The sequence below is a fragment of the Rhodovarius crocodyli genome (assembly GCF_004005855.1).
GTDB lineage: Bacteria > Pseudomonadota > Alphaproteobacteria > Acetobacterales > Acetobacteraceae > Rhodovarius > Rhodovarius crocodyli.
On record NZ_SACL01000004.1, the window covers coordinates 1 to 226,122 of the forward strand.

A 226,122-nucleotide genomic window follows, 5' to 3' on the forward strand; every position below is an offset into this window, starting at 1 on the left:
GGGCGGGCGCCTCGGCCCGGGGGGCGGCCTGGGGGGCGACTTGGGGGGCGGCCTGGGGGGCGGCCTGGGGGGCGGGCTGGGCTTGCGGTCCCGGCGAGGCGGCGGCGGGAGGGGCGCTCGCGGCCGGGCGGGGCGGCGTGGCGGGCGCCGACGGACGCTGGCTGCCTACCCACCCCTGTTGCCAAGCAAGAAACGCAGCGCCGGCGCCGACCGCCAGCAACCAGATCCAGCGCTGCACCGCAGACTCCTTCGAGATTCGCGTTATCGGAGGAATCGGATAGGGCCCGGGGGGCTTTCACGCAATGGTCATCGCGGCGCGCCCTGTCAGCGCTGCGGCAGGCCTGCCTCGTTCAGCGCCAGATTCTGCTGGGCAAGCTCCGCGGCCGGGGTTTCCGGCGCCACGCTGATCACACGCTCCCAATCCTCGCGCGCGGCTCCTTCCTCACCCCGCAGCTGGTGCAGGATGCCGCGTTCCAGCAGCGCCTCGGGGTTGTCCGGGGCCGCGGTCAGCGCCTGCTGGATGGCGCGCATCGCGTCTTCCACGCGCTCCAGGTTCCGCAGGGCGGAGGCACGGAAGACGATGGCCTCCACCCGGTCCGGGTCCAGGCGCAGCACATTGTCTAGCTCCTGCAGGGCCTCGGAGTACCGGCGCATGGCCGCCAGCGCCACGGCGCGGTCGGTCATCAGGTCGGTATCCTGCGGCTCCATCGTCAGGGCCATTGTGGTGGCGCCATAGGCGCGGGCCGCATCGCCGGCCATCATCCAGGCCTGGCCGGCCTGGCCCAGCACGGCGGCGCGGGCGGCGGCGCTGGCCTGGCTGTCGCGCGCGATGCGCTCCAGCTGCTCGGCCGCGCGCTCCGGCGCGCCCAGCCCGATCATGGCGAGCGCCGAGCAATGGCGGGCCCCTTCGCCGCCGCCCTGGCCCGCCCATTCCTCGGCATAGGCCATGGCGGCATCCGAATCCTCGCGCAGCAGCGACAGGCAGCGCTCATACTCGGCGCTGTCCGTCAGCCGGGGCGGCTCGGGTGGGACCGGGATCTCGACCTGGCTGGACTGGGGGGCGTGCAGCCACCACCAGGCGCCGCCCGCGGCGGCCGCGCATATCACGAGGCCCGCCAACAGGGCGGGAAGGGGTAGCCGGGGGGGTGTCACAGCCTCCATATACAGCGGAGCGGCAATCGCCACACCCCCGCCATAGGTAACAGATGCTTCCACGGATATTGATCATCGGCGGCGGTTTCAGCGGCGGCGCCGTCGCGAAACTGGCCCGCGAGCAGGGATTTCCCGTCACCGTCACCACGCGCTCCGATGCCGGGGAGGGCGCCATTCCCTTCGCGCAGGCCGGGCAGGCGCTGGACGCGGCCACGCATCTGCTGGTGACGGCCCCCCCGACCCAGGGCATCGACCCCTTCCTGGCCGCGCATGGGCAGGCCCTGCCGGGTGCCCTGCGCTGGGTGGGCTATCTCTCGACCACCGGGGTCTATGGCGACCGGGGCGGCGCCTGGGTGGATGAGACGACGACCCCCAACCCGGGGCAGGCGCGCAGCCGGTCCCGCGTCGCGGCGGAGGAAGCCTGGCGCGCGGCCTGCGCGCGCTGCGCCTTGCCGCTCGATATCATGCGCACGGCCGGCATCTACGGGCCCGGGCGCAGCGCGCTGGACGACCTGCGCGCGGGCAAGGCGCGGCGGCTGTTCCGCGAGGGGCAGCTGTTCGGGCGGATCCATGTGGAGGACATCGCGCGCGCCGTCCTGGCGGCGATGGCCGCCCCGCCCGCCGGGGTGCGCGTGCTGCACCTGGCCGACGACGAGCCCGCGGGGCCCGCCGATGTGGTGGCCTATGCGGCCGGCCTGCTGGGTGTCGAGCCGCCGCCCGTCATTCCCTATGAGCAGGCCGAGCCCACCATGACCGAGATGGGCCGCAGCTTCTGGCGGGAGAACCGCCGCGTCTCCAACGCCGCGACCAAGCAGGCGCTCGGCATCGCCTGGCGGCACCCCACCTATCGCGAAGGGCTGGCCACCATCCTGCGCGACGGCGGCTGAGCCTTCAGCTGGCAGCCGAGGAGACGTCGCCGCGCCGTTCCAGATCGGCCCAGGCCTGGCGCGCGAGCAGCAGCAGCGCGCATTCATAGTAGTGCCGGGCGCGCTCGACATTGCCCAGCGCGCCGGCCGCCCCCCAGCCCGCGCGGCTGGCCATGACCAGGGCGGAGATGGCGCTCACGCCCTCACCGGCCGGATAGGGTGAGATGGAGCCGGTGCTGAGCACCGTCCACGCCGGCACATAGGGATGGCGCCGATCGGTCCAGAATCGGGCCGCGCTGTCCGACAGCGCGCGGTCCATGCCGCCGGCCCAGACGCCGTTCAGCAGCACGCGCAGGGCGTCATAGCCGAAGCGGTCGCCGCGCTGCGGCTCGACCGAGACGCGCCCGCTCTGGCCGTCCATCACCACCCAGTCGGCCGGCAGCTGCCACTGGCCGAAGCGCGCCTGGCCCATCAGGCGGGGGGTGTCGTTCATCAGCGCGCCCCAGGCCGGGTGGGGCACCACCTCCGCCAGCACCCGCATCGCGGGAGAGACGTAGTAGGACGGGTTCAGCACGAAATTGCCGCGCTGCTCGAAGCCCCAGGCGCCGGGCAGCATGACGGTGCGACCGTTCACCTGGCGCGTCAGCTGTCCCAGCATCGCCCGTGCGGAGCGGCGGGCGAGGGTGATGTAGTCGCCATCCGGCCATTGCCGCTGGGCCTCGGTCAGCGCCCAGGCGAAATAGAGGTCGGCATCCGTCGCGTTGTTCAGGTCGTCGACCACGCCGCCGCCGGGGCCCGGGCCGGGGCGGAAGCGCCAGGCCAGCAGGCCGTCGCCGCGCAGGCCGAGGCGCCGGTGGGTCCATTGCAGGATCTGGTCGAAGGCCTGGCGGTCCTGGTGCCGCACGGCCAGCAGCAGGCCCCAGGCCTGGCCTTCGGAATGGGAGACATTGCCGTTGGCCGTGTCGATGATCCGCCCTTCCGGTGTCAGGAAGCGGGTCTTGAAGGTCTCCCATCCCGTGGCGGGCCGAGGGCGGGCCTGGGCGGCGGCGGGCAGGGAGGCTGCGCCGGCGGCAAGCAGGCGCCTTCCGATTCGCAGGTCAGACATCGTAGCCGATCCGTTTCAGAAGATGTTGGATGGGGGCGGGTTCCGTGCCCGCCAGGGTCTGGCGCAGGCGCGCGATCTCCAGCTGGCTGGCGCGCAGATGGGCGGCCAGGGCCCGGCGGGCCGTGGCGCGGCGCAGTGCCTGGGGCACGGCGCGCTCCAGCTCTCGGGTGGAGGGGCGGGCGGGCAGCAGGTCCGCGACGCGGCAGCGCATGGCGCGCGCCGCGATGTCGGGGGCGATGCCGTCCGCGAGCAGGATGACTTCCAGCGCCGCGCTGTCGTCGCGCATCCGCATGGCGCTTTCGGCCAGTTCGATGGCGCCGGGATGATCGAGCGCCAGGATCAGCAGGCCTGTATCGGTGGAGCGGCGGAGGTGATCGAGGACATCACGCGCATCACGTGCCTCTGTGATGGCCGGCGCGAGGCCGGCAAGGCTGGTGGCGACCGGGGCCAGCAGCAGCACGGAAAGCTGCTGCACGGTGGTGGCGGGCGATGCGGAGAACGAGACCTGTTGCATGACCTCAAAATTAGGAGAGAGGCCGTTTTGGGTTCGATGAAGGAATTATCCCGATTGGTCAGCGAAAATTCAACTTTTGTTGAATGTTAACGAAGCATTGAATTTCTTACCGAAATCACTGTGCCTCGGGTGCCTGATGATGAACTTATGGTGAATCACGAATCCGTGATGTAGATCAATTGTGAGACGCCGCTCAGGAAGGTCGAGGCGGTCAATCGAAACGCGCCTCTCCCTATCGAACTGGAACACGCCAAATAAGTGTATTCCTAGGAATTAGTTATCGTAACGCTTGCGGTTCGATTCCGGCACGTCGCGCTGTTTCCCCCCACTTCGTCATCTCGGCCCGGACGAAATCCCGGGTCTCCGCCGGCGTGGAGCTGACGATTTCAGCGCCCAGAACGCGGTGCCGCTCAACCACGGCGGGCATGCGCAGGGCCGCCGCAACGTCGCGCGACTGTGCCGAGGCCAGATCCTCGTTCATGTTGCCCGGACCCATCACCATTCCCCAGGTGCTGGCCTCGAAACCGGGCAGCAGCGCCTCGGCCATCGTCGGCACATCCGGCAACTGGGGGCTGCGCGCCGCCCCGGTCGTGGCCATCGCCTTCAGCGCGCCGGACTGGATGTGGGGCAGGGCGGCGGGGACGGTGTCGAACATGATGTCCACGCGGCCCGCGATCAGGTCCGGATGCGCCTGGGTGCTGCCGCGATAGGGCACATAGGTCAGCTCCGTGCCCGTCAGGCTGCCGAACAGCACCGGGGCCAGCCGCACCACCCCGCCCGTACCAGCGAAGGTGACGGCCCCTGCGCCGCGCCGCTTCGCCAGCGCCACCAGCTCCGCCGGCGTGCCGGCCTCGAAGCCGCGCGCGGCGCACAGCACCAGCGGCGTGCGCGTGGTCAGCGACAGGAAGGTGAAGTCGGCCATCGTGTCGTAGGGCAGGCGGTAGAAGGCCGCATTCACCGGATGGCCCACGCTGACGAGCGACAGGGTGTGGCCGTCGGGCGCGCTGCGGGCCACCACCTCGGTGCCGATGATGCCGTCGGCACCCGCGCGGTTCTCCACCGCCACGGGCTGCGACCAGGTGGCCGAGAGCGGGTCGGCGATCAGCCGTGCCGTGATGTCGGAGACCCCGCCCGGGGTATAGGGAACGACCATGCGCACCGGGCGCTGGGCCGTGAAACGCTGGGCCTGGGCCAGCGCAGGCATGAGCAAGGGCAGCGCCAGCGCGCCGCGGCGGGTGATGGTCATGTTGTCCTCCCTTTATGGGAGGAAGCCTGCACCGCCACGGGGCCGCGCGGCAAGTCAGTCCTTCAGGAGGCCCTTCTCGCGCAGCAATGCCTCGCCGCGCCGGAAGGCGGCGGCCATCTGGGCCGCGGGCATGGCACCCGAGAACAGCAGGTGCCGCTCCAGCGCGAAGCTCGGCACGCCCGAGATGCCGCCCTGGCGGAAGGAGGCATCGGTGGCCACCACCTGCTCGCGGTCCTCGTCGGAGGCGAGGTATTCGGCGGCATCCAGCCCGTGCTCGGCGCCGATGCGCGCCAGCACCGCCAGGTCGCCGATATCCTCGCCGTCGTGGAAATAGGCGCGGAACAGGGATTCCAGCAGCGGCTGCTGCACGCCATGGCGCTGGGCCAGCAGCGACAGGCGATGGGCGTTCAGGGTGTTGGGGGTGCGGGCCTGGCGCTCCAACCGGAAATCCACGCCCGCCGCGTCACCTGCCGCCGTCACCTGGGCATCCAGTTCCTTCGAGCGCTCCAGGCTGCCGAATTTCGCCGCGCGGTACTCGGCCCGCGCCACGCCCTCGGCCGGCATCTCGGGGTTCAGCTGATACGGGTGCCAGGCCAGCTCCGCCTCCCAGCCCAGCTCGGCCAGCGCGCCCTCCAGGTTGCGCTTGCCGATCCAGCACCAGGGGCAGATCGCGTCGGAGACGATGTCGATGCGCAGCTTGCTCATGCCGTGTAGCCCTTCGCCTTGGCAGCCATGCCGTCGAACAGCGCGAAGCCGCGCGCGCGCCAGTCGAAGACGACGTCATCCTCGGCCAGCAGGCGGAAGGGGCTCGTGCAGCGCGCCCATTGGAAACTGCCGAGCACGATGTAGTCAGCGTAGTTGGGCGTGTCACCGCCCAGCCACGGTTTTCCGGCCAGGGCGCCGCGCAGCGGCTGCAGCAGCTTGCGGAAGGCGGGCAGCTCGACCTCTCGCTTGGCCTGGATGGCCTCCAGCGAGGCACCGAAGCGTGCCTCCCGCGTCTGCCGGAAATAGGCCTGGTCGGCGGGGGCCAGGCAGCCATGGATGTCCATGATGATCAGCCGCGCCAGTGCCGGGTGCAGCGCCGTGTCGGCCCAGGAATTGACGAAGCGCACCAGCGCGGGCGCGCCGCCGAACAGCGATGGCCGGTCGGGGTGCTTCTCCTCCAGCCATTCGGCGATACGCCAGGAATCGGACAGCACCGTGTCGCCATCGACCAGCACCGGCACCAGCCCCTGGCCGGAGAAGGCCAGCCGGTCCTTCTCGGTGAAGCGCCAGGGGGTGCCCTCCGCCTCCAGGCCCTTATGGGCCAGCGCGAAGCGCGTGCGCCAGCAATAGGGGCTGAACCGGCGTCCGGGATCTTCCCCGGCGAGTTCGTACAGCAGGCGCGACATCGTTTCCCCCGTTGCGTGTTGGCGGCTCCGTCCGCGATTGTGGGCGATAATCAGGGCAAGGGGGAGGGGCGCATGCGCTGTCAGGTGGGCATCATCGGCGCGGGGCCGGCGGGGCTGCTGCTGGGTCATCTGCTGCATCGCGCGGGCATCGACGCGGTGGTGATCGAAGCGCGCTCCCGCTCCTATATCGAAGGCCGCATCCGGGCGGGATTGCTGGAGCAGGGCAGTGTGGAGACCCTGGTGGAGGCCGGCGTCGGGGACCGGCTGCTGCGCGAGGGCCTGCCGCATGAGGGGCTGGAACTGCGCCACGAGGGCGGGCGGCGCCGTATCGAGCTGACGCGCCTGACCGGCAGGCGCGTCACCATCTATGGCCAGCAGGAGGTGGTGAAGGACCTGGTCGCCGCGCGGCTCGCGGCGGGTCTGCCGCTGCATTTCGATGCCGCGGGCGTGCGTGTCGAGGGGATCGACGGCCCGCGCCCGGCCATCCACTTCACCCAGGGTGGTGAGCCGCGTCGCCTGGATTGCGACATCGTCGCGGGCTGCGACGGCTTCCACGGCATCGCCCGCGACGCCATTCCCGCCGCCGCGCTGCGTATCCTGGAGCGTGTCTATCCCTTCGCCTGGCTCGGCATCCTGGCCGAGGCACGGCCGATCTCGCATGAGCTGATCTATGCGCGCCACCATGACGGCTTCGCCCTGGCCACCATGCGCAGCGAGACGCTGAGCCGCCTCTACCTGCAATGCGCCCCGGACGAAGACCCGGCCAACTGGCCTGACGGCCGCATCTGGGCCGCGCTGGAGCGCCGGCTGGGCGCGGTGAATGAGGGGCCGATCATCCAGAAGGGCGTGACCGGCATGCGCAGCTTCGTGGCCGAGCCCATGCGCTTCGGCAGCCTGTTCCTGGCCGGTGATGCCGCCCACATCGTGCCGCCCACGGGTGCGAAGGGCATGAACCTGGCGATTGCGGATGTGCGGGTGCTGGCCGCCGCGCTGGACGGCTTCTTCCGGCGCGGAGAGACGCGGCTGATGGACGAATACAGCCGCATCTGCCTGGCACGCGTGTGGAAGGTGCAGCGCTTCTCCTGGTGGATGACGCAGATGCTGCATCGCTATGACGCCGAGGACGGCTTCGAGCACCATGTCCAGGCGGCCGAGCTGGACTACCTGTTCCAGAGCGAGGCCGCCCAGATGACGCTGGCCGAGAACTATGTCGGCCTGCCTTACGAAGTCTAGACGTCCCGCATCCGCCCGAAGGTTGCCGCCTCTGCCTCGGCCAGCATGAAGGCGGCGGCCTCGGCCTGCTCCACCGCCACCGCCTCGAAGCGCAGCGTGGTGCCCGGCACGGCCTGGCCCAGCCGGTGCATGTCGGCGGTGATGATGGTGGCGATCTTCGGATAGCCGCCGCAGCTGTGCCGGTCGGCCATCAGCGCGATCGGCTGGCCGTTGCCCGGCACCTGCATGCAGCCCGTGGTGTTGGCGTCGGAGACGATCTCCTTCGCGCCCGCATGTTCCAGCGCCGCGCCTTCCAGCCGCACGCCGATGCGGTCGGCGTCGCGCGTCACGGTATAGGGTGTGGTCAGCAGGGTGCGGATGGCCGCATCCGTGAACATCTCCTGATGCGGGCCGAGGACGACGCGCAGGGCGCGGCCGCGCTCGGCGGGCACGGGGTGCGGCAGGGCCAGATCGTGGCCGGGGTTGGCCTCCGGCTGGTTCAGCGGCAGGCGGTCCTCGGCATGCAGGCGCCGGCCCTTGAAGCCGCCGATGGCCGAGCGCGTGTAGGTGGACAGGCTGCCCAGCACCGGCTCGATCGCGAAGCCGCCCTGCACGGCCATATAGGCCACATTGCCGCGGATGGCCGCCAGATGGATCACCTGGCCGCGCCGGGCCACATGGCTGCGCCAGAAGGCGATGGGCTCGTCATCCAGGGTCAGGCGGCCCTCGGCGCCGGCGAAGGCGAAGCGCAGGCTGTCGGTGGCCACCCGGAACCTGCCGCCCAGGCGGCACATCTCCAGCGCGCCCTCGCCATGGTCGTTGCCGACCAGCGCATTGGCCGAACGCAGCGACAGCGCATCCAGCGCGCCCGAGGGCGCGACCCCGATATCCATGAAGCCCAGCCGCCCGCGATCCTGCACGGTGGTGAACAGGCCGGGCTCGATCACATCCAGGAAGTCGCTCATCGGCAGGCCTCACGCGGGTGCAGGGTGCCGGCCTCGAAGGCGGCATACAGAGTATCGTGTTCCTCAAGGCCCACGCGGCGGAAGGTGATCTCGTCGCCGGCCGAGAGCAGGGAGGGGCTTTCCCAGCGCAGGTCGAACAGGATGGCGGCCGTGCAGCCCAGCACGTTCCAGCCGCCCGGCGCCTCCACCGGATAGACATTGGTCATCAGCTCGGCCATCGCGACGGAGCCGCGCGGCACCCGCACGCGCGGCGGCACCCGGCGCGGCAGATACAGGCTGGGGTCCAGCCCGCCCAGATAGGGATGGCCCGGATAGCTGCCGACCATCAGCGCGGTGTAGCGCCCTGCCAGATGGCGGGCGATCAGCTCATCCACCGTGATCTTCAGCTTGCCCGCGCATTCGTCGAGGTCGAGCCCGTGCGGCTGCTCGTAGCAGACAGGCAGGATCCAGCGGCTGGAAGGTGCCTCCGAGGCCGTGGTCAGCCCCGCGTCCAGCTTCTCCAGCAGCTTCGACAGCGCGCGGGTGGTCAGCCGCACCGGGTCATGGATGATGGCGAGCGAACGGATGCCCGGCATGCTGGCCACGATGCCGGCCGGCGCGCGGGCCTTCAGCGCCGCCTCCAGCGCCCGGGCGCGGGCGGAAGCCGCCGGGTCGATCCCTGTGGAATACTCGGCCACCAGCATGCCGTCGCCGGCCAATCGCAATCGCATCCAGAACCCCCGGAATCCGCACCCCTGAACGGGGCGCCATCTTGGCAGGCTGGCGGGCTGCTGCAACCTTGGGCGGCATCGGATTTCAGGAGCTTCAGATATGCCCGTGGTGAACATCAATTCCGACATCGGCGAGAGCTTCGGCCCCTGGAAGATGGGCGACGATGCGGGGGTGATGCCGCTGATCGGCAGCGCCAACATCGCCTGCGGCTTCCATGGCGGCGATCCGAACGTGATGCTGGACACGGTGAAGCTCGCCATGTCCCACGGCGTGACGCTGGGCGCGCATCCGGGCTTTCCTGATCTGCAGGGCTTCGGCCGCCGGCAGATCAAGATGTCCGCCAAGGAAATGGAGAACATGTGCGCCTACCAGATCGGCGCGCTGATGGGGGTTGCCGCCATGGCGGGCGGCAAGGTCACGCATGTGAAGGCGCATGGCGCGCTCGGCAACCTGACGGCGGTGGACATGGACGCGGCCCGCGCCCTGGTGCGCGCCATCAAGGCCATCGACCCCAAGCTGATCCATGTGGGCCTGGCCAATTCCTGCCTGGCCAAGGCCACGCTCGAAGCCGGCATCCCGCTGGCCAGCGAGGGCTTCATGGACCGCATGTATGACGATGACGGCAACCTGACCTCCCGCGCCAACGCGGACGCCGTGCACCACGACCCGGCCGTCGCCGTCCGCCAGGTGCTGGCCATGGTGCAGGAGAAGGTGATCGTGACCCGCAGCGGCAAGCGCATCCCGGCCGAGATCCATACCCTGTGCGTGCATGGCGACGAGCCGACGGCGCGCGCCCTGGGTGCCGCGGTGAAGCAGGCGCTGCTGGATGCGGGCGTGGAGCTCAAGACCCTGCCGGAGATGGCCCTTTAACAAGGCCCGCGCCTTCCGCCTCAGTACCTACGAGGCAGCGGGCATCCGGGTGCGGCCGGGCGACCGCATCCGGATGCGCGGCCTGTTCCTGACGGCCGAGAACCCCGGCGGCCGCCGCTGGCCCGCCGGGTTGAACCGCCGCCGCATGGCGCTGCTGGCCGCCTTGCTGCCCCGGCCATGGCTACCGGCCTGGTCGGGCCTGGGAGGTTGGCGAGAGGCGATGTTCCTGGCCCCGGACACGCGCCGCACCCGTCGCCTGGCCCGCCGTTTCGGGCAGGCCGCGGTGCTGCTGCTCGGTCCACGCGGGGCACGCCTGCATTGGCTCGCTTGCTCCGGGCCGCACAAGCTGGCATCCGCCCGCCCATGCTGCGCCTGACGGAAATCCGCCTGCCCCTCGACCACACCCCCGCCGCCCTGGCGGAGGCGGTGCGCGAGAAGCTCGGCCGGCCGCCCCTGGCCTGGCAGGTGGTGCGCCGCGGCTATGACGCGCGGCAGAAGCGCGCGATCAAGCTGGTCTATTCCATCGACGCCGTGGTGGCCGATGAGGCGGCGCTGTTGGCGCTGGGCGACCCGCGCATCCGCCCCGCCCCCAGCATGCGCTATGATTTCGTGGCCCATGCGCCCGAGGGCTTCGAGGAACGGCCCGTGGTGATCGGCGCCGGCCCCTGCGGGCTGCTGGCGGCCCTGCTGCTGGCCCAGATGGGTTTCCGCCCCATCATCCTGGAGCGCGGCCAGGCCGTCCGCACCCGCACCCGCGATACCTGGGGCCTGTGGCGCCGCGGCGTGCTGGACCCCGAGAGCAACGTGCAGTTCGGCGAGGGCGGCGCCGGTACCTTCAGCGACGGCAAGCTCTATTCCCAGATCCGCGATCCGCTGCTGCATGGCCGCAAGGTGCTGACCGAGTTCGTGAAGGCCGGCGCGCCCGAGGAAATCCTCACCCTTTCCAAGCCGCATATCGGCACCTTCCGCCTCGTCTCCATGGTCATGAACATCCGGGCCGAGATCGAGGCGCTGGGCGGCGAGTACCGGTTCGGCACCAGGATGGAGGAAGTGCTGCTGGACGACAGCCGGGCGGTGCGCGGCCTGCGCCTGTCCGACGGCTCGGTGCTGCCGGCGCGGCATGTCGTGCTGGCCCCGGGCCATTCCGCGCGTGACACCTTTCAGATGCTGCATGAGGCGGGCGTCGAGATGCACGCCAAGCCGTTTTCGATCGGCGTGCGGATCGAGCATCCCCAGCGCCTGATCGACGCCGCGCGATTCGGCCCCTCGGCCGGGAATGAGCTGCTGGGGTCGGCCGACTACAAGCTGGTGCATCACGCCGCGAACGGGCGTGCCGTCTACAGCTTCTGCATGTGCCCGGGCGGCAAGGTGGTGGCCGCGACCAGCGAGGCCGGGCGCGTGGTGACCAACGGCATGAGCCAGTATTCCCGTGCCGAGTTCAACGCCAATGCCGGCATGGTGGTGAATGTGGGGCCCGGGGATTTCCCGGGCGAAGGCCCGCTGGCGGGCATCGAGTTCCAGCGCCATCTGGAGAGCCTGGCGTTCCAGGCGGGTGGCGGCGATTACCGCGCCCCCGCCCAGCGGGTGGGCGATTTCCTGGCCGGCCGCCCCAGCACCGGCCTGGGCGACGTGACGCCCAGCTATCGCCCCGGCGTCACGCCCACCGACCTGGCGCTGTGCCTGCCCGAATTCGCCGTCAGCGCGATGCGTGAGGCGCTGCCGGCCTTCGGCAGGCAGTTGCAGGGCTTCGACATGGCCGATGCCGTGATGACGGGTGTGGAGACGCGCACCTCCTCTCCGCTGCGCATCGCGCGCACGGATCTGTGCGAAAGCCCCAATACGCCGGGCCTGTACCCGGCGGGCGAGGGGGCTGGCTATGCGGGCGGTATCCTCTCGGCCGGGGTGGACGGCATCCGCGTGGCGGAGGCCGTGGCGATGGCCATGCTGGGCCGCGAACTGCCGCCGGAACGGCGCCGCCACGGCGTCGTGACCGAGGGTTGGGGCTGAGAACGGCCCCTCGGCGTCTGCAACCATTGAGTGTGTTGCGTTTCGACGTTCGAGTGGCCGCTAAGCCGCGCCTGATAAGCCTTTGATATGCGGTTCGGCGTTAGGCGGCGTCTATCGATCTGATTGGCGCGTCGAAAAATTGAGTGTTTGTTAAGGAAATTGCCTTGCCGGGGCGGGGTGGGGGTCTTAAGGCTTAGTCAGGAAACGCGAAAAGTGCGTTTTTTGAGACGAAAGGCGTACCAATGGCCCCGCAACCGGTTGTCACCTTCCTGGATGGCTCCTCCCTGGACGCCTTCATCGGGTCAACCGTCACCCTGGGGGTACGCTTCGACAACGCTGCCACCGGCAGCAACACCGGCTACTCGCCCTATATCGACATCGTGCTGCCGACCAACGGCGCGGACGGTGCGGGCTTCGGCAACTCCCCGGTCAATGACGGCGTCTCCTTCGTCTCCGCCACCTATCTCGGTGTCGCGCTCGAGAGCACGTTGATCCAGTTCGATGCGGCGGGCCATGCGACGCATCCCTATGCCAAGGACGCCTCCGGCAACCCCCTCGTCATCAACGGCGCGCCGGGCGACAGCCTGCTGGTGTTGAAGCTGCCCTATGGCAGCTTCACGACGACCCAGACCCCGGCCGATGTCGACCTGACGCTCAGCATCTCCAACCTGGCGGATGTGAACGCGCTGCTGGGCGTGAAGGCCTCGGGCGGCTTCGCCTATGGCGCGGACCCGCTGAACAACCCCGCCGCCGACCCGGTCATCGCCGGCCCCAGCTCCACGCTGAACCTGAACCCGACCGTCGCCACGCTGGACGTGATCTATGTGGGGCCCGAGCAGGAGACGGCGACCGGCCCGTCCTATCCGCGCACCTGGCTGGTGCAGGGCGACTTCGCCACGGGCCAGACCTTCACCAACGTCACGCTGAAGGACCAGATCCCGGACGGCGTGGTGATCACGGGCGTGCGGCTGCTGGATGAGAATGGCAACACGCTGCCCGGCACCTATGAGATCCAGGGCACCTATGGCCACCAGGTGGTGGTGGGCCATTTCGACGGCACCATCACGGGCGGCGCGGTGAAGCCCACGCTCGCCATCGACTACTACGTCACCGAATACCTCTCCACCGGCGAGCCGGTGCTGGGCGTCTCCACGGGTTCCTTCCGCCAGCTGGAGAACAACGCGACGCTCGATGCCGACTGGAAGGCGATCGACACCCGCGACGGCATTTCCCACATCACGATCGACCCGGCCGGCCCCGAGGACATCGTCACCGCCAAGTCCATCGCCATCCAGAAGAGCGTGGACCACGATGCCAGCACCCCCTGGCAGGCCGGCGGCACGCTGACCTACACGCTGGACGGCCAGGTCTCGAACTACTTCGAGCTGAAGGACCTCGTCGTCACCGACACGCTGGGCGACGGCCAGACCTTCAAGGCCGGCTTCGCGCCGACCATGACCATCAGCGAGGGCGGGGTCCAGCACACGATCAGCCTGGCCGGCCACTTCACCGTCGGCCCGAAGCTGGCGGACGGCACCAGCGTCATCACCTTCAACGTCAGCGAGGCGATGATCGCGGCCGGCCTGTCCGGCGTCGATGGCGTGATGGACGGCAATGGCGGCATGCTGGGCGGCGCCACCCACGCGACCGACTATCAGCAGGCCACGATCAAGATCCAGTTCGAGACCACGCTGGACGCGAACTGGACCGGCCCGGTGCCGGGCGACACGCTGGTCGACCAGGGTGATCCGATCAAGAACGACGTCATCTATGGCGGCGACGTCTACAACACCGGCGACGCCATCGCCGACGACAGCCACGCCGGCGTGACCCTGCCGGTCAGCGAGGTCGGCAAGAGCATCTATGCCGTCAACGGCGACCTGAGCCAGGGCACCACCAGCTTCTCGATCGTGCCCAAGGTGCAGTCGGGTGACCTGATCACCTACCGGCTCACGCTCGACATGCCGCTGACCTCCGCGCATTCGGTCAAGCTGTCCGACTATCTGCCGCTGCCCGTGCTGCTGGCGGCGGACCCGGACGCGAACGGCGTGGCCAACGCCTTCACCCAGGTGGCCACCGGCACCCTGCCGACCGCGGCCGGCACCTGGAGCTTCGGCCCCACCGACCAGCTGCACATCAACGACGCCACCCTGACCTACACGCTGACGCAGGATGCGGCCGGCAACTCGCTGGTCTTCAATTTCGGCGACGTGACCAACAGCGCCTATCCGACGACGCATGTGGACATCCTGTTCACCGTGAAGGTGACGGATGCGGCCTTCGGTGACGGCCTGCTGCTGACCAACCAGGTCAACTCCACCGAGACCAACAGCTTCGGCACGGTGTCCGAAGACAACGCGATCATCCAGTTCCAGCTGACCGAGCCGCGCCTGAAGATCACCAAGGGCGTGGTGGCCGAGGACAATGCGGGCGCCGCGACCTTCACGGCTTCCAAGGGCCCGGCAGGCGTCACCTTCAGCGCGCCCGGTTCCGCCACGCCCTTCACCGGCTCCATCACCAGCGCCGGGCTGGCCAGCACCGCGATCAACTCGGACCTGACCAAGGCCGACGCGAACGACACCGTCACCTTCGCGATCGTGGTCGAGAATGTGGGCAGCGGCGTGCGCGGCGCCTTCGACACGCTGATCAAGGACACGCTGCCCGCGGGCTTCCATATCCCCGCCGGCGGCCTGAACCTGCAGGTGCATTACGGCGACGGCACCGTCGCCAGCTACACGGTGGGTGCCGGCGGCTTCTTCACCGACGGCCTGACGCTGAACGACCCCAGCCTGCACCAGGGCGCGATCGCGGCCTACAGCGCGACCAGCGGCAAGAACATCGTCGTCATCACCTATGACCTGCAGCTCGACAGCAATGTCGTGGCGGGCAACCACATCGTGAACACCGCCACCACCGCCTCCTATGCGGCGGAGGAAGGCGGCATCAACCGCACCACGACCGACAACCTGCCCGACAGCGACACCGCCTATGTCGACATCACCCCGCAGGTGGGCAAGGTCGTCATCGACAGCTCCAACGCCGACACCGGCGCCAGCGAGGGCAACGCCGGCCTGTATGACCTGGCCATCGGCGAGACCGTGACCTGGAAGGTGACGGCCACCATCCCCGAGGGGCAGTCGCACAGCCTGAAGCTGATCGACATCCTGCCGGGCGGCCTGGGCTCCCTGTCGGGCGGTCCGTTCAAGATCATCGCCGTCTCCGACGCGACGGTGGGCGCCAACATCACGGGTTCGGGCGTGGCCGCCGGCAAGGTGGGCGTGATTTCCGACAGCAACGGCGACGGCATCCCCGATACCGTCACCTTCGACTTCGGCGATGTGGTCAACACCTCGGACAATGTAGCCGACGCCAAGGATCAGATCTCCTTCACCATCACCGCCCTGGTGCTGGACACGGCGGCGAACTACGCCGGCGAGACCGAGACCAACAAGGCCATCGTGCGCGTCACGGACAGCACGGGCACGGTGAAGGACACGGTCGTCAGCAGCTCGGTCGAGATCGTCGAGCCGCACCTGACCCTGGACAAGAGCGTGAACGTCTCGACGGCGGATGCCGGCGACACGCTGACCTACACCGTCACGCTGACCAACAATTCCAGCAGCTACGGCGCGCCGGCCTATGATGTCTCGATCGAGGACATCCTGAGCCAGCTTGGGCCCTATGCGCATTTCCTGCCCGGCACCGTCACCATCGCCAGCGGCTCGGCCAGCGCCACCATCGTGACCGGCAACGGCGCCAGCGACACCGACCTGAAGGTGACGGCGGCGAAGCTGCTCGAAGGCGAGCACGTCACCATCACCTTCAAGGCGCTGGTGGATGCGAATGCGGTCGCCGGCAAGACGATCGACAACACCGCGACCGCGCATGCGACCAGCGAGCCGGGCACGCCCGACAGCGACCGCCCCTATGACGTGACGGACCCGGCGCAGGTGACGATCGCTGCGCCCGGCATCACCAAGTCCGTTTTCGCGACCAGCTTCGCGGACACCGGCAGCGCCGAGTACAATGCGGGCCGTCAGGACGCGAAGATCGGCGAGGTGATCACCTATCGCATGGTGATCACGGTGCCCGAGGGCCAGTCCCTCGACCTCAAGGTGATCGACACGCTGGCCGACCAGCTGACCACCGGCGGCTCGGGCCAGCTGCAGTATGTGGCGGGTTCGGCCAAGGTCATCTCGGCCGGCGCCAACCTGTCCTCGGCCACCGGCCTCCTGACGCCGACCATCACGACCGCGAACGCCAACGGCAGCGCCGACGGCAGCCAGGAGCAGATCACCTACTCCTTCGGCAACGTCACCAACGTCTCGGACAACGTGTCCGACGCGAAGGACCAGATCGTCGTCGAGATCCAGGCCAAGGTCGTGGACATCGCGGCCAATGTCGGCGGCGATGTGCTGACCAACAGCGCCAAGGTCACGACCACCTACACCAGCTCCACCAACGCGACCGCCTCGGTGGACGTGGTGGAGCCGGTGCTGGACGTGCAGAAGAGCACGACCTTCGGCACGGGCGACGCGGCCGATATCGCGACCTACACGATCACGATCCAGCACACCTCCGCCAGCCACGCCACGGCCTACAACCTGGCCCTGGGCGACATCCTGGCCCCGGGCATCACGCTGGTGGCGGGGTCCGCCACCACCACGGCTGGCACGCTGAGCGAGGCGGGCGGCCACATCAGCCTGAACCTGGCCAGCCTGGCGCTGAACCAGAGCGTGACCATCACCTATCAGGCGAAGCTCGCGGACAATGTGGTGAACGGCCAGGCCATCACCAACACGGCGACGCTCGACTACTCCAACGACCCCACGAACATCCGCACGGCGCATGACACGGATGACGCGACGATCCATGTCGCGATCCAGGACAGCATCGTGAAGGACCTGGTCAGCACCTCCAACGCCTACACGCCGGGCTCCAGCGTGGTGGTGGGCGAGACCATCACCTACAAGCTGACCGTCACGCTGGGCGAGGGCGCGCAGCACCTGAAGGTGACCGACCTGCTGCCGACGGGCCTGCAGTATGTCTCCTCCCAGGTGACCGGCCTCGGCGCCATCACCGGCAGCGCGCTGCATGTGGGCGACGCCGGCACGCTGAGCGGCAGCACGCTGAGCTTCGACTTCGGCGATGTGATCAACGCCGGCGACAACGCGCTGACGGCCGGCGACAAGGTGACCATCGAGGTGACCGCCAAGGTCGCCGCCGGCACCGCGGTCAACTCCATCCTGGTCAACACCGCGACCGTGGCCCCGGTCACGCCCGCCAACCCCTATGGCGTGACGCCCGGCACGGCGATGACGCCTTCCTCCGACACGGAGAACGTGACGGTCGTGCCGATGGCCACCGTGGGCGACAAGGCCTGGGTGGACCTGAACGCCGACGGTATCCAGCAGAGCGGCGAGCCGGGCCTGGCGGGCGTGACCGTCCAGCTGGTCGACAACGACACCGGCAACGTCATCGCCACCAAGGTGACCGACGCCAACGGCCTCTATCTGTTCAGCAACGTGCCGCCGGGTTCCTACCACGAGGTCTGGAGCCTGCCCGCCGGCTATGTCCGCACCGATGCGGGCGTGGGCAGCGGCGCGACCGACAGCGACCCGAATGCCGCCACGGGCGTCACCGGCAACTTCATCGTCTATTCTGGCTGGAACGACCTGTCGCATGACGCGGGCTACTACATCCCGGTCAAGCTGGGCGACCGCGTCTTCGAGGACATGAACGGCAACGGCGTCCAGGATGCGGGCGACGTGCCGCTGGCCGGCGTGACCGTGAACCTGCTGGACGGCACGGGCACCGTGGTGGGCACCACCACCACCAATGCCCAGGGCGACTACCTGTTCGTGGGCCTGAAGCCCGGCACCTACTCGGTCGAGTTCGTGAAGCCCGCGGGCTATGTCTTCACCGCCAAGGACACCGGCGCGAACGACGCCGTGGACAGCGATGCCGACCTGGTCACGGGCCGCACCGTCGCCAAGACCTACATCTCGGGCGATGACGACCGCACCATCGACGCGGGCCTGTACCGCCCGGTGAAGATCGGCGACACGATCTGGGAAGACCGCAACGGCAACAACATCCAGGACGCGGCCGACACCCCGCTTGCCAATGTCACGGTGAAGCTGCTGGACGGCAGCAACGCGGTGATCGGCACCACCACCACGGATGCCAACGGCCACTACCTGTTCACCGACCTGAAGCCCGGCGCCTACCACATCCAGGTGGTGCCGCCGACGGATTTCGAGTTCGTGCAGCCCGACCAGGGCGGCAACGACGCGACCGACAGCGACGCCAACCGCCTGACCGGCATCACCCCGGTGAAGGTCTATGTCTCGGGCGATGACGACCGCACGGTGGATGCGGGCCTGTATGGCCCGGCCACCATCGGCAACCGCGCCTGGGTGGACACCAACGGCAACGGCATCCAGGACAGCGGCGAGGCCAACCTGGCCGGCGCCACCGTGACGCTGATCAACACCACCACGGGTGCCGTGGTCGCCACGGCCGTGACGGACGCGAACGGCGAATACAAGTTCGTCGTGCCGCCCGCGACCTACAAGGAAATCTGGACGGCGCCGGCGGGCTATGTGCCCACCATCACCGGCCAGGGCACGGCCGCGACCGACAGCGACCCCGACCACGTGACGGGCGTGACGCCCGACTTCACGGTCAGCTCCAGCCAGATCGACCTGACGCATGACGCGGGCTTCTACATCCCGGTCAAGATCGGCGACCGGGTGTTCGAGGACCAGAACGGCAACGGCGTGCAGGACGCGATCGACACCCCGCTGGCGGGTGTCACGGTCAAGCTGCTGGACAGCGTGGGCAATGTCGTGGCCAGCATGGTCACGGACGCCAACGGCAACTACCTGTTCGACGGCCTGCGCCCCGACACCTACTCGGTGAAGTTCGACGCCCCCGCGGGCTACCACTTCACCGACAAGGACTTCGTGGCGAACGACGCCATCGACAGCGATGCCGACCTGACGGGTGCGACGCCGAACCACACCTACTACTCGGGCGACGTGAACCTCACGATCGATGCCGGGCTGTGGCGCCCGGTCACGATCGGCGACAAGGTGTGGGTCGACATCGACCATGACGGCCTGCAGAACGCGCTGGAGCCGGGCCTGGGCGGTGTCACGGTCAAGCTGATCGACGACCGCACCGGCCTGACGGTCGGCACCACGCAGACCAACGCCAATGGCGACTACCTGTTCACCGGCTACAAGCCCTCCGACTATCACGTCGAGTTCGTGGCGCCTGTCGGCTACACGATCACGACCCAGGGCGTGGGCCCCAACCGGGACGTGGACAGCAACCCGAACGCGGCCGGTGTCGCGCCGGGTTTCCTGATCCTGTCGGGTCGCACGGACCTGTCGATCGATGCGGGCCTGCAGGGCACGGGCAAGGTCTCGGGCCATGTGTTCCTCGACCAGCCGGCGGCCATCTGCGGCTACAAGCTGCCCTCGGCGATGTTCGAGGGGATCAAGGTTGAGCTGATCACGACCACCGGGCTGATCGCGGCCACCGCCTATACGGATGCGAACGGCGACTACCTGTTCTCGGCCGTCGCACCCGGCACCTATGTCACCCGCTTCACCAACCCCGACGGCACGGTGTTCGTGGCCAAGGTGGCCGGCACCCAGGGCCTGCGCGACAGCGATGCGAACCCGGGCAACGGCACCACCGACGCCTTCGTGGTGATCAACGGCGCAGAGGTCACGCAGATCAACGCGGGTCTCGCCTATGAGGGCGTGGGCCTGACGGGCAATGTCGCCCAGCACCTGCCCGATGGCGGCGGCAACTACACCTTCGACCAGCCGGGCGCCTATGCGATCGGCGGGCAGGGCAGCTACCACCTGATGGGCAATGGCGGCCTAGCCTATCTGGTCGGCGGCACGGGCGACAACAACCTGCAGGGCGGCGGCGGCTCCGGCGGCTCCATCCTGGTGGGCGGCGGCGGCTCCAACATCATGGAGGGCACCTCCGGCCGCGACATCATCATCGGCGGCTGCGGCCCGAACAACATGCAGGGCCTGGGCAACAACGGCCAGGGCCTGGGCAGCGCCTCGGGCGCGTGGAACTACGACCTGCTGGTCGGCGGCATCTCGAACGACATCATCGAGGCCAATGAGGGTCGCTCCGTCATGATCGGCCTGGCCGGCAATGACGAGTTGCACGGCAGCGGCATCATGGTGGGCGGCACCAACACCGGCACCATCAGCTTCGACGGCACGAACTTCGGCAACTACCAGTTCGGTGACCACCTGAAGCTCGGCAGCCAGCAGACGACCGTGAACTATCAGGTCGGCGACGGCGTGCAGTGGATCGAGAACTACAACCCCTCCCGCGGGGACACGATCGAGATCTACGGCTACGGCGCGCCCACCGCGACCGGCATGGTGAACGGCCAGTTCGTGCTCTACTTCGGCACCAACGCCGCCATCGTGATCAACGGCTGGCAGGCGAGCCAGGGCATGCCGGCGGGGATCAACTACCACCCCGACCAGACCTCCATGCCCGGCGCCTTCGGTCACTTCGAGGCGCTGGCCCCGGTCGTGCTGGCCGCCGGCCAGGACAGCTTCTACGGCAGCCAGGGCGATGACATCGTGATCGCCACCAACGCCCCCACCACGCTGATGGGCCATGGCGGCGACGACCTGCTGCTGGGTGGCAACGGCGACAACATCTTCATCGGCGGCGCGGGCAACGACACCGCGGTGGGCGGCACCGGCAACGACATCTTCGTCCTGGGCGAGGGCTCGGACGAGGTGTACGGCGGCGGCGGCAACAATGTCGTGCAGCTGAACGTGGCCCGCGCGGCCGCGACCATCACCAGCAACGGTTCCACCACCGTCATCAAGACGGCGGCGGGCGAGCAGGTGCTGCATGACGTCCAGTGGGTCAGCTTCACCGACCAGAACATCCATCTGCCGGGCGTGGCCGACGCCGCGGGCAGCGTGCTGTTCGGCACCTCCGGCAATGACCAGTACACGGTGACCAACGCCCATGACCTGGTCGTTGAGAACGCCACCGGCGGCTACGACACGGCCTGGGTCTCGGCCAATGGCTGGACCATGTCCCTCGGCGTGGAAGCGGGCCGCCTGATCGGCACCGCGACCGACCTGACGGGCAACGCGCTGGACAATGTGCTGGTCGCCAATGCCGATTTCGCCTCCAGCATCCATGGCGGCGGCGGCAATGACGAGATCTGGGGCAGCAACCAGAACGGCGACGTGCTGGACGGCGGCGCCGGCGACGACGTGCTGCGCGGTGGCTCGGGCGTCACCACCTTCATCGGTGGCGAGGGCAACGACCAGTTCGTGGTGAACAACGTCAACTCCGTCATCGTCGAGAAGGCGGGCGAAGGCATCGACACCGCCTGGGTCAGCGCCGATGGCTGGCATGTCTCGGACAATGTCGAGATCGTCCGCCTGTTCGGCGCGGCGCACAGCGTGGTGCTGGGCACGAGCGGCGCGCAGGTGGTGGCCAATGCCTCCGGCAGCACCATCACGGCCCAGGCCGGCGACAACGTGTTCTGGGGCCAGGGCGGCAACGACGTATTCATCGGCGGCGCGGGCAACGACATCTTCTACTCCGGCACCGGGGTGACGCAGATGTTCGGCGGCGCGGGCAACGACCACTTCATCATCAAGAACGCGGCCGATACCGTGGTCGAGAACGCCAATGGCGGCTACGACACCGCCTGGCTTGAGGTGAGCGGCTGGACGGTCGCCGAGAATGTCGAGGTCGCCTACCTCTCGGGCACCGCGAACAGCATCACGGGCAATGCCAGCGGCACCAACCTGGTGGCCAACAGCACCATGGCCTCCGCGCTGACGGCGGGCACGGGCTTCACCATCTTCTGGGGTTCCAACTACGGGGACACGATGAAGATCGGCGCGGGCGGCGGCAACGTGTACGGCTATGGCGGCGCCGACACCTTCGAGTTCGGCCCGCATTGGGGCCTGACCCAGGTGGCCGACTTCAACCACGCCGAGGGCGACAAGCTGGACTTCTCGGCGAGCGGTCTGTCCATGGCGGACCTGAACGTCACCAACTACAGCGACAAGACGCTGATCGAGCACAATGGCGAGCAGATCATCCTGTACGGGGTGACCAGCCTGCAGGCGAGCGACTTCGTGTTCTGATCCGGCCTCACGGGCGGAACGGGGAAGGGGGGTGCGGGAAGCCGCGCCCCCTTTTTCATATCAGAAATGCCCGTGCCCCCCATCGTGACGTATCGGGGCACCGCCTGTAACCTCCGCGCCCAGGAAACCCCTGAGGACACGCCATGGCCAAGCAGCAAGCCCCCGCACTCGAACCCCGCACCGGCGGCCAGATCCTGGCCGATGCCCTGGTGGCCCAGGGGGCGAGCCATGTCTTCGCGGTGCCGGGCGAGAGCTACCTGGACCTGCTGGACGGCCTGTTTGCCAACCGCAACCGCATCAACCTGATCACCTGCCGCTTCGAGGCCGGCGCCGTGAACATGGCCGAGGCCCATGCCAAGCTGACGGGTGAGGTGGGCGTGGCCGTCGTCACGCGCGGCCCCGGCGCCTGCCATGCCTCCATCGGCGTGCACATCGCCCATCAGGACAGCACGCCGCTGGTGCTGCTGGTCGGCCAGATCCCGGTCGAGGAAACCGACCGCGAGACCTTCCAGGAAGTCGACTACCGCAAGATGTTCGCCCCGCTCGCGAAGTGGGTGACGCAGATCGACGATGAGAAGCGCATCCCCGAGCTGATCGCCCATGCCTTCGACGTCGCGCGTTCCGGCCGCCCGGGCCCGGTGGTGGTGGCGATCAGCGAGGAAATGCAGAAGCGCCTGGCCACCGTGCCCGATATCGGGCCCGCCGTGGTCACGCCGCCTTACCCCGCGCCCGAGGCCATCGAGGCCATGATGAAGATGCTGGGCAAGGCCAAGCGCCCGCTCGCCGTCATCGGTGGCGGCGCCGGCTGGACGGCCGAGGGCCGCAAGGCCATCCAGAAATTCCTGGTGAACAACAAGCTGCCCGTCGCCGTCGCCTTCCGCCGCCAGTCCAACTTCGACGGCACCAGCGACAATTACGTGGGTGACCTGGGCGTGGGCGCCGATGCGGCGCTGGTGCAGCACGCGCGCGACAGCGACCTGATCCTGGCCATCGGCACCCGCATCGGTGAGCCGGTGAGCCAGGGCTATACCCTGTTCGACATGGCGGGCGCGAAGCCCATCATCCACATCTACCCCGACCAGGCCGAGATCGGCCGCGTGTACCGCCCGGCGCTGGGCATCACGACCGATCTCAACGCCTTCGCGGCCGCGGTGAAGGGGCTCAAGGTCTCCAAGCCCGGCTGGGGCGCCTGGACCAAGGAACTGCGCGCCAGCCGCCTGGCCCAGGCCGAGCCCCAGGAATATGACGGCCCGCTGAACCTGGCGCGGGCCCTGCAGGCGCTGGAGAAGGTGCTGCCCGAGGACACCGTGTTCACCTGCGACGCCGGCAACTTCGCCACCTGGCCCAACCGCTTCATGCATGTCCGCCAGAAGCAGGACTTCCTGGGGCCGACCAACGGCGCCATGGGCTATGGCATCCCGGCCGCGATCGGCGCCAAGATCGTCGCGCCGGAGCGCGAGGTGATCTGCTTCGTGGGCGACGGCGGCGCGCTGATGACCGGCCAGGAGATCGCGACGGCGTTTCACCACAAGGTGAACCCCATCATCATGGTCTTCAACAACGGCCAGTACGGCACGATCCGCATGTACCAGGAGCGCGCCTACCCTGAGCGCGTCTCGGGCACCCAGCTCACCAACCCCGATTTCGCCCGCTTCATCGAGGCTTTCGGCGGCCATGGCGAGGTGGTGGAGGCCACGGACGAGCTCGTTCCGGCCTACAAGCGCGCTTCCGCCAGCGGCAAGCCCGCGATCATCGAAGTGCGGATGAACCCCGAGCAGGTGACCAACCGCGCAACGGTCGCCCAGCTGCGCGCCCAGGCGAAAAAGAAGTAAGGCCAGGGGGCCTACCCGGCGGGGGGCGGATCGGGCACATCAGCGCCATGATCGAGATCGCCCCCGCCAAGGTGAACCTGTTCCTGCATGTGATCGGCCGTCGGCCCGACGGCTATCATGTGCTGGACAGCCTGGCGGTGTTCGGCCCCGCGGCCGATGAGGTGCGTCTGGCGCCCGCGCGCCGCTTGGCGCTGGAACTGCAGGGCCCCTTCGCGGAGGGGCTGCTGGCCGAAGCCGACAATCTGGTGCTGAAGGCCGCGCGCGCGCTGGCCAAGCACGCCGGCATCGCGCCCGAGGGCACGCTCTCCCTGGTGAAGAACCTGCCTGTGGCCAGCGGCATCGGCGGGGGGTCGGCCGATGCGGCCGCCACGCTGCGCCTGCTGAACCGGGCCTGGGGGCTCGGCCTGCCCGAATCGGTGCTGCTGGAGCTGGCCCTGCCGCTGGGCGCCGATGTGCCGGTCTGCGTCGGCAGCCGCCCCACCCGCATGGGCGGTGTGGGTGAGATCATGGGACGCGCGCCCCGGGTGCCGCCCGCCCATCTGCTGCTGGTGAATCCGCGCATCCCGCTGGCTACCCCTGATGTGTTCCGCGCCCGCCAGGGCGGCTTCACGCCCCAGGCAGCACTTCCCAATGCCTGGGCCGATGCGCGGCACATGGCGGAGACCCTGCGCGGCACCCGCAACGACCTCGAATCGGGCGCCATCCTGCTGGTGCCGCAGATCGCGGAGGTGCTGTCCGCCATCGCCGCCCAGCCGGGCTGCCTGATGGCGCGGATGAGCGGCTCGGGGGCCACCTGCTTCGGCCTGTTCGCCCGGCCCGAGGCCGCCCAGGCCGCGGCGCTGGCCATGCCCAATGCCTGGTGGAGCGCGGCCGGCCCCCTTTACGAAGCGGCGGCTTGATGGCACTTCACGCCCACGCCGCTGTTGGGGTGTAGCCAAGCGGTAAGGCAGCGGTTTTTGGTACCGCCATTCCCAGGTTCGAATCCTGGCACCCCAACCAGCCGGCTTTCCGCATCAGTGTTCCCGTGATCCGATAGGCCATGCCCATCGAATCCCCCCGCCGCATCAGCCTCGGCGTCTCCATGGCCGGCCTCGGCTACCATCCCGCCGCCTGGCGCCACCCCGAGACGCCCGCCGGCGGCAACATGTCGCTCGACCACTACATCCATATGGCCCGCACGGCGGAGCGCGGGCTGTTCGACATGCTGTTCCTGGCGGATGGCGTGGGCATCCGCAATTACGACGAACCCAAGGGCGCGCAGCAGCGTTCCGCCGGGAATGTGCATTTCGAGCCGCTGACGCTGCTCTCGGCGCTGGCCATGGTCACGCGGCATGTGGGCCTCGTCGCCACCGCCTCGACCACCTGGAACGAGCCCTATCACGTCGCCCGCAAATTCGCCTCGCTGGACCATATCAGTGGGGGCAGGGCGGGGTGGAATGTCGTCACCTCCCACACCGACATGGAGGCGCAGAACTTCGGCGCCGCCACCCTGCCGCCGAAGGACCGCCGCTACTCCCGCGCCGAGGAGTTCGTGGAGGTGGTACGGGGCCTGTGGGACAGCTGGGACGACGACGCCTTCCTGCGCGACCAGGCAAGCGGTCAGAACTACTTCCCCGAGCGTCGCCATGTGCTGGACCATGAGGGCGAGCATTTCCGCGTGCGCGGCCCGTTGAACGTGGCCCGCCCCCCGCAGGGTCACCCGGTAATCGTGCAGGCCGGGGCCTCCGACAGGGGGCGGGATCTGGCGGCCGCGACAGCCGATGTGATCTACGTCGCCGCACCGACCCTGCCGGAAGCGCAGGAGTTCTATGCCGATGTGAAGGGGCGCATGGCCGCCCATGGCCGCGCGCCGGAGGCCCTGCGCATCATGCCCGGCCTGCTGGCCATCGTGGGCGAGACCGAGGCCGAGGCGCGCGCGAAATACGAGCGCCTGCAATCTCTGGTCGACCCCGTGGTGGGGCTGGCGCAGCTGGCCTTCTCGATGGGCGACCTCAGCGCCTATGACGTGGACGGGCCGGTGCCGCTGCTGCCTGAATGGCGGCAGAGCCGGGGGCAGCTGATGTATGAGATGGCCCAGCGTGAGGGGCTGACCATCCGCGGCCTGTTCCTGGCCATCGCGGCCGGCAACGGCCATGCCCAGGCCATCGGCACGCCGGCGCAGATCGCGGACCAGATGCAGGAGTGGTTCGAGGCAGGCGGCGCCGACGGCTTCAACCTGCTGCCCGCCCACAGCCCCGGCGGGCTGGAGGATTTCGTGAACCTCGTGGTGCCCGAATTGCAGCGGCGCGGCCTGTACCGCACGGAATATGAGGGCGAGACCCTGCGCGACCGGCTGGGCCTGCCGCGCCCGGCCAGCCGGTACTAGCCGAAGGCCTGGCTGGCCAGGGCGAACACGCCGCGCCGGGGCAGGGCGCGGCCCAGCCGCATGGCCTGGGGCTCGCTGGTCATGGGCAGGCCAAGGCCCGTCAGCCAGGCCGACAGTGCGTCATCGGCCAGGATGTCGAGCCGCGTATAGGCGCCGGGCCGCAGCAGCGCCGCGATCAGTGCCTGTGCTCCGGCCAGGTCGGGGGCGATGACCGGGCCGATCACCTCGCCCTTGCCGAAGGGGCGGCGCAGGGCATAGCCGCTGCCATCCGCCAGCATCACGGCCTGGCTGACCGGCCACAGCGCCCGCAGCACCGGCGCGCGGCCGGCGCCGTGGGCAGCCATGTCCAGGGCCAAGGCACTGTCTAGATCGCCCGGGCAAGTAGCGGCCAACGGGGCCGTTTCCAGCGCCACGCCCTGATGCTGCCGCTGCCTGTGTGAGGGCTCAAAGCCCAGGCTACGATAAAGGGGCTCGCCCGCGCGGGTGGAAACCAGTGATACCGAGCACCCGGCCAAGGGCTCCAGCACCGCCTGCATCAGCCGCCGGCCGATGCCCTGGCCTTGCCGCGCCGGGTCGACCATCACCAGCCCGATGCTGGCGGCCGCCTCACCCATGCGCCAGAACAGCGCGCAGGCCGACAGGTCACCCAGCGCCAGCCCCTCGCCGCAGCCGGCCATCAGGGACCAGTCCTCCAGCCGATGCGGCCAGCCGACGGATTGTGAGAGGGCATGCGCGGCGGGGATGTCCCCCGCCGTGAAGGGGCGGAAATTCACCCCTTGGACAGCGCGTCGAACGCCTTCAGCCGCGCGATCAGCGCCGGCATTTCCCGCAGCGGGATCATGTTGGGGCCATCGGAGGGCGCGTGGTCCGGGTCCTCATGGCATTCGATGAACACCGCCGCCACGCCCACGGCGACCGCCGCGCGCGCCAGAACGGGGGCGAATTCGCGCTGCCCGCCGCTGCTGCCGCCCTGCCCACCCGGCTGCTGCACCGAGTGCGTCGCGTCATAGACCACCGGATAGCCGGTGCCCGCCATGATCGGCAGGGAACGCATGTCGCTGACCAGCGTGTTGTAGCCGAAGCTGGCCCCGCGCTCGCACAGCAGGATGCGCTCATTGCCGGTGCTGGCGATCTTGGCCGCCACGTTCACCATGTCCCAGGGTGCCAGGAACTGGCCCTTCTTCACGTTGATCGCGGCACCGGTTTCGCCGGCCGCCAGCAGCAGGTCGGTCTGGCGCGACAGGAAGGCCGGGATCTGCAGCACGTCCACCGCCTCGGCGGCGGGGGCGCATTGCTCGGCCGTGTGCACGTCGGTCAGCGTGGGCAGGCCGGTGCGCTCGCGCACTTCGGCCAGGATCGACAGCCCCTCCGCCATGCCGATGCCGCGCTGCGCCTTCACGCTGGTGCGGTTCGCCTTGTCGAAGGAGGACTTGTAGATCATCGGCACGCCCGCCGCCTTCGCCATGGCGGCGATGGCGTCGGCGGTCTCCAGCGCATGGGCGCGGCTTTCGATCTGGCAGGGGCCGCAGATGAAGGCCAGCGGCAGCCCGTTGCCGATCGTGATCGGCCCGACCTTCACATCGATCTTCCCTGGGGGCATCAGACCAGCCTCGCCTTCTTCACCGCCGCACCCACGAAGCCCGCGAAGAGCGGATGCGGGTCGAAGGGCTTGGACTTCAGCTCGGGGTGATACTGCACGCCGATGAACCACGGATGGTCGGGGATTTCCACGATCTCCGGCAGCTCGCCATCGGGCGACATGCCGGAGAAGCGAAGGCCCACTTCCTCCAGCCGGTCGCGATAGGCGACATTCACCTCATAGCGGTGGCGATGGCGCTCCATGATGGTGGAGGCACCGTAGACCTGGCGCACCAGGGACCCCTCGGCCAGCACGGCCGGGTACTGGCCCACGCGCATGGTGCCGCCCAGGTCGCCGTCGGCGCCGCGCTTTTCCTGCTCGTTGCCGCGCACCCACTCGGTCATCAGGCCGACCACGGGTTCGGCGCAGGGGCCGAACTCGGTGGAGGAGGCGCCCGCGATGCCCAGCTGGTTCCGCGCGCTTTCGATCACGGCCATCTGCATGCCGAAGCAGATGCCCAGGAAAGGCATCTTGCGCTCACGGGCGAAGCGGACGGCCTCGATCTTGCCCTCGGTGCCGCGCTCGCCGAAGCCGCCGGGCACCAGGATGCCGTGCACGCCCTCCAGCCGCTGCAGCGCCGCGCTGTCATTCTCGAAGATCGAGCTGTCCACCCAGTCGAGCTTGACGCGGGTGTTGTGCGCGATGCCGCCGTGGACCAGCGCCTCGTTCAGAGACTTATAGGCATCCAGCAGGCCGGTGTACTTGCCCACCACGGCGATCGTCACCTCGCCCTCGGGGGCGGTGATGCGCTCGACGATGCGGCGCCAGCCGGACAGGTCGGGCTCGCCATAGATGGACAGGTTGAAGTGCCGCAGCACCTCACGGTCCATCCCTTCCTTGTGATAGGCGAGCGGGACCTCATAGATCGAACGCGCGTCCAGCGCCGGGATCACGTTCTCGGGCCGCACGTTGCAGAACAGCGCGATCTTGCGGCGCTCATTCTCCGGGATCGGGCGGTCGCAGCGGCACAGCAGCATCTGCGGCTGGATGCCGACACCCAGCAGCTCCTTCACGGAATGCTGCGTGGGCTTGGTCTTCAGCTCGCCGGCCGACGGGATCCAGGGCACCAGCGTCAGGTGCGTGAACATGCTGCGGGTCGGGCCAAGCTCATTCGCCAGCTGGCGGATGGCTTCGAGGAAAGGCAGGCTCTCGATGTCGCCCACCGTGCCGCCGACCTCGACCAGCACGAAATCATAGGGCTCGGTGCCGGCCGTGATGGCTTCCTTGATGGCATCCGTGATGTGCGGAATGACCTGGACGGTGGCACCCAGGTAGTCGCCACGGCGCTCCTTGGCGATCACCTCGGAATAGAGGCGCCCCGTGGTCCAGTTGTCGGCCTTCTGGGCATGCTCGCCGGTGAAGCGCTCATAGTGGCCGAGATCGAGGTCGGTTTCCGCCCCGTCATCGGTCACGAAGACCTCGCCATGCTGATACGGGCTCATGGTGCCCGGATCGACGTTGAGATAAGGGTCCAGCTTGCGCAGGCGGACGCGATAGCCGCGCGCCTGCAAGAGGGCCCCGAGGGAAGCCGCCGCGATGCCCTTGCCAAGCGAAGAGACCACGCCGCCGGTGATGAATACGAACCGCGCCATGGGCCTTCCTTCTAGCGATGAGGGCGGGTGACAGGAACCCCCCTCGTTCGCCTTGCAGCCATGCGGGGTGGATAAGTGCGAATCGGTTGACCCAGAGGTGGGGGAAGGGTGATCAAGGTCGCCCGGCCAGGGGCCTTGCCCCTGGACCCGAGCAAGGGGCTCTGCCCCTTGCAACCCCGCCAGGACCGTAGCGGCCCTGGACCCCGGGCATTTGGCGCCAAATCCTGATGACGTTGAAATTTATAATAGAAATGGCGCCTGACCTACGAAGGTGAGCGCCAAACTATTATCAGGTCCAGGAGATATTATCTCCTGGCGGGGGAGTTCGAGGGGGCAGAGCCCCCTCGATGGGCGCCGCGGGCAACGCGCCCGGTTCAGGCCCGCCCCTTCCGGAACGCCAGGAACAGCGGCCACAGCAGCGCGCCCACCGTCAGCACCCACAGCCCGATCGACACCGGGCTTTCCACCAGCGCGCTGACCGCGCCGTCGGAGAGCGCCAGCGCGCGCCGCAGATTGTCCTCCAGCATGCGCCCCAGCACGAAGCCGAGAACGATGGGCACCAGCGGGATGTCCATCTTGCGGAACAGCCAGCCTAGCACGCCGAACACCACCGACATGATCAGGTCGAAGGCGGAGTTGGAGGCCGCGTAGACGCCCGCGAAGGACAGCGCCAGCACGCCCGGATACAGCACGCTGGCCGGCACGCTCAGCAGGCGGGCGAACACGCCCACCAGCGGCAGGTTCAGCGCCAGCAGCAGCACGTTGCCCACATACATCGAGGCGATCAGGCCCCAGGCCACCTCGGGCTTCTGCTCGAACAGCAGGGGCCCCGGGGTGATGTTGTACATCAGCAGCGCGCCCAGCAGCACGGCCGTGGTGCCGGAACCCGGGATGCCCAGGCTGAGCATCGGCACCAGGTTGCCGATCTGCGCCGCATTGTCGGCGGTCTCGGGGGCCGCCACGCCGCGCATGTCGCCCTGGCCGAATTTGCCGTTGCCCTCGTTGATGCGCTTCTCGGCCGTGTAGGAGAGCGCCGAGGCGACCGAGGCACCCGCGCCCGGCAGCACGCCGATGACGAAGCCGATGCCGGTCGCGCGCATCATGGCGGGCAGGCAGAACACCAGCTCCTTCGCCGTCAGGCGCTGCCCGCCGCCGATCTTGGCGGCTTCCGCGCGCATGGTGGTCTCCACCAGCAGCAGGATCTCGCCGATGGCGAACAGGCCGATGGCCAGCACGGTAAAGTCGATGCCGCCCAGCATCTCCAGACTGCCGAAGGTGAAGCGTTCCACCCCCGTGCCGCTGTCCACGCCGATCAGCGCCAGCATGATGCCGAAGCAGCCGGCCCCCCAGGCCTTGGGCGCGGAAACGCCACCCACGGCACCCAGCAGCGACAGCGCGAAGGCGATCAGCGCCACGTAGTCGGCCGGCGAGAAGGCGACCGCGATCTTGGCCAGCGGCACCGACATGAAGGTCATGGCCACGACCGACAGCGTCGCGCCCACGAAGCTGCCGATGCCCGAAATGGCCAGCGCCGCGCCGCCGCGGCCCTGCTTGGCCAGCGGGTGGCCGTCCAGCGTGGTCAGCACGGCCGATGGCTCGCCCGGCATGTTCAGCAGAATGGCCGTGATGCGCCCGCCATAGCCCGAGCCGTAATAGACGGCGGCAAGCAGGATCAGCGCGCTTTCGGGCGGCAGGCGCAGTGCCAGGCAGAAGGGCAGCAGAAGTGCTATGGCATTCAGCGGGCCGATGCCCGGCAGCACGCCGATGGCGGTGCCGACGATGCAGCCCACCAGCGCCAGCATGATGTTGAAGGGCGTGAGCGCGACCGCGAAGCCGCCGCCCAGCGCCGAAAGCGTCTCCATCATAGCGGGAGAATCCCCTTGGGCAGCGGCAGATCAAGGATCTTGTCGAACAGCACCCACAGCGTCACGGCGGTGATGACGGCCACCGCCGCCGCGAACAGGATGCGGGCGCCGAACAGCAGCGCGATGGCCAGCGCCAGCAGCGCGGTGGCCGGCATGAAGCCCAGCGGCTCCATCAGCAGCGCATAGGCCAGCATGGCCACCACCATCAGCGGCGGGGCGAACTTGCGCTCGATGGGCTCGAACCGATGGGTGGGGTTGATGACCAGAAGGCCGCCGCACACCATCAGGATCAGCGCGACGGTCACCGGAAAGGGCGTGGGCCCCAGCGGGTCGGCGGCGAAGGGCACCACCAGGTTCCATGCCGACCACGCCGCGACGGCGCCGACCAGCACGAAACCCAGGCCGAGGAGGCGGTCGGCGATCATTGCGCCGGCACGATCCCGACATCGCGGGCGAGCTGGCGGTATTCCGCCGTGCGCGCCTTGGCGAAGGCGGAGAACTCCTCGCCCACCATGTTGAACTCGAAAAGGCCCTGGGCATTGCGCTGCTCGGCCCAGTTGGGGTGGGCCTGCAGGCGGCGGATGGCGTCCACCCACCAGGTGTAGGCGGCGTCGGGCATCTGCGGCGGGCCGTAGAAGCCGCGCACGATGGGCCATTCAATGTTCACGCCCTGCTCCTTGGCCGTCGGCACATCGGCCAGCACGCCGGGCAGGCGGTTGGGCGACAGCACGGCCAGGATCTTGATCTCGCGCGCCTCATACTGGCCGCGGATCTCGGACGCATCGCCGGGGAAGACCTGGATATGGCCGCCCAGCAGGGCCGCCATGGCGGCACCGCCGCCCTCGAAGGGAACGTAGCGCATGCGGCGCGGGTCCTGGCCGGCGGCGCGCGCCACCAGCGCGACCTTGGTCCAGTCCTGGCTGCCGACCGCGCCCGAGGAACCCACGGGAATGCCCGCGACGTTCTGGCGGAAGCCGTTCATCAGGTCCTGCAGGTTGTTGAACGGGCTGTCGCGCTTCACGCAGATCACGCCGTAATCGGCGCCGATCGCGCCGATCCAGCGCACGTCGTTCTCACCGAAGCGCCCGAAGCGGCCCTGGGCCATGTTGAGCCAGGAGCCGGTGGAGAACGCCACGATCACGTTCGGGTCCGAACGGCGCTGCGCGTTGATGTTGTTGATGGCCACCGCGCCGATGCCGCCGGGCATGTTCTGGGTGCGGATGGGCACGGGGGAGATGCCCGTTTCCTGCAGCACGCGCGTGGTCAGGCGGCAGGTGATGTCGAAGCCGCCGCCCGGCGCCGCGGGCGCGATGCATTCCGGATTCTGCGGCGTGAAGCCCTGGGCGGACACCAGCCCGGGTGCCGAGAAGGGCAGGGCAGTGGCGGCTGCGATGACGCTACGGCGTTGCATGCGGGTGCTCCCCAACGAATGGCGGCCGGCGCGCCGTTTGCGCGCCAGCTCATGCGCACTCGTTGCAGCAATCCGCATGTGCAAGCAAGACAGGATGTTGCGCAGAGGGCGGGGCACGCATGCGCAATGTTGCATTGCAGCAAATGTGGGCGCCCGATGCTGCGTCGCGCGGAATTCGGGCGCGCGCCGCTGTGTCAGCGCTTGCACGGCGCATGCCCGGGGCAGGGCAGCCATGTCGGCCCCGCATGCTCGATTCAGGCCGCGATACGTTCCACGGCATCAAGCATGCGATACCAGTTGCCGATGAAGGGCAGCACCAGGTTGGGATTGCCGCGATAGAGCGGGCGCGTCGGGAAATCGATGTCGTCCAGCGCGAAGGGTGCATTGGCGGCCCCCGCGATCTTCAGCCCCACCTGATGGCCGATCCAGCTCGCCATCGCGACACCATTGCCCTGGCAGCCGCCGGCGTAGAACACGCCCTCATGCTCACCGATATGGCGCAGCCCGTCGAAGGTGAAGGAGACATTGCCGGTCCAGGCATGGGTGATCTTCACGCCGGCCAATTCGGGAAAGACGTTCGTCATCATCCGATAGAGGCCGGGCGCTGCCTCCTCCGGCTTCATGGGAGAGAAGCTGACACGGCCGCCGTAAAGGACGCGCCTGCCGTCGGGCGACGGACGGAAATAGCTCAGCACCCGTCGGGTATCGCCGATCATCCGCTTCCTGGGGAACAGGCGCTCGATCAGTTCGGGGTCCAGCTCCTCGGTCGCGATGAGGAAGCTGGCGAGCGGCACCATGCGGCGCGCGAACCAGGGGTTGGGCGTCTTGCCCTCGGGCGAGAGGCTGTAGCCGTTGGTGGCGGTCAGGATCTTCGCCGCGCGCATCTCGCCCCGGCTGGTTGTCAGGCGCCAGCCGCTGCCCTCGGGCTTCCAGCCGTTCACCCGCACCCGGTCCACCAGCCGCGCGCCGGCGCGTTCGGCCGCCGCGGCCAGGCCGCGCGCGTATTTGGCGGGGTGCATGCTGCCGCTCGCCTCGGCGATCATGCCGCCATGGTAATAGTCGCTGCCCAGCGCCTCGCGCTGCTGCGCGCGGGGCACCATGCGGGTGGGCATGCCCGTGATACGCGCAAGCGTCGCGGCACCCGCTTCCTGGCCTTGATAGTGCTTGGGCGTCCAGGCGGCGGTGAAGCGGCCGCAGCGCACATAATCGGCATCGATGCCTTCCCGCGTCAGCAGTTCCTCGATGAAGGGGAAGCTCGCGTTGCAGGCGGCGGCGATCTCCTCCGCCTTCCGCTCGCCGAAGGCCGCGCGGGCCTCGGCCAGGGACAGCTTCATGCCGCCCGACACCATGCCGCCGGAACGCGAGGAAGCGCCCCAGCCGATGCGCTCGGCATCCAGCACCGTCACCTCATGACCGAGCCGCGCCAGGGTGAGGGCCGCATTGAGCCCCGCATAGCCGCCGCCCACCACGGCCACCTGCGTCTCGGCAGGCAGGTCGGCCGGCCGCTCGACGGGCTCGGCGGCCTCCCACCAGTAGGGGGTGGTCTTGAAGCCGGGCGCGAGGATGTCGTTGCGCATGACGGGATGCCTCGCCGAGAAATTTCTGTGCGGGGAAGCATTTCCGCGCCGATGCGTTTCGTGCAACCCTCCCTTGCGGTGTGGCGTGGTTCTTGCATGCGCCAAGCCACCGCTCGTGGGGAGCATGGGAGAGGTTTCATGTTGCAGAGTTTCCAGCAGGATTGCATCGCGCTGCTGCGCGAGAAGCTGGCCAAGGGTCAGATAGACCGCCGCCAGCTGATGGCGGGCCTGGCCGCGCTGGGTGTCGCCCCGGCCGCAGGTGCCCAAGCACAAGGCACCCGTGACATCGTGATGGTCAATTGGGGCGGCCTGGCCAACCAGGGCTTCGGCCAGTTCTACGGCGATCCGTTCTCCGCCGCGAACCCCGGCTATCGCGTCGTGCAGGACAGCACCGGCCCGTCGGTCGGCCGCATCCGCTCGATGGTCGAGAGCCGCCGCGTGACCTGGGACGTCTGCGACAGCTCGGCCACCGGCGCCGTGCTGCTGGGCGGGCTCGGGATGGCCGAGAAGATCGACTACTCCGTGGTGAAGCGCGAGGACGCGATCGGCCCGACCTTCACGATGGAATACGGCGTGGCGCCGTACTCCTTCTCCTCGGTGCTGGTCTATGACAGCTCCAAGTTCCCGACCGCGCCGACCAGCTGGGCCGATTTCTGGGACCTGCGGAAGTTCCCCGGCAAGCGCCTGCTGCGCCGCGACGCGACCTGCGTGCTCGAAGCCGCCTCCATGTCGCTCGGCAAGCCGCTGAACGCGGTCTACCCGATCGACACCCGCGGCGCGCTGTCGCAGGTCGAGAAGATCCGCCGCGACTGCGTGTACTGGAACGGCGGCGCCGAGAGCGAGCAGTTCATCCGCACCGGTGAGGCGGTGATGGGCCAGATCTGGCACACCCGCGCCTCCGTCCTGCAGCGTGAGAGCAACGGCCGGTTCAAGTTCATCTGGAACCAGGGCATCCTGCAGCCGGGCATCCAGGTGGTGCCGAAGGGCAACCCGGCGGGGGCCGCCGTGCAGCGCTTCCTGGCCAGCATGATGGCCAATGCCGACGGCCAGGTCGGCCTGCTGGGCCTGCTGGGCAACGGCCCGACCAACCCCAACGCCGCGTCCCGCGTGCCGGCCGAGCTGAAGCAGTTCAACCCGACCGACCCGGCGAATGCCGCGCTGCAGGTGCCGCTGGACGGCAACTGGTGGGGTGCCAACTACCAGCGCGTGAACCAGGACTTCCTGGACACCGTGACGGGTTGAGCACGCTCGTCATCAAGTCGGGCGGGGAGAAGGGTTTCGCGGAGTGGCAGCGCCACTTCGCGGAGCTGGCCCCGGGCCTGGCGACGTATTACTGGGCGGATCCGAGTTTCGATCGCGCCCAGGCGGATTATGCCCTGGTGTGGGAACCCGAGCCTGGCGCGCTGGCCGCCATGCCGAACCTGCGCTGTATCTTCAGTTCCGGTGCCGGCGTGGACCATGTCGTCCATGACCCGGCCTTTCCGAAGCACATCCCGCTGTACCGGATGACCCCCGGCGCCGCCGCGCAGCGCATGGGTGAGTTCGTGTGCTGGGCCGTGCTGCACCTGCTGCGCGACGGACCGCGCATCGAGGCGCAGTCCCGCGAGAAGAAGTGGGAGGAGTTCGAACGGCCCTCGGCCTCCGAGATGCGCGTGGGCGTGATGGGCCTGGGCGCGCTCGGCGCGCGCGCGGCGGAGATGCTGGTGGCGCTCGGCTTCCAGGTCGCCGGCTGGTCGCGCTCGGCCAAGGACATCGCGGGCGTCGAGAGCTTCTCCGGCGAGGAGGGCTTCGCCCCCTTCCTGGCGCGCACCGACATCCTGGTCTGCCTGCTGCCCAGCACGCCGGCCACGCGGCACATCCTGTCGGCACCGCTGTTCGCGCAGCTGCCCCGCGGCGCCATGCTGGTGAACGTCGCGCGCGGCGCGCACCAGAAGATGGAGGACGTGATCGCCGCGCTCGACGACGGCACGCTGTCCTATGCCCTGATCGACGTGTTCGAGAAGGAACCCCTGCCGCAGGACAGCCCGGCCTGGACGCATCCGCGCCTGGTGGTGACGCCCCATGTGGCCAGCACCCCCAACAAGCGCGAGCGCGCGACGCACGTGCTGCATCTGATCCAGGAAATCGAGGCCGGGCGCGAACCGCCCAGCCGCTTCAACCCAGAGACTGGTTACTGACCATGCTGCCCCCTCCCGTCAAACCCGATCCGAACCGCGTGCAGACCGAACAGGAACTGCGTGAGGATCTGGCCGCCGCCTATCGGCTGGTGGCCCATTTCGGCATGACCGACCTTGTCTATACCCACCTGTCGGTGCGTCTGCCGGGAGAGGGGCACCGTTTCCTGGTGAACCCCTATGGCATGCTGTTCGACGAGATCACCGCGAGCTCTCTCGTGGTGGTCGATGCGGATGGCGAGGCGATGCAGGAGACGAGCTGGCCGGTGAACCCGGCCGGCTTCGTCATCCATTCCGCGCTGCATCGCGGCCGTGCCGATGCCGCCTGCGTGATGCACACCCACACCCTGGCCGGCATGACCGTCGCCGCCCAGGAAGGCGAGCTGCTGGTGCTGAACCAGATGACCATGGAGCTGGTCGGCAAGGTCGCCTACCACGACTATGAAGGTGTCGCCGACACCGACAACATGTCCGAGCGCGAGCGCTTCGTGCACGACATGGGCGACAAGCCCTGCATGATCCTGCGCCATCACGGGCTGATGACCGCGGGCCGCACCGTCGCCGAGGCCTTCTACTGGCTGTACTACCTGGAGATGAGCTGCCGGATCCAGGTCTCGGCGCAATCCACCGGTGCCAAGCTCGATATCCCGCCCGCCCAGGTCCTGGCCCGCACCGCCGCCCAGTTCACGGACAGCCCGACCAAGGGCTGGCTGCCCTGGCAGGCGCTGCGCCGCATGCTCGACCGCACCCAGCCGGATTACAAGCTATGACCCTCGAACTGCATGGCCTCGCGAAAAGCTACGGCAGCTTCGTCGCGGTGGAGGGCGCCGACCTCATGGTCGGGCGCGGCACCTTCCTGACGCTGCTCGGCCCCTCGGGTTCGGGCAAGACCACGATCCTCAGCATGATCGCGGGCTTCACCGAGCCGACATCGGGCCAGATCTTCCTCGATGGCAAGGACATCACCAGCGAACCGCCCGAGAAGCGGCAGTTCGGCATGGTGTTCCAGGGCTATGCGCTGTTCCCGCACATGAGCGTGGCGGAGAACGTCGCCTTCCCGCTGCGCGTGCGCGGCATGTCCAAGGCCGAGCGCGAGGAGAAGGTGCGCGGCGCGCTCGATCTGGTGCAGCTCTCCCGCTTCGCGGACCGGCTGCCCAAGCAGCTGTCGGGCGGCCAGCAGCAGCGCGTGGCCCTCGCCCGCGCCCTGGTGTTCGAACCCGCGCTGCTGCTGTTGGATGAGCCGCTCTCGGCCCTCGACAAGAAGCTGCGCGCCGAGCTGCAGGAGGAGCTGCGTGCCCTGCATCGCCGCATCGGGCGCACCTTCATCAACGTCACGCATGACCAGGAGGAAGCGATGTCCCTCTCGGACAGCGTGGCGATCCTGAACCATGGGCGGATCATCCAGCTCGGCGCGCCCGAGGCGCTGTACGAGCAGCCGCGCACCCGCTTCGTGGCGGACTTCCTGGGCAAGTCCAACTTCCTGCCGGGCACGGTGCGCGAACTCGGCCAGGGCACGCTGGGCGTGCAGGTCGGCGCCCTGCGCATCAGGCAGGAGCCGGGGGCGGCCAAGGTCTCGCTGGGCGCCCCGGTGCTGCTCTCCCTCCGGCCCGAGAAGATCCGGGTGCTGGGCGATGCCGACACCGCCGACAACGTGCTGGAGGCGCGCGTCACCTCCTGGTCCTATCTGGGCGCCGGCTTCTCCATCATCGCGGAGACGGCGGTGGGCCCGCTGCGCCTGGCCATGCCCGCCTGGCACGCGCCCTTCCACCCGGCCGAGGGGGCTGCGATCCGCCTCGGCTGGTCGGCCGAGGCCGCGACCATCGTGGAGGACGACGATGCAGGCGCGTAACGCCGGCTGGTGGGCGTTGCTGATGCCCGCCTTCCTGCTGCTGACGGTGTTCTACATCGCGCCGATCCTGCAGGTGCTGTCGATCTCCTTCACCGAGCCCGAGCTGGGTTTCGGCAATTACGAGCGCATCCTGACCAACCGCTCCGTGCAGCGCACGCTGTCCACCACGGGGCGGATCGCGGGCATCACCACGGTGCTGGCGCTCGTGCTGGGCTATGCCATCGCCTATTCGGTCACGATGGCCAGCGAGCGCGCGCGCCGCTGGTGGATCCTGTGCGTGCTGGTGCCGCTCTGGATCTCGGTGCTCGTGCGGGCCTTCGCCTGGGTCACGCTGCTGCGCCGCCAGGGCCTGATCAACGAGGCGCTGATCGGCATGGGCACGATCCAGGAACCGCTGGAGCTGGTCTGGAACGAGTTCGGCATCATCGTCGGCATGGTGCACTACATGGTGCCCTATGCGGTGCTGCCCATGCTCTCGGCCATGCGTGACATCGACCCGCGGCTGATGACGGCCGCGCGCGGCATGGGCGCCTCGCGTTGGACGGTGTTCTCGCGCGTGTTCTTTCCGCTGTCGCTGCCGGGTGTGCTGGCGGCCGCCGTGCTCACCTTCATCCTGTCGCTCGGCTTCTATGTCACGCCCGCCATCCTGGGCGGCGGCAAGACGCTGATGGTCGCGGAATGGATCAGCGTGCAGATCCTCGATCTCATCCGCTGGGGCTTCGGCACCATGATGGCCACCGTGCTGATCGTGACCATCCTGGTCACGCTCGGCGTCTTCTCGCGCATCGTGAACATGCGCCGGCTGTTCGGCGGGGGGCACTGAGCCATGGAGGGAGCTTACAAGCCCGGCTGGTTCGCGCGTTCCACCGGCCTGATCGTGGCGCTGTACCTGGTGCTGCCGATTCTGATCGTGCTGCCGGTCTCCATGACCGACCAGCGCTTCCTGTCGCTGCCGCATGAGAGCCTGTCGCTGCAGTATTACCGTAACCTGTTCGCCTCGCCCGAGTGGTTCGCCTCCATCGCGCAATCCTTCTGGATCGCGCTGGGGGCCACGGTGCTGGCGGTGGTGTCGGGCACGCTGTTCGCGATCGCTGCGTGGCGGCTGGACCGGCGGCTGGTGAACCTGATGCGGGCGCTGATGCTGCTGCCGCTGATCGTGCCCAGCATCGTCTATGCCATCGGCCTGTATCGGTACTTCCGCTGGTGGGATCTGCTGGACCGCATCGCGGGCGTGATCATCGCCCATGGCGTGACCGGCATTCCCTATGTGGTCATCACCGTCTCGACGGCGCTGGCGGCCTTCGACCCCAGGCTGGAACAGGCGGCACGGGGCATGGGCGCCAACCTGTCGCAGCTGCTGCGCTGGGTGATCCTGCCGCGCATCATGCCGGGCATCCTGTCGGGCGCGATCTTCGCCTTCATCCACAGCTGGGATGAGCTGGTGATCGTGCTGTTCATCGCCAGCCGCGACGTCTTCACCCTGCCGCGCCGCATCTGGGACGGCATCAACGAGAACGTGGACCCGACCATGGCCGCGGTCGCGGTGCTGCTGGTGTTCTTCACCGTTCTCCTGCTGCTCGCGGACCTCGCGGTGCGGAAGAAGCGGGACGGTTGACGATGCATGATTCACTTGTGAGCATGGTGGAATGAAGGCTGAAATTATACTGCACGGGGGGACGGTCTTTCGCGGCCTGGCGGCCGGAAAGGCCGAGGCGGTCGCGATCGGCGGAGGCAAGGTTCTGGCGGTGGGCACCCTGTCCGACGTCGAATCGGCCTCGGGCCCGGACACCAGGCGCATCGACCTCGCGGGGCGCTGCGCGATCCCCGCTTTCAACGAAGCCCATATGCACCTGCTGTCGGTGGGGCTGGGCCTTACCCAGGTCAACCTGCGCGCCGAGGAGGTGAAGAGCCTCGACACGCTGCTGACCCGGATCAAGGACGGTGCCGCGGCCTCCCAGAAGGGCCAGTGGGTCGTCGGCCGCGGCTACGACCACGGCGCGCTGGATGTGAACCGCCACCCGACCATCGGCGAGCTGGATGCGGCCGCCCCGGACAATCCGGTCTGGATCGTGCGCACCTGCGGACATATGGGCGTGGCCAACAGCGCCGCGCTGCGCGCGGCGGGCATCGGCCACAACACGCCCACCCCTGAGGGCGGGGTGATCGAACGCAAGGGCGGCCAGCTGACCGGGATGATCCAGGAGCGGGCCATGTACCTGATCAAGGTGGCCCTGCCGCGCCCGGACAAGGCGCATATGGTGGACGCCATCGAGGCGGCGGGCCAGCGGCTCGCGAGCCTGGGCTTCGCCTCGGCCACCGACATGAATGTCGGCATGACGGCGGATCTCGAGGAGATCGCGGCCTATGAGGACTGCCTCGCCCAGGGGCGCCTCAAGCAGCGGATGTGGCAGGTGATCGCGGGCAACCCCGAGGGCATCGCCGACAAGGCCTGGGCCGCGGGCATGCGCCCCTGGAAGCCTGGTGATGATCAGGCCGCCATGCTGCGTTGGGGCGCCATCAAGGTGTTTGCCGACGGCAGCGCGGGCGGCCTGACGGCGGCCTTCTTCGAGCCGTATCTGGAAAGTGCGGGTGGCGGCACGGGCGTGTTCACCTTCCCGACCGACACCATCCACGCCCTGCTGGCCAAGTATCACGACCAGGGTTGGCAGCTCGACATCCACGCCATCGGCGATGCCGCCATCGAGCAGGTGCTGATCGGCATGGAGGAGGCGGGTGCGACCCCCGACCGCCGCCACCGCATCGAGCATTGCGGCTTCGTGACGCGCGGCCAGCGCCGCCGCATGCTGTCGCGCGGTATCCTGCCGGTGCCGCAACCTGCCTTCATGTATGAGTTCGGTGACCTCTACATCGAGAATCTGGGCCTGGAGCGGGCTGAGAACGCCTATCCCATGCGCACCTGGTTCGATGAGGGCGCGCACCCGAGCGCGTCCTCGGATGCGCCGGTTTCCAGCTACGACCCCTTCGCCAACCTGTTCACCATGGTCACGCGCCGCACCAACAAGGGCACGGTGCTGGGTGGGCATGAGGCGCTGACGCTGGAGGAAGCCGTGCACTGCTACACGGTGAACGGCGCCTACAGCACCTTCGCCGAGGGCGCGCGCGGCACGCTGGAGCCGGGCATGGACGCGGACATCGCGGTCCTCTCCCGCGATATCTTCCAGGGCGCGCCCGAGGAGTTGCTGACCACCAGCGCGCATATCACCCTGCGCGGCGGCGAGACGATCTTCGACCGGCATTCGGAAATCGGCTGATGGCGAAATACGCCCTCCAGCGCCTGGCGCTCGCGATCCCGGTGCTGCTGGGCGTGTTGCTTGTCGGCTTCTTCCTGATGCAGGTGGTGCCGACCGACCCTGCCATCATCCGCGCAGGCCCCCAGGCCACGCAGGATGTGGTGGAAGCCATCCGCGAGGAGCTGGGCCTCAACAAGCCGCTGTGGCAGCAGTTCGGCCTGTATATGTGGCGACTGTTCCAGGGTGACCTGGGCGTGTCCATCATCAACAACGTGGCCGTCACGCAGGAGCTGGGCGACACCATCGGGCCGACCCTGGAACTGATGGTCGCCTCGCTGTTCTGGTCCATTCCGCTGGGCATCCTGATGGGCACGCTGGCCGCTTATTGGCGCGGGTCGCTGATCGACCGCGGCATCATGGCCATCAGCGTGGCCGGCGTGTCGGTTCCGGTGTTCTTCATCGGCTTGCTGATGATCTGGCTGCTCGGCTTCCAGTGGCAGCTGCTGCCTTTCACCGGTCGCGGCGGCCCGCTCTGGACCATGGACGGCATCATGGCGATCATTCTGCCGGCGCTGACGCTGGGCGGCGTTTTCGTGGGGCCGGTGGCACGCATGACGCGCACGGCCGTCGTGGACATGCTCTCGGCCGACCACGTCCGCACCGCCCGTGCCAAGGGGCTGAACGAGTTCCTGGTGGTGCTGCGCCACGCGCTGCGCAATGCGCTGATCCCGGTCATCACGCTGATCGGGCTGCAGATCGGCTTCCTGCTCGGCGGAGCCGTGGTGACGGAGACCATCTTCTCCTGGCCGGGGGTCGGGCGGCTGGCCGTCGGTGCCATCCTGTCCTCCGACTTCCCGATGGCGCAGGGCACCATCATCGTCCTGTCGCTGGGCTTCATCCTGATCAACCTGGCGGTCGATCTTCTCTATGCGGTGCTCGACCCGCGCGTGAGGTTGTCATGAGCGCCACCGCTTCCGCCGGCCCCGTCACCGCGCCGCGCCGGCCCTCCGCGTTCCGCATGCTGATGAAGGATACGGGGGCCGCGATCGCGCTGGTCTTCGTCGTGCTCATCGTGCTGGCCGCGGTCTTCGCACCCTGGCTGGCGCCGAAGGATCCGTATGAGACGGACCTGATGTCCATCATGTCCCCGCCCTCGGCCGACTATTGGTTCGGCACGGACGGGCAGGGCAGGGACATCTTCGCCCGCACGCTGTACGGGTTGCAGGTCACGCTGTTCATGGGGCTGACGTCGCTGATCATCGGCGGCGTGCTGGGCGCGCTGGTGGGTTTCCTGGCTGCCTACTACAAGCGGCTGGACGGGTTGCTGATGCGCTTCATGGACATCCTGCTGTCCTTCCCGGCCATCCTGTTCGGCCTGGCGCTGGCCGCCATCTTCGGCCCGGGCCTGACCAGCGTGATCATCGCCCTGTCCATCGCCACCATCCCGCTGATGGCCCGCATCGTGCGCGGGGCCGCCGTGGTGGTCATGGGGCTCGACTACATCGAGGCCGCGCGCGCCGTGGGCATGACCGACAAGCGGATCATGCTGCGGCACCTCGCGCCCAACTGCCTGTCGCCGATCTTCGTGTTTGCCACGCTGCGGCTGGGGCAGGTGATCCTGCTCGGCTCGGCGCTGTCCTTCCTCGGCCTCGGCGCGCAGCCGCCGGTGGCGGAGCTGGGGGCCATGGCGTCCCAGGGGCGCAACTTCCTGTTCATCGCGCCGCATATCAGCGTGGTACCGTCCATCGCCATCTTCGCTGTGGTGCTGGCCTTCAACGTGCTGGGTGACGCGCTGCGAGACGCGCTCGACCCGCGCCTGCGTATCTGAACACACTCCGTCCGGGAGCTTCGGGAGAGAATGATGAGAATGCGTTGGAAGACCATCGCCACGGCGGCCTTCGGGCTGGCGATGGCCCTGCCGGCCGCTGCCCAGCAGCAGCCGCGCAACCAGATCACGATCATGCGCGAGATCGACAGCGACCGCTACGATCCGCACCGCACCACGGCGCTGGCCGGCGGCGAGGTGCTGACCATGCTGTCCGACACGCTGGTCAGCATGGACTTCGACATGCGCACCATCCGTCCCGGCCTGGCCGAGCGGTGGGAGGTGAGCCCGGACGGCAAGACCTATACCTTCCACCTGCGCCGCGACGTGACCTTCTGCGACGGCCGTGCGCTGACGGCCGATGACGTGGTCTATTCCATCAACCGCTGGATCGGCCGCACCACGCCGCGCGTGGTCTCGCCCGTGGCCTGGCGAGCGGGCAACGTGAAGGAAGTGCGCGCCGTCGACCCCTACACGGTCGAGTACGAGCTGAACGAGCCCTTCGGTGAGCTGCTGTCGCAGCTGACGCAGTTCTTCGGCTCCATCGTGGACCGCGCGACGGTCGAGCGCCTGGGCGACAATTTCGGCGTGCAGGGCTTCAACGGCACCGGCCCCTATTGCTGGGCCAGCTGGACCCCCCGCAGTGAGCTGGTGCTGACCCGCCACCCGACCTATCGCTGGGGCCCACCCGTGCTGCAGAACCGCGGCCCCGCGCATGTCGAGCGCGTGGTGTGGCGCGTGATCCCCGAGGCCGCGGCCCGCGTGGCCGCCCTGCAGGCCGGCCAGGCCGACATCACCCAGTACATCCCCGAGGCCTTCTGGGACGGCATGCGCCGGGTGCCCACCCTGCGCACCTCGAACCAGGAGAATTACTTCTGGGACGTGTTCATGGGCTTCAAGGTGGACAAGCCCGTCGTCAGCGACCTGGCCATCCGCCGGGCCGCCCATATGGCGGTCGATCGCGTGGGCCTGGCGCGCGCCATCTGGTCCGGCCATGCAACGCCCGCGCGGAACATCGTGAACCCCAACGCGCTCGACTACGACGCGCAGTCGGATGCGATGGTGCCGAACTATGACCCCGCCGCCGCCCGCCGCACGCTGGATGAGGCCGGCTGGCGCATGGGCCCCGACGGGGTGCGCGTGAAGGACGGCCAGCGCGCCACCTTCCTGATGTATGCCATCAACAACCTGGCCAACCAGCGCGCCGCCGAGATCATCCAGCAGGGCCTGCGCCAGGTGGGCATCGAGATGCGCGTGCAGCTGTTCGATGCGACCGTCGCCTGGGGCCGCCTGGCGACCCAGGAATTCGACGCCTACATCCTCAGCTACCCCTACATCTCGGCCACTGACGCGCTGTCGCTGTATTGGCACAGCCGCAACCGTCCCTCGCCGAACCGGATGAACTGGAACGACCCTCAGACGGATGCCTGGCTGGAGGAAGCCCGCCGCGGCCTGACGCCTGAGGCCCGCGCCACCGCCACCGCCAACATCCAGCGCCGCCTGGCCGAACAGGCTCCCTGGCTGACGCTGGCGCGCAACCAGCTGACGGTCTTCGCCACCCAGCGTGTCGAGGGCGCGCGCGCCCACGGCCTGTATGGCATCGGCATCTATCGCGGGCTCGACCTGCGCGTGGTGCGCTGACCATGACGATCACGCTGATCCGAGAGGCTGAGCTCGTCGTCGCCTGGGATGCAGGCGAGAAGCGCCACGCCTACATGCCGGGTGGGGACGTCGTCTTTGAGGACGGCGTGATCCGCTTCGTCGGCCGGGGCTATGATGGCCCGGTCGACACCATCATCTCCGGCAAGGGGCTGCTGGTGATGCCGGGGATGGTGAACATCCATTCCCACCCCACCAGCGAGCCGATGAACAAGGGGCTGCTCGACGAGATCGGCAGCCCGGGCCTGTATAACTCCTCGCTGTATGAGTTCATGCCGATCTTCCGGGGCGATTCCTCGGCGGTGCAGGACTGCGTGCGGGTGGCGCTGAGTGAGCTTCTGCTCTCTGGCGTCACCACGCTGGCCGACCTGTCCATGGCCCATCCCGGCTGGCTGGACCTGCTGGCCGAGGCGGGCATGCGCGTGTGCATCGCGCCCATGTTCAAATCCGCGCGCTGGTACACCAAGAACGGCCATGTCGTGGAATATGAGTGGGACGAGAAGGCCGGCGAGAAAGCGATGGAGGAGGCGTTCACCCTCATCCAGCGCGCCGAGCAGCACCCTTCGGGCCGCCTGTTCGGCATGGCCTGCCCGGCGCAGATCGACACCTGCGCCCCCGGCCTGCTGCGCGACAGCCGCGCGGAGGCGAAGTCTCGCGGGATTTCCTGGCAGATCCATGCCGCGCAGTCGGTGGTCGAGTTCCACGAGATCACCCGCCGCCACGGCTTCACCCCCATCCAGTGGCTGCATGAGATGGGCCTGCTGGATGAGCGCGCGGTGATCGGCCACGGCATCTTCCTGGACGACCATCCCTCCACGCCCTGGCACACCAGGCGCGACATCGATATCCTGGCCGACACGGGCACCACGGTGGCCCACTGTCCGACCGTGTTCGCCCGGCGCGGCATCGCGATGAAGGATTTCGGGCGCTATCGCCGCAGCGGCGTGAACATGGGTGTCGGCACCGACACCTATCCGCACAACATGCTCGATGAGCTGCGGCTGGTGGCCTATCTGGCGCGCACCCAGGCGAACGACCCGCGCACGACGACCACCACCGAGATCTTCAACGCCGCCACCATCGGCGGTGCGCGGGCGCTGGGCCGTGACGATATCGGCAAGCTGGCTGTCGGCTGCCGCGCGGATTTCGTGGTGGTGGACGCCACGCACCCGCGCATGCAGCCCAACTATGACCCGCTGCGGGCGCTGATCTATGCCGCCGGCGATCGTGCGGTGAAGGACGTGTACGTGGACGGGCAGAAGGTGGTGGGCGACGGCAAGGTGCTGACCATGGATTTCGCCGCCGCCGCCGCCAACCTGTCCGAGGCGCAGAAGCGCACCGTGCAGAACGCGCCGCAGCAGGACTGGGCACACCGGCCGACCGACAAGATCTCGCCGCCCACCTACAAGTGGCTGTGACATGACGCTGCTGTCGGTCGAGAATCTGGTCACTTCCTTCAAGACCTCGGCGGGCGAGGTGCGCGCCGTCGACGGCGTCTCCATCGCCGTCGAGCGTGGCCAGACCCTGGGCATCGTGGGGGAGAGCGGCTGCGGCAAATCCGTGCTGTCGCTCTCCATCATGCAGTTGCTGGCCCATCCCGGCCGGGTGGTGGAAGGCAAGGTTCTGCTGGAAGGGCGCAATCTGCTCGACCTCTCGGCCAGGCAGATGCGCGCGGTGCGGGGCAGGGAGATCGCGATGATCTTCCAGGAGCCCATGACGAGCCTCAACCCGGTCCACAGCATCGGCTATCAGATCACGGAGGCGATGCGCGCGCATGAGCCCTCGCTGAGTGCCGCCGAGCTGCGCAACCGGGCCGTGGCGGTGCTGGACCGGGTGCGTATCCCTTCCGCCGCGCGGCGCTTCGACGAATACCCGCACCAGCTCTCGGGCGGCATGCGCCAGCGCGTGATGATCGCCATGGCGCTGGCCTGCAAGCCGAAGCTGCTGATCGCGGACGAACCCACCACCGCACTCGACGTGACCGTGCAGGCGCAGATCCTGGAACTTCTGCGCGAGCTTCAGGCCGAGAACGGCATGGGCATCATCCTGATCACCCATGATCTGGGCGTGATCGCGGAAATGGCCGACCGTGTCTCCGTCATGTATGCGGGCCGCGTGGTGGAGCGCAGCAGCTCGGCCGAGCTGTTCGACGATCCGCAACACCCCTACACGCTGGGCCTGCTCGGTTCCATTCCGCGCGTGGACGAGGAGAAGGACCGCCTGACCGCCATCGAGGGCGCGGTGCCGCCCCCCTTCGCCTGGCCGCCCGGCTGCCGCTTCGCCCCCCGCTGCCCCTTCAGCATCGAGGCCTGCACCCAGGCCCCGCCCGCCCTGCGGGAGGTCGCGCCCGACCATGCCGCCGCCTGCCTGGAGGCGCCGCTGTGACCCATCTTCTGGAAGTCGTCGACATCGCCAAGCACTACCCGTCCGGCAAGGGCGCGGTGAAGGCGGTGGACGGTGTGTCCTTCACCCTGGAGCGCGGCGAGACGCTGGCGCTGGTGGGCGAATCAGGCTGCGGCAAATCCACCACCGCCCGGCTGGTGCTGCGGCTGATCGAACGCTCACGCGGGACCGTTCGCTTCAACGGAGAGGACATCACGGCCCTTTCCCCCGGCGCGCTCCGCCGTTTCCGCCGCAACGCGCAGATCATCTTCCAGGACCCCTATGCCAGCCTGAACCCGCGCCTGCGCGTGGGTGAGGCCATCATGGAGCCCATGGAGGTGCACGGCATCGGCACGCCGGCCGAACGCCGCAAGCGGATGGAGGAACTGCTGGGCCTGGTGGGCCTCGCGCCCTATCACGCGGCCCGCTACCCGCATGAGTTCTCGGGCGGGCAGCGCCAGCGCATCGGCATTGCCCGCGCGCTGGCCGTGCAGCCGGAGCTCGTGGTGTGCGACGAACCCGTCTCGGCGCTGGACGTGTCGATTCAGGCGCAGGTGGTGAACCTGCTGAAGGACCTGCAGGCGCGATTCGGCCTGTCCTTCCTGTTCATCGCCCATGACCTGGCGGTGGTGAAGCACATGGCCGACCGCATCGCGGTCATGTATCTCGGCCGCATCGTGGAGGTCGCGCAGACGAACGAGCTGTTCGCCAACCCGCGCCATCCCTATACGCGCGCGCTGCTGGCGGCCATCCCGCACCCCGACCCCGCGCGGCGGGGCCATGTGAAGCCGCTGGGCGGCGACCTGCCGAGCCCGCTGAACCCGCCGCCGGGCTGCCACTTCCATACCCGCTGCCCCTTCGCGACCGAGATCTGCCGCAGCCAGGACCCCGTCGCCACCGGCGGCGCGCACAGTGTCGCCTGCCACCATGCCGACACGCTGCCGCCCATGGGCGCGGCCTATGAGGGGCATATCAGCGAGGCCGCGCGCCGGCGCCTCGCGCGCTATGCCGAGGCCTCGGCGGCCCGGTCGCTGGCGGGCTGATGCGCTGGCTCCGCCTCTCGCCGGGGCGGCGGCTCATGGCCGACATCTCCTGGGCGTCGCTCAGCGTGCCGCGCTGCATCATCACGGCGCGGCTGCATCTGCCGCGCGCCCTGGCGGCGCGGGAGGCCTGCGCGGACCGCCCGCCCTGGCCCGCCATCTTCGCCAAGGCCTTCGGCCTGCTGGCGCGGGAGCGCCCGGTATTGCGGCAGATGCATGTCTCGCTGCCCTGGCCCAGCCTGGTGGAGGTGAACAGCGCCGCTGCCTGCATCCTGGTCGAGCGGCAGCATGAGGGCGAGGCCATGCTGACCGGCGCGCGCATCCGCGACCCGGGCGGCGAGAGCCTGGCCGCCATCGGCGCCCGGCTGGCGCAGAGCAAGACCGCCGCCGATGACAGGACCACGCGGCGGATGCTGCGCTTCGCGCGCCTGCCCTGGCCGTTGCGGCGGCTGGCGCTGAGGCTGGCGATGGCGACGGCCCTGCCGCTGCACCGCTATGCCGGCAGCTTCGTGATCTCGGCGCTGGGCGGGCAGGGGGCGCTCATCCTCGATACGGTCAGCCTCATGCCGGTGTTTCTCAGCTTCGGGCCGATCGGCGGGGATGGGGCGGTGGATGCCGTGATCTCCTTCGATCACCGCGTCATGGACGGCGCCGCGGCCGCCGCCGCGCTGCGCGGCATGGAGGCGCTGATCGAAACCGTGCTGGCCGACGAGATGGCCGGGGGCTTGGCGTAGCCGCCCCGCCCCTGCGATGCTGGCGCCAAGAACCAAGGAAGCGCCATGATCCAGAATATCCAGTCCCCCCGCCAATTGCTGATCGGCGGCGGTACCGTGGGCCGTGTGGCGGAGGTGCTGGCCGGGCTCGGCCTCTCGCGCCCGCTGGTGGTGACGGACCCCTGGATGGTCTCCTCCGGCACGGTCGAGAAGCTGCTGGCGCCGCTGGCGGCCGCCGGCATCCGCCCCGGCCTGTTCCATGAGACGGTGCCCGACCCGACCGACACGGTGGTGATGGCGGGCGCCGCGGCCTTCGGCGCCGGCGACTATGACTGCCTGATCGGCTTCGGCGGCGGCAGCCCGATGGACACGGCCAAGGCCATCGCCCTGATGGCCCACCCGCAGGCACCCGCCCATATCCGCGCGCTGAAGGTGCCGCATGCGGCCAACATGGCGGCGGCCCCCGTCATCTGCGTGCCTACCACCGCCGGCACCGGCAGCGAGGCCACCCGCTTCACCGTCATCACCGACACAGAGACCGATGAGAAGATGCTGATCGCGGGGCTCGGCGCGTTGCCGCTGGCGGCCGTGGTCGATTACGAGCTGACCCTGACCGTGCCCCCGCGCACCACCGCCGATACCGGCATCGACAGCTTCACCCATGCGCTGGAGGCCTATGTCTCCCAGAAGCGCAACGGCGTGGCCGACATGTTCGCCGAGCGCGCGATGCGCGTGATCGGGCCCAACCTGCGTGCCGTCTATCATCGCCCGGATGACCATGCGGCGCGGGAGGCGATGATGCTGGGTGCCACCCTGGCGGGCCTTGCCTTCAGCAATTCATCCGTGGCGCTGGTGCATGGCATGAGCCGCCCGATCGGTGCGCATTTCCATGTGCCGCACGGCTTGTCCAACGCCATGCTGCTGCCCGCGGTCACGCGCTTCTCGCTGGCCAGCGCGCTGCCGCGCTATGCGCAGGCCGCGCGGTTGATGGGCTGTGCCGGCGCCGGCGACGCCGACCAGGTGGCGGGCGCCAAGCTGCTGGAGGAACTGTCGGCGCTGAACGCCGAACTGAACGTCCCCACGCCCGCGGCGCATGGCATCGACCCGGATACATGGAACCGGCTGCTGCCGACCATGGCCAGCCAGGCGCTGGCCAGCGGCAGCCCCGGCAACAACCCGCGCGTGCCTGACGCGGACGAGATCATCGCGCTGTATCAGGAAGCCTATGGTCGCTGAGCCGTGAAGCGTGTCCTCTTCGGGATGCGGGCGGAATGGGAGGCCCGGCTGAGCGAGGGGGCGGCACGCGCCGGCTGGGCGGCCACGATGGCGCCGCTCGATACCGTGGATCTGGCCGCCTTCGACATCGTCGTTCCGCTGACCTTGCATGACCAGCCCATCCTGGAACGCCGGGCCGCGCCGAATGCGCTGTTCACGAGCGCATCGGCGCAGGCGCTGTGCCACGACAAATACGCCTTCAACCGGGCGGTGACCGAGGCCGGGCTCGGCGCGCATATCCCCCCGATGCTGGCCCCTCCGATATTGGATGCGCCCTCGGCGTATCCGGTCATTCTCAAGCGGCGCCGCGACGCCTGGGGCGAGCATTCGCGGATCCTCACCGCGCCCCCTGAGCTGCCCATCGACCCGATGGAGGAGTTCCTCCAGTGCTATGTGCCTGGTGTCGAGGAATGGGCGACCCATCTGCTGCTGCGCGGCGGCGAGATCCTGTTCGAGGCGACGATCCGCTACGACATGCCCCCCGGGCCGCATGTGAAGGGCATGCATGTGGGTGAGATTGCGTCGGAATGGATGGTCGGGCCGGTGCCGCATCTGGCCTGTTTCCGGCGCATTCTGCGCGCCGTGGGCTTCACCGACGGCACCTGCTGCTTCGATTACCGTGTCCGGGACGGCGTGCCCCTGGTGTTCGAACTCAACCCGCGCCTCGGCGGATCGCTGATGGGCAGGGTCGGCCCGTACCTGTCCGCCTATCATGCCGGGTTGGAGCGCCGGCATGCCGCACTGCACTACCAGACTTGACAAGAGACGCTCCGGGGCACTCTAGGTCGCCCGAGCAGAACGAGGCAGCTTTGCGGATGCGCTATGACTTCGTGGTGATCGGCAGCGGACCTTCGGGTCGGCGGGCCGCGGTGCAGGCCTCCAAGTTCGGGCGTTCCGTGCTGGTGATCGAGAAGGGGCGGCGCGTCGGCGGCGTCTCGGTCCATACGGGCACCATCCCCTCCAAGACATTGCGCGAGACGGTGCTGAACCTGACCGGCTGGCGTGAGCGCGGCTTCTACGGCCTCGGCTATCGGGTGAAGCCCGATATCGGCGCGGGCGACCTGATGTCGCGCCTGCACAAGACGCTGGAGCATGAGGTCGAGACGCTCGACCACCAGTTCGCCCGCAACCGCGTGCATGTGCTGCGCGGCCTCGCGCGCTTCCTGGACCCGAACCGCATCGAGGTGCAGCTGGAGGCGGGCGAGACCCGCATCATCGAGGCGTCGCGCATCTGCGTGGCCGTCGGCACCCGCCCGCTGCGCCCGGCCCATATCCCCTTCAACGGCGAGACGGTGGTCGACAGCGACGAGCTGCTGGAGCTGAAGAAGGTGCCGCGCTCGCTGACCGTCGTGGGCGCCGGCGTCATCGGCATGGAATACGCCACCATCTTCTCGGCGCTGGATGTGCGCGTGACGCTGGTGGAGCCGCGCGAGCGGTTCCTGGATTTCATCGACCAGGAGCTGGTGGATGATTTCGTGCATCAGCTGCGTGACCGGGGCATGGGCTTCCGCATGGGCTCCAAGGTGGAGAACATCCAGTTCGAGAACGGCCAGCCGGTCGCGATCCTGGATGGCGGGCGGCGCGTGCGCTCGGAGATGCTGCTGTTCGCGGCGGGCCGGGTCGGCGCCACCGATACGCTGGACCTGCAGCATGCGGGCCTCAGCGCCGATGACCGCGGGCGCCTGACGGTGAACCCCAGCACCTTCCAGACCAAGATCCCGCATATCTATGCCACGGGCGACGTGATCGGCTTCCCGTCCCTGGCCTCGATGTCGATGGAGCAGGGACGCGTGGCTGCCTGCCACGCCTGCGAGCAGCCGCTGCCGGCTGCCCCCACCTTCTTCCCCTACGGCATCTACTCGGTGCCCGAGATCTCGACCGTGGGCATGAACGAGGAGGAGGTCCGCAAGACCGGCACGCCGTATGAATGCGGCATCGCGCGCCTGCGGGAGACCTCGCGCGGGCATATCATGGGCCTCAACGGCGGCCTGCTGAAGATGATCTTCTCGATCGAGACGCGGCGGCTGCTGGGCGTGCACATCGTGGGCGAGGGCGCGACGGAGCTGGTGCATATCGGCCAGGCGGTGCTGAACCTGGGCGGCACGCTGGACTACTTCATCGACAACACCTTCAATTATCCGACGCTGGCCGAGGCCTACAAGATCGCGGCGCTGGATGCCTGGAACCGCATGACGCCCCGGCGCGAGCCGGAGGCGGAAGTGCCGGCGGTGCCCCTGGGCACGGCGCCCAGCCTGCCTATCCCGCCCAGCATCGCGCCGTTGCGGGATGCGGATGAGGACGAGGAGGGCTAGGCCACCCCGCGCGCCTGCCCCGCCCAGGCCGCTGCCCGCAGCGCCTTCTTGTCCAGCTTGCCGAGCGGCGTCAGCGGCAGGCTGGCGGCGAATTCCACCTGCTTGGGCGCATGCACCGCGCCCTTGGCATCGCGCACCAGCGCCGTCAGGTCCTGGGCCGCGACCTCGGCGCCGGGCTTCAGCACGATGAAGGCCTTCACCGCCTCTCCCCAGCGGGTGTCGGGCACGCCCACCACGGCGGCGAGCGCCACGGCGGGGTGGGTGGCCAGCACGTCCTCGACCTCGCGCGGATAGACGTTGAAGCCGCCGGTCACGACCATGTCCTTCTTGCGGTCCACGATATAAAGCCGCCCCTGTTCGTCCTGCCGCGCGATGTCGCCCGTGTGCAGCCAGCCATGCGCGAAGGCTTCCTCGGTCGCGGCGGGCTGCTTCCAATAGGCCTGCATCACGATGGGGCTTCGCACGCAGATCTCGCCGGCCTCGCCGGGCGCGACCTCCTGGCCCGCATCGTCCAGCAGCGCGACCTGGGCCGAGGCGGTGGGAAAGCCGCAGGCGGTCAGCAGCTCGGGCCGCGACGGGTCGTGGTCGGCGCGGGGCAGGGCGGCGATGGGGTAGCACTCGCTCTGGCCATACAGCTGGGAGAACACCGGCCCGATGCGCTCCAGCGCCTCGGCCAGCCGGCTCGGCGCCATGGGCGAGGCGCCGTACAGCAGCAGCTCCAGCGAGGAGGTGTCGAACCGCTCCAGCGCCGGGTCGTCCAGCAGGCGATAAATCATGGTGGGCACGGTCAGGGTGAAGTTGATCCGCGCGCGCTGGATGGTGGAAAGCAGCTCCTCGGGGTCGAAAGCCGGCAGCAGATGCGCCGAGCCGCCGCGCAGGAAGCACGGCACCAGGTTGGTGCCGCTGACATGGCTGATGGGCGCGGCCGCCAGGTAGCGCGGGGTGGCGGGCAGCTCGAAGGCCTCGCCGATCGTCAGCGCCATGGCAGAAAGCGCCGCGCTGTCGCGCAGCACGCCCTTGGGGCGGCCGGTGGTGCCGCCGGTATAGTTCAGCGCCGCGATGTCGTCGGGGCGCGAGAGGTCGCGCGCCGTGCGGCTGCCGGTGGCCTCGGCCAATGGCAGCAGCGGCGCGCCGTATTCCGCGCGCCCCAGCGTCAGCACGTCCAGCCCCGGCAGGCGCGCCGCGATCTCGCCGCCGCGCGCGCCGAAGGCGTCGGCGTCGATGATCAGCGCGGCGGCCTCGGAATCCTCGATCTGGAACACATGGGCGTCCAGCGCGCCCATCGGGTGCAGCCATGTGGTGGCGGCGCCCAGCGCCTGGGCGGCAAGCCCCGCCACCCAGCTTTCCCAGCGATTGGCCGAAAGCAGCGCCACACGCTGCCCGCGCCCGATGCCGCGCGCCGCGAGCACCGCCTGGAAGCGGCCGAGCAGTTCCAGCACGGCACCATGCGATACCCCGCCGCGACCGTCCTCGAATGCCAGGGCCCCGGCGTGTCGGGTGAAGGCCCGGATCGCGAGGGATGGAAAGCTTGGCGCGTGGCGCTGCAGGGTCATCGCTAACTCCCGATCAGGGGTGAGAGCTTCGCGGCCAAGGCGACCAGCCGCGGCCCCACCTCGTTTTCCAGTGTTTCGTTGGTGATGGTGTAGCCGGGGGCGCCGGCCATCAGCGCCATCACCCCATGGGCTGTGACCAGCGGGCAAGCTGCCGTGCGCACGTCGCGCTGCCATTCGCCGTCCACGATGCAGAAGCCGCGCGCCGAGACCTGGGCGATGCCGTCGGCCACGCGCGGGCCCAGGGCCTCCCACTCCACCCCATGGCGCAGGGCCAGTCGGCCGAACAGGAAGTCGCGCTCCACCTCGCCCAGCCCGGCCAGGAAGGCGCGGCCCAGCGCACTTGTCGCCATGGGCACCCGGCTTCCGGTGCCCAGCCGCAGCGTGGCCAGCCAGGGCGGCGGCGCGCATTGGGCAAAGACCATGGACAGACGATCACGCGCCGCCATGCCGACCAGGCAGCCGGTGGCCTCGGCCATTTCCTGCATGGGGGCGGCCGCCGCATCCTGCACCTTCAGGGCCGACAGCACGGGATAGCCCAGCGTCAGCACCGCGGGCGTGGGCGCGTAATGCCCGCGCTTATCCACCACCCGCAGATAGCCGAGGGCGGCCAGCGTGTGCGTGAGGCGCGAGACGGTGGGCTTGGCCATGCCCGTCATGGTCGAGAGGCGCCCGACGCTGAGGGCGGTATGCTCGGGCCCGAAGGCACGCAGGATTTCGAGCCCCCGTGCGAGGGCCCAGACGAAGCGCCGGTCCTCGGCATGGGCCGCGCCGATCCCGTCCTCGTCATCCAGCAGCGGAACGGCGGAACGCGAGATCGCGTCATCCGCCGTGCGGCCCGGCTTGGGCTTCATGCTTGTCTCCTCCGATGCCGAGTGTGGCAGATGCGTTTCGCTAGGCAACACAAAAACGACGGGCTAGGCTTTGCCCCACATAACGCAAAGGGTTGGAAACATGCCACTTCCGCAAAGCTGGCAGGGCCGTCTGTCCGTGCCCGTGGTCGCTGCGCCGCAGTTCCTGGTCTCGGGGCCGGACTATGTGGTGGAAGCCTGCAAGGCGGGGGTGGTCGGCACCTTTCCCGCACTGAACCAGCGCACGCCCGAAGGCTATGACGCGTGGCTGGCCGAGATCACGGGCCGCCTGCCGGCCGGGGCCGCGCCTTTCGGCGTGAACCTGATCGTGCACCGCTCCAATGCGCGGCTGGAGCCGGACCTGGCCACCACCATCAAGTACAAGGTGCCGCTCATCATCACGTCGCTGGGCCTGCGGCCTGACCTGATCAAGGCGATCCAGGGCTATGGCGGGCTGGTGTTCCATGACGTGACCACGCGCCGCCACGCCGAGAAGGCGATCGAGGCCGGGGTGGACGGGCTGATCGCGGTCTCCGCCGGCGCGGGCGGGCATGCGGGCAAGATCAGCGCCTTCGCGCTGGTGCCGGAGCTTCGGCAGCTGTGGCAGGGGCCGCTGCTGCTGGGCGGCGCGATCTCCACCGGCAACCAGATCGCGGCGGCGCGTCTGCTGGGCGCGGATGCGGCCTATATCGGCACGCGCTTCATCGCCGTGAAGGAAAGCATGGCGCCCGAGGAGCACAAGCAGATGGTGCTGGCGGCCCGCGCCGCGGACATCGTCTACACCCCGGCCATCAGCGGCGTGCACGGCAACTTCCTGCGCGCCAGCATCGAGGCCGCGGGGCTGAACCCCGATGAACTGCCCGACGCCAAGAGCGAGCATGTGGGCGACCACGACAAGCGCCCCTGGAAGAACATCTGGTCGGCCGGGCAGGGGGTTGGCGCCATCCGGGATGTGCCGTCGATGGGTGAGCTGTGCGCGCGCATGGGGGCGGAATATCGCGAGGCCCTGGCCGCGGCCCCCGGGATGGCAGCCTGAGGGATGGGCGGCCGGGTGGTGTTACGCCACCCGGCCCGCTTCAGCCGGGCTTGCCGGGGGTGCGGCTGAACCAGAAGCTGGCCCCGCCGGGGGCGAAGCGCCCGCGCATGAAGGCCTCCAGCCCCTGCCGATTGTGCCGGGTGTGCCAGGCGCTGCCGTAGAGGATCCGGGTATCCGGATTTTCCAGCAGCAGCGCATAGAGCAGGTACTGCTCGTTCCAGAAGATCTGGTGGTCACGCATCAGATGCAGCGGCAGCCCGTCGGGCAGGAAGATGTCGTGCGCGTGGACATAGGTGGCGCAGGTGAGTTTGGGCAGCAGGCGCAGATAGATGTGCAGGCAATCCGATTCATGCCGCACGGTATGGGTCGTGTCGATGAACAGGATGTCGCCCGCCGTCAGGTGGCGGTTGAGGAAATCGTCATCCAGTTCCTGGGCCTTATGCGTCATGAGGGTGATGCCGGGCAGCATGCGCAGCATGTCGCTCGGGAAGGGCTCGACACAGATCAGCCTGCCCTCGCCATTGGCCTTCAGGGCCTCCATCGCCACGAGGGTGGACATGCCGGAGCCGAGTTCGAGGACGGTCCGCGGCCGATACCGGCGGATCATCGCGTAATAGGCGAGGGCGTCGCTGAACGTGAAGGATCCATTCTGCCAGGCGAAGCGATGCGGATCGTCGCTGACCATCGGCGGCCGGAAATCGGCAGCATATCCGTCCAGCTCGGTCAGAAACGCCCTCATGATCGCCGGGGCCGGAAACAGGCCATCCAATTTCAAAGGGCGGGCCCTGGAGGCGGATTGTTCCAAGTCCTCGATTGTCGGAATCTCGGAGTAGAAATCACTGCGCGTCAGCGTGACGCCATAAGACTGTAATTTTTTTCGCAGGCCCGACGGCGCGTAGACCAGCCGTGCAAGAAGCTGGCCGATCTGGGCGATCTCATCTTCGTCGAAGCAGTCCTCGCCCTCAGGCAGATGTGTCCCGGGGGGAATGTTCGCGAGAATTGTCATGGTTTTCTGGAGCATGATCAGTAACCTGATTGCTGCTTACGCAAGATCATGCCCAAGAAATATATGATACGCAACGCCGGAATGCGGCTGGGGTTTCTTGCTTGCGTTGGGTTCGTCGATTGTATACCGTTTGGCCAGACACCAGCCAGCCGGAGCCAGGCCATGCCCGAATTGATGAACCCCGACGAGTTCCGCACCGCGCTCGAAAACGCCATCAAGGGCAAGAGCGCGAACGGCTCTCCCTTCTCCAAGGCCTGGGCCTCCGGCACGCTGACCCGCCCGCAGCTCGCCCGCTGGGCCGAGAACCACTACCACTATGTCGGCCCCTTCGCGGAATACCTGGCCCTGGTCTATGCGCGCATGCCGCATGAATACCTGGAGGCGAAGGACTTCCTGCTGGCCAACATGTATGAGGAGGAGATCGGGGGCACGCGCCACACCGATCTGCTGATCCGCTTCGCCGAGTGCTGCGGCACCACCCGCGAACGCGTCACCAACCCCGACAACATGTCCGCCACCACCCGCGCCCTGCAGGCCTGGTGCTATACCGTGGCCCAGCGCGAGCACCCGATCGTGGCGGTGGCCGGGCTGGTCGTCGGCCTCGAAAGCCAGGTGCCCAGTATCTACCGCAAGCAGACGCCGACCCTGCGTGAGAAGTACGGCTTCACCGATGAGGAAGTCGAGTTCTTCGACCTGCACATCGTCTCCGACGAGATCCATGGCGAGCGCGGCTACCAGATCGTGCTCGAACACGCCGATACGGTGGAACTGCAGCAGAAGTGCCTGCGCATCTGCGAGATCGGCGCCGAGATGCGCCTGCTCTACACCAACGCGCTGTATCGCGATTACGTGGAGCCCGAGGCCGGCACCGTGGCGCAGGCGGCCTGAACCCGCTTGCCGCAGATCACGGTCGTCCGTGCCGGTGAGCAGCACAGCGGCGAGGTTCCCGACAATGCGAACCTCGTCGTGCGTGCCGGCATCAAGAAGTTCCCTTTCCCGCACCTGAAATACGGGTGCGGCATGGGCAAATGCACCAAATGCACGTCCCGCGTCATCGCCGGCGCCGAGCACCTGCCCGAACCCAACTGGAAGGAGCGTGAGCGCCTGGGCGCCAAGCTCGACGAGGGGTACCGGCTGATGTGCCAGCTCTGGCTGACGCATGACCTGACCATCGAGCAGGAATGAGCGCGCCATGTTCGTGATCCTGACCAGCAAGCCCGGCCAGTTCCACACGGAGCCCGGCCCGGGCCTGACGCCCGTCGAGGCCTGGGACTATGTGTTCTGCGGGAACATCCGCGCGCATTTCGTCATCGCGGAGCTGTCTGCCGCGAGCCGCGTGCGCATCGTGGACGAAAGCGGGCCGGTGAACTCCGTGCCCACCAAGTTCCTGGAAAGCTTCGACACGATCGAGGATGCCCGCAAGGAGCTCCGCACGCTTACGACCTATGGCAACATGCCGGTCGAGCTGAAGGCCGTGGCCGCCTGATGGAGGCAGCCGTCGAGCGGATCACCGTCACCTTCGCGACCAACGACAACAAGGCGGTCCAGGCCGACAAGGGCGCCAACCTGCTGCGCGTGTCGCTGCGGGAGAAGGGGGGCATTCCCTTCAAATGCGGGGGTGGGCTGTGCGGCACCTGCCGCTGCCACATCGATGCCGGGCTGGAACACGCCGATAAGGTAAAGCCCAAGGAGCTGAAGCACCTGACGCAGGAGGACCTGGACGCCGGATACCGGATGGCGTGCCAGACCTTTGTGAATGGGGATGTGACGGTGAGCTGGGTGAGGAAGTGACTTAGTCAGGGGCGCACTTTGCCATTTGGGGCGCCCCCAACTCGCAAAAGTCCTTTTGCTTCTTTTTCTACAGAAAAAGAAGAACCCTCAAATCTCTGTCGCCGTCAGCGCCTTCCCGGCATCGCCCTTCCAGGCCCCGTGATACAGATCCAGCATCCGGTCGGCCTGGGTCTTGCCGCTGGCCACGATCTCATCCAGCGGCGCCAGATAGACATCCTCGCCCAGGCCGCGCGCCTTCAGCCCGTCCCGCGCGATGGCCAGCACATCGGCCGCCACTTCCCGCACGCTGCGGCCCTTGATGCGGGCCTGCAATCCGGTCTTCGGCGCATCCAGCCGCAGCTGGCGCACTTCCTCCAGCGTCCAGTCGCGCGTCAGGGCGGCTGCGGCCTTCTGGGCCGCGTCGTCATAGATCAGGCCGACCCACAGCGCGGGCTGGGCCTGCAGCATGGCGGGCGAGCCCGCGTCGGAACCGCGCATCTCCAGGAAGCGCTTGAGGCGCACATCGCTGAACACGGTCGTCACATGGTCGGCCCAGTCGCCCATGGTCGCGACCTCGCCGGGCAGGCCCGGCAGCCTGCCGGCCATGAAGTCGCGGAAGCTCTGGCCCGCCACGTCGATCAGCCTGCCTTCGCGCGCGACGAAATACATCGGCACATCCAGCACATACTGCACGAAGCGCTCGAAGCCGAAGCTCGGCTCAAACACGCAGGCCGGGATGCCGGTGCGGTCGGGGTCGGTGTCGGTCCAGACATTGGCCCGGTTGGAGACGAGGCCGGTGGGCTTGCCCTCGACGAAGGGGGAATTGGCGAACAGGGCGGTGGCGACGGGCTGCAAGGCGAGCGACAGCCGAAGCTTCTCGGCCATGTCGGCCTCGGTGCCGAAATCGAGGTTCACCTGCACCGTGCAGGTGCGCAGCATCATGTCCAGGCCGAGCTTGCCCTTCAGCGGCATGTAGCGGCGCATGATGGCGTAGCGCGACTTGGGCATCCACGGCATCTGCTCGCGCGTCACCAGCGGATGGAAACCGAGCGGCGAGAAGCCGATGTCGAGCGGGCCCGAGACCTGGTGCACTTCCCGCAGGTGGTCGCGCAGCTCGTCCCAGGCGGCATGGAGGTCGGGCATCATCCCGCCCGAGAGTTCCAGCTGCCCGCCGGGCTCCAGGCTGACGGAGGCGCCGTCGCGCTTCAGGCCGATGACCTTGCCCTGGTCCTCGATGGGCGCCCAGCCCAGGCCCATCAGCCCGTGCAGGATCGCCTCGATACCCTGGGGCGCGTAGGCGGGGGGCGTGAGGTCCGCGCGGCGGAAGCCGAACTTCTCGTGCTCCGTGCCGATGGTCCAGGCGCTTTTCGGCTTCTCGCCGGCGGCGAACCATTCGGCGAGCTGGCGCGCACCCTCTATCGGCCTCGGATCGGCTTCACCGGGGTTGGACATGACTGGCTTCCCGCAACGACGTTGAACGACTGACTTGAACTACTGATTTGACCTACTGGCCGGCCCAGTCCCCGGCCAGCGCCTGAAGCGCCGCCAGCCCCGCTACCGCTGCCGTCTCGGCCCGAAGAATGCGGGGACCGAGGCGACACAGCGATACAATGGGGCGCCGCGCAAGGTCGTCAAGTTCCGCTGCCATGAAGCCACCTTCAGGGCCTATGAGCAGGGCTTCACAGCCAGAGGCGAGCCTGGCGATGGAATCGGATTCGCGCCGTTCGGCCGCGACCAGGATGCGCCCGCCCCGCCAGGCGTCGACCACGGCATGCAGGGGCAGGGTGTCGTTCACCACCGGCACGGACAGCCGCTCGCACTGCTCGGCGGCGGCGCGCGCGATGGCGCTCAGGCGCTCGGTGTTCGCGTGGCTGGCCACCGTGCGGCGCGTGATCACGGGCTGGATGCGCGAGACGCCGAGCTCCGTCGCCTTCTCCACCAGCCAGTCCATGGGTTCGCGCTTCAGGGCGGCCACGATCAGGGTGGGGCCGGGCTCCGCGGCGGGGGCACGCAGGCGCTCACCCAGGCGGAAGGCGCCCTTGTCCTTGCGCAGCGCCGTCAGCTCGGCGGCCCATTCGCCGTCGCGGCTGTTGAAGGCATGCAGCGCATCCCCCGGGCCACGGCGCAGCACGCCCAGGTGATGCGCCTGGGCGGGGGTCAGGGCGATCTCGGCGCCGGGGGCCAGGGCGGCGTCGGTATGAAGGCGGGGTATGGACACGCGGCCACCCATCACGGATTCATCGTCCTCATGCAAGGCTGGACCGATATCCGCTGGGACCTGATGGCGCGGCTGCCCGCGCCGGCCAGACCCTATGCCAATCTCATGCGGCTGGACCGGCCGATCGGCGTGTGGCTGCTGCTGCTGCCGGGCTGGTGGGGCATCGCGCTCGCCGCGCATTCGCTGGGGCAGGCGCTGTGGCTGGGCTTCCTGTTCGCGGTGGGTGCCACCATCATGCGCGGCGCGGGCTGCGTGGTGAACGATCTGTGGGACCGCGAGCTGGATCGCCAGGTGGAGCGCACGCGCGGCCGCCCGCTGGCCTCGGGCGAGGTCTCGGTCATGCAGGCGCTGGTGTTCCTGGCGGTGCTGGGGCTGATCGGGCTTGCCATCCTCACGCAGCTCAACTGGCTGTCCATCTGGCTGGGCGTGGCGTCGCTGGGCCCCGTGGTGGTGTATCCGCTGGCCAAGCGCGTGACGGACTACCCCCAGGCGGTGCTGGGCGTGACCTTCGGCTGGGGCGCCACGCTGGGCTATGCGGCGGCTGCCGGCACCTATGGCTGGGCGCCCTTCCTGCTGCATGCGGCGGCCTTCTTCTGGATCCTGGGCTACGACACGATCTATGCCCATCAGGACCGCGAGGACGATGCCCAGGTGGGCATCCGCTCCACCGCGCGGCGGTTCGAGCATACGACGCGGCCGTTCCTCATCGTCTGCTACTCCATGGTCATGCTGCTGCTGTGCCTGGCTGGCTGGGCGGGCGGTCTGTCCTGGCTCTATGCGCCCGCGCTGATCCCGGCGGCGCTGCTGCTGGGCTGGCAGGTGGTGCGGGTGGACATCGACAACCCGGCCCTGTGCCTGGCGCTGTTCAAGCTCAACCGTGATGTGGGGCTGCTGATCACGCTGGCCGTTCTGATCGGGCGGCTGTGAGCGCACCCGCCCTGAACGCGGAGGAGTTCATCCTCGCCAACACGGCCCCCGGCCGTGACACGCTGGTGCCCGAGATCACGCTGCAACTGGCCAGCGAGATCACGCCCATCTGGCAGGCCACGGAGGCCTGGCTTGCCGAGAACAACATAGAGCCGCCCTTCTGGGCCTTCGCCTGGCCGGGCGGGCTGGCGCTGGCGCGCATGCTGCTGGACGATCCCTCGCTGGTCGCGGGCAAGCGGGTGCTGGATTTCGCCTCCGGCTGCGGCATCGGGGCGATCGCCGCCGCCATGGCCGGTGCCGCCCACGTCGAGGCCAGCGAGATCGACCCGCTGGCCACGGCCGCCACCGCGCTGAACGCGCGCGCCAATGGCGTGGAGGTGACGGCGCTGGCCGAGGATGTGGTCGGCAGCGCCTGCCGCTGGGATGTGATCATGGCGGGCGATGTCTGTTACGAGGCGCCAATGACCGGACACATTTTGCCGTGGCTACGGCGGATGGCCGGGCATGGGGCGGTTGTGCTCATCGCCGACCCCGGTCGCAGCTACCTTCCCCGTAGTGGATTGGACCCGATTTTTCGCATTAAGGTTGAAACTTCCCGTGAGTTAGAAGACCGAGAGTTGCGAGAGGTTGTCATAGCCAATCTGAATCCGGATTGATTGTTGGATATTGTCTCAATATTGCGATGTTTCTATGGTTGTAGGGATGGTCCTCGGCTAGACGGGCGCCATGACGAGCCCGAGCCCCCAAGACCTGCAGGCACTCCTGGCGATTACCCTGGATCCCGCAGCCCGCTGGAATTTCACCTCCGCCATTGGCAGCAACCTCAAGAACCCTGCGGGCATCGGCACGGCCGTCAGCCTGACCTTCGGGTTCCAGCCCGAAGGCGCGCCCGATGCCGCCAACCACACCGGCTTCCACGCCTTCACCGATGCCCAGAAAGCCGGCGCGCGCCTCGCCCTGGCCAGTTGGGCAGGCGTCGCCAACATCACCTTCACCGAGGTCGATTCCAGCCAGGCCACGATCCGCTTCGCGCGCGATGACCAGGGCGGCAGCGCGGGCTACGCCTATTATCCCGGCTTCACCTACTCATATGACGGCAACGGCACGATCCTGAGCACGACCCCGCTGGCGGTGGCTGGCGATGTCTACATCGCGAACCTGGCCCAGAACGCGGTGATGACGCCGGGCAGCATCGGCTATGAGGTTGTGCTGCATGAGATCGGCCACGCCCTGGGCCTGAAGCACCCCTTCGACGGGCCGGTGACGCTGCCCGATGCGACGGACACCACCACCTATTCCGTCATGGCCTATGAGGATGCCCCCAACCGCCAGACGGTGGATGTGGTGGACAACGGCAACGGCACCTATTCCTGGACGAGCTACGACGTCCAGGCCAGCACGCCGATGCTCTATGACATCGCGGCGATGCAGTACCTGTACGGCGCCAACATGAGCTGGCAGGCGGGCAACACCACCTACAGCTGGGCCGCACATCCGCGCATGCTGGGCACCATCTGGGACGGCGGCGGCAACGACACGATCGATGCCTCCAACCAGGACCTGGCCTCCATCATCGACCTGACGCCCGGGGCGTTCAGCTCCATCGGCATCCGCGTCACCACGGAGCAGCTGCGGCTTGAGATCCCGTCCTGGGCAACGGCCGTGCCGACGCCCACCTATGACGGGCGGGACAACCTGGCCATCGCCTTCGGGGCCGTCATCGAGAACGCGCTGGGCGGCGCGGGCGACGATGTGCTGATCGGCAATGACGCGGCGAATATGCTGAACGGCGGCGCGGGTCGGGATTCCATGGCCGGCGGGCGCGGCGACGACCAGTATGTGGTCGATAACGTGGGCGACACCGTGACCGAGGCCGCGGGTGGCGGCACCGATACCGTCTGGGTCACCGCCTCCGGCCTCGTGACGCTGGGCGACAACATCGAGATCATCCGCCTTTCCGGCGCGGGCTCGTCCGTTCACGGCGGCAATACCGGCGTGCAGATCGTGGCCAATGCGTCGACCTCCTCCACCCTCACGGGCGGTGACGGCGCGGATGTGCTGTGGGGCAGCGCCCTCGGCAACACCATGGATGGCGGCGCGGGCGACGACATCATCCGGGGCCAGGGCGGCGGGGGCACCTTCACGGGCGGCACCGGCAATGACCAGTTCGTGGTCGACACGCTGGACACGACCATCGTCGAGAAGGCGGGCGAGGGCATCGACACCGCCTGGGTCACGGTCAATGACTGGACCACCGCGACGGGGCTCAGCCTTGCGCGTCTGCTCGGCATCTCCGGCTCCATGGGGGTCGAGATCATCCGCCTGGCCGGCAATGCGACCCGCGTGACCGGCAGCAATGATGCCGAGCAGATCGTGGCCAACCCGCTGCTGGGCAGCACGCTGAAGGGCGGCGGGGGCGACGACGTGCTGTGGGGCAGCGCCCAGGCGGACCGGCTGGAGGGCGGCGCGGGTGACGACATCATGCGTGGCCAGGGCGGTGCCGACACCATGGTCGGCGGCGCCGGCAACGACCATTACGTGGTGCTCGATGCCGGGGTGACGATCATCGAGAACGCCGGTGAGGGCTATGACACGGTCTGGGTCGGATTGGCCGCCAACACCGCCTTCACCCTGGCGGCCAATGTGGAGCGCGGCAACCTGTCAGGCGCCGCCAATCGGCTGACCGGCAATGCGCTGGACAATGTGCTGGTGGGCGATGCCGTCGCCAGCCGGCTGGACGGCGGGGCCGGCAATGACACCCTGTACGGCAGTGCCTATGGCGATGTGCTGACGGGCGGCACGGGCGACGACACCATCTACTGCTACGGCGGCGCGGACCGCGTCGTTTACGCGGCAGCCGGCTGGGGCACGGACCAGGTGGCGGGCTTCGACCAGGCCGCCGGCGCGAAGCTCGATTTCCGCGGCAGCGGCATCGGCTGGGCGGATCTGTCGCTGACCCACGCGAACGGGAACACCCAGGTCAACCATGGCAGCGATGTCGTGCTGGTTTTTGGCGCAAATCTGGGCGTTTCCGACTTCCTGTTCGGGTAAGCGCGCCGCCGACGCTGTTCCTGCGCCCGAAAGGCCGTGCCATGCTGCGCACGGAATCCAGAGCGGGGAATGACCATGATCGGCATCATGCGGGCGGCGGTGGTGATGGCGGCGATGCTGCCGGGCATGGCGCTGGCCCATCCGGGCCACGGTGCCGATGGCCTGGTGCACGGGCTGGCCCATCCGCTTCTCGGCCTGGATCATGTGCTGGCCATGGTGCTGGTAGGCGTGATGGCGGCCCAGCTTTCGGGCCGCGCGCTGTGGCTCGTGCCCGCGAGCTTCCTGCTGGTGATGGCGCTGGGCGGCGTGATGGGTGCCGCGGGCGTGGCCTTGCCCTTCGTCGAGGCCGGGATCGCGCTGTCGGTGATCGTGCTGGGGGCGGCCGTGGCCTTCGGCCTGCGCGCGCCGCTTGCGGTCGCGATGGGGCTTGCCGGCCTGTTCGCCCTGTTCCACGGCCATGCCCATGGCGCCGAGATCCCGGAGAATGCCGGTGGCCTGGCCTATGCGGCGGGCTTCCTGGCGGCCACCGCGCTGCTGCATGGCCTGGGCGTGCTGGCCGGCCGCCTGCGGCCCGCCGCCCTGCGCGTCGCGGGTGGGGCGGCGGCCCTCGCTGGGGTCGTGCTGCTGCTGGGCTAGGCCCCGACTAGGCGGGCTGCTCGATCAGCCCGACATTCCACAGCCCCCACTCCTCGAAGGGGGCTTCCCGCAGGTCTGTTCGCGGCGCTTCGGCCAGCCAGTCGGCGACCGCCGCGCGCGTCCGGTCCACGCGCGCATGTTCCTCCTGCGCGCCCGGCGGCGGCGGGGGCGCGGGAATGACGCCCTGGCCGTCCCAGGGCAGCTCCGTGCGCCAGCGCGCCACGCGGCTGGGCTGGCGACGGCCGTGATGCTCGATATCCGTGCGGACCACCACGCTGACCGCGAAGCCGCCCGGCTGGCCGGTGACCGCGCCCAGCGTGCTGCGGTTGGCGGTGGAGACCTGGTTGTCCTCGGCTTCCAGCGTCTCGATGCCGAGCACGCGCAGCTGCCGGGTGTTGTCCATACCGATCAGCGCGCCCAGTCGCTGGGAAACGCCGGTGCCGTGATTGCCCTCGAAGCTCACGAGCAGCACTTCCCGGTCGCGTGCCGTCAGCCGGCCGACCACACGGGCATTGCCGTACCAGGAGGGCAGGACGATCTGGCCGACATCACGGACGCGGATGCGCATGCACATGCCGCCGGACGGTTCCACCATGATCTGGGCGCGGCAGCTCACGCCCTGCGCATCACCCGGCCACAGGCGCAGGTTGCGAAAGGTGGTGTATTGGCCGGTCGTGCCGTGACCCTGTCGGGAGACGATGATGGCAGGGAGGCCAGCCAGAAGCAGGCGACGATTCATGGGCAAATGATGCCCGAACTCCCCTGGTCCATGCCAGGGGAGGTATATTGATAGTAGGCAATCCGCCGTTCAGCGGCCGTTAGCCTGGCGCCACTCCGTGAACAGCTCCAGATTGGCCGGGTCTGTCGCCGGATAAAGGCCGCGGATGGAATGGCCCGCCCGGACGCGCTCGGTCGCGAAATCCTCATAGGCGGTCATCTGGGTCGCTTCCTCCGCCAGCTCATCCGCCAGATGGGCCGGCAGCACGATGCAGCCATCCGCGTCACCCACGATGATGTCGCCCGGGAACACCGGGGCATCGCCGCAGGCGATGGGCTCATTCAGCGCGATGGCATGGTTCAGCGTCAGGTTGGTGGGCGCGGAGGGGCGGGTGTGGAAGGCCCAGATGTCGAGCGTCGCGATCTCGGCGCTGTCGCGGAAGCCGCCATCGGTGACGACCCCCTCCACGCCGCGCGCCATCAGCCGGGTGACGAGGATGCCGCCGGCACTGGCCGCGCGTGCATCCTTGCGGCTGTCCATCACCATCACATGGCCGGCGGGGCAGGTCTCCACCCCCAGGCGCTGGGGGTGGGCGGGGTCGCGGAATGCGTCCAGCGTGTTCAGATCCTCACGCGCGGGGATGTAGCGCAGGGTGAAGGCGGGGCCCACCATGCTCTCGCCCCCGAAGGTGCGCAGCGGCTGCACGGCCTGGATCATCTGGTTGCGCAGGCCGCGCTTGAACAGCGCGGTGGCGAGCGTGGCGGTTGAGACGCGCTTCAGCTTGGCGCGGGTATCGGGGTTCATCGCAGCCCTCAATAGATGACGGGTTCGGAGACCGGCGCGCCGAAATCGGTGCGCAGGAAGTCAAAATCGGCGCCGATATGCGCCTGCTGGATATGCTGGCTGAACATCCAGCCATAGCCGCGCTCGAAGCGCTTCGGCGGCGGCACCCAGGCCGCGCGGCGGGCGGCGAGTTCCTCGTCGCTCACCTCCATGTCGATGCGGCGCGCATCCACGTCGATGGTCACGATATCGCCCGTGCGCAGCAGCGCGAGCGGCCCGCCCACATAGCTCTCGGGCGAGACATGCAGCACGCAGGCGCCGTAGGAAGTGCCGGACATCCGGGCATCGGACAGGCGCAGCATATCGCGGATGCCCATCTTCAGCAGCTTCTTGGGCATGGGCAGCATGCCCCATTCCGGCATGCCGGGGCCGCCCTGGGGGCCCGCGTTGCGCAGCACCAGCACATGGTCGGGCGTGATGTCGAGGTTCTCGTCCTCCACCGCCTTCTTCATGCTGGGATAGTCGTCGAACACCAGCGCCGGGCCGCTGTGCTTCAGGAACTTCTGGTCCATCGCGCCCGGCTTGATCACGCAGCCGTCGGGGGAAAGATTGCCCTTCAGCACCGCGAGCGACCCCTCGCGGTAGATCGCGCGGTCCTGGGTGCGGATCACGTCGTCATTGTAGACGCGCGCACCCTCGATGTTCTCGGCCACCGTCTTGCCGGTGACGGTGATGCAATCCAGGTGCAGGTGCTCCCGGATATTGCCCATCAGGGCACGGATGCCGCCGGCGTAGAAGAAATCCTCCATCAGGTACTGGCTGCCGGTGGGGCGCACATTGCCGATGACCGGCACGCGGCGGGAGTAGTTCTCGAAATCATCCAGGCTGACATCGAGCCCGGCGCGGCGGCCCATGGCGATCAGGTGGATGATCGCGTTGGTCGAGCAGCCCATGGCCATGGCGACCGCGATGGCGTTCTCGAAGGACTGTTTGGTCAGGATCTTCGACGGCTTCAAATCCTCCCACACCATCTCGACGATGCGGCGGCCGGATTCCGAGCACAGGCGGATATGGCCGGAATCGGCGGCCGGGATGGAACTGCCGCCCGGCAGCGTGAGGCCCACGGATTCCGCGATGGCCGTCATGGTGCTGGCCGTGCCCATGGTCATGCAGGTGCCGTGGCTGCGGGCGATGCCGGCCTCCACACCCGCCCAGTCTTCCTCGGTGATGGTGCCGGCGCGCAGCTCATCCCAGTATTTCCAGCTGTCCGAGCCCGAGCCCAGCGTCTTGCCCTGGAAGTGGCCGCGCAGCATCGGGCCCGCGGGCACGAAGATGCAGGGGATGTCCATGCTGATCGCGCCCATGGTCAGGCCCGGGGTGGACTTGTCGCAGCCGCCCAGCAGCACCGCGCCGTCGATGGGGTGGGAGCGCAGCAGCTCCTCCGTCTCCATCGCCAGGAAGTTGCGGTACATCATGGTGGTCGGCTTCTGGAAGCTCTCGGAAACCGAGATCGCCGGCAGCTCGATCGGCAATCCGCCCGCCATCAGGATGCCGCGCTTCACGTCCTCCGCGCGGGCGCGCAGATGGGTGTGGCACGGGTTGATGTCCGACCAGGTGTTGACGATGCCGATGATCGGCTTGCCGCGCCATTCCTCGGGCGCGAGGCCCATCTGCATGGCACGGGAGCGGTGGCCGAAGCTGCGCAGATCGGCAGGTCCGAACCAGCGGGCGGAGCGAAGCTCCTCGGGACTTTTCCTCATGAACTCAATCCAGACGGATGTTGGCCGCCCGCGCAACCCCACCCCAGCGGGTGGTCTCGGCGGCGATGAAGGCGCGGAACTCGGCGGGGCTGCTGCCGACGGGCGTGATGCCGAGGGCCGCGAAGCGCTCCCGCACATTGGGCGTGGCCAGGGCGGCCACCGCCGCCTGGTGCAGGCGCGCGATGATGGGGGCCGGCACGGCGGCGGGCGCGAACAGCCCGTGCCAGGAAACGCTCTCGAAGCCCGGAAGCGTCTCGGCCAGGGCAGGGATCTCGGGGGCGGCCTCGGCACGGGTGGTGGAGGTCACGGCCAGGACCCGCAGCTTGCCCTCGCGCGCCAGGGGCAGGACGGAGGAGAGGTTGTCGAAGGCCATGGGCAGCTCGCCCGACATCAGCGCGGTCGCGACGCCGGCGCTGCCGCGATAGGGCACATGGGTCAGGCTGGTGCCGGTCATCTGCGCGAACAGCGCGCCTGCCAGATGAATGGAGGTGCCGACGCCCGAGGTGCCGTAGGATTCGTCGGGCCTTTCGCGCAGCCGCGCGATGAGGGTCGGGATGTCGCGCGCGGGGAAGTTGTTGCTGACGGCCAGCGCATTGGGCTGGGCGGCCAGCTGGGTGATGGGCGCGAAATCGCGCGCCACGTCATAGGGAATGCGCGCCATGATGGCCGGGTTGATCGCATGGCTGGAGATGGTGCCCATGCAGATGGTGTTGCCGTCCGGCGCGGAGCGCGCGCAGGCCTCGGAACCCAGCGCGCCGCCGGCGCCGGGGCGATTCTCGGCCACCAGCGTGGCCGGGATCGATTTCGCCATCTCCGCGGTCACGAGCCGGCCGACGGTATCGGTGGTGCCGGCGGCGAAGGGGACGATCACGCGGATGGGCTGGCTGGGCCAGCCCTGCGCGTGCAGGGTGGCCGGTGCGGCCAGGCTGGCGGCAAACAGGCCGCGGCGGGCGATGCGCATGGTATGGGTATTCCTGGACGTTTGATTTTGGCTCCTGGAATCTAATATATCAGTTCCTCAACCCGGATGCGAGCCCTTTCCATGGACGGCACCAGCCTAGCCCCGATCCCATCGCGCCCCTCTGCCTCCGAGGCGGCCTATGTGGCGCTGCGCCGGGCGATCGTTTCGCTGGAGCTGCCGCCGGGCGCGCGTCTGTCGCGGCAGGAACTGGCCGCATCGCTGGGCGTGAGCCAGACCCCGGTGCGCGAGGCGCTGATCCGGCTGGGCGAGGAGGGTCTTGTCGAGGTCGTTCCGCAATCGGCCACGCGCGTGGCCCGCATCGACCTGCACCAGTGCCGGGAGGTCGCCTTTCTGCGCCTGGCGGTGGAATGCGAGGTGGTGCGGCGGCTGGCGGAGGCAGGAGATGCCGATCTGGTCGGCCGCCTGCGCGCCGATCACGCGCACATGCGTGAACAGCTGGCCGCGGGCGATATGGCGGGTTTCAGTATCGGGGACGCGGCCTTCCACGCCTGCCTGCACGAGGCGGCCGGCGTCGGTGGGCTGCGCGCCCTGGTGGTCAGCCGCTCCGGCCATCTGGACCGGCTGCGGGGGCTGCATCTTCCGCAGCCTGGAAAGCCTCAGGCTATCCTGGCCCAGCATGCCGCGGTGATCGATGCGCTGGCCGAGGGGGAGAGCCTGGCGGCCGAAGCCGCCATGCGCGCCCATCTGTCCGGCAGCCTGGCGGAAGCGCCCCGTCTCAGAGTAGAATTTCCCAATTATTTCAGCTGATTGAAGATATAATCTCAGATTACGCTTTAAGTTTTTCCTGATACATGCTGTCGATGAAGCGCATGGAGGGCGGCTCGGATGTCGTGCGGCGCTTGCGCCTGATGGTGCTGGCAGGGCTCGGCGGCTGGGGGCGGGAATGTTCAGATCTGACTTCAGCAGGATCTGGTAACTGCATGAAATTGGCTGCTGCGCTGGTCCGCGCGACGAGCGCCTGCATGGCCGGGTTCTGATGGCCGTCCTCATCCATCAGCGCCTCCATCGGGCAGAAGAACTCATGCGCCGCGGGCATCTGGCTTTCGCAGAAGCCCTGGTAGTGCTCGTCCCGCAGCCCGTAGAGAACCCGCACGTCGCGTACCGTCAGCACGACCGCCGCCGTAGGCTCGGCCTGGAACATGCCGATCAGCCGCCAGCGAGGGAGGTGTGTCTCCGGCAGCGCCGGCGCCAGCAGCCAGGGCAGCGGGCAATACACCTGCATGCTGCCGATCGAGGGGGCGAAACGGCTGCGCTTGTCCAGCAGGTTGGAGAGTGAGGAGCACGCCTCCACGCACAGGATGTCCGCATAGGGATCGTCCGGATCGGTGGAGAAGTGCAGCCACAAGCCGTCGGGCAGCGTGCGCAGATGACGGCTGCCGGGAAGCTTCAGAAAGGGCTGCATGCCTTCGGTCCAGTTGTCCGGCCGGGCACGCAGCCAGGTGCCCGGCTGCTTGATGGTGCGCGGCATGCCGGGCGGGCGCTGCGGCCAGGCCGAAAGCGAGTGCCGGACCCGCGCATCCATAGATGGGGCGTTCGAGGGGGGTGCAAGATCGCGCATACGACTACGGGGGCCTGTCATACAACCTATGCGCGAGATCATCATGTTGATGCCTCGCTGGGAAGTGAAGGCTTGCACGGTTTGTTAAGAAACACCCTTAAAAGTTGCATTCTTTCAGATAGTACACCAAAAAGCCCTACTTTTAGATTCCTGGGAATGCAACCTTAAGGAGAAACTTCAAGCGAAAATTAAGGATTGCCCCTTGTTTGTTCTGGTTCTGCGGACACAAAAAACGGCGCGACCGTCAGGCCGCGCCGTTGATGTCACCTTTGGCCTCACGTTCAGCCGCGAGAGGCGATGTCCTTGTACTGCAGATCCACCGCGCCGGTGTAGATCTGGCGGGGGCGGCCGATGCGCTGCGCGGGGTCCTCGATCAGTTCCTTCCACTGGCTGATCCAGCCGATGGTGCGCGCCACCGCGAAGATCACGGTGAACATGCTGGTCGGGATGCCCATCGCCTTCTGGATGATGCCCGAATAGAAGTCCACGTTCGGGTACAGCTTGCGCGAGACGAAGTATTCGTCCTCCAGCGCGATCTTCTCCAGCTCCATCGCCAGTTCGAGCAGCGGCTCGTTGGTCACGCCGAGCTCCGCCAGCACCTTGTGGCAGGTCTCCTTCATGATCTTCGCGCGCGGGTCGAAGTTCTTGTACACGCGATGGCCGAAGCCCATCAGCTTGGTGTGGGAGTTCTTGTCCTTCACCTCGGAGATGAACTGCGGAATGTTCGACTTGTCGCCGATCTCCGCCAGCATCTTCAGCACCGCCTCATTGGCGCCGCCATGGCTGGGGCCCCACAGCGCCGCGATGCCCGCCGCCACGCAGGCGAAGGGGTTCGCGCCGGTGGAACCCACCAGGCGGACGGTGGAGGTGGAGGCGTTCTGCTCGTGATCCGCATGCAGGATCAGGATGAGGTCCATCGCCTTCTCAAGCGTCGGGCTCACCTTGTATTCCTCGGCCGGGACCGAGTTCAGCATGTGCAGGAAGTTGGCCGCGTAGGACAGGTCGTTGCGCGGGTACACGAAGGGCTGGCCCTGCGAGTACTTGTAGGCCATCGCCGCGATCGTCGGCACCTTGGCCACCAGGCGGAAGGCCGCGATCTCGCGCTGCTTCGCGTCGTTGATGTCCAGGTTGTCGTGATAGAAGGCGGCCAGCGCGCCCACGACGCCGCACATGATCGCCATCGGGTGGGCGTCACGGCGGAAGCCGTTGAAGAAGTTGCGGATCTGCTCGTGCACCATCGTGTGGCGCGTCACGCCGTCACGGAACTTGGCCAGCTGCTCGGTCGTCGGCAGCTCACCGTACATCAGCAGGTAGCAGACCTCGACGAAGTCGCTGTTCTCGGCCAGCTGCTCGATCGGATAGCCGCGATACTGCAGAACGCCCGCATCGCCGTCGATGTAGGTGATCTGGCTCTCGCAGCTGGCGGTCTCGCCATAGCCGGGGTCAAAGGTGAAGACGCCGATGTCGTTGTAGATCTTGCGGATGTCGGCGACCGGCGTGCCGGCGGAGCCCTCGTACAGCGGCAGGCTTGCCGTCTTGTTCGAACCGTCCAGCGTGACGGTCAAGCTCCCGGTTTTCTTCATGCTCATGCAGCCTGGTCCTATTTCCCTTCGTGCCGGGAGTCCGGCACGACACCATGTTGCGACGCACCTTAGACCTTGGCGCGACCTTGTCCATCACCCCCCAGAAAAGGCCATCTTTCCGCCTTCGGGTGGGCAATATCGTCAGCGGGGCGGTTCGGCCCACATGCCCCGATGGGCCTGGCGGGCCGATGCCTCCAGCTGGCCCAGCGCCGGCACCGCCGAGGTGTCCGCGCTGCCCCAGCCGGCCGCGACCAGCGACGCATTGAGTTCCACGCCCTCGGCCCGGCACACGCCCAGGCCGCGTCCGAAGTTGTCGCGCCCATGGATGCGGCATTCGAGAGCACGGTCGCGCGTCAGCCGTGCCAGCTCGGCGGTGGCTGCCGCGCCGCAATCGGAAACGCGCCCGCAGGGCGTGCCGCGCGGCGGTGTGTTCACCCCGTAGAGACGCAGTACCCGGTCGCCCAGGCGCAGGGTTTCGCCGTCCACGACGGCGACTTCGGCGGGCAGGGCGCGCCAATCCTGGGTGCGTGGGGCCGAGCCGAAAAGGTCGCTCGGGCGCAGGGCCGCAGTCAGCACCGCGAGGGTGGCTGCGGTGGCGAGAAGCGCAAAAGCCCCGCCCATACGGCGCGGGGTTTTGGCGGGCTTGAAGATGCGGCGACGACGCATAGGCAGGGGGTAACCCAGCCCTGGCTCGCCTGGCAACCCGCTTGTTTCAACATATTTCGGATGCGTGAGCTATCAGCCGTTTAGGTGAGAAAGCTCAGATTCAATCACAAGAAAGTCAGCCAGGCTCCGGCCAGAACCGTTTCGTCTTCCGCCAGCGGGCCCAGGTCTCCAGCGCCAGGTCGCGGCTGCCGGCGCCACGCGCCAGGGCGAAGCCCTCGGCGGCGCCGCCCGCCCAGCCGCGCGCGCCCAGGCTGCGTACCAGCCCGGCCGCCACGGAGGCATCATTGGCCAGGCCCAGCGCATCCTGCAGGCGCGACAGCCGGCGGATATAGCGTTTCGCCGCCTGGCCGGACCACAGCGGTGCCAGCAGCTCCGCCGCATAGCGCAGGCGCTTGGCCAGCAGGCGCAGGGCGTGCAACTCGTCGGGCGGCAGGGCCTCGATGTCCTTGCCGGCGCGGCGCAGGCGCTTGTGCCGGCGCGTCAGCACCTCGATGGCGAAGGCATGCAGGTCATCGGCGCGCGGCAGGGCCTCCAGCGCGTCGATCAGCGCGACGCCCTGCCAGATCAGCGCCCGGAAGCCGGGCCCGGCCAGATGCGGCATCAGCGCGGCATAGGCCTCGCGCCGCGTCGTCTCGGCCCGGCGCAGCAGGGGGCGCAGGCGCTTCTCGCCCGGCATGGCCTCGGCCAGCTGCGCGCCGATGCCGCCCGTGAACACGTCCCAATCCCGTGCGGGGCCGAGGGCCGCGGCCAACTCCTTCAGCCCCTGCTCGAAGCGTTCCGGCAGGCCGGGGTCGGGCAGGCCGCCGCGCATCAGGCGGATGATGCTGCGCATGCGCCGGGTGGCGACGCGGGTCTGGTGCACGCCATGGGCCGGGGCATCGGGGCGGCAGCTGGGGGCATGGTGCAGCAGCAGCGACAGCCCCCCGCGCAGCGCCGCCGCCAGCGCATGGGGCAGCGAGGTTTCCTCGGCGATCGAGGGCGCGTCCGGCAGGGCGAAGCCCGCCAGCACATCGGCTTCCTGCTCCAGGCTCCAGAAGGCGGGCAGGGCGGGGATGGTCTCGGCCAGGCGTGCGCCCAGCTCGGTCGCGCCCTCTCCCTCCAGCCGCACCCGCAGCAGCGGAACCGCGCGGCCCTCGGCGGGAACCCGGCCTTCCAGATAGGTCAGCTGCAGCCCGCCGCGTGAGACCTGCGCGCTGCGTCCGTTGAAGCTGACAAGCTCCAGCGGGTGCCAGGCGGGGCGCGCGGGCGTGAAGCCCGTCAGCGCCGGGTGACGTCGCAGCCGCGCCAGATAACCGGGCGGCAGGGAGATTTCCATGGATCTAGCCTTCGTGTTCCCCGCCATTGGCCATCGCCGTGGCCTCCGGCAGGTCGCGCGGCACCACATAGCGGACCAGCCGGGCACCCGCGGGTGCCAGCTGGTGCCAGGGGGCCGCGATACCGAATTCCGCGAGCCCGCCCGTGGGGTAGGCATCGCGCAGGCGCTTCAGCGCCTGGGTTTCGGGGTGGTCCGGGGGAAGAAGTTCCAGCGCGAGCTCATGCAGGCCGGGGTTGTGCCCGATCATCAGCACGGAGCGCACGGTATCCGGCACTTCGTTCAGGGTTTCCAGCATGCCGCGCCAGGGGGCGAGGTAGAGCCCGTCCAGCACGGTCACCATGGGGCTGCCCTCAAAGGGGCGAAGTGCCTCCATGGTCTGCAACGTGCGCCTGGCGGAGCTGACGAGCACCACATCGGGTGTCAGGCCCAGCCGCTGCATCTCCGCCGCCATCGCCTGCGCCGCCCTGCGCCCGCGCGCGTTCAGCGGCCGGGCATGGTCGGGCAGGGCGGGGTCGTCCCATGACGACTTGGCATGGCGGAGCAGAAGAAGTTGGCGCATGTCTGCTTCCATCATGGCACGGCCCGTGGGCGCTTGCCATGGCGCAGGCAGTTCCCAACATGCCCGGCATATGACTTTTGGGGGAAGATTGGTGCCGTCTCCGCGACGCCAGTGCATTGAACGGAAAGGGGCCGGCCACTGCCGGAGCCGATGATGAAACTGACCCGACGCCTGCTGCCCGGCCTCGCCCTGGCCCTGCCCGCCGCTGCCCGGGCCCAGGCCGCGCAGCCGGCCGATTACCGCTGGAAGGTGATGCGCAACGGCACCGAGATCGGCAGCCACAACGTCACCTTCTCCCGCCGGGGAGAGGATCTGGTGGCCTATTCCGATGTCACGGTCATCCCGCGCGTGCTGGGCGTGGTGGTCTATCGATTCGAGCATCGCTACACCGAGGTCACGCGCGCCGGGCGCTTCGTGTCGGTCGAGAGCCGGCAGAACCGCAACGGCCGCATCACCGATGTGCGCGGCGAGAATCGCGGCGACCACGTGACGCTGCAGGGCCCCGAGGGCACGCTGCGCCTGCCGGCCGATGCCGCGCCTCTCTCGTGGTGGGAACCCCAGCGCTACAACCGGGTGCCGCTGTTCGGCAGCACCACGGGCAAGCTGATGGACATCACGCTGCGCCAGGAAAGCCGGCCGGGCGGCATCACCCGCTGGACCACGGCCGGCGAGGTGGAGGCGGTGCTGGACTATGACGCCTCGGGCCGCTGGGTGGGCTACAGCGTGAAGGGGGATGACGGCAGCACCGTCCTCTACGCGCCTGGCTGATGCGCCTGCGCCTCGTCCTCGGTGACCAGCTGAGCCGGACCATTCCCGCGCTGGAGGACATGGACCGCGCGCAGGATGTGGTGCTGATGGCCGAGGTCGCGGAAGAATGCGCCTATGTGCCGCATCACCCGCAGAAGATCGCGCTGGTGCTGTCGGCCATGCGCCATTTCGCCCGGGCGCTGGAGGCGCGGCATGTCCGGGTCCGCTACATCCGTCTGGATGACCCGTCCAACTCGGGCAGCCTGGCCGGTGAGGTCGCGCGCGCCGTGGCCGAGCTGCGGCCCGCGGCCGTGATCGCGACCGAGCCCGGCGAATGGCGGCTGCTGCAGGCGATGAAGGGTTGGGAGAAGGCGCTGGGCCTGCCGGTCGAGATCCGCGCCGATACCCGTTTCCTGTGCCCGCGGCCCTGGTTCCGTCACTGGGCCGAGGGGCGGCGGCAGTTGCGGATGGAGTTCTTCTACCGGGAGATGCGCCGGCGCAGCGGCTATCTGATGGAGGGCGAGGAGCCTGCCGGCGGCCGCTGGAACTTCGATGCCGAGAACCGCAAGCCCCTCGCCGCCGATCTGAAGCCCCCGGCCGCCCCGCGCTTCGCGCCGGACGCCATCACGCGTGAGGTGATGGCGCTGGTCGCGGAGCGGTATGGCGGCAATTTCGGCTCACTGGAGGGCTTCAACTGGCCCGTCACCGCCCGCGACGCACAGAAGGCGCTGGACCATTTCATCACCGACCGCCTGCCGCATTTCGGAGACGCGCAGGATGCGATGGCCGAGGGTGAGCCCACCCTGTTTCACGCGCTGCTTTCGACCAGCCTGAACCTGGGGCTGCTGCTGCCCGGCCCGGTGTGCGAGGCCGCGGAGGCTGCCTGGAAGCGCGGCCGCGCGCCGCTGAACGCCGTGGAGGGCTTCATCCGCCAGATCCTCGGCTGGCGGGAGTATGTGCGCGGCCTCTACTGGCTGAAGATGCCGGAATACCGGGAACTGAACGCGCTGCAGGCAGAGCGCCCGCTGCCTTGGTTCTACTGGGGCGGCGAGACCAGCATGAACTGCATCCGCCAGGTGGTGGGGCAGACGCGCGACCTGGCCTATGCCCACCATATCCAGCGGCTGATGGTCACCGGCAATTTCGCGCTGCTGGCCGGGATCGCGCCCGCTGCCATCAATGAATGGTACATGGCGGTCTACGCCGATGCCTTCGAATGGGTGGAACTGCCCAACACCCACGGCATGGCGATCTGGGCCGATGGCGGGCTGATGGCCAGCAAGCCCTATGCCGCCAGTGGCGCCTACATCAACCGCATGAGCGACTATTGCGCCGGCTGCGAGCATGACGTGAAGGCGCAGACCGGGCAGGGGGCCTGCCCGTTCAACTACCTGTACTGGGATTTCGTGGCGCGCCATGCAGCCGCGTTCGAGGGCAACCCGCGCATGGCCATGCCGCTGGCGACCATGCGCAGGATGGCGCCGGAAAAACTGGCCGCGATGCGCCGGGAAGCGACGCGATTTCTGGCGGGGCTCTAGGGCCTGTGGACAGCCGGCTTGCGGGCGCGCTTGGCGGTGCTTTTCCACACCGGCGGCGTCAGAACCCGTGCCAATGCCCCGGCATTGGCTGCGGCTTCTTCCATGCCAGCGCGAAAAATCCCGCGCCAACCGCATATCTGTCCGCAGGCCCTAGTCGTCCTCGCCGGGCTGCATCCGCCGCCAGCCGCCGCCCTGCAATATCTCGGCCGGCTGGAAGCCCGCCTTGTAGGCCATCTTGCGCGACCCCGGCACCCAGTAGCCCAGGTAGACATAGGGCAGGCCGATCCGCCGCGCCTCCTCGATCAGCCACAGGATGGCATAGGTGCCGAGCCCGGCCTGCTCCGGCCCGTAGAAGGAATAGACGGCCGATAGCCCGTCGCTGAGCCAGTCCGTCAGGCAGGCGCCCAGCAACTGGTCGGTCTGGTCGCGGAACTCGACGAGGCCCGTGGAGATCGGCGTGTCCTCCACCATGGCGCGATAGTCGTAGAAGCCCATGGCGGCCATGTCGCCGTCCGCGTGGCGCGCCTGCTGGTAACGCTGGAACAGGGCGAACTGCTCGGCGGTGGCGCGGGCGGCCATGCGGTGGGCGGCCACCCCCTCGAAGCGGCGCATCAGCTTGCGCTGGGTGCGGCTGGCCTCGAACTCCGCGACCACCAGGCGGATCGGGATGCAGGCCTGGCAGCCCGGGCACACCGGCGAGTAGGCGATGTTGTGGCTGCGGCGGAAGCCGGCGCGCGAAAGGCGGTCGTGCAAAGTCTCGGCGCCCGGGCCCGAAAGCTCGGTCACGATCTTCCGTTCCGTCCGGCCCGGCAGGTAGGGGCAGGGCAGCGGCGCGGTCGTGTAGAAGAACTGGGGCCGGCGGGTGCGATGGAGCGTCATGGGTTGCGAGTGCGAACATCGCGGCAGGGCACAGGAAAATCAAGCGGCAAGAGAAACCGTCGGACAATGCGGGCGTTGGTGGGAAGTCGAAACGGAGACGATCCATGCGCTTCGCCCTTCCCGCCATCCTGGCCCTGCCTGTCCTCGCCGTGGCCTGCGCGCCCGAGCCCCCGCCGCGCCCCGCGCCGCCCGCCCCGATCGCGGCGCCGCCGGCCCCCGCGCCCGCGCCGATCAACGCGGCCCCGGTCGGGCTGGATGGCCGCTGGCGCGGCCATGTGCGCCGCATGCCGAACCAGGACGCCGCCTGCCGCCCGATGCGCCTGCCCGCCGTGATGACGGTCAATGGCGGCCGCGCCGCGCTGCGCATCGGCCAGACCGCGCCCACCGAGGCGACCATCACCAGCGACGGCATGGCCACCTTCGCCGACGGCACCATGAGCGCCGAGGGCCGTTTCACGACCCAGGGCTTCAGCGGTGAATACCGCCGCATGGGCTGCACCTACTCCATGAGCCTGCGCAAGGCCGGCCGCTGAGGCGCAAGCCCGGACATTCTGGCGGCGCGGTGCCTTTTCCGAGGCGCCGCGCCGCAATTGCGCCCTGGTACCGCCCCATGGGCGATGAAAGCTGAGGCATGCCCGAGCCCGACGCCACGCCGCGTGCCTCAACCCTGCGTCATTGGACGGGGGCCGCGATCGCCGCCGCCATCGGGCTGGCCGTGGTGGCCTTCGTGTTCGGGCCGCATATCCTGTCGCCCTGGAGCTCCGGCTGGATGCTGTCGGGCGTCTTGGGGCCCGATCCGGTGCAATACTGGCTGGGCTGGAACTTCTTCCGGGAAGGCGCCTGGTCATTCCCGCCCGGCCGCAACCCGGGCTTCGGGCTGGAGCTGAGCTCCTCCGTCTTCTACGCCGATGCCATTCCCCTGCTGGCCTTCCTGTTCAAGGCGCTGCGTGACCTCGTGCAGGTCGATCAGTATTGGGGCATGTGGCTGTTCGCCTGCGGCGCCCTGCAGGGCTGGCTGGGCTTTCTGCTGCTGGGGCGGGTGACGCCCGCGCTGTGGCCCAGGCTGGCGGGCGCCGCCCTGTTCGTGCTGCAGCCGATGCTGCTGACGCGCATGGGCGGGCATTTCGCCCTGGCCGGGCAATTCCTGATCATTGCCGGGCTGTGGTTCTGCCTGAAGCCCGGCCATTGGTGGCGCTGGGTCGCGCTGGTCGCGGCCACCTCCCTCATCCACTCCTATATCCTGCCGATGGTGCTGGCGCTGTGGCTGGCGGACCTGCTGACCCGGCGCGGCCGCAACCCGGCCGAATGGGCGCTGGTACCCGGGGCGGGCATTCTGGGCCTGTGGGCGGCGGGCTTCTTCATGCTGCGGGCCGGGCATGACGGCCAGGGTGCGCGATATGGCGAGATGCAGATGGATCTGCTCGCGCCCTTCACCCCCGGCAGCTGGGGTGCCTTCCTGCCGGCCTTGCCGGGGCCCGGCCATCCGGAGGTGGATGGCTCCTATCTGGGCCTCGGCGTACTGCTGCTGCTGGCGTCGGGCCTTGGCCTGCTGGCGATGCGGCCGCAGCTGCGCGCCGCGGCCGGCGCGGGGCTGCGCCGGCACTTCTGGCTGGTCGCGGCCTTGCTGGGCATGCTGCTGGTGGCCATCACGCACCGGCTCTCGGTGGGCGGGCATATTGTCACCTGGCTGCCGCTGCCCGAGGCCGCGGTGCGGCTCGCCAGCGCCTTGCGGGCTTCGGAGCGATTCTTCTGGCCGCTGGGCTACGCGCTGGTGCTGGGCGGCGTCTGGGTCGCCGTTCGGGCGCTGGGCGCGCGCCGGGCGGGCGCGCTGCTGACGGTGCTGGTGCTGGTGCAGATCCTCGACCTGCGCCCGGGCTTCGAGCGCCTCGCCGGCTTCTTCCCGCCGACCCGTGCCGAGTTGCCGCTGCGCCTGGCGGACCCGTTCTGGGAGCAGGCGGCCCGGCGCTATGCCCGTGTCAGGCTCGTGAATGCCGGGAACCAGGCCCGCGGCTGGGAGGAAGTGGCCGTCTTTGCCGCCGAGCGCGGGCTGGAGACGGATGCCGTCTATCTGGCGCGCATCGACGCCGAACGCGTGGCGGCGCTGAACGCGGAGACCGCACGCCGCCTGGCGCAGGGGCGCGCCGAGCCCGGCACGCTCTATGTATTGACCGATGCGGCGGCTGTCGCGCGTGCCTTGGCGGGGATGAATGCGTCGCGGGACGTGTTGGCGCGGCATGACGGCTTCTGGGTGCTGGCCCCCGGCTGGCGCGGCCAGGGGCAACTCGCCAGCAGGGGTGGAAACGGGGCAAGCTCGCCGGCGACACCGCCGGAGTGATTCCCCGATGACCGAACTGGCCCCGCCCGTCGACCTGATCGTGGTCCCGCGCGCGCATGATGTGGGCGGCTTCATGGTGGGCCGCGCCCTGCCGGCGCGCGAGCGCCAGATGGTGGGCCCCTTCATCTTCCTGGACCGCATGGGTCCGGGCACGCTGGAGCCCGGCCATGGGCTGGACGTGCGGCCGCACCCGCATATCGGGCTGTCGACCATCACTTATTTGTATCAGGGGCAGATCCTGCACCGGGACAGCACCGGGGTGACGCAGCCGATCGACCCGGGCGAGGTGAATTGGATGACGGCCGGGCGCGGCATCGTGCATTCCGAGCGCACGGCCGACGCGCGGCGCGCCAGCGGCCAGACCATGTCCGGCTTCCAGAGCTGGATGGCGCTGCCGAAGCATGAGGAGGAACGCGCCCCCGGCTTCGAGCATCAGCCGGTCTCGGCCTTGCCCTTCATCCAGGATCGCGGCGTGTCGCTGCGGCTGATCGCGGGCACGGGCTGGGGCCAGGCCTCACCGACCACCACGCTGTGGCCGCTGTTCTACGCCGATGCGGTGCTGGCACCGGGCGCGGTGGTGCCGTTGGATGCCGAGCATGAGGAGCGCGCGGCCTTCATCGCCGAGGGCGAGATCGAACTGGCGGGCGACACCCATGCCGAGGGCCGGCTGCTGGTCTTCAAGGCGGGCGACAGGCTGGCCCTGCGGGCGGGCCCGCGCGGCGCGCGGCTTCTGCTGCTGGGCGGGGCCGTGATGGACGGGCCGCGCCACATCTTCTGGAATTTCGTCTCCTCCAGCCGCGACCGCATCGAGGCGGCGAAGGCGGACTGGCAGGAACGGCGGTTTCCCTTGGTTCCCGGCGATGAAGAAGAATATATACCTTTGCCAGAAAATAGGAAAATACGCGCCGAATCGAGGCCCGATTCGCGGAACGAATAGAGTCCGGCCGTTCCGCTGGGGTTGTGAAGGATTTACAGGCCGGATTTCTTGGCCTGGACCCAGGCTTCCTCCATCTCGGCCAATGTCGCGTCGGCCGGGGATTTGCCCTGGCCGGCCAGGGTGTTTTCCACAGACTGGAAGCGCCTGGTGAACTTGGCGTTGGCCGCGGCCAGCGTCGCCTCCGGGTCCAGATCCAGCTTCCGCGCCAGGTTGGCGACGACGAACAGGATATCCCCAACCTCATCGGCGATGCGGGCGGGGTCGGCGGCGGGCAGTTCGGCGCGCAGCTCCTGGGTTTCTTCCTCAAGCTTCTCAAGCACTTGCTCGGCGCTGTCCCAGTCGAAGCCGACGCGCGCGGCGCGTTTGGTCAGCTTGGCCGCGCGGGTCAGGGCGGGCAGGGTGGTCGCCACCCCGGACAGGGTGCCTGATTCGCCGCGCGCGGCCCGTTCCCGGGCTTTTTCGGCTTCCCATTCAGCGGTCTGCATGCCGGCATCGCGCGCTGCGGCGTCGCCGAAGACATGCGGGTGGCGGCGGATCATCTTCTGGGAAATCGCCTGGGCCACGTCGTCGAAGCCGAACCAGCCGCGCTCGGAGGCCATCTGCGCGTGATAGACGACCTGGAACAGCAGGTCGCCCAGCTCATCGCGCAAGGTCGCGGGGTCCGGGCCGGCGGCGATCGCGTCCGCAACTTCGTAAGCCTCTTCAACGGTATAGGGCGCGATGGTCGCGAAATCCTGTACCTGGTCCCAGGGGCAGCCGGAGGTCTTGTCGCGCAGTGCGGCCATGATGGTCAGCAGGCGCGCGATGGGGGGAATCGCGTCGGGCATGGCGGGATTCCTGGGCCCAAGTCGGTCGATGACGCAAGCCGTGTAAGTCCCGGACGCAGGTCGTGTCTGCCGCCGACGAAGGTTTTGTCGGTCGGTGACGAACCCTTTGTCGGTCGGTGACGAGGGCCTTGTCGGCCACTGACGGGGGTTTTGTCGGCCACTGACGGGGGTTTTGTCGTCGACCGACAAAGGGGCGAAAGGGAGGGGGTTTTGTCGTCGCCCGGAAACCCGCGGAAAACCGCGATATCCACAGGCGCAGTTATCGCATAAGATATATTATGGAAAAATCAGATGTGTGGAGAAGGTCGTGGAAAACCTGTGTCAGCCTTCCACATCGATCCCCAGGCCATCGAAGCCAGGCTCCAGCCCGCCGGTCAGGCTTGCGCGCAGCGCGGCCTCATCCAGGCTGTTGCCCATATGCGTCAGGATCGTCCGGCGCGCGCCGATCTCGGCGGCCCATTCCGCGGCCAGCGCCACATGCGCATGCACCGGGTGCGGCCTGGGGCTGAAACAGCCCACCACCCAGGTGTCCACGCCGCGCAGCGCCTCCAGGCTTTCCTGGGGCATGCGCACCACATCCGTGCAGTAGGCGAAGCTGCCGATGCGCAGGCCCAGCGTGCGCATCACCTTATGGTCCTGGTCCAGCACCAGGGCCTGCATGGCGCCGAACGGGATGATCTCTCCGGCTTCGACGGCAACCGCGTGCAGCGCCGGGCGAAAGAAGCCGGGCGTGGGCCCCAGGAAGGCGTAGCCGAAGCGGTCGCGCAGGTTCTCCACCGTCTCAGGCGCGCCGTAGAGCGGAAGTTCCCTGCCCGTCTCCCGGTTCACCTGGCGCAGTTCGTCCAGCCCCATGATGTGGTCGGCATGGGCGTGGGTGACGAACACGGCATCCAGCTTGCCGATGCGGGCGGCCAGCAGCTGCTGGCGCAGATCGGGCCCCGGGTCGATCAGCAGGCGGAAGCCGTCAGGCCCCGTGACCAGCGCGCTGGTTCTGGTGCGGCGGTTGCGGGGGTTGGCCGGGTCGCAGACGCCCCAGTCGCCCGCGCCGTCCGGCCCGCCGATCAGCGGCACCCCGTTGCTGGGGCCGGTCCCGAGAAGGCGGATTCGCAGATGCATGCCCCATACTGCACCAGCGAAGGGTTCGCGTTTAGTCCGTGGCTTTGGTGTAGAGCCGGCGGAAGTTGGCGGTGGTGATGCGTGCCATCTCCTCGGGCGCCACGCCGCGCGTCTCGGCCAGCACCTTCAGCGTCAGCGCCGTATAGGCCGGCTCGCAGCGTTTGCCGCGATGCGGCGGCGGCGCGAGATACGGGCTGTCGGTTTCCACCAGCAGGCGCTCGGCCGGGACGTCCTTGGCGAAATCGCGCAGCTCGGTGCTGCGCGGAAAGGTCAGGATGCCCGAGAAGGAGATATGCCCACCCATGGCCAGCGCCGCCTCACCCAGCGCGCGGCCGGAGGAGAAGCAATGCAGCAGGAAGGGGAAGCTACCGCCCTTCCCCGCTTCCTCGGCCAGGATCGCGGCCACATCCTCATCGGCGTCGCGCGCGTGGATGCACAGCGGCAGCTGGGTGGCCTGGGCCGCGCGGATGTGCCGGCGGAAACCCTCCTGCTGCACGTCGCGCGGGGATTTGTCGTAGAAATAGTCCAGCCCGCTTTCGCCGATGCCGATGATGCGCGGATGGCGCGTGGCCTCCACGATCTCCTCCACGCTCGGCATCACGCCCTCACCCGACTGGTGCGGGTGCACGCCCGCGGTGCCCCAGACCTCGGGGTGGCGTTCCGTCAGGGTGCGGATCATCGGGCCCTGGCTCATGCGCACGCTGATGGTGACCATGCGGGTCACGCCGGCGGCCACCGCGCGGGCGATGATCTCGGGCTGCTCCTCTTCCTTGAAGTGGTCGAGGTGGCAGTGACTGTCGACGATATTCACCTCTGGGCTCACGCCGGCAGTTCCGCCTTGCGGAACAGCGGTGCCGGGGGCGGCAGGGCGATGCCGCCGGGCAGCGGGGTGCCCATGGCCGAGAGGCCGCGCGCCTCGGCGGGCACGCCCAACTGGTCCAGCAGGGCCGCCATGGTGGCGGGCATGAAGGGCTGCAGCACGGTGGCGAAGCCGCGCAGGGCATCATGCAGGTGGCGCAGCACCACATTCATCCGCGCCAGGTCGGTCTTCTTCAGCGCCCAGGGCGCCTCGCGGGTGATGTAGCCGTTGGCCTCGCGGATCACGGCGAAGATGGCCTGCAGCGCCTGGTCGAACTTCTGCGCGCCCAGCAGCGCGTCCAGCTCCGCCGGCAGCGCGTCCAGCTGGGCCAGGAATTCCTGGTCGGCCTCGCTGCGGGCTGCGGGCTCAGGCAGCACGCCCTCGCAATTGCGCTGGATCAGGCTCAGCGTGCGGTTGGCCAAGTTGCCCAGCGCGTCCGCCAGCTCGCCGTTCAGGCGGTTCACCAGCGACTTCTTGCTGAAATCGCCATCCTGGCCGAAAGGCACCTCGCGCAGCAGGAAGTAGCGCACCGGGTCCAGGCCGAACTCCTCCACCAGCCCCACCGGGTCGATGACGTTGCCCAGGCTCTTGGAGATCTTCTGCCCTTCATTCGTCCACCAGCCATGGGCGAAGACGCGGCGGGGAAGCGGCAGGCCGGCCGCCATCAGCATCGCGGGCCAGTAGATGGTGTGGAAGCGCAGAATGTCCTTGCCGACGAAATGCACGTCCGCCGGCCAGAATTTTTCGAAGGCGCCGCCTTCCTCCGGATAGCCCAGCGCCGTGATGTAGTTGGTCAGCGCATCGATCCAGACATACATCACATGCGCCTCATCCCCCGGCACCGGCACGCCCCACTGGAAGGAGGTTCGGCTGATCGACAGGTCGCGCAGATTGTCCTTCACGAAGGCCACGACCTCGTTGCGGCGGGTGGCCGGCAGGATGAAGTCGGGGTTCGCCTCGTACAGCTCGATCAGCCGGTCGGCGAAGGCGGACAGGCGCAGGAAGTAGGAGGGCTCCTTCACCCAGGCCACGGGGGCCCCGGTCGGCGCCAGCTTCACGCCGTCGCGCTCGATCAGCTCATCCTCGCCATAGAAGGCCTCGTCGCGCACCGCGTACCAGCCCTCGTAATGGCCCAGGTAGATGTGCCCGGCATCGGCCAGCTTCTTCCACAGCGCCTGGCAGGCGGCGTAGTGCCGCGGCTCCGTCGTGCGGATGAAGGCGTCGTTGGAGAAGCCCATCGTCACCGTCAGGTCGCGGAAGGCCTGGCTCACCTTGTCGGTGAAGGCCTGCGCGGACATGCCGGCGTCGCTCGCGGCCTTTTCCACCTTCTGGCCATGCTCATCCGTGCCGGTCAGGAAGAAGACTTCCTCACCCGACATGCGCCACCAGCGCGCCAGCACATCGGCCGCCAGCGAGGTATAGGCGTGGCCGATATGCGGCTTGTCGTTCACGTAATAGATGGGCGTGGTGATATAGCGGGGCATGGGGGCGGATATGCCCCCTGATCCGCCTTCTGGCTAGCCTTCAGGGCACCGGCCAGGGGAACGGAATGAAGGCATGGCCGCCGTCACGCACCCTGGCATAGGAGGTCAGCGGCAGGGGCGGCAGCGGGTTCAGCGAATCCAGCGCGCATTGGGTGGGCCGGTTGTTCGCGAAGTCCCTGAGGCCGGGCACGAAGTTCTGCGCGATCTCATAGCCGCCATGCCAGGCCATGGGCAGGTTGTCGCGCTCGCGCTCCTCGGGCGTGCCGTTCTCGAAGACCGGGAAGCCGCGCCCGTTCCAGGCCCGCAGCGTGTTCTTCAGCTGCACCCGGAACAGTGTGTCGCAGCAGCCGAAATCGGGCGTCAGGGCCAGCTTCATGCGGACCAGCAGCCCGATCTCGGTCCCCGCATCCTCGGAACGCCCGGCGATTTCGAGGAACGTCGAGTCGGTGATCCACCAGGGAGAGGTGAAGTTCTCCCAATCCGGAATCCGGGACCCGTCGCTGCGGCGCGAATGACCGATGCGGTAGAGCATGCTGCCCCGCCGCAACTTTATTTCCTGGGGAAAGGAAATACCGCCGCGCGCGGCCCTGGCCGAGGGGCTCCACCCTTGAGCAAAACTCAGGTTTCGCTCGCGGGAGCTGCCCTGAAATTCATGAAAATTGTCCATGGAGCTTTTTTAGGTGGCCCGAATGGCCGCGCAACACATGAATCAATGACAGAGGCGTGATCGGGTTATTCACAAATACTCGATGCTTAGTCAGCGCAGCCAGTCCAGCGCCTGCATCACCGCCTGCTTGCGTTCCAGCGCCAGCCGGTCGGCGGCGGCGGCATGGGCGCCCAGGCGCGACCACAGCTCCGCCCACTCGCCCGGTGACCGGCGCGCGGCCCATGGCGGGCAGGCCCCCTGCCCGGCCGCCCTGGTGCCGCCGGCCAGCAGCGCGCGCAGCAGCGTGAAGAAGGTGTTCATCGGCCCGACATCACGGGCAGCGACACGCTCCGCGATCTCGGCCGCGCGGCGCGGCGGCACGCCTTCCAGCGCCTCGCGCGCCAGGCGCGCCATTTCCAGACCTTCGCCCGCCGCCAGCTGCAGCGCCCGGCCGGGAGAGCCGCCGGCCAGGCCGATCAGTTCGGCGCGCTCCTCGGCCGGCATGTCGGGCAGAAAGCCGCCCAGCAGGCTGTCCATGGTGGCGGGCGCCAGCGGCGAGAGCTCCAGCCGCCGCACGCGGCTCATGATGGTGGGCAGCAGGCGTCCCGGGGCGGCGCAGGCCAGCAGCAGCATGGCGCGCGGCGGCGGCTCCTCCAGCGTCTTGAGCAGGGCGTTCTGGCCGGCCGCGTCCATGGTCTCGGGCTGGTCCAGCACGACGACGCGCCATCCGCCCTCGGCGGGCGTCAGGCTCATGAAGCCCTTGAGGCCGCGCACATCCTCGACGCGGATCATCACGCGCTTGCCCTCGCCGGTGTTGGGCGCAAGGGTCAGCAGATCGGCATGCGCGGCGGCGGCCACGCGGCGAAAGACGGGGTGTTCGGCCGGCAGGTGCAGGCTTTCGCCCGCGGGGGCGCCGGCCAGCAGCCAGCGCGCGAAGCGGTAGGCCAGCGTGGCCTTGCCTATCCCGGGCGCGCCGGTCATCAGCCAGGCGTGATGCAGCCGCCCGGCATGGGCGGCGCCGGCCATCAGCGCCTCGGCACCCTCATGGCCCAGCAGCAGCGGGTTCTCGCGCGGCTCGGGCGCGGTCATAGCGCGGCCAGCATCGCCGCGAAGACGGCATCGGGCGCCTGCCCGGCATCGATCACGCGGAACCGCCCGGGTTCGGCGGCCGCCTGGTCCAGGAAGCAGCGGCGCACACGCTCGTGGAAATCCCGGCCGAGGACGTCGTAGCGGTTGATCTCGCCGCGCCCCATGGCGCGCGCGATGCCGGTGTCGACCGGCACATCCAGCAGCAGCGTGCGGTGCGGCCACACCCCGTCCAGCGAGAGCTTCACCAGCCCGTCCCACAGGGCGCGGTCACCCCCCTGCCCGGCCACCTGATAGGCCAGCGTGCTGTCGGCGAAACGGTCGCACAGCACGATCGCTCCCGCCTCCAGCGCCGGGCGGATGCTGCGCGTCACATGTTCGCGCCGGGCTGCGAAGTGCAGCAGCATCTCGGCCTTGGCATCCCAGGGGCGTGAGAGCAGCAGCGCGCGCGCAGCCTCGGCGCCGGCCGAGCCGCCGGGCTCACGCGTCAGCAGCACGGGGCGGCCCCCTGCCGCCAGATGCGCGGCAAGGCGGCGGATCTGGGTGGATTTACCCGCCCCCTCGCCGCCTTCCAGCGTGATGAACAAGCGGCTCAGCCCCCGCCGAGCAGGCGCTGCAACGCACCCGGAATGCGGGCCAGCATGCCGAGCTTCTCGACATCCGCACCGGCATAGAGCGGCAGCGTGATGGGAGGCACGCCCGACCCGCCGATCTCGATGCGGCCCAGTTCCTGGCCGCGCATGACGGGCGCCGGCACGGGCGCCTCATAGCGCAGGCGCGCCTGCATGGTGTTGCGCCAGGTGCGCGGCAGCGTCACCACCACGTCGCGCCCGCCCACCAGCGGCACGGTGGGCGAGGAGCCCAGATGCACCGGCACCTGCTCGATCGCATCCTGCGCGCGGAACAGCACGACGTTCTCGAAATTGCCGAAGCCCCATTCCATCAGGCGCACGCTTTCCTCGATGCGCGCGCCCTGCGTCGGCAGGCCATTGAGGACCATGACCAGCCGCCGGTCGCCCTGCTTGACCGAGCCGACGAGGCCATAGCCCGCTTCCTCGGTATGGCCGGTCTTCATGCCGTCCGCGCCGTTCATGCGCGACAGCAGCGGGTTGCGGTTATCCTGGCTGACATTGTTCCAGCGGAAGTTCCGCTCCGAATAGAAGCGGTAATATTCCGGGAAATCATGGATCAGCCGCTTGGCCAGCCGCGCAAGGTCGCGGCAGGTCATGCGGTGTTCCGGGTCGGGCCAGCCCGTCGCGTTGCGGAAGGTGGAGTTGGTGAGGCCCAGCTCCCGCGCCTTCTGGTTCATCAGCTCCACGAACTGGCGTTCGCTGCCGGCAATGCCCTCGGCCAGCACCACGCAGGCATCGTTGCCTGACTGGATGATGACGCCGCGCGTCAGGTTCTCGATGCTGACCTGGCTGCCGACCTCCACGAACATCCGGCTGCCGCCCATGCGCCACGCCGTCTCGCTGACGGTGAAGGTCTGGTCCATGCGGATGCGGCCCTGCTTCAGCAGGTCGAACACCACATACATGGTCATGAGCTTGGACATGGAGGACGGCGTCATCCGCTCGTCGGCCGCCTTTTCCAGCAGCACGGCGTCGGTCTCGAAATCGATGATCAGCACCTGGCGGGCCAGGGTATCGACTGGCCCGACCGGGCTGCTGGCGGGCGTGCCGGCAGGGCGCGGGGCGCGCGGCGCCGCGGGGCGGTTGGCTGGTCGCGGCTGGGCGGCGGCTTCCTGCGCGGGCAGCAGGGCGGGCACCACCAGGGGCGCGGCCAGCAGGGCGCGCCGGGTCTTGCCGGAGGCGGAGGGGCGGGAGTCGCGGGACAGTGCCATGTGCGGGGCTTACGCCCGAACGGGGGGCGGGCTCAAGCGGTCACGGTTGCGTGGGTGCCCCCAGAACACCCTGGCGCCGCCACAAACCTGCCTTTTATCAGGTCATATATGATCCACATGAAAGTCTCGAACCTTGAGAGGCCCAAGATGACCGCGATGAAGAAGCTGTTTGTCGCCCTGCCTGTGGTGGCCGTGCTCGGCGCGGCGATGGCGCCCTCGGCTGAGGCCTGGGACGGCCGTCACCGCCATGGTGGCGGCGGTGGCGCCGTCGTTGCCGGCACCATCCTGGGCCTGGGTGCCCTGGCCCTGGGCGCGGCGGCCCTGGCGCCGCCGGCCTATGCCTATGCGCCGCCCCCGCCGCCGCCGGTGTATTACGCGCCGCCGCCGCCGGTCGTGTATGCGCCGCCCCCGGCCTATTACGCGCCGCCGCCTCCGCCGGTGTATTATGGCCGCCCGGCCTACTACCGGCCCTGGTAAAGCAGAAAACCCCGGAAGCGCCGCTTCCGGGGTTTTTTCATTCCACCACGATGCGCGGGTCGGGCACGCCCGCCTGCCTCGCGCGGGACCAGGCCGCATCGGCCTCGGCAGGGGTGGTGTAGGGGCCCATCCGCACGCGGTATTCCTGCTGGCGCGACCGGGGGCCCACCGATTCCGTCCGTCCGCCCACGCGCGCCGCCAGGCGGTCCGCGAGCGATCGGGTGAAGAAATTGCCCACATCGACCACCAGCCGGCCGGGGCTGGCATAGCCGTTCTCATAGCGCTCAGGCAGGCGCAGAGGCGGCATGTCGGGTGTCGCGGCTTCCACGATCTCGCGACCCTGGCGGGGTGCCGAGGTGGCGCCACGGGCGGCTGCCACGCGGGCGCCGGAAGGCGCGTCCAGGCTTTCGCGCTCTACCTGGCCGACTGGTGCCGCCTGGATGTTCAGGCGCGGCTGGTCGCCCACCAGGCCCAGGGAGAGAGCACGGCTCGGCTCGGCCTCCACCTGCACGCGGGCCTGGAAGGTGGCACCGGCCCGCACGCCCAGCAATTCCGCGGCCTTGGCGCTGACGGCCAGGATGCGCCCGGGCTGGGAGGGGCCGCGATCATTCACCCGCAGCACCACGACGCGGCCGTTTTCCATGTTCGTCACGCGGATGATGGCGGGCAGCTGCAGGGTGCGGTGGGCTGCCATCATGGCGCCGGCGTCGAAGATCTCGCCATTGGTCGTGCGGCGGGGGGCCGCGACCGGCTGGACGATGGCCAGGCCCGTCTCGTTCAGCGTGAAGTCCTCACGCGGATAGGACCAGACGCCGCCCAGCTGATAGCCCTGCCCGACCTCGTAGCGCGGCTGCGGCTCCGGCGGCGGCGGCGGGCGGGTACAGGCCGCCAGCGCCAGCAGCGCCGCCAGTACGACGCGCCTCATGCCGTGACCCGGTCGCCCAGCATGCCCACGGTCAGGGCATAGAAGTTGGAGGGGTTGTAGCGGCGGATGGCGTGGAAGTTGGGCAGCGCCAGGAAGGCCTGGTTGGCCCCGCTCGCCTGGTTGGCCGGGATGATCAGCCCGCCCTGCCCGCCCTGCAGCGGCCCGCCATCGGCCCGGCGCACGCCCATGCGCGCCCATTCCGCCACCGCCGGCCACTCACCGGCCGGGCGCGGCCTGGAGGGCTCGGCCAGAGACAGGTTGAAGCCCGGCGGCAGCACCACCTCGTAGCCCCAGCTCTCGCCGTCCCGCCAGCCGCTGCGGGCCAGGTAATGGCCGATGCTGCCCAGCGCGTCGGCGGTGTCGGTCCAGATGTCCTTGCGCCCGTCGCCGTCCATGTCCACGGCGAAGCGCTCGAAGCTGCTGGGCATGAACTGGGGCTGGCCCATGGCGCCAGCATAGCTGCCGCGCATGCGGTCCACCGAGATGTGGCCGCCATCCAGGATGCGCAGCGCGGCCATCAGCTCGTTCTTGAAGAAGGACGCACGCCGGCCTTCCCAGGCCAGGGTGGCGAGCGCCTCGATCACGTTGAAATTACCGGTGAAGCCGCCGTAATTCGTCTCCAGCCCCCAGATCCCCATGATGACCTTGGGTGAGACTCGGAAGCGTGCCTCGACGTTTCGCAGCAGGTTTCTTTGGTCGGCATAGGCCCGGCGCCCGGCATCGATGCGGGTCGAGGACAGGCGGCCGTCGCGATACTGCTGCCAGGTGATGGTGAATTCGGGCTGGCGACGGTCCAGCTCCAGCACCCGGTCATTCGGGCGCAGCCCGGACAAGGCCCGGGAAAGCGTGGATTCCGAGACACCTGCCTGGCGTGCCTCGCGCCGGATGCCGGCGATGAAGGCGTCGAAGCTTCCGGCCGGCTGGGCGAGCACGGGAAGCGGGGTGGAAAGGGCCAGGAAGCCACCGGCGAGTGCGGCGTGGTTCAGGGCCCGGCGAGACATGCGCATCCTTTAGTCAGTGCCACAGCCGCCCCGGATACCGCAACCATCCCGCTTTCCCAACCGGCTTTGCAAACGCTACACTAGGACCAGAACGGAGGACCCCAAGATGAGCGCCCCTGACGAAACCCAGGTCACCAAGATCTTCGCGGAATACGCGGCCAGCATCCGCTTTTCCGCCCTGCCCGCCGATGTCCAGGAGCGCACGCGGTTCCTCGTGCTCGACCTGGCGGGCAACATGCTGCGCGGCCGCGTGGACGCAGAGAGCAGCGCCCCCCTGCTGGCCGCGGCCCGCGCCATGGGCGTCTCGGGCGGCAACCATGTCGTGTTCGGTGAGGCCAGCCGCTGGACGCCGGCCGGCGCCGCCCTGCTGAACGGCGCCTTCGCCCACAGCCTGGATTTCGACGACACCCACGCCGCCGGCACCCTGCACCCGGGCGCGCCGGTGATCCCGGCGGCCTTCGCCGCCGGCGAGATCGTGGGTGCCAAGGGCGAGGACGTGCTGGCCGCGATCGTGGCCGGCTATGAGGTCACGAACCGCCTCTCCCTGGCCCTGCCGGGCGGCGAGCATTACGCCCGCGGCTTCCACCCCACCGCCACCTGCGGCTGCTTCGGCGCGGCGGTCGCCGCCGCCCGCGTGTTCGGGCTGGACACGGCGGCCATCGAGGACGCGATCGGCATCGCGCTCAGCCAGTCGGCCGGCAGCCTCGCCTTCCTGAACAATGGCGCCTGGACCAAGCGCTTCCAGGTGGGTTGGGCCTCCATGTCGGGCCTGTCGGCGGCGCTGCTGGCGCGTGAGGGCTTCCGTGGCGCCGGCCAGGCGCTGGAAGGCCGCATCGGCTTCTTCAAGGCCTATGCCCCGAACCCGACGCCGGCCCGCGCCGTGCAGGATCTGGGGACCCAGTTCGAGCTGATGGAGACGGCGGTGAAGCCGTACCCCTCCTGCCGCTACGGCCATGCCAGCGTGGATGCGGCCCTGATGCTGCGCGCGGAACTCGGCCTGAAGCCGGAGGAAGTGGAGCGCGTGACCATGGGCCTGCCCGCCGCCGGCATGCGCCTGGTGGGCGACCCGGTCGCCTATAAGCAGAACCCGCAGAATGTGGTCGACGGCCAGTTCAGCGGGCCTTTTGTGGTGGCCAATGCCCTCGCCTACGGCCATTTCGGCTGGGACAGCTACGAGAAGCTGCAGGACCCGACCCTGCGCGCCCTGATGCCCAAGATCTTCACCGAGTTCGACCCGGAGATCGAGGCCGAGTTCCCGGCCAACATGTCGGGCAAGGTCACGCTGGTCGCGCGCGGCCAGACCTTCGTGAAGAAGGTGGTGGTGCCGAAGGGCGAGCCCAGCAACTTCCTGACCGAGGCCGAGCTGCGGCAGAAGTTCCATGCGCTGTCGGATGCGGTGCTGGGCGCCGATCAGGCCTCTCGCCTGGCCGACGCCATCGTGGGCCTGGACAAGGCGCCGGACGTGCACACCGTGATGCGCCTGGCCGTGCCGGCCCAGGTCAGCCGCATGGCCGGCGAGTAATACTCAGCCCGGCGTTATCCCGCCCTCGCGGATGAGTTGGGCGTTGCGCTCGAACTCATCCGCCAGGAAGGCGTTGAATTCCCGCAGCGGCATGGGGTTGGGGGTGAAGCCCAGCTCCGCGAAGCGCGCCCTGACCGGCTCCTCGGCCAGGGCGGCGTTCAGGGCCTCATTCAGTTTTTCCAGCCTGCCCATCGGCGCCCCGGCCCGCGTGACCATCGCGAACCAGGAATTGGACACCACCTGCGGCAGGCCGAGCTCGGCCAGGGTCGGCACGTCCGGCATGGTGGGGTGCCGCGCGGTGTCCGCCACCGCGAGCGCCCGCAGCCGCCCGTCGCGGATCAGCGGCAGGGCGTCGGGCAGGTTGCTGAACATCACGTCCACCCGGCCGGTGGCCACATCGACCTGCGCGGGCGCGCCGCCGCGATAGGGCACGTGGGTCATGTTCAGCCCGGTGGCCAGGCGCAGGCTCTCCCCGCCCAGATGCGATGACGTGCCCTGCCCGAAGCTGGCATAGGTCAGCGGCTGCGCGGGCGGCAGGCGCCGGATGGCGGCCAGGTCCCGCCAGGGCGCGCGGGGTGCCGTGATCAGCACATGCGGGTTGAAGCCGATGCTGCCGACACCCGTGAAATCACGCCGCGCATCGAAGGGGGTGTTCGGCAGCAGGGTTGCGTTGATGGTGAAGCTGTTGGCCATGACCAGGATCGCGTGGCCGTCCGAAGGGGCCTTGGCCACGAGGTCGGTGCCGATCACCGTGGCGCCGCCCGGCCGGTTGTCCACCACCACGCTGCCGCCCAGCATCTCCGCCAGGCGCGGCTGCAGGATGCGGGTGATGATGTCGAGCGACCCGCCGCCCGGAAAGGGCACCACCAGCGTGACGGGGCGGGTCGGGAAGGATTGCGCCAGGGCGGGGGTGGCCAGCCATGGCGTGGCCAGGATGCTGCGGCGAAGGATCATGCGCGAATGATTTCGCGCCATCCATGTCGGCGCAAGCCACAAAAGCCCGGCCCATGGCCTTGCCTGCCCTGCCCGCTTCAGGCTGGCTTGCATCCAGCGAATTGGAGAAGCCTATGGACCCCCGCATGGACGCCGACATGGCCGCCTATAACCAGGCGCTGGCCGACAGGGCCAAGGGCCTGCCCGCCCTGGTCATTCCCGCCGACCCGCGCGGCGGCCCCTTCGATGAGCCCCGTCGCGTGAACGACCTGCTGGCCGCGCCCCTGGAGCCGGGCGGGCCCGTGATGGCCGAAAGCCGCGAGATCTGGCTGCCCATCCGCGGCCGCCGGCTGCTGTGCCGCCTGCACAAGCCCGCCGGCAGCGGCCCGCTTCCGGTGCTGGTCTATCTGCATGGCGGCGGCTGGGTGTGGGGCAGCATCGACAGCCATGACCGGCTGGCGCGCGAATATGCGGCGGCCAGCGGCGCGGCCGTGCTGCTCGTGGATTATGCGCTGTCGCCGGAGGCGATGTTCCCGCAGGCGCTGCACGAATCGCTGGATGTCGTGCGCTGGGTCGCGCGTGAAGGCGCCTCGTTGGGCCTGGACGGCAGCCGCATCTTCGTCGGCGGCGACAGCGCGGGCGGCAACCTGTCGGCGGCGGTGGGCCTGCTGAACCGCGATTGCGGCCAGCCGGTGCCGCTCAAGGGGCTGCTGCTGAACTACGGCGTGTTCGACCATCTGCTGACGACCGACAGCTACAGGGAATTCGCCGAGGGCTACGGCCTGACGCTCGCGAAGATGGAGTTCTACTGGCGCGCCTATTGCCCTGACCCTGCCGGGCGGCTGAACCCGCTGGCCTCGCCGCTGCGGGCCAATCTGGCCGGGCTGCCGCCCTGCCAGGTGCATGTCGCGGGGCTGGATGTGCTGGCCAGCGAGAATTACGCGATGACGGTGGCGCTGCAGGCGGCCGGCGTGCCGGTGGAGGAGCATCGCTTCCCCGGCGTGGTGCATGGCTTCCTGCGCGGCACCGGCATGATCGCCGCGGCCGATGCCAGTGTGGCGGCGGCCGCGGCCTGGATGAAGAAGCTGTTCTAGCCCTCGCCCGCCAGCGCCTTCTTGGCCACGCTGGCCAGGAAGCCGCTGGCGCTGGGCAGCACTTCGTCGTTGAAGTCGTAATTGGCGTTGTGCAGTTCACGCCCGCCCTCGGCCGGGCCGTTGCCGATCCAGACGAAGGCGCCGGGCACTTCCTTCAGATACCAGGAGAAATCCTCACCCGTCATGGCGGGCTGGATGTCGCGCGTCACGGGCGCCACCAGCGCGCCGGCAACGGCGGCCAGGTCGCGCTCGGCCGGGTGGTTGGCGGTGACGGCCACGCCCTGGCGGAACTGGAAATCGACCTGCAGGTTGAAGGCGGCGGCCACACCATGGGCGATCTCGCCGATGCGGCGCTCGATCACCTGGCCCACATCATCATACAGCCAGCGGGCGGTGCCCTTCAGCTCCGCCCATTCGGTGATCTGGTTCTGCGCCTCGCCGGCCTTGGCGATGGTCAGCGACACCACGCCGCTGCGCAGCGGGTCCAGCCCGCGCGCCACCACCGACTGCAGCGCGACGATCGCGTGGCCGAGGCCCAGCATGGCGTCATGCGTCAGGTGCGGCAGCGCCGCATGGCCGCCATGGCCGGTGAAGCGCATCTCGAAGCGGGCGCCGGCCGCCATCACGGCCTCGTCATGCACGGCGATGGTGCCCGCCGGCAGGCCCGGCCAGTTGTGCCAGCCGAAGATGCGCTCCATCGGGAAACGCTGGAACAGCCCCTCCGCGATCATCTTGCGGGCGCCGCCACCGCCTTCCTCGGCGGGCTGGAACACCAGCTGGACCGTGCCGGTCCAATCCGGGTCGTTCAGCAGCATCTGGGTGGCGCCCAGCAGGGCCGCCGTGTGGCCGTCATGGCCGCAGGCATGCATCACGCCGGGGTTCTTGCTGGCCCAGGGCAGTTCCTGGTTGATCTCCTGGATCGGCAGCGCGTCCATGTCCGCCCGCAGGCCGACGGAGCGGTTGGAGCCGTCGCCGCGCCGCAGCGTGGCCACCACGCCATGGCCGCCCACACCCGGGGTGATCTCGGTCACCCCCATTTCCTTCAGCTTCTCAACGACGAAGGCGGCGGTCTCCTGCTCATGCAGGGTCAGGCCGGGGTTGGCGTGCAGGTGGCGGCGCCAGGAGGCGACGCGGGCGTGAAGGGCAGAGTCCATGGCGCGCAAGTTACGAGGACAGGCGGTTATTGCCCAGCCCGCAGATAGGCGCCGCGCACTTACTCATTCTTCACCAGGCGCATGGCAGCATCCCGGCATCCCTCAAGAGGTAACGGGAGGTCGCATGGTGCCCACCCTTCAATCCCCCAGCACGCGGGCGCAACGAATGCAGCAGATCAGCGCCCATGCGCGGGCCGCCATCACCTCCCTGCAGGAAAACGGGCTGCCCCCCAGCCCGCCCTACTACACGGTCTGGTTCGAGCATCACGCCGGCCGCAAGCCCGAGCTGTCCCACGCGCTCGACCTGGCCGCGGCCCGGGGCCGCGTGACCGATACCGTGATGGACGACCTGTCCGCGCGCTTCTTCCAGCCGCAGACGGAGTTCAAGGCGCTCTCCAGCGCCCTGACCCGGATCTCCGGCACCCTGCGGGAGGCCTTGGGCATCATGGCCTCCCACGGGGCGGATGCCGTCAGCTTCGGCGATTCGCTGAATGAGCTGTCGGCCGAGGCGCTGCTGAACCCCGAGCGCCTGCAATCCGTCCTGGCCCGGCTGGTGGACGAGGCGCGAGAGATGACGCGCCGAACCCATGAGATGGGCCGCAAGATCGCCCATTCCGCCCAGCAGATCGAATCCCTGCGCGGTGAGCTGGAGGACACGCGCAAGGAGGCCAACACCGATGCCCTGACCGGCCTGCCCAACCGCCGCGCCTTCGACGCGCATCTGCGCGCCATGGCCGGCCAGGCCACCGAAAGCGACCAGCCGCTGTCCATGATCCTGATCGACATCGACCACTTCAAGTCGATCAACGACCGCTGGGGCCACCCGGTGGGCGATGCGGTGCTGCGGCGCACGGCCATCACCGTGGCCTCGCTGCTGCGGGACCAGGATGTCGCGGCACGCTTCGGCGGCGAGGAATTCGCCGTGCTGCTGCCCCGCACCCTGGCCGGCCAGGCCGCCCAGATCGCGGAGCGCATCCGCGCGGGTGTCGCCACCCAGACCCTGACCCTGCGCACCACGGGCGATGAGCTGGGCGACATCACCGCCAGCTTCGGCGTGGCCGGCTATCGCGGCGGGGAGCAGACCGCCGCCTTCCTCAGCCGCGCGGACCAGGCGCTGTATGATGCCAAGAAGGGCGGCCGCAACCGCGTTTGCGGGGAGCAGCCCGCCCGCGCGCAGCGCTGGGCCTGAGCTACTCGGCCGGGGCCGGCATGGCCCCCGGCACGGACTGCGCGCGCGGCCTGCGCAGCGCCAGCGCATAGAGCGCCGGCACCACGAACAGGGTCGCGACCGTCGCAACCGTCAGTCCCCCGATCATGGCTGCCGCCATCGGCCCCCAGAAGGCCGAATGGGTCAGCGGGATGAAAGCCAGGATGGCCGCGAGAGCCGTCAGCACCACGGGGCGGGCGCGCCGCACCGTGCTCTCGACGATGGCTTCCCGCAGGTCATGCCCCGTCGCCAGGTCCTGCTGCACCTGGTCCACCAGGATCAGCGTGTTGCGCATGATCATGCCCGCCAGCGCGATCACGCCCAGCAGCGCCACGAAGCCGAAGGGCGCGTCGAAGGCCAGCAGCGCCGCCGCCGCCCCCGGAATGCCCAGCGGCGCCGTGGCGAACACCAGGAAGGCCCGCCCGAAATGCCGCAGCTGGATCATCAGCAGCGTCGCCATCACCGCCAGCATGACCGGGAACAGCACGAACAGGCTGGCATTGGCCTTGTCGGACTGTTCCAGCGCGCCGCCCACCTCCATCCGGTATCCGGGCGGCAGGGCCGCGATCAGCGGCGCCAGACGGGGCAGCGCGGCATTGGTCACGTCGGGTGCCTGATAGCCGGGCAGGATCTCGGAACGCACGGTGATGAAGGGCTCGCGGTTGCGGCGCCACAGGATGGGCTCCTCCATCGCCGGCACCAGCCGGGCCACCTGCGACAGCGGCACGGGCCCCGCGGGTGTCGCCAGCGTCAGGTCCGGCAGCTGAGACAGGCCCAGCCGCTCCTCGGGCGGGGCGCGCAGCACCACATCGACCAGCCGGTTGCCCTCGCGGATCTGTGTGGCCGTGACGCCCGACAGCAGCGAGCCCAGCGAGTTGGCCACGGCCTGGGGTGAGAGGCCGAGCTGAGCCAGGCGCTGCTGATCCACCTCCAGCCGCACGGCGGGCGCAAGCTCGCTCCAATCGGTCTGGGCGGCGCGCGCGCCCGGCACGGCGTTCAGCGCATGCACCCATTCATCGCCCAGCCGCCGCAGCGTGTTGGGGTCAGGCCCCATCAGGCGGAACTGCACCGGGTAAGCGACAGGCGGGCCGAAATCGAGCCGCGAGACGCGCACCCGGCCCTCGGGGAAGGCCCCCTCCTCCACCATCGCGATCAGCCGCGCGCGCAGGCGCTCCCGCGCCTCCAGGTCGCGGGTCTCGATGATCAGCTTGCCGAAGGCCTCATTCGGCAGGTCGGGGTTCAGGGCCAGGAAGAAGCGCGGGGCGCCGGCACCCAGATAGGCGGTGTAGTGCCGGGCATCGGGGTCGTCCGCCACCGTGGCTTCCAGGCGACGGATCACGGCATCGGTCGCCCCGATCGCGGCACCCTGGCGCATGTTCACGTCCACCAGCAGCTCCAGCCGCTGGCTGACGGGAAAGAACTGCTTGCGCGTCAGCCCCATGCCGACGAAGCCCGCCGCCAGCAGCCCGAAGGTGGCCAGCAGCACCAGCCAGCGGAAGCGCACGCAGAAGGAGACGGCGGCCCGCAGCGCGCGGGAAAAGCCGCCCTGATAAGGGTCATGGTGGTCGGCATGGGGTGTCACGCGCAGCATGGCGGCCCCCAGCCAGGGGGTGAACACCACCGCCACCACCCAGCTGGCGATCAGCGCGGCACCCACCACCCAGAAGATGCCGCCCGCATACTCACCGGATGTGGAGTTGGCGAAGCCCACCGGGATGAAGCCCGCCATGGTGATCAGCGTGCCGGTCAGCATGGGCCCGGCCGTGGAGGTCCAGGCGAAGCCCGCGGCGCGCACCTTGTCCCAGCCCTGCTCCAGCTTCACCAGCATGGCCTCGATGGCGATGATCGCATCATCCACCAGCAGGCCGAGCGCCAGGATCAGGGCGCCGAGCGAGATGCGCTCCAGCTCCGTGCCCCGCCACAGCATGAAGGCGAAGACGAGGGAGAGCGTGAGCGGCACGGACAGCGCCACGATAATGCCGGGCCGGAAGCCCAGCGACAGGAAGCTGACCACCAGCACCACGCCGAGTGCCGCCGCCAGCTTCAGCAGGAACTCGTTGACGCTCTCGGCCACGATATGCGGCTGGTCGGAAACCAGGCTGAGCGACAGGCCGGCCGGCAGTTCGTGGCGGATCCGGGCCAGCTCCCCGTCCAGCGCACGGCCCAGGCGCAGCACATCCACCCCGCGCTCCTTCACCACCGAGAGCAGCACCGCGCCGTCGCGGCGGAAACGGATAGCGGTGCTGGGCGGGTCCTGCACGCCGCGCGTGATGGTCGCGATGTCCGAGAGCAGGATGGTGCGGCCGTCGAGCGGAATGGGGGTGGCACCCACGCTCTCGATGCCGTCCAGCCCCTGCGGCAGGCGCAGGTTGATGCGGGTGGATCCCGTCTCGACCGTCCCACCCGGCGTGACCGGGTTGTGGCGCTGCAGGGCGGTCAGGATGGCCTCGGGCGAGATGCCGAGGGTGGCCAGCCGCGCGTGGCTCACTTCCACATGCACGCGCTGGGGCTGCTCGCCGTCCATCACCACCTTCTCGACACCCGGGATGCGGCGCAGGCGGATGCGCAGGCGCTCGCCCTGCCGCGCCAGTTCCGCGTTGTCGGCGCCGGTCAGGGCGATGACGGCGGAATAGACGTCGGAATACTCGTCGTTGAAAAAGGGGCCGATGACGCCCGCCGGCAGCTGGGCGCGCATGTCGCTCACCTTCTTGCGCACCTGGTACCACAGCTCCTGCACCAGCCGTGCCGGGGTGTCGTCGCGCAGGCTCAGGGTGATGGTGCCGACGCCGGGGCGCGCGTAGGTCTGCAGGGTGTCGATATAGGCCAGGTCCTGCAGGCGGCTTTCGATGCGGTCCAGCACCTGGTCCTGCATCTCATTGGCGGTGGCGCCCGGCCATTGCGCCTGGATGACCATCACCTTGATGGTGAAGCCCGGGTCCTCGGCCCGGCCCAGCCGGTTCCAGGCCATGAAGCCCAGCGCGAAGACCAGGATCATGGCGAACAGGGTCAGCGCCCCGTTGCGGATGGCCCATTCGGACGGGTTGATGCGGGTATTCATCAGCGCAGCGTGCTCGCCAGGCGCTGGTCCACGGGGCGGACGCGGGTTTCGGGGCCCAGCAGCTGCGGGCCCATGGCGATGATGCGCGCGCCCTCGGGCAGGTTGGCCGTGACGGTGGCGGTGGTCTCGGCCATGGCCAGCACAGTGACGGGCACGGCGCGCAGGCGGTCGCGGCCCTCCAGCGCCCAGACCATGGGCCCCTGCCCCCGGTCGTGCAGCGCGCTGAGCGGAATACGGGCGGCCATGCCGCCGCGCGCGGGCAGATGCACGGTGGCGGTCATGCCCAGTTGCGCCCAGTCCGGCGCGTTCGGAATGGTGAAGCGCGCGGCATAGGTGCGCAGGCCGGGCTCGGCCTGGGCCGCCATCTCACGCAGCGTGACCGGCAGGCGGTCGTCGCGCCGGGCCCAGAAGCTGGCGGTGGCGGTGGGGTCCTCCACCCGGTCCGTGAGCGTCTCCGGCACCTGGACCAGGATTTCGCGCTCGGCCGGGTTGGCGATGCGCAGCACGGGCGTGCCCTCGGCCACCACCTGCCCCGCCTCGGCCAGGATGGCGGTCACGACGCCGTCTGCCGGCGCCACGAGGGTGGCATAGGAAGCGCGGTTGCGGGCCAGGTTGCGGCTGGCGGCGGCGCTGGCCACGCGTTCCCGCGCCGCACGGGCGGCGGCCACGCGCTGGTCGTTGAAGGCGGGCGCGACATGGCCGGCGGCCAGCAGCTGGGCAGAGCGGCTGGCGTCATTCGCGGCCTGGACGGATTGCGCCTCGGCCGCGGCCAGATCGGCCTCCGCGGCGCGCAGCGCCAAGTCCAGGTCGCGGGCGTCGATGCGGGCCAGCGCGTCGCCCTGGCGCACCCGGTCGCCCAGGTTGACCAGGCGCTCCGCGATGCGGCCGCCGGCGCGGAAGCCGAGGTCGGCTTCTCGGCGGGCGCGGATCACGCCGGTCAGGTTGGCCGGGCGCTCGACGGGTGCCGGGCGGTATTCCGCGGTCTGGACGGGGGTGGGCGGTTCCTCACGCGGGATCTCGGCTGCCTGGTCGGCCTTGCAGGCCGCGAGCATGAGAAGGACCGGGAGGATGAGGCTGGGGCGCATGGAATCCGTCCTGACTGCGCCGCCTGTATGAACTGACGATTTTTGAAAATCAACAGTCGTTAGCGAAGGCCTCTCTTCAGCCCCGCCACCAGCAGCGCCAGCGTCAGGTCGAGCGACTGCGCCAAATCGGGAGAAGGCTCAGGCATGTTCAGGCAATCCTCAATGAGTTGAGGATGATAGAAGGCGAGCAGGCTGACCTTCAGCACCAGCGCCATCTGTTCCGGGTCGCCGGGCGCGAATTCGCCGCTGGCCATGCCGTCCGCCACGCAGCGCCGCAGCGCGGCCACCAGCCGGTCCAGGAACTGGGTGATGGAGGACCAATGTTCCTCCATCGCGGCCGCGACCATGTCGTGCATGCGTTTCTCGGTGAAGAACACCTCCAGGCATGCCTTCAGCAACTCATGGGTCAGGGCGTTCAGGCGCTGCTCGGCGGTGCCGGCGCCTTCGGCCTCAGCCTCGATCCGTGCTGAGATTCCGCTGAGAAGCCGGGTGCAGATCGCTTCGTTGATCGCGCTTTTCGAGGGGAAGAACCGGTAGACATTGGCGGGTGACATGCCCAGCGCGCGGGCGATGTCGGCCACGGCGGTCTTCTGATAGCCCATGCTGCGGAACAGGGCCTCTGCCGTGTCGGCGATGCGGGCGCGGGTGGCTTCGGCGGTGCTGGGGGCGGTCATGGTCTGTGACGAATTTCAAAAATCATCAGTTATCTAGATTCCCGGCCATGGCTTGTCCAGCGCGAAGGCTCCCGGCAGGCTGGCCGGAAGCCAAGAAGGAACCGGACCATGGCACCTTTGCCCGTCAACACGGAATATCTTTGCACCCTGTCGCTGAAGGTGGGCGCCCCCGCCCCGGTGGGCGATGCCGGCAAGCATGACCTGCGCATCGTGCCCGTCATCGGCGGCACGGCCACCGGCCCCGGCCTGAATGCCGAGGTGGTGGCGGGCGCCAGCGCCGACTGGCTGCGCATCGAGCCCGACGGCACCACCCATATCGACGTGAAGCTGACCCTCAAGACCGCGAGCGGCGCCCACCTGTTCCTGCAATACAACGGCTTCCGCGCCGGTCCGCCCGAAGTGCTGGCCGCCCTCGGCCGTGGCGAGGCCGTGCCCGTCGACCAGTATTATTTCCGCGTCACCGCCCGGTTCGAGACGGCCGAGCCCTCGCTCGCCTGGCTGAATCGCGTGGTGGTCGTGGGCATCGGGCAGCGCCCGCCCACCGGCCCGCAATACGACCTGTATGTGGTGAAGTGAGATGAACCTCGGCCGCTTCCCGCGTGTCAGGCTGGGCCATGGGCCCACGCCGCTCGAGCCCCTTGAGCGGTTGAGCCGGCACCTGGGCGGCAAGGTGAACATCTGGGTCAAGCGCGACGACTGCACGGGCCTGGCCACCGGCGGCAACAAGACGCGCAAGCTGGAGTATCTGCTGGCCGACGCCCTGGCCCAGGGCGCCGACACGCTGATCACCATGGGCGCCACCCAGTCCAACCACGCGCGCCAGACGGCGGCGGCGGCGGCCAAGGCGGGGCTCGCCTGTCATCTGATGCTGGACAGCCGGGCGGGCGTCGCCACCGACGCCTACAAGCATTCGGGCAACATGCTGCTGAACGGGTTGCTGGGTGCGCAGGTGCACCATTTCCCCGCCGGCACCGACATGCCGGCGCAGATGCTGGACCTGGCGGAGCGCCTGAAGACCGAGGGCCGCAAGCCCTATGTCATTCCCGGCGGCGGCTCCAACCCCGTGGGCGCCATGGGCTATGTGAACGCGGCGCTGGAGCTGGTGGCGCAGGCCTCCGCGCTGGATCTGCGCATCGACCACCTGGTTCATGCCACGGGCAGTTCCGGCACCCAGGCCGGGCTGGTCGCGGGGCTGGTCGCGCTGAATGCCGGCATTCCGGTGCTGGGCTTCACCGTGCGCCAGACCCGTGAGGTGCAGGAAGGCGCCGTCCTGGCGCTGGCCGAGGCCACGGCCCAGCACATGGGCCTGCCCGCGGGCACCGTGCGGCCGGAGCATGTGGCGGCCGACAGCCACTATGTCGGCCAGGGCTATGGCGTGCCGACGCAGGGCATGGTCGAGGCCGTGCGGATGCTGGCCGAGCAGGAGGGAATCCTCCTCGACCCCGTCTACTCCGGCAAGGCCATGGCGGGGCTGATCGACTACATCCGCCAGGGCAGGTTCACGCAGGGCGCGAACGTCGTGTTCCTGCACACGGGCGGTTCGGTCGGGCTGTTCGGCTATCCGGACGCCTTCAGCTGAAACGCACCATCGCCAGCCGCGCCACCTGTTCCAGTTCGGCGCGGCCGGCACCGTCGCGGGCCAGCAGAGACATGCCGCTCTGCACGGTCTGATAGAAGCGGGCCAGCGCCGTGACGTCGGTGGCCTCTGGCAGTTCGCCTTCTGAGACCGCCTGGCGCAGCCGGCGCTCCAGCCGCGCCCGGCCTTCTTCCCGCGCATCATGGATCAGTCGACCGAGCGCCTCATGCCCCTCGCTGCCCACCGAGGACAGCGTGACCATGCAGCCGCGCGGCATGTCCGCGGCGCAGCCGGTGAAGGAGGCAGCCGAATCCATCAGAAAGGCCTCGATCGCGTCCCTGGCCGTCTGCGCCGCGCGGAAGCGGGTCCAGACGAAGCAGTCATAGGTCCGCGCGTAATGCTCCAGCGCCTCTGAATACAGCGCCTCCTTCGAGCCGAAGGCGGCGTAGAGGCTGGTGGGGCCGATGCCCAGCGCCTCGGTCAGGTCGCTGATGGAGGTGGCCTCATAGCCCTTTTCCCAGAACAGACGTGTGGCCTTTGCCAGCGCCGCCTCGCGGTCGAAGGCACGGGGGCGGCCGCGCGGCTTGCTTTCAGATTTATGCATCGATCACTTTATAAAGCTGTTGACAGTGACGGGCAAACGGATTTAGCCATTTATGCAGCGATCAATTCACAAATAGGAACACACCCCATGACCCAGCTTCTCGGCAAGCGCGCGCTCGTCACCGGCGCATCCCGCGGCATCGGCGCCGGCATTGCCCGCGCGCTCGCGCAACAGGGCGCCGATGTCGCCATCACCTATGAGCGTTCGGCCGAACGCGCCGCCGAGGTGGTGGCCGCCATCGAAGGTTTCGGGCGCCGCGGCCTGGCCATCCAGGCCGACAGCGCGGATGCGGCCGCGGTCCGCCGCTCCGTGGATCAGGCGGCGGAGGGCCTGGGCGGGCTCGACATCCTGGTCAACAACGCGGGCATCGCCCGCATGGGCGCGCTGGAGGAGCTGACGCTGGAGGATCTGGACGCTCTGCTGGCGGTCAATGTCCGCGCGCCGGTGCTGGCCTCGCAGGCGGCGCTGCGCCATCTGGGCGCAGGCGGGCGCATCGTCACCATCGGCTCCAATGTCGGTGAACGCGTGCCCTTCCCCGGCATCACCGCCTATTCGATGTCCAAGTCGGCGCTGAATTCCTTCACGCGCGGCCTGGCGCGGGAGGTGGGGCCGAAGGGCATCACCGTGAACCTGGTGCAGCCCGGCCCGATCGACACCGACATGAACCCGGCCGACGGCGCGCTGGCCGATGCCGTGGTGGGCTTCACCGCCCTCGGCCGCTATGGCCGGGTCGAGGACATCGCGGCGGCGGTGGCTTTCCTGGCGGGGCCGGCCGCGGGCAACATCACCGGCACCTTCCTGACGGTGGATGGCGGCTTCAACGCCTGAGCCAGCGTTCCATGGCGCCGGCCACCAGCGCCGGCGCCTCCATGCTGGGCAGATGGCCGCAGCCGGGGAATCGGACCAGCTCCGCCCCTGGGATGGACAGCGCCATCTCCTCGGCCAGTTCCGGCGGGGTCAGCACATCGGCCTCTCCCACCGCCACCAGCACCGGTACGTCAATGATGGGCAGGTCGGGGCGCGAATCGGGGCGCTCCATGATGGCGCGCTGCTGACGGAAGAAGGCGTCCTGGCCGACGCGGTCGGCCATCGCCATCACATCCTCGGCCAAGGGCCCCGAAAGATGGTCCGGATGCAGCAGCTGCGGCAGCAGCCGGGGCGTCACTCCCTTGAACTGACCCACCTCCGCCAGTTGCATCAGGCCACGCCGCTTGCCCGTGGCCTCTGCCGTGTCCGGGCGGGCGGAGGTATCGAACAAGGCCAGGTGCGTGATGCGCTCCGGCGCCGCGCGCCACAGGGAAAAGGCCACATAGCCGCCCATGGACAGGCCCGCGACGGCGAAGCGTGCCCCCTGCCCCCATGCCTGCTCGGCCGCGGCCAGCGCCCGATCCGCCATCGCCTCCATGCTCTCGTCCAAGGTGAGGTCGGCCACCAGCGCCTCGGCGGGCAACAAGGGAATGACATCCCGCCAGAGCCGCGCGTCGCACAGCAATCCGGGCAGAAGCAGTATTTTTGTGGTCATGATCGCGGCAGTCATGCGCAGGAAGCACTGCCGGGCAAGAGCTTCTGCTTGCGGAGTTGTGCGCATGGGCGCATATGGCGGGCGTCGCGGGGCGGGAAAGCCTGCCCCAGCCGCATCGGGCGCCGCCTTCGGGGCCGCGCCCCCACGGCAACAGGCAGTCATCCCTCCGGTGGTTCCGCCACCCTCTGTGCAAGACGAGTTTGCATTGACCCAGGACATCGCCCACGAGGCCGAGGCCAGCGTGGACACCCAGACCGAGACCCAGGCCCCCGTCGCCGAAGTCACTCCCGTCCAGGAAGCCGCCGTTGCGGAAGAAGCCGCGCCGGCCGAGCCTGAACCTTCCCCCGAGCCGGTCGCGGAGGAGCCCAAGCCGCTCTTCACCGACCTGGGCCTGGGCGAGAAGCTGCTGCAGGGCATTCATGAGGCGGGCTATGTCCACCCCACGCCCATCCAGCACCAGGCCATTCCCTATGTGCTGATGGGCCGCGACGTGCTGGGCTGCGCCCAGACGGGCACCGGCAAGACCGCCAGCTTCACCCTGCCCATGATGGAGATCCTGGCCGGTTCCCGCGCCAAGGCCCGCATGCCGCGCAGCCTGATCCTGGAGCCGACGCGCGAACTGGCCCTTCAGGTCGCCGAGAACTTCGTGAAGTACGGCAAGCACCTGAACCTCAACCATGCGCTGCTGATCGGCGGTGAGAGCATGGACGAGCAGAAGGCCGCGCTGGAATCGGGCGTGGACGTGCTGATCGCCACCCCGGGCCGGCTGCTCGACCTGTTCGATCGCGGCCGCATCCTGCTGGCGGACTGCAAGATCCTGGTGATCGACGAAGCCGACCGCATGCTGGACATGGGCTTCATCCCGGATGTGGAGCGCATCGTCTCTCTGCTGCCGCAGATGCGCCAGACGCTGTTCTTCAGCGCCACCATGGCGCCTGAGATCCGCAAGCTGGCCGATGCCTTCCTGTCTAACCCGAAGCAGATCACGGTGTCGGCCCCGGCTTCGGTCGCGACGACCATCACCACCGGCCTGTGCTACGTGCAGCGCCAGGACAAGCGCGAGGCGCTGCGCCGCCTGCTGCGCACGATGGATGTGCAGAACGCGCTGATCTTCTGCAACCGCAAGGTCGACGTCGACATCCTGTACAAGTCGATGAAGAAGCACGGCTTCAAGGTCGGCGCCCTGCATGGCGACCTGGACCAGTCGGTGCGCTTCGCGACGCTGGCGGCCTTCAAGGCCGGCACGCTGCAGTACCTGGTGTGCAGCGACGTGGCTGCGCGCGGCATCGACATCGGCGGCCTGTCGCATGTGTTCAACTTCGACGTGCCGATCCACAGCGAGGACTACGTCCACCGCATCGGCCGCACCGGCCGCGCGGGCCGTGAGGGCGTGGCCTATACCCTGGCCGAGCCCGATGACGTGCGCTTTGTCACGGCCATCGAGAAGCTGACGGGCAAGGAGATTCCCCGCGTCGTGATCGAGGGGTTGGACCCCGTGACCGACGAGGAGCTGGCCGAGGCCGCGACCCGCAAGGGCCGTGGGCGTGGCGGGCGCGACCAGGGCCGCGAAAAGGGCCGTGACGGCGGCCGCCGCGAAGGCGGGCGTGACCGTGACGGCCGTGGCCGCGACCGGGATCGCCGAGAGGACCGCCCCCGCGAGGATCGTCCGCGTGACGAGCGCCCCCGCCGGGAGGACCGCGCGCGCGACGAGCGCCCCCGTGAGGACCGCCCCCGTGAGGAACGCCAGCGCGACGATCGCCAGCGTGAGGATCGTCCCCGCGAGGAGCGCTTCGCCCGTGACGATCGCCCGCGCCGCGAGGACCGCGCGCGTGACGAGCGCCCCCGTGAAGACCGCCCGCGTGAGGACCGCACCCGCGACGACCGCCGCCGCCGCGACGATGATCTGGGCCCGCCGGTGCGTGGCTTCGGTGACAGCATCCCGGCCTTCATGTTCCTGGGCATCAAGCGCGAGGAGCTGCGCCGCCAGCCCAAGCCCCAGGCTGAAAAGCGTGAGGCCGAGAAGCGCGACGCCGAGTCCAAGCCCAAGGTGATCGAGATCCAGGCGGCCGAGCCGCCGGTGACGATCGAGCCCGAGGCCGTGCCCGCGCCGGTGGCCGAGGCGCCCGCGATCGAGACCGTGGCGCCGGTGGCCCCCGTGGCCGAAGCCCCGGTGGAGGCGCCTGCCGCCGAGGTGCCGGTTGCTGAGACCGCGATGACGGAAGCCCCCGTGGAGGCCCCAGTGGAGGCCGTTACGGAGGCCGAGGCCCCCGCCAAGCCCAAGCGCGCGCCCCGCAAGAAGGCCGAGCCCGCGGCGAAGCCCGCCAAGGCCGCCGCCAAGCCCAAGGCCAAGGCTGCGGCACCCGCCGAGGCCGCGCCCGCCGAGGAAGCCGCCCCGGCCAAGCCGAAGCGCGTCCGCGCGCCGCGCAAGCCGAAGGCCGAGGCCCCGGCCGAGACGACCGAAGAGGGTTGACGCCCCTTGCGGCGGGGCCAGCCCCCGCCGCACATTGCCCGCTTCGCAGCCGGGCGCCATAAAGACGTCCAGACCTTAACTGGCCCATCTTGAGGACACCGCCATGAACGCCATCCATCCCGTCGCCCGTGCCAGCTTCCAGTGGGACGATGCCCTGCTGCTCGATGAGCAGCTGACGGAAGATGAGCGCATGATCCGCGACGCGGCCCGTGCCTTCTGCCAGGACCGCCTGATGCCGCGCGTGCAGGAAGCCTTCCGCAAGGAGCACTTCCACCGCGAGATCATGAACGAGTTCGGTGAGCAGGGCTTCCTGGGTGCCACGCTCGAAGGCTATGGCTGCGCCGGCGTGGGCTATGTCTCCTACGGCCTGATGGCGCGTGAGGTCGAGCGCGTGGACAGCGGCTATCGCTCCGCCTTCTCGGTCCAGTCCTCGCTGGTCATGTACCCCATCTATGCGTTCGGTTCCGACGCGCAGAAGGAAAAGTTCCTGCCCAAGCTGCGCACCGGCGAATGGGTGGGCTGCTTCGGCCTGACCGAGCCCGATGCCGGCTCCGACCCCAACTCCATGCGCACCCGCGCGAAGAAGGTCGACGGCGGTTATCTGGTGTCCGGCTCCAAGACCTGGATCACCAATTCCCCCATCGCCGATGTCGCGGTGGTGTGGGCCAAGGACGATGAGGGCATCCTGCGCGGCTTCCTGCTGGAGCGCGGCATGAAGGGCCTGACCTTCCCCAAGATCGAGGGCAAGTTCAGCCTGCGCGCCTCCGTCACCGGCATGATCATGATGGACGACGTGTTCGTGCCCGAGGAGAACAAGCTGCCGGGCGTGAAGTCGCTGGCCGGCCCCTTCTCCTGCCTCAACCGCGCGCGCTACGGCATCGCCTGGGGCGCGCTGGGCGCCGCCGAGGATTGCTGGCACCGTGCCCGCGACTACACCATGAACCGCAAGATGTTCGGCAAGCCGCTGGCCCAGACCCAGCTGATCCAGAAGAAGCTGGCCGACATGCAGACCGAGATCACGCTCGGCCTGCAGTCCGTGCTGCGCGTCGGCCGCCTGTTCGATGAGGGCAAGGTGGCGCCGGAGATGATCTCCCTGGTCAAGCGCAACAGCTGCGGCAAGTCGCTGGATATCGCCCGCGTGGCGCGCGACATGCACGGCGGCAACGGCATCGTGGACGAGTATCATGTGATCCGTCACATGGTGAACCTCGAGACGGTGAACACCTATGAGGGCACGCACGACGTGCATGCCCTGATCCTGGGCCGCGCGCAGACCGGCCTCAACGCCTTCGGCTGAGACTGAGGCGGTGCAGCCGTTGCAGGCGGTGGAGCAGGCGATCGGTCTCGCGCTTGCTCCGGCCTTCCTGCTGACGGCTGCGATGACGGCCCTGAACGCGCTGACGACCCGTCAGACACGCATCCTCGATCGCATGTCCGATACCGCGGCTCAGGGGCCGGTCCTAGACTGGCTGCAGCGGCGGGCGCATTTCGCCCGCCGGGCGGTTCAACTGGCGGGGGTATCCGCCCTGCTGGTGGCAACACAGATCATGTTCGGCTTCATCCTGGCACTGACCGACGCGCAGAGCGGCACGGTCCTGGCCCTGCTTCTGGTGGGCGGCATGCTCGCCTTCATCGCCGCCATGCTGTGCATGCTGACGGAAACCATCATGGCGGAACGGGGGCCGGGGCTGTGAACCGCACCATCATCGCGGTCGGTGCAGAGGGTGACGGGCTGGCCCGCGCCGCGGACGGCCAGGTCAGCTACATTCCGAGCACCCTGCCGGGCGAGGAGATCGGCCCCGACGGCACGCGGCTGAACGACAGCCCCGAGCGCGTGGAGCCCCCCTGCCCGCATGTCGATGCCTGCGGCGGTTGCCGGCTGCAGCATTGGTCGCTCTCTGCCCAGGCCGACTGGAAGCGCGCCCGCGTGGCCACGGCCCTGTATCGCGCGGGCTTCGACCTGCCGGTGACCATGGCCCATCAGAGCCCGCCGCATTCGCGCCGGCGTGCGGATTTCGCCATCCGCCGTGCGAGTGATGGCAGTGTCATGCTCGGCTTCCATGGGCCGGACGGCGTGGTGCCTGTGCCGGAATGCCAAGTGGTGCGGCCTGAGATCATGGCGCTTCTGCCCGGCCTGGCCACGGTGCTGCGTTCGCTGACCGCGCTGCGGCGTGAGGGCGATGCGGTGATCAACCTGCTGGAGACGGGCCCCGACATCCTGCTGAAGCTGGACGGCAAGCCCGGCGTGCCGGACCACGAGCGCCTGGCCGCCTATGCCGGCGCCAACGGCATCGCGCGCGTCGCCACCCAGCACGGCGTCGCGGCCCAGGTAAAGCCGGTGCGGCATCACTTCGCCGGCGCTGCCGTCACGCCCCAGCCCGGCGCCTTCCTGCAGGCGACCGAGGGGGCGGAAGCCGCGATCGTCGAGGCCGTGCTGGCTGGTTTGCCGGCCAAGCTGCCGCGCGGCTCGGTGGTGATCGACCTGTTCGCGGGTCTCGGCACGCTGAGCTTTCCCATCGCGGGCCGCGCCCAGGTTCAGGCCTTCGAGGGCGAGCCCGAGGCGGCGGCCGCGCTGATCGCCGGCGCCAAGGCCGCCGGCGGCCGGGTGAAGGGCATCAGGCGCGATCTGGCCCGCCAGCCCCTGTTGCCCGCTGAGGTGAAGACCGCGCGCGCCGTGGTGCTCGACCCGCCCTTCGCCGGCGCGAAGGAGCAGGTGGAGCAGCTGGCCCGCGCCAAGGCTCCGCCGCTGGTCTATGTCTCCTGCAACCCGGCGGCGCTGGAACGCGATGCCCGCATCCTGGCGGGTGCGGGGTACAAGGCGGTCTCGGCGGTGGCGATCGACCAGTTTCTGTGGTCGCCGCATGTGGAGGCGGTGGTGGTGTTTGTGCCGCCGAAGGTTGCGCGTTGAAGGTACGTTCTTTTTTGTAAAAAAGAACCAAAAAAACTTTTGAGAGTCAGATGATTGTACCGGTGGTTAAGTACTGCCTTCACCACCAGGGCCAATAGATAAAGTGTTTTTGCTTCTTTTTCTTCAGAAAAAGAAGATAATCAATTCATCCGCGCACCGGAAACACGCACCACCTCGCCCCACTTCACATATTCGCTGCGGGCATAATCGCGCAGCTCCGTGGGTGTGCTGGTGGTGACCACGCCGCCCAGATCCGCCAGCGCACGCTGGGTGGCGGGGTCTTCCAGACCGGCCGCCACGGCGCGGCGCACCGCCTCCACCTGGTCCGCGGGCGTGCCCGGGGGCGCGTAGATGGCGTACCAGCCCTCCGCGATCACATCGCGCACGCCGGCCTGTTCCATGGTGGGCACATCGGGCAGCGCGCCGATGCGGCTGGCCGAGGCCAGTGCCAGCGGCTTGAAGCTGCCGCTGCGGATGTGCTGCATCACCACCGGGATATCGACCAGCAGCATGTCGATCTCACCCGCCAGCATGGCGGTCACGGCCGGCGCGCCGCCGCGATAGGGCACATGCAGGATGTCGATGCCCGCGCGCATCTTGAACAGCTCACCGGCCAGATGCAGCGTGGAGCCGATGCCGGTGGACCCGAAGGTCAGCTTGCCCGGCTGGGCGTTGGCTGCCGCGATCAGCTCCTGCACGGTGTTGGCGGCCACATGCCTGCCCACCACCAGCAACTGCGGCGTGCGCACCAGCTGGGTCACGGGCGTCAGGTCGCGCTCGACGTCATAGGGCATGCTGGGCAGCATGTGCGGCATTACCGCCAGCGCCCCGGCCGAGGCCATGACCAGGCTGTGCGCGTCGGGCCGGCTGCGGGCGATGTTCTCCACCGCCAGCACGCCGGAGGCACCGGGGCGGGTGTCGATCACCATGGGCTGGCCCAGCCGCGCGCCGATCGGGCCGATGATGATGCGGCCGATCGTGTCCACCGTGCCGCCCGGCGGAAAGCCGATCACGAGCCGCACGGGGCCGGTCGGGAAGTTCTGCGCCTGCGCGGGCGCCGCCATTGCCGTGGCCATCAGGCCGGCCAAACCACTCCGTCGCGTCAGCATTGTCTCAGCCCCTTCGCCGAATTGCGCTGCGCCGCGCGCTGCTTCCCAACCCTTCCGGCATGCGCCCGCCCCGGGACGGTTCCGCTGCCGATGACGGAGCAGAGGCTATGTGGGGTTTGAGTGCATTTCAACGGCAATTTTTGAATGGGTGCAAAAAGACCCGCCAGAAATGGCGGAATGGCGCGGGTAGATTTAATGGGATTGCAGTCGTCGCGCGTTTAACCCCATAGTGAATTGAAGCGCGCTGTATGCGCCACATCCGCTTCCAGGAGCCTCGCCCGCATGTCCTCGCCTCGTCAGATGCATCTCGGCTGCTTCATCCTGGCGGCGGGCCACCATATCGCGGGCTGGCGCATGCCCGAGGCGGAGGCAGGGTCGGAGAACCTCGACCTGGTCGTGCGCGTTGCGCAGAAGGCCGAACAGGGCAAGTTCGACCTGGTCTTCCTGGCCGATGCGGTGAACACCCGGCCCGACATGCACCCCTCCATGGTGCTGCGGCTGGAGCCGCTGACCCTGCTGGCCGCGCTGTCCATGGTGACGAAGAACATCGGGCTCGCGGCCACCGCCTCCACGACCTACACGGAGCCCTACAACCTCGCGCGCTACCTGGGCTCGATCGACCACATGAGCGGTGGGCGCTGCGGCTGGAACATCGTGACGGGCGCCTTCGCGGATGCGGCCAAGAATTTCGGCCGCGAGAAGCACCCCGAGCATGACGAGCGCTACGCCATGGCCACCGAGTTCGTGGCATGCGTGAAGGCGCTGTGGGACAGCTGCGAGGACGGTATCTGGCAGCTGGACAAGGCCGCGGGCCGCTTCATCGATGCCGCGAAGATGCACACGCCGGGCTTCGAGGGGAAATACTTCTCCTCCAAGGGCCCGCTGAACATGTCGCGCATGCCGCAGGGCTATCCGGTGATGATCCAGGCCGGCGCGTCCGAGGCCGGGCGCGACGTGGCGGGCCGCATCGCCGAGATCGTCTATGCCGTGCACCAGGACATGGGCGCCTCCAAGGCGTTCTGCGACGACCTGAAGCGGCGCGCGGTCTCCTTCGGCCGTTCACCGGACCATATCAAGATCATGCCGGGCGTCAGCGCCGTCATCGGCGGCACCGAGGCGGAGGCCAAGCGCAAGCTGGAGGAGTTGGGAGAATGCGCCGACCCCAAGGTGGCGCTGCAGGTGCTGGCGGAGCGGCTGGGCCATGACCTGACCGGCTATGACCTGGACGCGCCGGTGCCCGATCTGCCGCCCAGCGGCATCATGCGCGGCCATGCCGAGACGCTGCAGGCCCTGGCGAAGAAGGACAGGCTGACCCTGCGCCAGCTGCGCAACTTCGTCGCCGCCAGCATGGGCCACCGCCTGATCGTCGGCACGCCGGAGCAGGTGGCGGACGGTTTGCAGGAATGGTTCGAGGCCGGGGCCGCCGACGGCTTCAACATCATGCCGCCCTGGTTCCCCACCGCCTTCGACGATTTCGTGGACCAGGTGGTGCCGATTTTGCAGAAGCGCGGCCTGTTCCGCCAGGAATACACCGCCAGCACCCTGCGCGGGCATCTGGGCCTGCCGCGCCCGGAATGGGGCGGCTAACCGGGATCCTGCCGCGACAGCAGGATGTCGCTTTGATCGATGTTCGCCAGCGCCTCCATGTCCAGCGGCTCAAGCCGGAAGGGGCGCGTGAAGGGCAGGCGAAGGGGCCTGCCGATGATCTCCCAGGCGCGAAAGCCCTGGCGCGCCAGATGGCGCATCTCCTCCATCGGATCGCCATGGTGGCGCAGCATGCCGGGCAGCCATTCCATGACAATGTTGAGGCCCGGCGAGCGCTCGATGGTCTGCCGCGCGCCGCGCAGGGCCATGCCCTCCGCGCCTTCGATATCGAGGCGCAGCAGGTCGAGCGGGGGTGAGCCGGCGAGTGCCGCATCCAGCGCCGTCGCGCGTGCCGTGATGGAGCGGCTGTAGACCGCATTCGCGGCCGACTGCGACACATGCCCGCTGCCACGGTGGCTGACATCCTGCAGCAGCGTCAGCTCCACTTCCTCATGCCAGAGCGCCGTCTCGTGCAGCGTTACCTGCGTGACCAGCCGGTTGAGGCGCAGATTGGCGCGCAGCACGGTGTGGAAGTCCGGCATGACCTCGAAGCTGTGCAGCCGGCCGGCGGGGCCGATGCGGTCTGCGATGGTCAGCGTGTGCCAGCCGATATTGGCCCCGCCTTCGGCCGCATGCTGGCCGGGGCGCAGGAGATGCTTCAGCAGCCCGCCCAGATGAGGTTCCCAGGCGCCATTATGGGCCAGGCCGATCCCCACCGACAGATCGTCGGCCATCGTCACCAGAAGCATGCCGTTGCGCGCAATCAGGCTGCCGTAATTCGGGCCGAGCAGGACAAATCTCGTCCCCAGCAGATTCGCCCTGACGGCGCGGCTGGCACGAAGCAGTTTATGCATATCCATCAAGGGATTGCTACTTGCAGCCTCCGGGGGGCGTCAACGCAACTTTTTCTTTCGGCCGCCGCCCCCATGTGACATGGGTTTCACGACCAGAACGGGAGAACCGCCATGCCGATCCTCCGACGTGCCGCGCTTGCGGCCCCTGCCCTCCTGACCCTCGCACAGGCCATGCCCGCAGACGCACAGACCCCCGCACCTGCATCCCAGCAGGCCCCCGGCTTCTACCGCTTCAAGGTGGGCGGCTGGATGATCACCACCGTCCATGACGGTTTCTTCCGGCGTCCGCTGGAGGGCTTCGTGCGCAATGCCTCGATCGAGGAAGTGCGTGCGGTGGCCGCCGAGAGCTTCCTGCCGCCGGACCAGCTGACCATCACCTTCACCCTGACCTTCGCGCAGAAGGGCGATGTGCTGGCGGTGTTCGACACCGGCAACGGCGTGACGGCGGCGGGGGCGACCAACGGCCGCGCCATCGCCAACATGGCCGCCGCCGGCATCGACCCGACCAAGGTCACGCATGTGATCTTCAGCCATTTCCACGGCGACCATGTGAACGGCCTGCTGAACGCTGAGGGCGGCCGGGCCTTCCCGAATGCCGAGATCATCGTGCCCACCCCCGAATGGGCCTGGTGGACCGACACGACGAACGAGACGCGCAGCCCCGAGGGCCAGCGCGGCCAGTTCGCCAATGTGCCGCGCCGCTTCGCGCCCTATCAGGGCCGCGTGCGCCAGATCGCGGCGGATGCCGAGGTGCTGCCGGGCATCACCGCCCTGCCCGCCCCGGGCCACACGCCCGGCCACACGATCTACCGCGTCTCGGACGGTGCGGATCAGCTGGTCTTCCTGGCCGACATCACCAACCGGCCCGAGATCATGACCCGCCGGCCGGAATGGCAGATCGTGTTCGACTTCGACGGCAATCAGGCCGCCGCCACCCGCCGCCGCGTGCTGGACATGGTGGCCACCGACCGCATCCGCGTCACGGGCTATCACTTCCCCTTCCCCGCCAACGGCTATGTGGCGCGTCAGGGGCAGGGATTCGTCTTCGTGCCGGCGGAATGGTCGAGCGCGGTGTAACCAACCGCGCGCCTCGCGCGAAACACCGATTGCCACCGGGTGGGCGCTGCGCTGCGCCCCACCCCCTTGTTTGCCGCAGGCGTGGGGCCTGCCCGGTGGCGCCTATTCCGCGATGAACTGCAGCGCGGCCAGCCGGGCATAGAGCCCGCCCTCCGCCATCAGCGCCGCATGGGTGCCGCTCGCGACCACCCGGCCCTGGTCGAGCACCAGGATGCGGTCCGCGCGGCGCACGGTGGCCAGGCGATGCGCCACCACCAGCGTGGTCCGGCCTTCCGACAGCCTCTCCAGCGCCTGCTGCACGGCGCGCTCGCTCTCGGCGTCCAGCGCGCTCGTCGCCTCATCCAGCAGCAGCACCGGGGCATCGCGCAGGATGGCGCGGGCGATCGCGAGCCGCTGCCGCTGACCGCCCGAGAGCGAGACGCCCCGCGCGCCCAGCTCCGTCGCGTATCCCTGCGGCAGGGCCGAGATGTAGCCATGCGCTGCTGCCGCCTCGGCCGCTGCCTGCACCTCGGCGTCACTGGCCTCGGGGCGGCCGAAGCGGATGTTCTCGGCCACGGTGCCGGAGAAGATCACCGGCTCCTGCCCCACCAGCGCGATGCGGGCGCGCAAGGCCTCCGGTGCCGCGTCGCGCAGATCCATGCCATCCAGCAGGATCCGCCCGCCCGCGGGGTCATGGAAGCGCAGCAGCAGCTTCAGGATGGTCGTCTTGCCCGCGCCGGAGGGGCCGACGAGCGCCACCGTCTCCCCCGGGGCCACCTGGAAGGAGACGTCGTCCAGCGCCGCCCCGCGCCCGGCATAGGCGAAGGAGACATGCTCGAAAGCCACCTCGCCGCGCGCGGGCGGCAGGGGCCGGGGCGACGCGGGCGGGGCGATCTCGGCGCGGGCCTCCAGCAGTTCACCCAGCCGGTCAGCGGCGCCGGCCGCGCGCTGGATCTCGCCCCACACCTCGGAGACGGCAGCCGTGGAGCTGGCCATCAGCACCGCATAGAACACGAAGGCCGACAGCTCACCGGCCGACATCCGCCCCGAGAGCACGTCATGCCCGCCCACCCACAGCGCGAAGGTGACGGCGCCGAAGCCCAGCAGGATGACGGCCAGGATCAGCGCGGCACGCGCCGAAATCCGGCGGGAGGCAGCGCCCACGCTTTCCTCGACATTGGCGGCGAAGCGGGCGCCGATGCGGGCCTCGCTGGTGAAGGCCTGCACCGTCTCGATGGCGTTGATCGATTCCTCGGCGGTGGCCGCGACATCGGCCACGCGCTCCTGCGCGGTGCGCGACAGCCTGCGTTCACGCCGGCCGAAGATCAGCAGCGGGGCCACGACCAGCGGCACGACGCCGAGCGCGATGGCGGCCAGCTTCACGCTGGTCAGCACCAGCATGGCGGCGGCCCCGATCCCCATCAGCGTGTTGCGCAGCGCCATGGAGACGGCGCTGCCCACCAGTGATTGCAGCAGCGCGATATCGGCCGTCAGCCGCGACAGGATGTCGCCGGTGCGATGGGTGGCATACCAACCCGGCGAGAGCGTCAGCACATGGCGGAACACATTGGTGCGCAGGTCGGCCGCCACGCGCTCTCCCAGCCAGGTGATCAGCCAGTAGCGCCCGGCGCTGGCCAGGCCGAAGCCCACGCAGAGCCCGAACATGCCCAGGCCCGTGGCATCCAGCGCAGCGGTGCCGCCGGAAAACCCCTCGTCGATGAAGCGTTTCAACCCCTGTCCCAGGCCCAGCAGCATGGCGGAGGACACGAGCAGCAGCGCCAGCGCGCCGAGCGCGCGCGGCAGATACGGGCGAAGCCAGGGCAGCAACAGCCCCAGCGCCGCCAACGGTGCGCGCGTCATTCGGGCTGGTTCTTCCTGGCGCGCATCGACGCGATCTCATCGGCATAGCCGGAACGGGCGGGCGGCGCGGGCGCGGGCGGTGGCTCCGGGGCGGGCGCGGGCTTGGCGGCGGGCGGTTGCGGCTGGCCGCCGCCCAGCACGGGCGGCAGGCCCGGAATGCCGCCCGGCGGCAGGGGCTCGCCGGTCAGGATCGCGCCGGGGATGGTGGCGCCGGACGCGCCCCAGGGGCCGCGACGCGGCTTCTCGGTACGGGTGGCGTCGGGGTCGGGTTCGGTGGTCTGGGTCACCGGGGGTACATAGGTGCCCGGATCGCGTCCGCCAGCCACCTTCACCAGAACGCCCACCCGTTCCTCGATCGGCGGGTGGGTGGGCCAGAAGGAGGCGCCCTTCGTGCCCGCCGCGTTTTCCAGCAGCATGGCCTGCACCTGGCTCGGCAGGCCGGGCATGGCGGCGTGGCCGTCGATCTTGCGCAGCGCGGAGATCATGGCATCCGGGTCGCCCGTGATCTGCACGGCCCCGGCATCGGCCAGGATCTCCCGGTTGCGCGACAAGGCCAGGCGCAGCATCACCGACAGCGTGCCCGCGATCACGACGATCACGATGCCGATGATGACGATGATGATCGCGCCGGAATTGTTGGAATTGGAGGAACGGTTGCTGCTGCGGCTGCTGCCGCTGGAACGGCCCCTGCCCCAATCCCAGCTGCCGCCCCCGCTGTCGCCGGTGCTGCTGGGCGTCACACCCGAGAAGTTCCGCCAGATAACGTCGAAGCCCAGCGTGATGATGCCGGTGAAGACGGCAGCGATCACGGCCAGCCGGGCATCGCCGTTGCGGATATGCGTCAGCTCATGCGCGAGCACGGCGGTCAGCTCACGGTCGTCCAGCCCGTCGATCAGCCCGCGCGTGACGGTAATGTTGCCCTTCTTGCGCTTCAGGCCCGAGGCGAAGGCGTTCATCGCCTGGCTCTCGATGATGCCCAGGCGCGGCATGGGCTCGCCGCGCGCGATGCACAGCGTGTCCATCAGGTGCCACAGTCGGGGTTCTGCCTCCAGCGTGGCTTCCCGCGCGCCGGAGACCCAGTCGATGATCCGCTGGTTCAGCGCCCAGGCGATGGCGAACCAGATGGCCGAGACGATGACGGAGAACGCCACATAATAGGGCAGCTTCTTCCAGGCGACGCGGAAGGCGAGAGCCACACCGCCCGCGTCGTAGGACATGATCATCGACAGGCCGAAGGACAGCACCACCAGCAGCACCGGGAAGCCCGCCAGCAGCAGGATGGTCTTCCAGTTGTTGTTCCACACATGGGTGGACAGGCCGATGGTGCCGAACATCGGTTTAGAACTGCACCTTGGGGGCGGCGTTCACCACCGCGCGCTCTTCCTCCGGGATCTCGAAGAAGGCGCGGCTGCGGAAGCCGAACATGCCCGCGATCAGGACGGCCGGGAACTGCTCGATGGCCGTGTTGAACTCGGCCACTGCGCTGTTGAAGAAGCGGCGGGCGGCCGCGATCTTGGTCTCGATGGTCGAGAGCTCGGTCTGCAGCTGGGTGAAGTTGCTGTTGGCCTTGAGGTCCGGATAGGCCTCGGACAAGGCGAACAGCTGGCGCAGCGCACCGTTCAGCTGGCCTTCGGCCTTGCCCGCGGCCTCGGGGCCCTGGGCGGAGACGGCGGCGTTGCGCGCCTTGATCACGGCTTCAAGCGTGCCGCTCTCATGCTTGGCATAGCCCTTCACGGTCTCGACCAGGTTGGGCACCAGGTCGTGGCGCTGCTTCAGCTGCACGTCCACGTCCGACCAGGCCTGGTTGGTGGTCTGCCGCAGGGCGACCAGCCGGTTGTAGATGCCGATGAAGATGATCGCGACCAGGACGATGATGCCGACGATCACCGCCAATGTAATCAGGACTGCGGTCATGGTTCCCCCTCAGCGCAGGCGCGTTTCGTGTGTGATGGCGGGGGCGAGATTGAGCGCCCCGGTCAGTTCATAGCCCAGCTCGACATTGCTCCGCCTCACCCAAACTTGTCGTAAATCGAATAAAGGCACCGAACATGCCGCATCCGTGATCTTGCGCTGGGCCTCGGCCCAGAGCGCGATCTGGCGGGCGCTGTCGGTGGCGGTGCGGGCGGCCTCGATCTCGGCATCGGCCGCCGCGCAATGGGCGAAGTTCAGGCTCATGGTCGGGCGGCCGGGGGCGGCGGCAGAGTGATAGAACTGGCTGAGCCAGGCATCGGCCACCGGGAAGCGCGCCGCGCCATAGAAGGTGAGCTGCGAGAGGTCCTCGCGGATGCGCTGGTGGTAGGTCGCGTGCTCCACCACATCCATCTCGAGGCGGATATTGGCGCGGCGCAGCTGGGCCTGGATCACCTCCATGATCGGCAGCTGGGCCGAGATGGAGGAGACGACGGCGCGCAGCGTGATGCCGTTCGGGTGGCCGGCCTCGGCCAGCAGCGCGCGGGCGCGGGCCTGGTCGAAGGCGGGGCGCGTGATGTCGGCGCTGCCGAGATAGCCGGGCGGCACGGGCGCTGCCCAGGGGCGGGCGACCTCGGTGCCCACGAAACGGGAAATGGCATTCACGTCCAGCGCATGCTGCACCGCGCGCCGGACGCGGATGTCGTTCAGCGGCGGGGAATTGCCGTTGATCAGCAGGGTGCGGAACTCACCGGGGCCGAAGATGTGCACGGTGGTGTTGGGCAGACCGCGCATGCGCTCCACCCAGCGCTGCTCGCGCCGGCCGGTGATCAGGTCCAGCTCGCCCGCCTGATAGGCGAGCTCACGCGTCTGGTCGGAGGGAATGTAGCGCACGTCGAGCTCACGCAGCGCCGGGCGGCCGCGCCAGTGGCGGTCGTTGGCGACCATGCGCACCCGGCCGGAGATCGCGCTCTCGATCCGGAACGGCCCGGTGCCGAGACCTGCCTCGTTCACGATCATGCCGCCATGGTAGTTGGCGAACAGGCCCATCACGCCGGGCACGGGTTCCTTCAGCGTCACGCTCAGGGTCAGCGGCCCGGTGACGTCGATGGCCGAGACCGCCCGGTAATCCGCGGCGAAGCTGGAGCGCGTGCGGTCCATGGCGCGCCGCAGAGAGGCCGCCGCGACCTCGGCCGTGAGGGGGCTGCCATCCGAGAACACCACATTCGGGCGCAGGGTGAAGGTCAGCGTCAGCCCGTCCGGGCTGGTCTGCACGCGCTCGGCCAGGTCGGGCTCGACGGCGGCGGGGTCGGCGCTGCCGGGCGGGAAGCGCAGCAGCCCGTCGAATGCCCAGGCGGCGGTGCCCTTGTCCTGGCTCGTGGTGGCGCGGTGCGGGTCCAGGCTGCCGATCTCCTGGCCTATCACGCCCACGCGCAGGGTCTGGGCACCGGCGCCCAGACTGGCCAGGGAAAGTGCAGTTGCGAACAGCAGCTTGCGGATCATGCGTTGGTCTCCTGGCTTGCAGGATGGCGCGCAACACTTCACGCTCGCAAGTCATGGAGGCTTACGAGATCGCCGTCATAGGCGGGGGCATGCTGGGCAGTGCCATTGGCTGGGGCTGCGCGACCCGTGGGGCGCGTGTGGCCGTGCTGGATGGCGGCGATACGGCATTGCGCGCCGCCCGGGGCAATTTCGGCCTCGTCTGGTCCCAGGGCAAGGGGGACGGGCTGCCGGCCTATGCCGCCTGGACGCGTGCGTCGCTCGATGCCTGGCCCGCGCTGGCGGAGACGATTTCGGGCCTTATCGGGCGCGATTGCGGGCTGCGGCAGCAGGGCGGGCTGAACTTCTGCCTCAGCGATGCCGAGTTCGAGGCGCGGCGCGCCATCGTCAGCCGCCTGCACAACCAGGGCGCGGACACGCTGCGCATGGTCGACCGGAAGGAACTGCAGGCACTGATGCCCGGCTGCCGACTGGGTGAGGCGGTGGTGGGCGCGAGCTATGAGCCGCGCGACGGCCATGCCGACCCGCTGTCGCTGCTGCAGGGTTTCCATGCCGGGTTGCGCGCGGCCGGTGCTGCGCATCTGCCGGGGCCGGAGGTCGTGCGCATCGAGGCCGGCCGCCCCTATGTGATCCATCGCGCGGACGGCGCGCGGGTGATGGCGGAGAAGATCGTGATCGCCTGCGGGTTGGGCACGCCGCGCGTCGCGGCCATGCTGGGGGCCGATATCCCGGTCCGCCCCGTGCGCGGCCAGAACATCGTCACCGAGCGCCTGCCGCCGATCCTGCCCCTGCCGGCCTCCGCCATTCGGCAGACCGTGCACGGCACGGTGCAGATCGGCGTGACCCAGGAAGACGACGGCGACCCGACGCCCTTCACCACCACCGCGCACATGGCCGGCATGGCTGCGCGCGCGATCAGGGTGCTGCCCGAACTGGCGCAGGCCCGCGCCTTCCGCGCCTGGGGCGCGCTGCGGCCGATGACGCCCGATGGTTTCCCCGCCTATGCGGAGCTGGACGGCCACCCGGGCGCCTTCGTCGCCTGCTGCCATTCGGCGGTGACGCTGGCGGCCATGCACGCCGGCCCGCTGGCCGAAGGGATCATCGCCGGGCGCCTGCCCGACGCCGTGAAAGACCTACACCCGAGCCGTTTCGCCAGGGGCCAGAATGTTCAAGCGCACTGAACCCACCGATTGTTCCATCACCTGGCAGGGCCAGGCCATCCCGGCCCGCGCGGGTGAGCCGTTGGCCGCCGCGCTGATCGCAGCCGGCATCACGCAGTTCCGCACCACCGTCGTCTCCGGCGCGCCGCGCGCGCCCTTCTGCATGATGGGCAGCTGCTTCGACTGCCTGGTGGAAGTGAATGGCGAAGCCAATCGCCAGGCCTGCATGACGCTGGTCACCCCCGGCATGGCCGCGAACCCGATGCAGCCCGAGGTCGTCGGCGCATGATCGACCTGCTGATCCTGGGTGCTGGCCCCGCCGGCATGGCCGCCGCCATCGAGGCGAGCCGCCTCGGCCTCTCGGTGCAGCTGCTGGACGAGAACGCGGCCCCCGGCGGACAGGTGCACCGCAACGCCCGCGCCGATGCGCGTGGCCCCGGCGACATCCAGGCCCATGCCGGCGCGAAGCTGATGGCCGAGCTCGCGGCCAGCGGTGCCGACTGTGTGTATGGCGCAACGCTCTGGGCCATCGAGCCCGGGCCCACGGCATTCTATTCGGTGAACGGCGCGGCCCGGCGGGTGGAGGCGAAGCGGATCATCCTCGCCCCGGGTGCCACCGAACGCGCCCTGCCCATCCCCGGCTGGACCCTGCCGGGCGTGATGGGGGTGGGTGCCGCGCAGACGCTGCTGAAATCCGCCGGGCTGGTGCCGCAGGGTGAGGTCTGGATCGCGGGCCAGGGGCCGCTGCTGTGGCTGTATGCCGCGCAGGCGCTGGCCAAGGGCGGGCGGATCGCGGGCATCCTGGACATGTCGGACCCCGGGGCCTGGCGCCGCGCGGTGTGGCGGTTGCCCTGCGCGCTGCGCAAGCCGCGCTACCTGATGCTGGGCCTGTCCTGGATGCGCGCGGTCACCAAGGCGGTGCCGGTGCATTGCGGCCGGGCCATCCGCGCCCTCGGCACCGACCGGCTGGAAGCGATCGAGATCGACGGCGTGCGCCACGCCGCCGACACGCTGCTGCTGCATGACGGCGTGGTTCCCAACACCCAGATCACCCGCGCCATCCAGGGGCTGCGGCACGAATGGAATGAGGCGCAGCGCGCCTTCCGCCCGGTGCTGGACGAATACGGCCACACCAGCGTCGCCGGCGTGATGGTGGCCGGTGATTCCGGGGGCATCGGCGGGGCCTGGGCCGCCGCGCTGTCGGGGCGGATCGCGGCCATCGGTGCTGCCTGCGACCTCGGCCTGTTCGGGGTGGAGCAGCGCGACGCGCTGGCCGGGCCGCTGATGCTGCAACGCGGCGATGAGCTGGCCCCGCGCGGCTTCCTCGACACCCTGTACGCGCCCCTGCCCGTCCCCGCGGCGGCGGACACCATCCTGTGCCGGTGCGAGGAAGTGACGCGCGGCACCATCGACAACGCGGCGCAGCTCGGCTGCCTCGGGGTCAATCAGCTGAAGGCCTTCACCCGTGCCGGCATGGGTGCCTGCCAGGGCCGCACCTGCCACCCGCTGATCCACGCCGCCATGGCCGAGGCCCGCCACGCCCCGGCCGCTGATATGGAGGCGATGCGCACGCGCTTCCCCACCAAGCCGCTTACGATCGGTGAGCTGGCGGCGCTGGCGGAATGAAGCAGGCGCTGATCATCGGCGGCGGGCTGCATGGGCTTTCGACCGCGCTGCACCTCGCGCGGCGCGGGGGGTGGCGGGTGCGCGTGCTGGAACGCCGCCATGTCGGGCGCCATAGCTCGGGCGTGAACGCGGGCGGCGTGCGGCGGCTGGGGCGGGATCTGCGCGAAGTCGGGCTGTCGGTGATCGCGGCCGAGATGTGGGACAACCTTCCGCGGATCGTGGGCGATGACGGCGGCTTCCGCCCCTTCGGCCAGATCAAGCTGGCGGAATCCGACGCCGACATTGCCAAGCTCGAAGCCCGTCAGGCCGCCACCCACGCGCGCGGCTGGACGCATGAGGAAATGATCGACCGGGATGAGGTGCTGCGCCTGCTGCCCGCCGTGTCGGGGCATGTGCGCGGGGCGATGATCGTGCGCGGCGACGGCTCGGCCAACCCCATGCGCACCGTGATGGCGTTCCGCCGCGCGGCGCAGGAAGCGGGGGTGGAGATCATCGAAGGCATTGCGGTGAATGGGATCGGCACCACCGGTTCAGGCACCCTTGTCGTGGAAACCGATCGCGGCCCCATGCAGGCCGACCGCGTGGCCAATTGCGCGGGCGCCTGGGCGAGCGGGCTCGCCGCCGGCATCGGGGAGCATATCCCCACCAACGCCAAGGCCAGCATGATGATCGTGACGGAGCGCCTGCCCTTCTTCTGCCTGCCGACGGTCGGCAGCGCGGCGCGCGCGCTTTCCTTCAAGCAATCCGAGGTCGGCACCGTGGTGATCGGCGGCGGGCACCAGGGCGCGAACGACATCGCGACCGAGACCTCCAGCCAGAACCTGATGAACCTGGCGAAGGCCGCGCGCATCGCGGCCGAGATCTTCCCCATCGTCGCCGGCGCGCGGATCATCCGCAGCTGGACCGGTATCGAGGCCCGCACCCCCGATGAGGTGCCGGTGATCGGCGAAAGCGGCGTGATGCCCGGCCTGTTCCATTCCTTCGGCTATTCGGGCCACGGCTTCCAGCTGTGCCCCGCCGCCGGGGCCGCCGTCGCCGAGTTGATGGCCCAGGGTTCCACCAACATGCCGGTGGCTGAATTGTCGCCCGCCCGTTTCCAGCAGAAGGCCGCCGCATGACCGCCGCCCTTGAAGTGCGCGGCCTGCGCACGGAATTCCGCATCAACGGCACCTGGCGGGAAGCGGTGGCCGGGGTCTCCTTCACGCTCGCCCCGCGCGAGACACTGGCACTCGTCGGTGAATCGGGCTGCGGCAAATCCGTCACCGCCATGTCGGTCATGGGCCTGATCCGCCCGCCGGTGGGGCGCATCGGGGGTGGGCAGGTGCTGCTGGAAGGCGAGGATATCGCCACCCTGCCCGAAGCCCGGATGGAGAAGATCCGCGGGTCGCGCCTGGGCATGGTGTTCCAGGAACCCATGACGGCGCTGAACCCGGTGATGACGGTGGGCGACCAGGTCGCGGAATCTCTGGTCATCCATAAGGGGATGTCGCGGTCCGCCGCGCTGGAGAAAGCCCGCGCGCTGTTCGAGGAGGTGAAGATCCCCTCCGCCGCCACGCGGCTGAAGGACTACCCGCACCAGTTTTCCGGCGGCATGCGCCAGCGCGTGATGATCGCCCTCGCCATGGCATGCGAGCCCGCCGTGCTGCTGGCCGATGAGCCGACCACGGCGCTGGACGTGACTATCCAGGCCCAGGTGCTGGGGCTGCTGGCCGATGCGCAGAAGGCGCGCGGCATGGCCATGCTGTTCATCACCCACAATCTGGGCGTGGTGGCGCAGATCGCCGACCGGGTGGCGGTGATGTACGCGGGCCAGGTGGTGGAAACCGGCACGGTGGCCGAAATCTTCGCCCACCCCGCGCACCCCTATACCCGCGCCCTGTTCGGCGCGATCCCGCGCCTGACCGGTGAGCCGCAGCCGCTGTCGGCCATACCGGGGCGCGTGCCGCCGCTGGATGCCATGCCGGTGGGCTGCCGCTTCGCCGATCGCTGTTCCCTGCGCAGCCCCGGCTGCGAGAACCCCCAGTCGCTGCGCGACGTAGCCCCCGGCCATGAAGTGAGATGCCAAAATGCTTGATCCCAAGGGCCGTGTGGTGATGGTCAGCGGCGCGTCGCGCGGCATCGGGCGCGCGATCGCCGAGGAATTGCTCGCCCTCGGCTGCGAGGTGAGCGCGGGCGTGCGCGACCCGGGGCACGCGCCGACGGGCTGCTTCGCCTCTCGCTATGACGCCGTGGAGAATGCCAGCGCGAGCGCCTGGGTGGATGCCACGCTGTCCCGTTTCGGGCGGATCGACGCGGTGGTGAACGCGGCCGGCATCCTCGCCCCGGGCAGCTTCCTGCACGGTGAACTGGCGGATATCGAGGCCATGTGGCGGGTGAACACCATGGGCCCGCTGGTGCTGGTGCGCGCCGCCTGGAATGCGCTGGCCGCCGGGGGCACCGGGCGCGTGCTGACGGTCGCCTCCCTGTCGGGCAAGCGCGTCGGCAACGACAATGCCGGCTATCAGATGAGCAAATTCGCCGCCGTCGCGCTGACCCATTCCATCCGCAAGCAGGGCTGGGCGCAGGGCATCCGCGCCACCGCGCTCTGCCCCGGCTATGTCGCGACCGACATGACGACCAAGGCGACCTTCCCGCGTGAGGACATGACGGATGCGGCCGATCTGGCCGCACTCGCCTGCACCGCCATGCACATGCCCAACAATGCCTCGGTCGCCGAATTGCCGGTGAATTGCCGGGCCGAGGACATGCTGTGATTCCGGTCCGCCTCGTCGATCAGGCCCGTCCCGAAATCGGCTTTTCCGTCGATGGGCAGGCCGTGACCGCGCGACAGGGCGACACGCTGCTGGCGGCGATCCTGGCGGCGGGGCTCGGGCGCGTGCGCACCAGCGAATTCGGTGACGGCCCGCGCGCGGGCTTCTGCTGGATGGGGGCCTGCCAGGATTGCTGGCTGGTGGTCGAGGGGCTGGGCGCGCGGCGCGCCTGTTCCACCCTGGCCGAACCCGGCATGAAGGTGATCCGCCGATGAGCGTGGTCGTGGTCGGTGCCGGCCCCGCCGGCGTGCGCGCGGTGGAAAGGCTGGTTGAGGCGGGCATCCGCCCGATCTGGATCGAGGAGTCGCCCGACGGCGGCGGCCGCGTGTTCCAGAAACCCCCGCCGGGTTTCTCGCGTGACGCCAAGGCCCTGTACGGCGCGGATGCTTCTCGCGCGGCGGCCATCCACGCCACCGTCGCGCGGCTGCGTGCGCAGGTGGATTGGCGCCCGGGCACGCTGGTGTGGAACCTGCGCCCCGGCCCCCGCCTGCTGAACACCCAGGGCCCGGACGGCACCAAGGCCGAGGTCGCGTATGACCGCGTGATCCTGTGCACCGGCGCGATGGACCGTGCCCTGCCCATCCCCGGCTGGACCAAGCCGGGCGTCACGGGGCTGGGCGCGGCGCAGATCGCGTTGAAGGCGCAGGGCCTGGCCATCGGGCGGCAGGTCGCGCTGTGCGGCACCGGCCCGTTGCTGCTGCTGCTGGCCTGGCAGTTGACCAAGGCGGGCGCGCCGCCCGCGCTGGTGCTGGAAAGTGCCGGTTGGGCGCGGACGCTGCGCGCCGCCCCAGGCCTTGCCTGGAACCCGGTGGGGGCGCTGCGCGGCCTGGCCTGGCGCGCGGCGCTGCGCCGGCGCGGCGTGCGCATCCGGACCGGCGCCTTGCCCCTGCGCGTCGAAGGCACCGACAAGGTCGAGGCCCTGGTCTGGCGCGACGCGCGCGGTGAGCACCGCACCGAGGTCGATGGCGTCGCCATCGGCTATGGGCTGAAGCCCGAGACGCAATTGGCCGATCTGGCGGGCGTGCCTTTCAGCTTCGATGGGCTCCAACGCCTGTGGCTGCCGGAACGCGACCGTGCCGGGCGCACCGCCGTACCGGGGGTGTATCTGGCGGGCGACGGGGCCAGCATCGGCGGCAGCGTGGTGGCCGAACTGGCGGGCACCCGCGCGGCACTGGCCGTGATCGAGGATGCGGGCGGGCATGTCGATCCGCTGGAGACCGACATGATCCATCGCCGCCTGTGGCTGGAGGCGCGCTTCCGCGCCGCGCTGGAACGCGCCTTTCCCTATCCGGCCGAACACGCCGCCGCCATGCCGGATGAGACGCTGCTGTGCCGGTGCGAGGCCATCACGGCGGGCGAGCTGCGCGGCACCGACGCGCCCGAGGTCAACCGCGGCAAGGCCTTCACCCGCATCGGCATGGGCCGCTGCCAGGGGCGCGTCTGCGGCCCGGCCGGGGCTGAGGTACTGGCCGCCGCGCGCGGCTGTGACATCCGCGATGTAGGCCGGCTGCGCGGGCAGATGCCGGTGAAGCCGGTGGTGATGGCATGAAGGCCGACGTTCTCATCATCGGTGGCGGTGGTGCGGGGGTTTCGGCCGCGCTGCACCTGGCCAAGCGCGGCACCCGCGTGGTGCTGCTGGAACGCGGGCTGATCGGTGGCCAGGCCAGCGGCGTGAACCATGGCGGCGTGCGTCAGCAGGGCCGCCACCCGGCCGAGATCCCGCTCGCGATCCGGTCCCGCCGCCTGTGGTCCAACATCCAGGAGCTGTGCGGGGCGGATGTAGAGTTCGACCCCTGCGGCCACCTGAAGCTGGCCCGCAACGCCGAGCAGGAGGCCGACCTGCTGCGCTGGAACGAGATGGCGAAGGGCTATGGCCTGGAGACCACCATGTTCGGCCGCAACGCCATCCGCGCCGACTACCCGTATTTCGGAGAGGCGGTGATCGCGGGCTCCCTGCTGGCCGACGATGGCTCGGCCAACCCGCGCCTGCTGGCGCCGGCACTGGCGCGCATGGCCCGCGCGGCGGGGGCCACGCTGCTGGAAAACCACAAGGTCGAGGCCATCGAGGCGGGCTTCCGCGTGCTGGCCAACGGCCAGGAATTCACCGCGCCCATCCTGCTGAACACGGCGGGCTTCTGGGGCGGGGCGATCGCCGCCCAATTCGGGGAGCCGGTGCCCGTCGAGGCCCTGAACCCCAACATGCTGGTGACGGAGCCCCTGCCCTTCTTCTGCCCGGTGAACGTCGGCGTGGTGGGGGGTGATGTGTACCTGCGCCAGATTTCGCGCGGCAACGTCATCTTCGGCGGCGGGCGCGGTGAGAGCGATCCGTCCCTGCCGCGGTCCCGCCCGCTGCCGGAACCGGGCTTCCTGGCGATGCAGAAGGCCGTCGAGATCATTCCCCGCCTGGAAGGCGCGCTGATCATCCGCAGCTGGACCGGCATCGACGGCGGCATGCCCGATGCGCTGCCGGTGATGGGCTGGTCGCGCACCACCCCGGGCCTGCTGCACGCCTTCGGCTTCTCCGGCCACGGCTTCATGCTGGGCCCGGCCGTCGGCGAGATATTGAGCGAGCTGGTGCTGGATGGGCGCACCGACATACCGCTCGAAGCTTTCGACATCGCGCGCTTCAACGGCCAGGATGGGCCGGAGCCCGATGTGTGGAAAACGCGTCTGGAATAAGAACGGGAGAGTGTTGGGAATGAAGACGAAGCTTCTGGCGGGTCTTGCCGCCATGATCCTGGGTGCTGCGCCATTGGCGGCGCATGCCCAGCAGGGCCCCACCCTGCGCGTGGGCATGGCCGCCCAGGATGTCGGTCGGCTTGACCCGCATTTCGCGGTCTCGACCATCGACCGCGTGGCCGTGGCCTGGATGTTCAACGGGCTGGTGCGCTTCCGCCCCGGTTCCATCAACCCCGCCGAGATCGAGCCCGACCTGGCGGAGCGCTGGGAAAGCAGCGAGGACGGCAAGGTCTGGACCTTCCACCTGCGTCGCGGCGTGCAGTTCCATGGCGGCTTCGGCGAGATGACGGCCGATGACGTGGTGTTCAGTCTGCAAAAGGCGGGCAATGCCGGCAGCTCTGCCTTCAGCGCCGATTACCGCGCCTTCCAGTCGGTCGAGGCGGTCGACCCCTACACCGTGCGCATCACCCTGCGCGAGAATGTGCCGAGCCTGCTCGGCCTCGTGACCAACTACTCGGGCGGCTACATCGTCAGCCGCCGCGCGGTGGAACAGCGCGGCGCGGATTTCGCCCGCAACCCGGTCGGCACCGGCCCCTTCGCGATGGAACGCATCACGCCCAACACCAGCGCGGAGCTGGTGGCGAACGCCCAGTACTTCCGCGGTGCGCCGCAGATCGGGCGGATTTCCTATCGCTTCATCCCCTCCGATGCCTCGCGCGATCTCGCCTATCAGAACCGCGAGCTCGACCTGAACTATGGCCGTGCCGACCAGACCTGGGTGAACCGCACCCGCCAGGTGCCCAACACCACGGTGGACGTGTTCGAACCCGGTGAGCTGACGATCCTCAGCCTGGATGTCAGCAAGCCGCCGTTCGACGACATCCGCGTCCGCCGCGCCTTCGCCCATGCCATCAACCGCCAGGAAATGGTGCGCTGGCGCGGGCCGGACGTCTCGCGTGAGGGGCAGTCGGTCGTGCCGCGCGGCTATCTCGGCTTCACCGCCGATAACGGGCTGCTGCCCTTCGACCAGGCCCGCGCCCGCGCCCTGATGGCCGAGGCCGGGCATGCCAACGGCCTGAGCGTGCGGGTCATCCACACCCAGCTGCCCGAAATGCTGAACGGCATGCAGGTGATCCAGCAGCAACTGCGCCGGGTGGGCATCAACCTCGACCTGCAGGTGGTCGAGCACGCGACCTTCCATCAACAGATCCGCCAGAACCTGTCCCCGCTGGTGTATTACGCGGCCGCGCGCTTCCCGGTGGCGGACATCTTCCTCAGCCAGTTCTTCCACAGCCGGTCCATCCCCGGCACGCCGACGGCGGTGACCAACTTCTCTCACTGCAATGTCGCCGACAGCCAGATCGACGCCGCCCGCGTCTCGACCAACCGCGAGGAGCAGCTGCGCCTGTGGGCCCAGGCCCAGCGACTGCTGGTGGAAAACGTCTGCGCCGTGCCGGTGATGGAGACGCTGCTGGTCTTCGCGCGCCGCAACAACCTCAGCTACGGCTATGAGCTGCGGGGTTCCATGAGCCTCGGCCCGCTCATCACCGAGCAGACCCGGCTGAACTGAATGATCGGCTTCGTCTTCCGGCGATTGATCGCCTCCATCCCCACGCTGCTGGCGGTGCTGACGCTCGTCTTCATCATCGTGCGCGTGGTTCCGGGCGATCCCGCCCTGGTCATTCTGGGTGACCAGGCGACGCCGGAAGCCGCGGCCGCTCTGCGCGCCCGGCTCGGCCTCGATGTGCCGATCCTGACGCAGTATGTGCGTTTCCTCGGCAATGCGCTGACGGGCGATATCGGCACCTCCATGGTGTCGGGCCGCCCGGTGTTCGAGGAAGTGGGCGCGGTGCTGCCCCACACCATCGACCTCACCATCGCCTCCATGATCCTGGGCATCGTCGTCGGCGTGCCCGTGGGCATCTGGGCCGCGCTGCACCGCAACGGCGTGATCGACGTGGCCGCACGGCTGCTGTCGCTGATCGGGCTTTCCTTCCCGGTCTTCGTCTCGGGCATCTTCCTGCTGATCGGCTTCGCGCTGCAGCTGCGCTGGTTCCCGGTGATCGGCCAGGCTGACCTGGGCGACTACGGCGACCGCATCCACAAGCTGATCCTGCCCGCCATCACGCTGGGCCTCGTCATGGCGGCCTACATCACGCGCGTGACGCGCAGCGCGATGCTGGCCTCACTCAGCGAGGACTACATCCGCACCGCGCGTGCCAAGGGCGTGCCCTGGCGGCGGGTGGTGTGGGTGCATGGGCTGCGCAACGCGTCGCTGCCCGTGGTCACCGTGGTGGGGCTCTATGTCGGCATCCTGATCGGCAATTCGGTGCTGACCGAAATCGTGTTCAACCGCCCTGGTCTGGGCAAGGTGATCGTGGGTGCGCTGAACCAGCGCGACTACACGATGCTGCAGGGGCTGATGGTGATCTACTGCTTCCTGATCGTGGTGGTGAACCTCATCACCGACCTTCTCTATGGCGTGCTGGACCCGCGGGTGAAGGCAGCATGAGCGCGACCCTTTCCCAGCCCTCGCCGCTGCGTCGCGCCGCCCAGCGCGCGCTGGCCAACCCCACCACCACCTTCGGCGCGGTCATCGTGCTGCTGATCGTGCTGGGGGCGGTGTTCGCGCCCTTCATCACGCCGCACGACCCGACCGAGCAGGACATCATTTCCCGCCTGCAGCCGCCGAGTGTGGATTACTGGCTGGGCACCGACCAGTTCGGGCGGGACATCTTCTCCCGCCTGCTCTACGGCGCGCGGATCTCGCTGGTGGTCTCGCTGGGTGCCATCGCGGTCTCGATCGTGATCGGCGGCGTGATCGGCATGATCTCGGGCTATGTGGGCGGCAAGTTCGACCTGATCGTGATGCAGGCGATGGACGTGCTGCTGTCCTTCCCCAGCCTGATCCTGGGGCTGATCGTGGTGGCGCTGCTGGGGCCCGAATTGGTGAACCTCGTCATCGCCATCGCGCTGACGGCGATCGCCCCCTTCGCGCGCATCGCCCGCGCGCCCACCATGGCGCTGAAGGAACGCGCCTTCGTCGAGGCCGGGCATGCGCTGGGCTACAGTCACGCGCGCATCATCTTCCTGCACATCCTGCCGAACATCCTGTCGGAGCTGATGGTGATGGGCAGCCTTTGGATGGCGACCGCGGTGCGCGTGGAGGCATCCCTGTCCTTCATCGGCCTCGGCGTGAAGCCGCCCACCCCCACCTGGGGCGGCATGACCCGCGACGGGTTCGAGAACATCCTGGATGCCCCCTGGCTCGCCATCTTCCCCGGTGTGGCCATCCTGCTGCTGGTGCTGGGGCTGAACATGGTGGGCGACGGGTTGCGCGACGCGACCGACCCCAAGCTGCGGAACGAATGACATGACCGAGCCGCTGCTTTCCGTAAAAGGCCTGGCCAAGCACTTCACCGTCCGCAAGGGCTTCCCCAAGCCCAAGACCACGGTGATCCGCGCGGTCGAGGATGTGTCGCTGACCATCAACCCCGGCGAGGCCTTCGGCCTCGTGGGGGAATCGGGCTGCGGCAAATCCACCGCCGCCCGCGCCCTGCTGCGGCTGATCGAACCCGATGGCGGGGAGGTGCGCTTCGGCGGGCAGGATGTGCGTGCCGCCCGCGGGAAGGACCTGATCGCCCTGCGCCGGCGCATGCAGATCGTCTTCCAGGACCCGTATTCCTCGCTCGATCCCCGCCAGTCCATCGGCTCCGCGCTGACCGAACCCATGCGCGTGCACGGCATCGCGCGCGGTGAGGACGCGAAGAAGCGCGCCCTGGCCCTGCTGGAGGAAGTGGGCCTGCCGCCCAACGCCTTTGATCGCTACCCGCATGAATTCTCGGGCGGGCAGCGCCAGCGCATCGGCATCGCGCGCGCGCTGACGCTGGAACCCGAACTGATCGTGGCGGATGAACCCGTCTCGGCGCTGGATGTGTCGGTGCAGGCCCAGGTGCTGCTGCTGCTGCGCGAATTGCGGCAGCGGCGCGGCCTCGCCTTCCTGTTCGTCAGCCATGACCTGTCCGTCGTGCGCTGGTTCTGCGACCGGGTGGCGGTGATGTATCTCGGCCGGATCGTGGAGGAAGGCCCGGTCGGCCGCGTGCTGGCGAACCCGCTGCACCCTTACGCGCGGATGCTGCGCGATGCCTCGCCCGAACCGGACCCGGCGCTGCGCGGGGCGCTGCCGCGCATCGTGGGGGAGATTCCGTCAGCCGCCGCACCACCGCCGGGCTGTCCGTTCCACCCTCGCTGCCCAAGCGCCATGCCCGAATGCAGCCAGGTGTTGCCGGCACTCAAGCCCACGCCGGAAGGCGGGTCCGTCGCCTGCCACCTCTACGGATAGGTTCCGGGCCTCACCACAATTCCCGCAGGCCGGCGGGCGTGTCGATCAGGGCGCGATAACGCAGCTCACTGCCCTGTTCGATCGCCGGCGGCCGGTCGATGCCCAGGGCCTCATACCGCCGCGCCAGTTCCGCCGCGCGCGGGTGTTGCAGCGAGAAGGAATGCAGCCGGGCGCCGAGATCGGCGATGGTGGCCATGGAGCGCGGCTTGCCGCGCCTGTCGATGATCGAGGGCAGCGCGCCGCCCATCGGCAGCGAACCGTCATCGGGAATCGCGAAGTCGAAGGTCGGATCGATCCAGGGCAGCGCGGTCTTGCGGCCGAACACATCCGCCTGGCCCAGCTGGTCCAGCTCCGCCCTGGCCACCCAGCCGCGCAGCCGCCGCCCGGCCTGCCAATCGGCCCGCACCGCCGCCTGGTCATCCAGCCCGAACCAGCGGGCGCGGGGCGGCGCTGCACCCTCGGGGTCCAGCGCCACGATCTCCAGATAGGTGCCCGCGCCCAGCTGCAGCAGGTGGTTAAGGGTGCCCATGTAGAGGTGGCGCTGGCCGAAGGGCACCTCCAGCCCCAGGCAGCCGCGCACATGCGCGACGCCCTCGGCCAGAGAGGGCGCGATGACCGTCAGATGGTCCAGCGCCAGCATTGCGTCAGTCCAGCGCGTACATCAGCGCCTTCAGATAGGCGCTTTCGGGCAGCATCGGGTGCACCGGGTGGTCCACCCCTGCCCCGCCCTGGAACAGCAGCCGAGCCTCGCGCCGCGCGCGCCAGATGCCGTGCGCGACCGCATCGGCATAGGGGCCGGGCGCGACGTGGTGGGAGCAGCTGGCCATGAACAGGATGCCGCCCGGGGCCACCAGCTGCGCCGACAGGCGCGCCAGCCGGGCATAGGCCCGCAGCGCCGGCTGCTCATCCTTGCGGGCCTTGGCGAAGGCCGGCGGGTCGGCGACCACCACCTCGAAGCGGCGGCCCTCATTCACCCAGCGCTCCAGAACCTCCAGCGCGTCGCCGCGCACGGATTCGACCTGGTTCAGCCCATGCGCCTGGGCGGTGCGGGTGGCCAGCACGAGGGCGGGTTCCGAGCGGTCGAGCAGCGTGACATGGCGCGCGCCCGCCGCCGCCGCCGCCAGCCCGAAGCCGCCCGTGTGGCAGAAGGCATCCAGCATCGAGGCGCCGTTGCACAGCGCGGCCACGCGGGCCCGATTCTCCCGCTGGTCATGGAACCAGCCGGTCTTTTGCCCGCCGGTCAGGTCCAGCTCGAACCGGATCGCGCCCTCGGCGACATGGGCGGTGCTGCCCTCACCGTGCAGGACCGCGACGCCTTCCTCCAGCCCCTCCAGCTTGCGCACCGGGCTGTCATTGCGGGCGACGATCAGGCGGGGCGCGATCAGTTCCTGCAACGCCGCCACGATATGCGGCATGGCGGCATCCATGCCGGCGGTGTTGGCCTGCACGGTCACGGCATCGCCGTGGCGGTCGATGATGAGGCCGGGCATGCCATCGGCCTCGGCATGGACCAGGCGATAATGAGGGCTGGGCAGCAGGCGGTCGCGCAGGGCCAGGCAACGGGCGATTCGCGCCCTGTACCAGGCGGCATCGGGCACGGCCTCCGGGCTGCGGTCCAGCACGCGGGCGGCGATCAGGCTGTGCGGGTTGAAGTGCCAGACGCCATGCTTCACACCATCGTCGCCCTCAAGGCGGACAGGGCTGCCTGCGGGCATGCCGCGCAGCTCGGCGTTCATGGCGATCTCGTTGGAGAATGCCCAAGGGTGTCCGGCCTTGACCCTGCGGTCACGGCCCGGAAGCAATCTGATCAGGGGAAGCATGCCGGTTTATCCGCGCCTACCGCGCGGACGGCAAGCTCAGCATTCGCAGCCGTCGGTGGGGCCGGTGCTGCCACGGATCACGTGGTGGTCGATCCATTCCGCCACCAGGCGGCGCGCCTCGGTCACGGAGGATTCGGGGTGATGCACGCGGTACAGCGTGGTGCAGGCCTGGAAGGCCGAGATGTCCTGGGTGCCGGCCTCACGCAGCTCACGATAAGCGGTGACGACGGCGCGCTCGCAGCGACGGGCAATGTAGCTGTAGTCCCGGCCCATGGATCCCTCAGCGGCTGTCCCGCGCGTGGCGGGTGGCGTTGCGAATGTCAGTTGCAGTTGCGAATTACTCTCAACTAACGAAAAGATAGCACATCTGAATGGGCGTTCAAGTGTCCAGTAGGGGCCGGGGCATGAATCCCCGGCCCAAAACCGCCATCAAACGACGGTGAAGCCCTCGCGGCGCAGCTCGACGGCCAGCTTGTCCAGCGCGTTGGTCACGCCGTTCATCATCAGGGCGACTTCTTCCTCGTTGATCACCAGCGGCGGGGAGAAGGCAATGCCGTCGCCGGGCAGGATTCGCATGATCAGCCCCTCGGCCTCGCACAGCTTCTGGGCGCGGGCGGCGATCTTGCGGGCCGGGTCGAAGTTCTTCTTCGCGGCCTTGTCCTCAACGAGTTCGATGGCACCGATCAGGCCCACGCCGCGGGCGTCGCCCACCAGCGGGTGGCTGGCCAGCTTCTGGATGCCCGCCTGCATCAGCGGCGCCACCTTCTTCACATGGCCCACGATGTCCATCTCGTCGTAGATCTTCAGCGTCTCGACCGCGACGGCGGCCGACACCGGATGGCCCGAATAGGTGTAGCCATGGCCGAAGGTGCCGATGGTGTGGCTGCCATCCGCCAGGCCCTGATAGACCTTGTCGTTCACCAGCACGCCCGAGATCGGCAGGAAGGAGGAGGACAGCGCCTTGGCGCAGGTCAGGATGTCCGGCTCGATGCCGAAGGTGGTGCAGCCCCAGTATTCGCCGGTGCGGCCGAAACCGCAGATGACCTCATCGGCCACGATCAGCACGTCGTACTTCTTCAGGACGGCCTGGATCTTCTCGTAATAGGTCTTGGGCGGCACGATCACGCCGCCGGCGCCCATCACGGGCTCCATGAACATGGCCGCGACCGTCTCCGGCCCCTCGCGCAGGATCAGCTCCTCAAGGTCGCTCGCGCAGCGGGTGGCGAACTCCTCCTCCGACTCGCCCGGGCGGCCCTCGTGGTAGTAGTGCGGCGTGGTGGTGTGGAACACGCCCGCGATCGGCAGGTCGAACAGCTTATGGTTGGCCGGCAGGCCGGTCAGGCTGGCGGAGGCGACCGTCACGCCGTGATAGCCCTTCACGCGGCTGATGATCTTCTTCTTCTGCGGGCGGCCGACGGCGTTGTTGTAATACCAGATCATCTTCACGGCGGTGTCGTTGGCTTCGGACCCGCTGTTGCAGAAGAACGCCTTGCTCATCGGCACCGGCGCGCGCTCGACCAGCATCTCGGACAGGTCGATCAGCGGCTCATGCGACTTGCTGGTGAAGGCATGGTAGAAGGGCAGCTTGCGCATCTGCGCGGTCGCGGCCTGCACCAGGCGCTCGTTCGAGAAGCCGAGGGCGGCGCACCACAGGCCGGCCACCGTATCGATATAGCTGCGGCCCTGGTCGTCCCACACGCGCACGCCTTCGCCGCGGGTGATGATCATGGGGCCGTTCGCCTCATGCGCGCGGGCATCGGTGTAGGGGTGCATCGCGGTGGCGATGTCCCGGGTGGCGGAGCTGTTGCGCGGAGGCGTCATCGGAGCCGGTCCCTGAAAGGAAAAGAGGCGCGGATGCTAGACCCGCGCCCCCCCTTCCTAGAACCCCCGATACGTCAGAACTCCCGGAGATTTTCCCGGAACGTCTCGAAACCGTACTCCTTGCGCACCAGGCCGCGCGCCTGGAGGGCAGGCACCAGCCCGTCGACCACCTCGGCCACCACCCGGCGGGAGGTATCGTTGGTCGTGATCAGGAAGCCGTCGCCGCCCACTTCCTCGACCACCTCGCCCATTTTGGCCGCGACAGCATCGCAGGTGCCCACCAGCTCGACCGAACCCGAATTGCCGCGATAGGCCAGCATCGCCTCCCGCAGGGTCTTCTTGCCGGCGTTGCGCTTGAAATCATCCAGCGACTGCTGGTGGCCGTTGGTGGTCAGCGTCATCTCGGCCACCGGCATGTCCAGGTCGTAGGCCGCGAAGTTGATGTTCGTGGTCTTGCCGAAATGCGCCATCAGCTGCGGCAGAGAGGCCTCGGCGCGGGCCAGGCGCTGCTTCTGGCGCAGCTTGGCTTCCTCATCCGTCTCGCCCAGCACGGGCGTGACCAGCCACAGCAGCTTGATGTGGTCGGGGTTGCGGCCGGCGGCGACGGCCGCGGCGCGGACATCGTTGCGGAAGGCGCGCATCCCCTCGATGCCCTTCACGCTGGCGACCACCGTATCCGCATGCTCACCGGCGAAGGCCTTGCCGCGCGGGGAACCGCCGGCCTGGGCGATGACGGGCCGGCCCTGCACGCAGGGGCCGGAGTTCAGCGGGCCGCGCGTCTTGTACCATTTGCCGTTGAAGTCGGTGTGACGGACCTTCTCGTGGTCCGCGAAGAACTTGTTGGCCGTGTCGGCCACGATCGCGTCCGGGTCCCAGCTGTCCCACAGCATGTTGGTGGCCGCAATGTATTCCTCGGCCATCTCATAGCGCAGGTCATGCTCGGGCATGCCGGGCAGGCCGTAGTTCATGGCGGCGAAGTCGCTGCTGCCGGTCACCAGGTTCCAGCCGATGCGCCCGTTGGAGATCTGGTCCAGCGAGGCCACGAGGCGCGCCAGCAGATAAGGCGGATAGGCGAAGGTGGAGAGCGTCGGCACGATGCCGATGCGGCTGGTCGCCGCCGCCATCAGGGTCGCGACCACCGAGGGGTCCTGGCGCGGCACGGACAGCGCGCTTTTCAGATACAGCTCACGCGAGTTGCCGAAGCTCTCGCCGACATAGGAGCTGTCCTCGATCAGCACATAGTCGAAGCGGCCGCGTTCCAGGTGACGGGCCATTTCCACGAACATCTCGGCGGAACGCCAGTCGCGGCCGATGGCGCCGGTGAACGGTTCGCCCCAAGCCTGGACGGCCGAGCCCTGCAGGAACCAGCCGAGGTGAAATTTCTTTGCCATGCGCCATACCCTTGATCAGCGGGGCGGGATGGCAGCGCAGACGGGGGCGGATGACCAGCCCCCCGTCAGACAATCAGTCAGGAAAAATCGCGCGCGGGTGCTTACGCAAAGGGCAGATCAGACGTGGAAGCTCTCGCCGCAGCCGCAGCGGCCCTTCTCGTTCGGGTTCACGAAGGTGAAGCCCTGGCTCATCGCCTTCACCTCATAGTCCATCGTGGTCCCGATCAGGAACAGCGTGGCCTTCCGGTCCACCAGGATGGTCAGGCCCTGGTCGGTCACGCGCTCATCCGTGGGGCCGGCGGCGTCCACGAAGTCGAGGTCATAGGCCATGCCCGAGCAGCCCTTGGTCTTGAGGCCGATGCGCAGCAGCTTGCCGGCCTGGGCGCTGGCGTAATAGCCGCGCAGCTTCTCGGCCGCGGTGTCCGAGATGCGGATCAGCGGCGGCAATTCACGGGTGCGGGGCTTTTCCGTCGTCGTGCTCATCGCGGCTTCCTCCCTCAATACATGTTCAGGGCGAGGCGGGCGTCCTCGCTCATGCGGCTCTGGTCCCAGGGCGGGTCCCAGACGACCTCGACCTCGCAGCCCGTCACACCCGGCACCTGGCCGATCGCGGCCTGGGCCATGCTGGGCAGTTCCTGCGCCGAGGGACAGGCCGGGGTGGTGAGCGTCATCTCGACCTTCACCTTGCCCTCGTCATCGATCTCGATGGCGTAGACCAGGCCCAGCTCATAGATGTCGACCGGGATTTCCGGGTCATACACCGTCTTGAGGGCGGCGATCACGCCTTCCTCGGTCAGGCGGGGGTCGACCTCGCCGTCGGGCGTCCAGGCTGACACGCGGTTCTCACTCACTGCTCGCCTCCTTGCCCTGGTTGTCCAGCGCGTTGTTCAGCGTGTGCCAGGCGAGCGTCGCGCATTTCACACGGCTCGGGAACTCATGCACGCCCGAGAGCGGGGTGAGGCGCTCCATCTCCTCCTCCAGCGCCGCCTGGCAATGCGGGCAGGTGCCGGTCATGGCCAGCTCGCGGAACTGCTCGCCCAAGGCGCGGGCCAGGGCCGGGGATTTGCCCTTCACCGTCTCGGTCATCAGGCTGGCGCTGGCCATGCTGATGGCGCAGCCCCGCCCCTGGAAGGCGGCATCAGCGATGGTGCCGTCCTCATCGAGCGCCAGCCACAGCTCCATCTTGTCGCCGCAGAGCGGGTTGTCGCCGCGGGCGTGATGGGTGCCGTTTTCCAGCCGCCGGAAGTTCCGGGGCTTCCGGCCGTGGTCCAGGATCACTTCCTGGTACAGGTCCCGCAGATCATCGAACATCAGGCGAAGAACCTCCGCGCCGAGGCCAATGCCTCGGCCAGGTAATCGATCTCGGCCTTGGTGGTGTAGAGGCCGAAGCTGGCGCGGCAGGTGCCGGAACCAGCGCCGAGGCGCTCATGCAGCGGCTCGGCGCAATGGCGCCCGGCCCTGACCGCGATGCCGGCCCGGTCCAACAGGGTCGAGAGGTCATGGGCATGCGCATTGTCCAGGGCGAAGGCGAACACCCCGCCCCGGTCCTGCGCCTTTCCATAGATGGTGAGCCCTTCGACATGCGGAAGGGTCGCCATCGCATGATCGACCAGCGCGCGCTCATGGGCTTCGATCGCGGGCATGCCGATCGCTTCCACGTAGTCGATCGCGGCATGCAGGCCCACGGCCTCGATGATCGGCGGCGTGCCGGCCTCGAACTTCGCCGGGGGCTCGGCCCAGGTGGTCTTTTCGTAGGTCACGCTCGCGATCATGTCGCCGCCGCCCAGGAAGGGGGGCATCGCGCGCTGCAGCTCGGCCTTGGCATACAGCACGCCGATGCCGGTGGGCCCGTACAGCTTGTGGCCGGTGAAGCAGTAGAAATCGGCGTCGATGGCCTGCACATCCACGCGGCGATGCACGGCGGCCTGGCTGCCGTCGAACAGCACGCGCGCGCCGGCCTCATGCGCCATGCGGGCGATCTGCGTGGCGGGCGTCACGCTTCCCAGCACATTGGACATATGGGTGATGGCGACGAGACCGACCTTCCCGTCCGCCAGCAGCTCCGCCAGGTGGTTCAGGTCCAGCTCGCCGGCATCGGTGATGCGGCAGACGCGCAGCTGGGTGCCATGGCCGTCCCGCAGCATCTGCCAGGGAACGAGGTTGGCGTGGTGTTCCATCTCGCTGATCACCACGGCCTGGCCGGGCTTCATCAGGCCACGGCCGAAGCTGTGGGCCACCAGGTTCATCGCCATGGTGGAGTTGGAGGTGAAGATGATGTCCTCGGGGCGCGGCGCGTTCAGGAAGCGCGCGCAGGCGACGCGCGCGGCCTCATAGGCGGCCGTCGCCGTCTCACTGAGGTGATAGGCGCCGCGATGCACATTGGCATAGGCGCTCTCCATGGTGCGGACCATGGCGCCGATCACCTGGGTGGGCTTCTGGGCCGAGGCACCGCTGTCCAGGAAGACCAGCTTCTTGCCGCGATGCTCGGTGGCCAGGATGGGGAAGTCGGCGCGGATCCGCTCCACGTCGAAGCCGGGTGTGACCGCGCCGTCCATCACGCCGCCACTCCCTGCCACCAGCCCATCACGGCCTCGTCGAGGGCCGCGCGGCAGGTCTCATCCGCCACGCCGTCCACGGCCTCCGTCAGGAAGGCCTGCACCAGCATGGCACGGGCGGCCTTCTCGGGAATGCCGCGGCTGCGCAGGTAGAACAGCTGGTTTTCGTCCAGCGCGCCGATGGTGGCGCCATGGCTGCACTTCACGTCGTCGGCGTAGATTTCCAGCTGCGGCTTCGCGTCCATCTCGGCGTCTTCCGAGAGCAGCAGCGCCTGGTTCATCTGATAGCCGTCGGTGCGCTGGGCGACCTGGGCGACCAGGATCTTGCCCTGGAACACACCGCGCCCATTGCCGGTCAGCACCGACTTGTAGGTCTGGCGACTGGCGCAATCGGGGGCCGCGTGGTGCAGGAAGGTGGTGGTGTCGGCCAGCTGACCCTGCCCCACCAGCTGCGCGCCGTTCATGTGGCAGGCGGCCTTGGGGCCTTCCAGCGCCGAGTGGATCTCATTGCGCGCCAGCTTCGCCCCGGCATTCAGGGTGAAGTTGTCATAGGTGCCGCCGGCCGCGATCCGGGCATGGATCGAGGACAGGAAATACGCCCCCTGCCCTTCGCGCTGGATGCGGGTATGGGCGCAGGTCGCACCCTCGGCCACCACCACTTCGAAGACCGGATTGTGCAGATAGCCCACGCCGTCCGGGCCCTCGCAGGTCTCCAGGATGGTGACGGAAGCACCCTCGCCCAGCCGCACCACATGGCGCGGGTGGAAGGCGATGGGCCCCGCCCCTTCGGTGACAATGCTGACCAGCTCGATCAGCCCGGCATTCTCGCCGGCCGGGATGTCCAGGAACATGCCGTCCTCGGCCAGCGCCGCGTTCAGGGCGGCGACCGGGGCGGTGGCGCTGTTCTCGACGGTGCCCAGCAGGGGTGCCGCGTCAGAGAGCGGGCGCGGCGGCAGGGTGGACAGGTCCGCCCGCAGCACGCCGTCCACGAATACCATGCGCGCGCGGCCGCGCTGGGCCGGCAGCTCAGGCCGGGCCAGCGCCTTGGGGGCGGCGCCGAATTCGGCGCGCGCCACCGGCGTCAGGTCCGTATAGCGATAGGCTTCGACCCGGCGGTTCGGCAGGCCGGACCTGGCCAGTGCCTCCACGCCCTGGCGGCGCAGGGCGCCGACCCAGGCGGGGGTGGCCAGCGCCTCCGCCCGGCGCAGGAAGGCCTCGGCGTTGCTGGTCATGGCGTTCACGCCGCGACCTCGGCGTAGCCGTGCGCCTCCAGCTCCAGCGCCAGTTCCTTGCCGCCGCTCTTCGCGATGCGGCCGTTCACCAGCACATGCACGCGGTCGGGCACGATGTAGTTCAGCAGGCGCTGATAATGGGTGATGACCAGCGCCGAGAAGCCCGGGCCGCGCAGGGCGTTCACGCCTTCGGAGACGATCTTGAGCGCGTCGATGTCCAGGCCGCTGTCCGTCTCGTCCAGGATGGCCAGCGACGGGTTCAGCAGCGCCATCTGCAGCACCTCGTTGCGCTTCTTCTCGCCACCCGAGAAGCCGACATTCACGCCGCGCTTCAGCATGTCCTCCGGCATCGACAGCTCCTTCATGCGGCTGCGGGCCAGCTTGAGGAACTGCATCGCGTCCAGCTCCGGCTCGCCCCGCTGGCGGCGGATGGCGTTCAGCGCGGTGCGCAGGAAGGTGGCGTTGCCCACGCCCGGCAGCTCGACCGGGTACTGGAAGGCCAGGAACAGGCCGGAAGCGGCGCGCTCCTCGGGCTCCATCGCCAGCAGATCCTTGCCGTGGAAGGTCACGGAACCACCCGTGATCTCATAGCCCTCGCGGCCGGACAGCACGTAGGAGAGCGTGGACTTGCCCGCGCCGTTCGGGCCCATGATGGCATGGACCTCGCCGGCCGGGACTTCCAGATCCAGACCCTTCAGGATCTGCTTGCCGTCGATCTCGGCGGTCAGCCCTTCAATCTTCAACATTACCCCACACTCCCTTCCAGGCTGATCTGCAGCAGTTTCTGCGCCTCGACGGCGAACTCCATGGGCAGTTCCTTCAAGACTTCCCGGCAGAAGCCATTGACGATCAGGCCCACGGCCTCCTCTTCGGAGAGTCCGCGCTGGCGGCAGTAGAAAAGTTGGTCTTCGGCGATGCGGCTCGTCGTCGCCTCATGCTCCACCTTGGCGGAGATGCAGCGGTTCTCGATGTAGGGCACGGTGTGCGCCCCACACTGGTCGCCGATCAGCAGGCTGTCGCACTGGGTGAAGTTGCGCGCCCCGGTCGCCTTGGCGCCGATACGCACCAGGCCGCGATAGGTGTTCTGGCCGAACCCCGCGCTGATGCCCTTGCTGATGATGGTGCTGCGCGTGTTCTTGCCGATGTGGAACATCTTGGTCCCGGTATCGGCCTGCTGGCGGTTGTTGGTGATCGCCACCGAATAGAACTCGCCCACGCTGTCATCGCCCTGCAGGATGCAGGACGGGTATTTCCAGGTGATGGCCGAACCGGTCTCGACCTGCGTCCAGCTCACCTTGCTGCGCTTGCCGCGGCAGGCGGCGCGCTTGGTGACGAAGTTGTAGATGCCGCCCTTGCCCTCGGCGTCGCCGGGGTACCAGTTCTGGACGGTCGAATACTTGATGGAGGCGTCGTCCAGCGCCACCAGCTCGACCACCGCGGCGTGCAGCTGGTTCTCGTCGCGCATCGGCGCCGTGCAGCCTTCCAGGTAGCTGACCGTGCTGCCCTCATCGGCGATGATCAGCGTGCGCTCGAACTGGCCGGTGCTCTTCGCGTTGATGCGGAAGTAGGTGGACAGTTCCATCGGGCATTTCACGCCCTTGGGGATGTAGACGAAGCTGCCGTCGGTAAAGACGGCGCAGTTCAGCGCCGCGAAGAAGTTGTCCGCCTGCGGCACCACGCTGCCCAGATACTGGCGCACCAGCTCGGGGTGGTTCTGCACCGCCTCGGAGATGGCGCAGAAGATGATGCCTTCCTTCTCCAGACGGTCCTTGAAGGTGGTGGCGACGGACACGCTGTCGAACACCGCGTCGATCGCGATGGGCATGCGCCCGCCTTCGGCGGCGTCGGAGGGGCTTTCGCCCGCGCCCTCGACGCCGGCCAGGATCGCCTGTTCCTTCAGCGGGATGCCGAGCTTGGCATAGGTCTTCAGCAGCTCAGGATCGACCTCGTCCAGGCTCTTGGGCTTCGCCTTCTGCACGGGCGCCGCATAGTAATAGGCATCCTGGTAGTCGATGCGCGGGTAGTTGACGGCGGCCCAATCGGGCTCCTCCATCTTCTGCCAGATCGCAAATGCCTTGAGGCGCCATTCCAGCAGCCACCCGGGCTCGTTCTTCTTCTTCGAGATGAAGCGGACGATGTCCTCATTCAGCCCCTTGGGGGCGAATTCCATCTCGATATCGGTCTCGAAGCCCCATTTGTAGCCGCCCTCGGCGACGGACTGAACGGTTTCGATGGTCTCGGTGACTGCAGGCATTGGTCGGGGCCCCGTTCAGAAAGTCAGTGCAGGTGCGGCGCATTGCCGCGCGGGTGGCGTGTTGGCAAGCTGGGCAACGGTAACCCCGGCCAGCGCGTCGCGAATGGCACGGTTCACCGGGTCCCACCGGCCGCGCACGGGGCAGCAGCCCTCGGACTCGCAGCCGCCATGGCCGCCATCCACGCAGGCGGTCAGCGCGATCGGCCCTTCAAAGGCCTGGATCACCTCGGAAAGCGGGATGTCCTCAAGCTTTCGGGCCAGCTTGTAGCCCCCGCGCGCGCCGCGCAGCCCCTCGACGAGGCCGGACTGCGCCAGGATCTTGAGAACCTTGGCGACCGTGGGCTCGGCCAGGCCGCTGGCCAGCGCCAGTTCAGGCACCGCCGCCACGCGCCCACCACATTGGGCATGGCCCAGGCGGGCCAGCACCACGATGGCGTAATCGGTCAGTTTGGATAGCCGCAGCAAGGCATCCTCCTTCGCTGCGGCTCAAATAGGACTTTTGGCGTCCGGTTTCCAGCCCTCTCAGGCGCGGAAATACAAGGCGGTCGCGTTATCCACCAGAATTCTCTGCCGGTCCAGCGCATCCGGGAACCAGTCCGCCAGCCAATCGAGCAGAACCGCGTCGTCATACATCGCAGCCGGGTCCGTCATCTGGGTGTGCGGCCAGTCGGTGCCCCACACGCAGCGGTCGGGCCGGGCGGCGTAATAGGCGCGCGCCAGCGGCGCCAGGTCGTTGAAGGGCGGGCTGGAGGCACGATAGCCGCACAGCTTCACCCAGGTGCGGCCGTTCTCCATCAGCTTGCGCACCCCGGCGGCGATGGGCCCGGATGGCCCCTCGGCGGCGGGGGCGCCCGCCATGTGGTCCAGCACGACCTCGACCGGCAGTTCCGCCAGCACCGGCAGAAGCGCCGCCATGCCCGCACCATGGGCATAGATCTGGATATGCCAGCCCAGCGGCGCGATGCGGGCGGCCAGCCCCTTCAGCTGCTCCACCGGGGTGCCGTTGCCGCTGACCGCGTTGAAGCGCACGCCGCGCGCGCCGCGGGCGTGCATCTCGCGCAGCTGGGCGTCGGTCACGCTGTCATCCACCACCACCACGGCCCGGGCGCGGTCCAGGCCGAAGCCGCGCACGGCATCCAGCGTCACGGCATTGTCGGTGCCCGAGACGCTGGCCTGCACCACCACCATGCGCTCCATCCCCAGCTTCTCGGCCATGGAGAGGTAGTGCGGGATGGTGGCGGGCGGCGGCGTATAGGGGCGCGTGGCGCTCAGCGGATACTGCTCATAGGGCCCGAAGATGTGGAAATGGCAGTCGCAGGCGCCCGCCGGCGCCCTGAAGCGCGGCGTGCCGGTCACCGCACGCGCGGGCACGCAATCATATTCGTACATTCGTTTCCTCCGATGGCTGGGGCCAGCTTGCGGCCCGGCCCGCATCGAAGCAACCTCACGCCCGACAATCCGGAGGAGAGGCCAATGGCTCAGAAGATCGCTGTGGTGACGGGGGCGGGAACGGGAATCGGGCGTTCGGCCGCGCTGGCGCTGCTGGCGGCGGGCTACAAGGTGGCGCTGCTCGGCCGCAGGCTGGACGCGCTGGAGGAAACAAAATCCATGGCCGGGGCGAATGCCGCCCATGCCATGCCCATCGCCACCGACGTCTCCCAGGCCGAGGCCGTGAACGCCGCCTTCGCCCAGGTGAAATCCGCCTGGGGGCGGCTTGATCTTCTGTTCAACAATGCCGGCATGAACGCGCCAGGCGTGCTGTTCGAGGATCTGCCGGTCGAGAAATGGACCGAGATCGTGGCCGTGAACCTGACCGGCAGCTTCCTCTGCGCCCAGGCCGCCTTCCGCATCATGAAGGAGCAGTCGCCGCAGGGCGGGCGCATCATCAACAACGGCAGCATCAGCGCGCATACCCCGCGCCCGGACAGCGCGCCCTATACCGCGACCAAGCACGCCATCACGGGCCTGACCAAGTCCCTGATGCTGGACGGGCGCAAGTATGACATCTGCGCCGGCCAGATCGACATCGGCAATGCCGCGACGCCGATGACCCAGCGCATGAAGAAGGGCGTGAAGCAGGCCGACGGCACGGTGGCCGTCGAAGCGACGATGGATGTCGACAATGTCGGCCGCGCCATCGTCTTCATGGACAGCCTGGACCTTGAGGCCAATATCTTCACCATCACGATCAAGGCCTCGAAGATGCCCTTCGAAGGCCGCGGCTGAGGAGCGAACACCCATGAGCACCGCCAAGCTTCGCGATTTCATCGCCGCCATGACCCGCCTGGCCGACCAGGGCCTGGCGGAGGGCCCCCTGCTGGAGAAGGCCAAGCCGCTGCTGGCGGGCCTGATCGCCCAGGATGACTGGCTGCCGGAGGAGTTCGCGAAGCCGAACCCCGAGCGCTACAGCCAGTATCTGCTGCATTGCGACCCGCTGGAGCGCTTCAGCATGGTCAGCTTCGTCTGGGGCCCCGGCCAGAAGACCCCCATCCATAATCATATGGTGTGGGGCCTGATCGGCATGCTGCGCGGGTCCGAGATCTCGACCGGCTTCGTGATGAAGGACGGCCGCGCCGTGCCGGATGGCGAGCCCATCACCCTGCACCCCGGTGACGTCGAGGCCGTGTCGCCCACCCTCGGCGACATCCATCTGGTCGAGAACTTCTATAAGGACCAGACCTCCATCAGCGTGCATGTCTACGGCGGCAACATCGGCGCGGTGAAGCGGAACGTCTTCACGCCCGAGGGTGAGACCAAGGCCTTCATCTCCGGCTACTCGAACCAGACGGTCCCGAACCTGTGGGACCGTTCCAAGGAAGCGGCCTGATCCGGCACGGGGCCTTCACCCCAGGGTGAAGGCCTCATGCAGGGCGGATTGCACGGCGCCGCCCAGCACGGCGCCGCCGCCCGCCACCAGGATCCAGTCCCCGATCGTGGTCGCGGCCACCGCATGGCGGGGCGTGGGCATCGGGGCGTGGCTCTGCCAGCTGTCGGTGGCCGGGTCGTAGCTTTCCATCTGCCCGAACACCTTGGCATCGCGCGACACGCCGCGCTCGATGATCCCGCCCTCCCCGCCCATGCAGAAGAAGCGCCCGCGATAGACGACCATCCCATGGCCCGAACGGGGCGTGGGCAGGGGCGCCCGTTCCTCCCAGGTGTCGCGCTCCGGCAGGTACACGTGGTGCAGGCCGGTGTTGTACTGGAAGGTGTTGAACCGCCCGCCCACCACATGGATCAGCCCGTTATGGGCCACGCAGCCGACATGGTCGCGGGATGCCGGCAGCGGCCGGCGGCGTTCCCATTTATCGGCCTGGGGGTCATAGACCTCATGCCAGGAGATGCTGGCGCGCTCATCCGCGGGGTCGGTCGCGCCGCCGATCAGGTGGATCTTGCCGTTCAGCGCGACGGCGGCCGCGGCCGCGCGCGGGCGCGGCAGGGGCGCGATGCGGTCCCAACGATCAGCCGAGACGTCATAGGCATAGGCATGGTCGTCGCAGCGCCGGTTCTGCTCGATGAAGCCGCCCAGCGCATAGACCCGCCCGCCGAGCGACTGCACCGCCACATGGTTGGCCCCGCGCGGCAGGGGTGCTGCGTCGTACCAGCGGTTGGAGGCCGGGTCGTAGACGGTGTGATAGGCGCGGTTGAACTGCCCCTCCCCATAGCCACCCACCACATGCATCCGGTCCGCCCAGGCGGTGGCCCAGGCCATCTCGCTGCGCGGGATGGGCATGTCCGCCCGCTGCTCCCACCGCCCCATCGGGCCCGGCGGCGCGGGGCTTGCGGTCACGCGCTGGGCCGCCTGCTCGGGGGTGATGTGGTGGGGTGCGCCGCCCTGGAACACGTTGCTGAACGGGTTGGGTGAGGGCTGCATGGGCCGCAGCGCGGGGCCGTGATGCTGGTGGGCGTTCTGGGCTGCGGCCTGGCCGGCCAGCAGCGCGCCGGCGGCGCCCAGGGCATGGCGTCGGTTCATGTGGAAGTCTCCCGGGTGAATTGCCGGACAATCTGCTGGGTGTGCCCGGCACCCCGCAAGAGGATTTGCGCTGGGTCATGGCCCCTGCCCCGGCCGCGCGCTATATCAAGCCCATGCTGGACTACGACATCGCGGTGATCGGCGCGGGCCCGGTGGGGCTCGCCTTCGCGCAGGCGCTGCGCGGCAGCGGCCTCTCTGTGGGGTTGTTCGAGCGCGCGCCGGAAACCGCCATCGCGCAACCGGCCTTCGACGGGCGCGAGATCGCGCTGACGCATCACTCGCAAAAGCTGATGACGGCTTTCGGCGCCGGGGCGGCACTGGACCACGGCTCACCCCTGCGGGAGGCCCAGGTACTGAACGGCGGCAGCCCCTTCGCGCTGGAGTTCACCGCCGATGGCCCCAAGGCTGGCCCGCTCGGCCTGCTGGTGCCCAATCATGAGATCCGCCGCGCCCTGCATGACGCGGTGCGCGCCGATGCCAGTGCCGAGATCCACGCCGGCACCGAGGTGACGGATGTGTCGACCGACCCGCGCGAGGGCCGGCTGACGCTGGCCGATGGCCGCATGGTCCGCGCGCGGCTGATCGTCGCGGCCGATACCCGCTTCTCGGCATCGCGCGGGCGGATGGGCATCCGCGACAGCCGGCTCGATTTCGGGTCGACCATGCTGGTGGCGCGGGTGGCTCATGAAAAGCCGCATCACGGCATCGCCACGGAATGGTTCGGCCATGGCCAGACGGTGGCGATGCTGCCGCTGGCGGGCGACGTGTCCTCCTTCGTGCTGACGCTGAAGACGCCGCAGATGGCCAGGCTGATGGAGGCCACCCCGGAGGAATTCGCCGCCGAGGCCACCCGCCGCACCCAGGGCCGCTGGGGGCGGATGGAGCTGGTCGCCACGCGCCATGCCTATCCCCTGGTCGCGGTCTATGCCCGGCGTTTCGTCGGGCGGCGCTTCGCGCTGCTGGGCGATGCGGCGGTGGGCATGCACCCCGTCACGGCGCATGGCTTCAACTTCGGCCTGGCGGGTGCGGAGCGGCTGGCGCAGGAGATCGGCGGCGACCCGGGCGACACGGCCGCCCTGCTGCGCTTCGAGAGCCGGCACCGGCGCGGTACCTTCCCCCTGTTCACCGCGACCAACGCCATCGCCAAGCTGTATACCGATGACAGGGCGCCGGCCCGGCTGCTGCGCGGCGCCGTGATGCGCGCCGGCGCGCTGCTGGCGCCGGTGCGCAAGGCGGTAGCTGCGCAGCTGATGGATGCGCGTTAGGTCAGGAACGCCCCGCCGTTCACGTGAATGGTCTGGCCGGTGATGTAGCCGCCCTCGGGGCCTGCCAGCAGCCGCACGACGGCCGCGATCTCCTCCGGCATGCCCTTGCGGGCCAGCGGCACGCCCTGCACCAGCATGCCCGGCAGCGCGCCCGCAGCCGCCCCGCGCACGGTGTCGATCGCGCCGGGCGCCACGCTGTTGCAGCGGATGCCGAGCGGGGCGAGCTCCACCGCCAGTGCCCGCATCAGCCCCTCCAGCCCCGCCTTGCTGGCCGAGACATGGCAGCGGTTGGGCGTGCCCACATGGGTCGAGATGCCCGACAGCGCGATGATGGACCCGCCGCCGCGCGCCTCCATCAGCGGCACTACGGCCCGGCACAGAATAAAGGCGCCGTCGAGCGCGACCGACAGGATTTCCCGCCACTCGCCCAAGCTCATCTGCTGGAAGGGCGTCTGGCGGCGCAGGCCGGCGTTGGAGACGGCGATGTCCAGCCCGCCAAAGGTTTCGGCCACCTTGTCCATCATGGCGGCCACGGCCTCGGGCTCGGACACATCTGCCAGCACCGGCAGGGCACGGCGGCCCAGTGCCTCGATCTCGGCGGCCACGGACTGCACGGCGGCCAGGTCACCGCGGCCGTTCACCACGATGTCCGCCCCGCCGCGCGCCAGTTCCAGCGCAATCGCGCGGCCGATGTTCTTACCGGCGCCGGTCACCAGCGCCACCTTGCCCTGCAGGCTCATCGCAACGTCTCCTTGGTTGGGTCCGGCATAGCACGGGGGGCGGGCCTTGCCACCGCAACGGTCGGGCGGGATACAGCTTGGCGATGGGCATCATCTCCTTCATGCGGCTGCGCGACATCGGCCTGTTTCTCAAGAGCGCCAAGACCGACGCCGCGATAGCGAAGCACCGCGAGACGATGACCCAGGGCGAGGCGATGGAGGCCGTCTATGCCGAGCGGGGCGACCCCTGGGCATCGGCCTCGCCGCGCTACCTGTATCAGCGCCGCAAGTATGAGGTGATGGCCGGGCTGCTGCCCGAGACGCGCTTTCGTTCCGCCCTCGACATCGGCTGCGGCGTGGGCGGCATGCTGCGCCAGCTCTCGCCGCGCGCCGACCGCGTGACGGGTGTGGATGTGGCGCCCACCGCCATCGAGTTCGCGCGCCGCGCCAATGCGGATCTGACCAACATCGACTACGCGGTGCATGACATCCTCTCCCTGCCCGCGGAATGGGATGGGAGTTTCGACCTGATCGTGGTCAGCGACGTACTCTATTACCTGTCGCCCCTGACCGACGAGGCGCTGAAGGAAATCGGCGCGCGGCTGGCACGGCTTCTGGCGCCGGGCGGCATCCTGCTGCTGGCGAACCATTATTTCTTCCAGCTCGACCCCGACAGCCGGGTCACGCGGCGGATTCACGATGCGATGCGCTGGCAGCCGGGGCTGACCTTGATATCCGAGCATCGCAAGCCATTTTTCCTCGCGAGCGTCCTGCGGGCGGGCTCGTAACACCGGTTACGAAATTACGCTGCACCGCAACAAATGACCGGTTGACGCAGCCCAGAAAACTCGTCAGTTTCATGAACGAAAACTAACCAGTTTCGTCTGGGAACCTGCATGCCTGAAAAGAATTTCCTCGGCCGCGCGCCGCGTCGCGTCACGCTGGCTGCTGCCTTCGCGGCATTGGCCGCGCCTGCCTTCGCGCAGGCCCCGCAGGGGCAGCGCCCGCCTGTCGACGTGACGGTCGTCACGATCCAGCGCCGGCCCGTGCCCGTCACGACCACCCTGCCCGGCCGCACCACCGCCTATCGCACCGCGGAGGTCCGCCCCCAGGTGGGCGGCGTGCTGCGTGAGCGCCTGTTCACAGAGGGCCAGGCCGTCACACAGGGCCAGCCGCTGTATCAGATCGACCCCGCGCCGCTGGAAGCGGCCCTGGCCAGCGCCCAGGCCAGCCAGGCCCGCGCCGAAGCCACCCGCCGGTCCGCCAACACCACCGTCAACCGTTACCGGCCCCTGGTCGCGGCGCGCGCCGTCAGCCAGCAGGACCTGGACACCGCCGAGGCGTCGCTGCGCCAGGCCGAGGCCGATGTCGCCTCCGCCCAGGCCGCGGTCGAGACCGCGCGCATCAACCTGACCTATACCCGCGTGCTGTCGCCGCTTTCCGGCCGGACGGGCCGCTCGAACCTGACGAACGGCGCGCTGGTCACGGCGGGCCAGGCGGCGCCGCTGGTCACGATCACGCAGCTGGACCCCATCTTCGTGGACGTGGTGCAGCCGAGTGCGGCCCTGCTGCGCCAGCGCCGCGCCATCGCCGCCGGCACGCTGCACCGCGATTCGGCCGACACCGCCACGGCGCGGCTGGTGCTGGAGGACGGGACCGAATACCCCCAGCCCGGCCGCATCCAGTTCACCGAGGTGATCGTGGACCAGGGCACGGGCTCCGTCACGCTGCGCGCCGAATTCCCCAACCCCGACGGGCTGCTGCTGCCCGGCATGTTCGTGCGCGCCCGCATCGAGGAAGGCACGACCGACCGCGCCTTCCTGGTGCCGCAGCAGGCGGTGCTGCGCAACGCGCGCGGCCAGCCCGTGGCCTATGTGGTCAAGCCCGACAACACGGTGGAACCCCGCATGCTGACCACGGACCGCGCCATCGGCACGGACTGGCTGGTGACCAGCGGCATCAACGACGGTGACCGCGTGGTGCTGGAAGGCGTGATGCGCCTGGGCCCCGGCGCACGCGTGAACCCGACGGAGCGCCCCGCCCAGGCGGCCGCCAACCCGCAGCGCACGGGCGGCTGAGACCATGGCACGCTTCTTCATCGACAGGCCGATCTTCGCCTGGGTGCTGGCCATCGCGACCATGCTGGCGGGGCTTCTGGCCCTGCGCAGCCTGCCGGTCGCGCAGTATCCCGCGATCGCGCCGCCGGCCATCTCCATCACGCTGAACTACCCGGGCGCCTCCGCCGAGACGGTGCAGTCCACGGTGGTGCAGATCATCGAGCAGCAGCTGAGCGGCATCGACAACCTGATCTACTTCGCGTCCCAGACGTCGAAGGACGGCTCGGCCACCATCACCCTCACCTTCCGCCAGGGCACCAACCCCGACACGGCGCAGGTGCAGGTGCAGAACAAGCTGTCGCTCGCGACACCGCGCCTGCCGCAGACCGTGCAGCAGCAGGGCATCCGCGTGGCCAAGGCCACCCAGAACTTCCTGATGGTGGTGGGCTTCACCTCCAGCCAGGAAGGCGTGACGCAGTCCGACATCTCGGACTTCATCGTGGCCAATGTGCAGGACCCGATCAGCCGCACCTCCGGTGTGGGTGACTATCAGGTGTTCGGCGCGCAGTACGCCATGCGCATCTGGCTCGACCCCGCCCGCCTGCTGACCTACGGGCTCACGCCCGTCGACGTCTCCACCGCCGTCACCGCGCAGAACGTGCAGGTGTCCTCCGGTGAGATCGGCGCGCTGCCGGCCGTGCCGGGGCAGATGCTGAACGCCACCATCATCGGGCCGTCCTATCTGCAGACGCCCGAGCAGTTCGGCGCGATCCTGCTGCGCGTGCAGTCCGATGGCTCCCAGGTGCGCCTGCGTGACGTGGCCCGGGTCGAGATCGGCCAGGAAAACTACATCACCAGCGCGCTGTACAACGGCCGCCCGGCGGCCGGCATCGGCATCCGGCTGGCCAGCGGCGCCAACGCGCTGGACACCGCGACCGCCGTGCGCGCCACGATGGAATCGCTGCGCCCCAGCTTTCCCGCCGGCTTCGAGCTGATCTTCCCCTACGACACCACCCCCTTCATCAGCCTGTCCATCGAGAGCGTGGTCCACACGCTGATCGAGGCGATCGTGCTGGTGACGCTGGTGATGTTCCTGTTCCTGCAGAACTGGCGCGCGACGCTGATCCCGACCATCGCCGTGCCGGTGGTGCTGCTGGGCACCTTCGCGGTGCTGGCGGCGTCTGGCTACACCATCAACACCCTGACCATGTTCGGCCTTGTGCTGGCCATCGGCCTGCTGGTGGATGACGCCATCGTGGTGGTCGAGAACGTCGAGCGCGTGATGGCGGAGGAGCACCTCTCCCCGCTCGAAGCCACGCGCAAATCGATGGACCAGATCACGGGCGCCCTGGTGGGCATCGGCCTGGTGCTGTCGGCGGTGTTCCTGCCCATGGCCTTCTTCGGTGGTTCCACGGGCGTGATCTTCCGGCAGTTCTCCATCACCATCGCGACCGCCATGTCGCTGTCGGTGCTGGTGGCCATCGTGTTCACGCCGGCGCTGTGCGCCACCATGCTGAGGCCGCACAAGCAGGGCCATAACCCGCACAAGGGCCTGTTCGGCTGGTTCAACCGGGGTGTGGACGCCACGATCGGCGGCTACAGCAAGGCCGTGGGCGGGCTGGTCAAGCGCGGCATCCGCGTGCTGATCGTCTATGCCGTGCTGGTCGCGGCACTCGCCTTCGGCTTCCTGCGCGTCCCTACGGGCTTCCTGCCCGATGAGGACCAGGGCATCGCCTACATGCAGGTGATCGCGCCCCCGGGCGCGACCGCCGAGCGCACGCAGCGCGCGCTGGACGAAGTGACCCGCTGGGTGCGTGAGGAAGAGAGCGACACCGTGCGCTCCATCTTCACCATCAACGGCTTCAACTTCTCCGGCCGCGGCCAGAATGCGGGCCTGGGCTTCATCAGCCTGCGCGACTGGTCGGAGCGCGGCGAGGACCGCCAGCGCGTCCAAGCCTTCACCCAGCGGCTGATGGCGCGTTTCGCGCGCTATCAGGATGCGATCATCTTCGGCTTCGCGCCGCCGGCGATCACGGAGCTGGGCAACGCCACGGGCTTCACCTTCCAGCTGCTGGACCGCGGCGGCGTGGGCCATCAGCAGCTGCTGGCGGCACGCGACCAGCTGCTGGGCCTGGCGGCGCAGAGCCCCATCCTGGCCGGCGTCCGCGCCAACGGCCTGAATGACGAGGCCCAGTACCGCCTCGTCATCGACTGGGAGCAGGCGAGCGCGCTCGGCCTCTCGGTGTCCGACATCAACACCACGCTGTCGACCGCCTGGGGTGCGCGCTACGTCAACGACTTCATGGACCGTGGCCGCGTGAAGCGCGTCTACATGCAGGGCGATGCCCAGGCGCGCATGCTGCCCGAGGATTTCGACCGCTGGTTCCTGCGCAACAGCCAGGGGCAGATGGTGCCCTTCTCGGCCTTCGGCCGTGCGGAATGGACGTCCGGCTCCCCGCGCCTGGAACGCTTCAACGGCGTGGCCTCGCGAGAGATCCAGGGCCAGCCCGCGCCCGGCCACACCACCGGTGAGGCGATGGCCGAGATGCAGCGCCTGGCGGCCCAGCTGCCGACCGGCATCGGCTATGACTGGTCGGGCCTGTCCTATGAGGAAAGGCAGTCCTCGGGCCAGGCAGGGCCGCTGTACGCGATCTCGCTGCTCGTGGTCTTCCTCTGCCTCGCGGCCCTGTATGAGAGCTGGTCGATCCCGGTCTCGGTGCTGCTGGCGGTGCCGCTGGGCGTGCTGGGCGCGGTCGCGGCCACGCTGCTGCGCGGGCTTTCCAACGACGTGTACTTCCAGGTCGGCCTGCTCGCGACCATCGGCCTGTCGGCCAAGAACGCCATCCTGATCGTGGAATTCGCCCGCGAGAACTACGACCAGGGCATGTCGCTCATGGAGGCCGCGAAGGAGGCGGCGCGCCAGCGCCTGCGCCCGATCGTCATGACCTCGCTCGCCTTCGTCCTCGGCGTCGTGCCGCTGGCGATCGCGACCGGCGCGGGTGCCGGCGGCCAGCACGCCATCGGCACCGGCATCATCGGCGGCGTGCTCGCGGGCACGCTGCTGGGGCTGCTGTTCGTGCCGGTCTTCTTCGTGGTGGTGCTGAAACTGTTCCGCACCAAGCGGCAGAGCGAGAAGCTGGCCGCACAGCAAGCCCACCAACCGCAGCCGCACCCGGCGCCGGGAGAGTAATGATGCGTAGCCTTTCGTTCCTGCCGGCGGCGCTTCTGCTGGCCGGGTGCAGCCTGGCGCCCGACTTCATCCGCCCCTCGGCCCCCGTGCCCGAGGGCTGGCCCCAGGGGCCTGCCTATCAGCGCCCCGCCGCGGATACCGCGGCGGGCGACCAGGCGGCGCTGGACATTCCGTGGTCCGAGATCTTCGCCGACGACCGGCTGCGCCGTGTCGTGGCGCTGGGCCTGACGGAGAACCGGGACCTGCGCGTGGCCGTGCTGAACGCCGCCCAGTATGAGGCGAACTACCGCACGCAGCGCGGCTCGCTGTTTCCGAACATCAGCGGCTCGGTCAGCGGCACCGCGAGCCGCACCCCCGCGCCCTACTCAAGCGACCTGTATCCCTCCAACGCCACCACGGGGCTGACGCGCGGCGGCAGCGCCATCGGCCTCGGCATCAGCAGCTTCGAGGTCGACCTGTTCGGCCGCGTGCGCAACCTGACCGAAAACGCCTTCCAGCGTTACCTGGGCTATGAGGAGACGCGCCGCGCCACCCATATCAGCCTGGTGTCGCAGATCGCGAATGCGTGGCTCGCGATCAGCGCCGATCGGGAGCTGCTGGCCCTGACCCGGCGCACGCTGGAAAGCCAGGAGCAGTCCTTCGCCATCACCCGCGCCGCCTTCCAGGGCGGCACGGCGACGGAGCTGGCCTATCGCCAGGCCGAGACCTCCGTGCAGACGGCGCGCGCCAACCTCGCGGCCTATACCCGGCAGGAGGCGCAGGACCTGAATGCCCTGAACCGCCTGGTGGGCGCGGATGTGCCCGCGGAGCTGCTGCCGGCCAACGCGGCCGAGCTGGACAGCGCCGTGCGCGACGTGCCGGCGGGGGTTTCCTCGGCCGTGCTGCTGCGCCGGCCCGATGTGCTGGCGGCCGAGCGCAACCTGCGCGCGGCCAATGCCCAGATCGGCGCGGCGCGCGCGGCCTTCTTCCCGTCTCTGACGCTGACCGCCAGCGGCGGCACCGCCAGCCAGGGGCTGGAGCGGCTGTTCGCGCCGGGGACGGCCAACTGGTCCTTCTCGCCCACCATCAACATCCCGATCTTCTCGGCCGGCGCGCTGCGCGGCAGCCTGGACGCGGCGCGTATCGGCGCCGACATCCAGGTGGCCACCTATCAGGGCACGCTGCAGACCGCCTTCCGCGAAGTGGCGGACGCGCTGGCCGCGCGCGGCACGCTGACCAGCCAGATCGAGGCGCAGCGCGGCCTCGTGACGGCCTATGAGAGTGCCTACAACCTGTCGGTGCTGCGCTTCCGCTCGGGGCTCGACAACTATCAGTCGGCGCTCGATTCCGAGCGCCAGCTCTATGCCGCGCGGCAGACGCTCATCTCGTTGGAGTTGCAGCGCCGGCAGAACCGGGTGACGCTGTACAAGGTGCTGGGCGGCGGCTGGATCGCCCAACGGGAGGCGACACAGGCGGTGCGATGAACGAGGCAGTGCTGGAGATGGAGGGGCGTTCCACCCCACGCCACCGCATGAGCGACACCGAGCGCAGCGCCCTGCTGCGCGAGGCCGCCGAGGTGGTGTTCCTGCGCCACGGCTATACCGCCACCAGCATGGACGAGGTGGCCCGCCAGGCCGGAATGTCCAAGCGCACGCTGTATCAGCACTACGCCTCCAAGGCGGAGCTGTTCGAGGCGGTGATGCGCGACTGCCTGGAGCCGCTGACCCTGCCGCCCGACGACGGGCTGGATTTCCGTGCGGCGAGCAGCGCCCTGCTGACGACCGCCACGCGGCATCTGCTGGCACCGCGGCAGATGGCCATCTTCCGTATCGTCAGCAGCGAGGGCCCGCGCACGCGGGAACTGGCCGAGGCCTTTCACCGGGCAGGCCCCGGCCATGGCGCCAACGCCATGCAGACGCTGATGCAGGCCGAGATCGACGCGGGCCGCCTGCGCATCAAGGACGCCCATGCCGCAGCCAAGATGCTGTATGGCATGGTGCTGGGCCCGAGGCACATGATGGTGATGCTGGGGCTGGAGGAAGTGCCCGACGAGGCCGAGATCGCGATGATGGTCAAACGCGCGGTGGACATTTTCCTGCAGGGCGCGCTGGTACAGGCGAACTGATTCCTTGCATCCTGGCGCCGCATTCCCTATTTGTGCGGTGTCAACCTTTTCGGTTCGGACCGATCTCACGGGCTTTTGGCAGCCGCCCCCGCAGTAAACTGCTCAGGCTGGCATGTTGAGAGTCGAGCCCGTTTCCCGTCCCAAGCAGATTGATCCGCCACGCACGTTCGCGTGGTGGCACGCCATGACTGATCGGAATTACATGTCCAACGGCACTGTTAAGTGGTTCAACGCGACCAAGGGCTATGGCTTCATCCAGCCCGAGGATGGCGGGGCCGATGTCTTCGTCCACATCTCCGATGTGGAGCGCGCCGGCATCAAGAACCTGCGCGAGGGCGACAAGCTCTCCTATGAGCTGATGCAGGGTCAGCGCGGCAAGGTGTCCGCGACCAACCTGAAGCTGGGCGGCTGATAAAAGCGCCCTGCTCTGCAACCTCCGCGCGCGTGTGGCGTTTGAACGCCTGACAGCAGCGCGGAGGTCGGATTGCCCCAATTAAAGGCTATCCCGGAATTTCCGGCGCGGAACTTAGCTTCCGCGCCCCAATTCCCTCATCATTTCGTCATCATTACCCGTTTATAGTCGGTCCGCGGCAACTGCTCCGCCGACCCAAAAAAACGCAACTAAAGAATGAACATCATGAACCACACCAACACCACGGCGCACGCCGCCAACAGCACCACCAAGACCCCGGCCCTGCTCAGCCAGGCCGAGATTCGTCGCATCGTCGCCGAGATGATGGGCTGAGGCTTTCGCCTCTGTCACGAATCTGTCATAAATCCGTCATCAACGGGGAACACCCCGGACGGGAGTGAAGCGCCTGCGGCCCCTCGATTGCGGGAGCAGGCGAATGACTGCGACGTTTCCTCACGCCACCACGACACGGCGCGCGGCCCTTGCGGCCGGTGCGACCATCGGTGGCGTATCCACCCTCGGTGAAGCCCAGGCCCAGCGCGCTGAAACCGTGCTGCGCGTGGGCATGACCGCCTCCGACATTCCAGCGGTCACCGGCCAGCCCGACCAGGGCAGCGAGGGTTGGCGCTTCACGGGCTGCACCCTCTATGACGGGCTGGTGAACTGGGACCTGTCGCGTGCCGACCGCCCCAGCACCCTGTGCCCCGGCCTGGCCACCGCCTGGCAGGTCGATGCCGGCAACCGTCGGCGCTGGATCTTTACCCTGCGCCCCGGCGTGAAGTTCCATGACGGATCCGACTGGAACGCCGATGCCGCGATCTGGAACCTGCAGAAGCTGACGGACCAGAACGCCCCGCATTACGACCGCCGCCAGGTGGCCCAGACCTATGGCCGCATGGGCTATGTCGCGGGGTTCGAGAAGCTGGGCGACCTTTCCATCAGCATCTCGACCCACGAGCCCGATGCGCTGCTGCCCTACTACTTCGGCCGCATCTTCTTCTCCTCGCCCGCGCAGTGGGAAAAGGTGGGCCGCAATTGGGAAGCCTTCGCCCGCGCGCCTTCGGGCACCGGGCCCTGGAAGTTCGGCTCCATCGTTCCGCGCCAACGGCTGGAGCTGCTGAAGAACGCGGATTACTGGGACAAGGACCGGGTTCCCAAGACCGACAAGCTGGTGCTGCTGCCCATCCCGGATGCCAACACGCGTGTCGCCGCCCTGCTCTCCAACCAGGTGGATTGGATCGAGGCACCGCCCCCTGACGCGGTGGGCCGGCTGCGCCAGCAGAACATTCAGATCGTTACCAACAGCTACCAGCACACTTGGCCCTGGGTGCTGAACGTGAATGCGGGCTCGCCTTTCGCCGATATCCGGGTGCGCAAGGCGCTGAACCTGGGCATCGACCGCGAGGCGATCAGCGCCATGCTGGGCGGCTTCGGCGCGCCGGCGGTGGGCCAGGTGCCGCCCGGCCACCCCTGGTTCGGCAACCCCACCTTCCGCATCCGCCACGACCCGGCCGAGGCCCGGAAGCTGCTGGCCGAGGCCGGCTTCGGCCCGCAGAATCCGGTGCGCGCCAAGATCATCATCAGCGCCTCCGGCTCCGGCCAGATGCAGCCCATGATGATGAATGAGGCGATCCAGGAAATGGTGAAGCCGCTGGGCATCGAGATCAGCTTCGAGGTGGTGGATTGGGCCGCCATGGTGCAGTCCCGCCTCAAGGGCTCGCGCGATGCCTCCCAGCGCGGGCTGCACGGGCTGAACTATTCCTGGGTGTGGGTGGACCCCGATTTCGGTTTCATCACCGCGCTCGACAGTCGCAAGACCGCCCCGCGCGGCAACAACTGGGGCTATGTCGAGCAACCCGAGTTCGACGCTTTCTCCGACCGTATCCGCGCCGAGTTCGATCCCGCCAGGCAGGACCAGGTGGTGGCCGAGATGCACACCCGCATGGTGGATGAATGCGTCTGGCTGTGGGTGGTGCATGACATGAACCCGCGCGCGATGAATGCCCGAGTGAAGGGCTTCGTGCAGGCGCAGAACTGGATCCAGGACCTGACCCCGGTGCGGATGGAGTAGCCCTCCGCTACGCTGTCCTGATGGATTCCTGGCTGCCCTACCTGCTGACCTGCGCCACCATCGCGATCAGCCCCGGTCCGGGCAGCCTGCTCACGCTCACGGTCGCGACCCGCCAGGGCGGGGTCGCGGCCATGATCTCGGCCATCGGGCTGCTGCTGGGGGCTGCGGGCCATGTGATGCTGGTGGCGCTGGGTGCCGCGCTCCTGCAACGCGCCCTGCCCTGGCTGCAGCCCATCCTGACCGCGGCGGGCGGGGCCTATCTGGTCTGGCTGGGGATACGGCTGTGGCGTGCCCGGGCGCAGCGCATCGACCCTGCCGCCAATCCGAGGCTGAACCCGCTCGGCCTGTTCACCCAGGCCATCCTGCTGTCGGCCAGCAACGCCAAGGCCGTGGTGCTGCTGCTGGCGCTGGTGCCGCCTTATGTCAGGCCGGACCAGCCGGCCATCCCGCAGGCGCTGCTGCTGGCGGCGGGCTATGTCGCGGTCTCGGGCTGCTGGCACGGCGTGCTGGCGGGCTTGGCCCATGTCATGGGCCGCTGGCTGCGCACGCCGCGCGGCGCGCTGGCCATGGCGGGTTTCTCGGCGGGCCTGTTCTGCCTTTTCGGGCTCTGGATGGCCTGGGAAGGGCTTCACCCCCTGTTGCGATGACGGCCCGCTTGGCGGATACCCATGCTGCACTGCGCACGGGAAGATCTCGCCATGGCCGCCGAATATATCCTGACCCTGTCCTGTCCCAACCGTCCGGGTATCGTGGCCGCGGTGGCCGAGGCGATCTTCCAGTACGGTGGCAACATCCGTGACGCCCAGCAGTATGACGACCAGGCGGCCACCCGCTTCTTCACGCGCATCATGCTGGACGACGCCGGCAACCTGAACCTCGACGGGCTGAAGGCCGAGATGGCGAAGGTGGCCGAGCGCTTCTCCATGCAATGGGCGATCCGCGACCGCTCGCAGAAGCGCCGGGTGATGCTGCTCGTCTCCAAGTTCGACCATTGCCTGGCCGATATCCTGTATCGCTGGCGCATCGGTGAGCTGCCGATGGTGCCGACCGCCATCATCTCCAACCATCCGCTCGCGACCTACCCGCACCTGGACTTCACGGGCATCCCCTTCTTCCACATGCCGATCTCCAAGGAGAGCAAGCCGGAGCAGGAAGCCCAGATCTGGAAGCTGGTGCAGGAGACGGAGACGGACCTCGTGGTGCTGGCGCGCTACATGCAGATCCTGTCGGATGACCTGGCGGGCAAGCTGGCCGGGCGCTGCATCAACATCCACCACTCCTTCCTGCCGGGCTTCAAGGGGGCGAAGCCCTATCACCAGGCGCATGCGCGCGGGGTGAAGCTGATCGGGGCCACCGCCCACTATGTGACGGCCGACCTGGATGAAGGGCCGATCATCGAGCAGGACGTGGAGCGCATCTCCCACAAGGACACGCCCGATGATCTTGTGCGCCAGGGCCGCGACATTGAGCGCCGCGTGCTGTCACGCGCGCTGACCTGGCACCTGGAGGACCGGGTGCTGATGAACGGCAGCCGTACCGTGGTGTTCCGCGACTGATCGCAGCCGCCCGGCCGAGCCTGCGCCGCGGAGGTCCTCCGCCGCGCAGCCCTCAGGTCGGTTGAGCCTCAGCCGCGCAGGCGGTCACCTGCCGCCTGCACGATGGCGCCATAGCGCGCCACCTCGGCCTTCAGATAGTCGGCGGCGGCCGAGGGCGGCGAAGGGCGCGCCGGGTCCAGGCCGGATTCGGTCAGGCGGGCCGCGGTGGGCGCATCGGTCAGCGTCTCGGCCATGGCGCGCGACCAGATCTGCTGGATCTCCGCCGACATGCCCGGCGGGCCCAGCAGCATGTACCAGGTGATCAGGTCGAAATCGGGGAAGCCGGCCTCGGCCATGGTGGGCACATTCGGCAGGCTGGCGGCGCGGCTGGGGCCCGAGACGGCCAGCGCCCTGAGCGTGCCGCCGCGCAGGTGGCCCGCCGCCGAGCTGAGCACCGAGAAGCCGAAGCCCGTCTCCTGCTTCATCACCGCTTCCAGCATCTGGCTGCCGCCACGATAGGTGACGTGCGTCACCGCCGGCATGCCGCCCGGCACTTTCTGCAGGAACAGCTCGGTCGCCAGCTGCGGCGTGGAGCCGATGCCCGAGGAAGCATAGGAAGCGCGCCCCGCATTGGCGCGCAGCCAGGCCAGCAGCCCGGCCACGTCCTGCGCCGGATGATCGGGGGCCACCACCAGCACCATGGGCGTCGTGCCCCAGATGGACAGCGGGGTGAAATCCGCCGCCGGGTTGATGGCGACGTTGGGGTTCACCAGCGGCGCGATCACCAGGGAGGACGGGTCGGCGATCACCACCGTATGGCCGTCGGCCGGCAGGCGCTTGATGTAGTTCAGCGCCAGCGTGCCGCCGGCACCGGGGCGGTTTTCCACCACCACGGTCTGGCCCAGCGCCTGGGAGATGCGGGGCGCGGCGATGCGCGCCGCGATGTCGGAGGAGCCGCCGGCGGCGAAGCCGTTGACGATGGTCACCACCCGGTCCGGGAACGCGGCTTGCGCCACCCCTGGGATCAGGGCGGGCAAGGCAAGGGCAAGGCGACGTGTCAGCATCCGGCAACTCCTACTCAGGTTACAGGCCCATCTCGGGCAGGGTCTTCAGCTCGACACCAGCCGCGATCAGGGCTTCGCGGGTGGCGCGGCCGACGATTTCGGCGGTGGGTTCATCGGCGTGCAGGCACAGGGAGTGCACTTCCACCGGGATGCGCTTGCCGCTGCGGGTGACAATCACCTTGTCCACCACCATGGCCACCGCCTGGGCGGCGGCGCGGGCCGGGTCCTTGTGGACGGCATCCGCGTTGAAGCGGGAGGTGATGTTGCCGTCATCGTCGTACATGCGGTCGATATAGCCCTCGACCGCGAAGCGCAGGCCGTGGCGGTGGGCCGCCTTCTCGATATGCGAATGCGCGAGGCCCACATAGATCAGGCTGGGGTCCACGCCCTTCACGCCGCGCGCCATGGCATCCGCCACATCGGCATCCACGATGCCCACATTATGCAGGGCGCCGTGGGGCTTCACATGCGTCACCTTGGTGCCGTGCATCGCCGCGATGCCCATCAGCGCGCCGATCTGGTAGGCGACGAGGTATTCGATATCGCGCGGGTTCATCTTCATCGCGCGGCGGCCGAAGCCCCAGATGTCGTTATAGCCCGGGTGCGCGCCGACCGAGACGCCGTGCTTCAGCGCCAGCGCCACCGTCTCATGCATCACGGTCGGGTCGCCGGCGCTCATGCCGCAGGCGATGTTGGCGCTGTTGATCAGCGGCATCACCGCCGGGTCATTGCCCTTGTGCCAGGTGCCGAAGCTCTCGCCGATATCGGCGTTGATGTTGACGACGGGCAAGGGGACTCTCCTAACAGGACGATTGTGAAACGGTTGTAACCGGCAGCCTAGACCGGAACGGCGGCCAATTGAGCCGCCATGGCGGGCGAAAGGTTCGCACCGCACAGCAAAGTGGCGACCTGCCGCCGCGCGAAGCGATGCGGCTGCGCCAGGATGGCGGCGACGCCGACAGCGCCCGAGGGCTCGACATTGTGGCCCAGGTGGCGGCGCAGCAGCACCATGGCGCGGAAGATCTCATCCTCCGACACCGACATGATCTCGTCGTAGAGGCCGCGCAGGGTGTCGAGCGCCTCGGGAATCGGCACGCGGATGGCGATGCCGTCGGCGATGGTGTCGGCCTTCTCGGTCTCAAGCGCCTGGCCGGCATCGAGGGACAGCATCATGGAGGGCGCCTGCGCCGCGACCACGGCCACGATGCGCGTGCCGGGCGCGGCATCGCGCAGCGCCGCCCCCACCCCGGCCAGCAGCGCGCCATTGCCGAGCGGCACGATCATCGTGTCGAACGGGCCGGCGGCCGCGATCTCAAGCCCCATGGTGCCGGCGCCCTCCGCGATGGCGGGCTCCAGCCCGTCCTCGACGAAGCGCAGGCCGGTCGAGGCGGCGAAGCGCTTCGCCGCCGCCTTGGCCGCGTCGAAATCCTGGCCTGCCAGCCGCACATCGGCGCCGAAGCCGCGCATGGCCTCGATCTTCAGCGGGTTGGCGGTCTCGGCCGCAAAGACGGTGCACGCATGGCCGCGACGGGTCGCGGCGCGCGCCAGCCCCTGCCCGAAATTGCCCGCCGAGGCACAGACGATGGCCTCGCCGGGCGTGAGTTCGGTCGCGACGAAGAACTCCGCGCCGCGCCCCTTGAAGGAGCCGATGGGGTTTTGGAACTCGACCTTGGCCGCGAGCGTGCAGCCGAGTACCGCATCCAGCCCTGGCGAGCGCGCCATGGGGCTGTTCAGGAAATCGGGGTCGATCAGGGCGGAAGCGGCGCGAATGCGCGTGATGTCGATGGGGCGGGGCATGCGCGCATCATGCCGGCGCAGCGTGCGGCCGGGCCGCGATTCTGGCGCTGTGATCGGGTTTTTCCCGCGCTGTATCGTGGCATCATGCGGCGCATGGACAGCTTCGACCGCCGTATCCTCGATGCCATGCAGCGCGACGCCCGCCGCCCCGCCGAGGCGATCGGCGCGGAGATCGGCCTGTCGGCCTCTGCCGTCCAGCGCCGCCAGGCCCGCCTGCGCGAGGAAGGGGCCATCACCGCCGAGATCGCGGTCGTGGACCAGAAGCTCGCCGGCCGGCCCTTGACCCTGCTGCTGGATATCGAGCTGGAGCGCGAGCGCCCTGAACTGCTCGCGAGCTTCAAGCGCTGGATCGTGGCCGAGCCCGCGGTGCAGGAGGCCTGGTACGTCACCGGCGACCGCGACTACGTGCTGATCGTGACCGCGCGCGACATCCAGGAATACGACGAGCTGACCCAGCGCATGGTGGCCGAGAACGCCAATATCCGCCGCTTCAACACCCGCGTGGCGCTGGGCACGCTGAAGCGCGGGCTGGCCGTTCCGATGGGTTAGCCCGGCACCGAGGGATCGGTCAGCCGCTCGTATTCCTCCAGCGCGAAGCGGTCCGTCATGCCGGCGATGTAGTCGCCCACCACGCGGGCGCTGGCCGGCGTGCCGGGTGCTCCCGCCTTCTCGCGCCAATGGCCGGGCAGCATCTGCGGCGCGCCGTGCAGCAGCTGGAACAGCATCTGCACCACCCGCTTGGACTTGCCCATGGTGCGGTTCACGCGCCAGTGGCGGTACATGCGCTCGAACAGAAAGGCGCGGACGGCCTTGTTCGCGTCGTCCATGGCCTGGCTGAAGGCCACCACGGCGCGCGGGGCGGCGCGGATGCCGTCGGCGTCGGCGGGGTCCAGCGCCTCGATGCGGCGGCTGGTTTCGGCCACCACGTCGTTGATCATGCGGCCGATCACGCGGCGGACCATCTCAGGCGCCAGCCGGTCGGGCGAGACGCCGGGATGCTGGATCTTCACCTCGTCCAGCGCCTCACGCGGGAGCGGCAGGGCGGCCACTTCCTCCAGCGTGAACAGGCCGGCGCGAAGGCCGTCCTCCAGGTCGTGGTTGTTGTAGGCGATGTCGTCGGCCAGGGCCGCCGCCTGCGCCTCGGCCGAGGGCCAGCTGCCCAGGTCGAGGCTGTGCCGGAAATCGTATTCCGCGATGTAGCCGCTGGGGCTGCGCACCGGGCCGTTGTGCTTGGCCAGGCCTTCCAGCGTCTCCCAGGTCAGGTTCAGCCCGTCGAAGCCGGCATAGCGGCGTTCGAGTTGCGTCACATGCTTCAGCGACTGCGCGTTGTGGTCGAAGCCGCCATGGCTGCGCATGGAGGCGTTCAGCGCCTCCTCACCCGCATGGCCGAAGGGCGGGTGGCCCAGGTCATGCGCGAGCGCCAGGGCCTCGGCCAACTCCTCGTCCAGCCGCAGGCGGCGGGCCAGGCTGCGGGCGATCTGCGCCACTTCCAGGCTGTGGGTCAGGCGGGTGCGATAGTGGTCGCCCTCATGGAAGATGAACACCTGCGTCTTGTATTGCAGGCGGCGGAAGGCGCGGGAATGCAGGATGCGGTCCCGGTCGCGCTGGTATGGGCTGCGGGATTTGTCCTCCGTTTCCGCATGCAGGCGCCCGCGGGAGGCATCGGCATGCACGGCCCAGGGGGCCAGGGAGCGGTAGAACTGGAACGGCGGCGTCATGCGAAAGCGGTAACAGTGCCCGTCCCGCGCCGCAATCAAGCCTTGCGCGATGCGGGGGCTGAAATCACATCAAGGCAACGCTATGTTGGCGCCCTATAGGAGTCACTGCCCATGACGGACCGTTTCCTGGTCACGCCGCGCGCGGCCGCCGAGATTTCGTCCATCGCCACCCGCCAGGGCCAGCCCGGCGCCGCCCTGCGCGTCGCCGTGGAAGCCGGCGGCTGCTCGGGCATGCGCTATGATTTCGGCCTGGCCGAGGCGAGCGAGCCCGACGACCTGGTCGTCGAGCAGGACGGCGTGCGGGTGCTGGTGGACAGCACCAGCCTGGAGTTCCTGGAAGGGGCGACGCTGGACTGGCACGACAGCCTGATGGGCAGCCACTTCAAGGTGGTGAACCCGCAGGCCGCGAGTGGGTGCGGCTGCGGGGTCAGCTTCGCGGTCTAGGCTAGGCTCCAGATCAGGTCGGGCGCCGGGGGCACCTGCCCGGCTTCGACTTTCTTCACCACCTCGACCAGCGCGGCATTCACGGGCGTGGGGATGCCCAGCTCCCTGCCCCGTGTGACGACCAGCCCGTTCAGAAACTCGATCTCTGTCCGGCGGCCCTTGGCGATGTCCTGGCCCATGGAAGGCAGATGCGCGCCCCCACCCGGCTTCTGGGTGTCGGCGAGGCGCTGGGCGTCGAAGGTGGCCTTGGCCTCGGGATCGCCCTCGCCCGCGCGCGCGATGGTTTCCGGATCCAGATGCAGGATCTCGCCGAGATGACGGCCCAACCCCTGGGCGACCCGGACCGCCTCCGAGCCGAGCCGCGCGGAAACGCCACGGATGCGGTCATCGGCCACGGCATCGCGTGACACCAAGCCTGTGGCTGCGGCAATGCCGTTGCCCATCGCGTTGATGATCAGCTTGGTCCAGCGCTCATCCAGCAGGCTGTCGGTCACGGTCGTGCTGTCCGAGAGCTCCAGGAGCTTGCCCACCTGCCGCGCACGGTCGGACGCGCCGCCTGTCATCTCGCCCACGCGGAAGACGGTGTGCGCGGCACCCTGCTTGCCCGAGGCCCGGCGCACCAGTCCCGGCCCGACCAGCTCCACCGTGATTGAACTGGCGATGGCACCGAGCACCCGGTCGGCGCCCACCACGCTGGCGATCGCATCCTCGTTCAGCCCGTTCTGCAGCGACACGACGAAGCCATCCTTGGCCAGCAGCGGCGCGATGGCGGCGGTGGACGCCACGGTGTCATAAGATTTGACGCTGATGAAGGCGATGTCGAATGGCCCGCGTGCTCGGGAAACGTCGGTCACCGCCTGTGCCTGGACCGTCAGGTCCGGCACATCCCGCAGGTGCCTGATGGTCAGGCCCTGGTCGCGGATCGCATCGACATGTGCCTGCCAGGCATCGATGAACACCACATCGTGGCCGGCCGCTACCATATGCGCGCCCACATAGCCGCCGACGGCGCCCGCACCCATGATTGCTATACGCATTGTTCTGACTTTCCTCGTTTTATTCCGGTGTGACGCCGGCAGCGACGATGATGGCACGCCAGCGCGTCATCTCCTCGGCCAGGAAGCGCTGGTGGAAGGCGGGGGTGGCCTGCTCCTCGCTGGCGGGCGAGGTCACAAGCTCCTCGAAGCGGGTGCGGACACGCGGGTCCGCCATGGCCGCCCGAATTGCGACCGCGATGCGCTGCTGGATCGGCTCCGGCAGGTTCGCGGGGCCGTAGATCCCGTGCCAGGTGGACATCGCGATGCTCGGCACCCCAGCCTCCGCCGTGGTCGGCAGATCAGGCAGGGCAGCAACCCGTGCGGGGGAACTGACGGCCCAGGCGCGGATCGAACGGTTGTTCACATAGGGTGTGGTGCTGGTCGCCTGGTCGCACATGATGTCGAGACGCCCGGCCATCAGCTCGCTCATCGCGGGTGCCGTGCCGCGGAAGTTCACCATGGTAGCGCGGGCGCCCGCCGCATGCTGGGTCAGCATCGCGCACAGGTTGGAGGATGAGCCGAGGCCGGCAGCGCCGAAGTTGATCCCCTCGCCATCCCGCCGCAGCCGCCCCAGCAGCCCGGCGAAATCCTCAGCGGGGAAGTCAGGGCGCGTGACGATGGTCATCGCGGCCTCCGACACCAGGCCGAGCGGGGTGAAGCTGCCCGGCACCTCATAGGGCAGGCGCCGGTACATGGAGGGGCTGGCAGCGAAGCCCACATTGTTGATCAGGAGAGAGTATCCGTCCGGCCGCTGCTGCGACACGCGCAGCGGGGCCACGGTGGAACCGCCGATCGCCTCCACCACCACGGTCTGGCCGAGATTTTCCGACATCGGCACTGCGATGATGCGGGCGATGGTGTCGGTCGGTCCGCCCGCCGCGCCGGCGACATTCAATACGATGGAGCGGGACGGGAACGCTTCAGTCTGCGCGGAAGCCGGAGAGGCAAGGATAGCCAGCGACGCGGCCGCCAGCCAGCGACGAGCATGTTTCACGAGTTTCCCCCATTCTTTTTATGGAAGGAAGGCTAAGGCGCCAGCCGGAACTCCGCAAATCACGCTGACGCCGGACTGACCCGCAGAATGCCCTCGTAATCCGCCTTGCCGATCGGCACGCCGCGCTGGCGCAAAATGTCGTAGGCGGTGACGGCGTGAAAATGGAAGTTGGGCAACGAGAAAGAGAGAAAGAAGGTCTCCGAGGTAAAGGCCAGCCGTCGTGGGCCGATTTGCAGATCCAGCTTCCGGCCGGACCAGCCATTAACCTCCTCGGGCCGTAATGCCTTCAGGTCCCGCTCCGCCTCCGCGATCATCTGCCGCAGTTCGGCGAACGGGACGGCGCCGCGCAGTTTGCGCGGCGCGAAGACGCCATCCCGCATCGCCAGCATCGACCAGTAGGAGTGGTGGGCCACGCATTCCACCTGGAAGTGGAAGGGTGCCATGTCCTCGATCAGCCGCGCTTCCACGAGACTGTCCGGGTCGATGCCTGTGCTCAGGCAGTGCTCGACCGTGCGGTCCATGAAACCACCGACGGCGCTCACGGTCTGCGTGTAGGTCGGCACGCAGAGCTCGTAGAGCGACATCGCCATAGATCAGAACAACTCCATCAGCACCGAGTGATCCGACAGTTCCGCCGGCGTGCCCTCGCGGATCAGCCGGCCGCTGCGCATGACCAGCACGCGGTCGGACACCGCGAAGGCCTCATGCACATTCTGCTCGACCAGCAGCATGGACATCCCCCGCGACTTCACCAGCGCCGCGATGGGTTCCATCAGGTCCTGGAACAGCTTCGGCGCCAGCCCGATCGAGGGCTCATCCAGCAGCAGCGCCTTGGGCCGCGTCAGCAGGGCACGCGCGATGGAGACCATCTGCTGCTGCCCGCCCGAGAGCGTGCCCGCGCGCCGCGTGCGGAACTCCTTGATGCGCGGCAGGATCTCCAGCACTTCCTCGATCCGCAGCGCGCCCTCCGCCTTGGGCACGCCGGCCGACCACAGGGCCAGGCCGAAGATCTCCTCGCAGGTCAGGTCGGGGAACACCCCCCTGCCCTCCGGAACCAGCGCGATGCCGGCCGCGCCCAGTGCCGCGGGTTCGTGGCGCGGCAATGTCTGGCCGAACACCGTGATGCTGCCGGCCGTCGGCCGGTGCAGGCCGAACAGGCAGCGCATGAGCGTCGATTTGCCCGCGCCGTTATGGCCGATGATGCACAGCGCCTCGCCCTCGTTCAGGGTCAGGTTGATGTCCTGCAGCACCTCGCGCCCGCCATAGCCGGCGGCGAGGCCGGTCGCCTGGATGGCGCTCATTTGCGGTCTCCGAAATAGATCGCGGCCAGCTTGGGGTCGCGCATGATGGCCTGGGGCTCGCCCTCGGCCAGCACCTCGCCCCGGTCGAGGAAGGCGATGCGGTCGGCCAGCGCCATCACCACGTCCAGATTGTGCTCGATCAGGCAGATCGCGACACCCTGGGCGCGCGCTGCCTTCAGCAGATCCTGGAAGCGCGTGCGGGAGGAAAGGTCGAGGCCCGAGGCCGGCTCGTCCAGCAGCCAAACATTGGCCTCGGCGGCCAGGATGCGGGCCATCGAGAGGAACTTGCGCTCCGCATAGGCCAGGTCCACGGCGCGGGCGTCGGCCACCCCGGCGATGCCCGCGGCCTCCATGGCCGCTTCCGCCCGGGCCAGGCGCGCGGCGCGGGAGGCGGCGCCGCCCGGCTGCCAGAACCAGCCCGAGGGCTCGGTCGCCGCCAGCACATTGTCCCGCACGGTCATGTGCTGGAACAGGCGCAGGTCCTGGAAGCTGCGCGCGACACCGGCACGCGCCACCTGCCACGGCTTGAGGCCCATGATGGGCTTGCCGTGCAGGCTGGCCTGGCCCGCATCCGCGCGCAGATTGCCGGTGATGAGGTTGAACACGGTGGTCTTGCCGGCGCCGTTCGGGCCGACAAGGGCCGTCACCTGCCCGGCCGGCAGGGACAGCGACACACCCTTCACCGCCTGCACGCCGCCGAAGCTGCGGGCCAGGCCCTGGCAGGTCAATGCGATGCTCATGCCTCGCTCCTGCCGCGCTTCTGGTCACCCAGCAGGCCCGCAGGCCTGAAGATCATGAGCAGCGCCATCGCCCCCCCGTAGATGATCTGCTGCACCGACCCGATGTCGGTGGGTGGGATGAAGGTGATGAAGGAGAGAGCGGCCGGCAGCGACAGCAGCAGCACCGCGCCCAGGATGGGGCCGAGCAGCGTGCCCGTGCCGCCCACGATCAGCATGGCCATGATCAGGACCGACTGTTCGAGGGTGAAGCTCTCCACATTTACGAAGGACAGGTGCAGGGCGAACAGCGCGCCCGCCACACCGGCACCCGCGGCGGAGAAGGCCACCGCCAGCGCCTTGGCCACCGCGACATTCTTGCCCAGCGCCTCGGCGGCGCTTTCCGCATCGCGGATGGCACCGAGCGTGCGGCCGAAGCTGCCCCGCTGCATGGCCGCCATCAGCAGCAGGAACACCACCAGCGCCACGAGCGCGAGCGGCAGCACGGGCACCACCACGCCGAAGATGCGCGGCTGCGGAATGCCCACAAGACCGCCCATGCCGCCGGTCAGGCCCTTGGCCTCGGTGAACAGCGTCACGGCCATCATCTGCAGGCCGAGCGAGGCCGCGACGAAGTATTCGCCGCGCACGCGCAAGGCCGGCAGCGCGAGGCACAGCGACAGGCCGCCCGCGACCACGGCGGCCGCCAGGCAGGCCAGGAACGGGTCAGGCACCAGCAGCAGTGCCACCTGCGCGCCGGAATAGGCGCCAAGCCCCATGAACACGGCATGGGCCACGCTGAAGATGCCGGCCTGGCCGACCATGAAGTTCAGCGTCGCCGCCAGCAGGCCGAAGATCGCGGCCAGCGTCGCGATATTGGAAAGATAAGCGATCATCGGGCCACCGCCGCGCCGAACATGCCCGAGGGGCGGAACAGGATGAAGGCGAACAGCACCATGAAGCTGGCACCCTCGGCCCATTGGGTGTCGAGGAAGACGAGCACCACGGATTCGGCGACACCCAGCAGCAGCCCCGCCAGCGCCGCGCCGCGCAGGCTGCCCACGCCGCCCACGATGGTGGCCGCCATGGAGATCAGCATCACATGGTTGCCGATCGCCTCGTTGATGCCCGAGGTCATGGCCGTGAGGATCGCGGCCGGGGCGGCGAGCACAGAGCCCAGCGCGAAGGCCAGCACCGAGAGCTTGCCCGAGGACAGGCCATAGGCCCGCAGCAGATCCGCATTCTGCGCCAGGGCGCGCAGCGCCACGCCGGCGGGATGGCGGGAGAGGAAGATCGTCAGCGCCAGGAACATCGCCACGGCCGCCACGATGGAAATCCAGAACACGGGCGCGAGGAACAGGTCCGGCATCACCTCGGTGGCGGTGGCCAGCGGGCTGTCCACATTCGCGAAGCCGCGCCCCGCGATCATGGCGATCACGTTCTGCACCACGATCGAGACACCGAAGGCCGCGACGAACACGGTGAAGAACCCGCCCTCGTGCCGGCCGATGGGCCGGTAGACCAGGCGTTCCATCGCGATGCCGAAGGCGACGGCCGCGGCCATCGCGGCCAGCACGCCGAGCGCCGGATGCCAGCCCGCATTCCAGGCGCCGATGAACACATAGCCCGCGAGGGTGAAGGTCGCGCCATGGGCCACATGGAACACCTTGGTCGCGCCGAAGATCAGCGCGAAACCCGCGGCCGTCAGCGCGTAGAGGGCCCCGTTCTGGAGCCCTCCCAGCAGTAATTGCAGTTCGATCATGGGGCGGTCAGCCGGCCAGGCGCTGTGCGCGGCCGCCGCGGTATTCCAGCACCTCGATGGCGGCCATCATGTCGCCCTTGTCGTCGAACTCGCCGGTGCCGCCCACCAGGTCGAAGCGGCGGCGCTGCAGCAGGGCCGCGCGCATCGTCTCGCCGTTCACCGTGCCGCCCGCCTGCTCGATGCCCTGCGCCAGCAGGCCGAACATGCGCGTCGCGTTGTAGTAGTTGGCGTTGTAGATGGTGGGCGCGCGGTTGAAGCGCGCCTGGAAGTCGGTCGCGAAACGCTTGGTCAGCTCGTCGCCGCCGGAAAAGTCCATCTTCTGCGCGGTGAAGACCAGGCCCTCGGCTTCCGGCAGGCTGCGCACGCTGTCCAGGCCCATGGCGGAGTAGCTGCACAGAAGGGTCGAGACGCCATTGTCGCGCAGGCCCTTGATGATCTGGGACTGCTGGGCGCCGAAGCTCGCGATGTAGACCGCATCGGGGCGGGCCTGGCGCACGCGGGCCGCCACGGGGCCGAACTGCTGCGCCGTGCGCGGGATGGAGAAGCTGCCCACCAGCTCCGCCCCGTTGCGCGGCAGCTCGTTGCGCAGCTCGGACAGGATGGCGTCGCCCAGCGGATCATCGACATAGACCAGCGCGACGCGCTTCACCCGCCGCTCACGCGTCAGGAACGGCAGCAGCGCGCGGGTTTCCAGATGCGCGAGCGGGATGACGTTCCAGAAATAGGGCGACAGGCCCGACAGGTCGGGGCCCACGGCGCCGCCGTTCACCATCACGGTCTTGGCACGGTCACCGATGGGGGCCACGGCCTTGGAGACGGCGGTGAAGCCCACCAGCGTCCAGGCGGCATGGTCGACGTTCACCAGCTTCTGCATGCCCACCACGGCCTGCTGCGGCAGGGCCTGGGTGTCCTCGGCCTGCAGGCGGATCGGGCGGCGCAGCATGCGGTCGGCCTCGATGTGCTGGATGGCCAGCTGCGCGCCGGAGGTGAAGACCGTGCCGTATTCGGCATTGGTGCCCGACATCGGGAAAAGCGTGCCGATCACATAAGGGTCGCCCGACTGGGCAAAGGAGGGGCGCGCGAACGGGGCGGCGAGCGCCGAGCCCAGCAGCAGGCGGCGGGTGCTGTTCATGATCGTATCCTCGGAACTTATCGTTGTGACAACGTTAGCATATCGCCAGGGCGATGCCCAGCATCAGGAATGTTGCAGCCTGTGACCGGGTTCGCGCCACTTCATGTCCACCAGCCGCCCGGTGGTCGACAGGGTGATATAGGCCGTCGTCATGTCGGGGCCGCCGAAGCAGATGTTGGTGGGCATCAGGTCCGGCATCTCCTCGACATGCAGGATCTGCCCGGTGGGCGAGACGGTGGTGATCTCACCCGACACCAGCGTGGCGACGATGATGTTGCCGCTGGCGGCCACCGCCAGCGAATCCAGGCGCCGGAAGCCCGGGAACTGGCACAGCAGCCGCCCGCCGGCGGGGCTCGGCCAGGGCTCCTTCTTCAGCTTGCCGGGGCCTTCGACATCCCAGGCCCACAGGCGCCCGGTCTCGGTCTCGGCCACATAGAGCGTCTTGCTGTCCGGGCTCAGCCCGATGCCGTTGGCGCCGCCGGGGATGGGGTGCGCCGCCTCGATGATCTGGCTGCCGTCGGTCGCCGCCCAATAGACGCCGCCATGGTCGCGGCCGCGCGCGCGCACCTTGCCCAGGTCACTGAACCAGAAGCCGCCATGCACGGGGTCGAACACGATGTCGTTCGGGCCGCACAGCTTGTGGTCGCCGCAACGGTCGTACAGGCGGGTCAGCTCCCCGGTAACCATGTCCAGCACCTCGATGCGGCCGGTCTCATAGTCGGCGGGCACGCCGTGCGGGCGCAGGCGGTTCGGTTCCTCCAGCCACAGGAAGCCGCCATTGTTGCAGATGTACAGCTTGCCGTCGGGGCCGAGCGCGATGCCGTTGGGCGCACCCGCGATGGTCGCGAGCGTGGTCTTCACCCCTTCGGGCGAGACGCGGGTAATGCGGCGGCTCTCGATTTCCACCAGGATGACGGAGCCATCCGCCATCGCCACAGGGCCTTCGGGAAAACGCAGGCCATTTGCCAATTCTCGCATCATTTCCTCCGTGGTTTTGCCGCAGCATGACCCCAAGCCCGGGTTGACGCCAAGGGGGGCGGCCCCGACGCTGCCTCCATGGACCCCGTGACCCTTGCCGTGCTCGACAACCGGCTTCGCGCCATCGTCGAGGAGATGGGAGAGGCGATGCTTCGCACCTCCTACAGCCAGATCCTCAATTCCTCCCGCGACTTCTCCGTGGCGCTGTGCGGCGCGGACGGGTCGCTGGTGGCACAGGCCGACCACATCCCGGTGCATGTGGGCGCCCTGCGCTTCGCATCGGAGGCGGTGCTGAAGACTTTTCCGGAGATCCGGGACGGCGACATCTTCCTGCTGAATGATCCGTACAACGGCGGCTCGCATTTGCCGGACCTGACGATCATCCTGCCGGTCTTCGCCGAGGGGCAATGCTGCTTCTTCACCGTGGTGCGCGCGCACATCACCGATGTCGGCGGCGGCACCTATGGCGGCTACAATGCGGGTGCGACCGATATCTGGTCCGAGGGCGTGCGCATCCCGCCGATCCGCCTGGGCGAGAACGGTGATCTGCGCGCCGATCTGCTGGCCATGGTCTGCGCCAACACGCGTATCCCGCGCGACGTGCGCGGGGATCTGATGGCGATGATCGGCTCCGCGCGGCTGGGGGCGGCGCGCATCGCGGAGCTGCTGGCAACCCATGGGCGTGCCTCGCTGCTGGCCACCGTCACCGCCATCCTGGACCTGGCCGAGAAGCACGCGCGCTCCATCCTGGCGGAATGGCCCGACGGCACCTGGTCCGGCGAGGCAGTGCTGGACGATGACGGTCACGGGCGCGAGAACATCACCATCCGCGCCACCTGCACCAAGGCGGGCGACAGCCTGACGGTGGATCTGACGGCCTCGGACGACGAGGCCGTGGGCATCGTCAATTCCAGCTACCCGAACATGTATTCGGCCTGCTGCATGGCCTTCGCCTATCTGCTCGATGCGGACCTGTCGAAGAATGAAGGCGCGTTCCGCCCGCTGAAGGTCATCGCGCGGGAGGGCAGCATCGTCTGGGCGAATGAGGGCCGGCCCGTCACGCTCTGCACCAGCCATTGCTCCAATGAGATCGTGGAAGCCATCATCCGCGCGCTGCAGAATGCAGCCCCCGACCGCGCCATGGGCGGCTGGGGCCGGCGCTTCCGCGTGGCGATCAAGGGTAAGGACCCGCGCAGCGGCAAGGGTTTCGTCTGGCACCTGTTCCATGCGCGCCCCGGCGGCGGCGGCTCCTCGGCGGGCGACGGCTGGAACACGGTGGGCGAATGGCACAGCGCCGGCGGCCTGAAATTCGGCAGCATCGAGCAGGCCGAGGCCCGCTTTCCGCTGCACTTCGAAAAGCACGAGTTCCGCGCCAATTCCGGCGGTGCGGGCAAGTATCGCGGCGGCCTTGGGGCCGAGTTGAAGCTGCGCGTGGAAACCGATGGCCCGGCCGTGGGCAACACGGCGGGCGATGGCGCCTTCCATGGCTCGGCCGGTATGCAGGGCGGCGAGGACAGCGCCCCGCACCGCTATGTGCTGCACAAGAAGGACGGTTCCGAGCGCCTGCTGCGCAGCAAGGAGGTCTCGATCCCCATCGAGTCCGGGGAGGTTCTGCACCTGCTCTCGGCGGGTGGCGGCGGCTGGGGCGCGCCCGGCGAACGTTCGGCGGAAGCCAAGAGTAAGGACGCCGAAGAGGGGTACACAGCATGAGCAAGTGGCGTATCGGCGTCGATGTCGGCGGCACCTTCACCGATGTGGTGGGTGTCGGCCCCGACGGCCAGGCGCGGCTGGCCAAGGCCGCCAGCACCCCGCATGACCAGAGCGAAGGCGTGATCCAGGGCCTGCGCAACCTGGCCGAAGCAGCGGGCCTGACGCTGGAGGCCCTGCTGGCGGGCACCGAGCGCATCGTCCACGGCACCACCGTCGCCACCAACGCGCTGCTGGAACGCAAGGGGGCCAAGGTCGCGATGCTGACGACCGAAGGCCACCGCGACGTGATCGAGATGCGTGAGGGCCTGAAGCCCGAGCGCTACAACCTGCGCCTGGCCCCGCCCGAACCGCTGGTGCCGCGCAGCCGCCGCTTCGGCGTGAAGGAGCGCCTGCGCGCCGATGGCGCCGTGGAAACCGGCCTGGACGAAGCGAGCCTCGCCGCCGCCATCGAGGCCGCGCGCGGCGCCGAGGCGGTGGCGATCTGCTTCCTGCACGCCTGGCGCGACCCCGCGCATGAGCAGGCGGCGGCCGAGGCGGTGCGTGCCGCCCTGCCCGGCGTCTTCGTCACCACCAGCGCCGAGGTGCTGCCCGAGATCAAGGAGTTCGAGCGTTTCTCGACCACGGCGGTGAACGCCTATGTCGGCCCGCCGGTCTCGCGCTATCTCGGGCGCCTCGCGGAAGGGCTGAAGAAGGTGGGCTATGCCGGGCCGGTCTTCGTCATCCTCTCCCATGGCGGGGTGACGCCGATTGCCGAAGCCGCGCGCCTGGCGGCAGGCACCGCGCTGTCCGGCCCCGCGGGCGGCGTGGCCGCAGCGGTCGCTTTGGCGCGTGAGGGCATGGCCGGTGACCTCGTAACCTTCGACATGGGCGGGACGTCCACCGACATCGCCCTGGTCGCGGGCGGTGTGGCCAAGCTGGGGCGTGGGCGCGAAGTGGCCGGGGAGCGCATCGCGCTCGAAAGCCTGGACATCATCACCCTCGGCGCGGGGGGCGGCTCCATCGCCCATGTCGGCGCGGGCGGCACGCTGCAGGTCGGCCCCGAAAGCGCGGGCGCGCGGCCGGGCCCTGCCTGCTATGGGCGCGGCGGCACGCTGCCCACCGTCACCGACGCCAACCTGCTGCTGGGGCATCTGGACCCGGGGAGCTTCCTCGGCGGGGCCCAGCGCCTCGATGTCGAGGCTTCCGAAGCCGCGATGGCACGGCTGGCGGAGCGGCTGGGCATTTCGATGCGGGAGGCCGCCTGGGGCGTGTATCGCCTGGTCAACGCCCGCATGGCCGATGGCGTGCGGGTGGCCACCGTCCGGCGCGGGGTGGACCCGCGCGGGGCGACGCTGCTGTCCTTCGGCGGTGCGGCGGGGCTTCATGCCTCGGCGGTCGCGCGCGACCTCGGCATGGCGCGCTACGCGGTGCCGCTGTTCGCCGCCGGCCTCTCGGCCTGGGGCATGCTGCGCACGGATCTGCGCTTCGAGGTGACGCGCAGCGTCAACGCCAACCCCGACGCGTCGCTCGCCGCGACCTTCGCCGCCCAGGAAGAAGCCGCCCGCGCCCGCATGGCCGAATGGTTCGACGGCGAGATCACGGCCACCCGTTCCGCCGACATGCGCTATGGCGAGCAGGTGTTTGAGATCGGCGTGAAGCTGGACGGGGTCGACTGGCAGGGTGCGGCCATGCCGGACGCCGTGCGCCAGGCCTTCCATGACCAGCATGAGGCGCTGTTCACCTATTCCCTGCCGCAGGATGAGGTGGTGCTGGTGAACGCGCGCGTCGCGGCGCTCGGGCGGTTGACCGGCGATGCCGGGCGCTATGTGGCGCCCCCCATGCTGGCGGCCGAACCGCGCCAGGTGTGGCGCGACGGTGGCTTCGCGGAATGGCCGGTCTATCGCTTCGGTGATCTGGCGGATGGCGCGACCATCCAGGGGCCGGCCATCCTGGAGAGCCCCACGACCACCATCCTGGTCCAGGCGGGCGACACCGCCACCATGGATGCGCGCGGCTGGCTGATGGCGGAAATAGACTAGCGTTTCATTTCCGCCCGCCTCATTCTGGCGGGCGGAGGAACACGTCAATGATCACACGCCGCACGGCGCTGGCCATGCCTGCGCTGCTGGCCGCAACGCCGGCCCTTGCCCAATGGCAGCCCGACCACGCGCTTACCATGATCGTCGCCTATGCCGCCGGCGGCGGTACCGATGTCGCGGCCCGCACCATCGCCCGCTTCATGGAACGCGAACTCGGCCAACCCATCGTGGTGCAGAACCGCGCGGGCGCAGGCGGCGAGATCGGCTTTACCGAACTCGCCCGTTCCCGGCCCGACGGCTACACCATCGGCTTCGTCAACACGCCCTCCATCGTCACCCTGCCGATCGAGCGCCGGCCGCGCTTCACGCTGAACGATTTCCAGCTGATCGCGAACATCGTGGACGACCCGGGCGGGCTGTGGGTGCGCTCGGACAGCGACATCATGGATTTCGCGGGGCTGATCGCCGCGGCCCGGCAGCGGCCCGGACAGCTCGGCTACGGCACCACGGGCGTGGGGTCGGATGACCATCTGGCCGTGCTGGCGCTGGAGCGCGCGACCGGCGCGCAGTTCCTTCATGTGCCCTTCGGCGGCTCGGCGCAGGTGAAGCAGAACCTGGTTTCGCGTGCCATTCCCATCGCCAGCATGAACATGGCCGAGGGGCTGACCGAAATGTCCCAGGGCCTGCTGCGGCCGCTGGCGCAGATGGGCAACACCCGCTGGTCCGAGGCCCCGACAGTGCCGACCCTGAAGGAGCTGGGCTTCGATGTGGTGGAAGGCAGCATGCGCGGCATGGCCGCCCCCGCCGGCATCCCGCCCGAGGCGCTGACCCGCATCTCGGCCGCCCTGCGGGCCACGGTGGACAATCCGGAATTCCAGCGCATCGCGCGCCAGCAGTTCCTGCCGCTGCGCTTCCTGGGCCCCGATGATTTCCGCAAGGAGCTGGAGAAGCTGCGCGACGGCTACCAGGCGCTGTGGAACCTCCACCCCTGGCGGGAGTGAAGCCACGGCGCCATGCTCGCGCGATCCATTCCGGAGCGCGCGAGTCTTGGCCGAGAACATCCTGTCCATCCAGTCCTGGGTCGCTTACGGGCATGTCGGCAATGCCTCGGCCATGTTCCCGCTCCAGCGCCTGGGCGCTGAGGTCTGGGGTATCCAGACCGTGCAGTTCAGCAACCACACGGGCTATGGCGCCTGGCGCGGCCAGGTGTTCGGCGGTGAGCTGATCCGCGAATGCGTGGCGGGCATCGCCGAGCGCGGCGCCCTGCCCCGCTGCGATGCCGTGCTGTCCGGCTATGTCGGCGGGGCCGATATCGGAGACGCCATCCTGGATGCGGTGGCCCAGGTGAAGGCCGCCAACCCCAAGGCGCTGTACTGCTGCGACCCGGTGATCGGCGATGTCGGGCGCGGCGTGTTCGTCAGGCCCGGCATCCCGGAGTTCTTCCGCGACCGCGCCCTGGCCCTGGCCGACATCGCGACCCCCAACCGCTTCGAGCTGGAATTGCTGACCGGCATGCCCGCCGCCACGCTGGCCGAGGCCAAGGCCGCCCTGACCGCGCTGCAGGCCAAGGGCCCGCGCTGCGTGCTGCTGACGAGCTTTGAGGAAACGCCGGGCAGCATCGGCATGATCGCGGCCGAGGGCGGGCAGTTCCACCACCTGAGCACGCCGCTGCTGCCGGTCTCGGTCAACGGCGCGGGCGATGCGATCAGCGCCCTGTTCCTGCTGCACCGGATGCGCAGCGGCAGCGCGGCGCAGGCCCTGAGCCGGGCCGCCTCATCCGTGTTCGGCCTGCTGAAGCGCACGGCCGAGGCCGGCTCCCGCGAGATCCTGACCGTGGCGGCGCAGGAGGAGTTCGTGGCCCCTTCGGAGCTGTTCCCCGCCCGCGCCTGCTGATCAGCCGATGATCAGCACGCCCACATAGGCCAGGGCCGCGATGAACAGGCTGCTGAGCACGCCGAGGGCCAGCGGCGCCACGCCGCGCGCCTTCAGCGCCTTCAGGTTGGTCTGCAGGCCGAGGGCCGCGACCGAGGCCGCCAGCATCAGCGGCACCAGGAAGCGGCTGGCATCGACGGCCACCTGCGGCACCAGCCCCGTGCTGCCCAGCAGCACCAGCGCCAGGAAGCCGAAGGCGAAGACAGGCACCGGCGCCTTCACGCCATGGGCCTCACCGCCGGACTGGCGGGCCACCCACCAGCCCAGCGCCAGCACGGCGGGGGCCAGCATGAACACGCGCGCCAGCTTCATCACCGTGCCGGTCTGCGAGGACACCGGGCCGCCGGCAGCGGCGGCACCCACGGCCTGCACCACCTCATGGATCGCGCCGCCGGCCCAGATGCCGTAATCCTGGGCATCGAGCCCCAGGGGGCCGGCCATATAGGGGAACAGGATCATCGCCGCCGTGCCGCACAGGGTGATGACGGCCAGCGCATAGGTCACATCCTCCTCCCGCGCGCGGGAGACCTGGTTGGCGGCCACGATGGCCGAGGCGCCGCAGATGGCCGTGCCCGTGCCGATCAGCTGCGCGAGCGGCTTGTCCACGCCCATCAGCTGGCCGAGCCAGATGGTGAAGGGCAGCGTGGCCGCGACCACCACCACCGCCAGCATCAGCGCTGCCGGGCCGAGCGACCACAGCATGCCCAGCGTGACCTGCAGCCCCAGCAGCACGATGGCCGCCCGCAGCACCGGGCGCACCGCGAAGGCGATGCCGGGCTTCAGGATGGCGGGCGTGCCCCAGACGCTGTGAAAACCGATGCCCAGGATCAGCGCGACCACGACAGGGTTCAGCGCCGCGATGCCCGTGGCATTGCGGATCATGATGGAAACCACCGCAACGGCGAAGCTGAGCGCAACCCCGGGAGCTAGTGTCTTGATACGTTCGAGCGCGCCCTGCGGCGCGGCGGAAACTACTGGTGCAGCCATGACGTCCCGGTGGCGTTGTTCTGTGCACCCTTTGCCCTTCGGGGCCTTCCGTCAAGCGCCGCGGGGCTTGCTTGTGCGCTGCGAGCGCCCCCATCCTCCTGGAATCTGGAGGAAGGCTCACGATGTTGAAGAGTTTCGTAACGGCTGTTTTCGCCGCGTTGCTGCCTGGAATCGCGGCGGCGCAGATGGCCGCCCCCGGCCCCACCCTGTCGGCTGTCCGCCAGCGTGACATCCTGGTCTGTGGCACCTCGACGGGCGCTGCCGGCTTTTCCATGCCCGACAGCCGCGGTGAGTATCGCGGCATCGACAATGACCTGTGCCGCGCCGTCGCCGCCGCCACGCTGGGCGATGCCGCCAAGATCCGCTGGGTGCCGCTGACCACCAATGCGCGCCTGCCCGCGCTGCAGTCCGGCCAGATCGACATCCTGATCCGCACCGCCACCTGGACGCATGTGCGCGACACCGCCAACGGCCTGAACTTCACCGTGGTGAACTTCTATGACGGCCAGGGCTTCATGCTGCGCCGGTCCCTGGGCGTGACGCGCGCGGCGGATCTGGCGGGCGCCAGCATCTGCGTGGTCGCGGGCTCCACCAACGAGCTGAACCTGGCCGATTGGGCGCGGACCAACAACATCCGCTACAACCCGGTGGTGTTCGAGCAGAACGACGAGGCGCGCCGCAGCTACCTCGCCGGGCGCTGCGATGCGTACTCGACGGATGCGAGCCAGCTGGCCGGGCTGCGCGCCAGCTTCCCGAACCCGGATGAACACCTGATCCTGCCGGACATCATCAGCAAGGAGCCTCACGCGCCCGTGGTGCGCCATGGCGACGACCAGTGGTTCGATATCGTGCGCTGGACGATCTTCGCGCTGATCACGGCCGAGGAACTGGGCATCACGCAGGCCAATGTCGACACCTTCCTGGAAAGCCAGAACCCCGAGATCCGCCGCCTGCTGGGGCTTTCGGGTGACCATGGGCCGATGATGGGGCTGGATCGCCGCTGGGCCTACAACATCATCAAAGCCGTGGGGAACTACGGTGAGGTCTTCGAGCGCAACCTCGGCCAGGGCAGCCCCATCGGCCTGCGTCGCGGTCTGAACGCACTCTATACCCAGGGCGGGCTGATGTACGCGCCCCCCATCCGCTGAAGGAGAGCTGGAGCCTATGCTGACACGTCGTCTCACGCTGGGCTCTGCCCTGGCGCTTCCCTTCGTCGCGCCGGCGCGCGCGCAGACCACGCTTGAGTTCGTGGCGGGCTCGCTCGGCGGCGGGTGGTACACGATGGGGGCGGGTATCGCCGCCCTGATCAAGGAGGAGAACCCGGAGATCCAGATCCGGGTCGTGCCGGGCGGCGGGCTGGCCAATCCCACCCGCATCAACAACGGGCAGTCGCAGATGGGCTGGGGCATCGACGCCTTCGCGGCCGCGGCCTTCAAGGGCGAGGAGCCCTACAGCGCCGCGCACCCGCGCCTGCGTTGCCTCGGCACCGGCTATTCGCCGACCGACCACTATCTGCTGGCCCGCGCCGACACGCCGGTGACCGGCATGCGCGAGGTGCTGAGCCAGCGCGGCCTCAAGATCGGCGTGCCGCAGCGGTCCTCGACCGATGAGATGACGCTGCAGCGCATCCTGCGCTTCATCGGCTCCTCGCCGGACCAGATCCGCAGCAATGGCGGACGCTATCTGAACGGCAGCTACAACGACATCGCGGCGGCCTTCATCGACGGCCAGGTGGACTACCTGTATTTCGCCCTCGCCCGCCCCGCCGCCATCCTGACCGAGATCGCGCAAGGCCGCCGCCAGGCGAAGCTGCTGGGCTTCGACAACGATATCCGCGCGCATCTGATCGAACGCTACAGCTACAGCCAGGCCAACTGCCCGCCGACGGCCTACCCCGCGCTGCTGCAGGCGCCGATCGACGTGACCGCGATGGACAGCGTGATCCTGGTGCATGAGACGGTGCCCGAGGCGGTGTGCGAGGCCATCACCCGCACGCTGATCCGCGCCAAGGGCGCCCGCCTCACGGCCATTCACTCCAGCATGGGTGCCTTCGACCCCATGGAGGCGGTGAAGTACACCGGCGTGCCGCTGCACCCGGGTGCCATCAAGGCGTTCCGCGCCGCCGGCGCCAACCCGGCCTGATGCGTCAGCTGGAAGGCTGGGGGTGGTGGCTTGCCACCCTGTGGATGGCGGTGTTTGCCGCCATCCATCTGTATTTCGCGGGCTTCGGCTTCCCTGAGCCCATCACCATGCGCGGCTTTCACCTGCTGGTGTTCGTGCCGCCGCTGTTCCTGCTGTATCCGGCCCGGACATCCTCGCCGCAGACGCGCCCCAGCCTGCCGGATTGGGTGTGGGCAGCCTTCGCCGCCGCGCCGCATCTGTGGGTGATCTGGAACGCGCAGGCGGTGTCAGACCGCATGGAATACGTCGACCCATTCGGGTGGGAGATGATGGCGCTCGGCATCATCTGCGTCATCACCCTGCTGGAGGCGACGCGACGCGCCGTCGAGCCGGGGCTCGCCTGGATGGTCGCGATCAGCCTGCTCTACATGCAGTTCGGGCATTTGCTGCCCGGCGTGCTGAACACCCGCGTCTTCACCCCGGCCGAGATCGTGGAATCCGCCTGGCTGGTGCCGACCGCGGGCGGCGTCTATGGCCCGCTGACCGGGATCGTGGCGACCACCATCGCGGTATTCATCCTGTTCGGCGCCTTCATGCAGGGCAGCGGCACGGGGCGGCTGTTCAGCAATTTCGGCGCCATGGTCGCGGGGCGCTACTCCGGCGGGCCGGCCAAGGTGGCGGTCGTGACCTCGGGCCTGTTCGGCACCATGAGCGGGTCGTCGGTCTCCAACGTCATCACCACGGGCGCCATGACCATCCCGCTGATGCAGCGGGTGGGCTACAAGCCGGCCGTCGCCGGCGGCATCGAGAGCGCGGCCAGCGTGGGCGGGGCGCTGATGCCCCCGGTCATGGGGGCCGCCGCCTTCGTGATGGCCGAGATCACCAACATTCCCTACAGCCAGATCATCAGTGCCGCGGCCATCGGCGCGGTGATGTACTACTTCGCCATCCTGGCGGCGGTGCATTTCGAGGCCAAGCGCGCGGGCATGCGCCCCATGCCGCTGTCCGAGATGCCCGGCTGGCGTGAGGTCTTCGCCGACGCGCACCTGATCATCCCGATCGGCGTGCTGGTCTACCTGATGAACGAGCGCTGGAGCGGCAACTACGCTGCCTTCATGTCCACGCTTTCCATGGTCGCGGTATCGCTGCTGCGGGCGCGCACGCGGATGGGCTGGCGGCAGGTGCTGGAAAGCCTGGCGAGCGCCGGCCACACCATGGCCCCGCTCGCGGTCTCCATCGCGGGTTCGGGCATCGTGGTGTCGGCGCTGACCTCGACCGGCATGGTCGTGGCCTTCGGCGGCATCATCAAGGACCTGGCGGGGGGCTCCCTGCCCTGGCTGCTGGTGCTGCTGTGCCTGACGGTGCTGGTGCTGGGCATGGGGATACCCACCACGCCGAGCTACATCATCGCAGCCGCCATCGGCGTTCCGCAGATCCTGGAACTGGGCAGCCGCACACTGGGCTACAGCACGGAACAGCTTCTGCTGCCCGCGCATCTGTTCGTGTTCTATTTCGCGGTGATAGCGGACGCGACACCACCGGTTGCTGCGGCGGCCTTCGCCGCGGCGGCCATCGCCAAGGCGTCGCCCACCATCACCTCCCTGCATGCCTCTCGCTTCGGGATCGCGGGGTTCACGGTGGGGTTCGCCTTCATCTACGACCCCGCGATCATGGCGCGCGGGTCGCTGGCCGAGATCCTGCTGGCCAGCGCCACGCAGGTCGGTGCGCTGGTGGCCGTCACGGCAGGCTATGCCGGATTCCTGCTGAAGCGGATGGCGATGCCCGAACGGCTGCTGCTGGTGGCCGGCGGGCTGGTCGGCGCCTTCGGCTATTTCCTGGGCGATGTGGAGCGCGGGGCGGTAGCCGTGCTGCTTCCGGCCGGCATTGCCCTCTGGCAGAGCATGCGTCGTGAGTATTCGGGCGCGGTATGAGGACGCCGTGCGGGCCTTGCGGCACCGCGCGGCCGCGTTGCTGGACCAGGGCGTGCCTGTCGAACAGGTGGCCCGCACCCTGCATGCGGAGCGGCTGGCCCTTGCCAGCCGCTTCAAGGAACTGACCCCGGAAGCGGAACGCCGCATCGTCCTGGCGCGGACGATGCGGGCCTATGGCAACCCTGTCGGGCCCAGCATCGACTTCCTGCGGGCCCGGGGCAAAAGCTGGGAGGCGATCATCGAGGGCGCGACACGCCCCGGCCTCAATCCAGTTGGAAGCCCGTCGCCTTGCGATAGCGTTCCTTCCACTCCGGCAGCACCTCGGGATTGATGATGCGCGGCGGCAGCCGCCCATGCGCCACATCCCCGAAGGCGAGTGCCGCGATATGGGTGATGTTGGCGCGGCTCTGCTCGGTCACGCCCGCGATGTGCTGGCTGGCGATGACGTTGGGGTGGTGCAGCAGCGGGTGATCGGGCGGGGGCGGCTCCTGCTCCCACACATCGATGCCGGCGCCGGCCACCTGGCCGGATTGCAGGGCGTCGAACAGGGCTGCCTCATCATGGATGGAACCGCGCGCCGTGGTCACGAACACCACGCGCTTCTTCATCGCGGCGAAGGCCTCCGCACCCACCATGCCGCGCGTCTCGGGCGTCAGCGGGCAATGCAGGCTGACGACATCGGACAGCGCATAGATCTCGGCCATCTCGACCTTGCGCACATCGGCATGGGCCATCACGGCCGCGTCCACATAGGGGTCGCAGGCCAATACCTCGCAGCCGAAGGCCAGCTGCAGGATCTGCGCGGTGCGCCGGCCGACATTGCCGAAGCCCACCAGCCCCACCGTCATGCCCTTCAGGTCGCGGCCCATCTGCTGGGTGCGGTTGAAGGCGGTGTTGGCCTTCATCATCGCGTGGCTGTCCGGCATGCGCTTCAGGCAGGCGAGCATCATGCCCACCGCGTGTTCGGCCACACCCTCGGCATTGCCGCCGGCCTGGTTCAGCAGCAGCACGCCGGCCTCGGTGCAGGCGATGGGGTCGCAGGGGTCGTAGCCCGCGCCATAGCTGGCGGCCATCAGCAGGTTGGGCAGCTTGGCCAGCAGCTCGCTCGTGACATGCACGGGCTTCGGCAGCTCATCGCGCGATGCCATGACGTAATAGGCGTGGCAGGAGGAAAGCTGCTGCACCATCTCGTCGGTGCTGGCATCGATGGGGATCTTCACGATCTCCAGCGCCGGATCGGCGGCGGCGGTTTCCAGAAATTGCGGGTGCGGAACCCAACCGACATAACCCACGCGCAGGCGGAACGTCACAGGCGCTTCCTCGTCTTGTTTGTGGGGCGGATTGTGGCCGCCCCACGCGACGGGTCAACCCAGCAGCGCCTGCGCGCAGGCATCCAGGATGGCATCCGTATCCAGCCCGTATTCGGCATACAGGTCGGGGATGTCGCCCGACTGGCCGAAGCGCTCCACGCCGCAGGGCACGATGCGCTGGCCGCGCACGGCACCCAGCCAGGATAGCGCCGCCGGATGGCCGTCCAGCACCGGCACCAGCGCGGCGCCGGGTGCGAGCGGCGCCAGCAGTTTCTCGATGTGGGAGGGCTCGCCCCCCGGCCCGCCGCGCGCCGCCCGGCGCGAATCGAGCCAGCCCTGATGGAGACGGTCCGGGCTCGTGATGGCCAGCAGGCCCGCGCGGGGCTCCTCGGCGCGCAGTTCCTCGAAGGCCGCCATGGCCTCCGGCGCCACGGGGCCCTGATAGGCGATGGCGATGGGCGAGCCCTCGGCGGGCGGAACCGCCCAATAGCCGCCGGCGATCACCGCCGCGGGGTCCAGTGTGCGTTCAGGCTGTTCCAGCCCGCGCGTGGACAGGCGCAGCCACACGCTGGAGCCGTTCTCGGCCTGCATATGCGCGAAGCCATGGCGCATCAGGATGGACAGCTCGTCGGCGAAAGCCGGCTCGAAGCTGGCAAGCCGGTCCTGCGCCATGCCGATCAGCGGCGTGTTCAGGCTCTGGTGCTGGCCGCCCTCGGGCGCGAGCGTCAGGCCGGAGGGCGTGCTGACCAGCATGAAGCGCGCATCCATGTAGCAACCATAGATCAGCGCATCGAGGCCACGGTTCACGAAGGGGTCGTAGACCGTGCCGATCGGCAGCAGCCGTGCGCCGTACAGGTTATGCGCCAGCCCCAGGGCGCCGAGGACCAGGAACAGGTTCTGCTCGGCGATGCCGAGTTCCACATGCTGGCCCTCGGGCGACATGCCCCAGCGCTGGGCGCTGGCGAGCTTGGCATCACGGAACACGTCGTTCTTCAGATGCCGGTCGAAGATGCCGCGCCGGTTCACCCAGGCGCCGAGATTGGTGGAGACCGTCACGTCAGGGCTGGTGGTGACGATACGCTCCGCGATCGGCGCGAACTCTCCCTGCCCGCGACCGATCTCGGCCAGGATCTCGCCGAAGGCCGCCTGGGTGGACATCTTGCGGCCCTTGGCCGGCCTGGGCACCGGCAGCTTCGCGGGCACCGGAATGGTGGGCGAGGCCAGGCGCCGGCCCTCCGGCGTCAGCGGCGTGGCGAAGGGCATGCTCTCCAGGAAGGCTTCCAGCGCCTCGGGCGGCGTATCCAGCCCCTCGAACTTGTCCCATTCATGGCCAGGGCGGATGCGCATCAGGTCGCGGAAGGCTTCCATCTGCTCCTTGGTCATCAGGCCCGAGTGGTTGTCCTTGTGCCCCGCAAACGGCAGGCCCATGCCCTTGATGGTATAGGCGATGAAGCAGGTGGGCTGGTCGCCCTCGGCATCCGCCGCGCGGAAGGCCTCGGTCAGCGTCTCGATGTCATGGCCGCCGAGGTTGGTCATCAGCTCCGAGAGCTCATCGTCGCTCAGCGGGTCGATGATGGCGCGGATGCCGTCCTCGCGGCCGAGTTCGGCCAGAACGGCATTGCGCCAGGCCGCGCCGCCCTGGAAGGTCAGGGCCGAATACAGGCTGTTGGGGCAATCATCGATCCAGCGGCGGAGCGACTCCCCGCCCTCCCGCGCGAAGGCCGCCTGCAGCTTGCGGCCGTATTTCAGCGTGACGACATTCCAGCCCATGTCGCGGAACAGGCCCTCGATGCGGCCGAACAGGCGGTCCGGCACCACGGAATCGAGGCTCTGGCGGTTGTAGTCGACGATCCACCAGACATTGCGGATGTCGTGCTTCCAGCCCTCCAGCAGGGCCTCGTAGATATTGCCTTCGTCGAGCTCCGCATCGCCCACCACGGCGACATGGCGGCCGGCGGGCAGCCCCTCGGGCGCCAGCTTCTTCAGCCGCACATAATCCTGCACCAGGGAGCCGAAGCTGCTGATCGCGACACCGAGGCCGACGGAGCCGGTGGAGAAATCCACCTCGCCCCCGTCCTTCACCCGGCTGGGATAGGGCTGGATGCCGCCGAACTGGCGCAGGGTGGTCAGCCGTTCCTGGGTCTGGCGGCCGAACAGGTAGTTGATGGCGTGGAACACGGGCCCCGCATGCGGCTTCACGGCCACGCGGTCGGCGGGTTTCAGCGCGTCGAAATAGAGGGCCGCGAGGATCGACACGGCAGAGGCGCAGGAGGCCTGGTGCCCGCCCACCTTCAGCCCGTCGCGGTTGGGGCGCAGGTGATTGGCGTTGTGGATCATCCAGGCGGAGAGCCACAGGAGCTTCCTTTCCAGCGCGTGGAGCATCTCCACGCGCTGCAGCGCCGTCACGGGAACGGGCTTGCCCTGATGGGTCATGGTACTTCCCTCCGCTTCTTTGCGCCGAGTGTGGCAGCCGGAGGGTTGGGTAGCAATGCTGGCCTTTATGCAGCCTTGGACAGGGAGTTCTGCGTCCAGATCTCGCCCAGCGCCTTCAACAGCGCGGCGATGTCGGCCTCCCCATGCAGGGGCGAGGGGGTGAAGCGCAGCCGCTCCGTGCCGCGCGGGACGGTCGGGTAATTGATGGGCTGCACATAGATCCCGTACTCGTCCAGCAGCGTGTCGCTGATGCGCTTGCACAGGGCCGCGTCGCGCACCATCACGGGCACGATATGGCTCGGGTTCATCAGGTGCTCGATGCCCAGCGCGTCGAGGCCCGCCCGCAGCCGCGCCACATTGGCGAACATGGCGGCGCGCTCGGCGTCGGAGGATTTCAGGTGGCTGATCGCGGCCTTGGCGCCCGCCGCGATGGCCGGCGGCAGCGCGGTGGAGAAGATGAAGCCCGACGCGAAGCTGCGCACGAAATCCACCAGCTGCGCGCTGCCGGTGATGTAGCCGCCGATCACGCCATAGGCCTTGGCAAGCGTGCCTTCGATCACATCCACGCGCTGCGCCATCCCGTCACGCTCGCTGATGCCGCCGCCGCGCGGGCCGTACAGGCCCACGGCATGCACTTCATCGAGGTAGGTGATGGCGCGGAACTCGTCGGCCAGGTCGCAGATCTCCGCGATCGGGGCCACGTCGCCGTCCATGGAATAGACGCTCTCGAAGGCGATGATCTTGGGCGTGCCCGGCGGCACGGCGGCCAGCTTCTCGCGCAGGTCGGCCAGGTCGTTGTGCTTCCAGATCACGCAGGTCGCGCGCGAATGTCGGATGCCCTCGATCATGGAGGCATGGTTCAGCGCGTCGGAGAACACGATGCAGCCGGGCATCTGGGCGGCCAGGGTGGAAAGCGTGGCCATGTTGGACATGTAGCCGCTGTTGAACAGCAGCGCTGCTTCCTTGCCGTGCAGGTCGGCCAGCTCGGCTTCGAGCGCGATGTGGTCGACATTGGTGCCCGCGATGTTGCGCGTGCCGCCGGCGCCGGCGCCGGAACGGTCCAGCGCCTCATGCATCGCGGCCAGCACGGCCGGGTGCTGGCCCATGCCCAGATAGTCGTTGCTGCACCAGACCTTCACCGGGGCCTTGTTGGCCTGGCCGTGGTTGGTGGCCGTCGGGAACTGGCCGCGGATGCGTTCCAGCTCCGCGAAAACACGGTAGCGCCCCTCATCCTTCAGACCCTGGAGCTTGGACTGGAAAAAGGCGCTGTAATCCATCGTGTCTCTCAGAAAGGACGGTGCCGGCCTCGGGGCCGGACGGGAATGGGGCGCGGCCTGGGCGCACGCCTCATGTGCGCCAGCAGGGCCGTCAGGGCAAGGACCAGTGTGAGGATCAGGGACGTTTCGAGCATACCACCCATCAAAGCAGGCCTTTTCCCAATGTTGTATTGAAAAAAGAGCGTCCACCGGCAAACCCGCGAAGAGGCCTCGAACGGGATGGGAGCCAGGACAGCATTGGTGGGGCCTGAAACTGCTGCCCTGCCGGGATGCTCCCCGCCGGTGAACGCTGAAGGCAAACTACCGGCGGGGCGGGTGCGCCTCCTTGATCTGGCGCAAGGAAAGGCGATTTTTTCTTAAGGTTCGCGTATTGCCACGGCGCCGATCATCAGGGTGCGCGCGGTGCGATACACGACGGCACTTTCCGCATGCCAACCAGTATTGTCCTGGCGGACTTCCGCACCCACCGCCAGCATGCCGCTGGGCTGGGCCACGCGGATCTCATCCGCGCGCGGCAGCGGGCCGCAGAGGCTGGCCGGCAGGCTGCCCGCCACCTTGCAGGCACAGGCGAGGCCGAGCGCGCCGGTCAGCGGCACGGCACGGTGCACGCGTTCCATGGACAGCATGCGCACCTGGATATCGTGGCTGTCGGGGGTCATGACGCTGCCGTCCAGCAGCTTCGGCGCGCCGGGGCGGGCCAGCAGCGCGACGCGGGGCGCGGCCAGACCGACCTTTTCCGGCGTCTCGGCCAGGCCCATGCGCACGCCGGCCAGCCGGCGCAGATGGTCAAGGCGCGCCATCAGGCCAGGGATGGCCTCGATCTGGTCGGGGCTTTCCTCACCCGTCAGGCCGAAATCGGCCGCCGCGAAGAACACGGCCGGGTTGGCGGCATCGACCAGCGTGCAGGCCAGCCCTTCGATCTCCTCGATCACCTGTCCGGTCGGCAGCAGCGCACCGGTCTGGGTGCCGCCCGGGGCTAGGAAATCCAGGCGGATTCGGGCGCCGGTGCCCGCCACGCCCGCGATGGCGTAGTCGCCGCGCACCTCGGCCTTGCCATTCTTCACCGGGAAGCGGGCGTGGATGATCTTCCGGGTGTTGACCTGATGGATGCGCACCAGCGCCTCGCCATCGGCCACCTGCACCAGACCGGTATCCACCGCGAAGGGACCGACCGCGGAGGAGAGGTTGCCGCAATTGCCCTTCCAGTCGACCACGGGCTTGTCCACCGCGACCTGGGCGAAGGTGTAGTCTACGTCGGCGTCCGGATGGGTGGGCGGGCCGATGATGACGCCCTTGGACAGCGAGGAAATGCCGCCGCCCATGCCGTCCAGCTGGCGCTGATACGGGTCGGGCGAGCCCAGCACCTCCAGCAGGATGGGGTCCAGCGCCGCGCGGTCCGCCGGCACGTCCTTGGCGTGGAAGAACACGCCCTTGGAGGAACCGCCGCGGATGAAGGTGGCGGGGATGAAGTTCTGGCTCATTCTGCGGCTACCCGTTGGGCCAAGGCGCGCCAGACCTTTTCCGGCGTCGCGGGCATGTCGATGTGTGCCACGCCCAGCGCATCGCACAAGGCCGAGACGATGGCAGGCGGCGCCCCGCAGGCCCCTCCCTCACCCGCGCCCTTCACGCCCAGGTCGTTGCTGGGGCACGGGACCACGTTCAGGTCCAGATCAAAGGACGGCGCATCGGAGGCGCGCGGCATGCAGTAATCCTGGAAGGTCGCGGTCAGGAACTGGCCGGAGTCAGGGTCGTACTGGGCGTGTTCCAGCAGCGCCTGGCCCAGCCCGGCCATGATGCCGCCATGGCATTGGCCGTGCACCAGCATGGGGTTGATGGGCACGCCCACATCATCCACGGCGGCATAGCGCACCACCTCCACCAGGCCGGTATCGGGGTCCACCTCCACCTCGGCCACATGGCAGCCGTTGGGGAAGTTGCACTCGGTGTCGCGCCTGTAGGTGTGCTGCTCGTCCAGCTGCGGGGCTTCGCCGGCCGCGATCATCTCGTCCCAGCCGGTCGAGATGTCGGTGCCGGCCACGCGGAAGCGCCCGGCCTCGAACTCGATGTCCTCCACGCCCGCTTCCAGCATGGTGGCGGCGATGCGACGGGCCTTCTGGATCACCAGCTCCGCCGTGCGCACGGTCGCGACACCGCCCATCTGAGAGGAGCGCGAGCCGCCGGTGCCGCCGCCATTGGGCGTCAGGTCACTGTCGCCCTGCACCAGCCGCACCTTGTCGAAGGGAATGCCGAGCTTCTCATGCAGCAGCTGCGCGAAGGCGGTCTCATGCCCCTGGCCGTGGCTGAAGGTGCCGACCGAGAGGTTCACCATGCCGTCGGGCTGAAACGCGACCCGCGCCCATTCGAAGGGCTGCCCGCCCGAGGCCTCGACGAAATAGCCGAGGCCCCTGCCCCGCAGCTTGCCGCGCGCGGCACTCTCTGCACGGCGGGCGGCGAAGGCGTCCCAATCGGCCAGCTTAAGCGCCAGGCCCTGGGTTTCCTCGAAACGCCCGCTGTCGATCACATTGCCCACGCAGTTGGTGTAGGGGATCTGCTCGGGCCGGATGTAGTTGCGGGCGCGGATCTCCTCGCGGCTGATGCCGAATTGCGGCGCGCCGAGGTCGAGCAGCCGCTCGATCACATAGGCGGTCTCGGGGCGCCCGGCACCGCGATAGGCATCGGTCGGCACGGTGTTGGTGAACACGCAGCGCACCTGCACATCCACCGCCTGCATGTCATAGACGGTGCCGAGGATACGCCCGCCCGCCACGGTCGGCACGCGCGGGCCGAAATCCATCAGATAGGCGCCGACGGCCGCGTTGGTGCGCACCCGCATGCCCAGGATCTTCGCATCCGCGTCGAAGGCCATTTCGGCCTCGGTCACATGGTCGCGGCCATGGGGGTCGCTCAGGAAGGTCTCGGTGCGGTCGGCGCGCCACTTCACGGGCCGCCCCAGGCGCTTGGCCGCCCACAGCACCATGGCCGATTCCGGAAACAGCTTGCCCCGCAGGCCGAAGCCGCCGCCGACATCGGGCGAGATCACGCGCACCTGCGCCTTGTCCACGCCGAACACGTATTGGGCCAGCGCCTCACGCACGCGCACCACGCCCTGGGTGGGGCTGGTCAGGGTGAAGCGGCCCGTGGCCGCATCATATTCGCCCACCGCCACGCGCGGTTCCATCGGGTTGCCCACCAGCCGGTTCTGAACCAGCCGGATGGTCGAGACCCGCGCCGCCTTGGCGAAGGCCTCATCGGCCAGGGCCTCACGCCCGTTGGACCACAGCACGCAGGTGTTGCGCGGGGCCTCGGGCCAGATCTGCGGCGCGCCCTCGGCATCGGCCGCGCCGGTGTCGGTGATGCTGGGCAGGATATCGTAGTCGACGAAGATCAGCTCCGCCGCGTCCTGCGCCTGGGCGCGGGTTTCTGCGACCACGCAGGCCACCGGGTCGCCCACGAAGCGCACGGTGTCCTTCTGGAAGATGTGCCGCGCGGGGGCGGCCAGCTTGGTGCCGCCCTTGCCGGGCACATCCACCATCACGGGAAACAGGCCGATGCCGTCGGCGGCAGCCTCATCCGCCGTCAGCACGGCCAGCACGCCGGGCGCGGCCCGCGCCTCTGAGACATCGACCGACAGGATTCGCGCATGGGCGTGCGGGGAGCGCAGCACCACCAGATGCGCCTGGCCGTCCCGCTTCAGGTCGTCGGTGTAGTTGCCCCTGCCGGTCAGGAGGCGGGTGTCCTCCTTGCGGCGAACGGGCTGGCCCATGCCGAATTTTTCCATGATGATGCTCCTCGGACGTGTGCAGCCTTTAGGCAGACTAAAGCTCTCGTACACCGAAGCCGTCGTCCAAGGGAGATAGATGTGGCAAAACAAAAAACCTTAAGTAAAAATATTCAGAAAAAATCAAATCCGAAAGAAGAATTTCAATTCTATGGGGATTGGCTAATATATATACTTGCCGAAAAGGAAATGTCTGTCCCGGATTTGGCGGCGGGTACCGGCTTAAGCGCCACAGCTATTTACAAAATCAGAGATAAAATTACATCTAATCCTCAAAATCAGACAAAAGAACTAATTGAGAAATTTTTGAAATCTTCTCCAGGCACAAAAACAAAAACAAATATCCACAAAGCATCAACCGTAGAAGGGATTGGCGAACTTCAAGATTTTGATCCAAATGATCCCTCGACGTATCCGGCACAATTTGGAGTTTATGTATTTTACGATTCATTTGATAGGCCTGTTTATATAGGAAGTGCCGTCAAGCAAACTATCGCCACTAGGACGAAACAACACAAAGACATTTTTTGGTTTAAGCCTCCAATTGTTGCGAAGGCACGCTTCCTTAGCGTAGATGATGAGCAATTAGCGAAGAAAATTGAGAAATCTTTAATTGGATTTTTTGGTAGCTATAATTTCTTGAATAAGAAGAACGCACCCAAAAGGGGATAGGAAACGATGCGGTTCGACATACCGAACCTTCCGGAGGGCACGGACGCCTTGCGTGCCAACGTACGCGCATTCCTGGATCAATATGACTGGGGCCCGGAAGTCCGCGCCCGTTCCTGGATGGGATTCGATCGCGGTTTCTCGCGTGAGCTGGGCAAGCGCGGCTGGATCGGCATGGTCTGGCCGAAGGAATACGGCGGCCACGAACGTTCCGGCCTTGAACGCACCGTGGTGCTGGAGGAACTGCTGGCCCAGGGCGCCCCGGTCGGCGCCCACTGGATCGGCGACCGCCAATCCGGCCCGCTGATCCTGCGCCTGGGCAGCGAGGAACAGAAGCGCCGCATCCTGCCCGGCATCGCGGCCGGTGAACTCGCCTTCTGCATCGGCCTGTCCGAGCCCGATTCCGGCAGCGACCTGGCCAGCCTGCGCACCAAGGCGGAGCGCACGAACGAAGGCTGGAAGATCAACGGCCGCAAGATCTGGACCACCTTCGCGCATCTGTCGGACTACATGATCGCGCTGGTCCGCACCTCCCCGGCGCCCGAGGGCGGGTCGCGCCATGCCGGGCTCTCGCAGTTCCTCGTGGACCTGCGCACGCCGGGCATCACCATCCGCCCCATCCGTGACCTGCTGGGCGATGAGAGCTTCAACGAGGTTACCTTCGACGATGTGCTGCTGCCGCCCGACGCCCTGCTGGGGCGCGAGGGCGAGGGCTGGGCGCAGGCCACTTCCGAACTCGCCTTCGAACGCAGCGGGCCGGACCGGGTGCTGTCCTCCTTCCCCGCGCTGTCCATGGGGCTGGATGCCGTGGGCCCGGAGGCCGCCGTGCCCGTGGGGCGCCTGATCGCCCGGCTGAACACGCTGCGCGGCATGTCGCTGTCGGTGGCCGGCATGCTGGAGGATGGCAAATCCCCCGCGCGGGAGGCAGCCCTGGTCAAGGATGTCGGCAACACCTTCGAGCAGCAGCTGCCCGAGGCCATTCGTGCCCTGCTGGAACCCGAGACCACACCCCCTGCCCTGCGCCGCCTGCTGCATGACCTGACGCAGCTTTCCCCCACCTTCAGCCTGAGGGGCGGCACGCGCGAGATCCTGCGCGGCATCATCGCCCGGGAGCTTGGCCTCAGATGAGCGAGATCGGAGAAGCGATCGCCGGCCAGATCGACCGGCTGCTGAACGACGGCAATACCCCTGCCCGGCTGCGCCGGCTGGAAGGGGGCGAATGGCTGGCCGACACCTGGGCGGCGCTGGAGGAGATGGGCCTGCCGCTCGCCCTGGTGCCGGAGGAGGTGGGCCTGTCCTGGGCCGATGCGGCGGCCATCTGGCAGGTGCTGGGCCGCCATGGCGCACCGGTGCCGATGGGCGAGGCGATGCTGGCCAATGCCCTGCTGGCCTCACCCGTCGAGGGCGTGGTGACGCTGGGCGACAGGGCCGCGCCCTTCGGTCGCTTCGCGGCCCATGCGCTGACCGAAACCGGCCTGCATGCCGTGACCGGCCACACCCCCGGCCTGAACCTGGCACGGGAGCCGCGCGATGCGCTGGTGCTGGGCCCGGCCACGGGTGCGGGAGCCGCCACGCTGCGCCTGGGCCTGGCGCTGCTGCGCGCCGCGCTGATGGCGGGCGCCGCGCGGCATGCGCTGAATCTCGCGGTCGAATGGGCCAATACGCGCAAGCAGTTCGGCCGCCCGATCGGCAAGTTCCAGGCCATCCAGCAGGAGCTGGCGGTCGTGGCCGGTGAGGTCGCGGCCCTGGAAACGGCCGTGGGCATCGCCGCCCGCGCCGTTGACGCGCACGGCCTGGCCGGTGCGGGCTTCGAGATCGGCTGCGCCAAGGTCATCGCGGGCGAGGCGGCCGAGGCCACCGCCCGCCGCGTGCACCAGGTCTTCGCCGCCATCGGCATCACCGAGGAACACGAGCTGCACCACTTCACCCGCCGCCTGTGGTCCTGGCGGGACGAGGGCGGCAGCGAACGCGCCTGGGCGGCCGAGATCGGCGCCCAGGCCATTGCCCGGGGCGGCGCCGCCCTCTGGGCTGACATCACCTCCCGAGACGTGAGAACCGCATGAGCGACTTCATCCTTTATGAGCAGGACGGCCCGGTCGTCACGCTGACCCTGAACGCGCCGGCCAAGCGCAACGCCATCGGCAGCCGCGACGAATGCGAGGAAGTGGTCGCCGCCTGCCGCCGCATCGAGCGCGACGATTCCGTCCGGTGTGTGATCGTAACCGGCGCCGACCCCGCCTTCTGCGCGGGTGGTGACCTGAAAAGCATGCGCGACCGCAGCGGCATGATGTCCGGCCAGGGCCCGGCCAGCATGCGAGAGAATTACCGCCGCGGCATCCAGATGATCCCGCTCGCGCTGTACGACCTGAACCTGCCGACGATCGCTGCCATCAACGGCCCGGCCATCGGTGCGGGGCTGGATCTGGCGCTGATGTGCGACATGCGCATCGCCAGCGACAAGGCGCTGTTCGCCGAGAGCTTCATCCGCGTGGGCATCGTGCCCGGCGATGGCGGCGCCTGGCTGCTGCCGCGCGTGGTCGGCATGTCGGTCGCCTGCGAGATGAGCTTTACCGGTGACCCGCTGACGCCGGAACAGGGGCTGAAGGTCGGCCTCGTGTCCCAGGTGGTGCCGCATGCGGAGTTGCTGCCCGCCGCCCGTGCCCTGGCGGCCCGCGTGGCCAAGAACCCGCCCCAGATGCTGCGCATGACCAAGCGCCTGCTGCGCGAGGGCCAGCACACGCGCCTGGACACGCTGCTGGAAATGTCCGCCGCCTTCCAGGCCATCGCGCATGAAACGGCCGACCACAAGGAAGCCGTTGACGCGATGCTGAACAAGCGGGCGCCCAACTTCACCGGAGAGTAGGCTAGAAGTGCGCCATGCGCACCGAACGTGAAAAGATGCTCGCCGGCGAGCTGTATGATTCTTTCGACCCTGCCCTGGTCGCGGATCGCATCCGCGTCCGGGAACTCTGCCAGCAGATGAACGCGGCCCCTGAAAGCGAGGAAGGCCTGCGGCGCGAGCTGTGCCGGCAGATCTTCGGCAAGGGTGGCGACAGCGTCTGGATGCAGCCGCCATTTTATTGCGACTACGGCCGCAATATCGAGCTGGGCGAGCGCGTCTACTTCAACTTCAACTGCGTGGTGCTGGATGTCTGCCCGGTGCGGATCGGCGACTACACGCTTTTCGGCCCGGGCGTGCAGATCCTGACGCCGCTGCACCCGATGAACGCGGAACTGCGGCGGCAGCAGGAATACGGCAAACCCATCACCATCGGGAAGGATGTGTGGGTGGGCGGGGGCGCGCTGATCCTGCCCGGCGTGACCATCGGCGACGGGGCCGTGATCGGCGCCGGCAGCGTCGTGACCAAGGATGTGCCCGCCGGCATGCTGGCCCTGGGCAACCCCTGCCGCGTGATCCGCCCGGTCGAGGCCGGGGACCGCGCTACCTGATATCCAGCATCTTGTGCGTCTGCAGGCTCAGCTGCCATTGCGGCCGGGCCAGGCACAGCTCCAGCGCCGAGCGGGTGTTGCGCTCGGCATCCGCCCCGTCCATGGGCTGAAGGGAGAAACGCTGGAAATCCAGCTTCTCCATGGCTTCAAGGTCGATGCCGGGCTGCGGGATCACCAGCTTCAGCTCATGCCCGCTGGTCAGGCGCAGCTCCGCACCCGCCTTGGGGCTGACGCAGATCCAGTCGAGCCCCGCCGGCGCCGGGGCGATGGTGCCGTTGGTCTCGACCGCCACCTCGAAGCCGCGCGCGTGCAGCGCCTCGACCAGTGGTTCGTCCAGTTGCAGCAGGGGTTCGCCGCCGGTGCAGACCACGAAGGGGCGCCCGCCGGCAGTTGATCCTGGCGCGGCTCCGCCGCCGGGCCAGTGGGCGGCGATGGTGTCCGCCAGGGCAGCGGCATCCGGATAGCGCCCGCCCGCCGTGCCATCCATGCCCACGAAATCCGTGTCGCAGAACCGGCAGACGGCCTCCGCGCGGTCTTCCTCGCGGCCCGACCACAGGTTGCAGCCCGTGAAGCGGCAGAACACCGCGGGCCGGCCGGCCTGCGCGCCCTCACCCTGCAGGGTGTAGAAGATCTCCTTGACCGCGTAGCTCACGCGGGCACCTGCATCAGGTCGTTGATGCTCATATCCGCGCGCAGCCACCAGGGTTCAGCCTGCATCAGGCGCGGCAACATGGGCAGCGGGTCGCCCTCGAAGGTCACGGTGTTGGTGGGGGTTTCCTCCACCCGGATGGCCGCGCAGAACAGCCGGCCGCCATCGGCCGCGAGGAAGGCGTTCAGCTTGGACATCAGGCACAGGGCCAGCACCTCGGTCGTCGGGTCCCCGGGCGTGACCAGGATGCGGGCCAGCCGATGCGGCTCCCGCACGCGGAACCAGTCCAGCAGCGGGTCGTCACCCGAAAGATGCAGCGAATGGTCCAGGCTCTGGTCGATCCAGCGGTGCCAGGTGGCCTTCGCGCGCTCGAAGGGCTCGACCATGTTGGCGCCGCCGTCCAGCCGCGAGGGAGAGGTCGCGCGCAGGGTGACGGTCACGGTCTCATTATGGCCATGCGGGATGGCGCAGGCCTCGGAAAGACCCGAGGTCAGGCGATGGGCCATGGCATAGCGGCGGGAGAAGACGAGGCTGAACACGGCGCCTGAGTAGGGGTGGGTGGGTGGACCTGTCCAGTGCAAGTCCCGGGGGCCGCCCCTACAGCAGGAACATGGCCAGGGCAGCGGCGGCCATCACGCCGGTCGCGGCCCAGGCGAGCACACGCTGCGGCCGCGTCGCCGCGAACTGCCCCATCCGCGCGCGGCTGCCGGCCACCAGGATGGTCGCGGCCATCAGCGGCACGGCAATCACGCCGTTCAGCACCGCGCTCCAGAACAGGGCCTTGATGGGGTCGATGGGCAGGAACAGCATCAGCAGCCCGGCCGCGAAGCCCAGCGCGATCACGCCATAGAAGCCTTTGGCGTTGCCGGGCTTTTCCTCCAGCCCGGCGCGCCAGCCGTGCAGCTCCCCGATCGCATAGGCGGCCGAGCCCGCCAGCACCGGCAGCGCCAGCAGCCCGGTGCCGATGATGCCCAGGCTGAACAGCAGGAAGGCCAGGTCACCCGCGATGGGCCGCAGCGCCCGCGCCGCGTCGGCCGAGGTCGCGATATCCGTGACACCCGTGGCATGCAGCGTGACCGCAGTGGTCAGCATGATGCAGAAGGCGATGGCGTTGGAGAAACCCATGCCCACCAGCGTGTCGGCGCCGATGCGGTCCAGCTCCCTCGGCGCCAGGTCCGGACATTCCAGCAGCGAGGCGCAGACCCCTTCCTGGCTCGCTTCCTCCACCTCCTCGGCGCTTTGCCAGAAGAACAGGTAGGGGCTGATGGTGGTGCCGAACACAGCGACCACCGTCATGCAGGCGTCGCGCGTCAGGGCGAAGCGCGGCCAGACGGTGCCCAGCAGCACCGCCCACCAGTCGATGCGCACAGCCAGCAGGATGCCCGCATAGGCGAACAGCGACAGCGTCAGCCATTTCAGGAAATGGACATAGCGGTGATAGGGAACGAACACCTGCAACAGCAGGGACAGCGCGGCGAACAGCACCGCGAACACCACCTGCCCCCGGCCCAGCAGCAGTTCCACCGCCGCGCCCATGGCCGACAGGTCGGCGCCGATATTCACCGCATTGGCGAGGAACAGCAGCGCGACGAGCCCCTGCACCACGGGCCGTGGCAGCAGATGCAGCATGTTGGCCGCCAGCCCCTTGCCCGTGACCCGGCCGATACGCGCGCAGATGGACTGGATGGCCGCCATCAGCGGGAAGGTCAGCACCACGGTCCAGAGCATGTTGGGGCCGAACTGCGCCCCCGCCTGGGAATAGGTGGCGATGCCGCTCGGGTCGTCGTCGGCCGCCCCCGTGATCAGGCCCGGCCCCAGGCGGCGGAACCAGCCGCCCTTGCCCATCCCGTGCTGCGCCATGCGCATCCTCCCGGCCGGGAATGCCGACCGGGCCGGGGTCAGCCGACGGCCGCCCGTGCCCCGGCCATCACCGGCGACCGTTGCCTGATGCGCCGCTTCCGCAGCCAGAGCAACAGCCCCGACACCCACAGCGCGGGCAGCGACAGCCCGGCCAGCAGGCCGATGAACTGCCCGGGCCCGCCGAACAGCACGCCGCTGTGCAGCCACAGCAGGTCCTTCTCCATGCGGGCGCCGAGGGGGCCATGCCCTTCGCCCAGCATGCCCATCACCTCGCCGGTCTGCGGGTTCACCCAGACCAGGCTGCGGTTGCGGATGCGCGGGTCGCCATCCACGCCGCGCAGCCCGATCTCCCAGGAATTCCGCCGGGGGCCGGGGGGCGCCACGATGCCGGCCTGCGCGCCGGGGATGGCGGCCTCCGCGATCGCCTGGGCGCGGGCGGCACCGATGGGCGGGTTGGGGCTGGGGCGGCCCGGTATGCCCGGCGCGCGCTCGCGCGTTTCGGTCATCAGGTTCACGGCGGGCCGCACCACGCTGGGCAGCGCCTTCCAAACGCCCGTGAAGGTGATGACCACCAGCGGGATCATCAGCCAGATGCCCACCAGGCTGTGCAGATCCAGGTAGAACAGCTGCCGCGGCCTGCGGCGCAGCTGGGTCAGCGCCTGGCGGAACTGCGACCGGGGCCACCACAGCCAGATGCCGGAGGCGATGGAGAACAGGCCGAAGATGCCGGCGATGCCCACCAGCTCCCTGCCCCACCATTGGCGCAGCAGCAGGGTGGAGTGCAGCCGGTTCACCGTGCGCGCGAAGGAGGCCTCGAACTCACGCTCACCCAGCACGCGCCCGCTCGCGGGGTCCACATGCACCATCCACAGGCGCTGCCCGTCATCCGTGCGGCGGAACTGGTTGACGGTGAACACCGGCCAGACCGGATCGGGCAGGCGCACCAGGCGGATCTGCGCGGCGGGCGCCAGGGCGCGGGCGGTGGCCATGGCTTCCTCGGCGCCGATGCGCGCGGGGCCCTCGCCCGGGGTGAACAGGCTGGGGTTCAGCGCCGCGTCGATCTCACGCTGATAGGCGCTGATGGCCCCGGTCAGCCCGATCAGCGCCAGCGCCGTGCCCAGCACCAGCCCGACCCAGCGATGCGTGATGCGCCAGATGCGCTTGCCGTTCATCAGAAGCTCAGCCGCAGGGAGGCGACGACGGTGCGAGGGCTGCCGGCATAATTCTCGGTGCGGCTCACGGGGGCCTCGATGTATCGGACATCGCCCAGATTGCGCACCGCCAGCTGGATGCGTGCATTCGGATGCACCGGGTAGGAGGCGCTGAGGTCGATGCGGGTATAGCCGCCGACGCGATAGCTGTTGTTGAGATCCCCCGCACGGCCCGAGACCGCGAAGAGACCGGCGCCCAGGTTCAGCCCGCGCAGCGGCCCATTCTGGAACTCATAGCTGTTCCACAGGCTGGCGCTCCAGCGCGGCACGCCCGTCAGCTGGCGGCCGCTGGCATAGGTGGTGTCGGCCAGCACCACGGCATCCAGATAGGCGGCGGAGGCGAAGACGCGCCAGCCGGGCAGGATCTCGCCCGCCACGTCCAGTTCGATGCCGCGCGAGCGCTGCGTGCCGGTCTGCACGGAGAAGCCGGTGTTCACCGGGTCCGCCGTCAGCACGTTCTGGCGGCGAATGCTGAAGGCGGCCAGCGTGGCGGTCAGGCCCGGGCGCAGGTCCACGCGGATGCCTGCCTCGTACTGCTCACCCGTTTCGGGCTTGAAGCCCACATTGTTGGCGCCGGCGCCCAGCTGCGGGACGAAGCTCTGGCTCCAGCCCGCGAAGAAGGCGACATTGTCCCAGGCGCGGTACAGGGCGCTGGCGCGCGGCGCGATGTTGTCGTCGCTGGCGCTGGTGCGGACATTGTTGCTGACCGTGCGCTGGTGGAAATTGTCGTAGCGGAAGCCCGCCAGCAGGATCAGCCGGTCGTTCCAGTTGATCTGGTGCTGCAGGAAGCCCGAGGTCATGTCCAGCACGTCGTTGCGCACGGTGCGCAGCGCGAGCCGCCCCGGCATCGCGCCATAGACCGGGTTCAGCAGGTCTATGGAGGCCAGCGTGCCCTGGTACAGCGCCAGACTGCGCTTGGCGTGCATGTACTCGATGCCGAAGGTGGTGGAATGCCGCAGCGGGCCGGTCTGGAAACGCGCCGTGCCGTCGAACAGCAGGTCCACGCTCTGGGAATTGTCGTCCTGGTCGGTCGCGCGGCGCGTCAGCGTGCGGTTGTCGGCCGAAAGCGCCAGCGGATCGGCGCTGTAGCGATGCGCGCTGCCCCAGTCGAAGCGGGTGGATTGGCGAAGGGTCAGCCAATCCGTCGCCTCATGCTCGGTGCGGACATTGAAGTCGGTCGCGATGGAGCGGCCGTTGGACCAGCGCTCGCCGTAATAATTGTCGCGGCGGACCACCACCTGCCGCCCCTGGGCCACCAGCCCGCGGTCGAAGGGGCCCGTCTGGTCGTAATGCGTCAGGCTGACGGTCACGCGGGTGCGGTCGGACGGCTGCCACATGATGCTGGGCGCGATGAAGACGCGTTCGGTGCGGCGGGCGATCTCGCGATAGCCCTCGTCGCGGGTCAGGGAGCCGCTGAGGCGGGCGGCGAAGCCCGTCTCCGGCAGGCCGCCGGTGATGTCGAACTCGTTGCGGACGAAGCCGAACTGCCCGCCCGTCAGCGTCAGGCTGCCCGAGGGGGTGAATTGCGGCCGGCGGGTGACGAGGTTGATGAGGCCGCCCGGGTCCCCGATGCCGTAGAGCACGGAGGCCGGGCCCTTCAGCACCTCCACGCGCTCGATGTTCGACAGGTCACGGAAGCCGTTCACGAATTCGGCGGCCGGGTTCTGCAGCGTGCCGTCGATGGCGTAGTTCTGGGTGCGGAAGCCGCGGATCAGGTAGGATTCCGTGCGGTTGCCGCCGCTGCCGCCCGGGCGCACGGCGCTGACATTGCGCAGCGCGTCGTCCAGCCGGACCACGGCCTGGTCTTCCAGCACCTGGCGCGGCACCACCACCACGGCCTGGGGCGTGTCGCGCAGCGCGGTGTCGGTGCGGGTGGCGGTCGAGGAACGCTCGGCGCGATAGCCCTGGACGGGTCCATCCGCGCGTTCTGCCTGGCCTTCCACCTGCAACTGCGGCAGCTGCACGTCGGGGGTGGCGGTCTGGGCCTGGGCGTGGGCCGCTGCCAGAAGGGCCGGCACGGCCAGTCCGAACGAGATACGCATCGCCAAATCCGAATGAGAATGACTCTCATTAACGGAATGCGCTTGTGCACCGCAACCGCTCCTGGATGTCATTTCTGTCATCCAGGGGCGGAACGAGTGGCTCTCAGCTATCCATCTTAAGGGCGGCGATGAAGGCGCTCTGCGGAATCTCAACCTTGCCGAACTGCCGCATGCGCTTCTTGCCTTCCTTCTGCTTGTCCAGAAGCTTGCGCTTGCGGCTGATGTCACCGCCATAGCACTTGGCCGTCACGTCCTTGGACATGGCGCTGATGGTCTCGCGCGCGATCACCCGCCCGCCGATCGCGGCCTGGATGGGGATCTTGAACAGCTGGCGGGGGATCAGCTCCTTCAGCTTCTCGCAGATGGAGCGCCCGCGACGGTCGGCCTGGCTGCGGTGCGCCATGAAGGACAGCGCGTCCACCGGCTCCGCATTCACCAGGATCGAGATCTTCACCAGGTCACCCGGCTCATAGCCGTCCATCTGGTAGTCGAAGCTGGCATAGCCGCGGCTGACCGACTTCAGGCGATCATAGAAGTCGAACACCACCTCGTTCAGCGGCAGGCGGTACACCGCCATGGCGCGCGGCCCGACATAGGTCAGTTCCACCTGCTGGCCCCGGCGCTCGTTGCAGAGCGTCAGGATGTTGCCCAGGTATTCGTCGGGCACGAAGATCGTGGCCTTGATCCAGGGCTCGGAGATGGTCTCGATCAGCGTCGGGTCCGGCATGTCGGCCGGGTTGTGGATGTCTTCCTCGGTGCCGTCGTTGCGCTTCAGCTTGTAGACCACGCTGGGCGCGGTCGCGATCAGGTCGAGGTCGAACTCGCGGCTCAGGCGCTCCTGGATGATCTCCAGGTGCAGCAGGCCGAGGAAGCCGCAGCGATAGCCGAAGCCCAGCGCGGCGGAGGTCTCGGGCTCGAAATGGAAGCTCGCATCGTTCAGGCGCAGCTTGGCCAGGCTGTCGCGCAGCTTCTCATAGTCATCGGCATCGACCGGGTACATGCCGCACCACACCACCGGCACGCTGGGCTTGAAGCCGGCCAGCGCCTCGCTCGCGGGGTTGCGGTCATCGGTCAGCGTGTCGCCCACATTGGTGTCGGCGACGGTTTTGATGGCGGCGGTGAAATAGCCCATCTCGCCCGGGCCCAGGCTCTCGACCGCCGTCATGCGCGGGCTGAACACGCCCACCTGCTCCAGCACATGAACAGAGCCGGAGGACATCATCCGCACCTTCTGGCCCTTGCGCAGATGGCCGTCCTTCACGCGCACCAGCACGATGACGCCCAGATAGGCATCGTACCAGCTGTCGACCAGCAGGGCCTTGGTGGGGCTGTTCGGGTCGCCCTTCGGCGGCGGCAGGCGGGTGACGATGGCCTCCAGCACCAGGTCGATGCCCAGGCCCGTCTTGGCCGAGATCATCACCGCGTCATCGGCCGGGATGCCGATCACGTCCTCGATCTGGGTCTTCACGCGGTCGGGCTCGGCGGCCGGCAGGTCCACCTTGTTCAGCACGGGCACGATCTCATGCCCCGCGTCGATCGCCTGGTAGACGTTGGCCAGCGTCTGCGCCTCGACACCCTGGGAGGCATCGACGACCAGCAGCGAGCCCTCGCAGGCGGCGAGGCTGCGGCTCACCTCATAGGCGAAGTCGACGTGGCCCGGCGTGTCCATCAGGTTGAGGATGTAGGTTTCCCCATCCAGCGCCTTGTAGGTCAGGCGCACGGTCTGCGCCTTGATGGTGATGCCGCGCTCCTTCTCCAGCTCCATGTTGTCGAGGACCTGTTCGGTCATCTCGCGCGCGCTGATGGCGCCCGTGGTCTGGATCAGCCGGTCCGCCAGGGTGGACTTGCCGTGGTCGATATGCGCGATGATGGAGAAGTTGCGGATGCGATCCAGCGGCGTGTCAGGCATAGGGGTTCCGGCACTCGAAAGAATTTGGGCACCACATAGGGCCAAACGGCGGCTTCATGAAGGGCTTTGGCCGGGTTATGCCTTTATCATGACGATTGCCGCCGAACGCCTGGCCGCCCTGCGCGCCGAAATCGCCGCCCTCGGGGTGGATGGCTTCCTGGTTCCGAGGGCCGATGAGTACCTGGGCGAGTATGTGCCGCCCTCCGGCGAGCGGCTGTCCTGGCTGACGGGTTTTACCGGCAGCGCGGGGCTGGCGGTGGTGCTGAAGGACCGCGCCGCGATCTTCACCGACGGCCGCTACACCACCCAGGTGCGGCAGCAGGTGGATGGAAATCTGTATGAATACAGGCACCTGATCGAGGAGCCGGCGCCCGAATGGCTGGCCTCGACCGCACCGGGCGCCCGCATCGGCTATGACCCCTGGCTGCATACCGAGGCGGCGATCAGCCGCTATGCCGGCGTCACCATGGTGCCGCTGCCGCGCAACCCGCTGGATGCGGCGTGGCGCGACCGCCCTGCCCCGCCCGTGGCCCAGGCCCGGGTGCACGGCCCCGAATACGCCGGCAAGGACAGCGCCGCCAAACGCGCCGAGGCCGCCGCCGATCTGAAGAAATCCGGCGAATCCGCCGCCGTGCTGGCCGATCCGCATTCGCTGGCCTGGCTGTTGAACATCCGGGGCGGCGACCTGTCACACACCCCCCTGGCGCTGGGTTTCGCCCTGCTGGGCGATGACGGCGGCGTGCAGGTGTTCATGGACCCGGCCAAGATCGGCCCCGAAGTTCGCGCCCATCTGGGCAATGCGGTCTCCGTTTCCCCGCGTGAGGCGCTGCCGGGCGCGCTGAAGGCGCTGGCCGGCCGGAAGGTGCGGCTGGACCCGGACCTGACGCCGGCCTGGTTCGCCCGCGCGCTGCGCGATGCCGGCGCCCATGTCACGCCTGGCGACGACCCCTGCCGCCTGCCGCGCGCCTGCAAGAACCCGGTGGAGCAGCAGGGCGCCCGCAACGCGCATGAGCGTGACGCGGTGGCCATGGCCCGCTTCCTGGCCTGGTTCGCCCGCGAAGCGCCCCAGGGCCGGCTGACCGAGGTTTCCGCCGCCGAGCAGCTGCTCGCCTTCCGCCGCGAGGTGCCGCTGTTCCAGGCCGAGAGCTTCCCGGCGATCTCGGGCGCCGGGGAGAACGGCGCCGTGGTGCATTACCGCGCCACCGAGGAATCCGACCGCCCGATCAAGCCCGACGAATGCTACCTGATCGATTCAGGCGCCCAGTACCTGGACGGCACGACCGACATCACCCGCACCCTGTTCACCGGGCCGGGCCCCGCGCCGCAGGGGCTGCGGGAACGCTATACCCGCGTGCTGCAGGGCCATATCGCGCTGGCCGTGGCCCGTTTCCCCAAGGGTGTGGCTGGGCCGCATCTGGATGCGCTCGCCCGCCGCCCGTTGTGGGAGGCCGGCCTCGACTACGACCACGGCACCGGCCATGGCGTGGGCAGCTTCCTGTCGGTGCATGAGGGGCCGGTCGCGTTCTCCCGCGCGGCCAAGGTGGTGGCGCTTGCGCCCGGCATGATCCTGTCGGACGAGCCCGGCTATTACCTGCCCGGCGCCTACGGCATCCGCATCGAGAACCTGCTGATGGTGCAGGAGGCCGCGCCCCAGCCGGACCAGGTGAAGCCCTTCCTGGAATTCGAGACCATCACCTTCGCGCCCTATGCGCGGGCGATGATCGAAGTGGCGCTGCTGACGCCTGCCGAGCGTGGCTGGATCGACGCCTATCACGCGCGGGTGCTGGCGCTGCTGGGCGGCAAGCTGGATGCGGCGACCCGGGAATGGGTCGCCGAGGCCTGCGCGCCGCTATAGAAGGGCGTTCTTAGTGCTGCGCCGCCGGTTTCCTGCGGAACATCCCCTTGATCCGCTCGCGGCCGCCCTGGAACACCACATACAGCATCGGGATCATGAAGATGCCGACCGCCGCCGCCGCGATCATGCCGCCGAACACCGGCGTGCCGACCGCGCGGCGTGACAGCATCGCCGCACCCTCCGCCCAGACCAGCGGCACCAGCCCCAGGATGAAGGCGATGGAGGTCATCATCACCGCGCGGAACCGCATGCGGGCGCCGAGCGTCGCGGCCTCTCGCAGCGGCAGGCCTTCCTCGCGGCGCTCCTTGGCGAATTCCACGATCAGGATGCCGTTCTTGGCCGCCAGCGCGATCAGCACCACAAGCCCGATCTGGGCATAGACGTCGAGCGACGCGCCGGCCAGCAGGATGGCCGCGAAGGCCCCCAACCCGCCCACGGCCACCGACAGCAGCACGGGGATGGGAATGGTCCAGCTCTCATACAGCGCGACCAGGAACAGATAGGCGAACAGCACGGCCAGCGCGATGATGATGCCCGTCTGCCCCGCCGCCTGCTTTTCCTGATAGGCCACGTTGGTCCATTCGAAGCCGAAGCCCTGCGGCAGCGAGCGGCGGGAGATCTCCTCCATCGCGGCCAGGGCCGCCCCCGAGGACACCCCCGGCGCCGGAGTGCCGGACAGCTGCACGGAGCGCACATTGTTGTAGCGGCTGATGGTCTGCGCCCCCAGCACCACGCGGGTATCGGCAAAGGCGCGCAGCGGCACCATCTGCCCGCGCGCATTGCGCACCTGGATGCGCCAGATGTCGTTGATGTCGTTGCGGTCGGAGGCCTCGGCCTGGATATTCACCTGCCAGGTGCGGCCGAACAGGTTGAAGTCGTTCACATAATACCCGCCCAGCGTGGCCTGCAGCGAGGTGAACAGGTCCGAGATGCGCACGCCCAGCGCCTGGGCCTTGTCGCGGTCGATATCCAGATACAGGCTCGGCGTGGTGGGCGAGAAGGTGGTGAACACCCCGCGCAGGCGCGGATCCTGGTTGGCCGCCACCATCATGCCGAAGGCGGCACTGCCGAGCTCCGCCGGGTCGCGCCCCTGGTAATCCTGCAACTGGTAGTCGAAGCCCGAGCCCGTACCGAGGCCGATGATGGGCGGGATGTTGAAGGCGAACACATTGGCCGTGCGGATGGCCTGCGCCGCGCCGAACACCCGCCCGATGGCGGCGAACACGCTGTCCTGCGCGGCCTGGCGATCATGGAAGGGCTTCATGCGCGCGACCATGAAAGCCGCGTTGGACTGCGCGCCGCCGTCGATCAGCGAGAAGCCCACGATCGCCAGCATGTTGTCGATGGCGCTGTTCTGGCGAAGGATGGCCTCCACCTGCTCCACCGCCTCGCGCGTGCGGGAAACCGAGGCGCCCTGCGGCAGCTGAAGCTGGATGAAGAACGCGCCCTGATCCTCGGTGGGCAGGAAGCCCTGCGGCGTGCGCTTGCCGATCTCATAGACGCCGTAGCCGATCAGCGCCGTCAGCGGCAGCGCGATGATGGCCAGGCGCAGGATGCGCCGCACGATCCAGGCATAGCCGTCGCGCACCTTGTCGATGCCGTTCATCACATACTTGATGGGCCCGCGCCGGGGCCCGGCATGGCGCAGCACCAGCGCGCACAGCGCGGGAGAGAGCGTGAGCGCATTGGTGGCCGAGATCACCATGGCGACCGAGATCGTCACCGCGAACTCACGGAACAGCACGCCCGCCACGCCCGGGATGAAGGCGACCGGCACGAAGACCGAGAGCAGCACCAGGGTGATGGCGATGATGGGGCCCGTGATCTCGGCCATGGCCTTCTTGGTGGCTTCGGCCGGGGTCAGCTCCGGGTGTTCCTCCAGCACGCGCTCCACATTCTCGACCACCACGATCGCGTCATCGACCACGATGCCGATGGCCAGCACCATGGCCAGCAGGGAGATGGTGTTGGCCGAGAAGCCGATGACCAGCATCACCGCGAAGGTGCCGATCAGCGAGACGGGCACCGCGATGGTGGGGATGATGGTGGCCCGCACGCTGCCCAGGAACAGATAGACGACGATCACCACCAGGATGAACGCCTCCAGCACCGTCTTCAGCACCTCGTAGATGGTGTCGGAGACGAAGGAGGAGGTGTCGTAGAACACGCGGTAGTCCACGCCCGTCGGGAAACGGGTCTTGAGGTCGTCCATGGTGCGGCCGACGGCGGCCGCGACGTTCACGGCATTGGCGCCGGGCGCCAGATAGATGCCCATGGCCACCGTGGGCTGGCCGTTCAGGCGGCTTTCGGTGTCCTCATTGGCGGCGCCGAGTTCGATGCGCGCCACGTCGCGCACGCGCAGGATGGAGCCGTCGGTGTTGGCGCGGATGACGATCTCGCCGAATTCCTCGGGGCTGGCCAGGCGTCCGCGGGTCTGCAGGTTGAACTGGAATTGCTGGTCGTCACCGATCGGGCGCGCGCCGATGCGGCCCACCGCCGCCTGCACATTCTGGCCCTGGATCGCCGCGATCACGTCCGACGGCGCGATGCCGAGGCTGGTCAGCCGGTCGATCTGGAACCAGATGCGCATGGAATAATCCAGCGCGCCGAACAGGAAGACCTGGCCCACGCCCGGCACGCGGGCGAGCGAGTCCACGATGTTGATCGTGGCGTAGTTGGACAGGAACAGCGGGTTGCGCGACCCGTCGGGCGAGAACACCTGCAGGAACTGCAGCACCGAGGACGACTGCTTGCGCACCGTGACGCCGCTGCGCTGCACTTCCTGCGGCAGGCGGGCGAGCGCCGCCTGCACCCGGTTGTTGACGTTGACGGTCGCGATATCCGGGTCGGTGCCCAGGGCGAAGCTGACATTCAGCTGGTAGGTGCCGTCATTGGCGCTGTTGGAGCGCATGTAGAGCATGCGGTCCACGCCGTTCACGGCCGATTCAACCAGCTGCGCGACGGTGGCCTCGACCACGGCGGAGGAAGCGCCCGGATAGCGGGCCGTGACCTGCACCTGCGGCGGCACGATGTCCGGAAACTGAGAGACCGGCAGGCGCGTCAGCGCCAGCAGCCCCGCGATGGTGGTCAGGATCGCGATGACGATCGCGAGCCTGGGGCGATCGACGAAAACGCCGGAGAGCATGGCGCCGCCTCCTCAGCGGGTCGGGGCGCGCGAGGCGCCGGCCGGGGGGGCACCGGGGGGCGCGCTGGCGGGGCCCGGGTTCACCGGCTGCCCGGGGCGCACGCGCTGGATGCCCTCCACGATCACGCTTTCCCCGCCGTCGAGCCCCTGCTCGACCACGGCCATGCCGTCCACGGTGCGGCCCAGGCGGATGGTGCGCCGGGTGGCCGCGTTGTTCTCACCCACGATGAACACATAGAAGCCGCCCTGGTCCTGCAGCACGGCGGAGCGGGGGACCACGACCGACAGCACGGGCTGCACGCCCTCCAGCAGAACGGTCACGAACTGGCCGTCCACCAGGTCACGCGAATCGACCGTGCGGCCCTGCACCTGGCGCAGCGGGTTGGGGATGCTGGCGCGGATCAGCAGCGTGTCGGTGTTGCGGTCCACCTGGGTGTCCAGGAACTCGATGCGGCCGACCTGGGCATAGACGGTGCCGTCGACCAGGCGGATGCGCACCCGCGTGGCATCCAGCCCGCCTCGCGTCTCATAGCGCGCGCGCAGCTCCTGCACCTGCCGCTGAGAGACGTTGAAGGCCACGCGCATCGGGTCCTGCGTGACGATGGTGGCCAGCGGCTCCGTCAGGTTCGGTGAGACGACGTTGCCCGGCGTCAGCACCGACCGGCCGATCTTGCCGGCGACGGGGGCGTTCACCTCGGTATAGGCCAGGTTGATCTCGGCCACGCGCACCTGGGCCTGGGCGCCCAGCACGGCGGCGTTGGCGGTGCGCTCGGACGCCTGGGCGGTGTCCAGCGCGGCCTGGGTGCCGGCGCCGGTCGCCCGCAACTCCCGCGCGCGGGAAAGCGCGACGCGCGCGTTCTCAAGCGTCGCGTTGGCGCTGGCCAGCTGGGCGCGGGCCTGGGACAGCTGCGCCTCGAAGGGCGGGCGCTCGATGCGGTAGAGCGGTGCCCCCTCCTCCACCTCGCTGCCTTCCTGGAACAGGCGCTGCTCCAGGAAGCCCGTCACGCGGGCGCGGATGTCGACGCGGCTCACGGCCTCGACACGGCCCACGAATTCGGAGGATTCGGTCACGGGGCGGCGCTCGGCCGGGGCCACGCCCACGGCCGGCGGACCCTGCGGGCCGAATTGCGCCAGGGCCGGCCCGGAAAGGGCCAGAAAGCTCAGGACAGCAGCGCGCAGCAGCATGGATTTCCTCACTCAAGCCCCGGAACGTGAACGCACAGATCGGTAGTTTCGGTCCCGCGTCAATAACGCTTCCGCGTGAAGCGCCCTGTGGCGGTGGCATGCTACAGAGGGCGGCGTCATTGTTGCCGCAGGATTGCCGTATGGGCTTGGATTAAGCGATGCGCCGGCGCTTCGCCATCATTTCACTGGTGATATTCGCGCTAGCTGGCGCGGCATGGGCACTCGACCGCGCCCTGCCGCCGCCCATGGCCCGCGCGCTGGCGGTGGGCGGAGAACTGACGGACCGCAACGGGCGCACCCTGTCGGTGCTGCCGGCGGCGGGTGGCGTGTGGCGGCTCGCGACCGGGGTGGATGACGTGCCGCCGCATCTGGTGGCCATGCTGGTCGCCGCCGAGGACCGGCGGTTCTGGCACCATCCCGGCGTGGACCCCATCGCGATGGCGCGCGCCGCCGCGCAATGGGCCCGGCGCGGCCATGTGGTCTCGGGCGGGTCCACATTGACCATGCAGGTGGCGCGGCTGCTGGAACCCCGCCCCCGCACCCTGCGCGCCAAGGCCATCGAGACCCTGCGCGCCATTCAGCTCGAATGGCGCTACTCGAAGCGCGAGATCCTGGGCCTGTGGCTCACCCTCGCCCCCCAGGGCGGGAATATCGAGGGCATCCGCGCGGGTTCGCTCGTCTGGTTCGGCCGCCCCTCCCGCCAGCTGGACATGGCGGAGGCCGCGCTGTTGGTGGGCCTGGCCCGCCAGCCCACCCGCAGCCGCCCCGACCGCCACCCCGCCGCCGCGCGCCGCGCCCGCGATTCCGTGCTGTTGAGCCGCGCGGCCCCCGCGGTGTCGGAGCAGGATGCCGACATGGCGCTGGGCGCGCCCCTGCCGCTGCGCCGCCAGCCCCTGCCCCGGCTGGCGCCGCATCTGGCGCGGCAACTGCGCAACGGCCCCACCACGTTGGATGCCGGGCTGCAACGCGCGGTCGAGACCATCCTGACCGAATCCCTGGCCACCCTGCCCGATCGCGCCTCCATCGCCATCATGCTGGCCGAGACCGGGCCGCGCGCCGTCCGGGCGCTGGCGGGCGGTGCCTGGATGGCCCAGAACCGCGCCGGCGCGCTGGACCTTTCGGCGGCCATCCGCTCGCCGGGTTCGGCACTGAAGCCGCTGCTCTATGCGCTGGCCTTCCAGGAGGGGCTGGTCATGCCCGCCACCCTGCTGTCGGACATGCCGCGCAGCTTCGGGTCCTATGCGCCCGAGAATTTCGACCACGGCTTCGCCGGGCAGATCACGGTGGCCGATGCGCTCAGGCAATCCCTGAACCTGCCGGCGGTGTCGCTGCTGGCGCAGCTGGGGCCGGTGCGCTTCGCCGGGCTGCTGAAGGATGCGGGGTTCTCGCCGCGCCTGCCGGCGGGGGCCGACCCCTCCCTGCCGCTGGCCCTGGGCGGGGCGGGCTTCACGCTGCGGGGCATGCTGGGGCTGTATGCCACGCTGGCCGATGGCGGGCGCTCCGCGCCGCTGGCCCTGCGCCCCGGCCCGCGCGCGCAGGCCCGCCAGGTGCTGGAACCCCACGCGGCGCAGCTGGTGGGGGCCATCCTGGCGCAGCCCTTCCCGGCCGGCGGGCCCACCGGCATCGCCTGGAAGACCGGCACCAGCTGGGGCGCGCGGGACGCCTGGGCCATGGGCTTCGATGCCCGGCATGTGGCCGGCGTCTGGGTGGGCCGGCCCGACGGCACGCCCATGCCCGGCGCGACGGGTGCCCGCCTCGCCCTGCCCATCCTGGCGCGGGTGATGGCCCTGGTGCCGCCCGCGCCGCTGGCCCCGCTGCAGGTGCGCGCCCAGGCAGCGCCGCTGGCCGAAGCTCCCGACCGCCTGCGCCTGCTGTTCCCCCCGCCCGGCGCAGTGCTGGAGGATGGCGCCGATCTCGTGATCCGCTCGGCGGGTGGCCAAAGGCCGTTGATCTTCATGGTGGACGGCGCGCCCATCGGCAGCGAGCCCGCCCGGCGCGAGGCCCGCTGGCAGCCCCCGGGCCCCGGCCACTACCGCATCACGGTGCTGGATGCCGAGGGCAGCGCCACCGGCGCCACCATCCGCATTCGCTGAGGGGGAATGGCCCCGAGGCGTCCTGGTCGCTATGTTGCGCCCATGGCAGCAACCGAGCCCTTCTGGCGCACGAAATCCCTTGAGGCGATGACCCGCCCCGAGTGGGAGAGCCTGTGCGACGGCTGCGGCCGCTGCTGCCTGCACAAGCTGCGCGACGACGACACCGGTGAGCTCGCCTTCACCAATGTCGCGTGCCGGCTGCTCGACAGCGCAACGGCCCAGTGCCGCAACTATGCCAAGCGCCAGCGCTTCGTGCCCGACTGCCTGCAGCTGACGCCCGAGCTGGTGCGCGAGATCGACTGGCTGCCGCCCACCTGTGCCTATCGCCTGCTGGCTGAGGGACGGGACCTGCCATCCTGGCACCCGCTGATCTCCGGCCGGGCGGAAACCGTGTTCGAGGCGGCCGTGTCGGTCGCCCATCGCATCGTGCCCGAGCGCGATGCGGGCTCCCTCGAAACCCATGTGGTCCCCTGGCCCGGCCGTTGGCCGAAGCAGGCGGGCCCTCTACCCAAGAAAAGGATACGCCGATGAAGGACGCTCTCTACGGTGGCGTGAACGCCGCGGTGCTGACCGCGATGAATGCCGACCTGTCCATCAACCTGGACGCCATGGCCAAGCACTGCCACTGGCTGCTGGCCAATGGCTGCAACGGCCTGGGCGTGCTGGGCACCACGGGTGAGGCCAACAACTTCGGCCTGCATGAGCGCAAGCAGATCCTGGAAGGACTGGTCGCGCGCGGCGTGCCGGCGGCCAAGATGATGCCGGGCACGGGCTGCCCCTCCATCACCGACACGGTCGAGCTGACCATCCATGCGCGCGAGCTGGGCTGCCGCGGCGTGCTGCTGCTGCCGCCCTTCTACTACAAGGCGCCGTCCGATGACGGGCTGTTCGCGTATTTCTCCGAGGTGGTGAAGCGCGTCGGCGGCGGCATCGCGCTGTACCTGTACCACTTCCCGCAGCAGTCCGCCGTGCCCTTCAGCCTGGACCTGATCGACCGCCTGACCACCGCCTTCCCGGGCGTGATCAAGGGCGTGAAGGACAGCAGCGGCGACTACGCCAACATGAAGGCGATGGTGGACCGCTTCGCGTCGCGCGGCTTCGAGGTCTATTCGGGCAGCGACGAGTTCCTGCAGCAGATCCTGGCCGAGGGTGGCGCGGGCTGCATCACCGCCGCCGGTAACGCCAACAGCCACTGGGGCGGCATCGTCTATGCCAAGCGCACGGGCCCCGAGGCCGATGCGGCCCAGGCCATGCTGACCGCCACCCGCCGCGCCGCGACCTCCGCGCCGCTGATCCCCAACCTGCGCGAAGTCATCGCCCGCAGCAGCGGCGACAAGGGCTGGCTGAACATCCGCCCGCCGCACCTGCCGCTGGCCCCTGCCGCCGCCGAGACCGCCTGGCAGGCCTGGGTCGCGACCGGCGCCATCCCCCTGCCCGGCTTCGCCACCAAGCAGGCGGCCGAGTAATGGCGAGCGAGCCCCTGCGCTGCCGCGCGCCCGCGACCGGCACCATCCAGATCGAGGACGAGCATGTCCGCGTGATGCGCTGGGATTTCGAGCCCGGCTCCGAGACCGGCTACCATCGCCACGGCTGGTATTATGTCGTGACGCCGGTGACGGACGGCACGCTGCTGATCGAGTTCCCGGACGGCAAGACGGCCACGGCCGACCTCAAGGCCGGCGTGTCCTACCAGCGCTTCGCGGGGGTGGAGCACAATGTGGTCAATGCGGGCACCGCCCCGCTCAGCTTCGTGGAGACGGAGCTGAAGGCCCTTCCGGGCTGAACGCCCGCCTGGCACAGAAAAGGGGGGCTTCGGCCCCCCTTCGCATGTCAGCCCTCCAGATGGGCTTCCAGCATCCACAGCGCCTTGTCGAGCGTGCGCGACAGGCCGGTGAACAGGTCCGCCGTGTCGGCATCGCCCGCCTCGGCCGAGGCATCGACGGCCGCGCGCGTGGTCTTGGCGAAGGCCGCGTAGCGCTCGGTCAGCGCCTTCACATGGTCCATGCCGGCGCGCAGCGCGGGGTCATAGGCAGGCAGGCGCGACAGCGCGCCCACTTCCTGCGTCGTGCCGTTGGGCGTGCCGCCCAGCTGGACCACGCGTTCCGCGATGTCGTCGGTCGCCTCGCCCAGCTGGTCGTAGAAGCCCTCGAACAGGGTGTGCAGGGCGGCGAATTGCGGCCCCTTCACCGTCCAATGCGCCATGCGCACGCCGTTGGTCAGGTCGATGATGTCGGCCAGGGCGGCGTTCAGCAGGGTGACGCTGGCGGCCTTGGCGTTGGCGCCGAGATCGTTGGCGACCGGGTGCAGCTTGGGCTTGGCCATGGGATCGATCCTTTCGTTACGTGACGGAAATTGCGCCCGCGCCGGCCGGTTGCCAAGGCGCGTTCGGCTATCGTCACGATACGAAAACCTGATGCCTCAGGGCTTGTACGGAACCGGCACCGCGTCGCGCCGGACATAGAGCGGGTGTTTCGGGCTGCCATCCGCATTCACCGCGAAGCACAGCAGCGGGATGCCCGCCTCGGCCAGCATGGCCGCAATCTGCCGCCCGCGCCCCAGCAACGGCTTGGGCGGCTGCCCCCAGGCGGCAATCACCCGGCCCGCGCGGCGGCTGTGCTCAAGAATCGCCGCATCGGTGCCGGGGCCCACGGGGTCGTCCGTCTCCAGCAGGCGCATCTTGTCGGTGGCGCGATAGGCGAAGGCGTTCAGCATGACCGCCCCGCCGAAACCCCAGTCGCGCGCGCGCGCCATGCAGCCGCGCACCGTGGGGTCGTCCACATTCTCATCCGCCGTGGAGGGGTTCATTCCGATGAAAGCGGCCACGTTGTCGCTGCCGATCGGCCGCCCGTCCCAGCGGCGTTCCAGCCAGGCGCGCCAGCGCCGGCAGGGTGAGAACCCGGCTGCCGACACCACATCGCCGGCCAATGCCAGCCTGACCTTTCCACCCGGATCATGCGCGCTCATCGCGGGGGTTTCGCGGCCGGATGTCTCCAGGTCAAGACTTGATGCCGAAGCCGTTACGGCGCAGTTTATGACAAAATCACCCAATTTGAGGAAACATTCATGCTTTTCCCTCGCCGTTCCCTGTTGGCTGCATCCGCCCTTGCCATGCCCACGCTTGCACAATCCGGCGATGCGCTGGCCCAGGCCCGGCCGACCATCAAGATCGGCTGGACCACGAGCGACGGCGCGCAGGACCCCTATGCGATGGCCGCGCACTACTTCAAGGAAGAGCTGGCCAAGCGCGTGGGCGAGCGCATCGACGTGCAGCTGTTCGCCAACCGCGCGCTGGGCGATGAGCGCCCGCTGCTGGACGGCATGCGCCTGGGCACGGTCGACATGGGCGTGATCACCAACGCCGTCATCGCGCAGGTCGAGCCCGCCTATCAGATCAACGACATGCCTTTCCTGTTCTCCGATGCCGCCGCCGCCCAGCGCGTGCTGGACGGCCAGGTGGGCCAGTCCCTCGCGCAGCGCCTGGCGACCAAGGGCGTGGTCAACCTCGGCTATTGCGAGGGCGGCTTCCGCCAGATGATCAACAACACCCGCCCCATCGTGAACCCGGCGGACCTGCGCGGCGTGAAGTTCCGCGTGCTGCAGAGCCCGATCTATGTCGGCATGTATACCGCCCTCGGCGGCACCGCCGTGCCGATGGCCTGGGGCGAGACCTTCACGGCGGTTCAGCAGGGCGCGATCGACGGGCTCGAGATCCCGCTCGCGGTCATCGACGCCAACAAGTACTACGAGGTCACAAAGTATCTTTCGATGACCAACCACATCTATTCGATGATCGCGCTGCTGATGTCCAAGCGCAGCCACGACCGCCTGGCGCCCGACCTGCGCGCGGCCGTGCAGGAGGCAGGCACCGCGGCCACCGCGCGCCAGCGCACCGCCGCCGCCACCAACGCCCGCGCCCTGGTCGGCAGCCTGGCCCAGCACGGCATGACGGTGAATGAGGTGGCGGACCCCGCCGCCTTCCGCCGCGCGGTGATGCCGATGTACGAGAGCTTCCGCGGCGCCATCGGCGCCGACATCGTGCGGGATGCGCTGGCGGCCGCTGGTTGATGCGGCAAGTGACCGGTGCGCTGGCCTTTGTCCTGAAGGCCAGCCTGGTGCTGGCGGTGCTGGTGATGTTCGCCGCCATCGTGATCCAGGTGGTGATGCGCTACGTCTTCCTGGCGGCGCCGCCCTGGTCCGAGGAACTGGCGGTGCTGATGTTCTCCTGGGCCACGCTCGGCGGGCTGGCGCTCGGCGTGCGCGAGGGGTTCCACGTCGCACTGACCCTGCTGCCCGAGGCCCTGCCCCCTGCCCCGCGCGCGGCCCTCGGCCGCGCCATCGCGTTGTTCGTGGCGGTGCTGTCCGGCTACCTGTTCTGGTCCGGGCTGCGCTTCATGGACATGGCCGGCGGCTCCTTTTCGGCCGCCATGGAGTACCCCACCGAGATCCTGAACGTGATGGCGCCCATCGCGGGCGCGCTGTGCTGCGTCTTCGCGCTTGAACACGCCCTGCTGCCGGAGCGCGAAGCATGAGCGTGACACTTGCATTGACGGCCGGCCTCGGCGCGCTGGCGGTACTCGGTGTTCCCTTCGCCTTCGCCATCATGGGCGTGTCGGCGCTGGCCCTGGTGCTGGCGGATATCGAGCCCGCCTTCCTGGCCCAACAGCTGATCGCGGGCTCCCAGTCCTTCAGCCTTCTGGCCATTCCGCTGTTCATGCTGGCGGGCGAGATCATGTCGGCCGGCGGCATGTCCCAGCGGCTGGTCGAGGCCGCGGGCACGCTGGTGCGCCACCGCACGGGCGGGCTTGCGATGGTGACCGTCATCGCGGCGCTCATCTTCTCGGCCATCTCGGGTTCGGCCCCCGCGACGACCGCCGCGATCGGCGGCATCATGATCCCGGCCATGGTCAGGGCGGGCTATTCGGCGCCCTTTGCCGCCTCCATCGCCGTGTCGGCGGGTGTGCTGGGGCCGCTGATCCCGCCCTCCATCGCCTTCGTGATTTGGGGCATCGTGGCGGAACAGTCGATCGGCAAGCTGTTCCTGTCGGGCGTGGTGCCGGGCTTTGCCATCGCGGCCGGGCTGCTCGTGATCTGCTGGTGGCATGCGCGCCGTCACGGCGTACCAAAGCAGCCCAAGGCGGATTGGGCCGAGATCCGGCGGGCCTTCGTGGCCGGGCGTTGGGCGCTGCTGTCGCCCATCCTGGTGCTGGGCGGCATCTATGGCGGCGTGTTCACGCCCACCGAGGCTGCCGCGATGAGTTGCCTCTACGCGCTGGTGATCGGCCTTCTGGTCGAACGTCGCATCAAGCTGGCCGACCTGTCGGGCATCGTGCTGGGCGCCCTGCGCACCAGCGCCATGGTGACGTCCATCATCGCGGTTTCGACAGGCTTCGGGGTGCTGATCGCGCAGGAGCAGATCGCAACCAGCTTCGCGTCCTGGCTCGCCGACAACATCCAGGAAAAATGGATGGCGCTGGCCGGGCTCAACATCGCCTTCTTCCTGCTGGCGGCGGTGATGGACGAGATCGCGATCATGGTGGTGCTGGGGCCGATGCTGATCGCCATCGCCAACAAGTTCGGCGTGGACCCGATCCATTTCGGGTCCATGATCGTGGTGAACGTGGCGATCGGCATGGCAGCCCCGCCGATCGGCTATTGCCTGTTCGTCGGCATGGCGATCAGCAAGCAGTCGCTGGCCTCGATCACCAGGGCCATCTGGCCGCAGATCATCGTCATGCTGATCGTGCTGATGCTGACGACCTACATCCCCGAATTCGCACTGATGCTCCAGTAACCCTCAGCGGAGGGGGCGTTCCAGGAAGGCCGCCTCCTCCGCGCCGATGGGCTGGCCGAGCGCGCGTTCCAGCACTTCCCAAATCACCAGCCTGGGCGGGTTCTCCCGCCAGGCGGGGCTGGCGAAATAGCGCATCGCCCCGCCCGAGACCCCGCCGCCGGCCTGGCCGAAATTGGCCACCCGCGTGCCGAGCGCCAGTTGCAGCGCGCCATGGAAATCGCCGTTCAGCGAATAGCTGGAGCCCAGCAGCACCACCTCCGGCACCGGCGCCTCATCCAGCAGCCCGCCCTCGGCCTCCGGCGCCTGGACGCTGGTGGCGGAATAGGTATCGGCCAGCGGGCGCAGCCAGTCGGGGGCGGTGTCGAGGCTCATCAGCCGCAGCAGGTCGCCCGCATGCTCGGCGGCCGGCGGCTCGATGCGGCGGAAGCCTTCCTCATGCCGGAAGGCGCCGGGGCTGGCGGCCCGCGCGATGGCCTCGGCCACGGCGGTGGCCCCCGCGCGGTTCCAATGGCTGTCGGTGCGCAGATAGGTATCGCCGCGCACCCGGGCCGCGCGCAGCACCGGCAGGCTGTCGACCACCGGCAGGCCCTGCGCCTCGGCCGCCGCCAGGAAGGCCATGTGCCGCCCCCTGGCCTGATGGGAGAGCGGCGCGCCGCACAGATGCTCGGGGTGTACCCGCGCCTTGTCGGGGGAGGTGGTGACCAGCAGCAGGATGCCGCGCTCGGCCAGGGCTTCGCGCAGGCGCGCGATGCCGGCCACGCGGCGGGCCATGGCGGCGTCCGCGCCGTCCCAGGGGCGCAGTTCCTCGGTCAGGTACAGCCAGTCGTCGCAGCCGACGCTGACCTGCGGCCCGCCGGAGCCGAGCGCGTAGCGCACTGCGCCGCCCGCCATGCGCAGCCAGCCATCCACCGGCAATTCATGCGCCATGACATGGTTGATGGCACCCGCCGTGCGGCCGGCCAGCAGCGCCTCTCGGTTCAAGGTGGGCGCCAGGCGTTCGCGCGCGGGGGCGCCGTTCAGCGCCTCGATACCCTGGAAGGCGCCGAAGCCGAGCCAGGCAACGGCGAACAGCCCCTGGGCCACCGCCGCCCGCCTGCCGCCCGCGCGAAGGATGTCGATCCAGGCCATCGGCGCCTCAGAACTGGAAATAGAGGAAGGGCACGGCGGCGCGGCTGTACAGCAGCACCGCGGCCAGGATGAAGGCCAGGGACGGGCCGATCTGCCAGCCGAAACGCCAGATGCCGCGGATCGCGCCCGGCTCCCGCTGCCAGGGGATGAAGCTGCCGAAGCCCGGCAGGATGCACAGCACGACGCCCAGGCCCATGGCCCACCACTGCTCGGGCAGGATCTGCCAGGCCAGCGCGTCGGACATCGGCACGCCATGGGCACCGGCCATGCCGGCATAGACGCGCAGGGCCTGCTCCAGGTTCTCGGCCCGGAATACGACCCAGCCCAGAATGACGGCCAGCAACGTCAGCGGCAGGGCCAGCACGCCGGGCAGGCTGCCGCCCGCGCGCGACCAGGCGCGGTGCAGCGCCAGCAGCCCGCCATGCCAGGCGCCCCAGGCCAGGAAGGTCCAGTTCGCGCCATGCCAGAAGCCGCCGATCAGCATGGTCAGCAGCAGGTTGAGGTAGGTGCGCACCGGCCCTTTCCGGTTGCCGCCCAGCGAGATGTACAGATAGTCCCGCAGGAAGCGGCTGAGCGTCATGTGCCAGCGCTGCCAGAACTCCTGGATGGAGCGCGACAGGTAGGGCCAGTCGAAGTTCTCCGGGAAGTGGAAGCCCAGCATCAGCGCGAGCCCGATGGCCATCGCCGAGTAGCCCGCGAAATCGAAGAACAGCTGCAGCGTATAGGCGAAGGCCGCGACCCAGCCATCCACCAGGCTCGGCGCCGGCAGGGCGAAGGCCGCATCCACCAGGGGCGACAGTGTGTCGGCCAGCACCACCTTCATCGCGAAGCCCGCCATGAAGCGCCGCGCGCCGGCGCCGAACAGCGCCAGGGAGTGGTCGCGCTCCTTCAGCTCATCCGCGATTTCGGCATAGCGCACGATGGGGCCCGCGATCAGCTGGCTGAAGATGGCCTTGTAGGCCGCGTAATTGATGAAGCTGCGAGAGACCGGCACGTCGCGCCTGTACACGTCGATCAGGTAGCTGACCGATTGCAGCACATAGAATGACAGCCCGATCGGCAGCAGGATTTCGGACCAGGGCAGCGTGGCCAGGCCCAGCGCGGCCATGGCCTGGTTGAAGCTGTGCACCCCGAAATTGGCGTATTTGAACCAGGCCAGCACGCTGAGGTTGCCGACCAGCCCGAAGGCCAGCCAACGGCCCCGCCCCCTGCCCTCGGCCGCATCCAGGCGCTGCGCCACCAGGAAGGTGAACAGCGTGACGCCCACCAGCAATGCCAGGAAATCCACCCGCCACCAGGCATAGAAGGCCCAGGAGAGGATCAGGATGGGCCAGTTCCGCAGCCTGAAGGGCGTGAGGAAATACACCGCGAAGAACAGCGGCAGGAACAGGAACAGGAACTCGAAACTGGCAAAGATCACAGGGGGTTCTCCACCGGCATCCATGGCAGAGAACCCGGGCCTTTCACAGCCCTGAGAGGATTAAGCCCTACTTAGGTTTCAGGGGCGGATGTCCTTGTCGCGGATCAGGCGCGTCCAGCGCTCCAGCTCGCTGTCGACGCGCCTTGCCAGGGCGTGCTGGTCGCCCGGCATCGGGGCCGCCCCTTGCTCCGCGAAGCGGGCCTGGACGTCGGGCATGGCGTTCACCTGGTTGACGGCGTCACGCAGGCGCTGCGCCACCGCGGGGTCCAGCCCGCGCGGGGCGAACATGCCGTACCAGAAGGAGAAATCGAAATCGAAGCCGAGTTCACGCATCGTCGGCACGCCCGGGAAGGCCGCCACCCGGCCCCGGCTGGTGCTGAGCGCCAGCGCCCGCACCTGCCCGCCCTGCATGCCGGACAGCATGGTGGGCGGTGCCACCATCGCCGACTGGATGCGCCCGGCCACCAGATCCAGATAGGCGGGCCCCGCCCCGCGATAGGGCACATGCGTCATGTGCGTGCCCGTCAGGTCCTGCAACACCTCCATATAAAGGTGCATGGTCGAGCCATTGCCCATGGAGCCGTAGTTGATGGCGTCGGGCCGGGTCCGGGCGATCGACAGCAGGTCCTGCATGGTCCGTGCCTCGAAATTGGCGGGCACGGTCAGCACGGAGGGATATTCCACCAGCTCGGCCACCGGCTCGAACTGGCCGCGCACGTCGAAGCCCGGCGCGGGCAGCATCGGCGGCACCGTCACGATGGAATTGTCCGTGATCAGGATGGTATGGCCATCGGGCCGGGCCTGCGCGACCGCCCCCCAACCCACCACGCCGCTGCCGCCGGTGCGGTTCTCCACCACGAAGGAATTGCCCGTGACCTGCGACAGGCGCTGCGCATAGAGGCGCGCCACGTAATCCGTGGTGCCGCCGGGCGCCCAGGTGATGATGACGCGCACCGTCTGGCCCTGCGCCTGCGCCAGCCCCGGCACGATCAGCCCCAGCGCCATCAGGGCGCCGAGCCATTTGCGGATGTTCATTGTCGTTTCCTCCGAGAGCGGCGGGTTCAGCCCACCGGTATGTTGTCCAACAGGCGGATGGAGCCGAGCCGGGCCGCCGCAATCAGCCGCATGGGGCCGGGCTTGATGGCCTGCAGCGGCTTCAGGGTCGGGCCATCGATCAGGGCCAGGTAATCGGGTTCGAAACCCTGGGCCTTCAGCGTCTCGGTCTCGGCCGCCAGGGTTGCGGCGACCGGCGCGCCGGTGGCGATCGCCTCGGCGGCCCGGCGCATCGCCTCGATCAGTCGCGGCGCATGGGCGCGCTCGGCATCCGTCAGGAACCGGTTGCGGGAGGACATGGCGATGCCGTCGGCCTCACGCACGGTGGGCACGGGCAGGATGCGGATCGGGATGTCGAGGTCCGCCGCCATGCGGGTCACGACCTGCAGCTGCTGCCAGTCCTTCTCGCCGAAGGCCGCGACCTCCGCGCCCGTCTGCAGGAACAGCTTGGCGCAAACGGTTGCAACCCCACGAAAATGACCGGGCCGCGCATCGCCTTCCCAGCCCGCCGTGGGGCCCGCCACATCGATGACGGTCGCGGCACCCGGCGGGTACATCACCTTCACCTCCGGCAGCCAGGCGATGTCGCAGCCCGCGGCGCGCAGCTTGGCCAGGTCGCCCTGCTCGTCGCGCGGATAGCGGCTGAGATCCTCATTCGGGTTGAACTGCAGCGGGTTCACGAAGATCGAGGTGATGACCGCATCGGCGTGCTCGCGCGCGGCGGCCACCAGGGCGATGTGCCCGTCATGCAGCGCGCCCATGGTAGGCACCAGGGCGATGCGCCTGCCCTCTGCACGCAGTTTCGCGGTGGCGGCCCGCAGGCCTTCCAGTGTTCGGCACGTTTCCATGCCTGGGAGCCTAGTTTGCGGGCAGCCTGCACGGAAGCCCGC

The 226,122-nt window shown here is 69.0% G+C and carries 203 protein-coding genes and 1 tRNA gene; 102 read left to right on the forward strand and 102 right to left on the reverse strand.

The window, feature by feature from the left end; genetic code table 11:
• Positions 1-324 precede the first annotated feature (324 nt).
• The gene (locus EOD42_RS12090) at positions 325-1,119 is read right to left on the reverse strand and encodes a tetratricopeptide repeat protein (protein ID WP_240655141.1); all 795 of its coding nucleotides are present in this window, start codon (positions 1,117-1,119) and stop codon (positions 325-327) included.
• 86 nt (positions 1,120-1,205) lie between these two features.
• Here EOD42_RS12090 and EOD42_RS12095 point away from each other — a divergent pair, with 86 nt between their 5' ends.
• A complete protein-coding gene (locus EOD42_RS12095) occupies positions 1,206-2,039 on the forward strand; it encodes an NAD-dependent epimerase/dehydratase family protein (protein WP_127787810.1) in 834 nt (277 codons plus the stop codon).
• A gap of 4 nt (positions 2,040-2,043) precedes the next feature.
• On the opposite strand, the gene EOD42_RS12100 is transcribed toward EOD42_RS12095, so the two are convergent.
• The 5 genes from EOD42_RS12100 to EOD42_RS12120 all read right to left on the reverse strand — a co-directional run bounded on the left by EOD42_RS12100 (position 2,044) and on the right by EOD42_RS12120 (position 6,274).
• A complete protein-coding gene (locus EOD42_RS12100; RefSeq protein WP_127787811.1) occupies positions 2,044-3,123 on the reverse strand; it encodes a glycosyl hydrolase family 8 in 1,080 nt (359 codons plus the stop codon).
• Positions 3,116-3,637 (reverse strand): hypothetical protein, encoded by a 522-nt coding sequence (locus EOD42_RS12105; protein ID WP_127787812.1) that lies wholly within the window; start codon positions 3,635-3,637, stop codon positions 3,116-3,118. Before EOD42_RS12105 ends, EOD42_RS12100 begins: the two co-directional genes overlap by 8 nt.
• 277 nt (positions 3,638-3,914) lie before the next feature.
• A complete protein-coding gene (locus EOD42_RS12110; protein ID WP_127787813.1) occupies positions 3,915-4,883 on the reverse strand; it encodes a tripartite tricarboxylate transporter substrate-binding protein in 969 nt (322 codons plus the stop codon).
• Positions 4,884-4,937: 54 nt separating this feature from the next.
• Positions 4,938-5,588, reverse strand: coding sequence for a DsbA family oxidoreductase (locus tag EOD42_RS12115; protein ID WP_127787814.1), 651 nt, complete (start codon positions 5,586-5,588; stop codon positions 4,938-4,940).
• Positions 5,585-6,274 carry a glutathione S-transferase family protein gene (locus EOD42_RS12120; protein WP_127787815.1) on the reverse strand — a complete coding sequence of 230 codons (690 nt, stop codon included), beginning with the start codon at positions 6,272-6,274 and terminating at the stop codon, positions 5,585-5,587. The genes EOD42_RS12115 and EOD42_RS12120 overlap by 4 nt, the downstream gene beginning before the upstream one ends.
• Positions 6,275-6,346: 72 nt before the next feature.
• Here EOD42_RS12120 and EOD42_RS12125 point away from each other — a divergent pair, with 72 nt between their 5' ends.
• Positions 6,347-7,507, forward strand: a complete 1,161-nt coding sequence (locus tag EOD42_RS12125) for a 4-hydroxybenzoate 3-monooxygenase (protein WP_127787816.1) — start codon at positions 6,347-6,349, stop codon at positions 7,505-7,507.
• Here the strand turns inward: EOD42_RS12125 and EOD42_RS12130 are convergent.
• Both EOD42_RS12130 and EOD42_RS12135 read right to left on the reverse strand, forming a co-directional pair.
• A complete protein-coding gene (locus EOD42_RS12130; protein ID WP_127787817.1) occupies positions 7,504-8,451 on the reverse strand; it encodes a 5-oxoprolinase subunit C family protein in 948 nt (315 codons plus the stop codon). The two genes, EOD42_RS12125 and EOD42_RS12130, sit on opposite strands and share 4 nt — an antisense overlap.
• Positions 8,448-9,161 carry a 5-oxoprolinase subunit B family protein gene (locus tag EOD42_RS12135; RefSeq protein ID WP_164867908.1) on the reverse strand — a complete coding sequence of 238 codons (714 nt, stop codon included), beginning with the start codon at positions 9,159-9,161 and terminating at the stop codon, positions 8,448-8,450. Before EOD42_RS12135 ends, EOD42_RS12130 begins: the two co-directional genes overlap by 4 nt.
• A gap of 100 nt (positions 9,162-9,261) precedes the next feature.
• Here EOD42_RS12135 and EOD42_RS12140 point away from each other — a divergent pair, with 100 nt between their 5' ends.
• From EOD42_RS12140 to EOD42_RS12175, 8 genes are all read left to right on the forward strand, one after another.
• On the forward strand, positions 9,262-10,032 hold the full coding sequence (locus tag EOD42_RS12140; RefSeq protein WP_127787819.1) for a LamB/YcsF family protein: 771 nt from the start codon (positions 9,262-9,264) through the stop codon (positions 10,030-10,032).
• A 73-nt stretch (positions 10,033-10,105) separates the two neighbouring features.
• A complete protein-coding gene (locus tag EOD42_RS12145) occupies positions 10,106-10,408 on the forward strand; it encodes a DUF3293 domain-containing protein (RefSeq protein WP_240655142.1) in 303 nt (100 codons plus the stop codon).
• The gene (locus EOD42_RS12150; protein WP_127787821.1) at positions 10,396-12,039 is read left to right on the forward strand and encodes an NAD(P)/FAD-dependent oxidoreductase; all 1,644 of its coding nucleotides are present in this window, start codon (positions 10,396-10,398) and stop codon (positions 12,037-12,039) included. Before EOD42_RS12145 ends, EOD42_RS12150 begins: the two co-directional genes overlap by 13 nt.
• Positions 12,040-12,281: 242 nt before the next feature.
• On the forward strand, positions 12,282-22,211 hold the full coding sequence (locus EOD42_RS12155; protein WP_127787822.1) for an SdrD B-like domain-containing protein: 9,930 nt from the start codon (positions 12,282-12,284) through the stop codon (positions 22,209-22,211).
• Positions 22,212-22,354: 143 nt separating this feature from the next.
• Positions 22,355-24,043, forward strand: a complete 1,689-nt coding sequence (locus EOD42_RS12160) for a thiamine pyrophosphate-dependent enzyme (RefSeq protein ID WP_127787823.1) — start codon at positions 22,355-22,357, stop codon at positions 24,041-24,043.
• A 47-nt stretch (positions 24,044-24,090) separates the two neighbouring features.
• Positions 24,091-24,942: a 4-(cytidine 5'-diphospho)-2-C-methyl-D-erythritol kinase gene (locus EOD42_RS12165; RefSeq protein WP_127787824.1), complete on the forward strand. Its 852-nt coding sequence runs from the start codon at positions 24,091-24,093 to the stop codon at positions 24,940-24,942.
• A 25-nt stretch (positions 24,943-24,967) separates the two neighbouring features.
• Positions 24,968-25,042, forward strand: a tRNA-Gln gene (locus EOD42_RS12170).
• A 40-nt stretch (positions 25,043-25,082) separates the two neighbouring features.
• The gene (locus EOD42_RS12175) at positions 25,083-26,408 is read left to right on the forward strand and encodes an LLM class flavin-dependent oxidoreductase (RefSeq protein WP_127787825.1); all 1,326 of its coding nucleotides are present in this window, start codon (positions 25,083-25,085) and stop codon (positions 26,406-26,408) included.
• Here the strand turns inward: EOD42_RS12175 and EOD42_RS12180 are convergent.
• From EOD42_RS12180 to EOD42_RS12210, 7 genes are all read right to left on the reverse strand, one after another.
• Positions 26,405-27,181, reverse strand: coding sequence for a GNAT family N-acetyltransferase (locus EOD42_RS12180; RefSeq protein WP_127787826.1), 777 nt, complete (start codon positions 27,179-27,181; stop codon positions 26,405-26,407). The genes EOD42_RS12175 and EOD42_RS12180 overlap by 4 nt on opposite strands.
• Positions 27,178-28,008, reverse strand: a complete 831-nt coding sequence (gene kdsA / locus EOD42_RS12185; protein WP_127787827.1) for a 3-deoxy-8-phosphooctulonate synthase — start codon at positions 28,006-28,008, stop codon at positions 27,178-27,180. Before kdsA ends, EOD42_RS12180 begins: the two co-directional genes overlap by 4 nt.
• A complete protein-coding gene (locus EOD42_RS12190) occupies positions 28,008-29,639 on the reverse strand; it encodes a CTP synthase (RefSeq protein ID WP_127787828.1) in 1,632 nt (543 codons plus the stop codon). The genes kdsA and EOD42_RS12190 overlap by 1 nt, the downstream gene beginning before the upstream one ends.
• Positions 29,640-30,013: 374 nt before the next feature.
• Positions 30,014-31,504 carry a tripartite tricarboxylate transporter permease gene (locus EOD42_RS12195; RefSeq protein ID WP_206020338.1) on the reverse strand — a complete coding sequence of 497 codons (1,491 nt, stop codon included), beginning with the start codon at positions 31,502-31,504 and terminating at the stop codon, positions 30,014-30,016.
• Positions 31,501-31,929 carry a tripartite tricarboxylate transporter TctB family protein gene (locus EOD42_RS12200; protein WP_127787829.1) on the reverse strand — a complete coding sequence of 143 codons (429 nt, stop codon included), beginning with the start codon at positions 31,927-31,929 and terminating at the stop codon, positions 31,501-31,503. The genes EOD42_RS12195 and EOD42_RS12200 overlap by 4 nt, the downstream gene beginning before the upstream one ends.
• Positions 31,926-32,915, reverse strand: a complete 990-nt coding sequence (locus EOD42_RS12205; RefSeq protein WP_127787830.1) for a Bug family tripartite tricarboxylate transporter substrate binding protein — start codon at positions 32,913-32,915, stop codon at positions 31,926-31,928. Before EOD42_RS12205 ends, EOD42_RS12200 begins: the two co-directional genes overlap by 4 nt.
• Positions 32,916-33,169: 254 nt before the next feature.
• A complete protein-coding gene (locus EOD42_RS12210) occupies positions 33,170-34,492 on the reverse strand; it encodes an NAD(P)/FAD-dependent oxidoreductase (RefSeq protein WP_127787831.1) in 1,323 nt (440 codons plus the stop codon).
• Between the two features lie 138 nt (positions 34,493-34,630).
• Between EOD42_RS12210 and EOD42_RS12215 the strand changes: the two genes are divergently transcribed.
• Genes EOD42_RS12215 through sthA form a run of 17 tightly spaced genes read left to right on the forward strand, consistent with a single transcriptional unit; the run spans position 34,631 to position 52,972 of the window.
• Positions 34,631-35,734, forward strand: coding sequence for an extracellular solute-binding protein (locus tag EOD42_RS12215; protein ID WP_164867909.1), 1,104 nt, complete (start codon positions 34,631-34,633; stop codon positions 35,732-35,734).
• Complete coding sequence (locus tag EOD42_RS12220) at positions 35,731-36,669, forward strand: 2-hydroxyacid dehydrogenase (protein ID WP_240655143.1); 939 nt, start codon at positions 35,731-35,733, stop codon at positions 36,667-36,669. The genes EOD42_RS12215 and EOD42_RS12220 overlap by 4 nt, the downstream gene beginning before the upstream one ends.
• Positions 36,670-36,671: 2 nt before the next feature.
• Positions 36,672-37,436, forward strand: a complete 765-nt coding sequence (locus EOD42_RS12225; RefSeq protein WP_127787833.1) for a class II aldolase/adducin family protein — start codon at positions 36,672-36,674, stop codon at positions 37,434-37,436.
• Positions 37,433-38,515: an ABC transporter ATP-binding protein gene (locus EOD42_RS12230; RefSeq protein WP_127787834.1), complete on the forward strand. Its 1,083-nt coding sequence runs from the start codon at positions 37,433-37,435 to the stop codon at positions 38,513-38,515. Before EOD42_RS12225 ends, EOD42_RS12230 begins: the two co-directional genes overlap by 4 nt.
• On the forward strand, positions 38,502-39,338 hold the full coding sequence (locus EOD42_RS12235) for an ABC transporter permease (protein ID WP_127787835.1): 837 nt from the start codon (positions 38,502-38,504) through the stop codon (positions 39,336-39,338). Before EOD42_RS12230 ends, EOD42_RS12235 begins: the two co-directional genes overlap by 14 nt.
• A gap of 3 nt (positions 39,339-39,341) precedes the next feature.
• The gene (locus EOD42_RS12240) at positions 39,342-40,130 is read left to right on the forward strand and encodes an ABC transporter permease (RefSeq protein WP_127787836.1); all 789 of its coding nucleotides are present in this window, start codon (positions 39,342-39,344) and stop codon (positions 40,128-40,130) included.
• A 31-nt stretch (positions 40,131-40,161) separates the two neighbouring features.
• The gene (locus EOD42_RS12245; RefSeq protein WP_127787837.1) at positions 40,162-41,787 is read left to right on the forward strand and encodes an amidohydrolase; all 1,626 of its coding nucleotides are present in this window, start codon (positions 40,162-40,164) and stop codon (positions 41,785-41,787) included.
• Positions 41,787-42,728, forward strand: a complete 942-nt coding sequence (locus tag EOD42_RS12250) for an ABC transporter permease (protein ID WP_127787838.1) — start codon at positions 41,787-41,789, stop codon at positions 42,726-42,728. Before EOD42_RS12245 ends, EOD42_RS12250 begins: the two co-directional genes overlap by 1 nt.
• On the forward strand, positions 42,725-43,594 hold the full coding sequence (locus EOD42_RS12255; protein ID WP_127787839.1) for an ABC transporter permease: 870 nt from the start codon (positions 42,725-42,727) through the stop codon (positions 43,592-43,594). Before EOD42_RS12250 ends, EOD42_RS12255 begins: the two co-directional genes overlap by 4 nt.
• Before the next feature lie 39 nt (positions 43,595-43,633).
• Positions 43,634-45,232 carry an ABC transporter substrate-binding protein gene (locus EOD42_RS12260; protein ID WP_127787840.1) on the forward strand — a complete coding sequence of 533 codons (1,599 nt, stop codon included), beginning with the start codon at positions 43,634-43,636 and terminating at the stop codon, positions 45,230-45,232.
• A 2-nt stretch (positions 45,233-45,234) separates the two neighbouring features.
• Entirely contained in the window at positions 45,235-46,668 is a 1,434-nt protein-coding gene (locus tag EOD42_RS12265; protein ID WP_127787841.1) for an amidohydrolase family protein, read from the forward strand.
• Between the two features lies 1 nt (position 46,669).
• On the forward strand, positions 46,670-47,635 hold the full coding sequence (locus EOD42_RS12270; RefSeq protein ID WP_127787842.1) for an ABC transporter ATP-binding protein: 966 nt from the start codon (positions 46,670-46,672) through the stop codon (positions 47,633-47,635).
• Positions 47,632-48,675 carry an ABC transporter ATP-binding protein gene (locus tag EOD42_RS12275; RefSeq protein ID WP_127787843.1) on the forward strand — a complete coding sequence of 348 codons (1,044 nt, stop codon included), beginning with the start codon at positions 47,632-47,634 and terminating at the stop codon, positions 48,673-48,675. The genes EOD42_RS12270 and EOD42_RS12275 overlap by 4 nt, the downstream gene beginning before the upstream one ends.
• On the forward strand, positions 48,675-49,406 hold the full coding sequence (locus tag EOD42_RS12280; protein WP_127787844.1) for a hypothetical protein: 732 nt from the start codon (positions 48,675-48,677) through the stop codon (positions 49,404-49,406). The genes EOD42_RS12275 and EOD42_RS12280 overlap by 1 nt, the downstream gene beginning before the upstream one ends.
• Before the next feature lie 45 nt (positions 49,407-49,451).
• The gene (locus EOD42_RS12285; protein ID WP_127787845.1) at positions 49,452-50,621 is read left to right on the forward strand and encodes an iron-containing alcohol dehydrogenase; all 1,170 of its coding nucleotides are present in this window, start codon (positions 49,452-49,454) and stop codon (positions 50,619-50,621) included.
• 3 nt (positions 50,622-50,624) lie between these two features.
• The gene (locus EOD42_RS12290) at positions 50,625-51,419 is read left to right on the forward strand and encodes a hypothetical protein (protein ID WP_127787846.1); all 795 of its coding nucleotides are present in this window, start codon (positions 50,625-50,627) and stop codon (positions 51,417-51,419) included.
• Between the two features lie 56 nt (positions 51,420-51,475).
• Positions 51,476-52,972, forward strand: a complete 1,497-nt coding sequence (gene sthA, locus EOD42_RS12295) for a Si-specific NAD(P)(+) transhydrogenase (RefSeq protein ID WP_127787847.1) — start codon at positions 51,476-51,478, stop codon at positions 52,970-52,972.
• Here sthA and EOD42_RS12300 read toward each other — a convergent pair.
• Entirely contained in the window at positions 52,969-54,525 is a 1,557-nt protein-coding gene (locus EOD42_RS12300; RefSeq protein ID WP_127787848.1) for an AMP-binding protein, read from the reverse strand. The genes sthA and EOD42_RS12300 overlap by 4 nt on opposite strands.
• A 2-nt stretch (positions 54,526-54,527) precedes the next feature.
• Positions 54,528-55,376 (reverse strand): IclR family transcriptional regulator, encoded by an 849-nt coding sequence (locus tag EOD42_RS12305; protein ID WP_127787849.1) that lies wholly within the window; start codon positions 55,374-55,376, stop codon positions 54,528-54,530.
• Positions 55,377-55,476: 100 nt separating this feature from the next.
• Between EOD42_RS12305 and EOD42_RS12310 the strand changes: the two genes are divergently transcribed.
• Positions 55,477-56,409 (forward strand): NAD(P)H-dependent flavin oxidoreductase, encoded by a 933-nt coding sequence (locus tag EOD42_RS12310; RefSeq protein WP_127787850.1) that lies wholly within the window; start codon positions 55,477-55,479, stop codon positions 56,407-56,409.
• Between the two features lie 40 nt (positions 56,410-56,449).
• On the opposite strand, the gene EOD42_RS12315 is transcribed toward EOD42_RS12310, so the two are convergent.
• Positions 56,450-57,430 (reverse strand): class I SAM-dependent methyltransferase, encoded by a 981-nt coding sequence (locus EOD42_RS12315; protein ID WP_127787851.1) that lies wholly within the window; start codon positions 57,428-57,430, stop codon positions 56,450-56,452.
• 147 nt (positions 57,431-57,577) lie between these two features.
• Here EOD42_RS12315 and EOD42_RS12320 point away from each other — a divergent pair, with 147 nt between their 5' ends.
• Genes EOD42_RS12320 through EOD42_RS12335 form a run of 4 tightly spaced genes read left to right on the forward strand, consistent with a single transcriptional unit; the run spans position 57,578 to position 59,206 of the window.
• The gene (locus EOD42_RS12320; RefSeq protein ID WP_127787852.1) at positions 57,578-58,303 is read left to right on the forward strand and encodes a TenA family transcriptional regulator; all 726 of its coding nucleotides are present in this window, start codon (positions 57,578-57,580) and stop codon (positions 58,301-58,303) included.
• A 6-nt stretch (positions 58,304-58,309) separates the two neighbouring features.
• The gene (locus EOD42_RS12325) at positions 58,310-58,600 is read left to right on the forward strand and encodes a 2Fe-2S iron-sulfur cluster-binding protein (RefSeq protein ID WP_127787853.1); all 291 of its coding nucleotides are present in this window, start codon (positions 58,310-58,312) and stop codon (positions 58,598-58,600) included.
• Positions 58,601-58,607: 7 nt separating this feature from the next.
• A complete protein-coding gene (locus tag EOD42_RS12330; protein ID WP_127787854.1) occupies positions 58,608-58,901 on the forward strand; it encodes a ferredoxin in 294 nt (97 codons plus the stop codon).
• The gene (locus EOD42_RS12335) at positions 58,901-59,206 is read left to right on the forward strand and encodes a 2Fe-2S iron-sulfur cluster-binding protein (protein ID WP_127787855.1); all 306 of its coding nucleotides are present in this window, start codon (positions 58,901-58,903) and stop codon (positions 59,204-59,206) included. Before EOD42_RS12330 ends, EOD42_RS12335 begins: the two co-directional genes overlap by 1 nt.
• Positions 59,207-59,293: 87 nt before the next feature.
• On the opposite strand, the gene EOD42_RS12340 is transcribed toward EOD42_RS12335, so the two are convergent.
• Complete coding sequence (locus EOD42_RS12340; protein WP_127787856.1) at positions 59,294-60,637, reverse strand: glutamate--cysteine ligase; 1,344 nt, start codon at positions 60,635-60,637, stop codon at positions 59,294-59,296.
• A 52-nt stretch (positions 60,638-60,689) separates the two neighbouring features.
• A complete protein-coding gene (locus EOD42_RS12345; protein WP_240655144.1) occupies positions 60,690-61,439 on the reverse strand; it encodes a 16S rRNA (uracil(1498)-N(3))-methyltransferase in 750 nt (249 codons plus the stop codon).
• Between EOD42_RS12345 and ubiA the strand changes: the two genes are divergently transcribed.
• The 4 genes from ubiA to EOD42_RS12365 all read left to right on the forward strand — a co-directional run bounded on the left by ubiA (position 61,434) and on the right by EOD42_RS12365 (position 66,017).
• Positions 61,434-62,330, forward strand: a complete 897-nt coding sequence (ubiA, locus tag EOD42_RS12350; RefSeq protein WP_127787858.1) for a 4-hydroxybenzoate octaprenyltransferase — start codon at positions 61,434-61,436, stop codon at positions 62,328-62,330. The two genes, EOD42_RS12345 and ubiA, sit on opposite strands and share 6 nt — an antisense overlap.
• Positions 62,327-62,986, forward strand: a complete 660-nt coding sequence (locus EOD42_RS12355; protein ID WP_127787859.1) for a class I SAM-dependent methyltransferase — start codon at positions 62,327-62,329, stop codon at positions 62,984-62,986. Before ubiA ends, EOD42_RS12355 begins: the two co-directional genes overlap by 4 nt.
• 70 nt (positions 62,987-63,056) lie before the next feature.
• Positions 63,057-65,381 (forward strand): M10 family metallopeptidase C-terminal domain-containing protein, encoded by a 2,325-nt coding sequence (locus tag EOD42_RS12360; protein WP_127787860.1) that lies wholly within the window; start codon positions 63,057-63,059, stop codon positions 65,379-65,381.
• Between the two features lie 69 nt (positions 65,382-65,450).
• Complete coding sequence (locus EOD42_RS12365; protein WP_240655145.1) at positions 65,451-66,017, forward strand: HupE/UreJ family protein; 567 nt, start codon at positions 65,451-65,453, stop codon at positions 66,015-66,017.
• A 7-nt stretch (positions 66,018-66,024) separates the two neighbouring features.
• Here the strand turns inward: EOD42_RS12365 and EOD42_RS12370 are convergent, their stop codons facing one another.
• The 4 genes from EOD42_RS12370 to EOD42_RS12385 all read right to left on the reverse strand — a co-directional run bounded on the left by EOD42_RS12370 (position 66,025) and on the right by EOD42_RS12385 (position 70,239).
• Complete coding sequence (locus EOD42_RS12370) at positions 66,025-66,756, reverse strand: hypothetical protein (protein ID WP_127787861.1); 732 nt, start codon at positions 66,754-66,756, stop codon at positions 66,025-66,027.
• Between the two features lie 69 nt (positions 66,757-66,825).
• A complete protein-coding gene (locus EOD42_RS12375; protein WP_127787862.1) occupies positions 66,826-67,539 on the reverse strand; it encodes a ribonuclease activity regulator RraA in 714 nt (237 codons plus the stop codon).
• Positions 67,540-67,547: 8 nt separating this feature from the next.
• The gene (gene araD / locus EOD42_RS12380; protein WP_127787863.1) at positions 67,548-69,278 is read right to left on the reverse strand and encodes an L-arabinonate dehydratase; all 1,731 of its coding nucleotides are present in this window, start codon (positions 69,276-69,278) and stop codon (positions 67,548-67,550) included.
• A 4-nt stretch (positions 69,279-69,282) separates the two neighbouring features.
• Positions 69,283-70,239: a Bug family tripartite tricarboxylate transporter substrate binding protein gene (locus EOD42_RS12385; protein ID WP_127787864.1), complete on the reverse strand. Its 957-nt coding sequence runs from the start codon at positions 70,237-70,239 to the stop codon at positions 69,283-69,285.
• 66 nt (positions 70,240-70,305) lie between these two features.
• On the opposite strand from EOD42_RS12385, the gene EOD42_RS12390 reads away from it, so the two are divergent.
• Positions 70,306-71,007, forward strand: a complete 702-nt coding sequence (locus EOD42_RS12390; protein WP_206020339.1) for a GntR family transcriptional regulator — start codon at positions 70,306-70,308, stop codon at positions 71,005-71,007.
• Positions 71,008-71,026: 19 nt separating this feature from the next.
• Here the strand turns inward: EOD42_RS12390 and EOD42_RS12395 are convergent, their stop codons facing one another.
• From EOD42_RS12395 to EOD42_RS12415, 5 genes are all read right to left on the reverse strand, one after another.
• Positions 71,027-71,728, reverse strand: coding sequence for a hypothetical protein (locus tag EOD42_RS12395; RefSeq protein WP_206020340.1), 702 nt, complete (start codon positions 71,726-71,728; stop codon positions 71,027-71,029).
• A gap of 371 nt (positions 71,729-72,099) precedes the next feature.
• On the reverse strand, positions 72,100-73,407 hold the full coding sequence (gltA, locus tag EOD42_RS12400; RefSeq protein WP_127787865.1) for a citrate synthase: 1,308 nt from the start codon (positions 73,405-73,407) through the stop codon (positions 72,100-72,102).
• Between the two features lie 135 nt (positions 73,408-73,542).
• Positions 73,543-74,067, reverse strand: a complete 525-nt coding sequence (locus tag EOD42_RS12405) for a thermonuclease family protein (protein WP_127787866.1) — start codon at positions 74,065-74,067, stop codon at positions 73,543-73,545.
• 115 nt (positions 74,068-74,182) lie between these two features.
• Entirely contained in the window at positions 74,183-75,382 is a 1,200-nt protein-coding gene (locus EOD42_RS12410) for a CHAD domain-containing protein (protein ID WP_164867910.1), read from the reverse strand.
• Positions 75,383-75,386: 4 nt separating this feature from the next.
• Complete coding sequence (locus EOD42_RS12415; RefSeq protein WP_127787868.1) at positions 75,387-75,941, reverse strand: SixA phosphatase family protein; 555 nt, start codon at positions 75,939-75,941, stop codon at positions 75,387-75,389.
• Positions 75,942-76,091: 150 nt separating this feature from the next.
• Between EOD42_RS12415 and EOD42_RS12420 the strand changes: the two genes are divergently transcribed.
• Both EOD42_RS12420 and EOD42_RS12425 read left to right on the forward strand, forming a co-directional pair.
• Positions 76,092-76,709 (forward strand): DUF6134 family protein, encoded by a 618-nt coding sequence (locus EOD42_RS12420; protein ID WP_127787869.1) that lies wholly within the window; start codon positions 76,092-76,094, stop codon positions 76,707-76,709.
• Positions 76,709-78,226, forward strand: a complete 1,518-nt coding sequence (locus EOD42_RS12425; protein ID WP_127787870.1) for a cryptochrome/photolyase family protein — start codon at positions 76,709-76,711, stop codon at positions 78,224-78,226. The genes EOD42_RS12420 and EOD42_RS12425 overlap by 1 nt, the downstream gene beginning before the upstream one ends.
• A gap of 150 nt (positions 78,227-78,376) precedes the next feature.
• On the opposite strand, the gene EOD42_RS12430 is transcribed toward EOD42_RS12425, so the two are convergent.
• Entirely contained in the window at positions 78,377-79,105 is a 729-nt protein-coding gene (locus EOD42_RS12430) for an arginyltransferase (RefSeq protein ID WP_127787871.1), read from the reverse strand.
• 104 nt (positions 79,106-79,209) lie between these two features.
• On the opposite strand from EOD42_RS12430, the gene EOD42_RS26170 reads away from it, so the two are divergent.
• From EOD42_RS26170 to EOD42_RS12445, 3 genes are all read left to right on the forward strand, one after another.
• On the forward strand, positions 79,210-79,638 hold the full coding sequence (locus tag EOD42_RS26170) for a hypothetical protein (protein ID WP_206020341.1): 429 nt from the start codon (positions 79,210-79,212) through the stop codon (positions 79,636-79,638).
• Positions 79,639-79,736: 98 nt separating this feature from the next.
• Positions 79,737-81,440: a DUF6311 domain-containing protein gene (locus tag EOD42_RS12440; RefSeq protein ID WP_127787872.1), complete on the forward strand. Its 1,704-nt coding sequence runs from the start codon at positions 79,737-79,739 to the stop codon at positions 81,438-81,440.
• 7 nt (positions 81,441-81,447) lie between these two features.
• Entirely contained in the window at positions 81,448-82,377 is a 930-nt protein-coding gene (locus EOD42_RS12445; protein WP_127787873.1) for a pirin family protein, read from the forward strand.
• 32 nt (positions 82,378-82,409) lie between these two features.
• On the opposite strand, the gene mazG is transcribed toward EOD42_RS12445, so the two are convergent.
• From mazG to EOD42_RS12485, 8 genes are all read right to left on the reverse strand, one after another.
• Positions 82,410-83,204, reverse strand: a complete 795-nt coding sequence (gene mazG / locus EOD42_RS12450) for a nucleoside triphosphate pyrophosphohydrolase (RefSeq protein ID WP_127787874.1) — start codon at positions 83,202-83,204, stop codon at positions 82,410-82,412.
• Between the two features lie 321 nt (positions 83,205-83,525).
• On the reverse strand, positions 83,526-84,320 hold the full coding sequence (locus EOD42_RS12455; protein ID WP_206020342.1) for an MBL fold metallo-hydrolase: 795 nt from the start codon (positions 84,318-84,320) through the stop codon (positions 83,526-83,528).
• 31 nt (positions 84,321-84,351) lie between these two features.
• Entirely contained in the window at positions 84,352-85,143 is a 792-nt protein-coding gene (locus EOD42_RS12460) for a TatD family hydrolase (RefSeq protein WP_240655146.1), read from the reverse strand.
• Entirely contained in the window at positions 85,140-86,663 is a 1,524-nt protein-coding gene (gene metG / locus EOD42_RS12465) for a methionine--tRNA ligase (RefSeq protein ID WP_127787875.1), read from the reverse strand. Before metG ends, EOD42_RS12460 begins: the two co-directional genes overlap by 4 nt.
• A 40-nt stretch (positions 86,664-86,703) precedes the next feature.
• Entirely contained in the window at positions 86,704-87,195 is a 492-nt protein-coding gene (locus EOD42_RS12470) for a hypothetical protein (protein WP_127787876.1), read from the reverse strand.
• Between the two features lie 225 nt (positions 87,196-87,420).
• On the reverse strand, positions 87,421-88,398 hold the full coding sequence (locus EOD42_RS12475) for a DNA polymerase III subunit delta' (RefSeq protein ID WP_127787877.1): 978 nt from the start codon (positions 88,396-88,398) through the stop codon (positions 87,421-87,423).
• Positions 88,395-88,982 carry a dTMP kinase gene (tmk, locus tag EOD42_RS12480; RefSeq protein WP_338069639.1) on the reverse strand — a complete coding sequence of 196 codons (588 nt, stop codon included), beginning with the start codon at positions 88,980-88,982 and terminating at the stop codon, positions 88,395-88,397. Before tmk ends, EOD42_RS12475 begins: the two co-directional genes overlap by 4 nt.
• 5 nt (positions 88,983-88,987) lie before the next feature.
• A complete protein-coding gene (locus tag EOD42_RS12485; RefSeq protein ID WP_127787879.1) occupies positions 88,988-90,238 on the reverse strand; it encodes a D-alanyl-D-alanine carboxypeptidase family protein in 1,251 nt (416 codons plus the stop codon).
• A 156-nt stretch (positions 90,239-90,394) separates the two neighbouring features.
• Here EOD42_RS12485 and EOD42_RS12490 point away from each other — a divergent pair, with 156 nt between their 5' ends.
• On the forward strand, positions 90,395-90,715 hold the full coding sequence (locus tag EOD42_RS12490) for a hypothetical protein (RefSeq protein WP_240655147.1): 321 nt from the start codon (positions 90,395-90,397) through the stop codon (positions 90,713-90,715).
• 37 nt (positions 90,716-90,752) lie between these two features.
• Here the strand turns inward: EOD42_RS12490 and EOD42_RS12495 are convergent, their stop codons facing one another.
• On the reverse strand, positions 90,753-91,640 hold the full coding sequence (locus EOD42_RS12495; protein WP_127787880.1) for a septal ring lytic transglycosylase RlpA family protein: 888 nt from the start codon (positions 91,638-91,640) through the stop codon (positions 90,753-90,755).
• A complete protein-coding gene (locus EOD42_RS12500) occupies positions 91,637-92,641 on the reverse strand; it encodes a lytic murein transglycosylase (RefSeq protein ID WP_164867911.1) in 1,005 nt (334 codons plus the stop codon). Before EOD42_RS12500 ends, EOD42_RS12495 begins: the two co-directional genes overlap by 4 nt.
• A gap of 106 nt (positions 92,642-92,747) precedes the next feature.
• On the opposite strand from EOD42_RS12500, the gene EOD42_RS12505 reads away from it, so the two are divergent.
• Positions 92,748-94,163, forward strand: a complete 1,416-nt coding sequence (locus EOD42_RS12505) for an MmgE/PrpD family protein (RefSeq protein WP_127787882.1) — start codon at positions 92,748-92,750, stop codon at positions 94,161-94,163.
• A gap of 3 nt (positions 94,164-94,166) precedes the next feature.
• On the opposite strand, the gene EOD42_RS12510 is transcribed toward EOD42_RS12505, so the two are convergent.
• Entirely contained in the window at positions 94,167-95,117 is a 951-nt protein-coding gene (locus tag EOD42_RS12510) for a Bug family tripartite tricarboxylate transporter substrate binding protein (protein WP_164867912.1), read from the reverse strand.
• A gap of 113 nt (positions 95,118-95,230) precedes the next feature.
• Between EOD42_RS12510 and EOD42_RS12515 the strand changes: the two genes are divergently transcribed.
• Positions 95,231-96,190, forward strand: a complete 960-nt coding sequence (locus tag EOD42_RS12515) for an alpha/beta hydrolase (RefSeq protein WP_127787884.1) — start codon at positions 95,231-95,233, stop codon at positions 96,188-96,190.
• On the opposite strand, the gene EOD42_RS12520 is transcribed toward EOD42_RS12515, so the two are convergent.
• Positions 96,187-97,344: an amidohydrolase gene (locus EOD42_RS12520; RefSeq protein ID WP_127787885.1), complete on the reverse strand. Its 1,158-nt coding sequence runs from the start codon at positions 97,342-97,344 to the stop codon at positions 96,187-96,189. The two genes, EOD42_RS12515 and EOD42_RS12520, sit on opposite strands and share 4 nt — an antisense overlap.
• Positions 97,345-97,468: 124 nt before the next feature.
• Between EOD42_RS12520 and EOD42_RS12525 the strand changes: the two genes are divergently transcribed.
• On the forward strand, positions 97,469-98,533 hold the full coding sequence (locus tag EOD42_RS12525; RefSeq protein ID WP_164867913.1) for a GGDEF domain-containing protein: 1,065 nt from the start codon (positions 97,469-97,471) through the stop codon (positions 98,531-98,533).
• Between the two features lies 1 nt (position 98,534).
• On the opposite strand, the gene EOD42_RS12530 is transcribed toward EOD42_RS12525, so the two are convergent.
• The 3 genes from EOD42_RS12530 to EOD42_RS12540 are packed head-to-tail and all read right to left on the reverse strand — an operon-like array spanning position 98,535 to position 103,368.
• Positions 98,535-101,609 carry an efflux RND transporter permease subunit gene (locus EOD42_RS12530; protein WP_127787887.1) on the reverse strand — a complete coding sequence of 1,025 codons (3,075 nt, stop codon included), beginning with the start codon at positions 101,607-101,609 and terminating at the stop codon, positions 98,535-98,537.
• A complete protein-coding gene (locus EOD42_RS12535) occupies positions 101,609-102,694 on the reverse strand; it encodes an efflux RND transporter periplasmic adaptor subunit (RefSeq protein WP_127787888.1) in 1,086 nt (361 codons plus the stop codon). The genes EOD42_RS12530 and EOD42_RS12535 overlap by 1 nt, the downstream gene beginning before the upstream one ends.
• A 59-nt stretch (positions 102,695-102,753) precedes the next feature.
• Complete coding sequence (locus tag EOD42_RS12540; RefSeq protein ID WP_127787889.1) at positions 102,754-103,368, reverse strand: TetR/AcrR family transcriptional regulator; 615 nt, start codon at positions 103,366-103,368, stop codon at positions 102,754-102,756.
• A gap of 108 nt (positions 103,369-103,476) precedes the next feature.
• Here EOD42_RS12540 and EOD42_RS12545 point away from each other — a divergent pair, with 108 nt between their 5' ends.
• Together EOD42_RS12545 and cuyA are read left to right on the forward strand one after the other, a co-directional pair.
• The gene (locus EOD42_RS12545; RefSeq protein ID WP_127787890.1) at positions 103,477-103,944 is read left to right on the forward strand and encodes a DUF3237 domain-containing protein; all 468 of its coding nucleotides are present in this window, start codon (positions 103,477-103,479) and stop codon (positions 103,942-103,944) included.
• A gap of 1 nt (position 103,945) precedes the next feature.
• A complete protein-coding gene (gene cuyA, locus EOD42_RS12550; protein ID WP_127787891.1) occupies positions 103,946-104,947 on the forward strand; it encodes a D-cysteate sulfo-lyase in 1,002 nt (333 codons plus the stop codon).
• On the opposite strand, the gene EOD42_RS12555 is transcribed toward cuyA, so the two are convergent.
• On the reverse strand, positions 104,940-105,548 hold the full coding sequence (locus EOD42_RS12555; protein ID WP_127787892.1) for a TetR/AcrR family transcriptional regulator: 609 nt from the start codon (positions 105,546-105,548) through the stop codon (positions 104,940-104,942). The two genes, cuyA and EOD42_RS12555, sit on opposite strands and share 8 nt — an antisense overlap.
• An 87-nt stretch (positions 105,549-105,635) precedes the next feature.
• Between EOD42_RS12555 and EOD42_RS12560 the strand changes: the two genes are divergently transcribed.
• Positions 105,636-106,376, forward strand: coding sequence for a 3-oxoacyl-ACP reductase family protein (locus EOD42_RS12560; RefSeq protein ID WP_127787893.1), 741 nt, complete (start codon positions 105,636-105,638; stop codon positions 106,374-106,376).
• Here EOD42_RS12560 and EOD42_RS12565 read toward each other — a convergent pair.
• On the reverse strand, positions 106,366-107,070 hold the full coding sequence (locus tag EOD42_RS12565) for an alpha/beta fold hydrolase (protein WP_206020343.1): 705 nt from the start codon (positions 107,068-107,070) through the stop codon (positions 106,366-106,368). The two genes, EOD42_RS12560 and EOD42_RS12565, sit on opposite strands and share 11 nt — an antisense overlap.
• A gap of 64 nt (positions 107,071-107,134) precedes the next feature.
• Here EOD42_RS12565 and EOD42_RS12570 point away from each other — a divergent pair, with 64 nt between their 5' ends.
• The 4 genes from EOD42_RS12570 (at position 107,135) to EOD42_RS12585 (ending at position 112,448) form a co-directional block, all read left to right on the forward strand.
• The gene (locus EOD42_RS12570) at positions 107,135-109,540 is read left to right on the forward strand and encodes a DEAD/DEAH box helicase (protein WP_127787895.1); all 2,406 of its coding nucleotides are present in this window, start codon (positions 107,135-107,137) and stop codon (positions 109,538-109,540) included.
• Between the two features lie 103 nt (positions 109,541-109,643).
• Entirely contained in the window at positions 109,644-110,837 is a 1,194-nt protein-coding gene (locus EOD42_RS12575; RefSeq protein ID WP_127787896.1) for an acyl-CoA dehydrogenase, read from the forward strand.
• 10 nt (positions 110,838-110,847) lie between these two features.
• Positions 110,848-111,234 (forward strand): DUF2721 domain-containing protein, encoded by a 387-nt coding sequence (locus EOD42_RS12580; protein ID WP_127787897.1) that lies wholly within the window; start codon positions 110,848-110,850, stop codon positions 111,232-111,234.
• Positions 111,231-112,448 carry a class I SAM-dependent RNA methyltransferase gene (locus EOD42_RS12585; RefSeq protein ID WP_127787898.1) on the forward strand — a complete coding sequence of 406 codons (1,218 nt, stop codon included), beginning with the start codon at positions 111,231-111,233 and terminating at the stop codon, positions 112,446-112,448. The genes EOD42_RS12580 and EOD42_RS12585 overlap by 4 nt, the downstream gene beginning before the upstream one ends.
• A 140-nt stretch (positions 112,449-112,588) precedes the next feature.
• Here the strand turns inward: EOD42_RS12585 and EOD42_RS12590 are convergent, their stop codons facing one another.
• Positions 112,589-113,524: a Bug family tripartite tricarboxylate transporter substrate binding protein gene (locus tag EOD42_RS12590; RefSeq protein ID WP_164867914.1), complete on the reverse strand. Its 936-nt coding sequence runs from the start codon at positions 113,522-113,524 to the stop codon at positions 112,589-112,591.
• A gap of 315 nt (positions 113,525-113,839) precedes the next feature.
• Here EOD42_RS12590 and EOD42_RS12595 point away from each other — a divergent pair, with 315 nt between their 5' ends.
• On the forward strand, positions 113,840-115,144 hold the full coding sequence (locus tag EOD42_RS12595; RefSeq protein WP_127787900.1) for an LLM class flavin-dependent oxidoreductase: 1,305 nt from the start codon (positions 113,840-113,842) through the stop codon (positions 115,142-115,144).
• Here the strand turns inward: EOD42_RS12595 and EOD42_RS12600 are convergent.
• On the reverse strand, positions 115,141-115,995 hold the full coding sequence (locus EOD42_RS12600) for an FkbM family methyltransferase (RefSeq protein WP_164867915.1): 855 nt from the start codon (positions 115,993-115,995) through the stop codon (positions 115,141-115,143). The genes EOD42_RS12595 and EOD42_RS12600 overlap by 4 nt on opposite strands.
• A 111-nt stretch (positions 115,996-116,106) precedes the next feature.
• Here EOD42_RS12600 and EOD42_RS12605 point away from each other — a divergent pair, with 111 nt between their 5' ends.
• Positions 116,107-117,072: an MBL fold metallo-hydrolase gene (locus EOD42_RS12605; protein ID WP_127787902.1), complete on the forward strand. Its 966-nt coding sequence runs from the start codon at positions 116,107-116,109 to the stop codon at positions 117,070-117,072.
• A 102-nt stretch (positions 117,073-117,174) separates the two neighbouring features.
• On the opposite strand, the gene EOD42_RS12610 is transcribed toward EOD42_RS12605, so the two are convergent.
• From EOD42_RS12610 to EOD42_RS12625, 4 genes are read right to left on the reverse strand one after another with little or no spacing between them, the layout of a single operon-like run.
• The gene (locus tag EOD42_RS12610) at positions 117,175-118,911 is read right to left on the reverse strand and encodes an ABC transporter transmembrane domain-containing protein (protein WP_127787903.1); all 1,737 of its coding nucleotides are present in this window, start codon (positions 118,909-118,911) and stop codon (positions 117,175-117,177) included.
• On the reverse strand, positions 118,908-120,245 hold the full coding sequence (locus EOD42_RS12615) for a M48 family metalloprotease (protein WP_127787904.1): 1,338 nt from the start codon (positions 120,243-120,245) through the stop codon (positions 118,908-118,910). Before EOD42_RS12615 ends, EOD42_RS12610 begins: the two co-directional genes overlap by 4 nt.
• A gap of 4 nt (positions 120,246-120,249) precedes the next feature.
• Positions 120,250-120,825 carry a LemA family protein gene (locus EOD42_RS12620; RefSeq protein ID WP_206020344.1) on the reverse strand — a complete coding sequence of 192 codons (576 nt, stop codon included), beginning with the start codon at positions 120,823-120,825 and terminating at the stop codon, positions 120,250-120,252.
• 9 nt (positions 120,826-120,834) lie between these two features.
• A complete protein-coding gene (locus tag EOD42_RS12625) occupies positions 120,835-122,322 on the reverse strand; it encodes an ABC transporter substrate-binding protein (RefSeq protein WP_127787905.1) in 1,488 nt (495 codons plus the stop codon).
• A 53-nt stretch (positions 122,323-122,375) separates the two neighbouring features.
• Here EOD42_RS12625 and EOD42_RS12630 point away from each other — a divergent pair, with 53 nt between their 5' ends.
• Genes EOD42_RS12630 through EOD42_RS12690 form a run of 13 tightly spaced genes read left to right on the forward strand, consistent with a single transcriptional unit; the run spans position 122,376 to position 134,936 of the window.
• Positions 122,376-123,500 (forward strand): NAD(P)/FAD-dependent oxidoreductase, encoded by a 1,125-nt coding sequence (locus tag EOD42_RS12630; protein WP_127787906.1) that lies wholly within the window; start codon positions 122,376-122,378, stop codon positions 123,498-123,500.
• The gene (locus tag EOD42_RS12635) at positions 123,484-123,768 is read left to right on the forward strand and encodes a (2Fe-2S)-binding protein (protein ID WP_127787907.1); all 285 of its coding nucleotides are present in this window, start codon (positions 123,484-123,486) and stop codon (positions 123,766-123,768) included. Before EOD42_RS12630 ends, EOD42_RS12635 begins: the two co-directional genes overlap by 17 nt.
• A complete protein-coding gene (locus EOD42_RS12640) occupies positions 123,765-125,105 on the forward strand; it encodes an FAD/NAD(P)-dependent oxidoreductase (protein WP_127787908.1) in 1,341 nt (446 codons plus the stop codon). Before EOD42_RS12635 ends, EOD42_RS12640 begins: the two co-directional genes overlap by 4 nt.
• Positions 125,102-126,223: an NAD(P)/FAD-dependent oxidoreductase gene (locus EOD42_RS12645; protein ID WP_127787909.1), complete on the forward strand. Its 1,122-nt coding sequence runs from the start codon at positions 125,102-125,104 to the stop codon at positions 126,221-126,223. Before EOD42_RS12640 ends, EOD42_RS12645 begins: the two co-directional genes overlap by 4 nt.
• Positions 126,220-127,179, forward strand: coding sequence for an ABC transporter ATP-binding protein (locus tag EOD42_RS12650; RefSeq protein WP_127787910.1), 960 nt, complete (start codon positions 126,220-126,222; stop codon positions 127,177-127,179). Before EOD42_RS12645 ends, EOD42_RS12650 begins: the two co-directional genes overlap by 4 nt.
• On the forward strand, positions 127,172-127,858 hold the full coding sequence (locus tag EOD42_RS12655) for an SDR family NAD(P)-dependent oxidoreductase (protein WP_127787911.1): 687 nt from the start codon (positions 127,172-127,174) through the stop codon (positions 127,856-127,858). The genes EOD42_RS12650 and EOD42_RS12655 overlap by 8 nt, the downstream gene beginning before the upstream one ends.
• Positions 127,855-128,130: a (2Fe-2S)-binding protein gene (locus EOD42_RS12660; RefSeq protein WP_127787912.1), complete on the forward strand. Its 276-nt coding sequence runs from the start codon at positions 127,855-127,857 to the stop codon at positions 128,128-128,130. Before EOD42_RS12655 ends, EOD42_RS12660 begins: the two co-directional genes overlap by 4 nt.
• Complete coding sequence (locus EOD42_RS12665; RefSeq protein WP_127787913.1) at positions 128,127-129,464, forward strand: FAD/NAD(P)-dependent oxidoreductase; 1,338 nt, start codon at positions 128,127-128,129, stop codon at positions 129,462-129,464. Before EOD42_RS12660 ends, EOD42_RS12665 begins: the two co-directional genes overlap by 4 nt.
• Positions 129,461-130,594, forward strand: a complete 1,134-nt coding sequence (locus tag EOD42_RS12670; RefSeq protein ID WP_127787914.1) for an NAD(P)/FAD-dependent oxidoreductase — start codon at positions 129,461-129,463, stop codon at positions 130,592-130,594. Before EOD42_RS12665 ends, EOD42_RS12670 begins: the two co-directional genes overlap by 4 nt.
• Before the next feature lie 19 nt (positions 130,595-130,613).
• Positions 130,614-132,164: an ABC transporter substrate-binding protein gene (locus EOD42_RS12675; protein WP_164867916.1), complete on the forward strand. Its 1,551-nt coding sequence runs from the start codon at positions 130,614-130,616 to the stop codon at positions 132,162-132,164.
• A complete protein-coding gene (locus EOD42_RS12680) occupies positions 132,165-133,106 on the forward strand; it encodes an ABC transporter permease (protein ID WP_127787915.1) in 942 nt (313 codons plus the stop codon).
• A complete protein-coding gene (locus EOD42_RS12685; RefSeq protein ID WP_127787916.1) occupies positions 133,103-133,966 on the forward strand; it encodes an ABC transporter permease in 864 nt (287 codons plus the stop codon). The genes EOD42_RS12680 and EOD42_RS12685 overlap by 4 nt, the downstream gene beginning before the upstream one ends.
• Position 133,967: 1 nt before the next feature.
• On the forward strand, positions 133,968-134,936 hold the full coding sequence (locus tag EOD42_RS12690) for an ABC transporter ATP-binding protein (protein WP_127787917.1): 969 nt from the start codon (positions 133,968-133,970) through the stop codon (positions 134,934-134,936).
• A gap of 10 nt (positions 134,937-134,946) precedes the next feature.
• On the opposite strand, the gene EOD42_RS12695 is transcribed toward EOD42_RS12690, so the two are convergent.
• The 14 genes from EOD42_RS12695 to EOD42_RS12760 all read right to left on the reverse strand — a co-directional run bounded on the left by EOD42_RS12695 (position 134,947) and on the right by EOD42_RS12760 (position 147,398).
• Entirely contained in the window at positions 134,947-135,576 is a 630-nt protein-coding gene (locus EOD42_RS12695; RefSeq protein ID WP_127787918.1) for a VOC family protein, read from the reverse strand.
• 4 nt (positions 135,577-135,580) lie between these two features.
• Positions 135,581-136,756, reverse strand: coding sequence for a class I SAM-dependent rRNA methyltransferase (locus tag EOD42_RS12700; RefSeq protein ID WP_127787919.1), 1,176 nt, complete (start codon positions 136,754-136,756; stop codon positions 135,581-135,583).
• Positions 136,757-136,792: 36 nt separating this feature from the next.
• On the reverse strand, positions 136,793-137,029 hold the full coding sequence (locus tag EOD42_RS12705) for a hypothetical protein (RefSeq protein WP_127787920.1): 237 nt from the start codon (positions 137,027-137,029) through the stop codon (positions 136,793-136,795).
• Between the two features lie 156 nt (positions 137,030-137,185).
• Entirely contained in the window at positions 137,186-138,577 is a 1,392-nt protein-coding gene (locus tag EOD42_RS12710; RefSeq protein ID WP_127787921.1) for an aspartate aminotransferase family protein, read from the reverse strand.
• A 74-nt stretch (positions 138,578-138,651) separates the two neighbouring features.
• Positions 138,652-139,968 (reverse strand): NtaA/DmoA family FMN-dependent monooxygenase, encoded by a 1,317-nt coding sequence (locus EOD42_RS12715; protein ID WP_127787922.1) that lies wholly within the window; start codon positions 139,966-139,968, stop codon positions 138,652-138,654.
• 117 nt (positions 139,969-140,085) lie between these two features.
• A complete protein-coding gene (locus EOD42_RS12720; RefSeq protein ID WP_127787923.1) occupies positions 140,086-140,451 on the reverse strand; it encodes a HesB/IscA family protein in 366 nt (121 codons plus the stop codon).
• A gap of 14 nt (positions 140,452-140,465) precedes the next feature.
• Positions 140,466-140,819 carry an SUF system Fe-S cluster assembly protein gene (locus EOD42_RS12725; protein ID WP_240655148.1) on the reverse strand — a complete coding sequence of 118 codons (354 nt, stop codon included), beginning with the start codon at positions 140,817-140,819 and terminating at the stop codon, positions 140,466-140,468.
• Entirely contained in the window at positions 140,812-141,279 is a 468-nt protein-coding gene (sufU, locus tag EOD42_RS12730; protein ID WP_127787924.1) for a Fe-S cluster assembly sulfur transfer protein SufU, read from the reverse strand. The genes EOD42_RS12725 and sufU overlap by 8 nt, the downstream gene beginning before the upstream one ends.
• The gene (locus EOD42_RS12735) at positions 141,279-142,523 is read right to left on the reverse strand and encodes an aminotransferase class V-fold PLP-dependent enzyme (protein WP_127788334.1); all 1,245 of its coding nucleotides are present in this window, start codon (positions 142,521-142,523) and stop codon (positions 141,279-141,281) included. The genes sufU and EOD42_RS12735 overlap by 1 nt, the downstream gene beginning before the upstream one ends.
• Positions 142,523-143,755 carry a Fe-S cluster assembly protein SufD gene (gene sufD / locus EOD42_RS12740; protein WP_127787925.1) on the reverse strand — a complete coding sequence of 411 codons (1,233 nt, stop codon included), beginning with the start codon at positions 143,753-143,755 and terminating at the stop codon, positions 142,523-142,525. The genes EOD42_RS12735 and sufD overlap by 1 nt, the downstream gene beginning before the upstream one ends.
• A 5-nt stretch (positions 143,756-143,760) precedes the next feature.
• Positions 143,761-144,501: a Fe-S cluster assembly ATPase SufC gene (gene sufC / locus EOD42_RS12745; RefSeq protein WP_127787926.1), complete on the reverse strand. Its 741-nt coding sequence runs from the start codon at positions 144,499-144,501 to the stop codon at positions 143,761-143,763.
• A complete protein-coding gene (gene sufB, locus EOD42_RS12750) occupies positions 144,501-146,009 on the reverse strand; it encodes a Fe-S cluster assembly protein SufB (protein WP_127787927.1) in 1,509 nt (502 codons plus the stop codon). The genes sufC and sufB overlap by 1 nt, the downstream gene beginning before the upstream one ends.
• Positions 146,010-146,024: 15 nt before the next feature.
• Entirely contained in the window at positions 146,025-146,474 is a 450-nt protein-coding gene (locus tag EOD42_RS12755; protein ID WP_127787928.1) for an SUF system Fe-S cluster assembly regulator, read from the reverse strand.
• 57 nt (positions 146,475-146,531) lie between these two features.
• Positions 146,532-147,398, reverse strand: a complete 867-nt coding sequence (locus EOD42_RS12760; RefSeq protein ID WP_127787929.1) for an amidohydrolase family protein — start codon at positions 147,396-147,398, stop codon at positions 146,532-146,534.
• An 84-nt stretch (positions 147,399-147,482) separates the two neighbouring features.
• On the opposite strand from EOD42_RS12760, the gene EOD42_RS12765 reads away from it, so the two are divergent.
• Both EOD42_RS12765 and EOD42_RS12770 read left to right on the forward strand, forming a co-directional pair.
• Positions 147,483-148,235, forward strand: coding sequence for an SDR family oxidoreductase (locus EOD42_RS12765; protein WP_127787930.1), 753 nt, complete (start codon positions 147,483-147,485; stop codon positions 148,233-148,235).
• A 13-nt stretch (positions 148,236-148,248) separates the two neighbouring features.
• Positions 148,249-148,836 carry a cysteine dioxygenase family protein gene (locus EOD42_RS12770; RefSeq protein WP_127787931.1) on the forward strand — a complete coding sequence of 196 codons (588 nt, stop codon included), beginning with the start codon at positions 148,249-148,251 and terminating at the stop codon, positions 148,834-148,836.
• Positions 148,837-148,851: 15 nt separating this feature from the next.
• On the opposite strand, the gene EOD42_RS12775 is transcribed toward EOD42_RS12770, so the two are convergent.
• Complete coding sequence (locus tag EOD42_RS12775) at positions 148,852-149,979, reverse strand: Kelch repeat-containing protein (RefSeq protein WP_127787932.1); 1,128 nt, start codon at positions 149,977-149,979, stop codon at positions 148,852-148,854.
• Between the two features lie 77 nt (positions 149,980-150,056).
• On the opposite strand from EOD42_RS12775, the gene ubiM reads away from it, so the two are divergent.
• Positions 150,057-151,244 (forward strand): 5-demethoxyubiquinol-8 5-hydroxylase UbiM, encoded by a 1,188-nt coding sequence (ubiM, locus tag EOD42_RS12780; RefSeq protein ID WP_240655149.1) that lies wholly within the window; start codon positions 150,057-150,059, stop codon positions 151,242-151,244.
• On the opposite strand, the gene EOD42_RS12785 is transcribed toward ubiM, so the two are convergent.
• The gene (locus EOD42_RS12785) at positions 151,241-151,984 is read right to left on the reverse strand and encodes an SDR family NAD(P)-dependent oxidoreductase (RefSeq protein ID WP_127787933.1); all 744 of its coding nucleotides are present in this window, start codon (positions 151,982-151,984) and stop codon (positions 151,241-151,243) included. The genes ubiM and EOD42_RS12785 overlap by 4 nt on opposite strands.
• Positions 151,985-152,067: 83 nt before the next feature.
• On the opposite strand from EOD42_RS12785, the gene EOD42_RS12790 reads away from it, so the two are divergent.
• The 9 genes from EOD42_RS12790 to purU all read left to right on the forward strand — a co-directional run bounded on the left by EOD42_RS12790 (position 152,068) and on the right by purU (position 163,353).
• On the forward strand, positions 152,068-152,751 hold the full coding sequence (locus EOD42_RS12790; protein ID WP_127787934.1) for a class I SAM-dependent methyltransferase: 684 nt from the start codon (positions 152,068-152,070) through the stop codon (positions 152,749-152,751).
• A 108-nt stretch (positions 152,752-152,859) separates the two neighbouring features.
• Entirely contained in the window at positions 152,860-154,041 is a 1,182-nt protein-coding gene (locus tag EOD42_RS12795) for an efflux RND transporter periplasmic adaptor subunit (RefSeq protein ID WP_127787935.1), read from the forward strand.
• Between the two features lie 4 nt (positions 154,042-154,045).
• On the forward strand, positions 154,046-157,210 hold the full coding sequence (locus EOD42_RS12800) for an efflux RND transporter permease subunit (RefSeq protein WP_127787936.1): 3,165 nt from the start codon (positions 154,046-154,048) through the stop codon (positions 157,208-157,210).
• Positions 157,210-158,673 carry an efflux transporter outer membrane subunit gene (locus EOD42_RS12805; protein ID WP_127787937.1) on the forward strand — a complete coding sequence of 488 codons (1,464 nt, stop codon included), beginning with the start codon at positions 157,210-157,212 and terminating at the stop codon, positions 158,671-158,673. The genes EOD42_RS12800 and EOD42_RS12805 overlap by 1 nt, the downstream gene beginning before the upstream one ends.
• Entirely contained in the window at positions 158,670-159,314 is a 645-nt protein-coding gene (locus tag EOD42_RS12810) for a TetR/AcrR family transcriptional regulator (RefSeq protein ID WP_127787938.1), read from the forward strand. The genes EOD42_RS12805 and EOD42_RS12810 overlap by 4 nt, the downstream gene beginning before the upstream one ends.
• Before the next feature lie 202 nt (positions 159,315-159,516).
• Positions 159,517-159,726, forward strand: a complete 210-nt coding sequence (locus EOD42_RS12815) for a cold-shock protein (protein ID WP_127788337.1) — start codon at positions 159,517-159,519, stop codon at positions 159,724-159,726.
• Between the two features lie 436 nt (positions 159,727-160,162).
• A complete protein-coding gene (locus EOD42_RS12820) occupies positions 160,163-161,797 on the forward strand; it encodes an ABC transporter substrate-binding protein (RefSeq protein ID WP_127787939.1) in 1,635 nt (544 codons plus the stop codon).
• 20 nt (positions 161,798-161,817) lie between these two features.
• The gene (locus EOD42_RS12825) at positions 161,818-162,444 is read left to right on the forward strand and encodes a LysE family translocator (protein WP_127787940.1); all 627 of its coding nucleotides are present in this window, start codon (positions 161,818-161,820) and stop codon (positions 162,442-162,444) included.
• Between the two features lie 51 nt (positions 162,445-162,495).
• Positions 162,496-163,353: a formyltetrahydrofolate deformylase gene (purU, locus tag EOD42_RS12830; protein ID WP_127787941.1), complete on the forward strand. Its 858-nt coding sequence runs from the start codon at positions 162,496-162,498 to the stop codon at positions 163,351-163,353.
• A gap of 68 nt (positions 163,354-163,421) precedes the next feature.
• Here the strand turns inward: purU and EOD42_RS12835 are convergent, their stop codons facing one another.
• Genes EOD42_RS12835 through EOD42_RS12845 form a run of 3 tightly spaced genes read right to left on the reverse strand, consistent with a single transcriptional unit; the run spans position 163,422 to position 166,193 of the window.
• Positions 163,422-164,396, reverse strand: coding sequence for a Bug family tripartite tricarboxylate transporter substrate binding protein (locus EOD42_RS12835; protein ID WP_127787942.1), 975 nt, complete (start codon positions 164,394-164,396; stop codon positions 163,422-163,424).
• A 19-nt stretch (positions 164,397-164,415) separates the two neighbouring features.
• Entirely contained in the window at positions 164,416-165,186 is a 771-nt protein-coding gene (locus EOD42_RS12840; RefSeq protein ID WP_127787943.1) for a LamB/YcsF family protein, read from the reverse strand.
• A 47-nt stretch (positions 165,187-165,233) separates the two neighbouring features.
• On the reverse strand, positions 165,234-166,193 hold the full coding sequence (locus tag EOD42_RS12845) for a threonine ammonia-lyase (protein WP_127787944.1): 960 nt from the start codon (positions 166,191-166,193) through the stop codon (positions 165,234-165,236).
• A gap of 93 nt (positions 166,194-166,286) precedes the next feature.
• Here EOD42_RS12845 and EOD42_RS12850 point away from each other — a divergent pair, with 93 nt between their 5' ends.
• On the forward strand, positions 166,287-166,742 hold the full coding sequence (locus EOD42_RS12850; protein WP_206020345.1) for an Lrp/AsnC family transcriptional regulator: 456 nt from the start codon (positions 166,287-166,289) through the stop codon (positions 166,740-166,742).
• Here EOD42_RS12850 and EOD42_RS12855 read toward each other — a convergent pair.
• Positions 166,739-167,911 (reverse strand): deoxyguanosinetriphosphate triphosphohydrolase, encoded by a 1,173-nt coding sequence (locus tag EOD42_RS12855; protein ID WP_127787946.1) that lies wholly within the window; start codon positions 167,909-167,911, stop codon positions 166,739-166,741. The two genes, EOD42_RS12850 and EOD42_RS12855, sit on opposite strands and share 4 nt — an antisense overlap.
• Before the next feature lie 111 nt (positions 167,912-168,022).
• On the opposite strand from EOD42_RS12855, the gene EOD42_RS12860 reads away from it, so the two are divergent.
• Entirely contained in the window at positions 168,023-168,355 is a 333-nt protein-coding gene (locus EOD42_RS12860) for a HesB/IscA family protein (RefSeq protein ID WP_127787947.1), read from the forward strand.
• Here EOD42_RS12860 and EOD42_RS12865 read toward each other — a convergent pair.
• The 9 genes from EOD42_RS12865 to EOD42_RS12905 form a co-directional block, all read right to left on the reverse strand.
• Positions 168,352-169,392, reverse strand: a complete 1,041-nt coding sequence (locus tag EOD42_RS12865; RefSeq protein ID WP_127787948.1) for a ketopantoate reductase family protein — start codon at positions 169,390-169,392, stop codon at positions 168,352-168,354. The two genes, EOD42_RS12860 and EOD42_RS12865, sit on opposite strands and share 4 nt — an antisense overlap.
• A gap of 19 nt (positions 169,393-169,411) precedes the next feature.
• Positions 169,412-170,386: a tripartite tricarboxylate transporter substrate-binding protein gene (locus tag EOD42_RS12870; protein ID WP_127787949.1), complete on the reverse strand. Its 975-nt coding sequence runs from the start codon at positions 170,384-170,386 to the stop codon at positions 169,412-169,414.
• 59 nt (positions 170,387-170,445) lie between these two features.
• Positions 170,446-170,970, reverse strand: a complete 525-nt coding sequence (locus EOD42_RS12875) for a DUF1993 domain-containing protein (RefSeq protein WP_206020346.1) — start codon at positions 170,968-170,970, stop codon at positions 170,446-170,448.
• Positions 170,971-170,979: 9 nt separating this feature from the next.
• Positions 170,980-171,687 carry an ABC transporter ATP-binding protein gene (locus EOD42_RS12880; RefSeq protein ID WP_127787951.1) on the reverse strand — a complete coding sequence of 236 codons (708 nt, stop codon included), beginning with the start codon at positions 171,685-171,687 and terminating at the stop codon, positions 170,980-170,982.
• Positions 171,684-172,427 carry an ABC transporter ATP-binding protein gene (locus EOD42_RS12885; RefSeq protein WP_127787952.1) on the reverse strand — a complete coding sequence of 248 codons (744 nt, stop codon included), beginning with the start codon at positions 172,425-172,427 and terminating at the stop codon, positions 171,684-171,686. Before EOD42_RS12885 ends, EOD42_RS12880 begins: the two co-directional genes overlap by 4 nt.
• Positions 172,424-173,299: a branched-chain amino acid ABC transporter permease gene (locus EOD42_RS12890; RefSeq protein WP_127787953.1), complete on the reverse strand. Its 876-nt coding sequence runs from the start codon at positions 173,297-173,299 to the stop codon at positions 172,424-172,426. Before EOD42_RS12890 ends, EOD42_RS12885 begins: the two co-directional genes overlap by 4 nt.
• Positions 173,296-174,165: a branched-chain amino acid ABC transporter permease gene (locus tag EOD42_RS12895; protein ID WP_127787954.1), complete on the reverse strand. Its 870-nt coding sequence runs from the start codon at positions 174,163-174,165 to the stop codon at positions 173,296-173,298. Before EOD42_RS12895 ends, EOD42_RS12890 begins: the two co-directional genes overlap by 4 nt.
• A 7-nt stretch (positions 174,166-174,172) precedes the next feature.
• Positions 174,173-175,297 carry an ABC transporter substrate-binding protein gene (locus tag EOD42_RS12900; RefSeq protein ID WP_127787955.1) on the reverse strand — a complete coding sequence of 375 codons (1,125 nt, stop codon included), beginning with the start codon at positions 175,295-175,297 and terminating at the stop codon, positions 174,173-174,175.
• Positions 175,298-175,360: 63 nt separating this feature from the next.
• Positions 175,361-176,278, reverse strand: a complete 918-nt coding sequence (locus tag EOD42_RS12905; RefSeq protein WP_206020347.1) for an SMP-30/gluconolactonase/LRE family protein — start codon at positions 176,276-176,278, stop codon at positions 175,361-175,363.
• A 75-nt stretch (positions 176,279-176,353) separates the two neighbouring features.
• Here EOD42_RS12905 and EOD42_RS12910 point away from each other — a divergent pair, with 75 nt between their 5' ends.
• The 4 genes from EOD42_RS12910 to pdxY are packed head-to-tail and all read left to right on the forward strand — an operon-like array spanning position 176,354 to position 181,896.
• Positions 176,354-177,985 carry a hydantoinase B/oxoprolinase family protein gene (locus EOD42_RS12910; protein WP_127787956.1) on the forward strand — a complete coding sequence of 544 codons (1,632 nt, stop codon included), beginning with the start codon at positions 176,354-176,356 and terminating at the stop codon, positions 177,983-177,985.
• On the forward strand, positions 177,982-180,003 hold the full coding sequence (locus EOD42_RS12915) for a hydantoinase/oxoprolinase family protein (protein ID WP_127787957.1): 2,022 nt from the start codon (positions 177,982-177,984) through the stop codon (positions 180,001-180,003). The genes EOD42_RS12910 and EOD42_RS12915 overlap by 4 nt, the downstream gene beginning before the upstream one ends.
• Before the next feature lie 47 nt (positions 180,004-180,050).
• On the forward strand, positions 180,051-181,004 hold the full coding sequence (locus EOD42_RS12920; RefSeq protein ID WP_127787958.1) for a tripartite tricarboxylate transporter substrate binding protein: 954 nt from the start codon (positions 180,051-180,053) through the stop codon (positions 181,002-181,004).
• Between the two features lie 46 nt (positions 181,005-181,050).
• A complete protein-coding gene (pdxY, locus tag EOD42_RS12925) occupies positions 181,051-181,896 on the forward strand; it encodes a pyridoxal kinase PdxY (protein ID WP_276318150.1) in 846 nt (281 codons plus the stop codon).
• On the opposite strand, the gene EOD42_RS12930 is transcribed toward pdxY, so the two are convergent.
• Entirely contained in the window at positions 181,897-182,922 is a 1,026-nt protein-coding gene (locus EOD42_RS12930; protein ID WP_127787960.1) for a YeiH family protein, read from the reverse strand.
• Positions 182,923-183,044: 122 nt separating this feature from the next.
• Between EOD42_RS12930 and EOD42_RS12935 the strand changes: the two genes are divergently transcribed.
• From EOD42_RS12935 to EOD42_RS12945, 3 genes are read left to right on the forward strand one after another with little or no spacing between them, the layout of a single operon-like run.
• Complete coding sequence (locus tag EOD42_RS12935; RefSeq protein ID WP_127787961.1) at positions 183,045-184,070, forward strand: amino acid ABC transporter substrate-binding protein; 1,026 nt, start codon at positions 183,045-183,047, stop codon at positions 184,068-184,070.
• Positions 184,071-184,086: 16 nt separating this feature from the next.
• On the forward strand, positions 184,087-185,064 hold the full coding sequence (locus EOD42_RS12940; protein ID WP_127787962.1) for a TAXI family TRAP transporter solute-binding subunit: 978 nt from the start codon (positions 184,087-184,089) through the stop codon (positions 185,062-185,064).
• A complete protein-coding gene (locus EOD42_RS12945) occupies positions 185,064-186,974 on the forward strand; it encodes a TRAP transporter permease (RefSeq protein ID WP_127787963.1) in 1,911 nt (636 codons plus the stop codon). Before EOD42_RS12940 ends, EOD42_RS12945 begins: the two co-directional genes overlap by 1 nt.
• A gap of 263 nt (positions 186,975-187,237) precedes the next feature.
• Here the strand turns inward: EOD42_RS12945 and EOD42_RS12955 are convergent, their stop codons facing one another.
• The 5 genes from EOD42_RS12955 to EOD42_RS12975 form a co-directional block, all read right to left on the reverse strand.
• A complete protein-coding gene (locus tag EOD42_RS12955) occupies positions 187,238-188,284 on the reverse strand; it encodes an NAD(P)-dependent oxidoreductase (RefSeq protein ID WP_127787965.1) in 1,047 nt (348 codons plus the stop codon).
• A 54-nt stretch (positions 188,285-188,338) separates the two neighbouring features.
• Positions 188,339-190,717, reverse strand: coding sequence for a 1-deoxy-D-xylulose-5-phosphate synthase N-terminal domain-containing protein (locus tag EOD42_RS12960; RefSeq protein ID WP_408902158.1), 2,379 nt, complete (start codon positions 190,715-190,717; stop codon positions 188,339-188,341).
• 65 nt (positions 190,718-190,782) lie between these two features.
• Positions 190,783-191,994, reverse strand: coding sequence for a 5-aminolevulinate synthase (gene hemA, locus EOD42_RS12965; RefSeq protein WP_127787966.1), 1,212 nt, complete (start codon positions 191,992-191,994; stop codon positions 190,783-190,785).
• 356 nt (positions 191,995-192,350) lie between these two features.
• The gene (locus EOD42_RS12970; protein ID WP_127787967.1) at positions 192,351-193,475 is read right to left on the reverse strand and encodes a 2-methylaconitate cis-trans isomerase PrpF family protein; all 1,125 of its coding nucleotides are present in this window, start codon (positions 193,473-193,475) and stop codon (positions 192,351-192,353) included.
• Entirely contained in the window at positions 193,472-195,772 is a 2,301-nt protein-coding gene (locus tag EOD42_RS12975; RefSeq protein ID WP_127787968.1) for a xanthine dehydrogenase family protein molybdopterin-binding subunit, read from the reverse strand. Before EOD42_RS12975 ends, EOD42_RS12970 begins: the two co-directional genes overlap by 4 nt.
• An 81-nt stretch (positions 195,773-195,853) precedes the next feature.
• Here EOD42_RS12975 and EOD42_RS12980 point away from each other — a divergent pair, with 81 nt between their 5' ends.
• The 5 genes from EOD42_RS12980 to EOD42_RS13000 are packed head-to-tail and all read left to right on the forward strand — an operon-like array spanning position 195,854 to position 199,891.
• Positions 195,854-196,444, forward strand: coding sequence for a hypothetical protein (locus EOD42_RS12980; RefSeq protein WP_127787969.1), 591 nt, complete (start codon positions 195,854-195,856; stop codon positions 196,442-196,444).
• A gap of 6 nt (positions 196,445-196,450) precedes the next feature.
• Positions 196,451-197,569, forward strand: coding sequence for an acyl-CoA dehydrogenase family protein (locus EOD42_RS12985; RefSeq protein ID WP_127787970.1), 1,119 nt, complete (start codon positions 196,451-196,453; stop codon positions 197,567-197,569).
• Positions 197,566-198,504, forward strand: coding sequence for an acyl-CoA dehydrogenase family protein (locus EOD42_RS12990; RefSeq protein ID WP_127787971.1), 939 nt, complete (start codon positions 197,566-197,568; stop codon positions 198,502-198,504). Before EOD42_RS12985 ends, EOD42_RS12990 begins: the two co-directional genes overlap by 4 nt.
• Complete coding sequence (locus EOD42_RS12995) at positions 198,501-199,304, forward strand: crotonase/enoyl-CoA hydratase family protein (protein WP_127787972.1); 804 nt, start codon at positions 198,501-198,503, stop codon at positions 199,302-199,304. Before EOD42_RS12990 ends, EOD42_RS12995 begins: the two co-directional genes overlap by 4 nt.
• 14 nt (positions 199,305-199,318) lie before the next feature.
• Positions 199,319-199,891, forward strand: a complete 573-nt coding sequence (locus tag EOD42_RS13000; protein WP_127787973.1) for a sugar O-acetyltransferase — start codon at positions 199,319-199,321, stop codon at positions 199,889-199,891.
• Here EOD42_RS13000 and queE read toward each other — a convergent pair.
• The 6 genes from queE to lepA form a co-directional block, all read right to left on the reverse strand.
• On the reverse strand, positions 199,884-200,543 hold the full coding sequence (queE, locus tag EOD42_RS13005) for a 7-carboxy-7-deazaguanine synthase (protein ID WP_127787974.1): 660 nt from the start codon (positions 200,541-200,543) through the stop codon (positions 199,884-199,886). The two genes, EOD42_RS13000 and queE, sit on opposite strands and share 8 nt — an antisense overlap.
• Positions 200,540-201,079, reverse strand: a complete 540-nt coding sequence (locus EOD42_RS13010; RefSeq protein ID WP_127787975.1) for a 6-pyruvoyl trahydropterin synthase family protein — start codon at positions 201,077-201,079, stop codon at positions 200,540-200,542. Before EOD42_RS13010 ends, queE begins: the two co-directional genes overlap by 4 nt.
• Positions 201,080-201,137: 58 nt before the next feature.
• Complete coding sequence (locus EOD42_RS13015) at positions 201,138-202,400, reverse strand: NRAMP family divalent metal transporter (protein WP_206020348.1); 1,263 nt, start codon at positions 202,398-202,400, stop codon at positions 201,138-201,140.
• A 38-nt stretch (positions 202,401-202,438) separates the two neighbouring features.
• The gene (locus tag EOD42_RS13020) at positions 202,439-203,572 is read right to left on the reverse strand and encodes a PepSY-associated TM helix domain-containing protein (protein ID WP_127787977.1); all 1,134 of its coding nucleotides are present in this window, start codon (positions 203,570-203,572) and stop codon (positions 202,439-202,441) included.
• Positions 203,572-205,653: a TonB-dependent siderophore receptor gene (locus tag EOD42_RS13025; protein ID WP_164867917.1), complete on the reverse strand. Its 2,082-nt coding sequence runs from the start codon at positions 205,651-205,653 to the stop codon at positions 203,572-203,574. Before EOD42_RS13025 ends, EOD42_RS13020 begins: the two co-directional genes overlap by 1 nt.
• Positions 205,654-205,756: 103 nt before the next feature.
• Positions 205,757-207,562 carry a translation elongation factor 4 gene (gene lepA / locus EOD42_RS13030; RefSeq protein WP_127787979.1) on the reverse strand — a complete coding sequence of 602 codons (1,806 nt, stop codon included), beginning with the start codon at positions 207,560-207,562 and terminating at the stop codon, positions 205,757-205,759.
• Positions 207,563-207,650: 88 nt separating this feature from the next.
• Here lepA and EOD42_RS13035 point away from each other — a divergent pair, with 88 nt between their 5' ends.
• A complete protein-coding gene (locus EOD42_RS13035) occupies positions 207,651-209,417 on the forward strand; it encodes an aminopeptidase P family protein (RefSeq protein WP_127787980.1) in 1,767 nt (588 codons plus the stop codon).
• A 10-nt stretch (positions 209,418-209,427) separates the two neighbouring features.
• Here the strand turns inward: EOD42_RS13035 and EOD42_RS13040 are convergent, their stop codons facing one another.
• Positions 209,428-212,562, reverse strand: a complete 3,135-nt coding sequence (locus tag EOD42_RS13040; RefSeq protein ID WP_127787981.1) for an efflux RND transporter permease subunit — start codon at positions 212,560-212,562, stop codon at positions 209,428-209,430.
• A gap of 12 nt (positions 212,563-212,574) precedes the next feature.
• A complete protein-coding gene (locus EOD42_RS13045; protein WP_127787982.1) occupies positions 212,575-213,747 on the reverse strand; it encodes an efflux RND transporter periplasmic adaptor subunit in 1,173 nt (390 codons plus the stop codon).
• Positions 213,748-213,935: 188 nt separating this feature from the next.
• Between EOD42_RS13045 and pbpC the strand changes: the two genes are divergently transcribed.
• Genes pbpC through EOD42_RS13065 form a run of 4 tightly spaced genes read left to right on the forward strand, consistent with a single transcriptional unit; the run spans position 213,936 to position 217,623 of the window.
• Positions 213,936-215,840 (forward strand): penicillin-binding protein 1C, encoded by a 1,905-nt coding sequence (pbpC, locus tag EOD42_RS13050; RefSeq protein WP_164867918.1) that lies wholly within the window; start codon positions 213,936-213,938, stop codon positions 215,838-215,840.
• A gap of 42 nt (positions 215,841-215,882) precedes the next feature.
• The gene (locus EOD42_RS13055) at positions 215,883-216,371 is read left to right on the forward strand and encodes a YcgN family cysteine cluster protein (RefSeq protein ID WP_127787984.1); all 489 of its coding nucleotides are present in this window, start codon (positions 215,883-215,885) and stop codon (positions 216,369-216,371) included.
• Positions 216,368-217,306: a dihydrodipicolinate synthase family protein gene (locus tag EOD42_RS13060; protein WP_127787985.1), complete on the forward strand. Its 939-nt coding sequence runs from the start codon at positions 216,368-216,370 to the stop codon at positions 217,304-217,306. The genes EOD42_RS13055 and EOD42_RS13060 overlap by 4 nt, the downstream gene beginning before the upstream one ends.
• Positions 217,306-217,623: a cupin domain-containing protein gene (locus EOD42_RS13065; RefSeq protein ID WP_127787986.1), complete on the forward strand. Its 318-nt coding sequence runs from the start codon at positions 217,306-217,308 to the stop codon at positions 217,621-217,623. The genes EOD42_RS13060 and EOD42_RS13065 overlap by 1 nt, the downstream gene beginning before the upstream one ends.
• Before the next feature lie 47 nt (positions 217,624-217,670).
• Here the strand turns inward: EOD42_RS13065 and dps are convergent, their stop codons facing one another.
• Positions 217,671-218,162 carry a DNA starvation/stationary phase protection protein Dps gene (gene dps, locus EOD42_RS13070; RefSeq protein ID WP_127787987.1) on the reverse strand — a complete coding sequence of 164 codons (492 nt, stop codon included), beginning with the start codon at positions 218,160-218,162 and terminating at the stop codon, positions 217,671-217,673.
• 96 nt (positions 218,163-218,258) lie between these two features.
• Positions 218,259-218,804, reverse strand: coding sequence for a DUF1643 domain-containing protein (locus EOD42_RS13075; protein ID WP_127787988.1), 546 nt, complete (start codon positions 218,802-218,804; stop codon positions 218,259-218,261).
• Positions 218,805-218,948: 144 nt separating this feature from the next.
• Between EOD42_RS13075 and EOD42_RS13080 the strand changes: the two genes are divergently transcribed.
• From EOD42_RS13080 to EOD42_RS13090, 3 genes are read left to right on the forward strand one after another with little or no spacing between them, the layout of a single operon-like run.
• Complete coding sequence (locus EOD42_RS13080) at positions 218,949-219,905, forward strand: TRAP transporter substrate-binding protein (protein WP_240655152.1); 957 nt, start codon at positions 218,949-218,951, stop codon at positions 219,903-219,905.
• Positions 219,905-220,369 carry a TRAP transporter small permease gene (locus tag EOD42_RS13085; RefSeq protein ID WP_127787990.1) on the forward strand — a complete coding sequence of 155 codons (465 nt, stop codon included), beginning with the start codon at positions 219,905-219,907 and terminating at the stop codon, positions 220,367-220,369. The genes EOD42_RS13080 and EOD42_RS13085 overlap by 1 nt, the downstream gene beginning before the upstream one ends.
• Positions 220,366-221,631, forward strand: a complete 1,266-nt coding sequence (locus EOD42_RS13090) for a TRAP transporter large permease (protein WP_127787991.1) — start codon at positions 220,366-220,368, stop codon at positions 221,629-221,631. The genes EOD42_RS13085 and EOD42_RS13090 overlap by 4 nt, the downstream gene beginning before the upstream one ends.
• A 3-nt stretch (positions 221,632-221,634) precedes the next feature.
• Here EOD42_RS13090 and EOD42_RS13095 read toward each other — a convergent pair whose 3' ends face one another.
• From EOD42_RS13095 to panC, 4 genes are all read right to left on the reverse strand, one after another.
• Positions 221,635-222,759: an alginate O-acetyltransferase AlgX-related protein gene (locus tag EOD42_RS13095; protein ID WP_127787992.1), complete on the reverse strand. Its 1,125-nt coding sequence runs from the start codon at positions 222,757-222,759 to the stop codon at positions 221,635-221,637.
• Between the two features lie 7 nt (positions 222,760-222,766).
• Complete coding sequence (locus EOD42_RS13100; protein ID WP_127787993.1) at positions 222,767-224,179, reverse strand: MBOAT family O-acyltransferase; 1,413 nt, start codon at positions 224,177-224,179, stop codon at positions 222,767-222,769.
• A gap of 78 nt (positions 224,180-224,257) precedes the next feature.
• Positions 224,258-225,214: a Bug family tripartite tricarboxylate transporter substrate binding protein gene (locus EOD42_RS13105; RefSeq protein ID WP_127787994.1), complete on the reverse strand. Its 957-nt coding sequence runs from the start codon at positions 225,212-225,214 to the stop codon at positions 224,258-224,260.
• A 26-nt stretch (positions 225,215-225,240) separates the two neighbouring features.
• Entirely contained in the window at positions 225,241-226,080 is an 840-nt protein-coding gene (gene panC, locus EOD42_RS13110) for a pantoate--beta-alanine ligase (protein WP_127787995.1), read from the reverse strand.
• Positions 226,081-226,122: the final 42 nt, after the last annotated feature.

Coding starts and splice junctions, on each gene's coding strand:
- EOD42_RS12485 (WP_127787879.1), bottom strand. CDS start 90,238: ATGGCACTGTCCCGCGACTCCCGCCCCTCCGCCTCCGGCAAGACCCGG.
- EOD42_RS12695 (WP_127787918.1), bottom strand. CDS start 135,576: ATGCTGGCGCTGGACCATCTGACGGTCATCGCGCCCTCTCTGGCCGAG.
- EOD42_RS12835 (WP_127787942.1), bottom strand. CDS start 164,396: ATGCTGACACGTCGCCTTGCCCTTGCCTTGCCCGCCCTGATCCCAGGG.
- EOD42_RS12535 (WP_127787888.1), bottom strand. CDS start 102,694: ATGCGCCCCAGCCTCATCCTCCCGGTCCTTCTCATGCTCGCGGCCTGC.
- EOD42_RS12235 (WP_127787835.1), top strand. CDS start 38,502: ATGCAGGCGCGTAACGCCGGCTGGTGGGCGTTGCTGATGCCCGCCTTC.
- EOD42_RS12475 (WP_127787877.1), bottom strand. CDS start 88,398: ATGACCGCGCCCGAGCCGCGCGAGAACCCGCTGCTGCTGGGCCATGAG.
- EOD42_RS13020 (WP_127787977.1), bottom strand. CDS start 203,572: ATGAACGGCAAGCGCATCTGGCGCATCACGCATCGCTGGGTCGGGCTG.
- EOD42_RS12940 (WP_127787962.1), top strand. CDS start 184,087: ATGCTGACACGTCGTCTCACGCTGGGCTCTGCCCTGGCGCTTCCCTTC.
- panC (WP_127787995.1), bottom strand. CDS start 226,080: ATGGAAACGTGCCGAACACTGGAAGGCCTGCGGGCCGCCACCGCGAAA.
- EOD42_RS12675 (WP_164867916.1), top strand. CDS start 130,614: ATGAAGACGAAGCTTCTGGCGGGTCTTGCCGCCATGATCCTGGGTGCT.
- EOD42_RS12270 (WP_127787842.1), top strand. CDS start 46,670: ATGACGCTGCTGTCGGTCGAGAATCTGGTCACTTCCTTCAAGACCTCG.
- EOD42_RS12330 (WP_127787854.1), top strand. CDS start 58,608: ATGTTCGTGATCCTGACCAGCAAGCCCGGCCAGTTCCACACGGAGCCC.
- EOD42_RS12630 (WP_127787906.1), top strand. CDS start 122,376: ATGGAGGCTTACGAGATCGCCGTCATAGGCGGGGGCATGCTGGGCAGT.
- EOD42_RS12210 (WP_127787831.1), bottom strand. CDS start 34,492: ATGCGCAACGACATCCTCGCGCCCGGCTTCAAGACCACCCCCTACTGG.
- EOD42_RS12810 (WP_127787938.1), top strand. CDS start 158,670: ATGAACGAGGCAGTGCTGGAGATGGAGGGGCGTTCCACCCCACGCCAC.
- EOD42_RS12500 (WP_164867911.1), bottom strand. CDS start 92,641: ATGTCTCGCCGGGCCCTGAACCACGCCGCACTCGCCGGTGGCTTCCTG.
- EOD42_RS12785 (WP_127787933.1), bottom strand. CDS start 151,984: ATGAGCCTGCAGGGCAAGGTGGCGCTGGTGACCGGCGCCGGTAAGAAC.
- EOD42_RS12710 (WP_127787921.1), bottom strand. CDS start 138,577: ATGACGCCTCCGCGCAACAGCTCCGCCACCCGGGACATCGCCACCGCG.
- hemA (WP_127787966.1), bottom strand. CDS start 191,994: ATGGATTACAGCGCCTTTTTCCAGTCCAAGCTCCAGGGTCTGAAGGAT.
- EOD42_RS12650 (WP_127787910.1), top strand. CDS start 126,220: ATGACCGCCGCCCTTGAAGTGCGCGGCCTGCGCACGGAATTCCGCATC.
- sufB (WP_127787927.1), bottom strand. CDS start 146,009: ATGCCTGCAGTCACCGAGACCATCGAAACCGTTCAGTCCGTCGCCGAG.
- EOD42_RS12960 (WP_408902158.1), bottom strand. CDS start 190,717: ATGACCCATCAGGGCAAGCCCGTTCCCGTGACGGCGCTGCAGCGCGTG.
- EOD42_RS12920 (WP_127787958.1), top strand. CDS start 180,051: ATGATCACACGCCGCACGGCGCTGGCCATGCCTGCGCTGCTGGCCGCA.
- EOD42_RS12145 (WP_240655142.1), top strand. CDS start 10,106: ATGCGCGGCCTGTTCCTGACGGCCGAGAACCCCGGCGGCCGCCGCTGG.
- EOD42_RS12665 (WP_127787913.1), top strand. CDS start 128,127: ATGAGCGTGGTCGTGGTCGGTGCCGGCCCCGCCGGCGTGCGCGCGGTG.
- EOD42_RS12590 (WP_164867914.1), bottom strand. CDS start 113,524: ATGGCCACGGCAATGGCGGCGCCCGCGCAGGCGCAGAACTTCCCGACC.
- EOD42_RS12110 (WP_127787813.1), bottom strand. CDS start 4,883: ATGACCATCACCCGCCGCGGCGCGCTGGCGCTGCCCTTGCTCATGCCT.
- EOD42_RS13015 (WP_206020348.1), bottom strand. CDS start 202,400: ATGGCGCAGCACGGGATGGGCAAGGGCGGCTGGTTCCGCCGCCTGGGG.
- EOD42_RS12655 (WP_127787911.1), top strand. CDS start 127,172: ATGCTTGATCCCAAGGGCCGTGTGGTGATGGTCAGCGGCGCGTCGCGC.
- EOD42_RS12905 (WP_206020347.1), bottom strand. CDS start 176,278: ATGATGCGAGAATTGGCAAATGGCCTGCGTTTTCCCGAAGGCCCTGTG.
- EOD42_RS12900 (WP_127787955.1), bottom strand. CDS start 175,297: ATGAACAGCACCCGCCGCCTGCTGCTGGGCTCGGCGCTCGCCGCCCCG.
- EOD42_RS12670 (WP_127787914.1), top strand. CDS start 129,461: ATGAAGGCCGACGTTCTCATCATCGGTGGCGGTGGTGCGGGGGTTTCG.
- EOD42_RS13105 (WP_127787994.1), bottom strand. CDS start 225,214: ATGAACATCCGCAAATGGCTCGGCGCCCTGATGGCGCTGGGGCTGATC.
- EOD42_RS12815 (WP_127788337.1), top strand. CDS start 159,517: ATGTCCAACGGCACTGTTAAGTGGTTCAACGCGACCAAGGGCTATGGC.
- EOD42_RS12560 (WP_127787893.1), top strand. CDS start 105,636: ATGACCCAGCTTCTCGGCAAGCGCGCGCTCGTCACCGGCGCATCCCGC.
- ubiA (WP_127787858.1), top strand. CDS start 61,434: ATGCAAGGCTGGACCGATATCCGCTGGGACCTGATGGCGCGGCTGCCC.
- EOD42_RS12415 (WP_127787868.1), bottom strand. CDS start 75,941: ATGCGCCAACTTCTTCTGCTCCGCCATGCCAAGTCGTCATGGGACGAC.
- EOD42_RS12420 (WP_127787869.1), top strand. CDS start 76,092: ATGATGAAACTGACCCGACGCCTGCTGCCCGGCCTCGCCCTGGCCCTG.
- EOD42_RS12595 (WP_127787900.1), top strand. CDS start 113,840: ATGTCCTCGCCTCGTCAGATGCATCTCGGCTGCTTCATCCTGGCGGCG.
- EOD42_RS12200 (WP_127787829.1), bottom strand. CDS start 31,929: ATGATCGCCGACCGCCTCCTCGGCCTGGGTTTCGTGCTGGTCGGCGCC.
- EOD42_RS12945 (WP_127787963.1), top strand. CDS start 185,064: ATGCGTCAGCTGGAAGGCTGGGGGTGGTGGCTTGCCACCCTGTGGATG.
- EOD42_RS12545 (WP_127787890.1), top strand. CDS start 103,477: ATGGCACCTTTGCCCGTCAACACGGAATATCTTTGCACCCTGTCGCTG.
- EOD42_RS13095 (WP_127787992.1), bottom strand. CDS start 222,759: ATGGCCTGGATCGACATCCTTCGCGCGGGCGGCAGGCGGGCGGCGGTG.
- EOD42_RS12520 (WP_127787885.1), bottom strand. CDS start 97,344: ATGGACTCTGCCCTTCACGCCCGCGTCGCCTCCTGGCGCCGCCACCTG.
- EOD42_RS12970 (WP_127787967.1), bottom strand. CDS start 193,475: ATGAGCCAGAACTTCATCCCCGCCACCTTCATCCGCGGCGGTTCCTCC.
- EOD42_RS13075 (WP_127787988.1), bottom strand. CDS start 218,804: ATGAGCGCGCATGATCCGGGTGGAAAGGTCAGGCTGGCATTGGCCGGC.
- EOD42_RS12335 (WP_127787855.1), top strand. CDS start 58,901: ATGGAGGCAGCCGTCGAGCGGATCACCGTCACCTTCGCGACCAACGAC.
- EOD42_RS12680 (WP_127787915.1), top strand. CDS start 132,165: ATGATCGGCTTCGTCTTCCGGCGATTGATCGCCTCCATCCCCACGCTG.
- EOD42_RS12130 (WP_127787817.1), bottom strand. CDS start 8,451: ATGAGCGACTTCCTGGATGTGATCGAGCCCGGCCTGTTCACCACCGTG.
- EOD42_RS12625 (WP_127787905.1), bottom strand. CDS start 122,322: ATGATCCGCAAGCTGCTGTTCGCAACTGCACTTTCCCTGGCCAGTCTG.
- EOD42_RS13055 (WP_127787984.1), top strand. CDS start 215,883: ATGGCAGCAACCGAGCCCTTCTGGCGCACGAAATCCCTTGAGGCGATG.
- EOD42_RS13040 (WP_127787981.1), bottom strand. CDS start 212,562: ATGCTCTCCGGCGTTTTCGTCGATCGCCCCAGGCTCGCGATCGTCATC.
- mazG (WP_127787874.1), bottom strand. CDS start 83,204: ATGCCCGACGCGATTCCCCCCATCGCGCGCCTGCTGACCATCATGGCC.
- EOD42_RS12115 (WP_127787814.1), bottom strand. CDS start 5,588: ATGAGCAAGCTGCGCATCGACATCGTCTCCGACGCGATCTGCCCCTGG.
- sufU (WP_127787924.1), bottom strand. CDS start 141,279: ATGTTCGATGATCTGCGGGACCTGTACCAGGAAGTGATCCTGGACCAC.
- EOD42_RS12305 (WP_127787849.1), bottom strand. CDS start 55,376: ATGAAGCCCAAGCCGGGCCGCACGGCGGATGACGCGATCTCGCGTTCC.
- EOD42_RS12155 (WP_127787822.1), top strand. CDS start 12,282: ATGGCCCCGCAACCGGTTGTCACCTTCCTGGATGGCTCCTCCCTGGAC.
- EOD42_RS12405 (WP_127787866.1), bottom strand. CDS start 74,067: ATGCGTCGTCGCCGCATCTTCAAGCCCGCCAAAACCCCGCGCCGTATG.
- EOD42_RS12390 (WP_206020339.1), top strand. CDS start 70,306: ATGCGAGCCCTTTCCATGGACGGCACCAGCCTAGCCCCGATCCCATCG.
- EOD42_RS12280 (WP_127787844.1), top strand. CDS start 48,675: ATGCGCTGGCTCCGCCTCTCGCCGGGGCGGCGGCTCATGGCCGACATC.
- EOD42_RS12795 (WP_127787935.1), top strand. CDS start 152,860: ATGCCTGAAAAGAATTTCCTCGGCCGCGCGCCGCGTCGCGTCACGCTG.
- EOD42_RS12320 (WP_127787852.1), top strand. CDS start 57,578: ATGCCCGAATTGATGAACCCCGACGAGTTCCGCACCGCGCTCGAAAAC.
- EOD42_RS12610 (WP_127787903.1), bottom strand. CDS start 118,911: ATGACGCGCGCACCGTTGGCGGCGCTGGGGCTGTTGCTGCCCTGGCTT.
- EOD42_RS12820 (WP_127787939.1), top strand. CDS start 160,163: ATGACTGCGACGTTTCCTCACGCCACCACGACACGGCGCGCGGCCCTT.
- EOD42_RS13035 (WP_127787980.1), top strand. CDS start 207,651: ATGACGATTGCCGCCGAACGCCTGGCCGCCCTGCGCGCCGAAATCGCC.
- EOD42_RS13060 (WP_127787985.1), top strand. CDS start 216,368: ATGAAGGACGCTCTCTACGGTGGCGTGAACGCCGCGGTGCTGACCGCG.
- EOD42_RS12790 (WP_127787934.1), top strand. CDS start 152,068: ATGGGCATCATCTCCTTCATGCGGCTGCGCGACATCGGCCTGTTTCTC.
- EOD42_RS12100 (WP_127787811.1), bottom strand. CDS start 3,123: ATGTCTGACCTGCGAATCGGAAGGCGCCTGCTTGCCGCCGGCGCAGCC.
- EOD42_RS12125 (WP_127787816.1), top strand. CDS start 6,347: ATGCGCTGTCAGGTGGGCATCATCGGCGCGGGGCCGGCGGGGCTGCTG.
- EOD42_RS12615 (WP_127787904.1), bottom strand. CDS start 120,245: ATGTTCGGCACCATCGGCCTGTCCACCCATGTGTGGAACAACAACTGG.
- EOD42_RS12470 (WP_127787876.1), bottom strand. CDS start 87,195: ATGCTCTACCGCATCGGTCATTCGCGCCGCAGCGACGGGTCCCGGATT.
- kdsA (WP_127787827.1), bottom strand. CDS start 28,008: ATGCCCCCAGGGAAGATCGATGTGAAGGTCGGGCCGATCACGATCGGC.
- araD (WP_127787863.1), bottom strand. CDS start 69,278: ATGAGGAAAAGTCCCGAGGAGCTTCGCTCCGCCCGCTGGTTCGGACCT.
- EOD42_RS12910 (WP_127787956.1), top strand. CDS start 176,354: ATGGACCCCGTGACCCTTGCCGTGCTCGACAACCGGCTTCGCGCCATC.
- EOD42_RS12205 (WP_127787830.1), bottom strand. CDS start 32,915: ATGCAACGCCGTAGCGTCATCGCAGCCGCCACTGCCCTGCCCTTCTCG.
- EOD42_RS12385 (WP_127787864.1), bottom strand. CDS start 70,239: ATGCGCATCGCCCGCCGCGGCCTGTTTGCCGCCAGCCTGGCCGCACCG.
- EOD42_RS12490 (WP_240655147.1), top strand. CDS start 90,395: ATGAAGAAGCTGTTTGTCGCCCTGCCTGTGGTGGCCGTGCTCGGCGCG.
- EOD42_RS12425 (WP_127787870.1), top strand. CDS start 76,709: ATGCGCCTGCGCCTCGTCCTCGGTGACCAGCTGAGCCGGACCATTCCC.
- EOD42_RS12620 (WP_206020344.1), bottom strand. CDS start 120,825: ATGACCGCAGTCCTGATTACATTGGCGGTGATCGTCGGCATCATCGTC.
- EOD42_RS12120 (WP_127787815.1), bottom strand. CDS start 6,274: ATGTCGCGCCTGCTGTACGAACTCGCCGGGGAAGATCCCGGACGCCGG.
- EOD42_RS12410 (WP_164867910.1), bottom strand. CDS start 75,382: ATGGAAATCTCCCTGCCGCCCGGTTATCTGGCGCGGCTGCGACGTCAC.
- EOD42_RS12395 (WP_206020340.1), bottom strand. CDS start 71,728: ATGCCGCGCACCATCAAGCAGCCGGGCACCTGGCTGCGTGCCCGGCCG.
- EOD42_RS12760 (WP_127787929.1), bottom strand. CDS start 147,398: ATGTACGAATATGATTGCGTGCCCGCGCGTGCGGTGACCGGCACGCCG.
- EOD42_RS12195 (WP_206020338.1), bottom strand. CDS start 31,504: ATGATGGAGACGCTTTCGGCGCTGGGCGGCGGCTTCGCGGTCGCGCTC.
- EOD42_RS12255 (WP_127787839.1), top strand. CDS start 42,725: ATGAGCGCCACCGCTTCCGCCGGCCCCGTCACCGCGCCGCGCCGGCCC.
- EOD42_RS12495 (WP_127787880.1), bottom strand. CDS start 91,640: ATGAGGCGCGTCGTACTGGCGGCGCTGCTGGCGCTGGCGGCCTGTACC.
- EOD42_RS12800 (WP_127787936.1), top strand. CDS start 154,046: ATGGCACGCTTCTTCATCGACAGGCCGATCTTCGCCTGGGTGCTGGCC.
- EOD42_RS12575 (WP_127787896.1), top strand. CDS start 109,644: ATGAACGCCATCCATCCCGTCGCCCGTGCCAGCTTCCAGTGGGACGAT.
- EOD42_RS12860 (WP_127787947.1), top strand. CDS start 168,023: ATGACGGACCGTTTCCTGGTCACGCCGCGCGCGGCCGCCGAGATTTCG.
- EOD42_RS12360 (WP_127787860.1), top strand. CDS start 63,057: ATGACGAGCCCGAGCCCCCAAGACCTGCAGGCACTCCTGGCGATTACC.
- EOD42_RS12455 (WP_206020342.1), bottom strand. CDS start 84,320: ATGCATCTGCGAATCCGCCTTCTCGGGACCGGCCCCAGCAACGGGGTG.
- EOD42_RS12175 (WP_127787825.1), top strand. CDS start 25,083: ATGCCCATCGAATCCCCCCGCCGCATCAGCCTCGGCGTCTCCATGGCC.
- sufC (WP_127787926.1), bottom strand. CDS start 144,501: ATGTTGAAGATTGAAGGGCTGACCGCCGAGATCGACGGCAAGCAGATC.
- EOD42_RS12310 (WP_127787850.1), top strand. CDS start 55,477: ATGCCACTTCCGCAAAGCTGGCAGGGCCGTCTGTCCGTGCCCGTGGTC.
- EOD42_RS12850 (WP_206020345.1), top strand. CDS start 166,287: ATGGACAGCTTCGACCGCCGTATCCTCGATGCCATGCAGCGCGACGCC.
- sufD (WP_127787925.1), bottom strand. CDS start 143,755: ATGACCAGCAACGCCGAGGCCTTCCTGCGCCGGGCGGAGGCGCTGGCC.
- EOD42_RS12135 (WP_164867908.1), bottom strand. CDS start 9,161: ATGCGATTGCGATTGGCCGGCGACGGCATGCTGGTGGCCGAGTATTCC.
- EOD42_RS12895 (WP_127787954.1), bottom strand. CDS start 174,165: ATGATCGAACTGCAATTACTGCTGGGAGGGCTCCAGAACGGGGCCCTC.
- EOD42_RS12775 (WP_127787932.1), bottom strand. CDS start 149,979: ATGAACCGACGCCATGCCCTGGGCGCCGCCGGCGCGCTGCTGGCCGGC.
- EOD42_RS12540 (WP_127787889.1), bottom strand. CDS start 103,368: ATGACCGCCCCCAGCACCGCCGAAGCCACCCGCGCCCGCATCGCCGAC.
- EOD42_RS12985 (WP_127787970.1), top strand. CDS start 196,451: ATGCGGTTCGACATACCGAACCTTCCGGAGGGCACGGACGCCTTGCGT.
- EOD42_RS12510 (WP_164867912.1), bottom strand. CDS start 95,117: ATGATCCTTCGCCGCAGCATCCTGGCCACGCCATGGCTGGCCACCCCC.
- EOD42_RS12915 (WP_127787957.1), top strand. CDS start 177,982: ATGAGCAAGTGGCGTATCGGCGTCGATGTCGGCGGCACCTTCACCGAT.
- metG (WP_127787875.1), bottom strand. CDS start 86,663: ATGCCCCGCTATATCACCACGCCCATCTATTACGTGAACGACAAGCCG.
- EOD42_RS12315 (WP_127787851.1), bottom strand. CDS start 57,430: ATGCTCCAGAAAACCATGACAATTCTCGCGAACATTCCCCCCGGGACA.
- EOD42_RS12265 (WP_127787841.1), top strand. CDS start 45,235: ATGACGATCACGCTGATCCGAGAGGCTGAGCTCGTCGTCGCCTGGGAT.
- ubiM (WP_240655149.1), top strand. CDS start 150,057: ATGGCCCCTGCCCCGGCCGCGCGCTATATCAAGCCCATGCTGGACTAC.
- EOD42_RS12250 (WP_127787838.1), top strand. CDS start 41,787: ATGGCGAAATACGCCCTCCAGCGCCTGGCGCTCGCGATCCCGGTGCTG.
- EOD42_RS12735 (WP_127788334.1), bottom strand. CDS start 142,523: ATGGACGGCGCGGTCACACCCGGCTTCGACGTGGAGCGGATCCGCGCC.
- EOD42_RS12765 (WP_127787930.1), top strand. CDS start 147,483: ATGGCTCAGAAGATCGCTGTGGTGACGGGGGCGGGAACGGGAATCGGG.
- EOD42_RS12705 (WP_127787920.1), bottom strand. CDS start 137,029: ATGGGCCGGGACTACAGCTACATTGCCCGTCGCTGCGAGCGCGCCGTC.
- EOD42_RS12825 (WP_127787940.1), top strand. CDS start 161,818: ATGGATTCCTGGCTGCCCTACCTGCTGACCTGCGCCACCATCGCGATC.
- EOD42_RS12975 (WP_127787968.1), bottom strand. CDS start 195,772: ATGGAAAAATTCGGCATGGGCCAGCCCGTTCGCCGCAAGGAGGACACC.
- EOD42_RS13000 (WP_127787973.1), top strand. CDS start 199,319: ATGCGCACCGAACGTGAAAAGATGCTCGCCGGCGAGCTGTATGATTCT.
- EOD42_RS12140 (WP_127787819.1), top strand. CDS start 9,262: ATGCCCGTGGTGAACATCAATTCCGACATCGGCGAGAGCTTCGGCCCC.
- EOD42_RS12645 (WP_127787909.1), top strand. CDS start 125,102: ATGAAGCAGGCGCTGATCATCGGCGGCGGGCTGCATGGGCTTTCGACC.
- EOD42_RS12375 (WP_127787862.1), bottom strand. CDS start 67,539: ATGAACCCCGATACCCGCGCCAAGCTGAAGCGCGTCTCAACCGCCACG.
- EOD42_RS13025 (WP_164867917.1), bottom strand. CDS start 205,653: ATGCGTATCTCGTTCGGACTGGCCGTGCCGGCCCTTCTGGCAGCGGCC.
- EOD42_RS12690 (WP_127787917.1), top strand. CDS start 133,968: ATGACCGAGCCGCTGCTTTCCGTAAAAGGCCTGGCCAAGCACTTCACC.
- EOD42_RS12505 (WP_127787882.1), top strand. CDS start 92,748: ATGAGCGCCCCTGACGAAACCCAGGTCACCAAGATCTTCGCGGAATAC.
- EOD42_RS12105 (WP_127787812.1), bottom strand. CDS start 3,637: ATGCAACAGGTCTCGTTCTCCGCATCGCCCGCCACCACCGTGCAGCAG.
- EOD42_RS12555 (WP_127787892.1), bottom strand. CDS start 105,548: ATGCATAAATCTGAAAGCAAGCCGCGCGGCCGCCCCCGTGCCTTCGAC.
- EOD42_RS12095 (WP_127787810.1), top strand. CDS start 1,206: ATGCTTCCACGGATATTGATCATCGGCGGCGGTTTCAGCGGCGGCGCC.
- EOD42_RS13090 (WP_127787991.1), top strand. CDS start 220,366: ATGAGCGTGACACTTGCATTGACGGCCGGCCTCGGCGCGCTGGCGGTA.
- dps (WP_127787987.1), bottom strand. CDS start 218,162: ATGGCCAAGCCCAAGCTGCACCCGGTCGCCAACGATCTCGGCGCCAAC.
- EOD42_RS12715 (WP_127787922.1), bottom strand. CDS start 139,968: ATGGCAAAGAAATTTCACCTCGGCTGGTTCCTGCAGGGCTCGGCCGTC.
- EOD42_RS12230 (WP_127787834.1), top strand. CDS start 37,433: ATGACCCTCGAACTGCATGGCCTCGCGAAAAGCTACGGCAGCTTCGTC.
- EOD42_RS12935 (WP_127787961.1), top strand. CDS start 183,045: ATGTTGAAGAGTTTCGTAACGGCTGTTTTCGCCGCGTTGCTGCCTGGA.
- EOD42_RS12300 (WP_127787848.1), bottom strand. CDS start 54,525: ATGACCCTGCAGCGCCACGCGCCAAGCTTTCCATCCCTCGCGATCCGG.
- EOD42_RS13045 (WP_127787982.1), bottom strand. CDS start 213,747: ATGCTGCTGCGCGCTGCTGTCCTGAGCTTTCTGGCCCTTTCCGGGCCG.
- EOD42_RS12605 (WP_127787902.1), top strand. CDS start 116,107: ATGCCGATCCTCCGACGTGCCGCGCTTGCGGCCCCTGCCCTCCTGACC.
- EOD42_RS12225 (WP_127787833.1), top strand. CDS start 36,672: ATGCTGCCCCCTCCCGTCAAACCCGATCCGAACCGCGTGCAGACCGAA.
- EOD42_RS12365 (WP_240655145.1), top strand. CDS start 65,451: ATGACCATGATCGGCATCATGCGGGCGGCGGTGGTGATGGCGGCGATG.
- EOD42_RS12700 (WP_127787919.1), bottom strand. CDS start 136,756: ATGCTTCCCCTGATCAGATTGCTTCCGGGCCGTGACCGCAGGGTCAAG.
- EOD42_RS12245 (WP_127787837.1), top strand. CDS start 40,162: ATGAAGGCTGAAATTATACTGCACGGGGGGACGGTCTTTCGCGGCCTG.
- EOD42_RS12890 (WP_127787953.1), bottom strand. CDS start 173,299: ATGATCGCTTATCTTTCCAATATCGCGACGCTGGCCGCGATCTTCGGC.
- EOD42_RS12570 (WP_127787895.1), top strand. CDS start 107,135: ATGGGCGCATATGGCGGGCGTCGCGGGGCGGGAAAGCCTGCCCCAGCC.
- EOD42_RS12430 (WP_127787871.1), bottom strand. CDS start 79,105: ATGACGCTCCATCGCACCCGCCGGCCCCAGTTCTTCTACACGACCGCG.
- cuyA (WP_127787891.1), top strand. CDS start 103,946: ATGAACCTCGGCCGCTTCCCGCGTGTCAGGCTGGGCCATGGGCCCACG.
- EOD42_RS13085 (WP_127787990.1), top strand. CDS start 219,905: ATGCGGCAAGTGACCGGTGCGCTGGCCTTTGTCCTGAAGGCCAGCCTG.
- EOD42_RS26170 (WP_206020341.1), top strand. CDS start 79,210: ATGCGCTTCGCCCTTCCCGCCATCCTGGCCCTGCCTGTCCTCGCCGTG.
- EOD42_RS12865 (WP_127787948.1), bottom strand. CDS start 169,392: ATGCGTATAGCAATCATGGGTGCGGGCGCCGTCGGCGGCTATGTGGGC.
- EOD42_RS12285 (WP_127787845.1), top strand. CDS start 49,452: ATGATCCAGAATATCCAGTCCCCCCGCCAATTGCTGATCGGCGGCGGT.
- EOD42_RS12215 (WP_164867909.1), top strand. CDS start 34,631: ATGTTGCAGAGTTTCCAGCAGGATTGCATCGCGCTGCTGCGCGAGAAG.
- EOD42_RS13065 (WP_127787986.1), top strand. CDS start 217,306: ATGGCGAGCGAGCCCCTGCGCTGCCGCGCGCCCGCGACCGGCACCATC.
- EOD42_RS13080 (WP_240655152.1), top strand. CDS start 218,949: ATGCCCACGCTTGCACAATCCGGCGATGCGCTGGCCCAGGCCCGGCCG.
- EOD42_RS12930 (WP_127787960.1), bottom strand. CDS start 182,922: ATGGCTGCACCAGTAGTTTCCGCCGCGCCGCAGGGCGCGCTCGAACGT.
- EOD42_RS12440 (WP_127787872.1), top strand. CDS start 79,737: ATGCCCGAGCCCGACGCCACGCCGCGTGCCTCAACCCTGCGTCATTGG.
- EOD42_RS12160 (WP_127787823.1), top strand. CDS start 22,355: ATGGCCAAGCAGCAAGCCCCCGCACTCGAACCCCGCACCGGCGGCCAG.
- gltA (WP_127787865.1), bottom strand. CDS start 73,407: ATGAGCATGAAGAAAACCGGGAGCTTGACCGTCACGCTGGACGGTTCG.
- EOD42_RS12530 (WP_127787887.1), bottom strand. CDS start 101,609: ATGAATACCCGCATCAACCCGTCCGAATGGGCCATCCGCAACGGGGCG.
- EOD42_RS12990 (WP_127787971.1), top strand. CDS start 197,566: ATGAGCGAGATCGGAGAAGCGATCGCCGGCCAGATCGACCGGCTGCTG.
- EOD42_RS12995 (WP_127787972.1), top strand. CDS start 198,501: ATGAGCGACTTCATCCTTTATGAGCAGGACGGCCCGGTCGTCACGCTG.
- EOD42_RS12720 (WP_127787923.1), bottom strand. CDS start 140,451: ATGAGCACGACGACGGAAAAGCCCCGCACCCGTGAATTGCCGCCGCTG.
- sthA (WP_127787847.1), top strand. CDS start 51,476: ATGCGCTATGACTTCGTGGTGATCGGCAGCGGACCTTCGGGTCGGCGG.
- EOD42_RS12190 (WP_127787828.1), bottom strand. CDS start 29,639: ATGGCGCGGTTCGTATTCATCACCGGCGGCGTGGTCTCTTCGCTTGGC.
- EOD42_RS12770 (WP_127787931.1), top strand. CDS start 148,249: ATGAGCACCGCCAAGCTTCGCGATTTCATCGCCGCCATGACCCGCCTG.
- EOD42_RS12805 (WP_127787937.1), top strand. CDS start 157,210: ATGATGCGTAGCCTTTCGTTCCTGCCGGCGGCGCTTCTGCTGGCCGGG.
- lepA (WP_127787979.1), bottom strand. CDS start 207,562: ATGCCTGACACGCCGCTGGATCGCATCCGCAACTTCTCCATCATCGCG.
- EOD42_RS12875 (WP_206020346.1), bottom strand. CDS start 170,970: ATGTCGCTCTACGAGCTCTGCGTGCCGACCTACACGCAGACCGTGAGC.
- EOD42_RS12600 (WP_164867915.1), bottom strand. CDS start 115,995: ATGCATAAACTGCTTCGTGCCAGCCGCGCCGTCAGGGCGAATCTGCTG.
- EOD42_RS12445 (WP_127787873.1), top strand. CDS start 81,448: ATGACCGAACTGGCCCCGCCCGTCGACCTGATCGTGGTCCCGCGCGCG.
- EOD42_RS12165 (WP_127787824.1), top strand. CDS start 24,091: ATGATCGAGATCGCCCCCGCCAAGGTGAACCTGTTCCTGCATGTGATC.
- EOD42_RS12240 (WP_127787836.1), top strand. CDS start 39,342: ATGGAGGGAGCTTACAAGCCCGGCTGGTTCGCGCGTTCCACCGGCCTG.
- EOD42_RS12150 (WP_127787821.1), top strand. CDS start 10,396: ATGCTGCGCCTGACGGAAATCCGCCTGCCCCTCGACCACACCCCCGCC.
- EOD42_RS12340 (WP_127787856.1), bottom strand. CDS start 60,637: ATGTCCAACCCCGGTGAAGCCGATCCGAGGCCGATAGAGGGTGCGCGC.
- purU (WP_127787941.1), top strand. CDS start 162,496: ATGGCCGCCGAATATATCCTGACCCTGTCCTGTCCCAACCGTCCGGGT.
- EOD42_RS12685 (WP_127787916.1), top strand. CDS start 133,103: ATGAGCGCGACCCTTTCCCAGCCCTCGCCGCTGCGTCGCGCCGCCCAG.
- EOD42_RS12885 (WP_127787952.1), bottom strand. CDS start 172,427: ATGAGCATCGCATTGACCTGCCAGGGCCTGGCCCGCAGCTTCGGCGGC.
- EOD42_RS12370 (WP_127787861.1), bottom strand. CDS start 66,756: ATGAATCGTCGCCTGCTTCTGGCTGGCCTCCCTGCCATCATCGTCTCC.
- EOD42_RS12640 (WP_127787908.1), top strand. CDS start 123,765: ATGATCGACCTGCTGATCCTGGGTGCTGGCCCCGCCGGCATGGCCGCC.
- EOD42_RS12260 (WP_127787840.1), top strand. CDS start 43,634: ATGCGTTGGAAGACCATCGCCACGGCGGCCTTCGGGCTGGCGATGGCC.
- EOD42_RS12845 (WP_127787944.1), bottom strand. CDS start 166,193: ATGCCCCGCCCCATCGACATCACGCGCATTCGCGCCGCTTCCGCCCTG.
- EOD42_RS12525 (WP_164867913.1), top strand. CDS start 97,469: ATGGTGCCCACCCTTCAATCCCCCAGCACGCGGGCGCAACGAATGCAG.
- EOD42_RS12565 (WP_206020343.1), bottom strand. CDS start 107,070: ATGACCACAAAAATACTGCTTCTGCCCGGATTGCTGTGCGACGCGCGG.
- EOD42_RS12515 (WP_127787884.1), top strand. CDS start 95,231: ATGGACCCCCGCATGGACGCCGACATGGCCGCCTATAACCAGGCGCTG.
- EOD42_RS12855 (WP_127787946.1), bottom strand. CDS start 167,911: ATGACGCCGCCGTTCCAGTTCTACCGCTCCCTGGCCCCCTGGGCCGTG.
- EOD42_RS12880 (WP_127787951.1), bottom strand. CDS start 171,687: ATGAGCGCCATCCAGGCGACCGGCCTCGCCGCCGGCTATGGCGGGCGC.
- EOD42_RS12635 (WP_127787907.1), top strand. CDS start 123,484: ATGTTCAAGCGCACTGAACCCACCGATTGTTCCATCACCTGGCAGGGC.